Source organism: Thermogemmatispora sp., from assembly GCF_042408735.1.
Classification (GTDB): Bacteria; Chloroflexota; Ktedonobacteria; order Ktedonobacterales; family Ktedonobacteraceae; genus Thermogemmatispora.
Window position 1 is genome coordinate 57672 of sequence record NZ_JBHOQV010000136.1, and the last position, 166498, is coordinate 224169.

The following is a 166498-nucleotide window of genomic DNA, read 5'->3' on the forward strand; positions in this document are numbered from 1 at the left end:
CGCCGGTGGCTGCATCTCCCAAAGACGCCCAGAGACCTGATCTTCTGAGAACAAACGCACGCTCTCATAGACAGGCTGGCCCTGCCGAGCTCCACTGGCATACAAGAGGTTGACCGGATGGTAGCGTTGATCCAGCAGCAAAATATAACCGCTGGGCAACCCAATACGGTAGACAGCCTGACCCTGAAAGCTTCCCCGGCCAAGATAGTGAGCGCTTCCCTGCTGCAGATCACGGCGCAACTCGGCCAGATCAAAGGCCCTGTCCTGAACGCTCCACTGGGCCGGATTCCATTGCAGCACGTGGTGCATCATATCCAGTCCAAGCACGGTCTTACCATCGCTGATCAGCACCACGTCGAGACGTCCAGGCATAGTCGCCTCGACATGCAATTCGCCAGTTCCCAAGTTGTGATAGGTTTCTACCCGATAGGGCAGCCCCTCGTCGCTCATCGTCGTCTGACGATGGTAGAGCACGTAGCCATTCCAGGAGAGGTCCGCAGGCAGGGCAAAAGCTTGCGACGAGGGCCAGAGGCCGCCCAGCCAGGTGGAGGCTCCAAGAATGAGGAGCAGCAGGGCTGCCACCGCCGGCAGCAGCCAGAGACGGCGCCGCACGGAGGAGCAGCGGTCAGAGAGGCGGAGAGCCGCCGAAGGCCGCTGAGGGTCCAAGAGGCTAACCTGCTCGCGACCTCCCTTCAGATGCCCCTGCTGAGCAGAGCCGCCTGGTGCTCCCCAACGGGCCGCAATGGCCTGATAGACAGCCCGATCCACGCGCGCCGAAGGCCGTGTCTGCTCCAGGCTACGCAGCAGGTGGGATGCCTGGCTAAAGAGGCGATAGGTCTGGAGACAGGAAGGGCAGTCGTAGACATGCGCCAGCACAATCTGAGCCTGCTCAAAGCTCAGGTCATCGAGAATGGCCAGGTAGAGCTGCACAGCCTCGCAGACCTGCGGCCCTCGTTCGGACGCTGATGGCAGTGGCGGCATGCCAGCTTCATGCATCGCCTCACTCATCGCTGATGCTCTTCCCCCTTCAGATGTTCTCGCCCGATCCGAATATAACGTTCGATAAACATCTTTTTTGCACGAGATATACGAGTTGCGGCAGCGTTGGGGGAGATCCCGATGATGGAAGCAACCTCCTGATAGGGCAGGCCCTGAACAGCGCTCAGGACAAGCGCAATAGCGTAATCGAGAGGCATGGCCGCCAGGGCGGCGCGGATATGTTCGCGCTCGATAATTTCCGGGATGCCTCCGCTATCGGCCAGCAACAGGGCAAACTCTTCAGAGATCGAACCTTCATCGTGGTCGCCCTGATGACTACTTAGGGAGAGAGGCCACCAGGCAATACGCTTCCGCCTGCGCAGGAGATCTACGCAGAGGTTGGTCGCAATACGATAGAGCCAGGCGCTCAGATTCTCGCGATCGTGCAGATGATCCCAGGCCAAGCAGGCACGAATGAAGACCTCCTGCGTCATATCATCGGCATCTTCACGGTTCCCCAGCAGGTGATAAATATAGGAGTGAATTGGCCGACTGAAGCGCTCATAAAGCCTGCTTAGGGCCAGGGCATCATCGGAATCAGCAAAAGATTCAGAGCCAGCTCTCTGCGAATGCGCAGGCATTTTGTCTGTCATGCTGACATGTACTCTTTCTCTCCGGGCCTCTGCGACAGCGGCGACATCAGCGTTATTCGTGCTACCGGCACCCTCGCCACCTTCACTAACGTTGCTAAGAGCATGCATATGCATACCTAAGTATAGCAGGAACGCCCAGCGAATAGAACATGCCAGCGGGTATTGAGGAGATGCTCTTTCCGTGGTGGAGGCTGGCGACTCTGCCAGTCTGCCAGCCTCCACCAGGAGCCTCTGCTCTGCGCTGCGCCCTTCTTCCTTATCCCTCTCACGACTCAGCCGACTCACTTTTGCAGGCAGACAGTTGGCCTCTCATGGAGCAGATCGCCGCCTCAGGCGAGATGAACCAGCCAGAGAAAGGAAAGCCGGAGAGCGAGACGGTCCCCCCTCTTGCCCGCCAATGATTGGCGAACCTGCATTGACACCACGCGCCGACAGGACTAATATAGAGGAGAAACACACACAGGTATCGATAAGCGGAAAGCCTGGTACGTTACGGGCAGGGGACAGATCGTTTAAGCCAAGAGAAGAGCCGCCCAGGGCACCAGCCGACTGACCTCGGCCCGGTCCGTGGGCGGAGACTGGGGAGAGCTTACTCAGATGTCAGAGCGCCACACAGCGGGTGACGCTCCTCAACCGCAGGAGCCAGAGGAGGACCTGGAGCGGCTGCTGCTGGAGGGTTTCAGCTTCCAGCAGCCAGAGCCGGTTTCTGCCTCCGACGTCAGCCCAGAGGGAGGTCCGACGCCAGTCGCAGAAGAGGTGGGGCGCAAGGGCGAACAGAGTGGGGCAGAGAGGGAGGACGACGAAGAGGAGAGAGAGTCTGCTCAGCCGACAGGAGGCGATCTTCAGGGAGCGCTGGCGCTCTTCGCCGAGGCCGCCCAGGACATGGCCACCGCCGGCCTGGAGCTGAACCTTGGTCGGCATTTCGCCTGTGTCGACTACTGTAACCAGGTGGCTGAGAAGGCCGCTCAGGCGGTGAGCCTGCTCCTTTTCGGTCGCCGTTCCCCTTATAACCACGATCTGCGGGCCTTGGGCGAGCGTGTCGGCGCCCCGGCTGAGATCCTGGGCGATATGGAGGCCCTCACTCCCTTCCATCCCGAGACGTTTTACGCCGATACGCCCCCCGAGGAGGCCGATGAGGTCATTAGTGCCGCCGAGGCCAATGATCATCTGCAGCGTGCCCGCCGTGTTTTGCGCTGGGCCAGGGGAAGGATCTTTACCGGCGCCTGACTGAATGACTGACCTTGACTTGACTGACCGACCAGCCAATCAATCGACCGACTGAGCGCGCCTTCTCCGGCGCAATCCAGCGGCGCGGGTCAGCGCCGACCCGGTTGCTTGCAGTGCGACGTCTTACCCGTCCTCTATGAGGAGGATTCCCCTGGCGTTGTGACCCGGCTTCTATCAATCCTGAGTATTCTATCAACTGGGAGGAGTATTTCGTGACGCAAGCAATCACAGGAGGGCAGCCCCAGGGAACGCCCTTTGAAGAGGTGGTCAAGCAATCGCCGCGCAAGTGGGTCTATTTGTTCACCGAAGGCAATGCCGGCATGCGCGACTTGCTCGGCGGCAAGGGGGCAGGCGTCGCCGAGATGACTAAGGCCGGCTTGCCCGTTCCCCCGGGCTTCACGATCACTACCGAGGCCTGTAATGCCTACTATGACGCTGGCAAGCAGTTCCCACCAGGAATGTGGGAGCAGGCCCTGGCCGCTCTGCGCATCGTCGAGCAGCAGACTGGCAAGACCTTCGGCGATCGTCACAATCCGCTGCTCGTCTCAGTGCGCTCGGGGGCAAAGTTCTCGATGCCCGGCATGATGGATACGGTGCTGAATCTGGGCCTCAACGATGAGACGGTTCAGGGACTGGTAGAGCAGACCGGCGATGAGCGCTTTGCCTACGATGCTTACCGGCGCTTTATCCAGATGTTCAGCAAGATCGTGCTCGACGCCGATCCGCGCGAGTTCGAGCAGAAGCTCGATGAGTATAAGGAGCGCTCCGGAGCCAGCAGCGACGCTGAGCTGCCCGCTTCGGCCCTCAAGGAGCTGGTGATTGAGTTCAAGCAGATCGCTGAGCGCCAGTCCGGCCAGCCTTTCCCCACCGATGTCTACGAGCAGCTCAAGCGCGCTATCGAGGCCGTCTTCGCTTCCTGGAATAACAAGCGCGCTATCGACTACCGCAACTTTAATAAGATCCCTCACAACCTGGGCACCGCTGTCAATGTGCAGAGCATGGTCTTCGGCAATATGGGCAACGACAGCGGCACCGGCGTGGCCTTTACACGCAATCCCAGCACTGGCGAGAAGGAGCTGTACGGCGAGTACCTGCTCAACGCCCAGGGCGAGGATGTGGTGGCCGGTATTCGTACGCCTTCCAAGATCAGCCGCCTGAAGGAGGAGCTGCCCCAGGTCTATGAGCAGTTCCAGGAAATCGCCCGCCGCCTGGAGCGACACTATCGCGATATGCAGGATATGGAGTTCACGGTGGAGCGGGGCCGGCTCTATATGCTGCAAACACGCTCCGGCAAGCGCTCGGCCAGAGCGGCGGTCAAGATCGCTGTGGATATGGTCGAGGAGGGGCTGATCAGCGAGGAGGAGGCGATCAGACGCTCCGATCCGACCCAGATCTATCAGCTCTTGCTGCCCCGCTTTGATGAGGAGGCGAAGGCCCGTGCCCATCAGGAGGGGCGCTTCCTGGCTCGCGGGCTGAATGCTTCGCCCGGCGCCGCCGCAGGTAAGGCTGTCTTCGATGCCGATCGCGCTGAGGAGCTGGGAAAGGCCGGCGTACCCGTGGTACTGGTTCGCCCAGAGACCAGCCCCGATGATGTCCATGGAATGCTTGTCTCAAAGGGCATTTTGACGGCACGCGGCGGCGCTACCAGCCACGCCGCGGTAGTGGCCCGCGGCCTGGGGCTCCCCTGTGTGGCCGGCTGCGAAGGCATCCGCGTCTACGAGGAGGAGAAACTCTTCCGCGTGGTCGGCAGCGATGTGGTGATCCGTGAGGGCGACGAGATCTCGATCGATGGCGATACCGGCGAGGTCTTCGCCGGCGTGATCCCAACGGTAGAGCCGGACTTTGAGAAGGAGACAGAGCTGCAGAAGCTGCTGAGCTGGGCGGATCGCGTCCGCAAGCTGGGCGTCTGGGCCAACGCGGACTATCCCCGCGATGCTCAGCGCGCGGTGACGTTCGGCGCGGAAGGCATCGGCCTCTGTCGCACTGAGCATATGTTTATGGAGCAGGAGCGCCTGCCCATCGTTCAGAAGATGATCCTGGCAAAGACCCCCGAGGAGCGACAGGCTGCCCTGGATCAGCTGCTGCCTTTCCAGCGTGGCGACTTCATCGGGATCTTCGAGACGATGGTCAATCCGCGCACCGGCGATTGTTACCCGGTGGTGATCCGCCTGATTGACCCGCCCCTCCACGAGTTTTTGCCCAACTACGAGGAGCTGCTGGTCGAGGTGACACGCCTGGAGGCGACCGGCGCCAATCCCGAGGCCCTCAGGGAGAAAAAGGCTCTGCTCGACGCCGTAGCCGCTATGCGCGAGATGAACCCGATGCTCGGTCTTCGCGGCTGCCGCCTGGGCTTGCTCTTCCCGGAGATCACTATCATGCAGACGCGCGCGATCCTGGAGGCCGCTCTGGAGGTGGCGCGCAAGACGGGAAAGAAGCCGCAGGTGAAGATTATGATCCCGCTGGTCGGACACGTGAACGAGCTGCGTGAGGTACGTCGCCAACTCGAGGCCGTGGCTAAGGAGATCACGGCAGAGGCCGGGTCCGCTGTCGAGTATAAGTTTGGGACCATGATCGAGTTGCCGCGCGCCGCTCTGACCGCCGATCAGATCGCGACGGTGGCCGATTTCTTCAGCTTTGGAACTAATGACCTGACGCAGACGACCTTCGGCTTCAGCCGCGACGATGCTGAAGGCAAGTTCCTGATGAAGTACGTCGATGGTCTGGATGCTCCGGGCCTGCCCGAAAAGGTGAAGATTCTGCCGGTGAACCCCTTCCAGACGCTCGACCGCGATGGCGTGGGCCAGTTGGTACGCATGGCGGCTGAGAAGGGGCGCGCCGCTAACCCCCAGATCGAGCTGGGGATCTGCGGCGAGCATGGCGGCGATCCGAGCAGCATCGAGTTCTTCCATGAGGTTGGTCTCGATTACGTGAGCTGCTCGCCCTTCCGTGTGCCGGTGGCTCGCCTGGCCGCCGCTCAGGCCGCTTTGAGCAAGACCGAGAAGGATAAGTAAGGAAACAGACAAGAAGACGAGGTCGGCCAGGCGGCCAGCCAACCAGTCAGCTAGTCGCTCGGCCCTACCAGGCCGGCCTCTTTGAGAAGGCAAGGAAAAGACCAGAAAGGCGGGCATTCTGTCCCAGCAGGCCGGAGAGAGAAGGCTGGGGGAATGCCCGCTTTTCTCCGCCTGACCTATGCCGCAGCGGAGAAAGAGGCTGACCATGACCAGCGGAGAAGGCCGCAGTCGGCCCGCTGCTTTCTGCTTTGGCTGGGAAAGTTGTTGATGCGAGCGCAAGGCTGCGCTCGTAGAGTAGCCTTGCCACATCGGACGATTGGCAGTTCTGTGGGAGGGCTGTGCCGCTGATACTGAGGGCCTGAGCTTCCTGTTCCTCTCGCGGGAGACTTCGCCCGCTGTCGCCTTTACTAGCGCCCGGCGGTCTCTGGCCGACCATTGGGCTTAGGTTCCCTTCCTCTTTTTCCCCTCTTGCGGCTCTTCTGTCGCCGTGCTATCATCGGAAAAGTATTACAGCGCCCATCGCCGAGCCATGCGGAGCAGATCTTTCTATGCAACCACAAGAGAGAGTCAACGACTACGACACTATCGCAGCCTTCTACGACATTGAACACGCGCACTTCCTGGAAGACCTCGACCTCTACCGGGACTTTGCGGAGCTGTGCGGCCCCTATGGTCCTTTGCTAGAGGTAGCTTGCGGCAGCGGTCGCCTGCTGGTGCCACTGGCGCGCGAAGGCTATGAGCTGACCGGCGTCGACGTCTCGACCGCTATGCTCGAACGCGCGCGCCAGCGCCTGATACAGGAAGGTCTTCTTTCACGAGTGACGCTGGTACAGCAGGATATGCGGACCCTACACCTGGAGCAGCGCTTTCGGCTGGCTTTTATCGCCCTCGGCTCCTTCGCTCACCTGACCGCGCGCAAAGACCAGCAACGAACGCTGGCCTTACTCCGCGCCCACCTGGTGACCGGTGCCACCCTCATCCTGGATCTAAGCAACGCCGATGCTCGCGCGATGGAGAATCTCAGTGGGCAGCTCCTCCATCAGGGGACCTGGGAGTGCGCCGATGGTAGCCTTCTGACACACTTCGTTTCGCCCTTCGCCTCTGCAACCCGCCACGTACTGGAGCTTGTCCACTTCTATGATCAGTACTGTCAAGGAGAAACGGTGCGGCGTACGGTCACGCGCACCACTTTTTATCTCTTTGAGCGCAGTGAGCTGGAATTGATGCTAGAGCAGGCGGGTTTTGTAGTGAAAGATGTTTACGGCAATTATGAGATGGCACCCTATGAGCTGCAAAGCCCGCGCATGATCTTTATTGCGGAGGCCCGATAGACCATGCGACGAGCACGCCCGCCCCTACACCAGTGGAATCTACAGCCGGAGCAGGCCATCGCTCTCCAGAGGGAGCTAGCCGGCCGAGTCATTCGTGAGGACCGCCTGCCGTCCCAGGTCCAGCATATTGCCGGTGTCGATCTGGCGATCAATGAGAATAATGGTCTGGCGCGCGCCGCCGTTGTACTGCTCTCCTATCCCTCTTTAGAGCTGGAGGAGCAACACGTCTACGAAGAGCCAGTCCGTATGGAATATATTCCAGGTCTGCTCTCGTTTCGCGAGCTACCCTGCGTGTTGGGAGCGCTCGCGCTGCTGCGGCAGGAGCCGGATCTGATCATGGTCGACGGCCAGGGGATTGCCCACCCGCGTCGGCTGGGCATCGCCTCGCACCTCGGTCTCTGGCTGGACGTCCCCACGATTGGCTGCGCCAAATCAGTGTTGCGGGGCCACTACAACGAGCAGGAATTAGGGGAATCGGTCGGCTCCTGGGTTCCTCTGCGCGATCAGGGCGAGGTCATCGGTGCCGCCTTGCGCACGCGCGAGCATGTCAAACCGATGATCATCTCGATCGGCCACCGGGTTAGCCTGGAGACCGCCCTCCGCTATGTGCTCTCCTGCAGCCGTGGTTACCGTCTGCCAGAGCCGACGCGCCTGGCCGACCGGCTCTCGAAGAACAACGCTTACCGCGAGCCGGCCAGTGGCACCCGGGGAGGACAGGGTACAGCCTCGGACGGAGCGGTTCAAGATTCGCTCTGGCAGTAAGGTCCAGTGCCGGCAGAGGAATCGCCTTCCCTCTTCGCCCTCCTGTCCAGGTAGATACCTGAGTCTGGCTTGCCTTTCCTGCCTGGTCTAGCGGCCGGCCTCCGTCTTCACGCCGGGCAGCGGTGCCTCACGATAGAGAGGAAGAGTAAAATAGAAGGTCGTGCCCCGGTTGGGAACCGTCTCGAACCAGATCCGGCCTCCGTGTTGTTCAACGATGAGGCGGGCGATTGTCAGTCCCAGCCCGTAGCCGCCCATTCTGGATTGCATACTATGAGTAGCCTGATAGAAGCGTTCAAAGACGTGCGGTTGATCCTCGGGCGCAATGCCAAAGCCAGTGTCTTGCACGGAGAGCAGGGCCATTTGGGGGTCATCTGGGTCAGGTCGGGCACGCAGGATCACCATTCCACCCGGTGGAGTGAACTTAATGGCATTGCCTAAGAGGTTAGAGAGGACCTGCTTGATGCGCAGCGGGTCAGCCAGCACCAGCGGAGTATTCAGCTCGATCTCTTTGCTCATCACGATCTCAGCCTTGTACGCCAGCGGCATTAGACCCTCCAGGACCTGCTGTGCCAAGACCTCGATGTTGACCTGCTGCAGTCGCATTTCAAAGCGTCCGGCATCGGAGCGCGCCATGAAGAGCACGTCCTCGGCCAGCGAGAGCAATTGCTGCAGGGCCTCGCCGGCATAGCCGAGATACTCGCGCTGGGTCTCGTTCAAAGGTCCCATCTGGCCACGCAGCAGCAGCTCGATAAAGCCATGCACCGAGTTGAGCGGCGTGCGTAACTCATGTGAGACCATCGATACGAAATGCTCCCGCATGCGATTGGCCATTTTGAGAGCAGAGATATCGCGCGCCAGAAAGAAGACATAGCGTTCTTCAGCTGTCACGATAGGGGTGACGCTGACCGATGCTTCCCAGCCCTCGACAGGCTCGAGGCCGAGGATGGTTTCCTCGTTGGCCAGCGGTTTCCCTCCCTGTAAGACTCGCACAAGGGGACAGTCAGAGGTACCGCAGAGCAGCTTGCGATCGAGACTGCGGCACCTGAGTATCTGGGCGCAGCCCTGCCCCACCACCTCAGCCGCTTCCCACTTGAGAGTAGCCGCCGCCGCGGGATTAAAGGCCCGAAGACGAAAGTGGCTGTCTAGCAGAAAGGCCACATCCGTAGTAGCCGCCAGAAACTTGCCGGCGCACTCGTTTAATAGCTCCATCTCGGATGGGGCATTGCGCTCGGGAGGGTGACGTTCCCGCACCACTTTCTTTTTGCCGACCATTTCTTCCCCCTGATGCGCTTGATCCTGGAGCGATGAGCTGCTCCGCTGAGCACTATCTTCCGTATCGCTGGCCAGCCTGGCTTCAGGAGTAGTGAGAGCGCGCTCCTTCACTCGAGAGCGCCGAGAAGCCGATTTCACCACATTCCCCCTTTACTTGCTGACAAACTTATAGCCAATACGACGCACAGAAATAATATGCCGCGGATGCGCAGCATCCGGCTCCAATTTTTTGCGCAAACGACCAATGTAGACATCTACAATATTGCTATTATTCTCATTATCGTTCCAGACCGAGGAAAGAAGCTGATCGCGGCTGACCACCTGATCGGGACAACTCATGAGGACGCGCAAGACCTGCATCTCTGTGCGGGTCAAGGGGACTCTGATGCGATCATTGATGACCACCTGCAGCTCAGCCGGGAATAGCTCGATCGGACCAACTCGAATGCTTTGCCCCTCGCTACGCCTGCCGCGCTTGATGCGGCGGAGCACAGCCTGGACTCGGGCCACCAGCTCCTGATGATCGAAAGGCTTACAGATATAGTCGTCAGCACCAATATGAAAGCCTTTAAGCTTGGATTCCATGCTGTCCTGGGCGGTCATGAAGATCAGAGGGATGTCGTAGCCCTCAGCTCGCAGCCTGGCTGTAAACTCGAAGCCGCTCTGGTAGGGCATGGCGATGTCGAGGATCAACAGGTCAGGCTCGCGCTTCTGGATCATCTGCATGGCTCCGCGAGGGTTGTCCGTGACTTCGACTTCGTAGCCTTCCTGTTTGAGCGCAAACTGCACCAGCGCAGTTGTAAACTGGCTATCATCAACCACAAGGATATACACAGTTCTTCCCCTCTTCAGCACGTAGTGCTCAACCGCCGGGGACGGGGAAGTCCGCAGCCAGGGTCGGGCTGCGCTCTGCCTCACGGCCCGGCAGGATGGGCATGCTGTTCGGATACATCGCTATAGAAGCAAAGGAGCGTAGCTAGCCTAAGCGGTAGTCGCATGCCATGCCTCCTTGCATCCCTTTCCAGGCCAGGACAACCGACAGCCGTTCTTCCTTACCACGGCCCATCAATAACGTGCCAGGGGTTCATCGCTGCCCTCCTCCCTCTGTACTCTGCCTTCCTTCGCCTCTCGCTTTGCTCACCGGGGGCCACTACTACCTACTACCACCAGCCACCTCGGGCTACGAGACGGCCCTCTTTGCCGCCCGTAGCTTCTCCACGTAAACCATCAGAATAGCGATATCTGCGGGCGTGACTCCCTCGATGCGCGAGGCCTGTCCAACCGTGCGCGGGCGCAGGCGCTCCAGCTTCTGCCGCGCCTCCGTCCGCAAGTGGGGAACCCGCTGATAATCCAGGCTCTCGGGAATCAGCAGCCCTTCAAGTCGCTGGGCCTGCCGAACCAGTTGTTGTTGTTTTTGCACATAGTATTCGTATTTGACCTGGAGTTCAACCTCCTGAGCAACCTCCGGCGCCAGAGCCGGCAGGGGCGCCTCTGTCTCTGTTGCCTGCTCATCCTGGTAGACACGGCGGGCCAGCTCAGCGACCTGTTCGTAGCGCACCTCGGGACGACGCAGCAGATCGCGAGCCGAAGTCATCTGGCCTGGCGGCGCTATGCCAACCTCACGCGCAGCGGATTCCACGCTGCGCGAGGGGGTGAAGATGACCCTGCTCAGGCGTCCCAGGCTGTGCTCTATCTGCTCGCGCTTGCGCAGGACCTGGGCGTAGCGCTGCTCGTCAATGAGGCCGAAGCGGTAGGCGTAGTCGCTCAGGCGGAGATCGGCGCTATCGGCACGCAGAAGCAAGCGATACTCCGCCTGCGAGGTATGCAGGCGATAGGGTTCGCTGAGGGGACGAGTGACCAGGTCGTCGATCAGCACGCCGATATAGGCTTCGTGCCGGCCCAGCACAAAGCCAGGCTCGCCACGAGCGTAGAGCGCCGCATTAATGCCGGCCATGAGACCCTGAGCGGCTGCCTCCTCGTAGCCGGAGGTGCCGTTAATCTGGCCCGCCAGGAAGAGGCCCTCCACCGCACGAGCTTGCAGCGTCGGCTTGAGCTGATAGGGGGGAACATAGTCATATTCGACAGCGTAACCGAAGCGGACAATCTCAACATGCTCCAGGGCCGGAATAGAGCGCAGCATCGCCAGTTGCACGTCCTCGGGCAGGCTGGTGTTCATCCCCTGCACATAGACCTCGCCCGTGCGCCAGCCTTCCGGCTCCAAAAAGACCTGATGGGAGGGCTTTTCGGCGAAACGCACCACCTTATCCTCGATAGAGGGACAATAGCGGGGGCCGATGCCCTCGATGAGACCATTGAAGAGAGGAGAGCGATGGAGATTGGCGCGAATCACCTCGTGGGTGCGCTCATTGGTGCGCACCAGATAGCAGGGTAGCTGCGGGCGCCAGCCGTAGAGGTCTTCAGCGCTGACTGGATAGACCGGGTTGGGGCGTCCGCCTGGGAGCTGGACGTCGGCCCGCGCCTTTTCATCCCAGGAAAAATAGAGAGGGACGCGGCTGCCCGGCTGCGGCTCGGTCTTGCTGAAATCAATGGTGCGCGCGTCGATGCGCGGAGGTGTGCCGGTCTTGAAGCGACGCACCTCCAGACCAAAGGCCCGTAGGGAGTCGGCGACCCCCAGGGAGGGGCCTTCACCGGCCCGCCCGCCCGGCTGGGTTTTCTCGCCTACTACCAGGCGCCCGTTGAGAAAGGTCCCCGTCGTCAGCACGACCGCTTTGGCCTCATACTGCCAGCCGGTGCTTGTGACGACGCCGCAAATAGCCGGGCGTCCATCCTCCCCCTGCTTGTAGAGAAAGTGGGTGATCGTCGCCTGCTTCAGATCCAGATTCGGCTGAGCCTCCAGGGCGAATTTCATCGCCAGACGGTAGGCTTGCTTGTCACACTGAGCGCGCAGGGCCTGGACCGCCGGCCCCTTGCCGGTGTTGAGTAAGCGGATCTGAATGAAGGTGCGATCCGTGTTACGTCCAACTTCGCCGCCCAGGGCATCGATCTCCTTAATCAGGTGCCCCTTGGCTGGTCCACCCATCGAGGGGTTGCAGGGCATAAGTGCCACGCTATCCAGGTTCATGGTCAGTAGCAGGGTCCTGCGCCCCATACGTGCACTGGCCAGCGCGGCCTCGCAGCCAGCATGGCCCGCCCCGACCACGATCACCTCATACCTGCCTCGCCACTGCCCTTCACCAGAAAAATTGTGAGTGCCTGCTTCGTTTGTCATTTGTTGCGTTCCGCCCACTTACATGTCATGTACATGTATAACGATCACTCTGGTATTATGCCGCAGATAAAAAGGCGCGTCAATACAGCCACCGCCGCCTTTGACAAATTGCCCCTCACGCTGCCCGCAAAAGGAGAATTGGCAGAGCGTCCACTTGTCCTCTCCTCTGAGATCTGCTAGAATTGCACTGGTGCCGGAAGTATGGCAGAGCTTGCTCTGACCGGTGGAAGCACCCGCCTGGTCTCCTGGCGGAAGGTGGGCGCCCGCGAGGGCACTGAGAGGGGAGAGAGGGAGAGAGGCGAGCAGGGCCTGCAAGCGGGTCAGGGCACGTTGGGGCGATGGCGGAACGGTAGACGCAGGGGACTTAAAATCCTCTGGGCATTGCGCCCGTGTGGGTTCGAGTCCCACTCGCCCCACCTTTTCTTCCGGGCGCTTCCCTGGCCCCTTCCCTCCCCTTCCCTCGCCAAGTCCTGCCTGTCATGCAAGCATCGTTGGCCCCCTTTTTCCCCCAATCCTCTGAGTCCGACGGCCCTCTTCTCGCCCTAAAGTAACACAGTCCCCTGAGCCAGCTAACAATGCGCCCTTCCTGCTGCTCCTCCTTCTCGCGCCCTCCAGCCCAGACCATCACCCCCAGGCGGGCCGCTCGCCAGATCAGAGCAGAGCGGCAGCTTTCTGCGTTCAGAAGGCCCCGGCCATCCCCTCGCAACTTCGGTCACCAGCTTCTCATTCGCGGACCACCTCTCCCGGCTTTTTGCTAAAGAAAAGCCAATAAATCAAGTAGAGAGATCACCCTTTTCAAGCAGAATGGAGTGGCAATTTCATGCTTAACACTATCTTCAAGCCGCGTACTGAGCCATTTCACCAGGGAACACGAACGATAAAAATGGTGGCCGCTGGCGTTGAGCGATTGGGAAGACACTTCCCAAGACCTGCTAAGCCCTTCAGAAAGGAACGGAGGTTGATCAACGATGAAGCGTGTGTTGAGTGTCGTGGTAGGAGTGGGGCTAATCATCCTGGCCCTGCTGGCATGTGATGGAAGCTCGGACAACTCCTCCTCCAACACGGGCAGCGCAGTCAGTCCTGCCCCCTCGACCAGCAGCAACAAGGCCAGCGGGACCACAGCTACCAGCGTCCCAACCACCCAGCATTTCAAAGTCGGTCAAACGGTCAAAGTTGGCGACACCTGGCAGGTGACTGTCCTGGGGGTCAAAACCAGCGACGGCGATGAGTTCAGCCAGCCCAAAGCCGGCGATACCTTCCTGCTCATCGACGTCGCGCTGAAGAATCTCAGCAGCAGCGAACAGACAGTCTTTTCTATCGTGAACTTCACCTTGAGAGACAGCAGCGGCCAGCAGATGGATTTGGCCATAGTTAGCTCAGCGCCCAAGGCGCCCGATGGCAAAGTCGAGGCCGGGGGGCAGATCCGCGGCACCCTGGCCTACGAGGTGCCTCGCTCGGAGCACCACTATACGCTGGCCTTCGTGAGCGATCTCCTGGAGAGCGGCCAGACCATCTGGGATATCACCATTTAGCGCTCTCGCTCCTTTCCTTTTCCCCTTGCTCCGCTTGCTCAGATAGCACGTTTCAGGGGAGAACAACGGACGTCCTGTAGCTTTGTTGTCCTCTCTACAGGACGTCCGTCTCACTCGATCTCTGAGACCAGCCAGCCAGCTACTTGCCCTGGCTTTGCGCCCACAGCCAGGCCGCAGCCGCCCGCCTGCAAGCCGAATCTCCTAGGCCGGAGCCGCCCCTTGCCAGAGCCTTTGCCCCCGTGCTACACTTGCCAAAAGATTACAACTTTTTTAGTCACCGCTCGTATCTCGCTATAGAAGGACTTTCCAATCCATTTCTATATATAGATAAAGCGGTCAAAAAGGAAACGAGCGGATAGCCGAAGATGGATTCGACACTACGCGCATCAGGAGCGCTGAGTCTTGGGCCAGTAGCCCAACCAGCAGGACATATAGCTCGCAAGCGAGGGCGAGGCAGGCGGTCTGAAGAAAGTGGCGAGACGCTTACCAGCCGGAGCCATGTGCAGAGTGGGCAGGGGGCAGGCGTAGAAGAGCAGATACTGCGCGGGCAGGTACAAGGGACAGCCGTGGAGGCGATCAGCGATACGGCGCTGGTCGAGCTAGTGCTGGCGGGCGAGCAAGATGCCTTCAGCGTGCTCGTCGAGCGTTACAAAGATGCGGTCTACAATCTGGCCTATCGCATGTTAGGCAACGTGACCGAAGCAGAGGACGTCACACAGGAAGCCTTCGTCCGCGCCTACATGCAGCTAGCCAGCTATAAGCCTGCCCACAAGTTCAGCACCTGGTTGCTCTCGATCGCTTCCCATCTGGCAATCGATCAGTTCAGACGGCGACGCTTCCTGGCCAGGTCGTTGGAAGAGGTGCCGTTTCTCGAATGGATCGTCGATCTCGGCAGCAGCCCCGAGCAGTCCGCGCTAGAGGGTGAGCAGCACGACGAGATTCAGCGTTACCTACAACGTCTCCCCGCCAAGTACCGCGCGGTGATTGTTCTGCGCTACTGGTACGACCTATCCTACGAGGAGATCGCCAGCGCCCTCAAGCTGACGCCTGCCCTGGTGAAGGCTCGCCTGCACCGCGCACGGGAGCTGCTCGCACGCTACATGCAGCAGGAAGACGCAAAGGAGGGAGAGGTCGATGCGCTGCCGCGACGCTAGAGCATGGCTATGTGAGGAGCACAGCGACAGCGAGGCCGAGACGGCACGCCTGCGCTCTGAGGTGCTCTCCCATCTGGCTCTCTGCCCTGCCTGCCGTCAATACGCGCAGCAGCAGCGGCGGCTGCAACAGCTTCTGGGGGCGAGTTTCTCGCCTGTCTCGTGCCGCATCTCCACCGCGCAGATCATGCAGGCCATCTACCTGCGCCAGCGCACCACACGCCAGCTTGAGGAACTGCACCAGCAGCAACGTACGCGCCTGGCACGCCTCCAGACCTTAAGCTCCTTATTCTTAGTCTCGCTGTTTATTCTAACCGCTGGTATTCCTTTCTTACTCTTCCTGCTCTTTTTCAATCAGCCCGAGCTACTGGTCAGAACGCTCCTGCTGCTGAGCGACATGGTTGATGCGTTCCTGGTGATGCTCACCTACCTGCGCCTTGGCCTGAGCTTTGTCTCACAAGACAACCTGCTCTTGGCCGGGCTGGCCTTCCTCCTTCTCCTGCTGTCAGCGATGTGGCTGCGCCTCATGCGCGCTCCACAAGAGGCTTGACTGCTGCCTGTCCGTCTGATAGAGGGCCAGCGATGGGGAGAAGGAACAGCGGGCCGAGAGAAAGCGAGCAGCGCCGGTCAGCTTGCCTGCGGGATCGATGGCCGAACAGCAGGCCCGAGCCTGAGCAGCAATCAGCCTCTGAGCCTGGCCGGTGGTCCATATTGAGAGCGAGGGGATCGGGAGCCGATGCATAAGCCTAAGTGGAAACAACAGCTGTGGCTCTTGCTTGCGGGAGCCGGCTGCATGGGGTTGGTGATGTTCTGCCTCCTATTGCTCCTTTCCACAGGAGCGTTCTTTCCGAGGGAGACCTACGCCGCTCCCGCCGTGCTTCCCCAGCAAGAGTTTCCTGGAGGGGGTGATCAGTGCACTAGACGCGGGCCGTTCATCGGTGGCAATCTCGTGGTCGCCAGCGATCAGGTGCTCTGCAGCGATCTTATCTCTTTTGGTGGTACGGTGGCTATTAATGGCACGGTGAATGGGAATGTGATGGTAATTGGAGGCAATGTCATTATCGAGGGCACCGTGAATGGGGATGTCAATCTCTACGGCGGGGTGGTCACCCTGCAAAGTGGCTCCCACGTTCATGGCGATATTCACCTCTACAACGCTCGCTGGGCACGCGAGCAAGATGCTCAGCTCGATGGCACCCTAATTGACCGCTCGCAGCATTTGATCTGGCCCTTCACCAGCTCCTTGAGCTTTAGTTTCCCTTCTCTCTCTCTGCTGATCTGGGTGGGGCTTGGTCTCTTGCTCACCTGGTTGCTTCCTGAGCACGTGATGCTGGTTCGCACCACTATCCAGACCTGCGCCGGGCGCAGCTTGCTTGTGGGCCTGCTCAGCTCAATCCTCGCTCCCGCTCTGATCCTACTGCTGGGTACACTGATTATCACTATTCCGCTCGCTATTATAGTGGCTGTAGGATTGATTGCGGGATGGGCGCTGGGTATGGTAGCCCTCGGTCTGCTGATCGGTGAACGACTCTTACATACGTCCGCCCCACTGCGGTATGCTCGCTTTATCCAGGTGGCGGTGGGCCTGTTGATCCTGATCCTGGCTGGCTCTCTCCCTCTCATCGGCTGGCTGGTTGGCCTGGCAACGGGCTTGCTGGGACTGGGCGCTGTGCTCTTGAGCCGCTTTGGTACCCGGCTCTATGGTCTGCCCAGATATCCACTCATGCTCTAGACCCAGTCCTGTCCGGCTCCTCTTCCGCTTCCTGGTCTGGCCTGGCCTGGCCTGCCAGGGGACCGTAGGAGAAGAGTGGCCTGCCGGTAAGAACTGACCATCGCCTGACTGTGCGACATCCTGTATAATAGGGGCGTATTACAGATTGGGCCCGTCGCTTGCGGGCCCCCCCTTCCCAAGCTCAGAAGAGGGGGTACGTACGGCCCCTCCTTCTTTACCCCTGCTGTTGCACAACAGTGTAGGTTTGGTTACTCGTTACAATGTTGGAAAGATGGGACGGCACAATCGATGCGCTCGTAGGGCCTGCCCCCGCAGTCATGCGTGCAACCGATCAGGACGTTTGCAGGGACGCAAGCCGCTAGAGTGCAGGTGGCCGCCGAGGTGATTATGAGCATCGACGTTGAATTGACAGACCTTGCCTATGGAGGCGACGCCGTAGGAAGATACGAGGGACGGGTCCTTTTTGTACCCGGTGGCATTCCCGGCGAACGAGTGCGGGTGGAAATCGTTGAAGAACGCCGTGGACATGCGCGGGCGGCGCTGTTGGAAGTCTTGCGTCCAGCTCCCGAGCGGGTGGAGCCGCGCTATCCTCAGCTGACCGACTGCGGCTGTCAGTGGCAGCATATCGCTTACCCCGCTCAACTGACCTGGAAGGCCCATATCGTTCGCCAGTTGCTGGTGCGCATCGGCAAGCAGCCCGATGCGGTGGTCCATCCGACGATCGGCATGCCCCCCGGTGTTTCGCCCTGGCACTACCGCAATATTGCCCAGTTCTCAACTGGCCCCAATTGCGAGATCGGCTTCCAGCTCACCGACAGCCATGACGTCCAGGACCTTGAGGATTGTCCTCTGCTCCATCCAGCACTGGATATGGTCTATCAGCGCGTGCGCGCCAAGCTGTTGAAGTACTTCGGGGACGCCCTGGGCCAGATGATCCAGAAGTTCACGATCCGCGGCGCCGTCGGCACTGTCAGTCCCGCCGGTGGCTCCGGCGAGACGGCTCGGGCCGTGCCTACGCTGCTGACAATCCAGGCCCGCCCTGGCTCAATTATCGAGGCCCCTCAGCAGTTGGCCCACGAGCTGATCACCATCGCCCCCGGCATCGTCGGGGTGATTATCGAGCGCGTCGGCGGACGCTTCGGGCGCGTGGTGGTGGGCCAGGAGTTCCTCACCGATATGGTCCTCGGTAAACGTTTCCGCGTCTCCGCTGACTCGTTCTTCCAGGTGAATATCACTCAGGCCGCAACTCTGATAGAGCGCACGCTCGCTATGCTGGAGCCGCGCCGCAGCGATGTGGTGCTCGATGGCTATAGCGGCGTCGGCCTCTTCTCGGCTTTCTTGGCTAGCCACGCCGCCCGTGTGATCGCCATTGAGTCCCAGCCCAGCGCGGTGACCGATGCGCGCGCGAACGCTTTGCTCAATAATCAGAACAATATTACGACGATCGAGGGCACGCTGGAACGCCTGCTGGGACAGCTCCATTACCGCCGTGAGCGCATCGATCTGGCAGTGATCGACCCACCACGCGCCGGCTGCCATCCCAAGGCCCTTCAGGGCCTGCTGGCTCTGGCCCCGCGGGCAATCTGCTATGTATCGTGCGATCCCAGTACCCTGGCGCGCGATATCGCAACGCTCTGCGCCGGCGACCGCTATCGCTTGATCGCCGCCCAACCCATCGATATGTTCCCCCAAACTTACCATATCGAGTGCGTTGCTCTGCTCGTCCGTGGGAATATGCGCTGAGCCTGAGCCGCCGGCTTACTGTAAGGGCACTCTTCCCTGAGTAGGTCGATCGCTTTGTGCGGTTCTCTTTCTTGTATAACAAGAGCGTCAAGTCGGCAAAGGACTCCTTTCCCCAAGGGCCGGAGTCTGCAAGGCCGGCGCGACGCTCTGGCTTTTTCTCGCGGGAACGCTCAAGCTCTGCCTGCGCCGCTGGTAGCTGGCTGCTTTCGCACCCTCAGCGCCGTTGAGGCTTATGGCCGCTTGCTCAAATAGACCTGAATCTCTCCTCCCTGGCTAATGACGGTCCCCGGCGGGGGATTCTGGCGCACGACCAGCCCTGGGGGCAGATCGGGATAGGAGCAGTCCTCTCCCACCGCTACGACACGCAGGCCAAACTCGCTGGCCCGCTCGACCGCCGACCAGTAATCTAGACGCTGCAGATTAGGGGCCCCATAGTTGAGCCACTTCCCTTCTAGAGTTGCCAGAACGGCTGCAAACCAGGTCTGCAGCTCCTTCTTGCTGGCATTCTCCTTGGAAACGGCATCTACCCGATCCTTGTAGCCCTTGATGGAGTAGATCTTGTCCTGGACCAGGAACGGATGGTCAACGGTGGCCAGGACAATGTCGGCGCTGGAACCGGGGGTCTCGATGTAGACATTGCCGATATCGAGCAGTCGCTCGATGACGCTGGAGACCGTGACCTTGATATCACGGATATTCTTGTACTCGGTCTCCACCCGCGCCTCGTAGAGGAAAATCAGGCGACGCTGGATGTCGATGATACGCCGGTTCGTCAGAATGTAGACATCGTCGACGTAGTTGATGTAGATCAATCCCATGACGAGCAGAAGCACGACCTCAAGCAGGGCTACCAGGTACCAGGTAGCGGGCAGCAGCAGCGAGACGCGAATCGCCAGCAGTGGAATACCGACGAAGAAGAGCAGGGGCAGAGCCAGGTTACGATAGAGAACATAGCGCGAGCGCTGGATGTACTCAACGGTGAACTCACCAGAGGAATAATGGACATCGCAGGGAATGCGCAGGGGTCCCCCAAAGGTTCGCCGGGGACCACGCACACGATCGGGATGACGCAGGGGATAGCGCTCGTCGGCATCCTGCAGCTTCGGTACTTCTTTGGTCTTGGCTAGCTGCTCCAGCACGCGCGTCAGGTCCTGGTCGCGAGGAGCCGGCGGCTTCTCCTGCGGCTTCTTATTGCCCTTTACCTCGGCGGTCAGCCCTTCGATGGCATCCTTGACCTTACGCGGCGCGGGAACATCTTTCATAATGAAGTCGCCGCCCGTCAAATAGAGGTGAACATTGCCATAGGAGAGCAGCAAGCTGGCCAGGCTGTCCTGATCGATGCCAACCTGGTTGATTTGATGAATCTCGATCTGGTGGCGCACCGGCTGCATGACGCCCCGCGAGCTGATGAGCCGCTTATTGGTAATGATATAGGTCTCCAACCACCAGTCGAGAAAGTCCTTCCAGAGGAACCAGCCAAAGGCCGCCACGGTCAGAAGCGTAATGATGACCTCCAGGGCCAGCCAGAGTCCTCCAAGGAGCGGCTGGCGGGTGCTGGCCCAGATCACCAACAACAAAGCCAGGACCAAACCAATGGTGGGCATGGCTGGCCTCAGCAAGAAGACCTTGTGCTTGCGCACCACCAAACGGACAACCTCATCTGGCTGCTGACCGGGGAAGTGCCAGCGTTTGTCGCGCCCCCAGCGGAATTGACGAATGTTCCAGCGCGCGCGTCCCGAGCGCCAGGGGTCATCTTTCTCCTGTTCTTCGGCAGCGATGGTTTTGGCATCTTTCTTGCTCATCGCTTACTCACCTCGGCTCTCAGCCCGCCGCATCAGGCCTGGCCAGATCCGGCCTGGCCTCCACGGCCAATGCCCTCCAATCTCCTTTACTTCTTCTTCCCCAGGCTGGTCGAGACCAGCCGAATCACAACGACGATGGCAATAATGATAAAGAGCGCCAGGGCATAATAGCCCACGCGGGACTGGTCCACAAGAATGAATCCCTGGCCGAGCATGACACGCTGGGTATCAGGAAAGACAAGGTTCGTCAAGCCGAAGGCGACAATTACTCCCGTGACAAATGAGGGGACCAGACCGAGAACGCGGTCCTGTGGCACACCTGGTTTGGGAAAGAGGCGATTGCCAAGCAGATAGCCCGCTGCCACGAGACCCACAACGCAAATAATAGTCACCGCTGTGATGGCCCGCCCGGCCGGCGAGACGCCTGGAATATCGACGAAGAACTGAGCCAGAATCTGGGCCAGCCCCCGCCCGATGTTCAAGATCAGAAAGAGGACCGCCCCTAGAATAAAGGGTACCAGGAACAGCTCACGACGCCATCCTCGGCGGTAACCAAACCACATGAAGATCAGGATGACCAGGATCGACAAGGCCAACTGCAGTGTAAGATGCCATTCCATAGAGACCTGCCGCCGGGGCTCCCCAGACACAGCCAGGGGAGAAAGGCGGCCCCCTCCTTTCTGTCAGCATAGGGTTGACAACACGTTCCTCTGAGGCTATCCTCCTCTGCTTGAGGATAAAGGTACTACAAGAAGATCCTTGTAGCAACGGCTCCTCCTCACAGGATACAGGAAGGGAGAGCGCCTGATCAGGTCACTGTCTCACGGGGCAGTGGGCTGGCATCAACCAGTCCTGAAGCCCGAGCCAACAAGGCGGCCGGCTGCGCAGGCACATCCCTTGCTTCAGCCGGGAAGCGTTGACTGTTGCTTTCCCTTCTCCCTCTCACGGCTTCTCCTAAAGAGCACGCTCGCCATCGACACAGCTCTTGTCCGGTGCAGAGTTCGCGGCATCCGCTCTGCCGCGCTTAATAAACCTCTTTTAATCCCGCTCTAGCATCTATCATACCACATATCAGCTATGAAATATAGGACTGGAGGGGTGAAAAGCTGCGGGTTTTCACTTCCCAAGAGGGACGTTCTGGCCCCCATTCGCATTTTTCTCTCAGATGTGCTATACTATAAGAAAAAGTTAGCTTGAGAGGGAGGCTCAGCCTGGCCAGAGAGTCGCAGCACCTCTGTCCGTCTTACCCCAGGCGATCCAGCCAGCCGCCGTCGAAAGCCAGTGCTGATCTTTCTTTCCGCTTGAGGATTTTTGCATGATGGAAGAAGTAGGCAATGTCAAAACTGTTGATATTGTTGAACAGATGACTGTAGCCTATCTGAACTACTCCATGAGCGTGATCGTCAGCCGAGCGCTGCCGGATGTGCGCGATGGCCTCAAGCCGGTCCATCGTCGCATCCTCTACGCTATGGAGCAGATGGGTTTGCAGGCCAATAAACCCTTTCGCAAATGTGCCGGCACCGTCGGCGAGGTGCTCAAGCTCTACCACCCGCACGGCGATGTCGCCGTCTACGATACACTGGTGCGCATGGCCCAGCCCTGGTCGATGCGCTACCCGCTGATCCTGGGGCAAGGCAACTTTGGCTCTCAGGACGATGACCCGCCCGCGGCCATGCGCTACACGGAAGCCAAAATGGCTCCCATCACCGACGAGATGCTGCGCGATATCGACAAAGACACGGTCGATTTCGTGCCCAACTACGACAACCAGACCAAGGAGCCAACGGTGCTGCCGGCCCGCCTGCCCAATCTCCTCGTCAATGGCTCAGCAGGCATCGCTGTCGGCATGGCCACCAACATTCCCCCGCATAACCTTGTCGAGGTCTGTAACGGCATCATCTACCTGATCGACCATCCCGAGGCTACCACCGAGGACCTCTCGCGCATCATCCTCGGCCCTGATTTTCCCACAGGAGGCATTATCCAGGGCCGCGAGGGCATTCGCAACATGTACGCCAACGGGCGCGGGCGCATCGTGGTGCGCGCCCGGACCCATATCGAGGAGAACGAGCGCGGACGCGCCAGCATTGTAGTTACCGAGCTACCCTATCAGGTTAACAAGGCCGAGCTGGTTAAAAAGATCGCTGAGCTGGCCCGCGACAAGAAGATCGAGGGGATCGCCGAGGTGCGCGATGAATCCGATCGCCGCGGTATGCGCATGGTCATCGAGCTGAAGCGCGATGCGAATCCGACCAGCGTCCTTAATTCGCTCTATAAGTATACGGCCATGCAGAGCGCCTTTAACGCGAATATGCTGGCCCTGGTCGATCGCCAGCCGCGTATTCTCACGCTGAAGGGCTTCCTGCAGCACTATATCAACCATCGCGAGCAGGTCATCACGCGGCGAACTCGCTATGAGCTGGCTCGCGCCGAGGCCCGCAAACACATTCTTGAGGGATTCCGCAAGGCGTTTGAACACCTCGATGCCATTCTGCAGACGATTCGTCAGTCGCAGGGAACCGAGGCCGAGCTGAACCGCACGCTTCAGGAACAGTTCGGCTTCTCAGAAGCCCAGGCCAGCGCCATCCTCGATATGCGCCTCGCTCGTCTGGCCGCCCTCGAACGCCGCCAGGTCGAGGAGGAGCTGCGCACCGTTCAGCAACACATCGATTATTATACTCTGGTGCTGAGCGATATCAATGAGGTGCGCAAGCTGATTAAGGCCGATCTGGAAGAGTTAAAGGAGAAGTACGGCGATCCGCGCCGCACCGATATTCGCGAGGGAGAGGCCGGCGATTTCACCGAAGAGGACCTCATTCCGAACGAGGAAGTGGTGGTGACGCTGACGGAGAAGGGCTATATTAAGCGTCTCCCGTCCAGTACCTACCGCGCCCAGCGCCGCGGTGGTAAGGGCGTAACTGGCATGGTCACGCGCGAGGATGACGCTGTTCGCCATTTGCTGGTAGCCCACGCTCATGACAGCCTGCTCTTCTTTACGGATCGGGGCCGCGTCTATCAGCTGCGCGTCTACGAGCTGCCCGACGTTAGTCGCACGGCCCGCGGCGAGCATCTGATCAATCTGATCGCCCTCGATCAACAGGAGCGGGTCACGGCCATCGTGGCTGTCCCCAAAGGGGTGAGCCGCGACTACATGATCGTGGCCACTCGTAAGGGCGAGATCAAGAAGACGGTCATGAGCGAGTTCGAGAGCGTGCGCCGCCAGGGCTTGATCGCCATGAATCTCGATGAGGACGATCGTCTGATTGGGGCCAAGCTGGCACGCGCCGATGACCACGTGCTGCTGATTACCGCCCACGGCAAGGCCATCCGCTTTACTGTAGAGGAGCTACGCGCGGCGTCGCGCATGAGCGGCGGCGTGCGTGGCATTCGGCTGGAAGAGGGCGATAGCGTGGTTTCGCTCAACCTGACTCCACGCAACAGCGAGCTGCTGGTGGTGACGGAGCGCGGCTACGGCAAGCGCACGCCCATTGAGGAGTACCCGCTACAGAGCCGCGGCGGCAGCGGCGTGCTGACGGCCAAGGTCACAGAGAAGACCGGTCCTGTGGCTACCGCTCGCATCATTACCGATCTCGATAACGACCTGATGATTATTACTGCCGGAGGCGTGGTGATCCGCACAGAGATCAGCAATGTCTCCCGCCTGGGACGCGCCACCCAGGGTACACGCTTGATGACGATCGCCGAAGGCGACAGCGTGGTGGCGGTGGCTACCACGAATGGGAAGCGCAGTGGGGAGCGCGAGGAAGGCCCGTCTGCCCAGGATGACCAGACTCCGGCAAGGGAGGAGTCGGCGCCCGCTATAGAGGAGAGGCAGGACCAGGAGGCCCCCATCTCTCTCGCCAGCTCCTCTGAGCCTGAGCAGGAATAGCTCGCTACCAGCACGCCAGACAGAAGAGCAGGGGGCAGGCCAGGTCTGGTCCGCCTTCCTTTCCATCAGGAAGACAATCACCAGATCCAGCCTGCCCCTCGCGCTTCCTGATTCGGCGCGCGGCGGTCTTTGCCTTGGCCGCCCATGATTCCTGCCTACACCCACGACCCTCTCACCACAGACCAGCCGTCTTGCCTGCTTCCCTACAGTTCCGCCTGCTCGTTGAAGAGCCGCGCCAGTTCCTGAGGCGACGGCAGAGGCTGGCCGGCACGGACACGTTGAGCTGCTAGCCGGTCTTGATGGGCACTCTGGCGTACCAGCGGGAATGAGCGGCGGAACTGGCGCGCGAAGTTGACAGCCTTCTGTTCGGAGAGCGCGGCACGCCGCTCATAGGCATAGGCCAGCAGCTCCCGCTTGAGATTGTCCTCGGCCTCTACCAACAGCAAGAAGGCAAGGACAAAGTCGGGCTTGCCCCGCTCGGCGTAGGAGCGCGCGTATTCCAGACCGTTGGCCCCTTCTGCCAGGCGTTGCCGGGCCTGAACGGTGAAGACCTCTTTGAGGGCAGGAGCATACAGCTCGGCAAAGGTCGCGCTCATGTTCGTCTCTACCTCATTCGTGCAAGATGGCCCGATAGGCCCGCCTCTGACGGCGTTCCTCTCGCCGCCACTTCCAGGCGTAGTAGATCAGTTCGCGGAAGGCTCGCGCGATAACCTCCGGCCTGGCGCCGGTGGCTCGCCCCCCCCGGCGCGGCAGGTGATGCACGCCAACTTCAGTGTAGGTATAGCCTGCGCGCGTGAACTTGTAGAGGATCTCGGTATTGATCATGGCTCCGCGCGTCTCCAGCTTGTGCTCGCGGAAAAACTGCGAGCGGTAGAGCTTGAAGGCACAGTCGATGTCGCGCACGCGCAGGCCGAAGACCAGACGCACCAGCCATTTCCAGCCCCAGGCGTTCAACTTGCGCATCCAGGTGTCCTGACGCTTGATCCGGTAGCCGAGAACCGCATCGAAGCGCTCGATGAGCGGAAAGAACTGTTCGATGTCGTGGATATCGAACTGGCCATCGGAATCCATGAAGAAAGCCAGGTCTTTGCTCGCCGCCTCAAAGCCACTGACCAGGGCCGCCCCATAGCCACGATTGACTGGATGGTTGATGAGGCGAATGCGCGGATCGCTGGCAGCCAGGGCCTCGACTATGGCTCTGGTGTTGTCTCTGCTGCCGTCGTTGACTACTACGACCTCAAAGTCCTGCACCCACGGGGTCAGGGTCTTGAGCACATTTTGTAGCGTGCCGGCAATGGCTGCCTCTTCGTTATGGGCAGGCAGAATGACCGAAAGGCTGTACTTCGTCTTGACTCCTGTCTCAATGGTTTCTGATTGTAATTCGCTCATAGCTCCTTGTTACTTGCCGTACGGCAGTTAAGATGAAGAAGAAGAACCGGGCATTTCTTCTGGCTCGCACGGCCCAACGGAGATGTCAGTAGCATCCTTGCTGACGTGCAGACCTTGACCATTCTGGCCCATGCATAGCTGGATGCCTGATGCCGACTGCCGGCGGAGGCGTGTGCAGGACCTGCCATCCCGGTACATGCGGAGAGGCCCTTTGGCATTCCAGCAAGCCTGATGGTAGCTACAGAACGAGCCAGTTCCTCAGTTGTGTAATACCATTTCCCCGTCAGAATGTCCAGAGGCCAGGCTCGTGGGCTATGGACTGCACCACCGCCGTGTCGCCAGGCGCTTTCTCGCCTGTTTTTCCCGCCTCAAATGAGCACAGGGCTGGCAGGCGAGTCCTCCCTCCCCTTAACTAATCATGAGTGTAACGCCTGCTTTAGCTCAAGAGTAACAGACCCGCAGCTTATGGCCAGATCGGCGGGCGCTCCGGCCACAACCTTCCCCCTGGCCGCTCTCTTGTCGCCTGCGCCTGGCCCCTCCCCTGGACAGCATCTGCTATAATAGGCTGTGCATTTCCGATCTGGAGGCGCGAAGAGTAGCGAACTATGTCAGCAGCACAGCAGTACCGGGCCCTGCAGGGCTTCCGCGATATCTTGCCGGATGAACAGCCTTATTGGCGCTTCGTTGAGCAGACCGCCGCGAGCGTGGCGGAGCTATACGGCTACCGCCGTATCGAGACCCCCATTCTGGAAGAGACCGGTGTCTTTCTCAAGACCTCGGGCGAAACCTCGGATGTGGTCGAGCACCAGATGTATACGTTTGAAGATCGCCCGGGCAGAGAGGGCCGCGGCCAGAGTCTGACGCTGCGCCCCGAGGGCACGGCGGGCGTGGTGCGGGCCTACCTGGAGCATGGCATGTTTAAGCTCCCTCAGCCCGTGAAGCTCTACTATCTCAGCGAGCCGATGTTCCGCCACGAGCGTCCCCAGGCCGGACGCTACCGTCAGCATCATCAGTTCGGCTGCGAGGCCCTCGGCGAGAGCGATCCCGCGATCGACGCTGAGCTGATCGCCCTGCTCTATCAGGTCTATCGGCAGCTTGGACTGCAAGGTATTCGTGTGCAACTCAACAGCATCGGTGATCCAATCTGCCGTCCACGCTATGTGGAGGCCCTGCGCGCTTACTATCGCCCTTTGCTTGACCAGTGCTGCCATAATTGCCAGTCCCGCTTCCAGAAGAATCCTCTGCGCCTGCTGGATTGCAAGGAGCCCCAGGATCAGGATAAGATCGCTGCCGCCCCCCGCAGCATCGACTATCTCTGCTCGGCCTGCCACGAGCACTTCGAAGGGGCACAACGTTTCCTGCAGCTTTACGAGGTACCTTTCGAGCTGAATCCGCTGCTTGTGCGCGGTCTGGATTACTATACGCGCACCGTCTTCGAGTTCACTTCCGAGGGGGATGCCACCGCCCTCAACGGCGGAGGTCGCTACGATGGGCTGGCCGAGCTGCTGGGTGGCCCCCCTACACCCGGAATCGGCTTCGGAATGGGTATCGAGCGCGTGATCCTGGAGCTGAAGCGCCAGGGGATTGTTCCCCCCTCCCCCGAAAGGCCGCGGGCTTTCGTGGTCTATATGGGCAAGGAGCCGGCCCTGAAGGAGGCGGCAGTGCGCCTGGTCGCGGAGCTACGTCATGCCGGTATCAAGACCGAGATGAGCTACGGTGACCGCAGCCCCAAGGCTCAAATGAAGCAGGCTAACGCCTCGGGAGCGGCTTTTGCCCTGATCGTGGGAGAGGAGGAGCTGGCCCAGGGATCGATCGCCGTCCGCTCCCTGCGCGCTGAAGATGCTGAAGGAGGGGCGCGCCAGGTCGTCATCCCTCGCTCGGACGTTCTCCGCTATCTCCAGGGCTGAGCGAGGCGAGGAGCAGAAGAGCACCAGGCGGCGGGAAGGAGCGCCTTGCCCTCTCTCCCCGCCGCGGCTGACGCTGCTGCTCAGCGGAGAAACAGTCCTACCTGTCTGTCGTTTCCTGCGGCCTTGCCGGCCTTCCCACAGCCTTCTCCGAGGCCGGTGCGCACACAGCTATCCTGGCCGCAATGGCGATCTCTGCCAGACGGCAGCCATCAGCTCGCCAGAATGGCTCGATAGTTTGCCGGTAGCTGACACCCCCGATAGAGCGCCCCCAGGAGGGCTGGCTGCGTCTGGACCTCGCGTGCCCCTTGTGGACAGCTAAGGGTCAGAGTTCGCGCTCCCATCCCCAGGTCCTGTCTCAAGGGCTTGGGATGTCCTCCTACATCTACTACGCCGATCGGCCAGAGCTGGCCGTCGATGACGAAGTCCTGCCCGCTGAAGTAGAAGAAGGGAACGCGGTAGCTCATGGCGGTGCGGACATCGCTAATCAGCGATAGGATGTGGGCAATGGCGATCTCGGTCGGATTGTAGACGTTGAGGCCACAGCCCTGGAAACAGCCAGTGCCCTCGACAATCCAGATGTGTTCTCCCAGCTTGCCGCTAGTGAGATCCAGGCCGAACTGCTGGGCCCAGAAGGCCAGCAACCCATAGAGGTTATTAACATAGTCGCCTGGATAGCCATTGTGCCAGCTATCGATGAGACCCAGGGTCTGGGTGCGCCAGCTCCAGTGGCCGCCTGGATGGACGAGCGTATTCATGGCGGTCTCCATCTCGTTGAGATAGGCAACACGCACCATGAGCTTGCCATAGTCGTCCGGTACCACAAGCGGATCAACCGAGCCAAGAATGACCTTGGCACCAGGGTCGTAGGTATCTACCGCCTGAACACAGAGGTCGTAGAAGCGCGCAAAGCGCTCAGGGGTGACGTAGGTTGTCCAGGCATCAAGCTTCATCTGCTCGTTGCCGCATTGCACGGCATCGGCTCCCGCCGAGGCGGCGTCTTGGAGAATGTTAGGATCATAGAGACGCGGCGGCCCCGCGCTCGGCTGGCAAAGCGTCAGCAAGACATGGAAGCCCGCTGCATGCATGCTGGCAATCGCGTTTTTGAGGGTCTGCCCCTGCAAGCCAGCCGCACCACAGCTGTGATGCCCCAGACGTACCCAGGCGATGCCCCCGGCCGCGGCGGCGGTCCGCCCCTCAACGCCAAGCACGGTGGCCGGATCACGGGTCGGCGAAGGGGTCGGAGTTGGAGTCGGGGTCGGTGTAAAGGTCGGCGTCGGGGTCGGCGTCGGCGAGGGGGTCGGTCGCTGGGCAACCGGCACCGGCGTCGGCTCAACTCCGCCGCTCATTATTTCTCCCAGCGCCAGCCGATAGGCCAGGGCTGTCAGCACGACGCTGCTCAGCATGATAACCACCGCCACGAGCAGCGTCGATCGCTTCACACTGCTCCTGAAGATCATTTTTCCTGTGCAGAGAGATTACTAGAAATAAATCGATACATAAGACACAAAAAGGAAAAGTTACTTACCAATGCAGAATTCGCTAAAGATGCGCTCGAGCAGGTCGGCGCTGGCCGTCTCGCCGGTGATCTCGCCGAGGGCCTGGCAGGCGGCCTGGAGGTCGATCGAGACAAAGTCGAGTGGCAGGCCCTGCTCCAGGGTAGCCAGGGCAGCCTGCAGATGCTGAGCAGCCTGACGCAGGGCCTCCTGATGGCGAAGATTCGTTACCAGTACGCTATCGCTCTGCAACGCTTTACCAGTTTGCACCAGGCTGGCAATTGTCTCCTCTAGCTGGTCCAAGCCTTCGCCAGTCAGCGTCGAAGTCATGACCAGGGGTGCCTCTGGCCAGAAGCGCCGCACCTCCGCAACTGGCAGCGCGCGCGGACGGTCTACCTTGTTGAGTACCAGGACCACAGGGCGGCCTTTCGCCGTCGCGTCGTTCGCCTGGCCGAAGCCCAGGCGCTGGAGTTCCTCGCAGACCTGTCGATCTTGAGCTGTAAAGTCCTCCGCGCTGTCGAAGACCAGGAGTACCAGGTCGGCGCTCTCGGCGGCGGCCCGGCTGCGCTGGATGCCGATCTGTTCGACCGGGTCCTCCGTAGGAGTGATGCCTGCGGTGTCGATGAGGTGCAGGGGAATGCCGCGCAGATTGGCCACTTCCTCGATGGTATCGCGAGTTGTACCGGCGATCGGGGTAACGATGGCACGCTCGCTGCGCAGCAGGGCGTTGAGCAGGCTCGATTTGCCAACGTTGGGGCGACCGATGATGGCCGTACGCAGTCCATCTCGGTAGAGACGGCCCTGCTCCGCTCCGGCCAGCAGTTCCTCGATCAGCCCCTGGGCTGCCCACATTTGCGGGCGCAGGTCTTCGGCTCGCGGCGCAGGGATATCGTCTTCGGGGAAATCGATGCTTGCCTCAATGCGCGCCAGTACTCCCAGGATCGCCTGACGGGCCTGGCGCAGGCGAGCCGAGACCCGCCCCTCTAGCTGCTGCATGGCCAGCCGCAGCCCCATCTCGGTGCGGGCACTAATGACATCCATGACGGCCTCGGCCTGGGCCAGGTCGAGGCGCCCATTAAGGAAGGCCCGCAGCGTGAATTCTCCCGGCTGGGCCAGCCGCGCCCCATGCTCAAGCACAAGGCGCAGAATCCGCCTCAAGATGAGCGGTCCGCCATGTCCCTGAATCTCCACCACATCTTCGCGCGTATAGGTGTGGGGCCGGCGCATGAAGGCCACCAGCACCTCGTCAAGCACCTCGCCGCTACGCGGGTCGACAATCCGCCCATAGGTGAGCTGGTGCGAGGGTGGAAGCGCCTGCTCACCCCCGGGCCGACGGAAGAGCGGGAGCACAACGGAAAAAGCCGCCTCCCCACTGACGCGCACGATGCCGATGCCACCCATACCGGGAGGGGTGGCGATCGCTGCTATGGTGTCACTCTGCATGGCTCCTCGCATAGTCCGCATTATAGACCCGTCCTCCCCAGGCACGCAAGCCCACCCTCATCTCACCCCTCAATCGGCGGCTAGCAGACGCTCAGGATGGGTATAGACGTTCATCGAGCGCCCTCGCAGAAAGCCAATGAGGGTGATACCTGCCTGCTCCGCCAGCTCGACCGCCAGACTGGAAGGGGCCGAAATAGCGGCCACGCATGGGATACGAGCATAGAGCGCCTTCTGAAGAATTTCGAAGGAGGTCCGCCCGCTGACCATCAGGATGTGCTCCCGGTAAGGAAAACGGCCCTCAAGCAGGCCGAATCCAACCAGCTTGTCGACTGCGTTGTGGCGTCCAACATCCTCGCGCAGAAGCAACAGCTCACCTTGGGACGAGAAGAGGGCAGCCGCATGGAGACCGCCGGTATAGGAGAAGACCGCCTGAGCCGCCCGCAGCTTCTCAGGGAGCGCATAGAGCACGCTGGCCCGAAAGCGCAGCTGATCTGACTCCAACGGAGCGATCGAGCTGAGCAGCTCGGCAATGCTATTTTTGCCGCACAGCCCACAGCTGGAGGAGACGGTGAAATGGCGTTCAAAGGTCGCCTGGCAGGCGGCGGGGGAGTCAGTGCGCTCCGGCTGGGCCTGACCGGAGCGGAGCGTGACATCGACAACGTTTGGCAATGGGAGACCATCGGCGTCGAGGGCCTCTTCGACGCGCAGGACCTCTTGCGCTTCATGAATGAGGCCCTCGTTGAAAAGAAAGCCCAGGGCCAGCTCGCGATCGTGGCCAGGAGTGCGCATGATCACTGCCAGGCGCCGCTGGTTCAGCCGGACCTCCAGCGGCTCTTCAACCGCCAGGGCCTCTTCGCGCAGATGAGAGCGCGCTTGCTCCCAATGCTGGACACGCGCGCTCATGACGCGCAGTGGATCAACGACAGAGCGCCAGAAATGCGTTGCAGTCATGGTGCCATCCTCCTTCGTCGCACCGTGCACTCAGCAGATGAGCCAGCTCGCCAGCGCGGGCGAGCAGCCAGGCCCTTCTTGGGGTCTCCCTGCCTGGCAGATTCCCCCGACTATTGCCTTCTCTGTCCGCCGAGAGGGCGCAGCAGGCGCCTGAGCTTCGTTCTAGCCTTTTCAGGGCAGGGACGGCCCCTGGCCGGCCAGATCTCTCATTGACGCCCTGCATCTGGCCATGCTAGGATTCAGGGAAGGTCGCTCCCAAGATCTATCAATCGCTCGCGAGCAGCCAATGGCGCTGCCCGGCTGTTCTCCTCTCAGCGAGGGCAGCTCAAGCCAATTACAGGTCAGGGTTCCAGCTATGCACCACTATGCCAAGTCATCAAACGAAATTCTCCGCAAGCGCGGCTACCGTCTCACGCCGCAGCGCTCGATGATCTTGAACGTCATTCATGAAGCCAATGCCCATCTGAGCATCGAGCAGATCAGCGAGCGCGTGCAGCAGCAGAATCCGGCGGTCAGCCTCTCGACCATCTACCGCACGCTCGAACTGCTCAAAGAGCTAGGGCTGGTGCGCGAGAACCGTCTGCCGGGGGAGCCGCCGCGCTATGAGTGCGCTCCGGGCAAGGCCCATCATCATCTCATCTGTCGCGGCTGCCGCGTGATTATCCACCTGGATGAGAACCTGCTCGGGAATCTGCACGAAGACCTGCAGCAGCAGTACGGCTTTCACGGATTAACGCTTGACCTGGTGGCCAGCGGTTTCTGCAATGCCTGCTGGCAGAAAAGACAGCCCTTTCTCTCGGCGAGAGAGAGGCCCACGATACGACAACAACACGAAGAGAACTGAGCACGGCAGGATCGACCCGCCGGTCAGCCCTGCCGAGAGCAAGCAAGGTCCTGGAGTGGACCGGCCTGGCGAGGCCACAGTTCAGCCCAGCACCTCGCTGGCGGTGGTTTGGCCGCCTCTCAATCTCTTTAAGGCCAGGCCGCGTCCAGCCGTAGTCGTTCGCCGGCAGACCTGATCTGGTTCTGGCTAGACTGACTGGCTGGAACGGAAATGCCGCAGCATTTCCTCCAGGCTATCGCCGCCGTACTTTTCCAGCAGGGCTTCGGCCAGAACAATCGCCATCATAGCCTCGCCGACGACACCACCGGCAGGTACCACGCAGACATCGCTGCGCTCATAGCGGGTCTGCTCGATATTCTCGCCGCTGGCCAGGTCAACAGCGGGCAACGGATGCGCCAGGGAAGGAATAGGCTTCAGAGCCACCCGCACCACCAGCGGCTCGCCGTTGGTGATCCCACCCTCGAGGCCCCCGGCGTTGTTGGTGAGATGGTACCAGCTTCCATCAGCCCCATGACGCAAGACATCATGCACCTGGGAGCCGGTGCGCCGTGCCGCCTCCAACCCCGCCCCGATTTCCACCGCCTTGGCCGAAGGGATGCTCAGCATGGCCAGGCCCAGGCGCGCGCTCAGCCGCCGGTCCCACTGACTGTAACTGCCCAAGCCGATCGGGACTCCAAGGGCGACCACCTCGAAGACACCTCCGCAGGTATCGCCAGTCCGCTTCGCTTCTAGAATACGTGCAATCATGCGCTCGGTCAAGGCGGGGTCGGCGCAGCGCATGGGCGAAGCCTCAACCTGCTCCCACAGGCTCGGGGGATAGGCATCGCGCGTCAGCGGACGCGGCTCCTCATAGCCAACATCGGCAATGGCCAGCACATGGCTGTGAATGGAGATTCCAAAGGGCTGAAGAAGCTGGCGGCAAAGAGAGCCTACCGCCACACGCGCCGCCGTCTCACGCGAACTGGCCCGCTCAATCACATTGCGTACATCGCGATGGCCATATTTGATGGCCCCGGTAAAGTCGGCGTGACCAGGGCGCACGCGCGTCACCGGCTCGGGCGGCTCCTCCACTGGCTCCACACTCATGGCCTGCTGCCAATTGACCCAGTCGCGATTTTCGATCTGCATGGTCACCGGCGAGCCGAGCGTCCGACCATGGCGAATGCCAGAGAGGAAACGCACGCTGTCTTTCTCGATCTTCATGCGTCCCCCACGCCCGTAGCCACCCTGACGACGACGGAGGTCACGGTCGATGGCCTCACGATCAATCTCTAGTCCAGCAGGCAGCCCGTCGACAATGATAGTCAGGCAAGGCCCATGCGATTCACCGGCGGTTAGGAAGCGAAACATTGCAAGACTCACCCTCCCAGAAGTCCAGGTTGCCTTGATTATACAGGGAAAGAGGGCCGCCGTCAGCAGGGAGCTGCCACTTGCAGCACACCACTCCTCGCCTGGAACGGTGGCCAGCTTCTCAACAAGGGGCAGAGTCAGATAGTACCAGATCTAGAGAGCTTCTAAGCTATCTGGCCATAGGGAAAGATAGATACACAGTTCGAGCAGGTCATCAGGCGGGCGGCGTTTCTCGAGAGGAGCTGGTCCCCACTTGAATTTCGATTGAACTGTGCATAGCATTGTGATGACTGCTGCAATACGCTGTTCATTCAGGAGACCAATATTTGGAGAGAGCTTTAGTTGTAACACAAGAAAGGGACTTTTTTGCGTGCTGATTTTTTCCTGCTATTGACACAACAATAAAAAGAATTTACAATCTCTTTTATGAGGAAGTTATTTATTTATTGACTCCCCATTCATATTCACGAGTGTGCTGTACGTAGGAGGGTTCTATGTCACCAAAGACGCCCAACCACCTCGGGTCTTCAGTAGGGGCAAGAGTGCGAGCGATCAGACAGGCGAGAAAACTCACCCAGAGCCAGCTAGCCGGGAAGGACTTTTCCGTGAGCTACATCTCCGCCATCGAGCGCGGACAGATTCAGCCATCGATCCGAGCGCTAGAGATCCTGGCGAGTCGGTTGAGCGTTTCTCCTTCCCAGCTTCTGGCCGAGGCCGGAGGTGGAGCAATCGCCCCGTTGATGGCTCGCAATGGACGGCGCACGCAGGCGCTGGCTAACGAGAGCGAGCTGCGCCTTCAGTTGCTGGAGTGCGAGGTCTGGATTCACGAGGGTGAGCTGGCCCGGGCCACCTCCACCCTGCACCAATTGATCGGGCTCCTCCTCCCGCGCCACGATAAGGCGCGGGTCTATTATCTTCTCGCCCTCGCCTCCTTCTCCGCTGGCCGCCTTTCTGAGGCCGAGCGCTCCCTCGAAGAGTGTCGCCAGCTCCTGGCTGATTACGATCCCTCTCACCTAAAAGCCCTTATCTTCTATTTTTCAGGTATTGTAAATTTTTCTATGCAAAATTATCATTTAGCAGAGTTTTTCTATAATGAGAGTATAAGTATTTCTGAGAGAATTACTCCGAAAGACTATTTTCTCCTTATTCGATGCTATTTCAGCCTTGGAGAGCATTATCTCAGGCGAGGCGAGCCGGAACGAGCGATCGCGTCCCTAGAGCGGGCAGCAGCCCTGAGCGAGCAGGCCGGTGCGGCTTCCGCTCGCCTTCCCGAGCAGGTCTATTATGAGCAGAGCGCCGGCTATGCGCAGCAAGGCAACTACCCTTTGGCCCTCCTCAGTGCCCATAAAGCTTTGGCCCTTCAGGAGTGGCGGCGCTTCACCCGCCTACAGGGAGAGATCACCCATCTGCTCTACTATGCCCGGCTGCGAAGCGGGGACGATGCCAGCCGCCGACAAGCGCTGGCAACGCTGCACGACCTGTTCCGGCGGACCAGCGAGCCGCTACAGGCCGCCAGCGCCGCTTTCCATCTGGCCCACTGGCATTTTCACCATGAGCGCCAGCTTGCTGAGGCCAGAGCCTACAGCGAGCAAGCCCTGGCCCTGACGCGGTCCGCCGGCGACAACCTTATTCAGGCAGAGACACTTTTCCTGCTCGGCCAACTTGCCTACGAGGAGGGCCGCTACGAGGAGGGAGATCGATGCTGCCGTCAGGCCCTGGCCCTTTTCGAGCGGCTTCATATCGACCGCGACCAGCTTGCCGAATACTACAGCACCTATGCCCGTCTGCTTGAGGAACGCGGGGAGGCACGCGAAGCCTTTCTTCACTTCCGCCGCGCCTATGAGATCGCCCAGAGCCGCCCTCTCTCCTGAGCGAAGGCCCGGTCTCTCTCTCCCTCTCCCTCCGCCCAGACAGATCGGATGGGAGGGTCGGCCTCTGCCCCTCCTAGGATCCGCAGGGGCGCAGCTCCAGACGCATGAAGGCCACCTCGAGGATGTGGCGTTCCTCCGCCTTGCTCAACCGGAGCGAGGTGCGGCCCAGAGGGAAGCGCAGTCGGCCCTGAGCGTCTACTGGCTCCGGCGAGCGAATGGCTTGCGGATCGCCGCCCAACCAGCCAACGGCCTCGATCAGGGTTCCTAGAGGCAGAGCCGCCTCCAGGAACTGACCACGCAGCTCCGGAGGCAATCCCTGCAGAGTGAGGACCAGCAGATCGCCTTCCTGCTCTATTTTTCCTTCGTAGGGACCCGCCTGCAAGAGGATCGCTGGCGCCGCCTGCTGGCCGGCAGACAATCCACCTGCCCCCCCAGAAAGGGCAGCGCTCCTACGCGCCGAACGGGCAACTGGACCGAGCTGGCGCGGCTCGTAGGCGTAAAGCGGCGGCTCGCGTGGCGGCCCCTTGTGCTCGTTCACCAGGGTCGCTACGCGCACAAGATCGCGCAGGGCCTGCTCGCGCTGCTGCGTCAGTCCGGCGCTCAGACGGATCGCCCGCTGCAGGAGCTGCCGGGCACTTTCAAGCGCCTCTTCCCCCTCCGGCTCACCTTCCGCCTGACGCAAGAGCAGCTCCGCCTGGCGAATCAGGCTCTGACAGAGATGAACGAGGGAGCGGGCCGGGACCGGTGGCACCACGATCGGGGGACGTAAAAGGATCTCCTGCTCGGGAGGGAGAGGCTGCGTGGCCATGACCTCTGCCAGGGCGGTATAGGTCTCTACATAGACGGTTCGGCATAGCGAGCAGCCGATCAGATGATAGATGAGACCAGCATAGCGAAGAAAAACCTTATTATCGTGCTTAATGAGGGCTTCACAGAAATCAGGAATCTGTTGATAGAGGCGCAGATGGTCATCTTTGCTCTGGAGCAAGGTGAGCTGCTCGCCAGAAGATGAGGGGGAAGGAGCCGGCGCATTGGGGGGTAACATCAACTCCTGCAACCAGCGTGCCAGTCCCCCAGAAGGATCCGGATACGGCTGCGTTATCTCCTGCTCATCGTTGCTGTGGTTGCTCATTCACAACCTCCTTCCTTCCTCTCGATCGGGGGGTACTTCAGGGCTTGCCTTCATTCGATCCGATAGTAACGAGCCAGCCGGCGAAGGCGAGCAGCATCGAGATGCACGATCTCATCCCCCTCATGCCAGTTCAGCAGGCCCTCGAAAGCCAGTTGCCTCAGTCCCTGTTTGACCTCGGACAGCGTCAGCCCCGCACGCGCCAGCTCCTGGATTGGCACCGCCACCTCACCGGCAGCTTCCTTCTTTCTTTCGGAAGAGAGCCAGGTCTCATACTCTGTTAGACGCAGAGCAACAACAACCGCCAAATTGGAACTTTGCGACTGCAGGCAGGAGCGCAACTTTTTATAGGCGTGATCGCGATGCTGGCTGAGATGTGGCAGGGGGGTCTCGGCGGAAAGGGGAGTGACAGCGATGGCCTGCAGTTCCTCCACCACCTCGCGAGCCAGGTCCAGCGCCCCGATCGTTTCCAGTTCCTGCAACACAGCCCGCAGCTGGCGTGGAGCGCTGGCCAGGGCCTTAATGCAGTGCTTCAGCAGGGCGCGCAGCTCCCGCTGAGTGGCGGCGGCCAGGGCAGCATCTTCGGGATGAGCAAAAGGAGGGATACCCCACAGCGAGACGGTCACTTCGCCCAAAGGATCGGCCTCGCCCTGAGCCTCCTCGCTCTCCTCCAAGGCCGAGAAGGGGGTCACCTGATGGTGATGTCGACGCAGGCGATCGATCGCCTTATGACGCACGCAGTTATTGAGGAAGGCGTAGAACTGGGCTTCACTCAGCTGGTCCAGCACCGTCTCAGGCTGGCGCGTTCCCCCTCCTAGCAGCCCCAAGGCAACCAGGCGCTCGACCACGTGGCTCACTACCAGATCGACCTCCTCAGCATCGTACTGCAGCGGCCCCAGATAGCGCTGAGCCCGCTGCCGGAGAAAAGCCTCCAGCGCTGGGAAGCTTTTTTCCGGCTCATATCGCAGATCACGGGCCGTGAATGGCATGCTCAAGATTCCCCTTTAAAGACTCTAGGATCAGGTGAAGCCTCCCTCCCGAAGGCAGTCTATGCAGGATCTCACAGCAGTATATCTGCTTTTGCGTGATCAGGCAAGGAGACAAAGCACGGAGAGATGTACTGCAACACTATGCGGCATGGTGCAACTTATGTCTCCAAATGCGAGGAAGTAAGGGCCTGCATCGTCAGGCAAGGGGAGGGAGCGGAACCACCGTGGCGCGCTGAGGAGGCGCCGCGGTGGGAGCGCCACGAGCCAGCGAGCAGAGCAGGTAGGTCAGGGGGACCGAGAGGGGTGGGAGCTACTGGCCGGGCCGGCCTGCGCCCCGCTGAGCGGCCGCAGTGTCAGCCTGCAGCTTGCAGAAAGCCCAGGTAGGTCCTCGATCCTCAGCGGCCTCTCTGCCAGGCAGCCAACCCGCTGAGGCGGAAGCAAGAGAGGCAGAAGAGTAGCCCCGGTCCTACTGCTCGCCTGGTGCGGGCGGTAGTGGGCCGGGTGGGCTACTCTAGATCACCCAGTTTCCCCTGGCGCTGATGCTCATAGGCTTTCTTAATGGCATTGAGGCTACGCTGCACCTCACCCCGCTGTTCCAGGAGATTGGCATAGCGGAAGTAGGCGCTGGCCGCCAGCTCGTGGGCATTGGCCCGATCGAGAAGATCGAGAGCCTGATGGAATAGCTCATCGGCGCTGGCGAAATCGCTCTCGTGATGACGGATTTGGGCCAGGGCGATCAGGGCCTGTCCCTGGGTACGGGGGTCCTGACTGGCCCGAGCCAGGTTGAGAGCCTCCTGAGCTTCGCGCTCGGCTTCGGTCAGCTTCCCCTCCTTGAGGAGCAGCTCAGCCAGACTCGTATGGCAGAGCGAGGCCGCCACCTCATCGTTCAGCTCGCGCTCGATCTCAATGGCGCGGCGATACTCCTCCTCGGCCCCCGGCAGGTTGTTTTGCTTTTCCAGAGCCTTGCCGAGCTGCTGATGGGTCAGACCAATCAAGCGCTGCTCGTCGCGCATCTCATAAATGGCCAGGCTGCGCATCGCGTAGTCGCGAGCCATCGCCAGCTTGCCAGCGCTGCGATACTGCTGACTGATCTCCATATAGCGACGGGCGAAGGCCCGACTGTCGCGATAGACCTCGTCGAGGGTCTCCAGAGCGCGGTGATAGAAGGTCACAGCCTTCTCCAGCTCGCCGAGCCGGAAGTAGTCGTTGGCCAGATTGCTATAGACCTCCAGCGAGAAGATCGGGTCCTTGATCTGACCGGCCTCGATCACCTCCAGGCAGTGCTGATGGTTTTCCAGGGCGAGCGTGTAGTTGTAGAGGAGAAAGTAGGCCTTGCCAAGGTAGTTACGCGCCCGCTCGCTGTACTCGATCTCATTCATGCCCTCGCCCTGGCTGACGGCGGCCCGAAGGTCGACAACGGCCTCCTGATACTCGCCCGCCCCCAGGTGGACCAGACCGCGCAGCAGATAGAGGCGGAAAGCCTGATCGGTCGTCAGGCGCTCGGGCTGGAGAGGGGCCAGCAACTGCCCGGCCTGCTCGTAGGCTTGCTGCTGGATGAGAATGCCAGCGTGCAGCAGATCAACCTCGACTCGCTGGTCGGGACCGGAGTCCGCCGGCGAGTACCCCACAGCTCGCGCCTCAGCCGCCCCCGCCGGCGAGCCTTCCAGGAGGAAGGTCAGCGGGACGTCCAGCCGCCGGGCAAGAATGGAGAGGGCTTTGAGCGAGGGGCGGATCTTGCCCCTCTCGATCGCGGAGATATATGAAATTGAGAACTCAGGCGACGCCAGTTGCGCCTGGGTGAGGCCCAACCGCGTGCGCACCTCACGGATATTGGTGCCCACTCGGGCAGCAACCGCTTTACCCACGTTCGCAGTTTCCGTCGATGGCATAAGGACTTTCCTTTCCGAGATTCCGCTTGCTCTCTCGAAAGTATGCTCGCTTGCTTGTCTGACAGGCCAGGCACCCACCTGGACAAGCGCCGCAGCGCTCCAGGGGACCAGGCCGATGGATGCCGCCGCGCTGCCATCCCTGGCTGGCTGAGCAGCGGTTTTGAGCAGGCTTCTACAAGCCGCAGCGAATCAGTAAGCAAGGGATGTATCAACATCCAGGGATGAGCAGTCTAAGCAAAACATCAAGTCTACTCTATCATACTTAGGGCACAAGGTCAATATATCGTGCATTATTAGTTTAAGGAGTAGCCAGATAGGTTCTCTCTCTATGGGTACTTCTCTCTAGCCTGATTGTCCCCAGGGGGTTAACTGGTTAGCCTGATTCAGGAGCAGCAAAAATACGGCTCATTCCCTTTTGATTTGAATACAAAATTCACATATTTGAGATACAACTACGCTGGTGGCGAAGATTAGCTCCTCTATCATTATACAACAATAGCTAAATGCTTTGCGAGTGCCAGCGCCTTGATCTTCAGAGGGGGTAGCCTTCCCACATTCAAGCCAGGAATAAGTTCAACGATTACAGTGCTAGCGGAACAGTCTCTCTCTCGATTATAATCTCTCTCGCCGGCCAGCATTTCAGCACACTTTCGAGCCGTTACGGATTGGTTCCAAGTTAGAGTTATGAGCAATGCTTCTATCTGTTTTCTATGGCCATCGGTACAAGACTGGATGTACCCCTTCCACTTTCCCCCGCCGTGCGCCGCCGCGGCGGCAACTGCGCCAGCGCCGGCAGCGATCATAGCTGTCTTGCCGTATCCCCCACGGCACGTAAGCTGCAGACTCTGTCGTCGCACTTCCAACCCAGGCCCCAGCCCTTCGGCACAGCCTCAAGGTTCTCACTTACTACAACGCTTCAGGCTGGTTAGCTCCTGTCCAACCCTCCCAATATTACTAATGGGGCGCTGCCGCCAGTGGGGCTGGTAACTCGCGTCCGCTCTGCTCCGAGCGGTGGCGCAGCCCAAGCCTGCACCCGCGCCGGGGGGACTGGCAACCATTCTTAGTTTCGCATCAGGTGGATAAGTTGGCATGAGCACACTCTATCTTGTTGCAACACCGATCGGCAATCTTGGCGATATCTCGCTGCGGGCCTTGGAGGTTCTGCGCAGCGTCGATCTGATTGCCGCCGAAGATACACGCAAGACAGCTATCCTTTTGAGGCATTACGATATTCACAAGCCACAGATCGCTTTCTATGAGCATAACGAGGAGCGAGCCGGGCGCCAGATTGAGATGCTGCTCAAGCAGGGAAAGTCGGTGGCCCTGGTGACCAATGCGGGCACGCCCGGTATTTCTGATCCGGGCTATACCCTGGTGCAGCGCGCCATCCAGGCCGGCATTCCGGTGACGATGATCCCTGGTCCTGCCGCCTTCGTTATGGCCCTTGTCCTCTCCGGTCTGCCAGTGCACAGCTTCACCTTCCGCGGCTTTCCTCCTCGCAAGGCGGGTCGGAGGCGGCGTTTTCTGGAGGCCGATCGCCGGTCGCCCTATACGCTCATCTACTATGAAAGCCCTTACCGGCTGGTCGACCTCCTGCGCGATGCGCTCCAGGTTTTTGGTGACCGACCGGCGGCGCTCGCTAATGAGCTGACCAAGGTGTTTGAGAAGGTCTATCGGGGGACGCTCTCCTCTTTACTGGAGGTGATCACCAGGGAGAAGCCGCGGGGCGAGTACGTGCTGATAGTTGCCGGCGCCTCACATGAGCTGAGCACTGAGGGTGAGGATGAAGGTGAGAAGGAGTCCGCTCAGACGGAGGCTGCTCTAGAGGAGGTTGCTGAGGCGGAGGCCGACGGGGGAGAGGATTAGTCTGGCTGCAGGCTGCCATCTCAGTCCAGGCCCTCGCTTACAGCAGGGGGCCGCCTGTTGGCGTGCTGCTCTGCTGCACTACAGACGGCCCCATCGCTCTCGAGCAGAATACTCCTCTCTCGCCGGGGCTAAATGCCCATGACCTTGATCAGTTCTTCCACCGCCGCCGCCGATTTGCGCAGGAGGGCGCGCTCTTCTTCGGTTAGCTCCAGCTCTATGACCTGCTCTACGCCGTTCGCTCCGAGCTTGACCGGCACTCCGACAAAGAGGTTGTGTATGCCATATTCGCCCTGCAGATAGGCCGAGCAGGGCATGATCATCTTTTTGTCCAGCACGATCGAATCGATCATCTGCAGAACTGCCGCCGACGGGGCAAAATAGGCGCTGCCGGTCCCCAGCAGATTGACAATCTCCGCTCCGCCGTCGCGCGTGCGCTGAATAATCTGCTGGATTCGCTCCGCGGGCAGTAGCTGCGAGATGGGCACGCCCGCCACCGTACACATGCGGGCTAAGGGAACCATTGTGTCTCCGTGGCCGCCCAGGACATAGGCCTGGACATCGCGCACCGAGACGTTTAGCTCTTGAGCGATGAAGGTCCGAAAACGGGCGGTGTCAAGGACACCGGCCATGCCTACAACCCGATTGCGGGGGAAGCCGCTGACATGGTAGGCCAGTTGGGCCATGGCGTCCAGTGGGTTGGTCACGACAATGAGCATACAGTTGGGCGAGTATTTGATGATTTCCTGCACAACCTGGGTGACGATCTCCTGATTCTTGCGCAGCAGGTCGTCGCGCGACATGCCGGGCTTGCGCGGGAAACCGGAGGTAATGACCACCAGGTCGGAGTTGGCCGTGTCGGCATAATCGTTGGTGCCAACGACCAGGCTATCGTAGCCAAGGATGGGGCCGGCCTGGAGCATGTCCAGCGCTTTGCCCTGCGGCATATTGGGCACAATATCGTACATTACGACGTCGGCATAGTCGCGCTCTGCCAGACGCTGTGCGAGCGTGCTTCCAACAAAACCGGCGCCAACAACGGTTATTTTGGTGCGCATCGGGCTTTCCTCTCTCCAGATCAGATTTGTGCTCGTTCCAGATGCAGCCGACTGTAGGCAGCATCGCCAGCCGTCGTTCGCTGATCGCGCAGCAGTGCCCCTCGCGATCAACAGAGACCGCTTACCATGGCGAGCCTTCAACAGCAGGAGGGAAGGGCAGCCCGGCTACCCCCGAGCAACCGGCTTCGCCAGCTTGCCAGCTCGCCCTTCTGCCCGCGCCCGCCTGGTGATAGCGGACCCAGCCATATTGTATGTCCCTCTCGCAAGGTGCGCAATGTCCCTGGCTAGCAAACAAGGGGCATTGAGTGAGCCTGCTTCTCCTGAAGCCCCACAGTATGCTGGCTCAGGTCTGGCCGCGCCTTGCTGGCCGGGTGCACTGCTCCGACCGGCGAGAGCCTGGCTACCAACTCAGGCCGCAGGGCCGGCTCTCGAGCCATCAGGGGTGCCAGACGAAAGCCACACCAGGCCCAGGATAGAAGGTCGCATAGGAGAGGCGATTCCAGCCGCCATTGGCGTACCAGTTGTAGTTACTGGTGTAGACGCTGCCATCGGGATTGATGCGCTCTACTACTGCAACATGCCCATAGCTGCTGGCCCCCTGGACGCCCGGCTGCAGCACAATGATCGATGGGACATGGGGCTGCGAAGAGACTATCCAGCCGTATTGCTCGGCTCCCGCTACCCACTGATAGGCATCTCCCTGCCAGGGCACCCAGTAGCCGGTCAGCTCGTGATAGCGCAGGTTGGCCCAGTAGGTGCATTGTCCATAGGCAAAGCGGTTGAGATCTCCCTCCGTCGGCTGCAAGGGCAGCCCCGGATAGTGCAGCGGCCCGTTGTCATAGCCATCCTGAGTGACAGCCGTAGCCGTGGCCGCCTGCGGACTAATCTGGTAGGTGTTGTCTTGCCCATTGCGAATAAAGCTGATGACGGAGCGCAATGGATTAAACCCCTTGCCATCCTCACCCGGGCCAGCCGGCAAAACAGTCATTAAAGTTATCAGAAGCATCAATATGACCAGGCTGAGGGTAACTGGCAGCCGCCACCAGGGCCGACGCGGTGACGGCGGTCCTCCTCCTGTCCCTCCGGCGGAGACACCGTGAATGACCAGCGGAAGGCGCCTCTGGCTGTGCGCCACCGGCAGGCTTGCGGGGGATGCTCCCTCTTCCCTTGACGGCGCGAGCGGCCCCTTTTCCGCGGATCGCTTATTGGGGGCGGCCTGAATTCCGATCTCACCGCCCGTCTCTCCAGAGGCCGGCAATGAAGCTGGACGCTCGGCAAGCGCTGCCAGCTTCTCTGTCTTCCTTACCTGCTCGCCGGCATGCTGTTCCTCCGCTCCCTTTTCAACGGCGGTACCTCGACTACCCTTTAAGCGCGACATATACGCTCCACGATCCGGCTAGAGTAAGACCAGTTTGCCTTCGACATGTGTTTGACTCTACCGGAGCAGAGCGCCGCCGGTCAAGGGTCTTTTGCTCCTCAATAGTAGTATTGTACTAATCATCGCTTATATAGCAAGCTAGCAGTAATTATCTGTAAAGCTGTTTTGAGAGACGAAAAATGAGCTGAAGTGGGGCCGAAGGCGCTAGCTGGCGTATGAGCAAGGGCAGGCTACCCAAAGGTTCCTCAGCGCCACCAGGCAGGTCTTGGGAACAGAAGAAAGGGCAGACAAGGAGGACAGGGGGGAGCCGCGACTGAGTAAGGGAGGGCGCCTACGGGCCTGGCTCAGGAGGAGGCAGGAGACGAGGCAGAGGAAAAGGGCCAAGGTTAGCAGGAAGATAGGCGAGAGGGCGAAGCTCAGAGAGGGAAGAGGCTGGCCCAGCCTGTTGGAGGCTCCTCTTCCCCTCTTCTCGCTAGATTTTATTGTCTTATTGAGGTCCGACCGCTGCCTCTGGCCTGTCCTAGTGGCCGGCCAGGGTATCGGCAGAGCTGTCCAGGGGAGAAGCAGCCTGGTTGCACCGGGCCAGCCCTTGGGTCTAGAAACTAGATCCAGACAAAATAGACACCGCTGCCTGGATAGAAGGTGTAGTAGGAGACGATTCCCCAGCCGCCGCCATTGGCGTACCAGTTCATATTGCTCGTGTAGACACCGCCATCGGAGGTCAGGCTCTCGACGACCGCGACGTGACCGTAGTAGATATTGGCTCCCTGGACACCGGGCATCAGGACGATAATTGAAGGGACGTGGGGCTGAGTCGATACAACCCAGCCATTGGCCCTGGCTCCGGCCACCCACTCATCAGCGTTGCCGCCCCAGGGCACCCAGACGCCGGTAAGCTGGTGATAGCGGTAGTCGGCCCAATAGGTGCACTGGCCGTAAGGGAAAGGATCACCCGAGGAGCTGCCAACAACCGGCCCAGATTGTGTACCGGTCGGGTTAGAGGGACCGGGATCATAACCAACGCCGCTGCGCACAATGGCTGTGGCCGTGGCGGCGCGCATGGCGGCCAGATCCAGCGTGCTGGAGCTGCCGCTGTTGCTCGGGATCATGCTCATGATGGACTGGAAGAGACCACCCCCGTTGCGGGCCCCGACAGGACTCTCGGGCAGCACCGTCAGGAGGGTGCCGGTGAGAATGAGCGCCACCAGGACCAGGACCGCCGCATGGACATGCCAGCGCTTCCGCGGAAGCGGCTGAGCGCTGTCCTGACGCCTGAGCGCTTTTTTGCCATCGCCGCGAATGACGAGCGGGGGACGCGCTGCGCTCGGATTGCTGGCACTTATCAGCGGCATGAGGGCTGTCTGCAGCTCGGGAAGCTGGCCGGTCTCCGGCTCCGCTTTCTCCAGAGCAGCCCCCGCGGCTACTGGCAACAGGGCCGTCTGCTCTTCTCCCTCCTCGCCCCCCACCTCCGGGAGAGGCGTCTGCTGACCATCGCTCAGCTCAGCCACACCCGCAAAGGTCTCCGGCTGAGCCGGAAAGGCAAGCTGCTCCACCGGCGATAGCTGGGTGACTAGCCCAGGCATACGGATCGGCTCCTCAGCTCGTTCTTGCGTTTCTGCGACTCTACCTTGACGGTCCTTAAATGATAGCATGCTCCATTCCTATCGTTGAAAATATGAGCCGCGTTGTTGCGCGCCTTCTTATTGATATCTTTCTATGTCATCATGCCTGAATGTACTCTGAAAGGTCGATGGCGGTCAAGCGCGCCCTGCTACTCTTAGGACCATAGTACCTCGAGAGGAGGAGGCTCCTTAACTGTCTGGCTGCCCCCGGTCTGAGCGAAGGGCCAGGTCGGCCCCCGGCTGGCTCCCAGTGAAGCCAGGCTTATGGAATCTTTTTGAGATAAGAGATATTACTGTGAAGAAGAATTGACCTTTCTGCTCCTACAGGATATACTGCTCTCGCATTGAGCCGCAGTGAAGCGCTACGGAATGCTGCAGGCCCTGGTTGCACCCACCCCAGGCATCGCATCGCCTCAAGAGCAAACGGGGATTCTTTATCAGACAGAAGGAGAGCCGGATGCAAAGTCACGGCCCACAGAAACCTTTTTTCGCGCTACTGACGCTGATATACCTCATCCTGGCGCTGGCCTGCAGTGGCTGCGCAGGTCTGCCCGGGATGAGCAACGGTCCAAAGGCGACCCCAACTCCAAGCCCCACACCTACGGCGACGGAGAGCTGTCCTCCGGTCCTCTTTAGCTCCGAGGTCACCTGCTATACTCCTCTCCAGCTTCGCCAATACTACGGCTTGCAGCCGCTGATCGAACGCGGCTACACTGGCAAGGGCCAGACCATCATCGACATCGTCTCGTTCGGCAGCTCGACCTTACAGCAGGACCTGGATGTCTTCAGCCGTCGCTTTCACCTCCCCCTAACCAGGGTTCAGGTGATCCAGCCCATCCAGAAGCCAGAGTACGATCCACATCACGATAAGAGCGGCTGGGCTGCTGAAACTGAACTCGATGTAGAGATCATCCATGCTCTGGCTCCTGATGCCAATATTGTCGTGCTGGTGAGTCCGGTTGCTGAGACGGAGGGCACGGTTGGTCTGCCAGAGTTTCGCCAACTGATCCAGTACGCCATCGATCACCACCTGGGCACGATCGTTTCGCAAAGCTGGGGTGCCTCAGAAGTGACTCTGGAGGATGCTGCTGGCCGCCAGGAGATCCAACAGTGGAATGCCTTACTTCAGCGAGCAACCCTGGAGGAGCATATGACTTTCTTCAGCTCCTCGGGAGATAATGGGGCGACCGACTATGCCGATCTGAATATGTCGCGGCTCTCGCCCAAAGCGACGACAAGCTTCGCCGCCGATCTGCCCTGGGTGACCAGCGTCGGAGGAACGACCTTGCTGCGCCGAGGGAGCCAGGTACAGGAGATTGGTTGGGATCGCAGCGGAGGCGGCTTCAGCAGCTTCTTCTCTCAGCCAGCCTATCAGAAGTTGTTGCCCACCGCCAGCCAGGCCGCTTTTCAGGGCCGGCGCGGTGTCCCCGATGTGGCCGCCGCCGCTGATCCTGCCACCAATCTTCCTTTCTACTTCCGCGGCGCCTGGGAGACGGTCGGGGGGACCAGCGCCTCCGCCCCTATGTGGGCAGCCTTGGCGGCAATCGCCAACCAGATGGCCGGTCATCCCCTCGGCTTCCTCAACCCCGCCCTCTATACAATTGCCGCTTCAGCCAATTACCAGCGCGATTTCCACGACATTACTGTTGGGAATAACAGCGTTGACCAGGGCGTGCACGTTCCTGGCTATTCGGCTCAAGCCGGCTGGGACGCCGTCACCGGTCTGGGCAGTCCCAATGCCCAGTACCTGATTCCCGACCTGATCCGCACCCAGGCAAGCCTGGCCGTAACAGGCCGGTGAAGCTGGCTCCAGGCCGACCGAGAGAAGAGAGGCGGGCGATGTTCCCGCTCCACAGGAGCTTTCGCCCGCCTCTCTTCGCCGACTGGCTGGTCCGTTCGCTCTGCTTGCAGGGGCGATCAGCCCTTGTTCAGAGCAGGCCCTTGCTGACGCACAGCTCGGCGTTCAACAGGGAGCCGCCCGCCGCGCCGCGAATGGTATTGTGGCCCAGCACGACAAATTTATAGCTCAACACAGGGCAGGGGCGCAGACGTCCCAGGGTCACAGCCATCCCCCGACCCGCCTCGCGATCGTGCAGGGTCTGCGGACGATCATCCTCCTGGCGGTAGATGAGCGGCGGCAGGGGAGCGCTCGGCAGCTTTAGGCGCTGCGGTTCAGGCAGGAAGTGCTCCCAGGCGGCGATGATCTCTTCAGGTGAGGTCTGGCGCTCCAGCTCGACGCTCACACACTCCAGATGGCCCTCGCGCGTGGCGATGCGATTGCAGTGGGCGCTAACCACCAGCGAGGCCATGCTGAAGCCGGCTTCCTCCCGCCACTCGCCGAGCATTTTCAGGGTCTCACTCTCAACCTTCGGCTCCTCGCCGGAGATGAAGGGGATGGCGTTATCCAGGATATCGTAGGACGGCAGGCCGGGATAGCCGGCTCCCGAGATAGCCTGCATGGTGGTCACCAGGACCTTGCGTACCCCAAAGGCCTGCTGCAAGGGCTTGAGGGCCATCACCAGTGGCGTTGCCGAGCAATTGGGGTTTGTCACAATGCAGCCGCTCCAGCCCCGGCGCCTGCGCTGCTGTTGAATGGCCAGGGCATGCTCAGCATTCACCTCGGGCACCAACAGCGGAACGTCAGGCTCCATACGATAGGTCTTGGCGTTGCTAAAGACAGCTACTCCCGCTCGCGCAAAGGCCGCCTCGACCTCCGCTGCGGCCTCCGCCGGCAGGGCCGAGAAAGCGATCTTGACCTCTGGCAGGGCCTCCGGGCGACAGGGCAGGACCGGCAGCCGCGCTACCTGCTCCGGCATGCTTCCCCCCAGACGCCAACGCGCCACCTCGCCGTAGGGACGGCCTCCATGCGCATCGGAGGCCGCCAGGGCGACCAGCTCAAACCAGGGATGGTCCTGCAACAGCTCAATGAAGCGCTGTCCCACCATGCCAGTCGCGCCCAGGACCGCTACCGGAAGACGTTGTTGCATCTGTGGCATTGTCAAGATATCCTCCTTTTCACCTGGTCCCCGCGCTGCTCTCGTCGCGAGGGCCAGCTCGCTCGCTAGCGGGCCTTCAGCGCCTCCAGACGCTTCTCATGGGCCGGATGGCGGACCAGAGGAATGACCGGTGCGATCAAATCGCGATGGAGACAGCGCAAGGCGCGCTCGCTATCGCCATCCTCAATGATCAGTATAATGCCCTGTTCGGAAGCCCCCTGGGAGATTAGGGGAATGCGCTCGCGCGCCAGGGCACTGATGGCGCGGGCCGGACTCATCGGATCGCTCGTGAAACCGGAGCCGAGGCAGGCGCAGGCAGCCAGGCCAGGGCGGCAGTTGACACGCCAGTGTCCCAGATCGTGCTGGAGCAGAGAGACCACCGAGTCGGCAGCCTGCTCTTCCACCAGAAAAGAGAGATGGTGGCCGGAAGAGGAGCAGATCGCTACCGGCGCCGCACCAACGCGGGCCGCCAGAGCAAAGACCTGGCCAGCGTTCTCGGGGGCCCCGAACATGTTGGTGCTCTCGACGGTCACCAGCGCCAGACGCCGCCGCACTGTAATGGCCGTCGCGCCGCTGGGATACCTGCCCTCCGGCCCAATCAAGGTCCCCTGTATCTGGGGACGAAAAGTATTGCGCACGCGCACAGGGATATTGCGCTGGGCTACCGGGATCAGGGTCCGTGGATGCAGCACTTTAGCGCCGAACCAGGAGAGGCGCGCCGCCTCGGCATAGGTCAAGGCCGGCAACAGGCGCGCATTGGTGACGATGCGCGGATCAGCGGACATCACTCCATCGACGTCGGTATAGATCGAGACCTCGCGGCAGTCGATGGCAGCTCCGATCACGGTCGCCGAGTAATCGGAGCCGTTGCGCCCCAGAGTCGTGACCAGCCCAGCGCGCGTGCGTCCGATGAAGCCAGGCGCCACGGGAATCGTTTGCCGCTGGAGGAGAGGCCAGAGCAGCAGGCGCGCGCGCTCGCGTGTCTCTTCCTCTAACGGCTCCGCCCCGATCACAGCACCAGGCTCGCTCGGAGCCGTGCCCTGTGGCTCCCCCGTGACAATGACCTCTTCGCGCACTGGGGCCGCCGTGATCTCCGGCAGGCCCAGATCATCGATGGCGGCGGCCAGCAAGAGCACCGACAGGCGCTCACCCCAGGCCGCCACAGCATCAACATACTCCTCACAACCCGCGGCCTCCCTCTCCAGGCTGACCAGGGCCTGCTCCAGATCGGCGCGCAGGGCCGCCAGGCGCTGGCTATCGGAGACGGCCTTCTCCGCCGCCTGGAGATGGCGCTCCCGCAGGGCCACCAGCTCGCGACGCCACTCGCTGCTCTCGCCACGGCGCGCATGATGGGCGATGCGCAGCAACTGATCGGTGATGCCCGACATAGCCGAGACCACTACCACGGGAAAAGGTCCGGCTTCGCTGAGAGCTTTACTGGCCACCTGAGCCACGATCTGAGCAACGCGGCGAATGCGCTCGCCGCTGCCAACAGAGGTACCACCAAACTTCAGCACACAGAGCGAACACTCAACGTCCATTGACAATCACCCTTTATCTCCCCGGCGAGCCGTCACTTGCTCGCCTCGCTTGGTCCGTCCTACGCAACACCGAGCGGTTCACCAAGCCTGGACGAGACCGCTCGCAAGGCCTGATCCAGATCTTCAATCAGATCTTCGACCGTCTCCAGCCCAATCGAAAGGCGGATAAAATCGGGAGTCACGCCCGTCTCCAGTTGCTCATCGGGCGTCAGCTGCGAATGGGTCGTACTGGCCGGATGAATGATCAGCGACTTGGCGTCGCCCACGTTTGCCAGATGCGAGAAGAGTTCCACATGGCGGATCAGCATCTTACCGGCCTCCAACCCGCCCTTGATACCAAAGCCGAGGATGGCCCCGTAACCATGCGTCAGGTAGCGCGCGGCCAGCTCATGCTGGGGATGACTGGGCAGACCAGGATAACTGACCCAGCTGACCGCCGGATGACCTTCCAAAAACTCGGCAATGCGCAGGGCGTTCTGGCTGTGGCGCTCCATGCGCAGCGGCAGGGTCTCCAGGCCCTGCAGGAAGAGCCAGGCGTTGAAAGGGCTGAGCGCGGCCCCGACATCGCGCATCAACTGCACACGGGCCTTGATGATGTAGGCCAGCGGCCCAAAGGCATCAACGTAGCGCAGGCCGTGATAGGAGGGATCAGGCTCGGTGAAGGCCGGAAAGCGTCCGTTAGCCCAGTCAAACTTACCGCCGTCAACGATGATGCCCCCGATCGAGGTACCATGTCCTCCAATGAACTTGGTGGCCGAATGCACCACGATATCGGCCCCATGCTTGAGAGGCTGCAGCAAATAGGGTGTGGGCAAGGTATTGTCGACAATTAATGGAACGCCGTGCTCATGGGCGATAGCGGCCGCAGCCTCGATATCGAGCATGTCCAGGCGAGGATTGCCCAGGGCTTCGGCATAGACCGCCTTGGTGCGCTCGGTAATGGCGGCGCGCAACTGCTCCGGGTGACGGCTGTCGACAAAGCGTACTGTGATGCCGAGCTTCGGCAAGGTATAGCGGAAGAGATTATAGGTGCCGCCGTAGAGGCTGGTGGAGGAGACCACCTCATCGCCTGCCTCAGCAATGGTCAGAATGGCCAGCGTTTCTGCCGCCTGGCCGGAAGCGGTTGCCAGCGCCCCCACGCCGCCTTCTAGCGCAGCCATGCGGCGCTCGAAAGCGTCCTGGGTGGGATTCATGATGCGCGTATAGATATTACCAAACTTGCGCAGGGCAAAAAGATCCGCGGCGTGCTCCGGGCTATCAAAGACAAAAGAGCTTGTCTGATAAATGGGAACGGCGCGGGCTCCTGTGGCGCTATCAGCCGTTTCCTGACCTGCATGCAACGCCAATGTTTCAAAACCATAACTACGATTGCTGTTCAGTGCCATGAGAGAATCTACTCCTGAGAAAACCAGATCTAACGACAGGCAGCCGCCCCAGTCACCAGGACGGGTGGACTGGAGAGCGAGCGATTAGCCCGGCCACGGGCAGTGGGCCAGGTGCGGCCCGCTCAGGCTTCCAGCCAGCCCAGAGCGGCTTTCATCTGCTCCCACTCCTTCAGGAAAGCATCGTGGCCATGAGGAGAATCCAGCTCAACGTAAGTGGCGTCTCCCCCCAGCTCCCTTACACGCTCAGCCAGCCAGCGGACTCGCGCCGCCGGGAAGAGAAAGTCGGAGCGGATGCCGATAAAGAGCGCTCGGCTGCGAATACGAGCAAGAGCCGCGTCGAGAGAAGGGTAGCCCTCACTGACGTCGTAGAGATCCATCGCGCGGCTCAGATAGAGATAGGAATTGGCGTCAAAGCGCCGCACCAGCGCCTGACCCTGATAGTACAGATAGTTCTCTACATCGAAGCGCCTGCCCAGGCTTGGGGTGCGAGTAGGCGAAGGCACCTCGCCACTGCGCGCCGGGCGACGGGAGAAGCGCAGCTCCATAGCCTCTTCGCTCTGGTAGGTGATCATGCCCAGCATGCGGGCAATCGCCAGGCCGGCATCAGGTCCCTGACCGGGCGGATAATCGCCGCCCTGCCAGCGAGGATCGAGCATAATCGCCTGACGGCCTACCTCGCTGAAGGCAATCGCCTGAGCCGTCAAGGCCGCCGTGGCGGCGACCACAATGACCTTCTCCACCAGCTCCGGGTAGCAGACCGCCCACTCCAGAGCCTGCTGTCCCCCAATCGAGCCGCCAGCCACAATCAAGCGCCGAATGCCAAGGTGCTCTACCAGGCGCCGCTGGGCATGGACCATATCGCGGATCGTGATCAGCGGGAAGCGCATGCCGTAAGGCCGGCCCGTGTTCGGATCGAGCGAGGCGGGGCCGGTACTGCCATAGCAGCCGCCGAGCACGTTTGAGCAGACGACAAAGTAGCGCGACGTATCGAAGGGCCGGCCGGGGCCGATCAGGGGGTTCCACCAGGCGGCCTTCGGGTCGTCCGGGTGCTCAGGATCATGGGCATGCGAACTGCCCGTCAGGGCATGGGCAATCAGGATGGCATTGTCACCCGCCGCGTTGAGGCGCCCCCAGGTTTCGTACGCCAGCGTCACGGGACCAAAATGGCCACCGTACTGAAGCGGCAACGAGTCGAAGGTGTAGCTTTGCAGACCGTTCACAGGAACAGGCCGTGTACCTGTCACAACGCTGTGCTCGACGCGAGCCACCATGTGCACCCTCCTTGCAACAAAAGGGAACAAAAAAAACCCTCACCCTACCCAGGGGCGAGGGACAGTCTCTTCGCGGTACCACCCTGTTTTGCCAGCGCCTCACGACGCTGGCCTTGGAGTGTTGACGAGCTGCATCCCCCTATGCGACAGACGAGGCTGAGCCTTCGCCTGCGCGCAGAGCCAACCCGCAACAACCCTGTGGTCTTTCACAGGGATAGGGGACACACTTTCTCGCTCGCAACACTACAGCTTGTAACGGAGCCACCCGGCACAGTCTACTCGCCCGCCCATCGCGGGCCTTCAACCTGCAACTCGGAGGGCATTTTCAACGCCGCCGCAGCGCCGGCATCTCAGCATCGCCGACTCTCTGTAGCCGCATACGACGTCTACTCGTCCTCGTCAACGTTATTCCCGATTTGATTGACCGCTAGACGACTGGTGAGCACGCTTGTACCCGCCCGGTACGCGGAGCAAGAAAAAACCCCTTTTTGTGAAAAGGGGTCTTTAGCATCGTTGCCAGGTTCCCCTCATCTTGCGGAACCAGGTTCCGCCGGAATTGGCACCTTACCAGCAGCTCTGCTGGTGGGTTGCCGGGCTTCACAGGGCCGTCTCCCTCCACCCGTCTTGATGAGAGCGCTAACCGCGTCGGTTCAATTGTTCTTTCTTTCTTTGTTCCAGTATCCTGCTTTCAGTACCCTGAAGCGGATCGAGATGGTTGTTAGTTAGTATAGCGGAGATGGTTGGAGCTGTCAAGGGCCAGGGGGGAGCCGACCCTCTGGCCACTCGGCTCAGTGCGGTTCGGCTGGCCCTCAAGCCAGGTCAGCCAGTTTTCCACCCGGCCGGAGCGGACCAGATCGAGAGAGGAGAAGGGTGGACCGGCTGAGAGGTGGCCGCCGATCAGGCGGAAGGAAGAAGCGGATCAGACAAGAAGGATGAAAGGACGACAATGAGCCAGCCAAAGTGTGAACCTATCTTGTTGTCTGCAGAGCAGGCAGGCCCGGCCTGCCAGGTGTTAGGACGGGCCTTCCAGCACGATCCCCTGATGGTCTTTGTCATTCCCGAGGAGAGGCGACGCGCCCTTCTGCTGCCTGGCCTTTTCGCCATGACGGTTCACTATTGCCTGCGCTATGGCCAGGTCTATGCCTCGCCAGGCCTGGAAGGGGTCGCCTGCTGGCTGCCGCCGGGCAACACCACGCCGACGTTTGAGCGGCTGCTGAGCATCGGCCTGCGCTTCCCTCCTCTGCGTCTAGGCCCGCGCAGCCTCTGGCGCATAGGGCAGGCTGAGCGCTACGCTGCTCGTCAGCACGCGCTCCATACTCATGGACCACACTGGTATCTGTGGGCCTTGGGCGTTGACCCTCCTTGCCAGGGTCATGGGATCGGCAGCGCCCTGCTAAGGGTGGTCTTCCAGCAGGCCGACGCTCACCACCTCCCTTGCTACCTGGAAACCCAGAATCCGCGCAACGTTGCCTTCTACGAGCGTCACGGCTTTCGCGTGGTCAGCGAGACCCCGATCCCCCATAGCCAGGGCCTGCGTCTGTGGGCCATGCTGCGCGAGGCCCAATCCGCCGCCGCAGGTCCACTCTCTTCCTAGCGCCCGACTTTACTCGACCGGCCAAAGGCTACATGATGACGCCGCTGGCCAAAGAGCAGGTAGAGTAGCGGCCCCACTACCGGGAAGAGCAGCCAGACGACCGCCAGCCAGAGCAGCTTCCCGGCGGCAGAATGGTCGTCTTCCAGAATCATGAACGTCTCAATAATATGACCCAAGAGGGGAACAAAGATGATGATCAGAAAGAGAAGCGAATTGAACAAGCATCCACGCTCACCAGACATGGCGCCTCCTTTTTCATCGGTGGACGAACCTGCCAAACAGACAGTTGGTCAGTCAGCCGGCTAGATAGGTGGACAGACAGGCAAGCAGAGCAGACCCTTCCGGCGCTCCTGCGCCCGGTCTGCTCTGGCCTGCTCTGCCCAGAGGTGACCCGCATTGCTCCTGATGGGAGAGCCAGGCAGGCGGGATGACCTGCCGTACCTGCACCACAGGTACGGCAGTTGTCAAGGTGTATCTTCTCCAGACCTGACACTCTCATGCAGAGACACGGACCAGCCGGCCTGGAGGTGACAGTTCCATAAGGGAGGGGGAAGGAGGAAGAGCCAGCAGAAAGAAAGAAGCAGGCCCCTATCTCGCTAGAGAGCGAGGCGCTCGCCCAGGAGACGGCGAGCCAGACCCATGCCCAGAGGGCGATAAACGTACTCGTAGCCGCCGATGAAGCGCACTACCTCACCGCCCCAACCGCGCTTGAAGCGGTAGACTCCCGCGAGCGGCTCGTGCTCGTCCTCGGTCTCGGGAATGCCCCAGAGATCATAGCGGGTAGCCCCAGAGGCGCGGGCGCGACGCATAGCCTCCCACTGGAGCAAATAATTGGGCATGAGCTGGCGCTGCTCGTTGCCCGAGGCCCCGTAGAGATAGAGCGCTTCACGCCCCATCCGTCCTACGCAGATGCCAGCAAGCAGTCGCCCGTCATGCTCGGCGAGCAGCAGATCGAGCTGGTTACGGGGAGCGAAAATCAGCCAGGCGCGCTCGTAGTACTCATAGCGATGGATGCCGAAACCATCGCGCGCCGCTGTGACCTTCAACAGCTCATACCAGGCACGTACATCCTCAAGGGTCTGAGCCTCGCGCACTGTGACGCCACGCCGGGCGGCCAGGCGCAGATTATAGCGCCACTTCTCTTTCATGCGCGCCAGGAGCGTGGCCTCATCGGCCCGCAAGTCGACCATAATGGTGCGCAGGGGCTGGATCGTGCGCACGGGCCGGAAGCCAGAGGTCAGCAGATGCCGCGCGACCTTCTCCCCCAGGGCGGTGCCGGCCAGCAGCGGAGGCTCCAGGCGCAGAGCCAAGGCTCCTCGCCAGCGCAGCAGACGATGGAGGGCTGCCCAGAAGATTGCGCGCTGCTCATCATGGGACCAGTCAAGGACTGGGCCGCGAGGAACGTAAGCCAGGTGTCCACACCAGGTAGGAATCCAGTCCGCGCCACGGCAAAGCACCTGAGCAGCGGCTACCAGGCGTCCCGTTGATTGCTCACAGAGGGCCAGACGCAGAGGCCGCCAGCCCTCCTCGGCCTTCAATTCACCCCATCCCCAGCTCTGCAGCAGGTGGCCATCGTGCTCCTCCAGAAAGCCATCCCAGATCCGCCGTTCACGAATCATCTTCAAGACGTAGCCATGCTTCATGGGCCTTATTGTATCATGCCCAGGTTCTCCAACACGAGAGTGATCCGGTCCTTGCACATCACAGATCCCTCACTCGTCCGCTCCCCGAGCCGGGGCGGCGCTGGCACAAGACAGCTTAACAGGAGAAGGGCGTACGGGCTGGCACAGCAATGATATAATATCGTCTGGTGGGTTTCCACCCGGTGCACACCTGCTCACAAGCCGATAGGTGGGCAGTCAGACAATCAGCAAGCCAGGCTCAAGCTGGCACTACTGGCGGGAGGGATCGCCTGCCCTCACCGCAGATCAGGAGGCAACAGGTGAAAATAGTGATCCTCGGCTGTGGCCGCGTTGGCGCAACGCTGGCCAATATGATGGATCGCGCGGGTCACCAGGTCTCGGTCATCGACTATAGCAGCGAGGCCTTCCAGCGTCTCGACCCCGACTTCAAGGGCGAGACCATTCTGGGCAATGGCGTCGATGAGGATATCCTGATCCGCGCCGGTATCAAGGAGGCCGACGCCTTCGCGGCAGTCACGAATGGCGATAATCGCAACATTATGGCGAGCCAGATCGCCAAGGAAATCTTCCACGTCAAAAAGGTCGTCTGCCGTATCTACGATCCGATCCGGGAACGCACCTATCACGAGCTGGGACTGGAAACCTTCTGTCCCACGACGATAGGGGCCCAGCTGCTGGCCGAGGCGCTTCTCGGCGAGACTGCAGCGGCACAGGCAGCGCAACAAGACGAGAAACAATAGAGGATAGCTCTATGTATATCATCATCGGAGGCGGTGGCGACATTGGCTACTACCTCACCAAAACGCTCCTAAGCCAGGGACACGAGGTCCTCCTCCTTGAGAAGGACGCCGCGCGCTACCAGGCTCTGAGCGAAGAGCTGGGAGAGGCCGTTGTACGCGGCGATGCCTGCGAAGCGCGCGTCATGGAAGATGCCGGTGCCAAGCGTGCGGATGTGGTCATCGCCGTCACCGGCGAAGACGATGACAACCTGGTCATCTGTCAGATGGCAAAGCGACGCTTCAACGTCAACCGCACCATCGCCCGGCTCAACAATCCCAAGCATGAAAAGATCTTTCAGAAACTCGGCATCGATATCACCGTTAGCCCAACCAAGGCCATTCTCTCCCTCATTGAGGCGGAGATACCAACCACGCGCTTTGTACCGCTCATGAAGCTACGTAGAGCGGGCCTCGACTTCGTCGAACTGCGTATTCCCGCGGAGTCGCCCACGATCGGCAAGACCCTACGCGAGATCAACCTGCCGCGCAACAGCAACCTGGCCCTGATCGTGCGCAACAACCAGCCCATCATTCCCAACGCTGAGACCGTGATCCAGGAAGACGATGAGATCTTCGCCCTGGTGAGTCCAGAAGGCGAGGACGCCATTCGCAAGGCTTTTGGGGCGCTTGGCTAAGCCAGCCCTGCTAGCGTTCGACGGGTTCATCCTGCTCCTGTTGCTCACCCTGAACAACCGTGTGGCGCTGTTCCTGCGGCTCGGGGAAGGGGCGCAGAAGGTCGAGCTGCTCGATCTTCTCTTCCAGGTCGATCCCCTTCTTGATGGCCGGAGCGGCGCTGACACGGTTCACCCCCTGACCCGCTATTTCCCCCAGCAGGCGACGTGCGCGGGCCGCCTGGCCTTCGTTAGCTGGCAAGGGTTGCTGCGGAGAGCGGCGCCGGCGCAGCACCCAGGGCTGACGGCGCGGGGTCAAGATCTGCTCGGCGCTCTCTCCTTTGACCAGCGAGCGGTAGATACTGGTCACCACAACCCAGGCGGCGGCCACAATCGGCGTGGCGATCAGGGCGCCAAAGGCCCCAAAGAGCTGGGCCCCTATGATCAAAGCCAGAATCGAGGCCACCGGGTGCAGCCCTACCGCATGGCCCACAATGCGCGGACCCAGAACATTGCTCTCGATGATCTGGATGATAACGAAGTAGCCGACGACCACAAAGGTACGTGGAAAAGGCTCTGGCAAGAGGAGGGAGATGGCCACCGCCGGCAGCGAGGCCAGAGCCGGGCCTACCATCGGAATGGTCTCAAAGAGGAAGGCCAGCGCCCCCACGATCAGGGCATAGTCTCTAAGTCCTAACCAGGGGGTGGCGCAGCCCAGCCCTGCCAGGACCCCAATGATGACCGCCAGCGTCAACTGACCGCGAATATAGTTTCCGACGACACGGTTGAGTGCGTCCTCAAAGAGGAGCAGATGCGGCAGCCAGCGCCGAGGCACTACCTGGAAGAGACTATCGCGGATACGCTTGCCATCCAGGGTCAGATAGAAGCTGAGCACCGTCACCAGGACGACGTTGACGATGAGATCGGTGAGCGTGAAGAGGAAGCCCACGATGTTGTTGACAAGCGAACGCGCGAAGTCGGTCGCCTGCATCTCGATCTGGGTCAGCACGCTGTCGATCTTTTCCTGGGGAATGCCCTGGTCGACCAGAAACTTCTGCAGCTTGGCCGAAAGCTCAGGGAGCTGATAGGCATAGTTCTGGATGGTTACCGAGAAGGTCTGCGCCTGACGGATGAGGGCAAACAGGAGGGCGTAGAAGAGGCTGCCAACTACTACCAATACCACCGCGTAGACGAGCAGCGTGGCAAGCGAACGCGGAAGACCAGAGCGCTGGAGCTTGTCGACAAGCGGAGAGACCAGAAAGGCTATGGCCATCGCCAGCAAGAGCAGGACCAGGGCATGCAGGAAGAGGCCAGAAATGCTCCACCCTAACCAGCCCAGTATACAGATACAGACAATGCTGATGAGAATGTCACGTACACGCTGCCAGTTGATACGCTGCATGCGCTCCCTCCTTGCCAGGGTCAGCCCGTTCTGTCTCAGACCGGCTACCGCCGGAATTGCCCGCCTCTATTATGCTCCTCTCCCATGAGGAACACAAGCAGGGAAGAGATCTTCTCGCCCCACTCGACTCGTCAGAGCTGTGCTTTTCGCCAGGTCTATCTTTTTACTAAAAAGGATGACAGACAATCACGCTTGCTCGTCAGAGAAGCAGAGGCAGACAGGATGGCCTCCCCTTCTCCGCAGCCTGGGCCGGAGCCACGACTCTTGTTTGTCTGTCTGAGCCGTGGGTCCGGGCAAAAGCTGCCACCTCCAGAGCCGCCCATCAAGGGGAGAAAAAGACTCCCCTCCAACGTAACTTTTTTGGGCAGGATACGTTTGTAAACCTTGGGGAGTCTGTACGGTCGGTTGCTTCGCTATAGTCTATCATCCAGAAGGGAGAAGAAGCCACAACGTCGGACAGGGCAGAGCCGGCCCGCCTTTGTTCGCTCGAGACCCTCGAAGAGTGCAGCCAACGGTTACAGCGGTACCTTGGTCTAGCTATCGTTAACCTGTCGTCTGGTTATCGTCTACGACAATGTCAGTGTATCCAAATCTCTAAGGGATGTGCCCATGAGCGGTCTCGCTATTGTTCTAAGCCAGACTATTATATATTGGACACTTCTGATACTACTCATTTCCTGGATAATCATTTTTGCTATCCTTGCCTTGCGTCCAGAGCCGTCGAATAGAGGGGAGACTGAAGGAGGCGCCTACCGCGTCCCATCTGCCGTCGAATCCAGCGCTGCCCCCCAGGCCAGCGTTCTACCTGAGTTCCTGCAGCTGCATCGCCAGCGCCGGCAGCCACAGGCGCTGCAAGCCGCGGGAGTAGCCAGCCAGTCGCAGCGCGATGGCTGATCCGAGCCGTGCCGGGCAGAGCCGGTGAGCTTGCCAGCGTGAGCGGCGGGCAGGGGCGCCGGGAAGGGCCAGGCACAGCGGTGACCTACTGCTGGGAGAGAGGGCTTTGGCTCGGCCAGCCCTCTCCCGGTGAGGATCCAGATCCCGTACTGACCATAGGACCATAGCCGCTGCCAGCCTTGTTCCGTCAGGAAGACGGGAACGTGAGCCGTTCACCAGGCCGGGCAGGGCGAAAGGTGCCGTTCTCGTTGATAAAGAAAAAGTGGCTGTCCTCAATGGTCACGACCATATCGGGCCTGCCATCGCCGTTCAAATCCTGGAAGCTGAGCGTCACGGGAGTCAGGTCCTGCCCTGGTCCAACCAGCACCGGCCCCACATAGATGCGGGCCTTGGTGGCGTCTCCACCGGGAAACTCGATGATCTCTACGTGGCGATTCAGATTCAAAGCTATGAAATGGCTTGGGTTGGCGGCGGAATCGCCGTGTCCGACTGCCGCATCGATCTGGAAGGTCCGAGGGCGCCCGTAACGCCAGTCGTCGAGAGTGGTCTGCCACCAGCCCGTGAGAGCTGAGAGGACAACCCAGCCGACGACCATCGCCAGCCAGAAGAAGCCCAGCCACATCAGCCAGCGATAGCCTCTTCCGCTCTGCTGCGATGGCTGCGCCATCGGCAATGGCTCTTCGGTACGCCGCTCCCGCCCCCTGACCGTCACACCTGATCCTACCGAGGGCTGACGCTCGCTGGCGCGGCGACGGGCTGGCATGGCTGTCCCTCTCGCACCCTGTCGGGGAGTGACGTCACCTCGCGCGCTGACTACCCCACTTTCGGCCAGGACATCGGCGCGCGCTCGTCCCAGCTCGGTCCTCACGTCGGCTAACCCCTGATAGCGGCGAACCACACTGGTAGGACGCGCCTCTTTCCAGTATTCCCCTTCCTCTTCTTCTTCCTGGCTCTCGCTCGTGCTCGCCAGCTCTTCGCCCTTGAGCGGGCGCTGACTGAGAGGGAGAGCCTCTGCTCCTCGTCGAAGATGGCTCGGCTTCAAGCTGTCACCTGCTTCCTTTCTTGCTTGCTTGCGCGTAGGCTCCTGAGTCGGAGATTAGAAATTTTGTTCTAGTCTGTGGGGGACAGTATACCCTACGGGGCCATCTTCGTCAAGCCATGCCTGTCGATGTTGAGGGCCCACGAGAGGGGGGAAGAGCACGGACGGCGCCAGTTTCAGCGGTTGTGCTGGGTGATCCGCAGGTAGAGATAGGCATCGAGCAAGCCGCGCAGGGTACCAATCAGGGCCAGCAGGGCCGCCCAAAGCAGCAAGGCGATCCAGACGGGATTGAACTGGGCAAAGAACCAGCTCCCTCGTGCGACGAGTAGCCCCCAGGCCGCGGCCAACAGGAAGGCGGCCACAAACATGAAGAGGCCGGCACAGGCCGCCGTACGTATGAAGGAGGCCGTTGAGAGCCTGCGCGTCTCGATGGCTACCACCGCTCCTGGCGTTGGGGCGGCCACAAGCGCGATGAGCAGCAAACCAAGCATATTGAGCAGATGAGAGGGGAAGAGGTGCTGAGCCGAGGTGGCCAGAGTCAGGATCAAGATGATAGTGAGGGGCAGAAGTCCGGTAAGAGCCGCCTCGGCAGCGGCCCGCCAGTGAACAGGGGCGACTTCAACCTGGTCATGGGCCACGTCAACTTGACCAAGCTGACGCACAGCGTAGATGTTGCTGCCCAAGAGCAGAATATAGGCCAACAGCGGCAACCAGGGGGCAGTGGTGTTGGTCAGGCCGACCAGGAGCGTCGCCCCCCCCAGGGCTACCAGGGAGGTCAGGCCACTACGACGGATGGCTCCGCCGACGTTGCGCAGCGAGCAGCGGGTGACACCGCAGAATCCGAGAGCTGCCAGAGCCAGCAGGTTGACCCCTGTGGCCAGTAAGACTCCTAGATCGGCGAGCAGAACCCCCTTGCCGCTGCTGAGGGCATAGAGCAGGGCCAGGATTGGAAACTGAGCCACCAACGTGATCAGCATCTGGCTATAGTAGAAGAGGCGCCGCCCCTCGTGAAAGATCGGAGCTGGCTCCGTCTCCTCGTCTGGCGAAACGGACGAGATCAACTGCTCCTGAGCCTGCTGCTGCGAAGGCCACTCCCAGGGTTGTGGCCCTTGTTGCCAGGGGGCCTTGCCGGCCAGAGCCGGGCCAGCGGTGCCCGCCCTGCCAACCTGGCCGGCCCCCACAGCCTCACTGACGGCTTCTCGCACCGGCTCGGCAACGGTCAGATCGCTGTTGTCGGCATTGCCAGCGATGCGCAATACGCCTGAGGCGGGGGTGGGGATCGCCCCAAGCACAGCGCTGCGCAGGGCGGCGGCCAGCTCCAGCGCGCTCTGATAGCGATCTTCGGGACGCTTGGCCAGGGCCTTGAGAACAACTTCCTCAACCGCCGGTGGCAGGTCAGGACGCTTTTGGCGCGGCAGAGGAACCGGCTCGCTCAGGTGCTTGTTCATGACGATAAAAGGAGTGGTGCCAGTAAAGGGGACTTCCCCCGTTAAGAGTTCGTAGAGCACCACCCCCATCGAATAGATGTCAGAGCGATGGTCAACCTCGCTGGTACTAACCTGTTCGGGCGAGGCATACTCGACGGTTCCGAGGAAGTCGCCTATGGCGGTCAGGGCCGGCAAGGCTTCCAGGCGCACAATGCCAAAATCACTTAGGAGCAGGCGCCCATCAAGGTGGAAGAGCAGGTTCGCTGGCTTGACATCCCGGTGGACAATGCCGAAGTTGTGGGCATAATTGAGGGCGTCGGCGAGCTGGCTCATGTAGCTCACGATGATGCGCAGGTCAAAATGCCGACCCTCGCGTTTCATTTCATCAATGCGATCGCGCAGGGTTCCCCCCCGCATGTAGGGCATGACCAGGTAGGCCAGGCGCTCGTTGCCTACCAGCGCTTCATCGTACTCGTAGATGGGGAGGATGTTTTTATGTTCTAGGCGAGCAACGGTATCGGCCTCTCGCCGGAAGCGCTCTAAGAAATTGCGCTGCTCCTCGGGATCGTAGCTAAGAGAAGGAATCAGCACTTTGACAGCTACTGTGCGCACAGGTCGTGACTGTTGCGCCAGAAAAACAGCCCCCATGCCGCCACGTCCAATGATCCGCTCTAGTGTACATGTGCCAAGCGTCACGCCTAGAAGCTCATTGACGTCCATTCTCTATCCTTAATAAGAAGCGTTCCCTTGTTGCTTTTTCTTACTGTCTATCAAGCCGAGAACCGAGACGATGGTGCCGCTGGGCCTTACTCAGGCCCAGAGATCAGGCTGAGCCGCCTCCTGAGAGGGAGACGAGCGACGTTCTTTGTCCGGACGCGTAGCAGGTCGAAGGCGCGGCTTGCGCTCGCGGGCGGGCCGCTCCTCCGGGGCGGGGGCCGCGACTGGTAGAGGTTCCCCATGGGAGATTCCACCTCCGGTCGCATCCTCCCTTGCGCTTCCATAGCTGACCTGCGTCTCAAAGATAGAGCCGTGCTCAACCTTCACTCCTGCAATCTCTTCGAGCAGGGCCTCCAGAGCTGCCTCATCACAGCCCGCCAGGCATGACCACTGCCGGCGTAGCTCAGCCGCTACAGCGCTCCAGGCCGTTGGGCCACGTTCTTCTATCCACTTTACGAATGAGGAAGCAAAGCGTTCAAACCACTCCCGTGTATAGAGACCAACGCCGGGGAGAAAGTGCAGGCTTTGATCGCTGATAGCCGCTGCCGCCTGTTCTAATTCCGCCCGGCGGTAGCAACGCAGCAGGGCATAGCAGTCACGCTCAGGGATGAAGCCCCGGCGACGGATCTGCTGCCGTATTGCCTCGCTGTCAAGGAGGGCCAGGCGCGCGCTAAAGTCATCGTAGCGGCTGCGGAGCAGATGCAACAGATCGCCAAGAGCTATCTGGCCTTCGTAGCTGAGAATGGGAAAGATCCCCTCGAGGGGTGCAAAGGCCGCCCGGGCCTCGCGTGGTACGAGTAGAACGATGTCGCTACGTCCCTGCAACTGTTGCAATTTCTGTATTTTACGTTCCCGATAGGCAGGTGTCCAGAAACCGAGGATCTCGATGTAAACGCGCTGTTGCTCACGTGAAAGAGCGAAATCAGGAATAAAGATGCCCTCTCGCAACAGGAGCGGCTCAGGCTCACGCTCCAGACGCCAGCCCTCCAGTCCCTGCCCGGGAGCACGTTCAAGAGCCTGAAAGGCGGCGGCGAAGGCACTTTCTAGCTCGCTGTCAAAGAGAGCCTCCTCCGCCTCGACAGGCCGTGCTGCCTGGGTGGCCCCCTGCTCCTCCGGCAGGGTGAGCAGGGAGAGCAAGGCGGCGTCCAGGGGCAGGTGATAGGCCCGTTCTCCGAGATAGACCAGGGCTTCGGCGGCCACGATAGCTCTGCGCAGGCGCTCGCCGCTGCGCCTTCTCCGAGGTGTCCCCGCCGACGGCGCGTATTCCAGAAGCCTGCGGCAGAGACGCGCCAGCCGCTGACCATACTGCTGAGGCAGGCCAGTTATTTCTTGAGGCCCATAACAGGTCAAACGCAAGTGCCTGGGTGGTCCCGCCTCGGGGAGAGGGAGAGGTTCCCCAGCCAGTTCGTCGGCGTAGTCCAGATCGTAATAGACGCCGAGACGGCGGGCTAGATAGCAGAAGCGCTTGATGACGGCCCCTATGCCCACCAGTTCGTTGCCGTTCAGGGCCTGGCAGTCAAGCAGAAAAGTCACGCGGGCGGCGCTGGAGAGGGCCGCCTCAAAGATGGCCTGATTGTAATGGGCCAGAATGACGGCGGGTTGGGGTACGCTCTCGCTGAGGCGCACCAGGCAGGCTTCGTCTTCACTATCAAGAACAAGCAGCCGCTCTAGCTCGGAGAGCGAGAGAGAGAAACGAGCCGCGAAGGCCGTCAGGGCCGCCGAACGCTCGCTGCCGGTCAGGAAACCGTCGTAGCTGCTGTTGACATAGTCGAAAAGGGCAAGACGGAGCTGCACGGGGGAGGAGATGCCCGCTTGCTGGAGAGCCAGCAAGGCTTGTTCGCCAGCGGCGAAGCGCTTCAGTTCGTCGCTCCAGGCCGGCTGTAGCCAGGTGTACCAGGTCCCAAGGACGGCGCTGAGACTATCAGCGAGACGGTAGTCACCAATGCAGGCACGGGCATCGTCCAGAGAAAAGGCTCGCCGCGGCTGCCCAAGGAGTCCTTCATAGTAGGCGAGCAGGCGCGCGATCTCAGGGCCTAACTCACCCGGCTGCAGCCAGTGCAGCGCCAGATAGCGCTCGCCGCCGCGACGGTAGACCTGTTTCTTGACATCTTGTAGACTGAGACGCACACACGATCTCCCTAACTTCTCGCCCCCGTCGTTCTTAAACGGACAGAGGCATTATATCGCAAAGAACCAGCACTGCCTAGCAGTGATCTGCCGGCTGAGAGCAAGCTGCCAGGCAAGGTAAAAGCGGGTCAACCAGCCTACCCTCTTCCCTCTTGGATGAGGGTATGAGGCACATCGGGCTGCTTTCCAGAAGAGGGCAAGACAAAAATATTATTATGATCGATAACAACGTTCCTATCCAAAAGAATTTTGTCGTGAAGGTTGTAAAGAAGCTGACCCAGAGACATTGGTATGATCTCATTGCATGGTTGTCCCGCATCTGGTATAGTACTCACGGGAAGACCATGGCTGGGCAGTGGGCTGGCTGGCGGCAACTCTCGCCTGCGAGCGCTCCGCTTGAGTGGGGAGGGTGGCCAGGGCTGTCCTCACAAAAAGGGACCGATAACTGCTAAATAAAACCTGGGTATATTTTAGATATTTTTACTCATATTGTCTGGAATTCGGATACGAAGGATTCGCTCGGAACAGCAGCTAAAGAACTGGGAGTGCCGCCAGAGATGCTGCACCGCTGGGAAGCGGAAGGAAAGGTTCGGATGGAGCGGACGCCGGGCGGGTGTCGCCGCGCTGGTATGAGGCGGCCAGCCTTCGCGGGTGGTCTTGCAAGAAACCGGGACGGGAAAAGCAGATCTCTCTCGCCTGCGTCCGGGTACCCCGCCACGACCAGCGAGCGGATTTGAAGACGCAGCCAGAGATGCTGGAGGCCTTTTGCGTCGCGAAGGGCGACAGTACGAAGTGATTTGCGACCTGGGTTCTGGACTGACCTCCCACAAATGGGGTTTCCGGGACTCACCCGCCGGATCTGTCCGGGCAAAGTGGTCGGCTCCCTCGCTTCAGGTCGGAGTTGGAGTTCCCGCTCTGCAAGCGCTTCGGCACGGCGGGGGTCATCATCAACTGCCCAGAAAGTGGCGACCTTCTGGGAAGAGCTGGTGCCTGATGGGCCGAAGATCATCATGCAGACAGTCCATTCGCCGGTGGTGAAAAACGCGGCCCCGCGCCTCAGCGGTGCTCTCCGCTCCGGGCATGCCAGAAGGGCTGCCACGGCGGGCGAGTCAACTGGTCAAAGCTCCGGTCGTGGAAGCGGAAAGTGGCTCTTGTTGTTGGTCGTATGACGAGCCGTGGAAGGGATCCCGATTGGATGGCCGCGATCTGACCCTGCCGCTGGGGATCTACTAGATGAAGTGACGGGCAAACGGAATCAAGTTCCTGCGTCCACCCGACCGGAGGAACTCTTGCCCGCTTAGTTCGATCCGGGCGAGGTTCGCCAGCGTCGGATTGTGCGAGCAGGACGGCTGTTCCCCGTCGTCGCGGTGGGGCGGGCCGTTCCTTCGCGATGGTCAGTGAGGTGGGTCATTGCCCTTGACCTAAACCACCAGAACCTCAGCCTATGGAGCGGGGACCAGCAGGTGGCGACGGCGACCCAGGACTCGCGGTTTCTCAAGACCCTGGACCACAGGATTGACGAAGTGAAGTCCCGGTGGGACCAGCGCCGGAGGAAGTCGATACAGGTGGTGAGGGAACAGGGGAGGGAGGGGGTGTGGCTGCCGTCTCAGCGATGGCCAAGCGGAACAGGCCAGACGGCAGGAAAAACTATGGCGTGGTCTTCGTTTCGTGGGAGGTTACGCGTCACACGGTAGAGGAATCAGCCGGGGGATGCGCCGGGCGATGAACAACCAATTGCTCATCTGATGGTTCAAGGAGACCCCGTTCTGGGGCGAGTGAGGGTCTGGCCCGATCCGGTCGAGGGAGGTTTTACGGCACATGGGATGAGGTTGCTTCGGCCCAGACCGGTCACGGTTGTGAGCATGGCTGCTGAATGGGATGGCTCCCGAGGTACGGAAGTGGACCTGTCCGGAAGGTAGGCGCGTCATCTCCAGGACAAGAAGACGGCGATGAACAGCCTGGCGCAAGTGCTGAAGAGACTTAAGGTGCCCTACTTGGGCTATCTGGCTCTCCAGATGGCCACATGGATCGGGTGGGCCTGGCGGTTCGAGAGTCCTGGCCGATCTTTGATGCCGCGATCGTTGGCGGGCGGGTGAGCGAGCGATAGGTCATAGGTCGCCGGCTGCCAGGAAGTCAAATGAGGGATAGGACAGTCCTGAACCCGAACCCGAATCTTGCGCGAAGTGAGATTTAGGCAGATGTGGGAGAGCGGCAGTGTCAATCGTGTTCTCTCTCAGGGAGAGAGCAGACGCATTGTAGGACGACCACCATCCTGAACAGAGGGGGGTTGCTATGAGCACCATCCCGCGCCGCATTGGCAAATATGGATTACAGCAGCAACTGGGCAGTGGCAGCCTGGGCGAGGTCTGGATGGCCTACGACCTTGAGCGCAACCAGGTGGTAGCGCTGAAGCTGTTCCACAGCGATCTCCAGGCCGATCCCAATTTCCTGGCGCGCTTCCAGCAGGCTGGCCAGATGCTGAGCGCCCTGCACCATCCCAACATCGTTTCGCTGCTCGGCTTCGAGGTGCTCCGTCTGCCGGAGACGAACAGCACGACGGCCTGCATGGCGATGGAGTATGTGGAAGGGGAGACACTGGCTGACTATATCCAGCATACGTTGCGTAAGGGTCTTTTTCCGCCCATTTCCGCGCTCGTCTATCTCTTCAAGGCGCTTGGTGCCGCCCTGGATTACGCTCATCAGCAGGGCATCATTCACGGTGGCCTGAAACCCTCCAATATTCTGCTGGATCAGCGCCACGCCTTGCACAGCAAAATCGGCGAGCCACGCATCAGCGATTTCGGCCTCGCGACGCTTTTTAAGGGGACGAGCAGCTTGCAGAGCGCCCTCTATATCTCTCCCGAGCAGGCTCGTGGCCAGCCCCCCACCGAGCGTAGCGATATTTACTCCCTGGGCGTCATCCTATATGAGCTGTGCACTGGGGTGCAGCCTTTCCGCAGTGAGAGCGCGGTCGCGCTGATGATGCAGCATATTAATGTGCTGCCTACTCCCCCCATCCTGATTAATTCCAGCATTCCGCCGGGACTTTCGGAGGTCATTTTGCGCGCCATTGCCAAGGACCCGGCGACGCGCTTCCGCAGCGCTTCCGCTCTGGCTGAGGCGGTGGCTGAAGCCTGTGCGGCGCTGCCTACCGGCCAGCTCTCGCTAGGCGACGAGTTCCTGCGCGACGGTCACGGCATGGAGGAGACAGCCAGCACCTTCTCCGGCCCGCTCCCTGCCACCACCGCTCAGACGACGCGGCGCCTCCCGGTGGTGACTCCCGAGAGCGGCGCGGCTCCAAGCACGCCCTTGCCGGCCCAGGCCCCCGCTCGCTTTCCTCAGCCTCTCCCACCCCTTCCTTCTCCGTCCGCTCTGCCGCCAGCAACAACGGCGGTCTTACCGGCTGTCTCATCCCGAGGACGCGGCAAGGACTTTCCTCTCAGCTACGCCATCATTAGCGGGGTTGTGCTCTGCATCATTATTCTGGGCGCCAGCTTCGCCAGCCTCTGGCCCCGCCAGAATCAGCCGAACAGCCGGCCAGCGACAGCCCCGAGCGTGCCCGGCTACGTCTTCTTCCAGGACGACGCCCTGGGGCGTGCCGATGTGCTGCGCATCGAGATCTCGGGCCTCTCTACGCCGGCAGCCAACCAGGCCTACTACGCCTGGATGCAGGCCAGCGGCTCCCGCGTCCTTCCTCTCGGCAAGCTGGCGGTCGCCAACGGCAAAGCGACGCTGGTCTACCCAGGCGATGCTCAGCACACCAATCTGCTCTCGCTTGCCGTGGGTTTCTTTATTACTCTGGAGGATGGTCAGCAGCAGCCCCAGACGCCCGCTGGCCCCAAGGTCTACGCGGGAAGCCTGAACAGCGCCGCTCTTCCCTACCTGCAGCACCTGCTCTATCAGGCTCCTGGCCTCCCTGAGAAGGTCGGTATTGCTGTGGAGATGTTCGAGACGATCAAGTCCATTAACGAGAAGGCTGGCAGTATCGTCGATGATTTGCAAGGTCCCCACGACTATGGCCTGGCCTGGCGTCAGGCAAACCGCATTATCACGATGATCGACGGCACGGCCTACGCTCACAGCAGCGGCGACCTCCCCGCTAATCAGCCCGCCCTGCTCCAGATCCCCATCGGTCTGATCTCCTCGCCTTCTACACCAGGCTATCTGGATATGATGGCCAGCGAGATCAGCCACATCCAGGAGGTTGCCGGCCAGGATAGGACTCTCCTGCAGCATATCCAGCATATCAATAACGCTTTGGGCGACCTGCGCCAGTGGGTAGCGAATATGCGCACCTATAGCGCTAAGCTGGCACAGACTCCTCCCGAGCAACTAGGCAGTCAGAGCGCGCTCGACCTGGCGCTGCAGTTGAAGAAAGCGGCGGCGGATTCCTACACCGGACGGGTGATTCCTCCAAACGACCAGCCCACGCTCGACGCTGGCTCGGCAGGGATGTATCAGGCTTACGTCGAGTGCCAGTATCTGGCCGCGGTTCCTCTGCAGAAGGTCTGACAGCCACAGCCAGGGCCAGGCAGGTCATCCTTTGGTTTGGTTAGCTGGAGGGGTGGCCTGATCCGCGCCAACCAGGGGAGACCTTGCCCAGGGGCCAGAAAGGAGAGAGCTATCCCCTGGCCCGCTCAGGTCCTGGTTGGAAGGAAGGCAGGGAGAGATACGGGTCACGCACGCTGCCTATGGCTCTCTCGACTGGAGATCAGGAGCGCCGTCGGCGGGCTATTTCCTCTTCAGTGGTGCCACTGGTGACCAGCTCGTAGAGGAGAGCCTGCCCTTCTTTGGGCCGCAGGACCCGACCCAGACGCTGGATATACTCCCGTCTGGTGCTGTTGCCGCTGACAATAATGGCTATGCGACAGTCGGGAAGGTCGACACCCTCGTTGAGCACTCGCCCGGTAACAAGCTTGGTGTATTGCCGAGAGCGGAAACGCTCTAGAATGAGCTGCCGCTCCTCGGCGGGGGTCTTGTAGGTAATACTGGGCAGACAGAAGCGCCGGCTGATTTCGTCGACGACCTGGTTGTATTCGGAGAAGAGAATGACCTGATCGCAGGCGTGGCGCTTGAGCAGGTGCTCGATCTGCTCGTACTTGGCGGCGGCATTGAGAGCGATGTGACGCGCCTCTCGCCAGGCTCGCATGGCGGCTCGGGCCTCTTTGTCGCGAGCGCTCAGGAAGATGAGCTTCTGCTGAAAATCTTCGGGCGAGCGAATGGCGATCCTTCTGCGCCGGAGGAAGGCGCGATAGATGGCCCTCTGCTCGGCATAGCGCTGCTGGTCCTCGGGAGGGAGGGTTACCTCGATACGGATCTCTTGATAGTGGGCCAGATAGCGGCCTGCCGTTAGCTCCTCTGGGCTGCGCCGATAGACCTCGGGACCGATGAGCGCTTCCAGCTCCAGGTGGGCCATGTCGCTGCGCTCCGGAGTGGCGCTCAGGCCGAGACGGAAAGGAGTGAAGGCGCTGAGAGCGATCTGCCGATAGGTTGGGGCAGGCAGGTGATGGCATTCGTCGAAGATGAGCAGTCCAAAGCGCCGCAGCTCCAGAGGATAGAGGGCCGCAGAGTCATAGGTGATGATCGTGATCGGCTGCAGATCTTTGTCGCCCCCTCCAAAGAGGCCGATGGCCTGCGGTGCCAGTTGCAGCATGGAGGCCAGCGCTAGCCGCCATTGCTGCAGCAGGTCAATGGTGGGGACAACCACCAGCGTCCAGAGCCGGAGGGCATCGATGGCCAGGGCCGCTACCAGCGTTTTGCCCGCCCCCGTCGGCAGAACGACAACACCTGCTCCTTCGGCAGCCAGCCAGCGCTCCAGGGCCTCTTGCTGGTAGGGTCGCGCCTCTACTGTGAGCGCGGGGAGAAAGGGCAGGGCCGGACGCTCCTCAAAAGCGACCTGAAAAGGGATACCCTGCAGACTCAGCGCCCGCTTGACGGCGGTGAGATGGATAGGCAGGGTACGCAGGAAGCCGTGACGACGATCACGCGCGAGCTGGGCCGCCACTCGCTCCGGCAGGTGCGACCCAAAAAGGCGCCTCCGAAGCTCATCCAGGGAGATGGCCTCCCAGCCAGCAGGAGGCAGCAGCACAAGATCGCGCCCGCGCAGATCGATGATAACCATAGATGCTCTCCTCGCTCTTACCCTTTCTCCCGTCTAGAATGGCTCTCTCTTCCCTTTGCCTGGAGTCGCCTGAGGCGAACGCTCACCCAGGAAGGCCCAGGCGCGCCTCCAGCTCGCGCGCGACGCTATAGGGGTCGCGTTCCCGCTCGTTAACCTCGCTCAGCAAGCGCTGCCACTCGTCAGAACTGACCCGCTCTTCAAGGTGCTGCAGTACTTTTTGGACGATCAGCGCCTCGATCTCGCTGCGGATCTGACGTCGGGCGCGCTGTTGAAGCAGGCCACTGTCCTGCAGAAAGTGGCGATGACGCTCCAGGGCCTCTACAAGCTGGTCAATACCCTCGCCTTTGAGGGCGCTTGTTAAGATGATCGGGATGCGCCAGGCCGCCGTACGACGGTCAGGGGCCAGACTCAAGAGCATGGCCAGCTCGGCGGCAGTCTGGTTGGCGCCCGGCTTGTCTTTCTTGCTGACGACGAACAGATCGGCGATTTCGAGGATGCCAGCCTTGAGGGCCTGGACCTCGTCGCCAAGGCCCGGCGCGCAGACTACCATGACACTATGGGCAGCACGCATGATTTCAACCTCGGCCTGGCCTGTGCCGACGGTCTCGATGAGAATCGGATCAAACCCGGCAGCATCCATAGCCCGCACAACATCGCGCGTGGCAGCAGAGAGGCCACCGAGGCTTCCGCGACTGGCCATGCTGCGAATGAAGACCCCAGGGTCGCCAGCCAGCTCCATCATGCGAATGCGGTCGCCGAGCAGGGCGCCGCCAGAAAAGGGACTGGTGGGATCAACGGCGATCACGGCCACACGCCGCCCGCGACGGCGAAATTCGCGTGCGAGCTGCGTCACAAGGGTGCTTTTGCCGACACCGGGCGCCCCGGTGATGCCAACAATGTGGGCGCGTCCAGCGTGCCGATGCAGCTCCGCCAGGCAATCGCGTGCGCCAGGCACCCCATTTTCGATCAGGGTCACCATTCGCGCCAACGCCCGCCGGTCGCCGTTCAGTAGACGCTCGATCAGATTCTGGTTTTGCAAGCCGCACCTACACCTCTACCTGGAGACGCTCAGGATCGATATTTTCACGCACGAATTGAATGATCTGCTCAATGGGAGTACCCGGACCAAAACAGCCCTTGATACCCATAGCTTTGATGGCGGGAATATCCTCATCGGGCAGGATCCCCCCAGCGGCCACCAGCACATCGGTAACGCCGTTCTGCTTCAGAAGCTCCATGATGCGAGGGAAAAGGGCCATATGGGCGCCGGAGAGGATGCTCAGGAGGATGGCATCGACATCTTCCTGAATGGCGGCCTCGACGATCATCTCTGGTGTCTGACGAATGCCCGTATAGATTACTTCCATGCCTGCATCGCGCAGGGCACGGGCAATGACTTTTGCGCCACGGTCATGCCCATCCAGTCCTGGTTTGGCAACCAACACGCGAATGGGACGAGTTGCAGCCATAAGGTGACTCCTTTGTCCAACCTCGCTGAAACCTGTGCCTGTTGCTCTGCTCGCTCGGTCCAGGCCCACAAGAACAGCCCTGACCGGAAGGGAACCAGACGGTCATCGGAGAGCACAGGCGGCCTGCTCAGGCATACCTGCTTGAGCGAGCACTACCATTCTACAATGGGACCCCGACCCCTGCAAGCAACCCCCTTGCTTCGCTCATCCGCGAGAAGGTCCCCTCCCCGCTCTTTCTCTCTAAGGTGTCGTAGCTTCAGTACCAGGATGCCAGTGGAGGAAGGCTTGCTTCAGGAGGGAGCTTCGGGAGTTGCTCCTTGCTGGAGGGCACGCAGAGCATCAAGAGCGGCCAGGCGTCCCGCTTCCTTGATACTGGAAGCCGTGCCGACGCCGAGCAGAAGATCGTGCTCGAAGACTCCAACCGTGAAGGTGCGATCGTTCCGGCTCCCTCCCTCCTGCAGCACGCGATAGCGGGGAAGGCAGCCAGAGCGCTGGAGGAGGATGTTCTGAAGGCGCCCTTTGGGGTTGCTGTTGAAAAGCTGCTTGTGGACATCCTTGACCACGGGAAGAATCCAGCGGGCCACGAATTGACGCGCAACTTCCGGCCCCTGGTCGATGTGGATGGCCCCCACCAGGGCTTCCAGGACATCGGTACACAGGGAATCGCGCGAGCGCTCATTAAAGGTGCGCAGGCTGGCGGTATCGACACGCACAAAGTCAAAGAGGCCAAGCTGGCGCCCAATACGCGAGAGCACGCGCCGGCTGACCACCTCCGACTTGAGCGAGGTCATTTCTCCTTCGGAGGCCTCCGGAAAGTTGCGATAAATATATTCGACGACGTGAGCGCTAATGATCGCATCGCCGAGAAATTCCAGCGTGTCGTACGAGTCGCGGATGGCCGTCTCAGGACAGCAAGAATGATGCGTCAGTGCGCGCTCTAGCAATCGTCGATCGTGAAAGGTAATCTGTAATCGGGCTTCCAGTTCTGCAAGATCGCTAGCGCTCTCCTCCATACAGTATTATTATAGCCTACCCGAGCGGCAGGCGTCGAGCCTCCCCCCGTGGGCGCGGACAGGGCCTTCCGTCAGCCGCTCTGCGGCAAGGTCAGCCAGGCCGCCCGTCTCTTGACACCCCGTGGCAATCATTGGACAATGAAACCTGACCAGGGGCAAAGCAGATCTCTTTTTCTCTCGCTTCACCGCGCTCTTTCCCGCCGTGTTTGCGTATCCATACAGTAGATAGAAGAAGAACGAGAAGAAAGCAAGCGAGGCTATGACTACGCCTACGCAGCCGAGGATAGAACAATGCTGATCAGCAAGGCTTTGCGTCTCTTGGCCCGCTGGCAGTTGGTAATCGGCGCCGTCCTCGTGGCCGCGGCTCTTTTCCTGGGCCTGCCCGGCACGGTTGAGGCTCATGCCGTACTCCTGCGCTCCGATCCCTCCCAGGATGCCCTCTTGCGGGCCGCTCCCACCGAGGTTCGGCTGTGGTTCAGCGAGGACCTGAATCCGGCCCTCAGCAGCGCCGCCGTGGTTAACAGCCATAATCAGCGCGTTGATAAAGGCGATGCTCACGTCTCCTCTGGCGACCCCCGTGAACTTGATCTTGCCTTAAAGGCCAATCTGCCGCCCGATGTCTATGTGGTCGTCTGGCGCAGCGTTTCCAACGTCGACGGGCACGTTCTGCGCGGCTCCTTCCTGTTCACAATAGCCGAGCCCAATGGCGCGATACCGCGCCTGAATGCAAATGCCCCTCCGCCTGGTCAGGACCTGCTCGGAGGTGGCAACACGAGCAGCCTGTATACGGGCCAGATCGATGCCATCGGCCTTTTCAATCTGATTGTGGTGACCTTGAGCGAGCTAGGAGCCATTTTCTGGGTGGGGGCCCAGCTGTGGCGCTTTTTTGTGCTGGAGGCCCTCCCCACCAGCGAGGAGAGCGATAGCCCCGAGGCTGAGGCCATCCGGCAATCGATGCCCGTGCGCTTCGTTCGCCGCTTTGCCGTTCCTACTCTGCTGCTACTCCTGCTGGCCAATCTGGGCGTGCTTATCGGTCAGGCCCTCTTCCTGAGCAATGGCCAATGGAGCGGCGCGCTGGCTCCCTCGCTCCTAATGGAGATGGTCAAGAGCAGCCGCTTCGGCACCTTCTGGCTCGGGCGCGAGGTGGTCATTGTGCTGGCCCTGGCGGTGGCCCTCTACCAGCTTCTGGCCCCTCGGCCCCCGGCCCGGGTCGAACGCGCCTGCGCCTGGCTGAATCTGCTGCTCGGCCTGGCCCTCTTCGGGGCAATGACGCTCTCCAGCCATGCCGCTGCCGTGAGCAGCAACGTTTTTCTCTTCTCTGTCCTCATCGACTGGTTGCACCTGCTCGGTTCAGCTTTCTGGATCGGTGGCATGTTCTATATCGTCACATGCTATCTACCTCTTCTAGAGCAGAAAGCGACACCCCTGCGTGCGCAGTCGCTGACGAGCGTTCTGCCCTATTACTCCCCCTGGGCCATTGTCGGCGTGGTCTTACTGACCCTCACCGGTCCTTTCAGCGCCTCCTTCCATCTGACGGGACCAGGAGAGCTACTGACCACGGCCTACGGGCGCGCGCTGCTGATCAAGATCGTGCTGGTAGGTGCACTGCTCCTGACCAGCGCCTACCATGTGCTGTTTCTGCGTCCTCGCTTGAAAAGGGAATATCGCAAGTATGCCTACTGTCTGGAACGTCTGGAGCCAGGCCGGCAAGATCTGGCGGTCGAGCAGGCAGCCAGGGCTGGGACCGCGGAGGAACCAGAAACGGCACCGCGGCAGAAGCGCTGGACGCGCCAGTTGAAGCTGCGGGAGAAGCGCCTGACCAGGCTCACGGCTCGCCTGACCACTGTACTGCGCTGGGAACCGCTGCTTGGCGTGGGCGTTCTGGTCTGTGTGGGCTTAATGAACGTTTTTGCCGGCACGCTGACCCCTACTACGGCCCTCACTCAGCCAGGCACTACGGTGAGTTCGACACCGACTCCGAAACCGTTTACGACCAGTGTCGCTACCAGCGATGGTCGTTTTACGGTCACGCTGACCGTTTCACCAAACCGCTTTGGTACCAATACTTTTACTGTTAAGGTCAGCGATCGCCAGACACAGCGCCCAACGACGCAGGTCGGCGTGACGCTGTATCTCAACATGCTCGATATGGATATGGGCACCGAGGTGCTGAACTTGCAGCCAATAGCTGGTGGCAGCTTTAGCGGCCACGGCGATCTGACTATGAGCGGCGATTGGCTGGCTCGCGTGCAGATCCGCACGCTAGATAACAGGCTACACGAGGCTCAAATCAAGTTCTTCACTCCATTCTAATGAATGAGGGAACAACGTAGAATGGCTGCTACACTGCTTGGACGGTACAGAGGCCGTTCTCCTGGGCGGAAGGAGGGCCTGGAGAGCGGCCCACGGCGACGTTTTCGGAGACAGGCCGAGTCAGTGGCGCTGGCCCTTCTGCTCTTGGCCCTACTATCGGCGGGTATGCTGGCTTGCACGGTGCCGGGCAGCGGGGCAGCTTCTCCGACGCCCTCAACCCCTACGGTGGCGCCAGAGAAGAACGGCTTTGGCAGCGCCGCCAACCATGTCCACTCCTTGCTCGCCCTTGCCCCTCACGTCCTGCTCCTGGCCACCCATTATGGCCTCTTCCGCTCCAGCGACGGTGGACGGCACTGGCAGGAGGTCGCCGGTGGGCGCGGCCAAATTATGGAGGACCTGATGACCTACTCGCTGACGGCCAGTCCTCTTGATCCGCAGCGTCTCTACGTGCTGACCTACCCCAATGTGAGCAACGCTCGCGGTACACCGGGCCTCTACATGAGCAAGGACCAGGGGCGAACCTGGCACCTGATGGTCAGCAGCGCCAGCCTGACCCAGACAACCATTTTCCTGGCCACCGCCGGCAACGAGAGTCCCGATGAAGTCTATATCTATCTTTCGGATCGCCAGGAGCATGGTCTGCTCGTCAGTCACGACGGAGGAAGCCACTTTCGCGAAGCTGGCAGGCTACCTTTCTCAGTGATCACCGGCCTGTTAGCCCTGCCAGGGGAGCCGGGCCATCTGCTAGTCTATAGCAGCGCAGGCATGGCCCTGAGTAGCGATGGCGGGGCACACTGGCAGTTGATTGTGGGCCTCAATGGCGGCATCTTCGATGCGACTACCGCCGGCCCCAACCAGCCAATCTACGCCAGCGGCGATGCCGGCATGTATCTCTCGCGTGACGGTGGCCGGACCTTTACGCGCAGCACGGGCGCCAACTCTTTCTTTCTTTTGACCTCCCTGGTCGCTGCACCCAGCAATGCCCACATCCTCTACGGCAAAACCGCTACCAACATCTACCGCAGCACCGACGCTGGTCAGAGTTGGACAGCCCTGCCGCCCATCCGGGGCAATTTGAGCGAGCTGGCCGTCGATCCTCTCGATCCCTACCAGCTCTATCTCTCGCTCTCCTACCCAACGGCGGTCTATCTGCTCAGTGGTCAAGGGAGCGGAGCGCACTGGCAGTCGCTTACGCCAGGCAGCACTGGATGAGTGTCGATCAGGACAGGCCAACAAGAACCAGTCCAGCATGCTCCGGCCAGCACCGGTAGACAAGGGCCTAACCCAACAAGCAAATAAATAAGGAACGGGACTATGCGCATATCTGTTGGAGGACGAGGATCGGCTTTTTTGATGAGCCTGCGACTCTCCCTGCTGATAGCTGTGAGCCTGACCCTTCTTGCAGGATGGAGTAGTTCGCAGGTGGCTCGAGCCGATGGGGGAGCACCCAACCTGGCCTACGTGGCGGGCGGGGGCAACGGAATCGGCGTGATCGACATCGTGAAGCAGCAGGTCCAGACCTCGATCCGTCTGGCGGGCGATCCTCAGATGACCTACCTCAGCCTGGACGGGCGCTTTCTCTATGTGACTCAGCCTGGCCTGGGCAGTGTGAGCATGATCGCCGCTCGCACAGGGCAGGTGCTCTGCTCGGCCCATGTCTCGGGTGCACCTACCTTTGTGGCCTTTGACCCCGGGGCCAACCTGCTCTACGCCGCTGGCCCCGAGGCTCCGCTGATCAGCGTGCTCGATCCCACGAACTGCGCGCTGTTAAGGACGATACGCGCGGCGAGCAACGTCGCCGGCCTGGCCGTAGCCGTGGTTGGGAGCGGTATCTCGGGCGGCAAGGGCAACCAGCTCTGGGTTTCAGAGAGCCAGGCACTTGCTGTCTATAACTCTTCGGGTCAGCGTCTTGCTACCGTTCCTGTTCCCCAGGGACCGCTCTCGATTACCATCCCTCTCGGCTCGATTGCCTACGTCAGCACACGCCAGCATAGCATCATCGCCGTCAACCTGGGTACGCGCCAGATCTACCCAACGCTCTTTCGCGGCGGAGATTTCGGCGCTATGGATTACGACGCCATCACGGGCGATATTTATGTGCCAGACAAGGCCAGCCATCAGCTCTACGTCCTGGCTCCCATCGTGCCGGGCAGCCCTCCACCGCCAGAGCCAGATCATCATTTCACCTTCAGCGCCTCCCCTCAGGCTGTGGCCATCACCAGCGATGGCCAGTTTGGCTTTGTGGCCCTGGCCAACGGCGATGTAGCCATGCTCGACATCCCGGCACGCCAGATCATCAAGATCTTTCACGTCGGCGGCTCTCCCCACTTCGTGATTACGGGTCTCTACCCACCCGCCCTGGGGACCACACCCAGCTCGACACAGTCAAGTAACCAGTTCATTACGGCGGCTCTCTACGTCTTGATCGGGCTGGTGATCCTTGGGCCAGCGCTTTTCTTCTGGCTGCGCCTGCGCCTGGAACGAAACCAGAAAGCCAAAGGGGAGACTCAGCATGGCAAGTAAGGCCTGACCCTCCAGCAGCCGAACGCTGTGCCGTCCGCCTCTCTTGCAGGAGAGGGAGGACGGCACGAGGGGTCAGCTCGGGCAGTCGCTCCCTCTTCTCTGTTCTTTCTCTCTCTCTAATCGCGGGCCACTATCTCCAGAATCTCCGGTCCTCGACGCAGCAGCGCCGGCGCAGCCACCAGGCGCGTGAGAACCAGATAAAAAGCAAGACCATAGCCCAGCGAGGCGGGAATAGCCACCACCCAGAGCCAGGTCATGTTGAGCCAGAGCGGGAGCAGCATGGCAAGAATGGCCGGAGCCAGCGAGATCAAGGTGATGGCCAGTACCAGGAGCTGCAGGAAACCGCGGGTACAGCCAGCACCGCTGCTGGAGCCGTAAGAGCTTGTCAGGAGCAAGCCGCGTCTCTGGATCACTGGCTGTGGGAAGAAGACGGAGGCGAGATTGCCCCAGCCAAGCACTACCCCAATGCTGGCCAGCCCCACTACCAGAAACGGCAGCAGGAGATGCCAGAGGCCCAGAAAGAGACATTCGAAGGCCAACATCAACAGCAAGATCACCAGACCAGGGATCAGGGCGGCCAGGTTCTTGCCAAAGAAAACACGCTCCGGCTTTATCGGATAGAGGAGGAGAACCGTCAACGGCTTGCGCTCCAATCCCAGGGAGTTGAGCGAGAGTATCACCAGGTAGAGAAAGACGATGAAAGGAGGATAGAAGAGCAGGAACCAGCTATCCGCCGATGAGTAGCTGCCGCCTCTGCCGATGAAAGGAGCGATTAAGGCCACGCAGGCAAAGACCAGGGGCATGATCAACTGCCCGAGCAACTGCGGATCGCGCCGGAAGTAGCGCAGCTCCTTGATAGTCAGGGCAAGTGTCTGCGGCGAGATGAAACGCGAGAACCAGGGGGCACCAACCTGGGCCTGAACCGGTCCCGGAGCCGCCAGCGCGCCCAAGGCCGCCGGACGAGAGACGGGGGTCCTCGCCCTCTCCAGGGGACGCCTGACCTGCCTCTCCCCTCCCACCTCAGGCTGAGTGATGATGCGCACCATGACCCTTTGCCAGAGGTAGAGCATCATAAAGGTCAGCGCCAGGGCCAGCAATAACCAGCCGAGACAGGCCAGCCAGTTGCCAACTGTCGCGGCCTCGATGGCGTGCGCGATCCAACCCGGCGGTAGCCAGGACAGATAAGGAGAATAGAGGCGTTCTCTCAAGCTCCTGCCCACGCTCTCGAGGAAGACGCCGCGCAGCAAGAGCTGCTGAGCAATGTAAAAGAGAGCGAAGCCGAGAATAATAACCAGGTAGCTGATGTCACGGAAGCGCCGATTCCGCAATAGACCTGAGAGGAGAGCTATGACAAGCTGGCTACAGCTGACCACGAATCCCAGAAAGATAAGCATGGCCACACTGTTCACAAGGAGTAGCCCGGGCGAGAAGGTGAAGCCCGCCACAACCGCGATCAGCAACAGCAGCAGCCCAAAGCTCAGCACGTCAATCAACTGGGAAATGAGGAGGCCCACCATCATCTCCCCGCGCGTCAGGGGAAACTGGAGCAGCTTGGAGATGTCCAGCCCTTCATTCTGATCATACTGGAAAACCGGCAGAAGGATCCAAAGCACCGTGATCACAGTGAGGATCACATAGAGCAGCTCCAGGTTGCTCGGAGCCATCGCCAGGCGATAGCTCATCAGAGAGGCAAAGGCCGCGCCACCGCAGCAGATCGTCACCAATAAGAAAGAGATGACGAAGGTGATAGCGCTCTGAGAATTGCGCGTCATGCCACGAACAAAGAGGCGCCAGCGCAACCACAGCAGCCAACGCAGCTTCTGGGGATCAAGTCTTAGATTTCTAAAAGCGCCAGATGACGAACTAGATGTCATATGGAGGATCTCCTCTTTATTCAAGCCAGCTCAGGTTATGCTCCTCGTTGCGCACACCGATCACGTTCAAGAAGATGTCTTCGAGCGTGGCATCCCGCGGCACATCGCCCGTGCCGCTGGCTCGAGCACGCAGCTCCTGGAGGGAGCCTTCGGCTACCAGTACTCCCTGATTGATGATGCCCACCCGCGAGCAGAGTCGTTCGACCAGCTCCATAATATGGGAAGAAAAAAAGATCGTTGTTCCACGTCTGGTCAGGTCTTGCAGAATATCGCGGATCACTCGTGAGCTGACCGGATCGATCCCCTCGAATGGCTCATCCAGAAAGAGGACTTGCGGGTTGTGAATCAAGGCCGCTGCCAGAGCGATCTTCTTGCGCATGCCTACCGAATAGTCAATAATGAGCTTATCAGCATCCTCTTCCAGGGCCAGCAAGCGAAGCAGCTCATGGGAGCGCCGCCCGATCTCGTCCTTTGACAGCTCATACATGTGGCCGGTGAAGGTCAAGAATTCCCGACCAGTCAGGCGCTCATAGAGGTTGAGCTGCTCAGGGAGTACGCCCATGAGGCGACGCGCCTGCAGCGGTTGCCGCCAGACATCAACGCCAGCCACCCAGACCTGGCCAGCCGTGGGCCGCAGCAAACCAACCATCATCTTGATCGTTGTCGATTTGCCAGCCCCGTTCGGCCCCAGAAAACCGAAGAACTCGCCGCGCTTTACCACCAGGTTGAGGTGATTGACCGCCACTTTCTGGCCAAAGACGCGCACGAGATCACGGGTCACGATCGCCTCCTCCTCCTGCGGTCCTGCTGCTCCCTGTCCAAACGGATTGGCTACGGCAAACTGCCGAGGATCAGCATGCATGCTGTTACCCCCTCTTGTTATAACTAATTGCTATAATGTATAACACGCGGAGACCCCCTTTGTCAAGGACAACGACAATATCAAGGGAGAAAGGAGCCTCTCGCTATAGAAAGACGCAGGCAGAGCGGCCGGCTCCAACGCCATAGGGGAGTGTGAGCACCATAAGCAAGACGGGAGAGCATGGAGAGAAAAAGCATGCTCGCTGCCGACAGGCCCTGGCGGGAGGAAAAAGAAGGCGGGTCAGAGCTTGCTGGTCTTCTGACTGAGAGGAGCAGCCTCAGTGCAGAAGAGGCGCCTGACGCTCCAGGGCAAGCGCGAGTCAAGAGAGCGGTGAGCAGCAGAGCATGCTTTGCTTTTACAACCTCTTATCGAGTGGCGGGCGGACGGCCAGCAGTCGTCTTGGGACGAAAGGACGAAAGAAGGAGGGGCAGCGGCTCTGCGGCCGCTCGCTCCCTGCTCAGGTCATCCATTCCTCGGGGGTTTTGATGCGCACGCCGCCATCGCTGCGCATCTTCATCAGCTTGGCATCCTGCTCCATGCGTGCGCGCAGTTGGGCCATAGAAACCCGATGCCAATAGGCTGCCGGGAACAGGCCGATGCCCAGCGCCAGGGCTGCCGCGATCTCCGCACGGTTGAAGCTCAGATCGGGCGGCAGGTGAAAGGGAATCGAGGTCAGCACGCCCAGGTGAAAGAGGAGTACCACACAGAAGACAGCCAGCTCAATCAGGCCGGCGCCGATATAGGAGAGCACCTCTGTCTTCTTCCGCTTACGAAAGACAATTACAAGCCCGAGATTGAGCAAGAACAGGAAAGCCGTGATAATCAGCGTCAGCCAGACAAAGATCGTTCTCAAAATACTGCCTCCAGCCACAGGCCCACAAGTGGGCAAATTTCGAGCAGGAACAACGACTTACCGTTCCCCGTTACTAGAAAACGATCAGCTCAAGGGGTTGTCACGAGCAGCTTAGAGAAGGCCACCTCCGTTCCTTTCAGGTTCACGAGCAGTCCCAGCGAACCGGACGGGATCGAGCCATCTTGAGCCGTTCCCACCTTCTTACCATTCATGTAGAACGTGAAGTTCTTCCCGCTAGCTACGATTTTCAGAACATTGATGGCTTTTGATCCATGCCCCTGGTGGTATTCCTTGCCGAAGCTCTTCGACCAGATCTTTGTCCAGCGGTTATCTTCCGCCGCAGCGCTATTAAACTTCCAGAACTGGTATTCGCCATCGCTGGTATTGCGCACCTCGAAGGCGTAGAACTGCGTCGTTACTTTACCCCCTTTCGACTGCTGGCTGTAGCGGATAATCATCCCAAACTGGTTATTGATCGAGCCATCATCTCCCTTGATCTCCTCCATCGTCAAGGTATAGGCCAGCGAGGTGCTCAGCAGCGGGCCAGGCGCATCGGGCAGGATGGCCACCGCCATGTTGTTATCGTCGTTGTTAATGATGTGGTAGGCTCCGTCTTTGAAGACGAAGAGGCGTGAGCCAGTCGTGGCCACAGGCCAGTTATGGATATTCTGGTCCAGCGGGTCCTCCATGATCACCGTAGGTGTTGGGGTGCCCTTGACCGTGGCCGTAGCTGTTGGGGCCAGGGCGGTAACGGCCCCCTTTCTCACCTGGGGCGCCGGGCTGGCATGCAGGCGAGCGAACATCAGGATGCCGGAGCCGGTCAGCACCACGAGCAGGACGCACAGCAAGAGGAGCAGATTCCTCTTTTGCTTCCACAGCGAGGCTGGCGAGAAGGTCGTCTGAGGCGCGGCGCCCTGAGCGGTAGAGGAGGGAGTTGGCTCCGTCAGGACCGGTAACATGCTGGTCACATAACGTCCCGGCTGACCAGCGACAGGAATCTGCACCAGGCGCAAGGCCCCCGCCAGAGCTGCAGTGTTCTTGTTGCCGCCCGCTTCGACGAAAGGAGAGGTTCCCAAGGCGCCGGTCGTCGTTCTTGTAAAGGTCCCCGTCGTTCCCGGGAGTGGTCCCGTTAATGGGTTCAGAACGCGCGTGACATTTGGAGAGAAGCCCGCGAAGGAAGCTGGTCCCGGTCCAGGAAAAGGCAATTGGACCTCTGAGGCTTCTGAGCCTGAGCCAGGCAGCGAGGGAGCCTGCATCCCTCCCTGCGACGGGAAAGGTACCTGCGGACCCAGGCCCATCGGGGAGGTACTGGCCTCGGGCAGAGAGCCACCGCCAGGAGAGGGCGAGAAAAAGCTAGCAGGTTCCGACGGGAACGGAGCCGTCGGGCTGGAGCCGGCGGCAGACACCTGAGTCTGCCAGGGTAGCCCCTCACCCGAGAAGGGCCTCTGAGGCGCTTGGGTCTCACCTGCTACAGAGCCTGGTGATATGCTCGCGTCAGCCTGGAGGCGAGCCGCACTCAGCAGACCGAGCTTGCGCATCGGGCGCGAGCCGGGCAGACCAGAGGCGGTGGTCTCTTCCCGTCCTGGCCAGGCATTGCCTGCTGCTGCTGACGCCTCTTCTCCCATCGCCTGACCGGACAGGGCGCTGGTCGTTGACAAGTCAGCGGCATTCGGCGCGCTTTGCTGCTGCCAGATAGGATCAAAGAGGCTCCGTCGCGGGCGTGACTGATCTGGACTCTCGGATGGATGCATCCCCTGCTCTCCTCCCTCTCATGACAAACTGCCTGCTAGCATGAGATCTGGCGAAAGTTGGCAACTGGCTCCAGAGAAGGCGGGCGTTGCCCGCCGCTTCAGCTTCAGAAAGCAACCTGCTGTTGGAGAGAGCCGTAGTTGCCCGCCCACCAGCGGCTGATATCGCCCGCTTCCAGAGGCCAGGGCAGGCGCCAGCTCGGGCTGGTCCTGCTCCTGGACATCGACCATCGCGGGCAGAAGCCTTAACGCCAGGTGGCGCAACGAGGAGGTCACTATCGTCCCTGGACGGAGGGAGCAGAAGAAGGCTGGAAGCCGGGCAGCCTGCAGCAGCCAGTCATCCAAAGTGAGCCTGGTCATGCTCATCTGAGGTGGCCAGTCGCGCTGCTCCGCACCACAGACCCTAACGAGTCCATTGTCCAGGCGAGCAGGCAGAGATAGCTGAGTAGGCCTTTTGAGAGTCAGGTCAGCCAGGACTTCAGCGTTCATGGTCCCCTCGTCAGTTGCGCGTAATCAGCAGGTCCTTAAAAGCGACCTCCGTCCCATTGAGATTTACCAGCATGCCCACTGTGCCCGAGGGCAGTGAGCTATCTTTGGTCTGGCCTACCACCTTCCCGTTGACAATGAAGGTGAAGCTAGAGCCATTTGCAAAGACCTTCAGGGTATTGACGTTTTTGGCGCCCTGTCCCTGATGGAACTCGCTGCCGAACTTCTTGCGCCAGATCGGTGTGCCCCAGGCATTATTGGGTCCGCGGCTATCATCGTACTTATAGAAGCGGTACTCGCCGCTCTTGATATTCTGGACCTCGAAGCTATAGAAGGTCGTTACCGTCTTGCCGTTGCGCGTCTGCTGGCTGAAGCGCAGAATCAGGCCGAAGGAATTGTTGACGTTGGTATCGTCGCCCTTAACCTCCTGCATCGTCAGGCTGTAGCCAATCGGCCCAGTGAAAGGGGCCGACTGCAGGACAACGGCGATCCCCTTCTGGCCATGATTGGTAATATGATAAGCCCCATCCTTAAAGGCGTAGGTATCCGCCGGGGTCGTCGGCCAATCATGGACGTTCTGCGAGAGCGGATCAGAGAAGAGCACATCGCTGGCGTTGGCCGCGGTGGCCATCGGCGAGGCCGTGGCCTGGAGGCCGGGCGTCGCTGTGACCTGCGGGCTACTTTGCCTGCTGGGGTGCAGATGGCCCCAGAGCAGGAGACCAGAGCCGACAACCAGGATGAGGGCCGCCATGATCAAGGTCACAATCATGCGCGCTCGGCGACGCTCACCCCTGGCAAGGCTCTTACTCTGGCCGGTGGTGGGAGCGGTCAGCGGCAACAGGCCGGTAACGTAGCGACCTGGCTGACCAGCCACGGGTACCTTGACTACCTTGACCGGGCCGGTCAACTTCACCAGGGGCGAGGTAGCCGTTGGCTGGGCCTGGGCCACCGGCGCAAGGGCCCCAGTCGTTGTCGACAGGGCCGAAGAGAGCTGTGGCACCTCCTGGCTATCCGGCGGCCTCTGCTCGCGTACGCCCAGCAGGCCAGAACCAGGAGCAGGGGCAGCTACCGATGGCAAGGGATCGGTGAAATTGGGCTGCTGCTCCTCGGCAGTCCAGAGAACGGCGGGCTGCTCATTGGTCACCGGGCCGGCTTGAGCCGCCGTCTCCGGCGCAAGCCCCGTTCCCACGCGGGGGAACATCCCGGTTCGCGAGAGCAGGCCCCCACGGCGACTGGCACTGCTGGCCGCAGGCAGCTTGCCGGTAGGCAGCGAAGGCTCAGCCGTGGGCAGCTTCAGGGAAGGGGCCGCGAAGGCCACCGGCGGGTCCCCAGCCTGCGCCGTCTGCAGCGCGGAGGCCGCCGGCGCAGCAGGCCCTTGTGGCATGGCAGCCGCATTGAGAGCGGGCTGCGGGGCAGTGGCCGACATCCAGCGCGGATCAAGCAAGCCACCGGCGCTGCCAGGAACGGCGAACTTTCCTGAGAGGCCCAGAGCGGCAATCGCGGGATTCTGGCCGGTATCGACAGGGATGCCTGCCGAAGTCAGGGCCAGACGAAAGGCCAGGGCCATTTCCTGGCCTGTAAAGTAACGATCGGCAGGATTTTTGGCGAGCGCTCGCAGAATCACCTGCTCTGCAGCGACGGGCAGATCTGGACGGAAGACGCGTGGCGAAGTGGGTGGCGTCTGCAGATGCTGAGCGGCGATCTGCATAGGGGCCTCGCCTCGGAAGGGCGCCACCCCGGTCACCATCTGGTAGAGAATGACCCCGAGCGAGTAGAGGTCGGCCCGTCCATCGACCGGCTGTCCCAACACCTGCTCGGGAGACATATAGTCGGGCGTGCCCACCGGCGCCCCTGGCCCCGTCAAGCGTACCTGGTTCGCCCGCTCCTCCGAGATAATCTTCACCAGGCCGAAGTCGGTCAGCAGCAAGCGCCCCTCGGGCGTCTTCAGGATGTTGGCCGGTTTGACGTCGCGGTGAATCACGCCCCGTTCATGGGCGCAATCAAGGGCGGCGGCTAGCTGCTCAAGGTAATTGAGAACCTTGGGCAGGGCCATAGCCCCCTCGCGCTCCATCTCATCGCGCAGTGTCCCCCCACTGATGTAGGGCATGACCAGGTAGGCCAGGCCATGCTGCTCCCCATACTCATAGACCGGCATAATATTGGGATGCTCCAGCGAGGCGGCAGCATCCGTCTCGCGCCGGAAGCGCTCCAGAAAGGCCGCTAGCTGATGAGGTGTCAGCGAGGCCATCGGGAAGAGCACCTTCACAGCCACCTGACGGCGCGGTCGCGACTGCTGTGCCAGGAACACCGCGCCCATACCACCCTGCCCGATCAAGCGCTGGAGCGTGCAGGTCCCCAGCTTCATTCCAATCAAAGCTTCAGGATTCATGCAACATCCTCTTTTGTTTCAATCGCCCAGCCGCGATTGTGCTTCGGCAACGACGTGCAACCCAGTCTTCAGCGCGCAGGCACGTCGGGGGGGGTACACCACAGTGTATCGTGAAATATTTTTTCGTTTGTACATCTTAGTTAATTTACACAGCGCTGACAATGAATCCGCCTGGCAGGCATGACCAAAGTAATGGTTGTGGGTGATGGCTCTCTCTAGCCCAGCGAGAGGACCATCCTTCCCCCATTAGCCAATTCTCATAAGGAGAAAGCACCTGCCCGCGGGCCTGCCTGGCCGCCTTTGGAGCGCTTTTCGCACAAGCAAGAAAGAAGCAGGTGCTCTCTCCTTCTATGCTGAGAGGAGAGAGCACCTGCTCACTCAGGGGAAAACAGGTCTGCTGGCCGCTAGCCACGGGCGGCTGTCCGCTTTAGAAGCTGGCCCCGAGGCTCGCCGATGACCTGGCCATCGCGATAGACCAGATGGCCACGCAAAAAGGTCGCTACTGGTCGTCCAACCAGCTCTTGACCTTCATAGACAGACCATCGATTTTTGGTATAGAGATCCTCTTTTCTTACCTTCCAGGGTTGCTCGGTATCGAGGACCACAACGTCAGCATCCTTGCCCACAGCCAGCCCCCCTTTCTGCCCGAAGCCAAAGATGCGCGCGATATTGGCCGAGGTGACCTGAGCGATGCGGATCAGACCTTCTTCCAGGGTCGCCCGGCCAAAACGCTGAATCCAGTTGCTCACCAGGACGGGCAGGGCCTCCTGCAGTCCAGGCATGCCCGAGGCTACTTCCCAGACGCTCTCCTTCTGCTTCTCGGCCAGGGTATGGGGGGCATGATCGGTCACCACTGTGTCGATTTTGCCGGCCCGCAGAAGCTGCCAGAGCTGCTGCTGGGCCTCTGGCGAGCGCAGGGCCGGGGCAATGTTGATCAGGTTCCCATAGCGGGCATAATCGGCGCTGCTCAGGGCCAGATGGGCCGTGGTGACCTCGCCATAGACCTCCACGCCGATCCTCCGGCCAAAGTCGACGGCGGCCAATTCCTCCGGCGTCGAGAGGTGCAGCAGGTAGAGCTTGACCCCGAAGTACCTGGCCAGCGAGATCATCTCGAGCACCGAGGTCAGCACCACCGCGAGGTTGCGCACCTCTCCCCAGGCCGCTGGATCATGCCGTCCCGCGATGTCGCGATACTGATAGAGAAAGTGATCGATCAGCTCCTGATTCTCGGCGTGCACGATGGCCATCAGGCCCCGCTCGCCCAGAATGCTAAAAATGCGGGCCAGGTCGCTCAGGCGCGGAATGGTGGTCGGCGTGCTCAAGTGACCGGCGGCAAAAATTTTGACTCCGGTGATCTTATCTACATCGATAGCCCTTAGCTCATCGATCTCTTCGCGCGAGACCCCCATATTGATGGCAAAGTCGCAGTAGGAGCGTGCCGCGTATCTCTGGATCTGCTCCTCAACCCGTGCAGGGGTAGTGGTTGGGGGCCTGGTGTTGGGCATATCCAGGATGGTAGTATAGCCTCCGGCCAGGCCCGCCCGCGTTCCGTGAGCAATATCCTCCTTGTACTCAAGCCCCGGCTCGCGCATGTGGCCATGCACCTCGATTAAGCCCGGGAGCAGATACTTGCCCCGGAAATCGAAGACCTCCCCTGTACAGTCCGAGAAGCCTTCTTCTATGCGCTCGATACGGCCTTCCACCACGGTCAGTGTTCCGTTGATAATGCGATCGGGCAGCACGAGCGCGCCCATGAGAGTTGTAGGCATAGTGCAGCTCCTCAATACTCGCTCCAGGACTTGATGGGGATCGTCCGCAGGTCCTTGTTGACGATGGCCCGTGCGAAGAGGCGCACCTGCTTCACCTTGGTCAGCAGAGGAATGTTATGATCAACTGCCGCCCGGCGTATGGTGTAGTTATCATCAACCTCCTTCATCACATAGTTATCGACGACATTGATGGCGAGATCGATTTTGCGCTCGCGGAAGTAGGTGAGGACGTTCGGCTCCTTCTCTTCATGGATCTTGAAGAGCATCTCCGCCTCAATCCCATGCTGGCGCAGGAAGGCGCAGGTCTTCTCGGTTGCATAGAGCGGAAGGCCCAGAGAAGCCAGCAATTTGGCGGTCTCCAGGAACTTCTGCTTCTTCTCCTCGCTACCAATGCTGATGAAGATGCCCTTCTGTGGAATGTGGCTGCCCGTGGCAATGACGGCCTTGAGATAGGCCTCCTCGAGATCCTCGCCGAAGCAGGCCACCTCACCGGTCGAGGCCATCTCGACTCGCAGCAACGGATCAGCTCCCGTCAGGCGCGAGAAGGAGAACTGTGGTGCCTTCACCGCGGTAAAGGTCAGAGGTGGCAGCTTGACGGGCGCGATCTCCTTCTGGAAGAGGGCATCGATGAACAATTCGATGAAATTGACGCCGGTGACCTTCGAAATGAAGGGGAAGGTCCGTGAGGCGCGCAGATTCGCTTCGATGACATAGACCTGGTTATCCTTGGCCAGGAACTGGACGTTGAAGGGGCCAGTGATCTCCAGGGCCTGCGCGATGGCGCGCCCCGCCTCCTCGATGCGCCGCAGCGTTTCAGCGTTAATGGTCTGAGGCGGCAGGACAATCGTAGCGTCTCCCGAGTGGACGCCGGCGTTTTCGACGTGCTCCGAGATCACGAAGGCTTTGATCTCGCCGCGCTGAGCGACCGCATCTAGCTCGACCTCTTTGACCTTCTGGAAGAACTTGGAGACGGTCACAGGGTGCTCCGGCGAGACGGCAGCCGCATACTTGGTGTAGCGCTCCAACTGCTCCGGGGTATAGCAGACGTTCATGGCGCTGCCGGAGAGCACATAAGAAGGGCGCACCAGGACCGGATAGCCGACACGCTCAGCAAAGCCGAGAATGTCCTCGACCGTCTCGAAGGTATCCCAGGCCGGCTGGCGAATGCCCAGCTCGTCCAGCAGGCGCGAGAATTTCGAGCGATCCTCGGCCTGGTCGATGTGCTCGGCAGAGGTCCCCAGGATGGGAATACCGTAGGCATGCAGGGCCTTGACTCGATTGTTGGGGGTCTGTCCGCCGACCGAGACGATTACTCCTTCAGGACCTTCGAAGTCGCAGATGTCGGCGATGCGCTCAAAGGTCAGCTCCTCAAAGTAGAGGCGATCGGACATGTCGTAGTCCGTAGAGACCGTCTCTGGGTTACAGTTGATGACAATGGAGCGCCTCCCATACTTCTTGAGGCCCTGGACCGCGTTGACGCTGCTCCAGTCAAATTCTACGGAAGAGCCAATCCGATAGGGACCGGAGCCAAGCACCACCACGCCTTGTCTGCCCAGCGGTTCGACGTCGTGATGGTGCCCATTGTAGGTCATATAGAGATAGTTGGTGTCCGATGGGAACTCGCCTGCCAACGTATCGATCTGAAAGACCGAGGGCAGCACTCCATAGCGCTTGCGCAGCGCCCGAATCTCCAGCTCCGTCTTACCGGTCAGCTCGCCAATGCGCCTGTCGGAGAGACCCGCCTGCTTCAGGAACAGCAGACGGGCAGCGCTCAGCTCGGGATCGCGCTCCAGTTCCTGCTCCAGCTTCACAATGTGCTGGATGCGATACAAGAACCAGGGATCAATGCCCGTAATCTCGCTGATCTGCTCGACCGAGAAGCCATTGCGCAGCGCCACAGGGAGAGCAAAAATGCGCTTGGGCGTGGGAGTGTAGAGATATTTATCGATGATCGCGGCCTCACTTCCCTCATCGAGAAAGACCCGCTTCGAGGTTGCGCCTTCCAGGCCGAGGTCCAGCATGCGGATAGCCTTTTGATAGGCTTCCTCAAAGGTCCGCCCAATGCCCATGACCTCGCCAACCGACTTCATGCTCGTGCCAATGGTCTGGTCGGCGCCCTTAAATTTGTCCAGGTCCCAACGGGGAATCTTGACAACGACATAGTCCAGGCTCGGCTCAAAGCAGGCCTGGGTCACGCCCGTGACCTTGTTGGTCAGCTCGGGAAGCGCATAGCCCAGAGCCAGCTTGGCAGCCACGTAGGCTAGCGGATAGCCGGTCGCCTTGCTGGCCAGGGCCGAGCTGCGCGAGAGGCGCGCGTTGACTTCAATGACGTAGTACTCGGAGGTGCGCGGGTTGAGGGCGAACTGCACATTGCACTCGCCCACGATCCCCAGGCTCCTCACAATGGCAATCGCCGCTGAGCGCAGCGTATGATACTCGCTGTTGGTGAGCGTCTGGCTGGGGGCCAGGACCACCGACTCGCCGGTATGGATGCCCAGCGGGTCCATGTTCTCCATATTGCAGACCGTGATGCAATTATCATAGGCATCACGGACCACTTCGTACTCGACCTCTTTGTAGTGATGCAGGTATTGCTCAACCAGCACCTGGGGAGAGAAGGCCAGGGCACTGGTCACGATGCGCTGCAGCTCTTCCATATTGTGGGCAATACCAGACCCCTGGCCCCCCAGGGCAAAACCGGCCCGCAGCATGACCGGAAAGCCAATGGCCTGCGCGATTTCTTGCGCCTCCTCCAGCGATTCGGCGCTCTTGCTCGCTGGCGTAGGAATATTGATTCTGTGCAGGTGTTCGGCGAATTCTTGACGATCCTCTGTCAGGATAATGGCGGTGACAGGCGTGCCCAGAATCTCTACCCGATATTTCTCCAGCACCCCGCTCTTGAATAGCTCGACCCCGCAGTTGAGGGCCGTCTGGCCGCCGAAAGAGAGGAGAATGCCATCGGGGCGTTCCTTCTCGATGATGCGCTCGACAAAGAAGGGCGTGACCGGCAGAAAGTAGACCTGGTCGGCCAGCTCCCTGGAAGTCTGAATGGTCGCAATGTTGGGATTGACCAGAACGGTTGAGATCCCTTCCTCACGCAGCGCTTTGAGGGCCTGGGAGCCGGAGTAGTCGAATTCTCCGGCTTGCCCAATCTTGAGGGCCCCCGCGCCGAGAACCAGGACCTTGCGCAGTTTTTTCATCGTGAGCCGCGAGCCTCCTTTTCAGCGCGAACGCGCGCGAGAAAATGATCAAAAATCCAATCGGTATCCATCGGGCCTGGCCTGGCCTCGGGATGGAACTGTACGGAGAAGAAAGGAAGCTCGTGATGGACCATACCTTCATTGGTGCCATCGTTGCCATTAATAAACCAGGGCGCAAATCCTGACGGCAGTGTCCCAACCGCAAACCCATGATTTTGTGTAGTGATAAAGCAGCGTTTGCTATCGTTCAGCAGACATGGCTGATTCTGGCTGCGATGCCCGAACTTCATCTTATAGGTATCGCCCCCGGCGGCCAGGGCCAGGAGCTGGTGACCCAGGCAAATGCCCAGCATTGGAACGGCCCGCTCCAGGGCGATCTGGATCGTTCGGATGGTCTTCTGCACCGTCTTCGGATCGCCGGGGCCATTCGAGATCACAATGCCATCGAAATCGAAGGCGCTGGCGGGTTCGAAGAGATCGTAGTCCCAGGGGACCCGGATCAGGCGCACATTGCGTCTGAGCAGAGAGCGCACGATATTATGTTTGGTGCCACAGTCGATCAAGACAATCGTGAGATCGCCCTCGCCCAGGCGCTGAACCTCCTTGCATGAGACGCGCGCGACGAGATTATCGAGGTTTGGATCATAGAACGGCAGATCCTCGTCGTCGATCACAATCTTGCCCAGCATCGTCCCATGCGTACGGATATGCCGCGTCAGCAGGCGCGTATCCTTGATTTCCAGGGCCGGCACCCTCTGCTGCTGCAGCCAGGCGCGCAGGCTCATCGCGCTCTGGGCATGCGAGGGCGTGTCAATATAGTCGGAGACAATCAGCCCGGAGATGTGGATGCGTTCGCCCTCCCAGTGCGCCGACTGCGGGACGCCATAGTTGCCGATCAGCGGGTAGGTCATCGCCAGAATCTGGCCCCCATAGGAGGCATCGGTCATCGCTTCTGGATAACCGACCATCCCCGTGCAAAACACAACCTCACCGGCAGTAGAAGCCTCATAGCCGAAGGAGGTACCTTCGAAGGTCGTCCCATCCTCCAGGACAAGCCTTCCACGGCGTGCACCGGTATCGGTGGCAAAGCGAGCAAGATCCGCAAGGCTTTCCTCAGCCAGAAAGGTTCGATCTACCATGTTCTGCTGCATCCAGAAGTCCTTTCAACTACGCTTTCCCCAGAATCAAGGCCATTAAGGCCATGCGGGTATACAAACCGTTCCTGATCTGGGAACGCAGATAGACCGCGCGCTCGTCGCCATCGACGGCGGGATCAATCGTCCCAACACGCGGTAAGGGATCCATCAGAATCATCTCGCGATTGGCACGCTCAGCCAGTAAAGCCGGTGTCACCTGGAACGAAGCAGCAGCCAACTTTTGATACTCATCGAGAGATGAAAGTCGCTCTTTCTGAATACGTGTCCAATACCAGAAATGACAGTCATTCGGAATTTCTCGCTCACTGTGGATCTCGACGATCTCAATGCCCCGCCCTTGCAGGACAGCCAGATCTTCACGCGCGAGGCGCAGCGCCTCTGGTGATAAGAGATAGACGGTATTGCCCTCAAAAAGCGACAGGCCACGGATGAGCGAATGCAATGTCCGGCTGTTAAGCGGATCACCGGCTAACAAGCCCTTTAGATGATCGAGACGCCCAAAGCGCTCGTAGATTGTGAAGAGATCGAGCAGCGTCTGCGTGGGATGCTCATTGTTGCCATCGCCGGCGTTGATGACCGGCACACCGGCGACCTCGGCAGCCCTCTGAGCCGCCCCCGAGAGAGGATGGCGCAGGACAATCGCCTGCGTATAGGCCGCAAAGACGCTGATCGTGTCCTCGAACGACTCTCCCTTCCAGACTGAGCTGACCACCTCCGGGTTTTGGATATCAAGCGTTTGTCCACCAAGCCGCTTGACCGCAGCCGCAAAGGAGCCAAAGGTTCGGCTGGAGGGTTCGTAGAACAACAAGGCTACCAGTTGACCAGCGAGCAGCTGAGAAGGCTCGCTCGCCAGGACCAGCTCCTTCATCTCGCGCGCTAAGGCGAAGACTCTATACAGATCAGCGGCTGAAAATTGATCCAGCGATAGGATATCTTTCCCCCTGAAGTCTCCGCTGATCAGTTCAAGCGAGCCAGGCGGATGAGTGATCACCTGATTCATGCTGTCCTCCAGCTAGCCTTTCAGCACAACCTATTGACTGATCATACGCTTGTCAGTTCTCCATGCCTCTTAAGTAAGTCAGCAGGGAACCTCGGAGCGGAGCAAGAGCGAGCGTAAGAGCTTCCTCCTCGCTTGCTAAGGTTGCAGGTCTGCTCTGCCAGAGGCTATAAAAAAATTCCCCACCCCTGCTTCCAGGGGTGAGGAAAAAATCTTCTTCCTCAGGCAAGACACCGGGTCCACCCCATCTGTTTTTCAGCATGTGCACTTTCAGCCTTGGCATTTCAGTATCCCCAGTTCCAGTCTCCTCACTTCAATGTCCTCAGAAGCGAATCAGGCCATCCGACATTGCCCAGGACCATGATGGAGCCAGACCCTCTGTCCACCAGCTTGCTGAGCAGATCCGTTCCAAATCGTCATATATTTATACACGTTACCGTGCTAAAAGTCAATAGCCAACAGGTACTTAGCAGCAGGCTTGCGGGAAACAGCCCCACCGACCGTCCCGGGAGGAGGACGGAGCGGTGGAGCAGCAGGGTCAGGACCGGCAGGCACAGAGGCCGCCTACGCTGCGCCAGTTTTTACCCGCGCCTAAGCCTCTTCAACCAGATCCTGAAGGGCCTCGTGAGGATCGCTGTCCTCCTCGGCATCAAGCGGCAGCTCCTCGCCATCGACGCGCGCTACCATCGATGGCACGGTACGGCTTTGCAGGATGATGCCCCTCATCAGCAGAGCACTGGCCTGAGCAAACAAAGGCCGCAGGCGCGTGAGGCGTTCATACTGCTCCTGTTGCTCTAGCAGGTGGCGCCGGACCTGCTTCAGGGTGGAGCGACTAAGGCCGGCGCCGTCGTAGGGCCAGGTCAGTCCCTCGGACCAGAAATCGCCCTTATCGAGTAGCTGGCCGATGGCTCCCTGGACCTGCTGTAAGAGGTCTATGGTCTGATTGAGGAGCATGAGAATGTCGCCCTCGGCCAGATCGATGCGCCGCAGCAGCCCGTTCAGAGACATTCCGCGCGCCCAGGAGAGGGCTACGCCGTGAAACTCGGGGACGATACGTGGGGTCAGCGAGAGGCCGACCATCTCCTCCGTCTCACAGACCCGCCTCTCGATCTGCTTCAGCTCGCGCCGCACTTCCTTGAGACGTGAGTTGAGCACATGGCGATTGTAGAGGCGTCGATCGTTGTCAAAGGTGAACCAGCTACAGACCTCCGCCAGTTCCGCTGGCGTTAGCCCATCCAGGACCCCATCCATGATCAGCTCGACAATGAGGATGCCCGCCGGATGGAAAATGCTGCGCAGCAGGCGCCCACGCAGGGTCAGGCGATCATCGTCGCCGATGTAATCCAAGGCCCGCAGCACCAGGACCGTGCCTTTCAGCTCCTCTCTCCCCTGCCGGCTGAGCTGCAGTTGACGGCGCCGTCGCTGGCTGCGCTCCAGGGCCCGGGCCGCTGCCTCCGCCGCCTTGAGCTTTTTCGTGCTGACCTTGCGCCCCTGACGTAGCTGGTGCTCGACCTGGTGAATGAAGCGCAGCTCCTGCTCCTCCCAGGCCCGATAACGCTGATATTCCCTCAGGCTAGAGGCACAGATGCGCTGCAGATGCTCAATGTCTCCCTCGCGCCAGAGATTGAGGATCGAATTGTAGCGAATCACGAAGGAGCTGTAGACGGGATGCAGCTCAGCGGTGATGCGAGCAAAAGCTTCTTCAAACGGCTCCCAGGGCGAGTAAGGGATGACGGCAGCCCCCCGCACATCCATGCCCCGTCGGCCCGCCCTCCCAGTCAGTTGGCGATACTCGTTCGGCGTCAGGAGGCGCATCTCGATGCCATCGAACTTGCTCAGGCTTCCCACCACCACGGAGCGAGCCGGCATGTTGATCCCTAGAGCCAGGGTATCGGTAGCGAAGACCGCCCGCAAATGACCTTGCGCGAAGAGCGTCTCCACCAGGACCTTGAGACCCGGGAGCAATCCGGCGTGATGGAAGGCTAAACCGCGAGGCAAGAGATTGACCAGGGCATGTACCTGTTGCAGATTGCGATCTTCGGGCGGAAGCTGCTCCAGCCAGACCCGGATCTCCTCGCGGATGCGCTCCTGCTCCTGCGGAGAGGTGAAGAGATGGCGCGACGCGCTCATCGCTGCCTCTTCGACAGCGCGCCGTCCAGGCAGAAAGTAGAGGCAGGGCAAGAGATCGGCATCGCGAAGGGCCGTCAGCACCTCGCCCGGCTCTGGAGCCCGGCGAAGAGGGGCGCGCGCCCGCTTCTGCCTGGGGCGAGCTTTCTCCTCACCAGCAGAGGCGCTCGCCCCAGAGGAGGCAGCGCTCTGTCCATCAAGGGAAGCGCTCTCAGCAGCCCCTGTCTCCTCGCCGCTCAGCTCTACCTCCCCCTCGTCCTCCTCCTTCCAGTCCTGCCTGAAAGCATAGCGTCGCGCCAGGCGCGCCTCACCCCCTACATTGGGGAAGCGCTCCACGCGCCGCCCTTCGGCGTCCTGGACGAGATGGAGCTTGCCGTCGAGAAAGTAGTAATGCTCCAGCGGCACGGCCCGCTCTTCGTGCACCACCAGTGCCACCGGGCGATGCACGCGACTGATCCAGTCGGCCAGCTCCTGAGCATTGCTGACGGTCGCTGAGAGGCCGACAAGCTGCACATGGGGAGGCGAGCAGATGATGGCCTCCTCCCAGACGGGGCCGCGCTCGGGGTCGCTGAGATAATGCAGCTCATCGAAGACCACGTAGGCAACATCGGCCAGAGAAGAAGGGCCGCCCGCCGCTCCCTCCTCCAAGAGCATATTGCGATAGACCTCGGTCGTCATAATGACGATCGCCGCTCGACTGCGTTCCACAATGTCTCCGGTGACGAGGCCGACCGTCTCTGGCCCATAGGCGGCGCGTAAATCGCGGAACTTCTGATTCGAGAGTGCTTTCAAGGGGGTAGTGTAGATGACACGGGCACCCTGCTGCCAGGCTTTCCAGATGGCGTACTCAGCTACCAGGGTCTTCCCCGTTCCTGTCGGGGCCGCCACCAGCACCGACCGCCCCTGCGCAAGGTGAGCTATGGCTTCTTTCTGAAAGGTGTCGAGAGGGAATGGATACCGACTTGCAAATGCCTCTATCTCTTCTTGAAACTCAGGTCCAACCTCCACGTTTCTCTTGCCCATTTCAACCTTTCTCTAACGCGCTACCGGCAAACAGACTACGGTGCCGCTCAACATGAAGGACCATTTTCCGCATGGGAGATTTGATGTCGCCATTATGTTTCATGGTCCCATTGTAGCATGAAAGAAGGAAGGGGGCAAGCAGGGCCTGCTATCGGCGCAGGCGAAAGAGCCAGCCAACCAGCCGGGTCGCAGCTACCAGCAGGCGGAGACCTTCTCCCCTGGCCCTGGCCAGTAGCAGCGGGCAGCGGCGGCCAAAAAGCTGAGCTGAGGAGAGCATAGGAGGACCGGCTTCGCCCTCTTGCACTGGTAGATGCACCCTGCTATACTACAGTCACGTAGAAGTCCCTGACTGGCAACAGAGCAGATCACCTGACGATCGAGAGCTAGACCAACTGAACAACGAGACCGGCGATGATGAAGAGGAGTAACCGGTCGAGGATAACAGCGAGCCGGCGGTTGGTGGAAGGCCGGCAATCCAGAGCCGGTGAAGGGCGCTTCGGAGCCGGTATATCAGCAATGAGTGGCTTCGCGCTCAGGTTCGTTCCCTCTCTCTGATGGGCTGGCGCAGGCCGGCGGTGAGCAGAATGGAGACGAAGGGCGCGAAGAAGCAGGGTGGAACCGCGCATATCGCCTGAGAGGTCAGCCCCGGGCGGCTCACGTTGGCGATATTCGTCCCTGGCGTTTGCGAACGCCTGGGGCGATTTTTATTGCAGAGGAGGAGATCACCCGTCTATGACCCAGATTGAGCAGCAACAGACCAGTGAAACGGCCTTTGTGCCCATTGAGAAGATCGTCTCGCTCTGTAAGCGGCGCGGCTTTGTGTACCCCAACTCAGAAATCTACGGCGGCGTCTCGGGCGTCTACGACTTTGGCCCTCTGGGCGTCGAGTTGCGCAATAACATTCGCCGCTACTGGTGGTGGTCGATGGTCCAGACCCAGGAGAACATCGTGGGGATCGAGGGCGCCATTCTGACTCATCCCCGCGTTTGGGAGGCCAGCGGCCACGTCGAGAATTTCGTCGATCGCCTGGTCGAGTGCAAAACCTGCAAGAAGCGTTTCCGCGTCGATCACCTGCCTCCCGAGAATCTGGAGCAGCGCAAGTGCCCCAACGATGGCGGCGAGCTGATGGAGCCGCGCACCTTCAACCTGCTGATGGAGACCTACCTGGGCGTGGTCGAAGATGACCGGGTTAAGACCTACCTGCGCGGCGAGGCTTGTCAGAACATCTACCTGGACTTCCTGAACGTGGTGAAATCCTCTCGCATGAAGATCCCCTTTGGGATCTGCCAGATCGGGAAGGCTTTCCGTAACGAGGTGACACCCGGCAACTTCCTCTTCCGCCAGCGCGAGTTTGAGCAGTGGGATCTGCAGTTCTTTGTTCATCCGAGCGAGATGCAGCGCTGGTTCGACTATTGGAAACAGCGCCGCTTCGAGTGGTACCGGGGATTGATCAACCACAAGGATCGCCTGCGCCTGCGCGAGCACGGTCCCGACGAGTTGGCCCACTACGCGCGCCAGGCTTTCGACATCGAGTATCAGACCGTCCTCGGCTGGCAGGAATGGGAGGGCATCCACTGGCGCCAGGATTGGGACCTCTCGCGCCACAGCCAGTACAGCGGCGAGGACCTGAGCTACGTCGATGAAGTGACCAAAGAGCGCTTTATCCCCTGGATCGTGGAGACCTCGGGCGGCGTCGATCGCACCTTCCTCTACCTGCTGCTGGATGCCTACGAGGAGCAGCCTGATCCCCAGGGCAAGAGCGGCGAGACACGCACCGTGCTCCATCTGCATCCAATGCTCGCCCCAGTCAAGGTGGCGGTTTTCCCGCTGAAGCGCAACAACGAGGAGCTGGTTCAGTTAGCCCGCGGGATCTACGAGCGCCTGCGCCGACTGATGGTGGCTCAATATGACGATACGGGCAGCATCGGGCGCCTCTACCGCCGCCAGGATGAGATCGGCACGCCTTATTGTGTGACCGTCGATTTCCAGTCGCTGGAGGATAAGACGGTGACAGTCCGCGATCGCGATTCGATGACCCAGGTGCGTGTGGCCATCGATGAGCTGCCGAGCTACCTGCTTGAGCGCGTGACCTGGCACTGAGGCGGCAAAGGGCTATCCCGCGACCGTCCCTTGCCTGATCTGATTCTATGACCGACCGACCGGCATCCGCAGAGAGGGGGGCAGGCCGCCCCAGAGGCGACCCATTGACTCCCCTCCTGCTGCGTGCTGCGCCCACCGCGCTCCGCACTACAGGCCAGCGCCCCCTGGCCCATAGAGAAGCAGGCCGCCTGTCTCTTCTCCGCACGTTCCCCGCACGAGCTTTGGCGTCCCCCGTCTGTCCTCTGTTTCTCTCCCCTTGCTTCTTCTTCTCTGGTCTCCTCTCTGCCAGCTCGCTCGCGGCTCTTTCAGTCAGGGCGAGGAGCGAAGGAGATGCCAGGCAGAGGAGGAGCGAGAAAAGCGGGAACTGCAGGCGAGAAGGCGAATCAGGAGAGCCACTGAAGGGCAGAGAGATGGAGAGATAGCCAGACCGTGCTTTTTGTCCCCTTCGAACCGTTCTTAAATTGCGAGCGATCGTGCAGTTGAGGGCGTGATCGGCTCCTGTGCGCTCCGCTCTCGTTCGCCGGCGGGGAGCACAGAGCGATGACGGGCGAACCTTGATCACTTGCTTCGCAGATTCAGTCACACGCGAAGAGGACCGCAAGCGCTGAGAATGACACGAGTTCTCTCTTACAATATTCTGGCCGGTGGAATGACGCCATGCGCAGGGGAAAGTAGGCGCACTGAACCATTGGTAAGGCTGATCAGTGCAGCCCAGCCCGATATCGTAGGACTGCCCGAGGGTCTCAACCCGCGCAGGCAGACAGAGACAACGGTGGTAGAGGAGCTAGCCGGGCGACTGGGGATGACCCTTCTGCGGGGCGACCACCCCACGGCGGGGAACGAGTTTCAGGTGGCCTGCCTTACCAGGCTACCAGTCCTTGCCAGCCGGGTCCACGCACGACCTGGGGAGCTTACCCGCCCGCTGCTGGAGGTGCACGTGCGCGAAGAGGACGGCGGTGAGCTAGTCATCTTTGTGGCGCACCTGATCGCAAGCTTCCATAAGGGGCGAGCTGCCGAGCATCTGCGGCAGCGCGAGGTCAAGACCATCTTGGAGATCATGGCCGCGGCGCGCGGTCGACCCCACCTGCTCATGGGTGACTTCAATGCGCTGGCGCCGGGTGAGCCGCTTCAAGCCAGCGCCTTGCTGCGCTATGTCCTCTACCTGGATCAGGCCCTGCCCACAGAGAGCAGCGAGCGCGATGGCCATCCACATCTTGCCTACGTCCTGCCTGATGGCCTGCGCCCCCTGCAACCCCTCCTGGCTCAACTGGCGCGCACTCGGCCAGCGCTCCGTCTGATCGATGCTCTGGCCGGTCTCTACGTGCCGCGCAAAAGCATCGCCCTCCTACGGCGCGCCGGCTATGTCGACTGCTTCCGCCACCTGCATCCAGACGAACCGGGCTTTACCTGTCCAGCGCTGATGCCGGCGGGAAGGATCGACTTCATCTTCGCCAGCCCCGAACTAGCGCCGCGACTACGGGCCTGCCAGGTGCTGCAGGAAGGCAACGGCATCAAAGGCTCCCAGGCCAGCGATCACCTGCCGGTGCTGGCAGAGTTTGGTCCGGGCACGGCTCAGGCCCAGCGAGAGAGCGATCAGGCCAGGCCCGGGGCAGTCGCCGCGCTCTCCTCGTCATAAGTCTCGCTTCCAGGCAGGCAAGCAGGGTCGACTGGAAGGGAGGGCAGAGAGGGACCCCCGCCCTCTCCCGCCTGACCGGCAGAAAGGCCCTTGTGAGCTGGGGCGGGGGCCGGCCCTCCCCTCAAGCAACCATCACTGGAAGACATCCTTCGTCTTCTCGAAGAGATTGCGAAAGATATTCTTATCGTTCTGCTCGCTCTGCTCACGCTCCAGGCGAGCAAACTCTTCGAGAAGGCGCCGCATCTCCGGCGTCAGGTTGGTGGGAGTAACCACTTTGACGATCACATGCTGATCGCCGCGCGCGCTGCTGTGAACCACCGGCACCCCCAGGCCCTTCAGGCGGAAGGAGCGACCGCTCTGCGTACCAGGAGGAATCTTCAGGGTTGCCGTCTTGCCATCGATGGTTGGCACCTCGACCTCATCGCCGAGCGCTGCCTGGGTAAAGCTAATCGGCAGCTCATAGATGATGTCATTCCCCTGGCGCTTAAAGAAGGGATGGGGCTTAACGGTCAGAATCACATAGAGATTACCAGGCGTTCCGCCGCGGGCGCTGACCTCGCCCTCACCGGTCACGCGCACATTGATCCCATCGTCCACACCGGCGGGGATATTGACCACCACGCGGCGATTATTGCGCACGCGCCCCTGGCCACGACACTTCTCGCACGGCGTCGTAATCACGCGCCCTTCGCCACGGCAACGCTCGCAGACGGTGACATTGACAAACTGGCCAAAGATCGACTGCTGCACGCGCCGGATCTCGCCGGTGCCTCCACAAGAAGAGCAGCGGGCAGTCGAAGTGCCTGGCTGGGCGCCGCTGCCGTGGCAATGGGGACAGGTCTCCCAGCGAGGCAGCTCGATCTCCTTCTGGCAGCCAAAGACCGCTTCCTCGAAGGTAATCGTCAGCTCATAGCGAATATCAGCGCCCCGCTGCGGTCCCGTTCGGCGCTGCGAACCTGCCGTTCCAGCGAAGAAGGTCTCGAAGATGTCGTTGAGGGTCGTGAAAGAGCCGAAGTCGCTGAAGCCGCCAAACCCGCCAAAGCCAGCCCCGCTGCCGTTGCCGACCCCGGCATGGCCGTAGCGATCGTAGGCCGCGCGTTTCTGCGGATCGCTCAGGACCTCGTACGCCTCATTGATCTCAATGAAGCGCGCTTCAGCGCCTGGCTCTTTGTTGGCGTCCGGGTGATACTGCTTGGCAAGCCGGCGGAACGCTTTCTTAATCTCTTCCTCGCTTGCGTGGCGCGACACACCCAGAACTTCGTAGTAATCTCGTTTACCAGCAGGCATCGACAGGTCCTTTTAACGTGAGAGAACTACATTTCCTTGTACTCACCCTCAATCGTATCGTCCTGCGTCTTCCCCTGCGACTGGCCGTCTCCATCCCCACCGCTGGCGCTGGTAGAGGAGGAGCCATCGCTGCTCTCCGCCTGACGATAGAGGGCTTCGCTGACACGATAGAAGCTCTGTTCAAGAGCCTCACGCGCCGCCTTGACGCGCGAGATATCGTCACCTGCCAAAGCGGCGCGCACCTCAGCGATTTTCGTCTCTAACTCGCTGCGCTGCTCGGAAGAGAGCTTCTCGCCCAGGTCGGCCAGGCTCTTCTCAGCTCTGTAGGCGGCGCTATCGGCCTGATTACGCTCCTCGACCTCCTGCTTGCGTCGGCGGTCCTCGGCGGCATGCTCCTCGGCCTCACGAATCATGCGTTCGATCTGCTCCTGAGAGAGACCACTGGAGGGCATAATGGTAATCTTCTGCTGACGTCCAGTGCCCTTATCGCGAGCCGAGACGTTGACGATCCCGTTGGCATCGATATCAAAGGTCACCTCGATCTGAGGCACGCCGCGGGGAGCTGGCGGGATGCCATCGAGGATGAAGCTTCCCAGCGAGCGGTTGTCTTTGGCGAACTCGCGCTCACCCTGCAGCACGTTGATCTCGACGCTTGGCTGGTTGTCGCTGGCCGTAGAGAAGATCTGGCTCTTGCGCGTTGGAATGGTCGTGTTGCGCTCGATCAGGCGGGTAAAGATGCCGCCCATTGTCTCGATGCCCAGGGAGAGCGGCGTCACGTCGAGCAGCAGGACGTCCTTGATGTCGCCGGTCAGAACGGCGGCCTGGATGGCGGCCCCCACGGCCACCACCTCATCGGGATTGACCCCGCGGTGAGGCTCGCGGTCAAAGATGCGCCGTACCAGGGCCTGAACAGCGGGCATGCGTGTCTGGCCGCCGACCAGAACCACCTCCTGGATATCGCTGGGGCGCACGCCGGCGTCGGCCAGGGCCTGCATCACCGGACCACGCGAGCGCTCGATCAGGTCCTCCACCAACTGCTCCAGCTTGGCGCGCGAGAGGGTCAACATCAAATGTTTAGGACCGCTGGCATCAGCGGTAATGAAGGGCAGATTGATCTCCGTCTGCAGCGAACTGGACAGCTCCTTTTTGGCGCGCTCGGCAGCTTCCTTGAGGCGCTGGAGCGCCATGCGATCCTGCCGCAGATCGATGCCGTGCTCCTTCTGGAACTCCTCGGCCATCCAGTTGATGATGCGCTGATCGAAGTCGTCACCGCCCAGATGGGTATCGCCATTAGTGCTCTTGACCTCGAAGACGCCCTCTCCCAGCTCCAGCAGCGAGATATCGAAGGTACCCCCGCCCAGGTCGTAGACGGCGATGCGCTCATCCTTCTTTTTGTCCAGACCGTAGGCCAGTGAGGCCGCCGTCGGCTCGTTGATGATGCGCAAGACCTCGAGGCCGGCGATGCGTCCGGCGTCGCGCGTGGCCTGGCGCTGGGCATCGTTGAAGTAGGCCGGCACCGTGATGACCGCCTGAGTCACGCGCTCGCCCAGATAGGCCTCTGCATCGGTCTTGAGCTTCTGCAGGATCATGGCCGAGATCTCCGGCGGGCTATACTGGCGCCCCTGGACTTCAACCCAGGCATCGCCGTTGCTGGCACGGACCACCTTATAGGGAACGAGGGCGCGATCACGCACCACCTCGGGATCATCGTACTTGCGCCCCATGAAGCGCTTGATCGAATAAATGGTGTTCTCGGGATTCGTGATGGCCTGCCGCTTCGCCATCTCGCCAACAAGCCGCTCGCCGTTCTTCGTCACCGCAAAGACGGACGGCGTCGTACGCGAGCCCTCGGCGTTGGGGATCACCACCGGCTCGCCGCCTTCCATAACAGCAACACAAGAGTTCGTCGTCCCAAGATCAATGCCAATAACTCGTGGCACAGTTGCCTCCTACAAAGTCGCAAGATTTGCTGCGCTGGCCGGGGGAGAGAACAGCAGGATGATCGAAAGGAGCCGCCTGTCCGTTCTAGCTCTATCACGCGGTCTGCTTGCCTACTGAGACGATGGTTTTGGTTGGGTATGGCACCCCGCTTCCACCCACCAGAGCAGGCGGGTCAGGCGAACGCGCAAGCGGTCTTACCCGGGAACGATCCTGGCGGGCCGCCTTCTGCGGACCTGTCTGTCTGCCGACCACCCTCGACTCCCCGGCTCACGACCCAGCGGCCCATCGCGCCCCCCCGCTCCTCTTTCTTCCTTCTTCCCTACTCCCACCATAGCCAGTACGCTTGTCGCTCGTTCGGCGGTCCAGCCCGCTCCAGAGAGGGGAGAGACGCCTGCTCACAGGCCATAGCCCTGCTCCAGCAGGTCGTTCATCACCTCGACCATATAGCGGACAACTGCCACAGCCCGCCCGTACTGCATGGGCGTGGGGCCGATGACACCCAACAGGCCGCTGAGCTTATCCTCGCGCCCATAGCGAGCGACGACCAGGCTGACATCCTTCATCTCATCCCATTCATCCTCTCCACCGATGATCACCTGCACCCCATCGGACTCGCGCACGTGTGAGGCCAGAGCTGGCAGAAAGCTCTTCTCCTCCAGCACCTTGATCACTTTGTTGACACGCTCGCGCCGCTCTTCTTCCAGCGCGCGGTGACTACGCTCACGGCGCTCTTCATCGCCGGCCCGGCCTCGCCCATCAGGCGGCTCTAGAATGTTGAGGACACCCTCACGATAGAAGAGATCACCGACGAGACGGCTATGCTGCTCAAGCAATTGGGCGATCGCCGTGCCGATCAGCTGCTCCACCGGAGAGAAGCCCGGCCTCTCCAGGATCGCCATGACTTCGGCGGCACTCTTCCCCTGGAAGAGCTTGTTGAGGCGCGTTGAGATGGCGCTCAGATCCTCTTGCTTGTAAGGCGTCTCCAGCAACAGGCGCCGCTGCCTCACCGTGCCATCGCTCATCACCAGAACCAGATGGGCCGAGTAATCGGAGACCGAGAGGACTTCAAAGTGCTTGAGCTGCCCTACGCTGGCCCGCGGCGGCGTCATCACGGCAGCGCTGTGGAGCATGCGCGCCATGACGGAGGCCGTCAAACGCACCCACTGATCAAGCTGATCCTGAACCTGATAGAACTGATGCCGGATTAGCCGCTGCTCCTCTAAAGAGAGCGCCGACTCCTCCATCAGATGCTCGACAAAATAGCGATAGCCCTGATTGGTCGGCACTCGCCCAGCCGAGGTATGCGGCTGATAGATCAGCTTCGCCTCCTCCAGGCCCGCCAGCTCGTGACGCACCGTTGCGGAACTGTACTTGAGACCATACTTGCGCACCAGCGTCTCAGAGGCCACCGGCGTGCCTGTGTGGATGTACTCCTCGACCAGCGCGCGCAGAATCTCTTGTTTGCGTGGACTCAGCGGGATCGACATCGGCTCACAGGCCCCCATCTCTCGCTCTACCCGGCCTCGGCCCTCGCTCTTTGCCGGGTTGCTCAGGCATCAATGAGGCCAAAATAAGTGCTAGCAGTCTCTTTGTGAGACTGCAAGTACAGCATAGCACTCGACAGAAAGGATTGTCAAGGGGCAGGGACTCTCGGCTCCCGCCGCCTCTCGCTCCCGCACAAGGGGACAGCGAGCGACGATCCTCTCAAGTCCGAGATTGACAAATCAGCATCTATATACTAGAGTATCAATGAGGTTCTTTGAAAAGTCAATCTCCCTAAGTGGACCTCATATAAACAAGGCTATGGAGGTTAGCAAAGATGCTATTTCCTCAGCGAAACTGGCTCATTCCCCTCTCTGTGTTACTAGTTGTCCTCACGATTCTCTTCCCTACTCTGCTCTCCCCGCCCACTGCACACGCTCAGGCCCATATCAGCAGCAATCAGAGCGTTCAGCCCCACTACTATCCACCCGCCTGCCAGGATGAGGACTGCTACGGGCGCGATCCGTACGCGAATGCCTGTGGTCAACCCGGCACCCTGAACGATGTCACACTGAAGGCGGTCGACATCTGGACCGGTGGGCCCCAGGGAGGCGGTATCTGGATCGGTCAGCTTTACAATTATTTCTCGTCGTACTGTGTGGCCAACTGGGCCGTTGTCTGGCTCAAAGCCCCTTATGCTGTCTCAATTCGTATCTCGACAGCTGGCACCACCGAGCATCAGTGCTATCCTGAGAACTGCACCAGCTACTATACGGGCCGCGCCTTCCCGGCCTGGACCAACATGGTCAACGGCTCGGGTCTGACCACGGCCTGCGCGAGCCTGGCTATCTGGGGTTCTCTCTCTCGCCAGGTCTGTGTCAGTCAATAAAGGTGCCCAGCCTCTCTTTCCTCGCCAGGTTGGTCTGGCCAGCCGCGGTCAGGCCAACCTGCCTGGAGCAGGGTAGCCCCCATAACAGCCGACCACCACACGATTCAGCCCCAGCACAACACAACAAGCAGCGGGTCCTTCTCCCGGCCGCTTTCCTCCAGGAGGGCCTTCGCCGGAAGAAGAGACCCGCTTTGGGGTTTCCCTGATCGATCGCCAGGCCCTGCGCTGGCCTGGCCCTCTGGCCGCCGGGGCTATCCTCGCCCAGGCTCAGGGCTGAGGCGTCGCCGTCGCCGTAGGGGTGCTGGTGGGCGTTGCCCCATTGCCATTGTCCTGATTCATGCCTGTGCCCCCGTTCGTCCCGCTCGACGAAGTGGTGGTTGCCGGCAGACCACTCTGCTGGGGATATTCATCGTCCAGCATCACATCGCAGTAGCCGCTGCCCTGCAGGCCATTGACCGTATTGACACACATCTTTTTGACGCCCGAGGGGGCGCTAAAGAAGTAGTCATGGTAGGGCGACTTATAGGAGCCACAGGGGATATTAGCCCCGTCCATGTTGCAGGCCCCCATCACCCGCTCAATGACGCTGTGCCAGATCGGGGCTGCGCCCGTGATACCGATCACGTTGCCGCGGAACGGCTCGTTATTGGCGTTGCCGGCCCAGACACCTACCACCACATCGGGGGTATAGCCAATGGTCCAGTTATCCTTAAAGTTATCGGTCGTACCGGTCTTGGCAGCCACATCGGGCACCTGGCCATTGGGCAGGCGCCAGTCCCACATCGACAGCGTGTGGTCGCCGCCGAATTCCTTGGCACGCGCCGCCTCATCTGAGAGGACGTTGGTCATCATATAGGCGATCTGAGGACTCAGGACGCGCGTGGCAGGGGGATGGCTGGTATCGTAGTGATAGAGGTGGTGACCGTAGTTATCCCAGATATCGAGCACGCCCTGGGGGGGCACCCGCATCCCGCCATCGGCGAAGACCTGGTAGGCTCCAGTCATCTGCAAGAGCGGCACCTCGGCGGTGCCCAGAGCCAGGCTCGGGAAGAAGCAATCCTGGTAGGTGAGATTCGGGTTATTCTTGCTTCGGCGGCAGGCCGGCAGATCATAGTCGCGAATAGCCGTGATCCCCATGCGCTCAGCCATAGTGATCACGTTCTGCACGCCGGCGAACTCCATCGCCTTAACGGCTGGCACATTCAGGGAGTTCTGCAGAGCTTCTCGGATGGTTGAATTCCAATTATGGTAGGTATTGCCGTAATCGGTCGGATGATAGGCATTGTTCTCAGGGTCAACCAGGGGATTCTGATTGTTGTAAGGGAAGTAGGTTTTGACGTCCGGCAGAACAATGCCAGGATACCAGCCCATCTGGAAGGCGGTCGCATAGACAATCGGCTTGAAGGACGAACCCGGCTGGCGCGGCGAGAGGGCGGCGTTAACCTGCCCCTTGATCTCGGGCTTATTGGAATTCCAGTCGGAGCTGCCAGCCATAGCCAGCACCTCGCCCGTCTTGGCATCCATGACGACCACGGCGGCATCGTTGACATTGTTAACGGTACTTAAGGGGCCGCAGCCAGTATAGCTGGCAAAATAGCGACACTCGACCTCATTGAGATGGCGATCGATGGCCTTCTCGACAAAGGTCTCTAGATTGACGTCGACTGTCGTCCGAATGTTGAAGCCGCCGGTCAGGAAGGCCACTTTACCGGCCTGCATGTCCCCATGACCAAGGGCCTCCTCGAGCTGAGTGATGACCCAGAAGACGAAGTGAGGTGCCCGAATAGTGTTCACATACGGATGGAACTTGAACTGGGCCGAGATGGCCTCGACTTTGGCGGCAACCTCAGGCGTGACCTGCCCGACGCCATCCACGACCATGCCGAGCTTGATCATCTGGTTGAGGACGTACTTCTGACGATTGAGGGCGCGCTCCGTGTTGCCCGGGATCACGTGCTCCAGCGAGGGATCGTAGTAATCGGGATTCTGCGGCAGGCCAGCCAGGAAGGAGGCCCGCGCCAGGCCCAACAGGGGATCGTGCTTGCCGGTTTTCAGGTCGACATCCAGATAGCGAATGCCCGGAATACAGTTGAAGTGAACATCGCAATGAGGCTTGAGATCAAAGTAGTCTTCGACCGCCGCTTCAATGCCCAGCTCCTGGGCCCCAAAGGGAGCCACATTAAAGTACATCTCCAGGATCTTCCACTTGGGATACTGCTGGGTCAGGGCGATGGCCAGGGCTGCCTCGGTGATCTTGCGCGAATAGGAGTATTGATCGTCGTGAGTGAGGTTCTTGATCAGCTGCTGGGTCAAGCCGCTGCCGCCGCCGTTGTGCTCAAGGAAAGCGCGCAGAATCCCTTGAGGATCAAAGCCGGCGTTCTCCCAGAAGGTCGGGTCTTCGGCAGCGATCATCGCCTGCTGCATGACCATAGGAATATCCTTATAAGCCACTGGAGTACGCCGCCCAGCGTACTGGCTCTCCGTATCGTAGGCCTGATACAGCAGGTTCATGTTGCGGTCGTAGATGCGCGAGGTCTGACTAACATGCTGGTTCGCTAGCTGCTGCACGCGCGGATATTGCTCCTGATAGTAGGCGTAGGCCGAGGCTCCCCCCGTCGAGAGAAAAATCAGGACGAGCACGGCCACCACTGAGACCACTACCGTTACCGCTCGCCGTGGACCAAACTGCTGGCTCTTGAGACGCTGGCGACGACGGCGCCGGAGCATGGAAACACGCAGGGTGCGCGAGCGACGCCAGGGGCGGGCTTTCTGGCCACCCGCTCGCTGAGCCGGGGGAGTTGGCCTCTCCAGCAGGCCCGTGCCAGGGCGAGCGTTCGGGCCGGCGCCGGCAGCGGGCAGGCCCGGAGAACGCAGCAACTGCGACTGGGTGAACGGACGCGCCGGCTGAGGTTGAGGGCCGAAGCCCATGTTGCCAGCTACGGCCGCAAATTTGCCAGACCAACGGCGCACGACGTTGGAGACGTTGGAGACCCAATTATTGTAGCGCCCCGAAAGCAGGCCGGTGCGCCTCGGCTGCCCCTCCTGATTGCCCGGACCAGCCTGCAGTGGCAAGGGGGTCGGCGCATTGCCCGCCCCCTGCGACGCGCCTGGATAACCCGGCTGCGGCACCTGAGGGGCGTTCAACCCCGACATCGATGGCTGCGAAGGCTGGGCGGACGCTCCTCCACCGACCTGCTCGCCATAGCGACGTAAGAGGCTCCCCGTCGCTCTCCCTTGCTGATGACCGTTATAGCCTGACCCTTCAGGATAGTTGAACGGCTGCTTCCACTGACTGTTGCTCATCGATTCGCAATCCCCTCACTGAGACTCCGTGTATACCACCGCTCGGCTGTCAATAAGCCAGAACGCCGGCTCCAGGGAGAGAGGTCCACCCCCTTTGCTTGCTCCAACCAGCATGGCAAGCCTGTAGTCCCGCTTGCTTCCCTCTTCTCATGTCCACCAGAAATACGACGTGCCTGGTTTGCTCAGCAATCTATCGGACGTAGACACAATAGCACACGGTAAGATAATTGCCTACCGCTATCCCCCTTTCAGGCCATGCCCGCCGACTCCCTTCGCCCCCCGCCAAATATTCCCCTGCAATGGTCGCAAACCACCCTAGACCACGATGCACGCCAGAAACTCTACCAACTCATAGCTTCACATCTCCAGATTAATCATGTACAATACATGGGACAATAGAAGCCTGGGCCGTTCTCTTGCGAAGGAGCAATATAGACATGTTTGTGCGCTACGCTCGCTTGCCGTTGCTTGTCCGAGTTCTTTCCGCTCTTGCTGTTGCCTGGCTACTTACGGGAGGGCCGGCCTCCCCCGCCCTGGCCAGGCAGGCCGCCGATCCGATCTCGGAAACGGTTCAAACCCAGAGCGTCCATTTCCCCAACTATATCGATTTCCAGTTGAGCGCTGTGGATAGCCTGGCCCCTATCACCACCGCCTCTATCCACGTTTCAGTCCCTGTGCTCGATGTTGATGATAACGAGCAGGTCTCGGTTCAAGCAGCGAAAACGATTACTCTGCATTGGCGCATGGATATCAGCGGAGAGAACTATGTTATTCCAGGGGCAACTGTCACTTATTACTGGGAGCTGGGCGATTCTCTAGAGAATGTCCATTTAACGAAATACGTCAGCTTCGTTGTCACCGATACGCGCTTCGCCTGGCAAAGCGCGACCAACGGTTATATGCACCTCCACTGGTATAACGAGACGCCAGGCTTCGGCCAGGCCCTGCTGACCCGCGCCATCTCCGATGAGCAGCATCTGGTGGAGGTGACGGGTCTGAACTACCACCGTGCCTTCGATCTCTGGGTCTATAGCAGCGAGAGCGCTTTCCGCAGCGCTCTTTCTCCCGATACTCTGGAGTGGGTGGGAGGTGAGGCTCTACCGCCTCTCAACGAGGCCTTCTTTATGGTGAGCAGCCTCAATGATGAAACGCTGGTCCGCGATATGCCCCACGAGATGACTCATTTGCTCTTTCATCAGACGGTCCCTATACGTACCGATATCCCGCGCTGGTTCGATGAGGGCCTGGCTGTCTACTGCCAGCTCTACCATGAGCCGGAGATGACTGATCGTCTCAATGAGGCCCTGCGCTCCCATTCGCTGCTGCCGCTGGCCCAGATTGCAGAGCGCTTTCCCAGAGATAGCGATATGGCCTATCTGGCCTATGCAGAGAGCTGGAATCTGGTTGACTATATGTATCGTACCTTCGGCAAAGCAGCGCTCCAGCATCTCTTCCAGCTATTGAGTAGCGGCAGGCAGAACTTCGATGAGGCCCTGCTGGCCTCTATCGGCGAGGACGAGGCCCATCTGGAAAATCAATGGCACCTGGCTCTGCATCAGCCCCCAACCCTCTCGCCCTCGCAGATGCAGACACCCGTCGCTCAGTCGGCCTCGACCTCTCAGCTTCGCTTGCCCGCACCAGCTACCAGCGATAGCCGCGATACAGCCTTGCTTGGACTCGGCGCTATCCTGACGCTGACGGCCCTCCTGGGCACGGCACTGCTCTTGATTTCGCTGCGCAATCAGCGCCTTCAGGCACTGGCCGCGGTGGAGGCAGCCGAGCAGATTCTGGCCTTCAGCCGCAGTGACTGGCAGAGCCGCAGTGACTGGCAGAGCCGCAGTGACTGGCAGAGCCATGGCAACTGGCAGGGATCTTCTCCCGCGGGCGGCTCCTCTCCTTCAGGACCTGGCGGCAGCTCGCCCGGGCGGCCCACTTCTGGGATCTCCGGAGACTTCTCCTACTTTGATCGCGATCGGCCTTCTGGGACTCCAAATGCTCATGAAGGGCCTCCACCACCTCAGGAGCCAGGGCCTGATGACTACTGGCAGAGACCGCCCTTCTCGGGGCGCTAAAGTAAAGAAAGGTTGGGTGACAGGCAGCAGGGTGGCTTCCCCCCTGTTGCCTGCCGCCCAAACCGTCCTTCGCCGCGTTCTGCCTCCTCTGGCACGATACCGCTCAGATCGCGGGCTGGCTCTCGATAAGCAATTTTCTATCTCTGTCAATAAAAAGAAGTTTTTCATCTTGACAAAGAAAAAGGTTGAGATGTGGAAAGGATGTGCGCAATGGGTACAATGGGTGCAATGGGTGATGCTATGGACGATGGGATGGCAGATGCTGCTTCGGGGAACGTGCCAGCCAGCCTTCCCGCCTCCTCCGGCGATTGTTACGCTCTGCCCCTCTCCGACGAAGAGCGCGCTTATTGGGTGGCATTCAGCCGTATTCGGGGGATAGGCCCAGCCAGCTTCAAGAAGCTCCTGAACTCTTTCCACGGCGAGCTGGCCGCCGCCTGGAAAGCCGGGAGAGCAGAGCTGCTCTACGCCGGTCTCCCCGCTCGTCTTGTTGAGAGCCTGCTCCGCCAACGGTCCTTGATCGATCCTGAGGCCGAATTGGCGCGCCTGCAAGACCTGGATATTGAGGCGCTGACGCTCAGAGACCAGCTCTATCCTCCGGCCCTGCGACGCCTGAGCGACGCCCCTCCGGTGCTCTACCTCCGTGGTCAGCTCAGTCCTGGCGATCATTGTGCCCTGGCCATCGTGGGCACGCGTCGCATGAGTGCCTACGGTAAACTGGCGACCGAGCGCCTGGCAAGCGAGCTGGCCCGCCACGGCGTGACAATCGTGAGCGGCCTGGCCCTCGGGGTCGATACGGCAGCCCATACGGCAGCTCTGGCCGCTGGCGGACGCACCATTGCGGTGCTCGCCTGCGGCCTGGATCAGGCCTATCCAGGGTCCAACGTACAACTGGCGCGACGCATTGCTACCTCGGGCCAGGGCGCTTTGCTCAGCGAATACCCTCCTGGGGTCTATCCCGATAGCGGCAATTTTCCGGCTCGCAATCGCATTATTGCCGGCCTGGCGCTGGGAGTCCTGGTGACAGAGGCCCCCCAGAAGAGTGGAGCCTTGATCACGGCTCGCTACGCCCTGGAGGCTGGCCGCGATGTTTTCGCGGTTCCCGGCAATATGTTCTCGCGTGGCAGCGAGGGCGTCAATCGCCTGATCCAGGATGGGGCCCATTTGATTACGGGTGTCCAGGATATCCTCGACGCCCTCAATCTGTTTACGGTTTCACAGTGCCTGGAGCTTCAGGAGGTCCTGCCCGATGATCCGCTAGAGCGCCAACTGCTGGCCTTGCTGAACCATGAGCCACGCCACATCGATGAGCTGATTCGCTCATCAGGCTTGCCCGCGCAAAGTGTGGCCGCGACGTTGCTGACGCTGGAGCTAAAGGGTATGATAAAACAGGTGGGCGCGATGTACTATGTGCTGGCCCGCTAATTCATAGCGCTGCCTGCGCCTGAGAGTAGAGGTCAGCTGTATGATCTTCCTGGATCATCTTCTTGAGGCAACTAGAGGAAGCCTGGCTTTTGCTGGACGACAGCAGCAGTTTCCAGCTTTCAACCATGATACACGTCAGTTGCTGCCCGGTGAGCTTTTTGTGGCGGTGCGCGGCGAGCGCGGCGATGGCCACGATTACTGGCAGGATGCTTTGCGCCGCGGGGCCGGTGGCCTGCTGCTCGAGGGGCGCTACTTCAGCGCACTTTCGGAGGAGCAGCGCGCTACTCTTCAGGAGAGCGGCGCGACTGTGGTGGTGGTCGCCGATACACGCCAGGCGCTGCAGTCCTATGGGCGGGCTATCCTGGCTCGCTGGCAGCCTACGGTGATCGCTGTTACGGGAAGCACGGGGAAGACAACGACAAAGGAAGCTATCGCGCATGTGCTTGAGCGCCACTTCACTACCTTCAGAAGCTGGCAGAATTACAATGATTTGCTGGGCTTGCCCCTCTCTCTAGGTCGCCTGGAGGAGCATCACGAGTATGCAGTGGTTGAGCTGGGTTGCGATCATCCTGGCGAGATCGGCGATCTCTGCCGCATTGCTCAGCCGCGCATTGGAGTGCTGACGACCATTAGTCCCACTCAGTTGCAGTACTTTGGTAGCCTGGAACACCTGGCCGCCGAGCTGGTGAGTCTGGCCGATTATCTGCCCGCCGAGGGGACCCTCGTGGTCAATGGGGATGACGAGCTGATTCGCCGTCTGCTGCGACGGAACGATATCCGCTTGCAGGCTTTTACCGCCACGGTCCTCGAGAAGGTCCTTGTCTCCTGGGAAGGAACCGAGGTTCACTGGTCAGGCACTGGTCAGATGCTCCGAACGCGCCTGCTCGGCTCGCATTTTGCGACGACTATTCTGGCCGCCTGGACGGTAGGCCGTCTGTGCGGATTGAGTGAGGAGCAGATTGCGCAGGCGCTAACGGAGTTTGCTCCTCTGCCAGGCCGTCTGAATCCCTTGCCTGGTCTGCGGGGTTGCTGGCTGCTGGACGATACCCATAATGCTGCTCCGGCTTCGATGCTGGCGGGCCTGACAACGCTGGCACACTTGCCAGCGAGGCGGCGTATCGCCGTGCTGGGCGATATGCTTAATCTGGGGAGCTTCGAGGAGGAGGGCCATGCCCTCGTCGGGCGGGCTGCCGCTAGCCAGGTCGACTATCTGGTGACCCGCGGTGAACGCGCAGCGCTGATCGCTGAAGCGGCGCGTGAGGCCGGCCTGCCCGCCGGTCGGATCGTGCAGACCTCGACGCACGAGGACGCGGCGCGGGCCGTTGCTGCCTTCCTGGAGGAGGCGCCTCAGCCAGCGGCGGGAGAGCCGCGGGATGTAGTGCTCATTAAAGGTTCCGAGGAGGCGCGCATGGAGCGCGTCACAGAGCGACTACTGGCCGATCCCACCCTGGCTCCCGAACGCCTGGTGCGTCAGACCCCCGGCTGGAAGCAGATTGTGCGCATGCGCCCCGAGCGACCAACGTGGCTGGAGATCGATCTGAGTGCGATCGCCAACAATACACGGCGTATTAAGGAGCTGGTAGGGCCGCGGGTCCAGGTACTGGCAAGCTTGAAGGCCGATGCCTATGGCCACGGAGCGCTGAAGGTCGCTCGTACGGTGCTCCTGAATGGAGCCAGCATGTTGGGCGTGGCCACGGTCAGCGAGGCTACTCCCCTGCGCGAGGCGGGGATTATGGCCCCCATTCTGGTCTTTGGCTATGTGCCACACTGGCAGATGCGCGAGGCGGTACGTCTGGGCCTGACGATCACGCTCTACTCCAGTGAGGCAGCTCAGGCGCTCTCGCGGGCCGCCCAGGCCCTCCAGCGGACGGTGAAGGTCCACCTGAAAGTGGATACCGGTATGGGACGCCTGGGTATCCGCGCGGAGGAGATCGAGGCCATCGTGGCGCTGGCGCGCGAGGTCAGGCGCCTGCCAGGTCTGGAGCTGGAGGGGATCTTCACCCATTTCGCGATGGCCGACGCGCGCGATCAGTCGTATACGCGCAAGCAGCTAGCCCGCTTCCAGAGCATCTTGCAGGCCCTGGAGGCCGAGGGACTCCGCCCACCACTGGCGCACGCCGCTAACAGTGCGGCTACCCTGACGGTGCCGGAAGCCCACTTCGATATGGTGCGCCCAGGAATCGCTCTTTATGGTCTTGACCCCTCGCCGGAGGTCCGCCTGCCCCCCGGTTTTCGTCCGGCTCTTTCTTTCAAGACCCAGGTGGCTCAGGTCAAGCTGGTTCCAGAGGGGGAGTGCATCGGCTATGGCTGTACCTACGTGACGACGCGCCCGACACGCATCGCGGTCCTGCCGGTCGGCTACGCGGATGGCTTCCGACGCGCTCCGCGTACCTGGGGTTCTGTCCTGATTCATGGCAGGGAAGCGCCTATCGTAGGCAGGATCTGCATGGATCAGTGCATGATCGATGTGACAGACATTCCCGGGGTGCGCGTGGGCGATGAGGTAGTGCTGATTGGACGACAAGGCGAGGCCGTGCTGACGGCGGAACAGGTGGCCGAGCGCCTGGGGACAATCAATTACGAGGTGGTGTCGGAGATTCTGGCGCGCGTGCCACGGGTCGATTGATTGAGGGCCTTAGCTGGCCACTCGCCGGCCATCGCCCGGGAAAAAGGTCTCGCTGAGACAAAGACCCCTCTCTCCTGGCGCGGTCCAGCACGGCTCTTCTGCGGCGAGCAAGGCCAGGGCATCCACGCAGACAGCCCGGTAGGGGAGGTCCTGGCAAAGATCACGGCCCTTGTCCGTTCTACTGGCTAGAAGATAGACAGTTCTATATATAAAAGAGCGGAGAGCTGACGATGACGAAGGGCCGTGTACCAGGAGATACCTTGCCGGGCCATTCCTTATGGCCTGGGCTTCCGCGGGATCTGCGACGAGTTGTTCGGAGGTCAGTGCAGGCATGGCACGTCGCACTGCTCATGGCTACGCTCGCCCTTAGCTCCTGCATGGGAGCCAATCAGCCCGCCAGCCTGTCGGCTACCCCAGGCCAGCGGCCAGTGACTCCCACGGTGGGGGCGCTAACCTTCGAGCCAGCCGCACAGCCAACGCCCTCGCCGCCCCCCACTACGGCCCCCATCACCCCGGTGGCAACCGCCTCCCCGGTGACGGGCCTGATCAGTGCGGTGGGAGCTTCTCTTCCCTCGGATGAGGAGTGCGCAGCCAGCATTCACTACAGCTCCTGGGAGCCGCGTCCCGACAATAGCGCTGCCAATCACCGCGTGCCAACGGCCCAACAGCTGGCCTCGATCGATCAGTTCTATCCAACCTATACACAGAATCCCCAGGCCAATCGCTACAGCGCGCGCATCAGCGGTCATTTTACGGGGACTACCGATGAAATTATCCAGTGGGTGGCCTGCAAATGGGGGGTCAACGCCGACCTGGTGCGAGCACAGGCCGCGGTCGAGTCCTGGTGGCACCAGAGCACGGCGGCAGGCAAGACGACAGAGAACCGCTACTGTCCGCCGGGCACCTGGAACGGCTCGTCTTGCCCCTCTTTCTACGGCTTGCTACAGATCACCTATCGCTACTTCAGCCACGAGTGGCCGATGATGCGCGATGACACGGCCTTCAATGCCGACTACGTCTATGGGATGATGCGCATGTGCTACGAGGGCCTGGCAAGCCAGCTAGAGGCTGCGACACCGAGCGCTGGCTATCCACGCTACCACGCCGGCGATATCTGGGGCTGCCTCGGCTCCTGGTACAGCGGCCAGTGGTACGATAGCGGCGCCATTCACTATATTCAGGAGGTCCAGAAAACGCTGCAAGAGAAACCGTGGCTGGGTCAATGGTTTTAAGCTGGTCGCTGCAGCAGGCGGAAGGCCCGTCGGCCCTGCTGCCCTATACCAGTCAAAATAGCAGAGGCCAGGCCTGCCAGAGCGTTGGATGAATCGCCGATGAGTAAGCCCGGCTTCAGGCAACGGTTGATCTCTTTGCCCACGCACAGCCCCTTTTCCAGCGCCGACCGTTCTATGCCATCTCGGGACGGCACCGCTTTCAACACGGGAGGAAACCCACCCGCCAGGGAGCAGTAGCAGTAGAAACTATGCTTGCCTTATTTCCCCCCCTTATGGTACTTTCCTAAATAAGGAGCCTTGCGGCGCTATGAGCCTGACAGACTTAGGAAGGTTGCCACTGGCGGTGTCCCTTCCCTGCTTGAAGAAAGGCGGAGCCTCAATGGAACGGCAATTCTCGCTCTTGCAGTCGGTTCCACCCGCTATTATGAGGCAGGCTGAGGCGGAGAGACTCGGCGACTGGCTCTGCGGTTACCGCTTGCCACAGAAAACCTGGGGCTGCCTCTTGTTGCTGCTGCCCTTGCTTTTCTTCGGAACTCTCTGCTTTGGAAACCTGCAGTCTCCCGTTGGTCTGATCATACTCGTGATAACGCTCGCGCTGCTCATCACCTGGGCCATCTGGACATTCGATACCGCCCGTAGCCGCATCGATCTCTTCAGCAACGGTTTTCTCTGGAGCAGCCCCCTCAGCCGGCAAACCTTTCGCTGGGAGGAGATCCAGACCCTCTGGCGCGGCACCTTCCGGGCAACCCAACCACAGGGAGTCGAAACCATCGACACCATCAAGGTAAAACATCGGAACGGCAGTGTCTTCGAGATCTCGACCGTCACTCAACTGAATGAGCACGAGCGAGCGCGCATCTGCGATATCATCGAGAGCTATTTTGTCTCCTTTCACCTGCCCAACCTTCTGGAGCGCTATCAGCGGGGCGAAATCCTGAACTTTGATCCGCTTTTCGTGAGCCGCAGCGGCCTCTCCAATAAGGGCGACTTCTTACCCTGGAGTCAGGTCGAAGCCATCGAGAGCGGGCCAGAGCGCATTGTGATCCGGCGTGAGGGTCGCACCTCCGACTGGTACCATACCTGGGTTCCTCGCCAGCCCAACGCCTGCCTCCTCAAAGCGCTGCTTGAGCTTCTGCAAATGGCCAGTCGCCACTAATCCCTTCCTTCCAGGAGGCCGCTTCTCCCTTCTCCTGTCAGTCTGTTTGTTTGTCAGGCTACGGAAATGCCAGACCGGCTTTTCCGCTGGAAGGGGAACTTTTCCTCCAGACCTGAGCCGGCCGTAGCGATAGCTTGCAGGAGCACTATCTATGGCGGGCCTCCCCCTTCTCCCAAGAGGGACCTCGGACCTCCCCAGGCGAGCGAGCTGGGAGGCGAACATAAAGGCCAGGAGGCCGGCAACAGCTCCCCTGGCCTGGCACCATTACAGGCGCCTCGATAGCGACTAAGGCGGTTGGGGCCGATCGACCGCAGAAACAGGTCAGGACTAGGCCGTTTGGATCCGAGCTACCTCCTGCAGGCCCAGCTCCTGAATGGCCTGCTCACGCATGACAAATTTCTGAATCTTGCCCGTCACGGTCATCGGGAAGCCATCGACAAACTTGATATAGCGCGGGATTTTATAGTGGGCGATCTTCCCCTGACAGAAGGCCCGGATCTCCTCGGCCGTGGCCTGCTCGCCTGGCTTCAGCTTGATCCAGGCCATAATCTCCTCGCCGTACCTGGCATCCGGCACCCCAATCACCTGGACATCGCTGATCTTGGGATGGGTATAGAGAAACTCCTCGATCTCGCGCGGATAGACGTTCTCACCGCCCCGAATGATCATGTCCTTGATGCGCCCCACAATGTTGACATAGCCGTCGGCATCCATGACCGCCAGATCGCCGGTGTGCATCCAGCGCGCCCGATCGATAGCCTGGGCCGTGGCCGCGGGGTTATTCCAATAGCCCAGCATGACGCTGTAGCCCCGCGTGCATAGCTCACCCGGCTGACCCACAGGCACCACCTTGCCGTTGGCCGGATCAACGATCTTGATCTCTAGATGGGGATGCACCTGCCCCACGGTGCTCACCCGCTTCTCTACAGGGTCGTTGAGCCTGGTCTGCGTCGAAACAGGAGAGGTCTCCGTCATGCCATAGCAGATCTCTACCTGCTTCATGTGCATCTTCTCGATGACCTTGCGCATGACCTCGACCGGGCAGGGTGAGCCAGCCATGACGCCGGTACGCAGGCTGCTCAGGTCGAACCGGTCAAATTCGGGATGCTCCAGCTCAGCGATGAACATGGTTGGCACCCCATAGAGAGCCGTACAGCGCTCCTCTTGCACCGCCTCCAGCACAGCCCGCGCCTCAAAGCTCTCCGCCGGGTAGACCATCGTCGCCCCATGCGTCACGCAGCCCAGATTGCCCATCACCATGCCGAAGCAGTGATAGAGCGGCACCGGAATACACAGCCGATCCTCGTGGGTGAAGCCCTGCAAGCGCGCCACGAAATAGCCGTTGTTGAGGATGTTGTGGTGGCTCAGCGTGGCTCCCTTGGGGTAGCCCGTCGTGCCACTAGTATATTGTATGTTAATTGGATCATCAAACTCTTGTTCTCTCTGTCTTGCAGCAAGAGTCTCATCGCTGACAGCCTCAGCCTGAGCCAGCAGCTCGCTCCAGCGCAGCATCCCGGGCACCGCCTGCGCGCCGAGCTGGACGATCAGGCGCAGTTCAGGCAGGCGGGCGGCCTGCAGCTCGCCCGGCTTGCAGCTTGCCAGCTCGGGGGCCAGCGAGATCAGCATCTCAATATAGTTGGAAGACTTAAAAGCGGCTGCCGTGATCAGCGCCTTACAACCCGACTGAGTGAGGGCGTACTCGACCTCGTGCAAGCGATAAGCGGGATTGATATTGACCAGAATGGCCCCGATCTTGGCGGTTGCAAACTGAGTGATACACCACTCGGCGCAGTTGGGGGCCCAGATACCGACCCTTTCTCCTTTCTCGATGCCGAGCTGGATGAGCGCTTTGGCGCAGCGATTAACCTCCGCCTGTAACTGGCGGTAGGTGAGGCGGATACCCTGGTGGCGAGCGATCAGAGCGGGATGGTCGGGGAAGCGTTCGACCGTTTGATCGAAGAGGTCGCCAATGGTCAGCCCCAGCAGCGGGACATCGCTGGGACCGCTGGCATAGCTCCATCGCCGAGCCACAGGCGGTGTGGCCTTCTCAGAGGCAGATGGTTCTGTCATGGTCATGGTGCTTTCTCCTCTGATGCTGAACAGGACAACAGGGCGCTATAGGGCAGGCAGGACCGCGCCTATCCCTCCACAGCTAGGGTAGCCAATGCTCGACCAAAAATCAAGTTTCTCTTTACCTCTCCGGTTTCCCAGAACGAGCCTCTGCCTCAGCCTCCCTCTCACCAAGCAGACGTCCGCACCGGTCGATCCAGTCAGGCCGCTGCGCTGCCGCAGAGAAGACTCCATTAGGCACTTGCCAGACTGCGATGTATACTGTAAAGAGGCTCTCTTCCCTGCTCCTGCAGAGAGAGGGAGTCAGCCGCCAACCTTCAGCAGAAAGAAAAAGATCGACAGCGCGTGCATTCTTTGGAATTCAAAGAATCCAGCTCATCCTGCGATTATGACATGCATTGGAACAGCCGGGCACATTGATCACGGCAAATCCACCCTGGTGAAGGCCCTGACAGGCATCGATCCGGATCGTCTGGCAGAAGAGAAAGCGCGGGGGATGACGATCGATCTGGGCTTTGCCTGGCTGACGCTGCCGAACGGCCGCGAGGTCAGCCTGATCGATGTACCAGGACATGAAGGCTTCATCAAGAACATGTTGGCCGGTGTAGGCGGCATCGATGTGGCCCTGTTGGTAGTGGCCGCCGACGAGGGAGTAATGCCCCAGACCCGCGAGCATCTGGCCATACTCGACCTCTTGCAAGTCCGCTGCGGTGTCGTCGCCCTGACCAAGGCCGACCTGGTAGATGAGGAATGGCTCGGCCTTGTCAGCGAAGAGATCGCGGCGCTCCTGCGCCCCACCAGCCTGAGCGGCTTCCCCATTGTCCCAGTCTCGGCCATCGATGGACAAGGGATAGCCACCCTGCTCCGCCACCTGCAAGAAGCCTGCGCGCGGGCACCAGAGCGCCCCGATCGGGGACGTCCTCGCCTCCCTATCGACCGCGTCTTTAGCCTTCCTGGCTTTGGGACCATCGTCACGGGAACGCTCATCGACGGGTCCTTCCAGGTGGGACAAGAGGTCGAGATCCTGCCGCGTGGTCTCAAGGCCCGTATCCGTTCGCTCCAGCGCCATCGCCAGGTGATCAGCCTTGCTCAGCCAGGAGAACGCACCGCCCTCAACCTGGCCGGCATTGCCCGCCAGGAGGTGGCCCGAGGCGATGTGGTGACCCTCCCGGGCCTGCTGCAGCCAACCACGCTCATCGATGTCCGCCTTCGCCTGCTCCTGGAGGCCCCGCGCCCGCTGAGCCATAACGCCCTGGTCGATTTCTACTGCGGTGCCCAGGTCGTACCCGCCACCGTGCGCCTGCTGGAAGGCGACGAGCTGCAGCCAGGAGAAAGCGCCTGGGCCCAGCTACGCCTGCAGGAGGCGACCGTTGTCGAGCGCCACGACCGCTTCATTGTGCGCATCCCCTCGCCCAGCCTGACGATCGGCGGCGGGGAGGTCCTTGATGCCCACCCACGCTATCATCGCCGCCACCGCCGCGAGGTCCTTCAGCATCTGGAAACACTGGCCCAGGGCGACCCTCAAGCCATCATCATGGCGCATCTCGAGCAGCCACTACACCGCTCACCAGGTTCGGCCCGCTCTCCCTGGCCAGCCTACGAGCTGGCCGAGCTGGCCCGCCTGAGTAATCTCACCCAGCCTGTGACGCAGCAGGCCCTGGAGACGTTGTTAACACAGAGACGAGTGCGGCGTGTGGGAACATACTGGCTCGCGCTCAGTGTCTGGCAGGCCCTCAGCGAGGAGGCCCTCCACCTGGTCCGCAACTACCATGAGCAGTTTCCGCTGCGCAGCGGACTGTCGAAAGAGGAATGGCGCTCCCGCCTTCACCTGTCTCCGCGCCTGGCAACAGAGGTCTTCGAAACCCTACGGCGCGAGGGCCTGCTCACAGAGGCCGGCAGCGCTGGTCTGCTTCGTCTCCCCGACTTCGTACCAACCTTTAGCGCCGAGCAGCAAAAGCAGGTAGAGCGCCTGCTTCAGATCTTTAGAGAAAATCCGTTTATACCGCCAACCCGTGGGGAGGCCGAAGCCCTCGTGGGAAGCGAGCTGCTTAATGCGCTGATTGAACGCGGCGAACTAGTGAAGGTGGGGGATGGCAGCATCCTTTTTCTGCGCGAGGCGTATGAGAGAGCGGTAGCCCTTATCACATCCCATTTGCAAGAGCATGGTACCATTACTGTAGCTCAGGCACGCGACCTGCTGGGTACCACACGCAAGTACGTCTTGCCTCTCCTGGAACACATGGATGAAGAGCGTATCACGCGCAGGGTCGGCGATACTCGTCTTCTCGCCTCCCAGACGGCAGGTGCCAGAAAGCCGGGCAGCGAGTAGCGAGCATGGCCAACTGCCGGATGGGTCAGGAACTCTGAGTTTGGGCCAGCCCTGGGAGGGCAGCCACCACAGAGCCAGTTGCTGATCTGCCAAGAGTGCATCCGAGGGAGTTGCCCAAGGCCCACCGAAAAGATGTTCCCAATGGAGATAGGATGCGCTACAATAAGGAGCGAACTGTAGTTTACCGGGTATCCTGCGTTTATCGTCCATAGCAGGGCATTTGTGAAAGAACACCTCGTCCCATCCGGAGGGCACGCTCGCTGGAGCGTGGAAACAGCGGGCCAGGCTAGTCGGTCGAGCCGGGTAAGGCTGAGCGGACCAGGCAGGCAAGAGAGCCAGGCGAGGCGGCGGAGGCTAGAGAGAGGACAGGGGCCAGCCGGCAGGGCAGGACAGGATAAGGCAGGGCAGGCCAGGCCACGTCATCCCCAACCAGGCTCGGAGCGAAAGCAGGCAGACAGATTATCGGTCGCCGCGGGGGGAGGAAAAAGGGAGACGACCAGGCCGGCGGGTTTGGTTGGAAGGGAGCACACGGAAAGGCCAGCCAGAACAGGAGAGAGGCGGAAGGCCGGCCCGACCACCAGGCTGAAGCCCTTGTGGCCCCTCCTGATAAGCTGTACGGTCAAAGCGGAGAGCTATGCAAACTGAAGTTCTGGGCGAGCGATACCAGCTATTAGACCCCATCGGTCGGGGGGGCATGGCAACTATTTACCGCGGGCGGGACCTGCGCATGGATCGCCCTGTGGCGATTAAGGTACTGCGCGAGGTCTATAGTACCGACCCGAAGTTTGTCACGCGCTTCCAGCGCGAGGCGAAGGCCGCCTCTGCCCTGCAACACCCGAATATTGTTCAGGTCTACGATTACGGGCAGAGCGAGGGGAACTACTATATCGTCATGGAGCTGGTCGAGGGGACAGACCTGCGCCGCTATTTGCGCTCCCGGGGCGTGCTGGACGTGGAGCGCGCGGTGATTATTGCCCACGATGTCGCCCTCGGCCTCGGCGCCGCCCATCGCCGCGGAATCGTCCATCGCGACGTGAAGCCCCAGAATATCCTGGTCGGGCGCGATGGCTCGATCAAGCTGACCGATTTCGGTATCGCCAGCGTTTACAAGGATATTAACGCCGAGCGCCTCACTACCACCGGCATGACGCTCGGCACGGTGCAGTACTACGCTCCCGAACAGGCCCAGGGCGAGATCGTTAGCCCGGCCGCCGATGTCTACGCTCTCGGCATCGTGATGTACGAGATGCTGACCGGACGCACTCCTTTCGAGGGCGATACTCCGGTCGCCGTGGCCATGCAACATATCCAGGACCCGCCGGTGCCTCCCAGCCACTATAATCCGGCCATCCCTCCGGCCCTCGAAGAGATTATCCTCCGCTGCCTGGAGAAAATCCCTGAGATGCGTTATCGCGATGGCAGCGCCCTGGCACGCGCCCTGGAGGCTCTCGGCGAGACCGAGCTGGCAGAGCCAGCCGCCGATGTGGCCGCAGCGCCAACAATGGTTACTTCTCCTTATCGTCCATCAACTTCCGGCTTCGGGCACGGCCTGGGCAACGAGGCCCCAGCACCCGCTGTCGCTCCCGGCTACGATCAGCACCCCCTCGCCGCCGGCGCTGCCACAGCTTCTCCCTATCCTCCAGAGGCGGCCCCCGCCCCCGCACCAGGCCCCTATGGGGGATTTGTCCAGTCAGGCACTACTCGTCCTTTTCAGCGCGATGCTATTGCCGGTACGCGCGGTTCACGCTTAGCTGGTATTATCACCGCTCTTATCCTTATCGCCACCGTGCTGCTGCTGGGCTTCAGCATCTACCTGGCCTCTATCCTGGGATTTATACCTTTTCTACACCTTTCCGGCCAGGCAACGCCAACCCCACCCGAGGTGCCCGTTCCTTCGCTGATTGGACTGACCTATCAGCAGGCTCTGACCCGCGCCACCAACGCCGGCTTTGTGCTGCAGGTTCACAACGGCCTGACCTCGGGCTACGTGGTACGGCAATCGCCGCAGCCTCCCGCTCTGGCCCCACGTGGCTCAACCATCCTGGTCGACCTGCAAGAGCGACCGACGCGGGTCATCGTCCCCGACGGGCTGGTTGGTAACACGCTGGCTGGAGCAGAACGCATTCTGCGCAGCCAGGGCATCCCCTTCACAGTCCAGTCCGACGGGATCGACCCCACCAAGCCGGCTAACTACGTCGACCGCACCTCTCCCAAGAGCGGCGAGGAGCTGCCCAATGGCCAGAGCGTGATCCTCTACGTAGTCAATTTGAGCACCGGCTCGCCCACCACGGCGCCGACGGCGACGGCGACCCAGAAGCCATCGCCAACACCTTCGCCGACGCCATCGCCAACACCTTCGCCGACGCCGTCGCCAACACCATCACCGACACCGTCGCCGACCGCTCATCCCTTCCCGACATTGACAGTCCCGCCGGTGTCTCCATAGGCGGGCCGGAAGGCCGACTGACCGCTGTTTAGAGGCGGTTGGGAGGTCATAGATCCAGCGACCTGCCCTATAAAACAGATGCGGCAACAGCAGGCGCTCCATCCCAGGGAGCTTCTCCTCCGAGTGGAGAAGCTCCCTGGGATGTATTTTCGGCCTTGTCCAAAGATATGGAGCCTCTTTCCCACTTCTTAGATGATTAAAAATATATACGTCGCAAAAAGACTGAACATGGCTTCATTCCTCGAATCGGTACGGAATGAGCGCCTGGTTGCCTGGATAGCAGACAACCAGGGGAGAGCAAAGCCCAAAAGGGGCCAGGCCGAGGGGAGACGGCCCGCCTCCCTTGGTGGCTTCGGCAGAAGCTCATCTTCAGGAGAAGCCAGGCCGGCGCTCCAGAGACGGCAGACAGGCAGGCGGACAGGGGCGGGTGGCTCAGCTCAACGAGAAGGGGGAGAAGAGGAATGCAGGTAGCGCTGATGGCGCTGTTGGAAATAGGCTACCAGGCCCATGGCTCCAACAAAGAGGAAGGTTCCCAGATAGACAGCCAGCTCATGATTCTGGAGGAAGCTGATAGCGGGATCGTTGATGATTAGATTGCCCGCCACCCAGGCCAGAATGAAACTGGCTACCAGGGTCAGGCCGGGCAGCCGACTGAGAATCTCAGCGATCAGGGCGCTGCCCAGGAGCAAAAGGAGGATGCTGGTCAAGAGGCCGATGATCAAGATCGGGAGCTGTCCCTGAGCAATGGCTCCGATGGCGATCACGTTATCCAGGCTCATGGTCACGTCGGCCACCAGGATAGTGAGCATGGCCAGCACGAAGGCGGTGTTTTCCGGCGAAAGGTGGCGCTCCAGCAGGCGGCGAAGATAGGGAGCCTTGTCCAGAACACTAGCAGGACCTTCCTTCAGCGACTGCGAGGTCCGCGCAACCGTGCCGACCGGGAGTGCATTGGCAGAGGCAGCCGGAGGCTCTTTTTCCTCTGCCGAGCCTCGACTGAAAAAGAGGCGGGCAGCGATCGAGAGCACCACAAGGCCACCGATGGCCTGAAGATAGGGAATCTGGAGAAGCCAGCTAGCGAGAGCGGTGAATGTGAGGCGCAAGAAAATGGCCAGGCCCCCGCCGAGTGCCAGGGCCGTCCAGCGTCGTTGGCGTGGGATGCCCACCGTAGCCGCACCGATCACCAGAGCATTATCGCCACTTAGAGCGAGGTCAACCAGAATAATACCGCCGACGGTGCTGAGAAACTGCAGCCAGGTCTGCGGCATCTCAAACCCCCTTCATGAGATCGAGACTGATGGCGATCCCGCGCAGAGCCAGAAGAAGGTCCATCACATCGATATGCCTGGTCAGGACAGGGCAGAGCAAAAGCCGTGGCACCGCAAAGGCCGGCAGAAATGGGACAACTGTCTGCGGGTGTCCTCTCCTCGCCTTGACTGCTCGCTCGGGGGCCATGCTGGCGGGCAGCAGGTCGCCTGACTGCCGTGCTGGGGCCGAGAGTAAGCCCTGCAGTAGGGAACCGCCTCTGAAACGCTTTTCTTTATTTTATATAGTACCACGCGAGGCGCAAGGCGACAACACCAGGTGATAGAATGCAGGGCGCCTGTCTGACCCTGCAAAGGAGCAGGGCCAGAGCGTCCCATGAGCACGCCACGAGACCAAAGCAAAAGGAGCGCCATGCCGATATGCTGACCGCTGGACTGCGCAACGTTTTGCTGACTCGCCCCTGCGGGCTGGCTTTCGATATTGACGGCACCCTCAGCCCTATTGCCCCGACGCCCGAAGCGGCCCGCCTCTTCCCGGGCGTCGCCTCTCTTCTGGAACGTCTGCGGCCCCACGCCAGTGTGGCGATCTTGACTGGGAGAGCGATCGGGAGCGCGGCGGCCCTGGTAGGGGTCGACGGGATTACCTACATTGGCAACCACGGCCTGGAGTGGACCACGGGTCTCCCGGAGCACCATCCTATTCGCCTGCTACCAGAGGCCGAAGCCTACCGCCTTCCAGCTCAACGGCTGCTGGCCCTGGCTGAGCAAAAGCTAGTTCCGGCACATCCCTGCCTGCAGATCGAGCAGAAAAGCATCGGCGGGACTATCCACTATCGCCGTTGTCCTGACCCAGCCACGGCCCGGCGGCAGATTCTGGAGCTGCTCAGCAGGCCGGCGCAGGAGGCTGGCCTGCTTCTCTCAGAGGGAAAGATGGCCGTCGAGCTACGTGTACCTGGCCTGAACAAAGGCCAGGCCCTGCAGCGCTTTATCGAGGAGCATCGACTGCGCAGCGCGCTCTTTGCGGGAGACGACACCACCGACCTTGACGGAGTAGAGACCCTCATCCGCCTGCGCCAGGAAGGGATCTGCCCGGCAGCCGTGACGATCGCTGTGCGTCACGCGGATACCCCTCCACGGCTGCTAGAGCGGGCCGATCTCGTCGTTGAGGGAGTGGCTGGAATGGCAGCTTTGTTAGAGGAAATAGTCGCCTTTCTAGAGGGCGAGACAGGAGCGTCCTCGCCAGGCTGGCAGGAAAAGCGTGCGTAGTGGATGACCTCCACGCGCTTTTCTTGCCAGCCCGAAGACAGCGGCATCTAGCAGCAGAGTCATCCTGCTGACAGGGACAACGGGCTGGGCGCAAGCTCAGGTTCAGTCTCCGGCTCGTTCTGTTCATTCTGCCGCTGCTGGCTCTCAGCGGCCAGACGCGCCAGGTCGAGTAGCTCATTGATATCTTCGATCTGACGAGTGAGCCAGGTCTGCAGATTGTTCTGCTCTACCATCTGACGGGCCAGCCGGGCACGCCGCTCGCGCTCCTCGGGAGGGAGCGTCAGGGCAGTGTAGAGAGCTTCAGCGGTCTCGGCCACATCCAGAGGAGAGGTCGGAATCGCCGCCTTGCCAAGCTGCTGGAAGGCACCAGCGGTCCGCGAAAGCACAAGCACACCGTTGCGCTTGTTAACGACGGCTCCTTCCTTGGCCACCAGGTTCATGCCGTCGATGATGGGATTGACGAGGAGCACATCGTAAAACTGCATGGCGGCCAAGGCCCGCGTACGGTCATTGTCACAAAAGACCTCGATGGGCTTCCAATCGGCATCGCCATAGCGGGCATTGATCTCTTCAACGAGCTTGAGCACCTCAGTATTGAGCCGCTTGTATTCGGGCAGTGATTGACGCGAAGGAACCAGGAAGGCAAGGAACTTGACTTTGCCGCGAAGCTCGGGATGCTCCTCCAGCATCTGGGCATAAGCCTGGAAACCACGAGGAATGTTCTTCGTCGGCTCGATGCGGTCGACCCGCATGATGGTCTGCTCACCCAGCAGCGGGAGAATCTTTTCGGCGGCCCGCCGACCCGCCAGGCTCTGGACAATGCGCCGCTCCTCGGCGACCGAGATCGAGATCGGGTAAGCCCGCGCCAGGGTGCGGTGTCCTTGCCAGACCACCGTTCCCTCTTCAAAGTCGACTTCAGCCCCGTCAAGGATCGTCCGTGCTCCCTCCAGAAAATTGCGCGCATCGCGTTCGGTCTGGAAGCCAACGATGTCGTTGCCCACCAGGCCACGGTAGATCTCCTGGCTGATGTTGCTGGGCAGAAAGTGCCAGCAGCGACTATCCGGCCAGGGAATATGGATAAACTGCTGGGTGATAATGGTAGGGTGCCGCTCGCGGATCATAGCGGCCACCAGATAGAGATGATAGTCGTGTAGCATGACCACCGGCGTGGTCTGCGCGCGCTCAATCTCGGCATTCACCGCCTCAGCAATGGCCTGGTTGGCTACCCGGTAACCGTTCTTCCAGGCATCCTGCAGCCGCTGGTAGTTGAAGGAGTCGCTGCTGGGATCGTAGAGATAGTGCTGCAGAAACCAGAGCACGCGGTTGCTGATGATGTCGTAGTGCTTGCGGTAGGCCGTCTTGGGAATAACTACGTAGCGGAGCTGCATTTTGAGGTTCGGCAGCGGCGAGGGAATGCGCCCACTCTCGGCATCAGCGTCGCGCGCTGCCAGTCGGTCCCCTTCCGTCATCGCCATCGCTACCCACGTGACTTCCATGCGGCTGGCCGCCTCAATCAGAGCAGTGACGACTCCCCCCGCACCCCGCCGAGACTTCAAAACTTTATCTTGTGTAAGATAAAACTCAACGGGACCGCGGTTGGTCGCAATGATGAGACGATGCGCATGGAGTGGCTCCGCTTGCGCAGGTTGCAGCGTTTTATGCGCAGACATAGGTTGATCCTTTCTAACAGGTTCTTCGCGCTTCGGCTGCGACTTTCTGCTGCTCTTCATCTCTCTCTCGCTGTCTTACTCGTTTGTCCGCTCCCTCCTTGTATGGGCCCAGTCGGGTATGCGTTGTTCGCCACTTACCCGCACGCTGAGGTACGAGAAGGTAGAGGCGACGAGAGGGAACGCAGACCTTTCTCAGCCCTCTTTAGGCGACATACGGTCAGATACCTCTGTTGGAGACACCCTTATGTATAGTACCATATTCGCTGAGGAAATGGGGCCTCTTGTCCCTGGGCGCAGGTGTCTCCGACGGGCAAGAGCCGCCTTCCTCGGTATTTTTCATGAGTCGGAACCAGGCTTTGAACAAGTTGAAATCGTCAAGAGGGCTTCGCTTATGATACGCACAGACGGGCGTTCTCAGACTCAATTACGGCCCATCCGCCTGCTGGTTGACTATCTGGACTATGCCGAAGGCTCGGTGCTCATCGAGGCCGGGCGGACACGGGTCCTGTGCGCCGCCACCGTTGAGGAAAGAGTTCCACCTTTTCTAGAAGGGAGCGGACGCGGCTGGGTTACAGCCGAGTATAGCATGCTGCCCCGGGCAACGCTCACGCGCACATCCCGCGAGCGGGAAGGGCGCCTCAGCGGGCGTACCCAGGAGATTCAGCGGCTGATTGGCCGTTCGCTGCGCGCCGCCGTGGACCTGGAGGCCCTGGGACCTCGCACGCTGATTCTTGACTGCGATGTGCTACAGGCCGATGGCGGGACTCGTACGGCTGCCATCACTGGCGCCTTTGTGGCCCTTTACCGCGCTTGCAGCCGCCTGGTGGAGCGCGGCCTTTTGCCTGCTCATCCGGTGCGCACCGCCGTGGCCGCGGTCAGCGTGGGCGTCGTCTCCGGCGAGGCGCTGCTCGACCTCTGCTATGAGGAGGACGCGCGAGCCGAGGTCGACTTCAACGTGGTGATGACGGCACATGGCGAGTTTGTGGAGGTTCAGGGTACCGGCGAGGGCGGAGTCTTTAGCCGCGCCCGCCTGGACGAATTGCTCGCTCTAGCTCAGCAGGGGATCAGCCAGTTGCTGGCCTTCCAACAGCCCTATCTGAGCTAGTCTAAACCTTCATTCCCCCATTCCTGGACCTTTCTACCCATGCAGCCTGACCCAGCGCTGCCCCTTCCTCTCACTCCCTCGCGCCCCACCGCTTGGGTCACCTGCCAGCGGTACTAAAGTACCGCTCCTCCCTCTCCGCAAGGGAGCCTGCTTCCTTGCCTCGCTCGTGGCTCTGGTACAATAAAAATGGCAGCGTTGGGGTGTGTCAGGGTAGCCCAATATGCCCCTGTCCTGCCGGCAAAGCTTGCAGGCCCCAGGGGCCCATGTTAGAATCGTCCCGCAAATGGCCGAACGCGAGAGCTAGCCGCGGAAGGCCGCTCGTCTGCAAGAGGTTTGCCGGAAGCAGGCAGGAGAACAGCAGAGACAAAGCAGCAGGGACCGGGGAGAAGATAGCCCCACAGGAAGATGCTCCGCAGAGGCAGGAGCAGCATGGCAACGGCACAATCGGCGGCTCGCTCGTTAGATAGATCAGATAGCTGAGCCGTCAAGCGACGGTGAATCCCCAGCAAGGCCCGCCTGGCAGCGAGAGCAAGGAGAGCGCCGATAGCCTCTAACCAGAGGAGCGCAGACAGAAGTCAGGAGAGAGCAGGATACGGGCGCGGAGGATTGGGCTGGCGCGGCGCCCCTCGCTGATAGATAACGAGGACAGCGGCAGCAAGCAGAGAGAGAATTAAGGGCTTGCCTGTTGTGTCGGCAGGCGGCTAGTGAGGGCCTGATGGTCTGGACGGCTCGCTGGCATGGTCTGAGGGCGGGCGGACAGCGAGCCGTGCGAAGGATAAGAGACAGCGGCATCGTAGTGTGATGTCAGAGGAGCGTATCTTGAAGAAGACAGAGCGTTCATGGTTCTGGCGTATCATCGATGTGATTAATCCTCTGCGCGATCCCAGCCTCACGGTGGCTGTTGTCCTGACCATTATTGAGGAGGCAGGACAGCACGATCCCTGGTATTGGATCGTGGTAGTCGGCCTGGTGAACTGGCTGGCGGTACGCGGTCTGGTCTGGCTGCTGGTCAACTTTACCTTTGCCTGTACCTTTTTGGCACGCCGCCTTTGGTGGGCTATCAAGCACCCACGGCTGGCCTGGCGTATCCTCGATGCAATCGGGCATGAGGAGATTGTGATCGGTGGTCTGCCTACCATTCCCGAGGGCATGCTGATGCCCGATGGCTCCTCGATTCTGAGCCTCAACCCTGCCTTCGGTGGGATAACGGTGACGGGCGAGCTGGCTTCTCCCCAAGGCCCAGTGCTTGGTTTGCCCGCCGGCCAAACAGGTCAGACAGGCCCTATGACTCAGATCGGCCAGGGAGGCGCGGACTACTCAAGCTTGCCCGGTAACTCTGGTTTCTTCCCTGGCTTGCAGCAGGCTCCGGCCTACTTCCAGAGTGGCTTCTATGGCCAGTCAGCTCCGGCCGCCGAGGGCCTGCAGCAGAGCGGCTCGCAGTCCCACAGCGCAGAAGAGGAGCGCCTCCGCCAACAGCTGGAGTCCTGCATCCGCCTGATCGAGGATTGGATCCAGTTTACCGAGGAAAAGTGGCGCACGGTCAGCGATAGCCAGCTGGGGTGGAAGCCGCTGCGCGGACGCTGGTCAAGCTGGGACGACATTTTCCAGGATACGTTTGCCGCCCGCACATCTGATCCCCTGGCTCAGGCAGCTCAGGATGCCGGCGAGGCCAACGCCCGCCGCTTCGAAAGCGCCCGCGAAAAAGGCTCCGCCGCCTCCGCTGTCGCCTGTTTCCTGCGGGATATGATGACCCTGCGCCGCGGTATGGAGATGCTGCAGGCTACCGGCGGCCAGTTGCCGGAAACTTCGGCGATGCAGCCCGTTGTCTCCCATACCTCCCTCCGCTCTTTCGGCACCAGCGGCCCTCTGCGCGGCAATACCGGCTCTAGCTCCCCTGTGCGCAATTCCCTGATTCGCCGTCCCGCTCAGATCTTTGTGGACGCTGATACTGAAAAGTAGGATGGATATATAAGCCCATGCAACCATATGCCTCGCGTGTTGTTCAGGTCCGTCCAGAGATCGAACGCATCGCTCCCTATGTTCCTGGAGAATCCTTAGAGGCCTTCTCTCAAAGAACCGGTATTCCCATCGAGCGCCTGATTAAGCTCAATAGCAATGAGAATCCTTATGGCCCTATTCCGCCGGTGCTCGCCGCTCTGGGACGCTATGTCCATTACAATAATTATCCCGATACGGATTCCACGGCCCTGCGGCGGGCGCTGGCCGAGTTCACGGGCCTCGATGAGCGCTATATCGTTCTCAGCCACGGCAGCAATGAGTTGATCAATCTGCTCTGGCACGTCTTCCTGTCGGTCGGCGATAACATCATCTGCTGCCCGCCCACCTTTACGCTCTATACGACGGTCACGACCCTCTGTGGCGCCTACGTTGTCGAGGTCCCGCGCACGGAGTCCTACGACCTCGACGTTGAGGCAATTCTCTCAGCCCTGACGCCGGAGACGAAGCTGATCGTGCTCTGCTCTCCCAATAACCCGACCGGCAACCTGGTGCCACAGGAGGATATTCTGCGCCTGTTGGAGACGGGGCGCATCGTCGTCGTCGATGAAGCCTACGTGGAGTTTTCGCAGCAGCCGCGGGGCGTGGCCCACCTGGTCCCCGAGTATCCCAACCTGGTGGTTGTGCGCTCCTTCAGCAAGTGGGCCGGTCTAGCGGGACTGCGCATCGGCTATGGTCTCTTCCCCGAGTGGATCGCCGGCTACCTGCGGCGCGCTCAGTGCCCGTTTGAGGTGAATGTGGCCGGCCATATCGCCGCCATCGAGACGCTGGCCCACCTCGATTGCGTCTGGGAGCGCGTGCAGCGCTTGATCGAGGAGCGCGAGCGCCTCTTCCAGGTGCTGGCCGCTCAGCCGTATCTGGTGCCGGTTCCTTCCCAGGGCAACTTTATTATGGCGCGCGTCTGCGATGAGGAGATTACGGTGGAGGATATCCGCGCGAGCGTCGAGACCTACGGCATCCTGTTGCGCTATTTCCAGCATCCTTACCTGCAGAATGTGCTGCGGGTGACCGTCGGTTTGCCAGAACATACCGATCTGCTGGCTCAGGCTCTGGCAGAGGTGCGGCCTGGAAGGGCAGGCCGTGGCGCCAGCAGCGCTGGCTGAGCCGGGAATCAGTCTTTCCCAGGGGTCTATTGCCAGACCCCACCGTGACCAGCCTTTGTGCCGGCCTGAGCACTTACCTCGATCGGACGCTGGCAGATCTGGAGCAGGAATCGATCAGGTGAGTCAAGCAGGCCGGCCCTCTCCTATTTGTTCTTTCCGCCTCCTTACGACTCACTTGTCCTTTCGCTGTCTTTACCCTCTATCAAAGCTTAACTTACTCAGTGCCTCGCGGATCTTCTAAATCAGCAGCCCCGGCAGGCTGCCCGACAAGAAAGTGCTTGCCCACGGCCCTTAGCGCGCGTTACAATACAGCCGGCAATGATGGGCAACGCCGCGCTATCATCGACTGTTCGTCTACCAGCAACAAGCCAAGCTAAGATCTGAGTAGAGTTGAGAGAGGTAGGTATCGTTCTATGCCTGGTGTGAGCAGAGAAAGTACGGTCATCGCGGGCCTGGTGGCTCGCGAGATTCTCGATTCGCGTGGCAATCCGACGGTTCAGGTGGAGGTCTGGTTGAAGGGTGGTGCTCGCGGCGTAGCGTCGGTTCCCTCGGGGGCTTCAACGGGCGCCCACGAGGCGGTCGAGCTGCGCGACGGCGATAGCCAGCGCTATGGCGGTAAAGGGGTGCTGACGGCGGTTCAGCATGTCAATACGACCCTGCGCGAGGCTTTGATCGGCCAGGACGCCACCGATCAGGTGGCTCTCGATGGGCTGATGGTCCAGCTCGATGGAACGCCTAATAAGGGGAAGCTCGGCGCCAACGCCATCCTGGGCGTCTCTCTTGCCCTGGCCCACGCGGCGGCCAATGCCCTTGGCCAGCCGCTTTATCGTTATCTGGGCGGCGTCTCGGCCAGCGTGCTCCCGGTCCCCATGATGAACATCCTCAATGGGGGCAAGCACGCCGATAACTCCGCCGACATGCAGGAGTACATGATTCTGCCCGTGGGGGCCCGCTCCTTCCGCGAGGCGCTGCGCATGGGGGCCGAGGTCTACCAGAGCTTGAAGAAGGTCTTGCACAGCAAGAAGTATAATACGAATGTCGGCGATGAGGGCGGCTTCGCTCCTTCGCTCAGCTCGAACCGCGAGCCGCTGGAGCTGCTCCTGACAGCCATCGAGGCGGCTGGCTACCGTCCTGGTGTCGATATCTGCCTGGGCATGGACCCCGCCGCCAGTGAGCTGTATCAGGATGGCAAGTACGTGCTGGCCCGCGAGGGCCGCAGCCTGTCGTCTGCCGAGATGGTCGATCTCTACGAGCAGTGGGTCAACGAGTATCCTCTGATTTCGATCGAGGATGGCCTGGCAGAAGATGACTGGGAGGGCTGGTCTCTGCTTTGCCAGCGCCTGGGTGGACGTGTGCAGTTGGTTGGCGATGATCTCTTCGTGACGAATACGGCCCGCCTGAAGCGCGGGATCGAGGAGCGGGCCGCGAATTCGATCCTGATTAAGCTCAATCAGATCGGAACGCTGACGGAGACGCTGGCCGCCATCGAGATGGCCAAGCGCGCGGCCTTCACAGCGGTGGTCTCTCATCGCTCGGGCGAGACCGAGGATACGACGATCGCCGATCTGGTGGTGGCCACCAACGCTGGCCAGATCAAGACGGGAGCTCCCGCCCGCAGCGAGCGCGTGGCCAAGTACAATCGCTTGCTAGTCATTGAGGAGGAGCTGGGCGAGCGCACGGCTCACTACGCGGGCTTCGGGGCGTTCTATAACGTTCCAGCACTCTACGCGCGGATGTAGAGAGAGGAGCGAGGCAGCACCTTCGTTCACAGCGCACGGAAGAGCGAGGAAGAGGCGATGACACAAAGTACTGCGCAGATACCGCGGGTGGCGAGCGCCGGCGAGCGGCGTTCGATCCGCCTGATCCATTATAATCTGACTTATTATGTGTATGGGGCCGAGCACGGGACCGATGGGGCTCTGGTGCTGCTCCACGATGTGCTGGCGGGCGCTTTCTCCTGGCGCGAGGTCATTCCTCTGCTGGCCGGTAGGGGGCGCGCCATTTATGTGCTTGACTTGCTCGGCCACGGTCTCTCCGATCATCCCTGGCCGGCAGATACCTCTGTCTGGGGCCATGCCGATTACCTGGCAATGTTCCTGGAGGCCCTCAAGCTGACGAATGTGGTGCTGGTAGGACACGGCCTCGGCGGCGGTGTGGCCCAGATTCTGGCGACCCGCCTGAGCCGCGAGCGCGTGGCGGCCCTGGTCTTGATCGATACGGTCTGCTATTTGCAGGCCTTTGCCGAGGACTGGCCGCTGCCGCAGATGAAGGAGCGTCAGGAGTATGACGCGCCTAAGCGCGCCAGCGTCGAAGATGTGCTGCGCGATCTGCGCGCTACTCTACCAGCCGCTTCAGCTCGGCCCGAGCAGTTTAAGCAGCAGATGCTCGACGACTTCGTTAACCATTGGAATAGCGAGCTGCATAAGGAGGTTCTCTATCAGCACCTCCGCAACCTTATCCCCTATTACGTGAATTCGGTGTCGAGCGATCTGCCGCGCGTGGGAAAGCCCGTGCTGATCCTCTGGGGTGAGGAGGACCGGCAGATTCCCTTGAAATATGCCCAGCGCTTGCACCGGGAGATCCCCGGCTCGCAGTTGAGCATTATTCCCCAGGCCGGCCATCTGGTGCTCTTCGATGCGCCGGAGGCGGTGGCCCAGGCTATCAGCACTTTTTTGTCAGGGCTGCCAAAGGGGGCCTGAGCCTGATCTGCTGACGGCCGCCGGCAGGCCACCAGGCCAAAGAACAGGCCCAGGTTGCCGCCCACCTTTGTCATTCTCTTCTGAACCGGTGCGCTCTCTTCTCGCAGCAGGAGCAGAGCCGACAGTCCAGAAGGGAGACGGCGACCTGGGCCAGGCGCCTGCTCCTTTGCCTTCTTTCAGGCACAGCGATGAATGTCAATGCCACCTGTCTGCAGGCGATAGGTCTCATAGTAGCGCAGGTAGTTCTGTAGAGCCTGCCAGTAGGCATCGTAGAGGCGCTCCAGCTCGATCGGTGAGGCGCCACGCTCCCCAGCCACAACCATCTCGCGCCAGAGCCTGTGCATGCGCTGTTCAGCGTACTGCAGTTGCTTCAAGGACATCTACACTCCTCGTTTCAGTGAGCTAGGAGGCCTTGCGACTCTCGTTGCGCTGACGATATTCACGGCTTAGCTGCAAAATCAGCTCGCGGGCCGCCGCGTAATCCCAGGAGGTGAGGTCGCCCGGCTCCGGCTTGCCAAGGCTATCGCAAAGCTTGCGTATGCTGGCAAGCTGCTGCTCGGTGATGGGGGCTTGCTCGCTGCCATTGTTGCTGCCCGAGCGCGATGGACGCTGACGAGGGGAGGCAGTAGCTCCCCGGGGAGCCGGGCCGGCACTGGCCGACTCGGGAGCGGCGGCCGTTGCCTGAGAGACCTCCGCCGCGGGGCCTGCCGCCCGCTCGACAGGACTATCGACAATGCGGTGCTCTTCGTCTAGCTCGGGGGCGAACTGCGTTCCGAACCCCAGAGCCGCCAGCGCGCGCCCAATGGCCCCAGTCTCAGCCTTCTCGATGAAATCAGGGAAGCTGGCGGCCTTCTCCGATTTGGTCCCCGTGGCAATGCCACCTCTGCCATCCTTGACGACAGCCCGGAAGATGACGAATCCTTTGGCACGGCGGACCATCTTCTCGTTGCGTCGGGTTTCGCTGTTGTAGCCGTAGTACTCCTCTTCGGTCTCGCTCTCGAGATCGAGATGCAGCATTTCGGTTTCAATGGTCCCCTGGGGACAGAGTTCACGGAACCAGACCAGCCGCCATTGCACGGGCAGGTAGTCGCGCAGTTCGCCGCGACTGCCGCTCCTGATTTGTACCAGGTGCTCGCTGGGATTGAAGCGCGGACGCTGCTCCTCGCGACCCTGGGAATGATGATGTTCACCAGGTGATGTCATAAGCTATTTGCTCCCTTCTTTGGCATTTCCTTCTGTCACACCTGACTCGCAAGCTTCCTGAATACCCAGGCGACTGTACTATGCGCTCTGCGAGCCGTCCCTACCCAATTCAGCCCCTCCGCCCCTCCAGACTCCCATGATCGGGTCGCTCTACCTATCAGCCATTTAGAACCTATGTTCTAACATTGTACCCGACACAGGAACGTCTGTCAACCTGGATGCTTGCTTGTCTTCGGTCTGCTGAGTGGCCGGAGGAACCTTCATAGAAGTATTCCAACGATAGCAGGTTAAAGTGGAAAGGTATATCGATCTTGAGACCATACAAGATGACTATTCTCTGGAGGACGAGAATTATTCCCTGCTCAGCGAGAGGATAACAAATTCATGGCGTTTTTGCTTCTATATCTTCTAAATACGATATATATCTATTTTTATAAATACAGATACCAACAGAGGGATCAGGGGATCGGCCAGCGGAGGTGGAGAGCAAGGCCGAGCTGATCTGTCAGGGGGGGTGGCCCATGTTCCTGTGTTATAATGAGCAGTGTCCTGCTCAATCATTGAGTAGGGAACGCAGAGAGCCAGAGACAGAGGACGAAAGAACCATGAGTGCCATTAGCCCCACAGCCGTCTACGAGGCCATCCAGGCAGCGCTGCGAAGAGGTGAGCGCGTTGGCATAGCCACTGTGGTCAAGACCATCGGAGCCGCTCCCTGCGACGTTGGAGCCCGCATGCTGCTTCATGCCGACGGAAGCGCCAGCGGTAGCTTTGGCGGCGGGCGTACCGACGAGCAGGCGATCAAGGCCATACAGCAGGCTCTGCAGGAAGGGCGCTCGTTTCTCACCCACATCCATATCGATCCCGACGAAGCCGTCGGCAGCTGTGGCGCAACTCTGGAAGTCTTTGTCGAAGCCATCTCACCGGAGCCGCGCCTGATTATCGCTGGGGCCGGCCATGTAGCGCAGGCGCTGGCGCGCTTCGCTGCCGACCTCGACTTTCGCATCGTTGTAGTCGATGATCGCCGCGACCTGGCCGACCCGCGTGCCTTCGGCGAGCGCGTCCAGCTTGTTTTTGGGGATATCGCGCAGACCATTCGGGAGCTGCGACCTGACGCCTCCACCTGGGTGGTCATTGTGACTCGCGGGCACCGGCTCGACGAGGAAGCTCTGCGCGCCGCTGTGGAGAGCGAGGCCGCCTATGTGGGTATGATTGGCAGCCCCGGCAAGATTCGCAACATCTTCCGCAACTTGCTCAAGGCAGGCGTTGCCCGTGAGCGCCTTGAACAGGTGCACACTCCCATTGGCCTGGATATCGGCGCCGTCACCCCTCAAGAGATCGCGCTCAGCATCGCCGCCGAGCTGGTCATGACCAGACGCACAGGCACCAAAGGCACAGGGGCACCGCTCAGAACGCTGCACCACCTGATCGAGGAGGTTGCTTCGGCGGTGAGCGCCTGAGCGCGCGAGCAAGCAGGGCAGCGGAAGGGGCCAGGCCCGGTCTGGCCCGCACTCGCAGCCCTGGCAGGGAGGGGGGAGGCTAAGCCTACCGCCTTCTCTTCCCGATTTCCCCCAAGACGCCCGCTTGTGATACGATGGCAATAGAGACAGCGTCTGTCTGGTCCTGGCAGCAGTGACCAGCTTGCCTGCCGTCTGGCCCCACCGTTGGGCCTGGCTACAGACTATGCGCAGCCGCTGGCTTTAGATCAGCTAATCAGACTATCGGGGTTTTTCGGGAAGGACACGCTATGCTGCGAAGCGAGCATCCGAGGATTCTCCTGGCGCTGCTCCTCTGCCTGCTCATCCTGAGCGCCTGCGGCAGCGCCGGTTCCACCGTTATGCCCTCGCCCTCCTCTTCGGCTGGTGCCGTCCGCTCGCCATCGCCAAGGAGCACAGCCAGCGCTTCCCCCACGGCCAGCAGCACAGCGGTAGTGCCGGCAGCGCCGCGCCACTACCGCAGCCATCTCCTCTTACGCGGCTATGGCAGGCCCGATGATCTCGCCCTCGATGCCCAGGGCAACCTCTTCTTCAGCGACGCCCACAACGGTACCATCAACCGCCTGAATCGCGATGGCACGGTGAGCGTGCTCGCGCGCGGCCTGGCGGCGCCGGAAGGACTGGTCGTGCTCCAGGATGGTACAATCATCATAGCGGAACAGCGCACCAACCGGCTGCTGCTGCTGATGCCAGGCGCGCAGATGCCGCTGGTTCTGCGCACGCTGCCGGGCACCCCAACCAGTCAGCCATGCAAAGCGGGGATCGACGGTCTGGCCTTCGACCAGACCACACAGACCCTGATTGTACCGGATAGTCCCACCGGCGAGGTCTACCGCATGAGCCTGGATGGCCGCAACCTCCAGCCGCTGGCGAGCGGCATGGTACGCCCGGTAGGAGCTGCCGTCGATGGAGCCGGCAACGTCTATGTGGCCGACGAATGCGGCCAGGCAGTCTGGCGTATCAGCCCCAATGGGCAGAAGGTCCGCTTTGGCGGCTTCGGCATGCCGGACGACGTCGCCTGGGATGGACATGGCAATCTGCTGGTGATCGACCTGGCGCCCGCCGTGCATGCCCTGATTCGCTTGCAACCGGCCACCGGCCAGCGCGAGACGCTGGCAAGCCAGGGCTTTATCGAACCACAGGGACTGGTCATCGACCAGCATGACCACATTTACGTGGCCGATGATTATGCAAACATGATCGTGGAGTTTACACCGACATGAGTAAGCTGCTCTCTATGACTGAGGCGATCAGACGCTACGTCCCCGACGGGGCATCGGTAGCACTGGGTCTGGCCCTGGAGCCCTGTATTCCCTTCGCCGCCGGCCATGAGATCATTCGCCAGGGTCGCCGCGATCTGACCCTGATCGGACCAATCTCCGATATCCTGTTCGATCAGCTGATCGGGGCCGGCTGCGTGGCCAGGATTCAAGCGGCCTGGGTGGGGAATGTGAGCGAGGGTCTGGGCCACTGCTACCGACGTGCAACGGAGCAGGCCCTGCCTCGCCCCATCGTCACCGAGGACCATAGTAATTTCACGATCGGTCTGGCCCTGCGCGCCGCCAGCCTGGGCGCCCCCTATATTCCTACCCGCTCGCTCCTGGGGAGCGACATCCCGCGCAAGAATCCCAGCTTTCTGCAGGCTACTTCTCCTTTCGATGGCAGCCCCTTGCTGCTGGTGCCAGCTCTGCAACCCGATGTGACCATTCTCCATGTCCAGCGCAGTGACGAAGATGGCAATGCCCACCTCTGGGGTAGCCTGGGCATCTGCCAGGAGGCCATGCTGGCCGCGCGCCGGGTGATCATTGTCGCCGAAGAGATCGTCGGGCGCGAAGTCATCGTCAGCGACCCTAACCGCGTCATTGGGCCATCTTACAAGGTCTGCGCAGTCGTGCACGAGCCGTGGGGCGCCCATCCCTCCGCTGTTCAAGGCTACTACGATCGCGACCATCAGTTCTATCACGAGTACCATACCCGCACCCGAACGCCCGAGGGATTCCAGCAGTGGCTGGATGAGTGGGTTTTCGGCCTCAAGACGCGCCAGGAGTACCTGGCCCGGCTGGGCGAGGCCCGTCGCCAAGCCCTGGGCGTCAAGGAGCATCGCTACGCCGCCCCTGTCGACTACGGTTATTGATCTGACCGAGTGTGGCTGCTGAGATCCTTGCGCCCTCTGGCCGAAAGGCAGGAACGCAGCCAGTCGCCCCCCGGCCCTGGCAGCAAGCAAGCAAGCAAGAGAGCGCTCTGGTAAGGAGGAACAGGGAAATGGACTATACGCCCCGTGAACTGATGGTCGTCTGCGCCGCACGCCAGATTCGCGATGGCGAGCGGGTCTTTGTCGGCATGCGTCTGCCTCTGCTGGCCTTCGCTCTCGCTAAGCGCACCCACGCCCCCAACTGTGTCGGTATTTTCGAAACGGGCCTGATTCGCGACACACCAGCCCGCGAGCTGCTCTACACCATGGGCGATGCCCCCAATATCAGTGGAGCGCTCTGGGCCACCGGCACTATTAATGTCATCGGCCTGATGGCCGCAGGCGAAATCGAGCTTGGTTTCATCGGCGGCGCCGAAATCGATCGCTACGGGAACCTCAACACCTCGTTGATCGGCGACTGGCAACAGCCGCGCGTTCGACTGCCAGGCAGCGGCGGCGGCGCCGATATCGCTTCGCTGGCCCAACGTCTGGCTATCATTATGCCTCACGAGCGTCATCGCCTGCGCGAGCGCGTCGACTTCGTGACCAGCCCAGGCTACGGCTATCCCGACGAGCATGGACCAGCGGGGGTGGCCTGGCGCCAGCGTGTGGGCCTCCCGCGCGGCGGACCAGCCGTGTTGATCACCACCCTGGCTGTCTTTAGCTTTGATCCCACCACTGGCGAAGCCCTGCTGCAGTCCTACCATCCCGGCAGCAGCATCGAGCAGGTTCAGGAGCAAACGGGCTGGCCGCTACGCCTGGCCCCCGACTGCGCCGAAACCGTTCCTCCAACTGCGGAGGAGCTGCGCCTGATCCGCGAGTGCGACCCACACGGCGTCTGGACCAGCTAAGCGTTCACTGTCTCACCGTCGCGGGCGCGGGACCCGCAGAGCAGGCTCCTTTTCTTTCCACTGGCGAGCATGGCCAGGCCCCACCCTCCACCGGGAGGGCAGGCCCTCCAGGCTCTCAGTGGCTTAGAGGATAGACCAAAGCAACGAGGAGAAGTATGGCTGAATACCAATACATTCTGGTTGAACGCGATGAACGTGTAGGTATTGTTACGCTCAACCGGCCCAACAAGTTGAACGCCCTCAACACGCAGCTTGTCGCCGAGCTGAGCACGGCCCTGGAAGAGCTGGACCGCGACGAGGCCATTCGGTGCATCGTCATCACTGGGGCCGGCGACCGCGCCTTTGCTGCTGGAGCCGATATCGAGGAGATGGCCGATAAGTCGCCGATCGACATGCTCCTGGGCGGCTTCGAGGCCTGGGAACGCATCCGGCGTATCAAGAAGCCGCTGATCGCCGCCGTCAATGGCTACGCCCTTGGCGGAGGCTGCGAGCTGGCCCTCCACTGCGACATCATCGTGGCTTCTGAGAATGCCCGCTTCGGGCAGCCGGAGATTCTGTTGGGTATCATCCCCGGCGCTGGCGGCACCCAGCGTCTGGCACGCACGCTCGGCAAGTATCGCACGATGGAGATGGTGCTGCTGGGCAACCAGATCAGCGCCCGCGAGCTGGCCGAGCTGGGCCTGGTCAACCGCGTCGTGCCCCCGGGCGAGCATCTCAAAGAGGCCCTCAAGATCGCTAAAGAGCTGGCCGAGCGCCCGCCCGTCGCCGTTCGCCTGGCCAAGGAGGCCGTACTGGCCGCCTTTGAGACGCCGCTAGAAGAGGGGCTAGAGGCTGAGCGCAAGAACTTCTTCCTGCTCTTCGCCAGCGAAGACAAACGCGAGGGCATGCGCGCCTTCCTCGAAAAGCGCCGGGCCCAATTCCAGGGGCGCTGAGAGGGATAGGCCACAGCGGTCTGGTCTGGCCACTGGCGGCCCGTGCCAGGGCCAGACCAGGTCGAGAGCGGGCGTTTTCTTTTCCACTGTCAAGCAAGAGAGAGCAAGCAGCAACTCAGAGAGGAGGCCGCAGCTATGGAGGAAGCGGTAATCGTCTCAGCAGTGCGTACGCCGATCGGGCGCTACGCAGGGGTGCTCAAGGATGTGCGCCCCGATGATATGGCGGCTCTGGTCATTGCCGAAGCCGTTCGCCGCGCAGGCATCGACCCTGGCAGCGTCGAAGACGTCATCCTGGGTTGCGCCAACCAGGCGGGCGAAGATAACCGCAATGTGGCGCGCATGGCCCTGCTGCTGGCTGGCCTGCCAATCCATGTCGCGGGCCAGACCGTGAACCGGCTCTGCGGCTCCGGCCTGCAGGCCATCAACAGCGCAGCCCAGGCGATCCAGGTTGGCGCCGGCGATACCTTTGTCGCTGGGGGAGTTGAGAGCATGACGCGCGCCCCCTTCGTTCTGGGCAAGGCCGAGAGCGCCTTTAGCCGCAGCGCTACCCTCTATGACACCACCCTGGGGTGGCGCTTTATCAATCCCAGGCTGGCCGCCATGCATTACCCCTACAGCATGGGCGAGACAGCCGAGAACGTAGCCGAACGCTACGGCATCAGCCGCGAGGAGCAGGACCGCTACGCGCTGCGCAGCCATCAGCGCGCCGTCGCAGCTCAGCAGGATGGGCGCTTTGGCGAGGAGATCGTCCCGGTCCCCGTGCCTCAGAAGAAGGGAGAGCCGCTGCTGGTCAGCAAAGACGAGCACCCGCGCCCCGATACCTCTCTGGAGAAACTGGCAGCCCTCAAACCGGCCTTCCGCGAAGGAGGAAGCGTGACCGCCGGCAATTCAGCGGGCATCAACGACGGCGCGGCAGCCCTGGTTCTGATGAGTGCACAGCGGGCGCGCTCCCTGGGGATCCGTCCCCGAGCACGCATCGTGGCCACTGCCGTGGCGGGCGTTGATCCGGCCTACATGGGCCTGGGACCAATCCCGGCCACCCGCAAGGCTCTCCAGCGCGCCGGGCTGAGCATTCATGACCTCGACCTGATCGAACTGAACGAGGCCTTTGCCGCTCAAGTGCTGCAGTGCGTGCGCGAGCTGGAGATCGACGAAGAGAAGCTCAACGTCAATGGCGGGGCCATCGCCCTCGGTCATCCCCTTGGGTGCAGCGGCGCCCGCATCATGGTCACGCTCCTGCACGAGCTGGAGCGCCGCGGAGGGCGCTACGGCCTGGCGACCATGTGCATCGGCGTCGGCCAGGGGATCGCCACCATTATCGAGCGCCTCTAACTAAGATCGCAGCCCTTCTCCGCCTCCCTCCCTCTCTCCGCGAGGACGAGGTCCGCGCGGCACCTACCTGTGGAACGGCGCTCAGCCGGATAGGCCCAAAGAAACAGCAGAGGAGCGACAACAAGAGAAGAAGGAGAAACGAAGCGAAGCACAACAAAGCCAGGTGAAGGAAGGGAGCGAGGAGAACAGCGAAGATAGAGGAAAGGAGGGCGCCCAGAGCAGGCCGGGCTGGGCGCCCTTTACTCTTCCTGCGCTGCCTCAGCCTGGCCAGCAGCCTCGGCTGCCGCACCGGCTTCCTCGGCCTCTGCAGCGTTCTGATCGACGACCCGCACGGTAATGCGCGGGATCAGGTTGCGAGCCACCCTCACTGGGACCTCGAAGGTGCCGGTGGCCCGAATCGGGCTGGCCAGCTCGATGAGGCGGCGATCGATCGTCAGGCCCTCGGCCTGGCGCAGACCATCGGCGATATCCTGGCTGGTGATCGAGCCGTAGAGGCGCCCATTGCGCCCGACACGCGCCTTGAAGGTCAGGGTGACCTGGCCCAGACGCTCAGCAAGCTGACGGTTGAGCTGCTCTTGCTTCTCCAGGCGGCGCCGTTCCGCCGCCACACGCTGCTCGCGATTGGCCAGCAATGCGGGCGTAGCGCCAGCCGCCAGCTTGCGCGGCAACAAATAGTTGCGCGCGTAGCCGTTGGCCACCTCTTTCACCTCGCCGGCCTTGCCCAGCCCCGCTACATCCTGAAGGAGAATGACTTTCATCGTTCTTACTCGAAACTCCTGGAACAGGGAGAAGAGCAGCTCCTCGCCCTGGAGGGAGGCGAGCGCTCTGTCTTCTCCACAGTATTGGCTCGTGGTCTGTTCCCGAGAAGTATACACCTTCCCGCGAGGAAGCGCAAGCCGCCACCCGCAGAAAGGCGGCCGGGTGGCCCGCCAGCCAGGCGGCGGGCGGGGGACAGGCCAAGAACGAGGCAGCCCCAGAGCCAGAGGCCGCAAGACCCTTTCGGGCGAGAGACGCCTCTCGCTGCCCAGAAGGAGGGCGACAAGCCTCCTCCCTCTCTTCCAGCGAGAGTCGTCACCCACCGGGAGAAGCCGCACAATCGGGAACATCGGTAGGAGCTGACAGTACAACTGCCGGACCACGAAAAAGCCAATGAGCAGCAGGCCCTTCCTTACTTAACTTACTTGCTGACTGACAGCACTTACTCGGAGCGGCCTATCAGCGATTGGCGCTCAGACGAGGAATCGAGAGGGATACCTTCGAGCGTCGTTTCGATCAGGTAGCGAACGACAGCCAGGAAGCTGTGGGTCTCGTTCCAGATAGCGATCTGACGATCGGCGCCGGTGCCGCGGGGATCATCCAGCAGGAAACGCAAGTAGTTGATCTCGCGGCGCGTGCCCAAATCGTCGAGCACGTCATCGACAAAGTCAAGCAGCTCGTGGATGGCATCGCGCATGGGCAGCGTGCGATGATTGACGAAATCGATGACCTGAGCATCGAGACCGTAGCGCATGGCACGCCATTTGTTCTCTTCCAGGTAATCGCGCGGCATCACGTGCAGCCCCATGCCGTGCTTGTAGAGCCAGGTCAGCTTCGCCACCAGAGCCTGACAGAGAGCCGCCAGCGCCAGCGTATCCTCGAGAGTGGCGGGCATATCGAAAATGCGAAACTCGAGCGTCTTAAAGAACGGATGCGGGCGCAGATCCCACCAGATCTTCTTGGCATTATCGATGCAGCCGCTCTCGATGAGCGCCTGCACATAGCGATCAAAATCGCCCCAGGTCGGAAAGACCTCCGGCAGGCCGCTACGCGGGAAACGCTTCCAGACTACGGCCCGGTACGACTTCAAGCCGGTAATACGGTTGCCCCAGAAAGGCGAGTTGGCCGACAGCGCCAGCAGATGGGGAAGCCAGGTGCGAATCTGGTTCATCAGAGCAATGGCGATGTCGTTGTTCTCGACGCCGATATGGACATGGAGGCCAAAGATGAGAATCGAGCGGCCTACGTCCTGAAACTCCTCTTCAAGCTCGATATAGCGAGGATGATTCGATCGCTGCTGCTCCTGCCACAAGCCGCCCGGATGCGTGCCAGCACTGACCAGGGCCAGACCCTCCTCCATCACCAGCCGCGCCAAGCGGGCACGCAGTTGCTGCGTCTCCAGGCGTGCCGCCGTGATGTTGGGATAGATCGGGCTGATAAGCTCGATCGTGGATTGCAGCATCTCGGGCTTGATCTGCTCACCAAACTGAGAGGCTCCTTTCTCAAGAATGCCGTGGACGCCGGGCATAAGACGGCCTGTCTGCGGATCGACAAGCTGGAACTCTTCTTCAATTCCGATGGAAGGAGTAGGCAGCTGGTATGTTCGGAACATATGTCCTCCTCAGCGTTGAAGGAACAAGCAACCGGCTGGCAAGGGACACTTCCTTACTGGGGCCGGCATGGCCAGCAATCAGCCATGCTGGAACACGCTGCTTATATTGTACCAGAAATCGATCATTTTCACCAGATATCGTATCGATGGAGATAAAAGCAGGTGCTGAGGGAAGAACAGGGTCAGCCGACATCTCGCACCCGGCTGGCAAGCCCTTCCATCAGCCAACCAGGCGAGCAGCGAGGAGGCGAAGAAAGAAGATCTTCCTTTCGGTCCCCCGCCTGCCCTCAGCCAGCCAGCCTGGCAGGAAGGCATACAGACAGCCATACAGACAGATAAGCTGGCTGGCTGACCCGCTTGCTCGACCGGCTGGCTGGTTAGCGCCGGCTAGAGGACGAAGGCGTAGGGCAGCAGGTCCGGCACCGTCAGGCTCTCGGCCAGGCCATCGATATAGATGATGGCCTGGGGGGCCAGATCGGCCAGCCACTGGCGGCAGGCCCCGCAAGGGGTACGCGCCGCGGCGGGGGCGGTAGGAGAGGCATCGATACAGGCCACAGCCAGGTGGCTGATCGTACGGGCACCGGCGCTCAGAGCAGCGGCCAGGGCCGCGCGCTCCGCGCAGAGCGTCAGCCCGTAGCTCGAGATCTCCACATTGACCCCGCGATAGAGCTGGCCATCGGCCACGACCACCGCGCCAACGCGGAAGCGCGAGTAGGGGGCATGTGCCAGAAGGGCGGTCGCGCGGGCCAGAGCCAGCAACTCTTCTCGTCCTGGTGTCTCAGATTGGGCACTCGTCATGGTTGGCAGGCGTGCTCCTTCCTCTTTCGGTCTGCTTGCTGCTGGCCACCTCCAAAGGGCAGTGGCCTCCTCCAGCCAGCATGTCCGCCGGCCCGCTCTGCCTCCCGCCTCCTTTTTCGCTTTACCCGCTTCGTCCTGATCTTCCTCTCTTAGCCTGAGAGAAGCAATCTTCCTACCCCGCTCAGGTGGCCGTCGGGCCGGTAGGGCGGGCCAACCCCTCAATGGGGGAGGTCCAGGATTCCCACGACGGACTAGCTACTCAGGTGACTGGAGATAGCCCAGATTGTATCATGCTGTTACCGCCCTGAGCACAGCCCGTTACTAGCAGTGAAAGCTCGACCGGCTAGCTACAGCCACGAACACACGCCGATCCATCCCCAGTGGGGGAAAAGCGCAGCTACAGGCTTGCAAATCAGGAGGAAAGACACGTGAAGATCCTGGTAGCGGATGACGACCGCGATATGGTGGACATCCTGAGCTACTGGCTCAAAGGGCATGGCTACGAGGTGGTGCGCGCCTTTGACGGCGAGCAGGCGATCAAGCGATGGCGCGAGACGCTGCCCGATCTGGTGATTCTGGATGTTGAGATGCCCAAGATCGACGGTTTCGAGGTCTGCCGCCAGATGCGCAACGAGACCAACTCGATGGTGCTGATTCTGACAGCCCACGACCAGGAGGAGGACGAGATTCGTGGGCTGGAGCTGGGAGCCGATGATTATCTGCGGAAGCCCTTCAGCCCTCGTCAATTGCTGGCACGGATCAAGGCGATCCTGCGCCGGGCCTCGAACGTGCGCGGCTCCGCCAGCTCGTCAACGATCACCGTGGGACCGTTCTCGCTGGACGCCATGCGCCACGAGGTGGTTCGCGATGGCGTGAAGATCCGTCTGACTCCCACGGAGAGCCGCTTGCTGCATCTGCTGATGACCCACACGGGCCAGGTCTTGACCACCGATATGATTATCGAACGTGTTTGGGGCTACGACGAGGCCGGCGATTCGGGCCTGGTGAAGACCCATATCCGCCACCTGCGCCAGAAGATCGAGCCGAATGCCAATCAGCCACGCTACATCACCACCGTGCCCGGCGTTGGCTATACCTTCACCGCCCCAACACCCGTTGAGTCGTGAGAGCCTTGCAGAGAGAAAGCTTCACCAGCGAGGTCCCACCCGCTGGCTCGGCCCAGCCAGGTCAGCAGACGGACCGCTACCGCCACCGCCACCGGCAGGACCTCGCGCCGCGCTGGGCCACATACCGTTCTCTTTCTCCCCTCGCTCATCAGCCTGGCCGGCCTGGCCACCGCTCCCGTAGTCCAGGTCTCCGCCCGGCCAGCATCGGGAGGGAAGCCCCAGGAGATAGCCCGCGGCAGCTTCCCCTCTGTCAGGGGCACCTCACCACCTCTCTCTCCTCACCACCGGCCCCCCCAGCCGCCACCCGGCCTCGCCGGGGCGCCGCTTCCGAGGATCGATGGTTATGAATACGGAACGCCGGAGGCCAAAAATTAACCCGATGTTAACCGGATCTCCATAAAAAAGTGTATCAAGGTAGGTTAGGATAACCAGCGTTGAGGCAATATATCTACATATAGCTCTCAGTATTCAAGCAATGCTCTTTATGAGCGGTGAACTCATCAATCGGTCGTAAGGAGAGAATCGATGGCAATGCCAGTTATGCAAGATGACGATGTTCTGTTGACCTTTAAAGAGGCCATGAACTACCTGCGGGTCAGCCGCTCAACTCTTTATCGCCTGATGTGGTCGGGCCAGCTCACGGGGCACAAGGTCGGCAGCACCTGGCGTTTCTACCGCGGCGACCTGCGCGCCTGTGTGGGGCGCGAGACACCGACGCCGGTGGCCAGGCTACAGGCCAAGCTTCAGTCGCGGCTCTCCGGCCAGAATAACCAGAACGCTTCTACGGCGCACAACGGCTAGTCTGCCAGACTACCCTACCACGTCTCGACAAACTCACACATCATTGACTGGTTTGCGCCCTCCACGGCGAACCGGACGCAGAACGTTCCACGTGTCCGGTTCGCTTTTCGCTTTCCTTTCCCCTGTCGACTCGCAGGCCCTCTCGCTGGCCCTCGTCAGCCGATCCGGCCTGCCCGCGGCGGGTCGCCATCCCGGAGATGAGAGCGGGCCGGGCCGGCGCGATGGTGCCGGTCGGGGAGAGCAGACGGCGCATACGTCCACAGGCCAGGCCGGACCAGGGCTTGCCTGGACCATAGGGACGCTCGCTCCGGCGCCTCAGAGGCGATCGAAATCGATAATTTTCCAGCCGCTTCCTACCTGACGTACCGTGAGCAAGACCGTGTAGGAAAGGTGGCTGCGGGTCACATCGACCTCGACGGTATAGGTCGGCCCCTCATCCAGGCCGAAATTAGGCAGCGAGCGGATTTGATAGCTCAGGACCGGCCCGTAGCGGCTATCGAAGTCATGCCCCTCCTGGACAAACTCCTGCAGGGTAAGCTGAGCATGAAAGCCCCCGGGCTGCAGATCTTGAAAAGCGTGAACGTAGTCCTGGCGCTGGATATCACCATAGTAGTCGTCGACCAGCGCCGTCAGGCCGTTATACTGCTGCTGAATCTGCCTGAGCGAGCCGACAAACGTCCAGGCGGCGGTTCCAATACAGGCCAGCAGGGCCACGGCCAGAATCGCCAGCGAGATCCAGATGAGGCGTCGCGAGCGCCTGACAGGGGTGGCCGAAACTGGGGCCAGGCCCGGCGGCCTGCCCGCCGAAGAGGTCGCGGGAGGCGGCGGGACAAAGGGAGCCGCTCCCGTCGGACCAGGTGCCTCCGGAGCTGTGAGGGGAGGAGACGGGGGTCGCGCTGGGGGAAACGGTGGCTGGCTGCTGGCGGGGGCGGATCCGGCTTGCCCTATATGGGAGGCAGCGCCGGCCTGCACCCACGGCTGACGCCTGTCCGTTGCGGGGACAAGGCGCTCATAAAAGGCTGGTGGCGGCGGATAAACAAAGTCGCCTGCTGACTCTGAGGCGGCAGGCGACAAGGGCTGCCCCTGCCCTTCCGGCTGCGCTTCTCCCTGGCGCGCAGCCGCCTCAGGGGCGCTGGCCGGCAGCGCTCCGGCAGCAGCCTTCTGCTCCGGCTCGTGCCCAGCCTGGCCGCCGCCTTGCGAGGCCTCCGCCGGCTCTGGAGACTGCATGGGCTTGCTCCTCAAAGAGAGTCAATCGTGAGCATAGACCTGACCTGGCTGCTCGTCTTAATAAAAAGCTAGCAGATCATGCCCCCTCTGTCAAGGAAAAGGCCGAGTCTCAACCGGGAGGGAACAGGGGCACCACCTCCGGCCTGCTGGCCAGGGGCGCCTGTCCGCGGCTCGCCCACGCCAACCAGGTCAACCCAGAGCTTCCCGGCCTGGAAGAAGAAGAGATCGCTGCTGAAGCGCGACAGCGCTTCCGGCCCGACGCAGCCGTGCACAGTGGCCTTCGCCCTCTGCAGGCTGCCTCTCCGCCTTGCCCCCGCCCATGAGAACAGGCCACCAGGTCAAGGCGGGATAGAAAGCACTGCCTGGATTGCCTCCCTCTATGGCCGCTCCGTCGAGAGAGCGAAATGCGTGGGTGCCAACTGCTCAAACTCCTCCTCCATCTCCATGCGAACACGCCGCTCGGCCTCGGGACGGGAGAGCTGGAAACGACGCGCGTAGGCGATGACACGATTGACAAAGGTTCGGCTGATCTCCTCACGCTGCCAGCGAATGTCGGGCATTGGGCGCAGATGGATCAGCGAAGGATCGTAGAAAGCGGACTCGGGCAGGGCCAGGGCCACCAGCAGGGCATACTCGTTGACAGCCTGGCAGACCGAGGGCGAGAAGAAATCAGCCCGCGTACTGGAAACAATCAGCACCCCAGAGCAGCGGCTCGCAAAGAGGACCGGACAGGCGCAGGCGCTGCGCTCGAACTCCTCGGCCACGAACTGATGGCGCTGCTCACGGTCCAACTCACTCCAGACCTGCAGGCGCTGGAGCATGGCCGCCGTCCCCGCCAGGGTCGTGCTGCCGAGAAAGGCCCGGCTCTCCTGGGTCGTTACCCAGGGGCTGGTGGCCCGAATCTCGGCCTCATAAAGGGAGTGGATCCCATCAGGGCGGGGCGGCATCAGCTCAGCATAGGTCAGAGCCAGACCGCGCTGCTCAGGATCAAGATGCTTAATCGCGGCCTCGAAAATAAGCTCGATCATCTGCCAGCGCCGGCTGTCGTCCTGCCCGATCGTCGCGCGCAGCTCGAGGACCTGACGGTACAGCTCGCGCTCAACCGGCGGCAGCTCTCCGACCGGCGGCAGATCGAGGACATTGGGGAAACTCTGCTCAATGGCCTCCTGCAGCTCGCGGCGATGCTCGGGCATGACCTCCAGAATCTGCCTCAGATAGGTGGGACGTGGCTCAGACTGGCCATTCATCCAGCGATAGATGGTGTTTTCCGAGACCCCCAGCGAGCCGGCGAGCTGGGCGATGAGCGCCCGATCGCGCTTGAGAATGCGCTGCAGGGTCAGGCTGAAGGGAGTAAGGCCCATAGCAGTCGAGTCAGCAGCCTCAACGGAGCGGGCCGCGCTCCGGCCCCGACCACGTTTGGCTACCCCCGGATTCGCGTGACGGCCGCGGGTACGCGCCGGCGGGCGCGCTTCTGGCCCGCCAACCCGCTGCCTGCGCCGCGGCGGGCGGGAAGAGTCGTGTCCTTGCTTCATCTGACTGATTGCTCCTTCCTTACCTTACCTGTTGGTGCACTTACCTGCCACCAGACCAGCAGGGGCACCGGCTGCGGCTACGGACGAACGGCGGATCAAGGTGCGCTGTCTGTGAGCGTGCGTGCGTGCGCTGCGAGGCGGCTTCGAAGAAGTGCCTGTCTCTGCTCTTGTCTTGCCTGATATGGTTGCTGGGAAAGGATTTGCCTGAGTCGATTATATCACGTCGAAGGAGCAGATTACCAGAGCATTTTCTAACATGAACGCACTTTCATACATCCTTTCTATTTATTACAACATTTTAATATCGGGACAGACAGGCTCGAGCCAGATGGGAAGCGGCATCAAGCGGCTTCTCAGCTTATGGCGTGCAGTGTTCGTGCATCGTGGCCGCGTGTCGGATTGCATGATAGGCCGCCTTGCAGCCTTTTAGCGCCGGCTGGATTATGAACAAAGTATTACAAAACTCCTACAAATGTACATACACTATTGTCTTCTCAGAGGCCCGCATGTTATACTCTCCTCACCATTGAAGAAACCTTTGTTTGCGCCACGTGCGCGAAGGCGAGGATTGTACTATGGCAGCGAATAATCCGGTCTTTGGTAACGAGTGCGGGCTTCCTCTCAATGCGGTCGCCTGGCTGGAAATGCACCACCGCTGCAAGGCGGCAGAGCGCGAACGGATGGTGCGCGATCTCCAGCTAAAGGCGGGAAGCCTTGTGGTTGATGCCGGCTGTGGCCCCGGCCTCTGGATCCCCCTGTTGGCCCGGGCCATCGGCCCCCAAGGACGCATTATCGGCGTGGATATCTCGGTCGAAGCCCTGGTCACCGCCCGGCGACGCAGCGCGGGCACCTGGTACGCCCCCCAGGTCGAGTATAAGCTCGCTCCTCTGGAGCAGCTGCCTCTCGCGCATGGTTCCGTTGACGCCATCTTCAGCGCCAATGTCAGCCAGTACCTCCCAGAGCCTGTTAAGACCTTCAAGACGCTCGGTCAGTACCTGGCGCCCGGGGGCCGCCTGATCGTCAAGGACATCGACTTCGGGACGCTGCGCTTCCATACGATTGATCCCGGCCTCCAGGCCCGCGTCTTCCAGGCGCGCGAGCGCTGGGAGCGCGTTCGCGTTGAGCATGGCTATCCTTTCGAAGATAGTTGGGTCGGCTCAAAATTGGCTGGCTATCTCCGCGAGGCCGGCTACGAGGAGATCGAGGAGAAGACCTACTTGATCCAGCGCCGCTATCCTCTCTCTCCAGACTACCGCTCCTATCTGCAGGGAATCGCCGAATGGTTCGTCTGCGAGGGCGCCCCTGGCTTGAGTTCGGAGGATCTGACCGCCTGGCTGCAGTGCTTCTTCGATGAAGAATACAATGTCTTCGATCAGGACACGTTCCTCTACGAGGAAACCGAGTACGTGGTGAGTGGTGTCTGGCCCGGTCGGCGCGCCTCCCGCGAGGAGGAGGCCCTGACTGCGGCGTTCGACGAGTCGGAGCCTCGCTTGCTCTCTTTGGAGGAGGTGCTTTCCTGAGATGGCCTCGCTGCCTGGAACGGCATGCTCGCCGGTGACCAGCGCGGCCTGGGGCCATAGAGCCTATCAACGGGTGAGCAGGTCTGGCAGGACGCTGCCTTGATGAGGGAGGAAGGAAGGGAGTTTCCCAATGTTATCCTTCATCATCACTCTGATCTCGCAGGATGCGGATGGCCATTTTCAGGGCCTGGGTGGAGATGCGACCTCGCCGACTCCCTGGCTCGCTGACCTGTGATCCTTCGCCCAGCCTCCAGCCCGGGGCAAAGGCAGAAGCCAGACGCTCGCCCCCGCCAGGCAGCTCCCTGCAGAGAATCGCTCGCCAGCTCAGAGGGGCCAGAAGCTCGGGGGAGAAGGGCCAGAATCGCTCTCTCTGTTCGCCCCTCGTGGCGATATAGCGTTTCCGATCCGCGTTGCTCTCCCACAGCGGGCAGGGGTGGCCTCCCCTCCACCTCTGCCCTCCTCTCCTCTTCTCTTCTTCTCTTTCTCTTCCGTGTCGGCGCTTGCGCCGGCTGCGCCCGCTCTCTGCGCTGACCCCCCATGGGCAGAAAAAAACGGCCCGGCGGGCCGTTTCCTTCGGAAGAGCCTTGCCGGCTCCCTAGTGCAGGGTGTTGAGTCGCTCCGCGATCATGGCGATGGCCGCGTCGCCTACAATGGCCTGGAGCTGGTTGTGGAGCTGGCCCAGATGCTCCATCCTGGCCGTGATGAAGTCGTGACGCGAGACGCCACAGGCCAGCCCGCTCAGGCCGCGCTGCGCCGCCTCGTACTCATCACTGATCTGCTTGAGTAAGCGCGCGACTTCGCTACCCTGTTCCTTGGTCGTCAGCATGGTTTCCTCCCCTTCTCTGGTCTGGATCAATAAGGTCTCCAGGGCGATCCCCGGCGGTTGAGCGATGTCAATAGCCACTCAGCGATTGTGATAACAATGTATGTTACTTGTTAGCAACATACTCGGTAACGCACACTCATAGTATGCATGAAAACATCTCCTCTTGTCTAGAGGCAACCTCACCTTTTTTGAAATCTGACAGAGAGACCACATATTTCAATCAATGTTATGTTAGCGATGTCTGCAACGTTATGGCTCTCTATCTGCTTTTGTAAGCTGACAGGCAGACAGCTCGGTTACACAGGCCCGCGCGCCCTTCTCCTCCCAATCACCCCTCGCCAGTTAGGACCTTTGGGCGGGTCACCGCCGCCGGAGGAGGTTAGTCTTGTCTTGTGTATCAATCTATACTATAGACGAATAAGCAAGCTGACAGTCAAATACCTGGACGTCGGCCGGCTTGCTGGTGCTTCGGCCCTCCTTCGTCCCCCGCCTGGGTCTGCTGCCCGGACCCGCGCGCGCCCCCCGGCTCTCCTCGCGCCCGCTGGCTGCCGTCCTGGCTGGCTGCCGCTCCTCTCCGCCCGCGAGCATTGCTGATTGCAATCGCCGGGCATTACGTATATACTCTACTTAGCGCTTGCCCAGGTGTCGGTGAGGAGAAGCTCGACCTGGCTTGCTGGGCAATTGGTGCGCGAAGAAGCCCCGTTGACTCCCTTCTGACCTTGCCGTCAGTTGCAACGTGGCACCAAGCGATAGCTCTTTACCAAAGGCCCTGGCAGATTCAGGAAGGGATCTGCCAGCAAGAGCGAAAAGGAGTTAGTATGGCCCGTGTAAGCTTTGTACACGTTTACAAGCGGTTTGACAAGGTTGATGTGGTGCGCGACATCAACCTTGAGGTCAAGGACCGGGAGTTCCTGGTTCTTGTCGGTCCATCGGGATGTGGCAAGAGTACCTGCCTGCGCATGATCGCCGGGCTGGAGGAGCCGACCGCCGGAGAGATCTACATCGGCGATATGCTGGTCAACGGCGTGGAGCCGAAAGAGCGCAACGTGGCGATGGTCTTTCAGAACTATGCCCTCTATCCCCACATGAATGTCTTCGATAACATGGCCTTCAGCCTGAAGCTTCGCGGCGTTCCCCGCCAGGAGATCAAGAAGCGCGTGCAGGAGGCCGCCGAGATCCTCGAAATCGCTCATCTCCTCAATCGCAAGCCCAAGGAACTCTCCGGTGGCCAGCGGCAGCGCGTGGCGCTGGGGCGTGCCATTGTGCGCGATGCGCAGGTCTTCTTGATGGATGAGCCTCTGTCAAACCTGGACGCGAAGTTACGTGTGCAGATGCGGGCAGAGATCATTAAGCTCCACCGGCGCGTGCAGACGACCTTTGTCTACGTGACCCACGATCAGGTGGAGGCGATGACGATGGGCGATCGTATCGTGGTCCTGCACCAGGGGGAGATTCAGCAGATGGGGCCTCCACAGGAGCTGTATGACCATCCGGCCAATATGTTCGTGGCCGGCTTTATCGGTTCTCCGGCCATGAATTTCTTCCCGGGCGCCCAGGTGGTGGAGAACGGCGACGGGGTGGGCATTGCCCTGGGCGACTTCGGCTGGGTCCAGGTGCCGGATCGCTATGTGGAGAAGGCGCGGGCGGCCAAGGGACGCCAGTTGATCTTTGGTATCCGCCCTGAGCATTTGCGCGATGCCGCTCTGCTTCCGGCGGGCGCCGATACGGCTTCGACGCTCGTGGCGCCGGTCGATGTGGTGGAGCATCTGGGCAACGAGGTGCAGGTCCATATGTCCGTCAATGGTACGACGCTGGTGGCTCGCCTGGATCCGCGCTCGCATCCGGTGGTTGGCGAGCCGTTGAGGCTGCACGTCGATCCCGACCAGATCCACCTCTTCGACGCCGAGACGGAGAAGGCCTACTTCTAGCCTGTATAGCTTGCTCTGATCCGCCAGGATGGCTCTGCCTCGATTGACCCTTGACCTGACAGGTTGATAAGACGGGTAAGAGGGTAGTAGATCGGGCCAGGCTGGCCGACAGGTTTGCTGCCTGTCGTTGTCGGCCTGGCCCTGGCCTTTGTGGAGGGCGCACCCTGGAGTCGGCCCCGCTGCCAGCTCTTTTCTCTTCAAGTCCTGCAGCGGCCCCAACCTGCTTTGCTTGACCAGGGCGGCGACCTGGGCTGAAGGCGAGGCGATACCGGCCAGGCCAGTCAGGGTCATGACGGTCGCCTGGCCAACTGGAGGTGGCCTGTCAGACGGCATGGCGCGCTCCGCCAAGACCGCTCCCTCTGCTCTGGTGGCCAGCTATCGGCGCGGACAGGACAGGACAGGACCGGAAGGGACGCTGGAGGAACCAGCGGGGAGAGATGGCGCGGGCCTCCACACCCCCCAAAGGCCCGCGCCTTAAGCCAGGTTAGGCGACCGCTGGCAGGAAGTCAGAGGCCACGCCGATGACCTTGAGCTTCTTGCGCAGCGAGTTCATGCCGAAGCGGAGCAGCTCGTCGGGGTCCTCGCCAAAGCTGCTCAACAAGGCTCGCTGGAAGTCGGAGAGGTAGAGGATGTCGTGGATCTGCGGCATCCATTTTTGAATGGTCTGGCGGATGACGTCGGCATAATGGGCATCCTCCTGGACCATGTCGCGCAGGAAGCGCACGCCGAAGAGGACGTGGCGCGATTCGTCGCGCGCGATGGCGTTGAAGCCTTGCTGGAAGCCCGGATACCAGCCCATGCGCTTGTTGCGGTTGAGCATGCTGCGCTGGCCGGCCAGGGCCAGGGTGCCTTCGGTAATGATGTGGTAGAGGGTGACACCCTCGACGAGATGCTCGAGCTGCTCGGGCTGGGCCTGGATGCGCTGACCGATCTCGACCAGCCCCTCCATGAGGATCTGCCGCTCGCTCTCGCGCAGCAGGGGGCGAATCTGGACGAGCAGGGCCTCGATGTCCTCTCCCTCAAAGCCGAGCGCTTCGCGGAAGAAGCGGTCGAAGAAGACGGAGTGGCGCGCTTCGTCAACAAGCTGGGTGGTGAGAAAGATGCGCTGCTCCTCTTTGGGCATGGCGGCACAGTAGGGGATGAGGGTGTGGGTGACGCTGACTTCACCCTGGAAGAAGACGACGAAGCCGCTGATGTGCACCGGACGGGCCGCCTCTTCGATCTGGCTCCATTGCTGGCGGTCGGCGCTGAAGTCGATGTCCTGGGTGCTCCATTGCTGTTTCTCCCAGCGGTGGTAGAGTTCGCGATAGGTCGGCAGGTTGACGAGCTTGTCGTCGATCTCGCCGACGATGATGGCATCTCCTCCCAGTTGACCAAGCTCGCGCAGTGAGGCTTTGCTGATGTCGATCGCCATGATGGACTCGGCTCCTTTCCTTTCCTTGCGGCTAGGCCCCCGCTTCTGCGCGGAGGCGATCCTGCTTTGCAGTCCTGCATTCCGCTGTCCTGGTGCACGTACTGGCAGCGCTACGCCGCTGTAGCCGGTGCAGCAGAGCAGGGGACGACCCGGCTGCGGGCTGGCCGTGGCCGCCGGGCTGTTCCCCCAGGGTGCTGCGGGTCCGACCGCGCTCCGGCCGGACGGACGGAGGGTAGGCTCTTGGGACCGGAGCCGGGCCGAACCGGGCTGCCGCTGGCTGCGCGGCAGACGGCCCGGCCCGACCTGGCCACGGTCCCCGCCTCGCTTGACTGAGCCTGGCCCGATCGATGCGCTCGCTGGTCCTGGCTGTTCGCCCGCGACGCGAGCTGCGCGCACTTAGTTGCGCAGGGGCTTGCCGGTCATGAGAATGGCCTGCATGCGTTCCTGCGTCTTCTCCATTCCGCAGAGGCTCAGGAAGGCCTCGCGCTCAAGGTCGAGCACCTGCTGCTCGCTGAGCGGCGTCAGCGGCGAGGTGTTGCCGCCGGTGACGATGCGCGCCAGATGGCGGCCGATGACAGCGTCGTGCTCGCTGATCTTGCCCGCGAGGAGCATGTTCTCGATCTGCTGCTCGAGAACCAGGCGTCCGCCTGGCCCGGGCAGCAGCAGCATGGCTGGCTGCGGCGGCTGCCAGCGTCCCGCTTCGCGCGCTTCGGCCAGGCGCAGGGCGTCGGCCTTGGCGTCGCGCAGCAGGAGGTCGCGATTGGTGGTGATGCTGTCGCTGCGACGCAGGAAGCGGTATTCCTGCGCCTCGACGGCACTGGTGGCCACGGTGGCCGTGGCTACCATTTCAAAGACGCGCCGCGGGGCGGCAAATGGTCCTCCGGAACCGCGGGCCTGCTGGTCTTCCAGGCGAGCTCCGTGGCGCAGGAGTAGCTCTTTGACGCCACCGCCACCGGGAACGAGACCGGCCCCAACTTCGACGAGGCCGATGTAGGTCTCGGCGTGCGCGCGGACGTGGCTGCTGTGCATGACGATCTCACAGCCACCTCCCAGGGTACGCCCGGTGGGGGCTACGACGACTGGGATGGGGCTGTATTTGAGGAGCATGTTCACCTGCTGGAAGGCGTTGACGGCCTGCTCGAGCATCTCCCACTGACCGTTACGGGCGCCGACGAGCATCAGGAAGAGGTTGGCGCCCGCCGAGAAGTCGGGGGCCTCGTTGGCAACGACGATGGCCCGGTACTGCTTCTGCCCCTCCTCGACGGCGTAGTGCAGCATGTCGATGATGTCCTGGTCGATGGCGTTCATCTTGGTGTGGAATTCGACGCAGACGATGCCATCGCCCAGGTCGATGAGCGAGGCCGAGCTGTTCTCGCGGATGACTTTGCCTTCGGCCCGGGCTACGCTGAGGGAGAGGCTGCCGCGCAGTTGCGGTACGGGCTGATAGCGGCCGCTGCGGAAGTCGAAGTAGCGCCGCTGGCCGACGGGGCCGCTGTAGAAGCGCCCTTCTCCCTGGGTGATGACCTGACGCACCAGCTCGGGCAGACGGGCCCCGTGCCTCTCAACAAGGGCGCTGAGGTCGGCTGGCACCTGCCCTTCGCCGCTCACCTCTTTAAAGGCTGGATGGGCCTGCAGGACACGGGCGAGGGTCTCGGGATGCTCCAGGAGAATGTCCCAGCCTTCAAAGCTGCCCAGGTCGAAGTTGAAGCCCCAGCGCATGGCCTGGTCAACGGCTACGATGCTGTCGGCAATCTCCGGCGCCAGGCGAGCGGCATAGATGAGGGAGTCGGCCAGGGTCTCGCGCGCCAATTGGGCGGCGCGGTCGTTGCCGTTGAGAACGGCCAGCATGCGCCCGGCAGGATCTTCGATGTTGCGCGCCGCTCCGATGGAGTCGAAGCGCGGCTTCTGCTGGGGCTGGTACTCCAGGGTCTGCAGGTTCAGCTCGAGGATGGTCGATGAGCCATCGGCGTTCTTGACGCGCTTGTAGAAGCCCTGGCCGCTCTTCTCGCCCAGCCAGCCGCGCCGCACTAGCTCGCGCACGACCTCGGGAACCCGGAAGACTTCGCGCTCGGGATCGTTGGGGGCGTTCTCGTAGATGTTGTCGGCGACATGGACCAGGGTGTCGAGGCCGGAGAGGTCGGCGGTGCGGAAGACCGCCGATTTGGGTCGGCCCATGCTCGGCCCCAGGATGGCATCGACTTCGCTGACGGTGTAGCCCTCCTCTAAGGCCCGCCGGATGGTCGATAGGAAGCCGTAGACGCCTATGCGGTTGGCGATGAAGTTGGGCGTGTCTTTGGCCAGGACCACGCCCTTGCCCAGCACTTCGGTGGCGAAGTCCTGCATGAAGCTGACCAGGGCCGGATCGGTCTGCTGGTCAGGCACAATCTCCAGCAGGCGCATGTAGCGCACCGGGTTGAAGAAGTGGGTGATGAGAAAATGCCGGCGGAAGCGCTCGCTGCGCCCGGCGGTCAGGAGGTGTGCCGGCAGGCCGGAGGTGTTGGAGCTGACGATGGTCTCGGCCCCCAGCAGCGGCTCAAGCCTGTCGTAGAGCTGCTGCTTGACGTCGAGGCGCTCGAAGACGGCTTCGACAACCCAGTCGGCCTGCGCCGCTTCGTGCAGGTTGTCTTCGATGTTGCCTACGGTGATGAGCCTGGCTTTGTCTTTGCTGTAGAAGGCCGCGGGCCGGGCCTTGAGGGCACGCTCCAGGCCGGTGCGTGCGACCCGGTTGCGGTCCTCGCCAGCGTCAGGCGGCACAATATCGAGCAGGAGGCTGGGAATGCCGACGTTGGCGAGGTGGGCAGCGATGGCTGCCCCCATGACGCCGGCCCCGATGACCGCTGCTTTGCGAATCTGGTACCCCATGACTACGACAACCTCTCGATGATGGTCGCGACGCCCTGGCCGCCACCTACGCAGAGCGTGGCCAGGCCCAGGGTCTTGTCGGCAGTCTGCAGGTCGTTGATGAGCGTGGCAACGATGCGGGCACCGCTGCAGCCCAGGGGATGACCCAGGGCGATGGCTCCCCCGTGTGGGTTGAGCTTCTCTTCGTCAAGGCCCAGCTCCTGGACGACGGCCAGGTTCTGGACGGCAAAGGCTTCGTTGAGTTCGATGATGTCGATGTCGCTGAGCTGCATGCGCGCGCGCTGGAGCACCTTCTTGACGGCTGGCACCGGCCCGATTCCCATGATGTCCGGCCGGACACCGGCAACGGCCATCGCCACGATGCGCGCCAGCGGCTGAATGCCAAGTTCACGCGCTTTCTCGGCGGACATGAGGACGACGGCGGCGGCTCCGTCGTTGAGCGGGCTGGAGTTGCCGGCGGTGACGGTCCCGTCTTTGATGAAGGCCGGCTCCAGGGCGGCAAGCTTCTCCAACGAGGTGTCGCGCCGCGGCCCTTCGTCGGTGTCCATGATGCGCCCGTCGGGCAGCTTGACCGGGATGATCTCGCGCTTGAAGAAGCCGCTGTCAATGGCGGCTATGGCCCGCTGGTGGCTGCGCAGGGCAAAGGCGTCCTGGGCCTGGCGGCTGATGTTGTATTTGCGCGCCAGGTTCTCGGCGGTCAGCCCCATCGGGATGTAGCTGTAGAAGCCGTACTCTTGCTCGCTGGGCGGATAGGGCCAGTCGTATTTCTCTCCTTCGGCTGGCTTGATGAGACGCGGGTTGAAGCTGGGGTTGAAGCCCCCCATCGGCACACGCGACATGCTCTCGACGCCCGCGGCGACGATGGCTTCTCCCTGCCCAAGCATGATGCTCTGGGCCGCCATGTTGACGGCCTGCAGGCTGGAGGCGCAGAAGCGGTTGACGGTGACGCCTCCACAGGTCTCGGGCAGGCCAGCCAGGGGGGCGACGATGCGCGCCATGTTCATCCCCTGCTCGCCTTCGGGAAAAGCGCAACCAAGGATGACGTCTTCGATCAGGGCAGGATCAAGCTGCGGGACGCGATCGAGAGCACCACGAATGGCGAAGGCCGCCAGGTCGTCGGGCCGCACGTCCTTGAGGGACCCTTTGTTGGCTCGTCCGATCGGCGTGCGTACGGCACTGACAATCACAGCATCTATCATGGGGGATCTGCTCCTCGTATCTGCTTGTTGTGACGCTACAGGCCAGCCTGCCTGGACGGCCCGCCCCGGCGGAGCGCCCACAACAGGTTGGCTCTCTTCTTTTTTATATTGATTGGTCTGGGTGGGATGCTAGCCGCTCGCCCGGTCGCTGACGGGCTGACGGACCCTGCTGAGGGGAAGGAAGGCCCGGTCTGGACTACCTCGGGTCAGGCCAGGTCGGGCCAGGGCGCCGACGGGCCGTTTCGCTCCTGTCGCCGGCTGCCGCTGCCGCTCCCCCCTTTAGTCCGCTCGTTCGTCAGGAAGGCGGCTGGCGGATGATGCCCTGGGCGCTGCCACGCAGCACCTCTTTGCCGTGCTGGTTGCGACAGACAGAGGCTAGCTCCAGGGAGAGGTAGCCCTCCCCAGGCTCCAGGCGCTTGACGGTCATTTCGCAGCGTATACAGTCACCGGCAAAGACCGGGCGCAGAAATTCTATCTGCATGGTGCGCGCGATAAAGTTGAGGTCGCCGCCCAACCTGGTGGGTATGCTGGCGGTGAGCAGGCCCTGAACCATCAGCCGGCCCTGGGCATCGGGCTGGATGTGGTGCTGGCCTTTGTCGCCCGAGAGTTCGGCAAAGAGGCGGATGTCTTGCTCGCTGAAGGTGCGTTCGCAGGTCAGGACATCACCGACCTGCAAGGGTCGCTGGCTCGTGCTCTCCATCGGTTCCTTGCTCCTGGGCCTTCCTGCCCTGCCCGCTGGCCCGGCTGGCTGCTCTACTGGCGGCCAGTCACAAGGGCGGGGAAAGGCTCCCCCAGATGACCAGCCGGCGACGGCGGCGGAAGGGCGGGCCAGGTGCCGGCGCTGCGGCTCCGACCCGCAGTCCACCAGCCGCCGTCGGCCTTTGGCACTCGGTCACGCTATCACACAGGATAGCTATGGGGGCAGGAGAGAGAGTCTGTCTGGTTTGCTGGCCTGGCCGCTCGTTGCCCTGGCGAGCGAGCCAGGGCAGGGCGAGCGTTGCTGCCTGCCTCTCCTGCCCGCTCTGGCGGCTAGAAGTGGGGCAGCGGATAGCCTTTCCTGGCCACGACTTCGGCGGCGATCTCGCGCTGCAGGGCCACGCCGTTGATCTGGTAGTCGCCGATATAGGCGCGCACGCGGGCCAGCTCCTCGCCGACCGTCTCCGGCTCAAAGTAGGTCATGATGAGCTGGTCCAGGTTGAGGCGGATGCGCGAATGGGCCAGCCAGGTTGCCAGTTGGGCCAGCTTGCTGTGCAGGGCCGCGTTCTCGTCGCCGCGGCGGCTGGCCTGGATGGCGCGCGCCAGGGCGCTATCGCTGGCGTAGATGTCGATGAGCAGGTTGGCCAGGTATTCGATGAACTCCTCTTCGTTCTCCAGGGCCTGCATGTAGCGCATGGCGACGCGCATGCCGGCGTAGATGGCCACGTCCTTGGCGCGCTCGACGGCGTGGACCGCGGCCCGCAGCTCGGCAGGTACCTCGTCGCCGGGAGCCGGCAGGGCTTCGCCCGCCTTGATGCGCGCTTCGATGGCCGGGTAGCGCTGCATGAGGTCGATCTTGCCTCCCAGCACGCGGCGGAAGAGGGTGCCGGCAGCTACCAGACGGTTGATCTCGTTGGTGCCTTCGAAGATGCGCTGGATGCGGGCGTCTCGATAGGCTTTCTCGATCGGGTACTCCTGCATGTAGCCGTAGCCGCCGAAGATCTGGACGCCCTCATCGACGACGAAAGCCAGGACTTCGCTGCCGTGGACCTTGGCGATGGAGTCCTCGATGGCGAATTCTTCGATGGCCTTGAAGACCTGCTCGGTCTGCTCTCCGGCTCCACGCCGGGCGTTCTCGATGTTGGCGGCGGTCCGGAAGACCTCGCTTTCGGCGGCGTAGGTCTCGGCGGCCATGCGCGCCAGCTTCTTCTGGATCATGCCGAATTCGTGCAGGTATTTGCCGAAGGCCTGGCGCTCGGTGGTGTAGGCGGCGGCCAGGTCCAGGGCCGTGCGCGCGCCACCAACGGCGCCGGCTCCCAGCTTGAGACGCCCGATGTTGAGGATGTTGAAGGCGATCTTGTAGCCCTTGTGCAGCTCGCCCAGCAGGTTTTCGACCGGCACGGGCGTGTCTTCAAAGTAGACCTGGCGCGTCGAGGAGCCTTTGATGCCCATCTTGCGCTCTTCGGCGCCCGTTGAGATGCCCGGCCAGCTTGTCTCGACGATGAAGGCCGAGGGCCGCTGGCCATCGACGCGCGCGAAGACAATCATGAGGTCGGCAAAGCCGGCGTTCGAGATCCATTGCTTGGTGCCGTTGAGCAGGTAGTATTTGCCGTCCTCGGAGAGGCGCGCCGTCGTGCTGAGGTTCATGGCGTCGGAACCAACGCCCGGCTCGGTCAGGGCGTAGGCCGCGATCCATTCACCGGTGGCCAGCTTCGGCAGGTATTTGCGCTTCTGCTCTTCCGTGCCGTAGAAGACGATCGGCAGGGTGCCGATGGTGGTGTGGGCGCCGAAGGCCACGCTGAAGGAAGCCTCGTGAATGGAGGAGGCGACGATGGCGCTGGTGAGGAGGCCCAGCTCGGCCCCCCCATATTGCTCGGGGATGTCGATCATGAGCAGGCCCTGCTCGCCGGCTTTCTTGACCAGGGCGGGCATGACGCCCGGCTCCTGATGCTCGACGGCCTCGAGCTTGGGGAGCACTTCGCGCATGACAAAGGTGGAGGCCGATTCGGCAATCCAGCGCTGTTCCTCGTCGATCTGCTCCAGGGTGAATATTTTGTCGGCACTCTCGCTGACCGGCGTCAGCAGGAAGGCCGTTCCGCTTTCGGTGGGCTTCATCGTCGTAGACATGCTCAGTTGTACCTCCAGTGGCTGGGTCCAGGCCGGCGCTGGCCTCACGGGCGGCCCGCTCGCTGTCTTGTTCAGGCGCTCGCTTCTTCCCGCGTCGCCCGGCTTGGGCGAGGTCCCAGCCGTGTGCGTGTTGCTGTGAATTGGCTTGTCGATTCGCTGGTCTTCGTTGGTGTTGATGCCCGGGCTGGCCCAGGTCGGGTCAGTCAGGTCGGTCAGGCGAGCCGGGGCCCTGGCCAGCCAGTCAGTCAGCCAGCCAGCCAGGGCAGCCCCTCAGGCTCGATCCCGCTCCTGACCAGCTCCGCTCCGGGCTGGCCCAGCCCGGCCCGACGCTAGCTGGTTTTCTGAGCCGCGCCCCGCTGCTGGAGCCATTGCTCGCGCAGCTCGCGGCGCAGGACTTTGCCGATCAGAGACTTGGGCAGGCTTTCGCGAAATTCGATGATCTTGGGGACCTTGTATGCCGTTAGCTCCTTGCGACAGAAGCTGACAATCTCCTGCCGCGTGCTGTCGCTGGCCACCACGCCCGGCTTGAGGACAATGAAGGCCGCTACGGTCTCGCCACGGTATTCGTCGGGTACGCCCACTACTGCCGCTTCCTGAACGGCGGGATGGCGGAAAAGGACTTCTTCGATCTCGCGCGGGTAGACGTTGAAGCCGCTGGCCAGAATCATGTCTTTGGCGCGCTCGACCAGGTAAAAATAGCCTTCTTCGTCCATCTTGCCAAGGTCGCCGGTGCGCATCCAGCCGTCGCGGAAGATGGCCGCGGTCTCTTCTTTGCGGTTCCAGTAGCCCTGCATGATGTTCGGCCCGCGGACTACCAGCTCGCCGATCTCGCCCGGCGGCAGCAGCCTGCCGCTCTCGGGATCCATGATGGCGGCCTCTACTTCGGGCAGGGGAAGGCCGATGCTGCCTTCGCGTACATCACCGTTGAGCGGGTTGCAGTGGGTGACGGGCGAGGCTTCGCTGAGGCCGTAGCCCTCTACCAGACGCCCCCCCGAGAGGCTCTCGAAGTCGTGGCGCACTTTGGCCGGCAGCGGCGCCGCTCCGCTGATGCAGTAGCGGATCGATTGGAAGGCGTTGCTGTCTTTGCCGGCTTCGCGCATGATGGCGATGTACATGGTCGGGATGCCCGGGAACATGGTCGGACGGTAGCGCTTGATGGCCCGCACGACTTCTTTGGGCTTGAATTGAGGCAGCAGAACCATGCTGGCCGCCGCCAGGATGCCAAGGTTGAGGCCCACGGTCAGCCCATAGGAGTGGAAGAAGGGGGCGACACAGAGGCCGGTCTCGCCCGCGTCATGGGCCCGCGGGGTCCAGTAGCGCGTCTGGTAGGCGTTGGCCAGCAGGTTGCGATGGGTAAGCATGGCGCCTTTCGAGAGGCCGGTGGTGCCGCCGGTGTATTGCAGCACGGCCAGGTCGGAGCTGCGCGGCGGGTCGGGTACGGTGAATACTTCTACCCCTTCGCTGCTGCTCGGCTTGAGGAGGTCGCTCATGAGCAGCAGCCTGGGATCGCTGCGCAGTTCGTCTCTGGTCAGGGGCGGCTGCGGCTGCTTGTGCCGCTCCCGGCGCTGGCTCAAGGGGTAGAGGGTGCGCAGGATGGGCGGCAAAAAGTCGGCGGGACTGGTGATGATGATGTGCTCCAGGGCGGTCTCGTCTCGAATGGCCCGCACTACCGGATAGAACATGTCGAGCATGATGAGCACACGGGCCCCCGAGTCGGCCATCTGGTGCTGCATCTCGCGCTCGGTGTAGAGCGGGTTGGTCGGGACGGCAATGGCCCCCAGCCTCAGGGTGCCGTAGAAGGCTATCGGATACTGCGGGATGTTGGGCAGGGCAATGGCTACCCGGTCGCCTTTCTTGATGCCCAGCCGCTGCAGGGCGGCGGCAAAGCGATTGGCCAGGGCGGCAAATCGCGCGTAGGAGATGCGCGTGCCGTAATAGATGAAGGCGGTCTTGTCAGGATGACGACGGACTGTCTCGTCAAGCAGCCAGGTCAGGGGCTGGTCGGGGATCTCCAGGTGAACGGGGACGCCCTCTTCGTAATGCTTGATCCAGGGCCGCTTCGCCAACAGCTCCGCCTCGGCCTGCACCGTCGCGCTCATCGAGGGTTGTTCGTTCGGCTGT

At 61.2% G+C, this 166498-nt stretch carries 114 protein-coding genes, 1 tRNA gene, 1 riboswitch and 1 other annotated feature (1 of these 117 running past the window's edge); of the genes, 50 read left to right on the plus strand and 65 right to left on the minus strand.

Annotation, left to right across the window (positions count from 1 at the left end; all coding sequences use genetic code 11):
* Both ACFMO7_RS14310 and ACFMO7_RS14315 read right to left on the minus strand, forming a co-directional pair.
* Positions 1-1008, minus strand: partial view of a hypothetical protein gene (locus tag ACFMO7_RS14310; protein WP_376796167.1) — the 5' portion only. It extends 36 nt beyond the left edge of the window; 1008 of the gene's 1044 nt are visible here — the first part of the coding sequence; its start codon is at positions 1006-1008; its stop codon lies off the left edge, out of view.
* Positions 1005-1631, minus strand: coding sequence for an RNA polymerase sigma factor (locus tag ACFMO7_RS14315; RefSeq protein WP_376796168.1), 627 nt, complete (start codon positions 1629-1631; stop codon positions 1005-1007). Before ACFMO7_RS14315 ends, ACFMO7_RS14310 begins: the two co-directional genes overlap by 4 nt.
* A 597-nt stretch (positions 1632-2228) precedes the next feature.
* Between ACFMO7_RS14315 and ACFMO7_RS14320 the strand changes: the two genes are divergently transcribed.
* The 4 genes from ACFMO7_RS14320 (at position 2229) to nfi (ending at position 7962) form a co-directional block, all read left to right on the plus strand.
* On the plus strand, positions 2229-2858 hold the full coding sequence (locus ACFMO7_RS14320; protein ID WP_376796169.1) for a HEPN domain-containing protein: 630 nt from the start codon (positions 2229-2231) through the stop codon (positions 2856-2858).
* A 263-nt stretch (positions 2859-3121) separates the two neighbouring features.
* Positions 3122-5869: a pyruvate, phosphate dikinase gene (gene ppdK / locus ACFMO7_RS14325; protein WP_376796275.1), complete on the plus strand. Its 2748-nt coding sequence runs from the start codon at positions 3122-3124 to the stop codon at positions 5867-5869.
* Positions 5870-6417: 548 nt separating this feature from the next.
* Positions 6418-7200, plus strand: a complete 783-nt coding sequence (locus ACFMO7_RS14330; protein ID WP_376796170.1) for a class I SAM-dependent DNA methyltransferase — start codon at positions 6418-6420, stop codon at positions 7198-7200.
* A 3-nt stretch (positions 7201-7203) separates the two neighbouring features.
* Positions 7204-7962, plus strand: coding sequence for a deoxyribonuclease V (nfi, locus tag ACFMO7_RS14335; RefSeq protein WP_376796171.1), 759 nt, complete (start codon positions 7204-7206; stop codon positions 7960-7962).
* 87 nt (positions 7963-8049) lie between these two features.
* Here nfi and ACFMO7_RS14340 read toward each other — a convergent pair whose 3' ends face one another.
* The 3 genes from ACFMO7_RS14340 to mnmG all read right to left on the minus strand — a co-directional run bounded on the left by ACFMO7_RS14340 (position 8050) and on the right by mnmG (position 12463).
* On the minus strand, positions 8050-9372 hold the full coding sequence (locus ACFMO7_RS14340; protein WP_376796172.1) for an ATP-binding protein: 1323 nt from the start codon (positions 9370-9372) through the stop codon (positions 8050-8052).
* Between the two features lie 12 nt (positions 9373-9384).
* Positions 9385-10068, minus strand: a complete 684-nt coding sequence (locus ACFMO7_RS14345) for a response regulator transcription factor (protein ID WP_376796173.1) — start codon at positions 10066-10068, stop codon at positions 9385-9387.
* Positions 10069-10414: 346 nt separating this feature from the next.
* On the minus strand, positions 10415-12463 hold the full coding sequence (gene mnmG, locus ACFMO7_RS14350; RefSeq protein ID WP_376796174.1) for a tRNA uridine-5-carboxymethylaminomethyl(34) synthesis enzyme MnmG: 2049 nt from the start codon (positions 12461-12463) through the stop codon (positions 10415-10417).
* Between the two features lie 332 nt (positions 12464-12795).
* Between mnmG and ACFMO7_RS14355 the strand changes: the two genes are divergently transcribed.
* The 6 genes from ACFMO7_RS14355 to rlmD all read left to right on the plus strand — a co-directional run bounded on the left by ACFMO7_RS14355 (position 12796) and on the right by rlmD (position 18621).
* A tRNA-Leu gene (locus ACFMO7_RS14355) sits at positions 12796-12879 on the plus strand.
* A gap of 552 nt (positions 12880-13431) precedes the next feature.
* Positions 13432-13995, plus strand: a complete 564-nt coding sequence (locus ACFMO7_RS14360) for a DUF4352 domain-containing protein (RefSeq protein WP_376796175.1) — start codon at positions 13432-13434, stop codon at positions 13993-13995.
* A gap of 500 nt (positions 13996-14495) precedes the next feature.
* Positions 14496-15149, plus strand: a complete 654-nt coding sequence (locus ACFMO7_RS14365; protein WP_376796176.1) for a sigma-70 family RNA polymerase sigma factor — start codon at positions 14496-14498, stop codon at positions 15147-15149.
* A complete protein-coding gene (locus ACFMO7_RS14370) occupies positions 15130-15696 on the plus strand; it encodes a hypothetical protein (protein ID WP_376796177.1) in 567 nt (188 codons plus the stop codon). Before ACFMO7_RS14365 ends, ACFMO7_RS14370 begins: the two co-directional genes overlap by 20 nt.
* 186 nt (positions 15697-15882) lie before the next feature.
* On the plus strand, positions 15883-16878 hold the full coding sequence (locus tag ACFMO7_RS14375; protein WP_376796178.1) for a polymer-forming cytoskeletal protein: 996 nt from the start codon (positions 15883-15885) through the stop codon (positions 16876-16878).
* A 387-nt stretch (positions 16879-17265) separates the two neighbouring features.
* The gene (rlmD, locus tag ACFMO7_RS14380) at positions 17266-18621 is read left to right on the plus strand and encodes a 23S rRNA (uracil(1939)-C(5))-methyltransferase RlmD (protein WP_376796179.1); all 1356 of its coding nucleotides are present in this window, start codon (positions 17266-17268) and stop codon (positions 18619-18621) included.
* Between the two features lie 230 nt (positions 18622-18851).
* Here the strand turns inward: rlmD and ACFMO7_RS14385 are convergent, their stop codons facing one another.
* Together ACFMO7_RS14385 and ACFMO7_RS14390 are read right to left on the minus strand one after the other, a co-directional pair.
* Positions 18852-20423 (minus strand): PH domain-containing protein, encoded by a 1572-nt coding sequence (locus ACFMO7_RS14385; RefSeq protein ID WP_376796180.1) that lies wholly within the window; start codon positions 20421-20423, stop codon positions 18852-18854.
* Between the two features lie 86 nt (positions 20424-20509).
* Complete coding sequence (locus ACFMO7_RS14390) at positions 20510-21043, minus strand: hypothetical protein (protein ID WP_376796181.1); 534 nt, start codon at positions 21041-21043, stop codon at positions 20510-20512.
* 695 nt (positions 21044-21738) lie between these two features.
* On the opposite strand from ACFMO7_RS14390, the gene gyrA reads away from it, so the two are divergent.
* The gene (gyrA, locus tag ACFMO7_RS14395; protein ID WP_376796182.1) at positions 21739-24312 is read left to right on the plus strand and encodes a DNA gyrase subunit A; all 2574 of its coding nucleotides are present in this window, start codon (positions 21739-21741) and stop codon (positions 24310-24312) included.
* A gap of 203 nt (positions 24313-24515) precedes the next feature.
* Here the strand turns inward: gyrA and ACFMO7_RS14400 are convergent, their stop codons facing one another.
* Both ACFMO7_RS14400 and ACFMO7_RS14405 read right to left on the minus strand, forming a co-directional pair.
* Positions 24516-24908 carry a hypothetical protein gene (locus ACFMO7_RS14400; RefSeq protein WP_376796183.1) on the minus strand — a complete coding sequence of 131 codons (393 nt, stop codon included), beginning with the start codon at positions 24906-24908 and terminating at the stop codon, positions 24516-24518.
* 13 nt (positions 24909-24921) lie between these two features.
* On the minus strand, positions 24922-25701 hold the full coding sequence (locus ACFMO7_RS14405) for a glycosyltransferase family 2 protein (protein WP_376796184.1): 780 nt from the start codon (positions 25699-25701) through the stop codon (positions 24922-24924).
* Between the two features lie 605 nt (positions 25702-26306).
* On the opposite strand from ACFMO7_RS14405, the gene hisS reads away from it, so the two are divergent.
* Complete coding sequence (gene hisS, locus ACFMO7_RS14410; protein ID WP_376796185.1) at positions 26307-27608, plus strand: histidine--tRNA ligase; 1302 nt, start codon at positions 26307-26309, stop codon at positions 27606-27608.
* A gap of 209 nt (positions 27609-27817) precedes the next feature.
* Here hisS and ACFMO7_RS14415 read toward each other — a convergent pair whose 3' ends face one another.
* The 3 genes from ACFMO7_RS14415 to fdhD all read right to left on the minus strand — a co-directional run bounded on the left by ACFMO7_RS14415 (position 27818) and on the right by fdhD (position 31495).
* Positions 27818-29047: a hypothetical protein gene (locus ACFMO7_RS14415; protein ID WP_376796186.1), complete on the minus strand. Its 1230-nt coding sequence runs from the start codon at positions 29045-29047 to the stop codon at positions 27818-27820.
* Between the two features lie 78 nt (positions 29048-29125).
* Positions 29126-30544, minus strand: a complete 1419-nt coding sequence (gene mnmE, locus ACFMO7_RS14420) for a tRNA uridine-5-carboxymethylaminomethyl(34) synthesis GTPase MnmE (RefSeq protein ID WP_376796187.1) — start codon at positions 30542-30544, stop codon at positions 29126-29128.
* A gap of 69 nt (positions 30545-30613) precedes the next feature.
* Positions 30614-31495 carry a formate dehydrogenase accessory sulfurtransferase FdhD gene (fdhD, locus tag ACFMO7_RS14425; protein ID WP_376796188.1) on the minus strand — a complete coding sequence of 294 codons (882 nt, stop codon included), beginning with the start codon at positions 31493-31495 and terminating at the stop codon, positions 30614-30616.
* Between the two features lie 355 nt (positions 31496-31850).
* On the opposite strand from fdhD, the gene ACFMO7_RS14430 reads away from it, so the two are divergent.
* Positions 31851-32339: a Fur family transcriptional regulator gene (locus ACFMO7_RS14430; protein WP_376796189.1), complete on the plus strand. Its 489-nt coding sequence runs from the start codon at positions 31851-31853 to the stop codon at positions 32337-32339.
* Between the two features lie 186 nt (positions 32340-32525).
* On the opposite strand, the gene aroC is transcribed toward ACFMO7_RS14430, so the two are convergent.
* Complete coding sequence (gene aroC / locus ACFMO7_RS14435) at positions 32526-33689, minus strand: chorismate synthase (protein WP_376796190.1); 1164 nt, start codon at positions 33687-33689, stop codon at positions 32526-32528.
* Positions 33690-34183: 494 nt separating this feature from the next.
* Here aroC and ACFMO7_RS14440 point away from each other — a divergent pair, with 494 nt between their 5' ends.
* Positions 34184-35560 carry a tetratricopeptide repeat protein gene (locus tag ACFMO7_RS14440; protein ID WP_376796191.1) on the plus strand — a complete coding sequence of 459 codons (1377 nt, stop codon included), beginning with the start codon at positions 34184-34186 and terminating at the stop codon, positions 35558-35560.
* A gap of 73 nt (positions 35561-35633) precedes the next feature.
* On the opposite strand, the gene ACFMO7_RS14445 is transcribed toward ACFMO7_RS14440, so the two are convergent.
* The 3 genes from ACFMO7_RS14445 to ACFMO7_RS14455 all read right to left on the minus strand — a co-directional run bounded on the left by ACFMO7_RS14445 (position 35634) and on the right by ACFMO7_RS14455 (position 39567).
* Positions 35634-36692 (minus strand): hypothetical protein, encoded by a 1059-nt coding sequence (locus ACFMO7_RS14445; RefSeq protein WP_376796192.1) that lies wholly within the window; start codon positions 36690-36692, stop codon positions 35634-35636.
* 50 nt (positions 36693-36742) lie between these two features.
* Complete coding sequence (locus ACFMO7_RS14450) at positions 36743-37678, minus strand: hypothetical protein (protein WP_376796193.1); 936 nt, start codon at positions 37676-37678, stop codon at positions 36743-36745.
* 506 nt (positions 37679-38184) lie between these two features.
* On the minus strand, positions 38185-39567 hold the full coding sequence (locus tag ACFMO7_RS14455; RefSeq protein ID WP_376796194.1) for a helix-turn-helix domain-containing protein: 1383 nt from the start codon (positions 39565-39567) through the stop codon (positions 38185-38187).
* Between the two features lie 1089 nt (positions 39568-40656).
* Here ACFMO7_RS14455 and rsmI point away from each other — a divergent pair.
* Positions 40657-41433, plus strand: a complete 777-nt coding sequence (gene rsmI / locus ACFMO7_RS14460) for a 16S rRNA (cytidine(1402)-2'-O)-methyltransferase (protein ID WP_376796195.1) — start codon at positions 40657-40659, stop codon at positions 41431-41433.
* A 128-nt stretch (positions 41434-41561) separates the two neighbouring features.
* Here the strand turns inward: rsmI and mdh are convergent, their stop codons facing one another.
* The 3 genes from mdh to ACFMO7_RS14475 form a co-directional block, all read right to left on the minus strand.
* Entirely contained in the window at positions 41562-42488 is a 927-nt protein-coding gene (gene mdh / locus ACFMO7_RS14465; protein ID WP_376796196.1) for a malate dehydrogenase, read from the minus strand.
* A 436-nt stretch (positions 42489-42924) separates the two neighbouring features.
* Positions 42925-43866 carry a CHAP domain-containing protein gene (locus tag ACFMO7_RS14470; RefSeq protein ID WP_376796197.1) on the minus strand — a complete coding sequence of 314 codons (942 nt, stop codon included), beginning with the start codon at positions 43864-43866 and terminating at the stop codon, positions 42925-42927.
* Positions 43867-44468: 602 nt separating this feature from the next.
* A complete protein-coding gene (locus ACFMO7_RS14475) occupies positions 44469-45449 on the minus strand; it encodes a CHAP domain-containing protein (RefSeq protein WP_376796198.1) in 981 nt (326 codons plus the stop codon).
* Positions 45450-45945: 496 nt separating this feature from the next.
* On the opposite strand from ACFMO7_RS14475, the gene ACFMO7_RS14480 reads away from it, so the two are divergent.
* Positions 45946-47289, plus strand: a complete 1344-nt coding sequence (locus tag ACFMO7_RS14480) for a S8 family serine peptidase (protein ID WP_376796199.1) — start codon at positions 45946-45948, stop codon at positions 47287-47289.
* Positions 47290-47416: 127 nt separating this feature from the next.
* On the opposite strand, the gene asd is transcribed toward ACFMO7_RS14480, so the two are convergent.
* From asd to ACFMO7_RS14500, 4 genes are all read right to left on the minus strand, one after another.
* Entirely contained in the window at positions 47417-48484 is a 1068-nt protein-coding gene (gene asd, locus ACFMO7_RS14485; RefSeq protein WP_376796200.1) for an aspartate-semialdehyde dehydrogenase, read from the minus strand.
* Positions 48485-48549: 65 nt separating this feature from the next.
* Positions 48550-50025, minus strand: a complete 1476-nt coding sequence (locus tag ACFMO7_RS14490; protein WP_376796201.1) for an aspartate kinase — start codon at positions 50023-50025, stop codon at positions 48550-48552.
* 59 nt (positions 50026-50084) lie between these two features.
* Positions 50085-51410, minus strand: coding sequence for a homocysteine synthase (locus ACFMO7_RS14495; protein ID WP_376796202.1), 1326 nt, complete (start codon positions 51408-51410; stop codon positions 50085-50087).
* Positions 51411-51532: 122 nt separating this feature from the next.
* The gene (locus tag ACFMO7_RS14500) at positions 51533-52681 is read right to left on the minus strand and encodes a homoserine O-acetyltransferase (RefSeq protein ID WP_376796203.1); all 1149 of its coding nucleotides are present in this window, start codon (positions 52679-52681) and stop codon (positions 51533-51535) included.
* A gap of 47 nt (positions 52682-52728) precedes the next feature.
* Positions 52729-53093: a binding site (T-box leader), on the minus strand.
* 112 nt (positions 53094-53205) lie between these two features.
* A riboswitch (SAM riboswitch) is annotated at positions 53206-53315 on the minus strand.
* 312 nt (positions 53316-53627) lie between these two features.
* On the opposite strand from ACFMO7_RS14500, the gene ACFMO7_RS14505 reads away from it, so the two are divergent.
* On the plus strand, positions 53628-54275 hold the full coding sequence (locus ACFMO7_RS14505) for a GNAT family N-acetyltransferase (protein ID WP_376796204.1): 648 nt from the start codon (positions 53628-53630) through the stop codon (positions 54273-54275).
* Here the strand turns inward: ACFMO7_RS14505 and ACFMO7_RS14510 are convergent.
* Together ACFMO7_RS14510 and ACFMO7_RS14515 are read right to left on the minus strand one after the other, a co-directional pair.
* Positions 54272-54517, minus strand: a complete 246-nt coding sequence (locus ACFMO7_RS14510) for a PLDc N-terminal domain-containing protein (RefSeq protein ID WP_376796205.1) — start codon at positions 54515-54517, stop codon at positions 54272-54274. The genes ACFMO7_RS14505 and ACFMO7_RS14510 overlap by 4 nt on opposite strands.
* A 354-nt stretch (positions 54518-54871) precedes the next feature.
* Positions 54872-55918, minus strand: coding sequence for a lipid II:glycine glycyltransferase FemX (locus ACFMO7_RS14515; RefSeq protein ID WP_376796206.1), 1047 nt, complete (start codon positions 55916-55918; stop codon positions 54872-54874).
* Between the two features lie 182 nt (positions 55919-56100).
* On the opposite strand from ACFMO7_RS14515, the gene ACFMO7_RS14520 reads away from it, so the two are divergent.
* Together ACFMO7_RS14520 and ACFMO7_RS14525 are read left to right on the plus strand one after the other, a co-directional pair.
* Positions 56101-56658, plus strand: coding sequence for a potassium channel family protein (locus ACFMO7_RS14520; RefSeq protein WP_376796207.1), 558 nt, complete (start codon positions 56101-56103; stop codon positions 56656-56658).
* Positions 56659-56669: 11 nt separating this feature from the next.
* Positions 56670-57332 carry a potassium channel family protein gene (locus tag ACFMO7_RS14525; protein WP_376796208.1) on the plus strand — a complete coding sequence of 221 codons (663 nt, stop codon included), beginning with the start codon at positions 56670-56672 and terminating at the stop codon, positions 57330-57332.
* 10 nt (positions 57333-57342) lie between these two features.
* On the opposite strand, the gene ACFMO7_RS14530 is transcribed toward ACFMO7_RS14525, so the two are convergent.
* From ACFMO7_RS14530 to ACFMO7_RS14545, 4 genes are all read right to left on the minus strand, one after another.
* Positions 57343-58710, minus strand: coding sequence for an AI-2E family transporter (locus ACFMO7_RS14530; RefSeq protein WP_376796209.1), 1368 nt, complete (start codon positions 58708-58710; stop codon positions 57343-57345).
* Between the two features lie 1081 nt (positions 58711-59791).
* Positions 59792-60646, minus strand: a complete 855-nt coding sequence (locus tag ACFMO7_RS14535) for an FG-GAP repeat domain-containing protein (protein WP_376796210.1) — start codon at positions 60644-60646, stop codon at positions 59792-59794.
* A gap of 173 nt (positions 60647-60819) precedes the next feature.
* Positions 60820-62790, minus strand: coding sequence for a serine/threonine-protein kinase (locus ACFMO7_RS14540; RefSeq protein WP_376796211.1), 1971 nt, complete (start codon positions 62788-62790; stop codon positions 60820-60822).
* Between the two features lie 90 nt (positions 62791-62880).
* Entirely contained in the window at positions 62881-64914 is a 2034-nt protein-coding gene (locus ACFMO7_RS14545) for a DUF790 family protein (RefSeq protein ID WP_376796212.1), read from the minus strand.
* 488 nt (positions 64915-65402) lie between these two features.
* On the opposite strand from ACFMO7_RS14545, the gene ACFMO7_RS14550 reads away from it, so the two are divergent.
* Entirely contained in the window at positions 65403-65651 is a 249-nt protein-coding gene (locus tag ACFMO7_RS14550; protein WP_376796276.1) for a MerR family DNA-binding transcriptional regulator, read from the plus strand.
* 1555 nt (positions 65652-67206) lie between these two features.
* Positions 67207-69426, plus strand: coding sequence for a serine/threonine protein kinase (locus ACFMO7_RS14555; RefSeq protein ID WP_376796213.1), 2220 nt, complete (start codon positions 67207-67209; stop codon positions 69424-69426).
* Between the two features lie 199 nt (positions 69427-69625).
* Here the strand turns inward: ACFMO7_RS14555 and ACFMO7_RS14560 are convergent, their stop codons facing one another.
* The 4 genes from ACFMO7_RS14560 to rnc all read right to left on the minus strand — a co-directional run bounded on the left by ACFMO7_RS14560 (position 69626) and on the right by rnc (position 73517).
* Positions 69626-71035 (minus strand): DEAD/DEAH box helicase, encoded by a 1410-nt coding sequence (locus ACFMO7_RS14560; RefSeq protein WP_376796214.1) that lies wholly within the window; start codon positions 71033-71035, stop codon positions 69626-69628.
* An 82-nt stretch (positions 71036-71117) separates the two neighbouring features.
* Entirely contained in the window at positions 71118-72074 is a 957-nt protein-coding gene (gene meaB / locus ACFMO7_RS14565; RefSeq protein WP_376796215.1) for a methylmalonyl Co-A mutase-associated GTPase MeaB, read from the minus strand.
* Between the two features lie 7 nt (positions 72075-72081).
* Positions 72082-72504, minus strand: a complete 423-nt coding sequence (locus ACFMO7_RS14570; protein WP_376796216.1) for a cobalamin B12-binding domain-containing protein — start codon at positions 72502-72504, stop codon at positions 72082-72084.
* A 290-nt stretch (positions 72505-72794) separates the two neighbouring features.
* On the minus strand, positions 72795-73517 hold the full coding sequence (gene rnc / locus ACFMO7_RS14575) for a ribonuclease III (protein WP_376796217.1): 723 nt from the start codon (positions 73515-73517) through the stop codon (positions 72795-72797).
* Between the two features lie 291 nt (positions 73518-73808).
* Between rnc and ACFMO7_RS14580 the strand changes: the two genes are divergently transcribed.
* From ACFMO7_RS14580 to ACFMO7_RS14590, 3 genes are all read left to right on the plus strand, one after another.
* A complete protein-coding gene (locus tag ACFMO7_RS14580) occupies positions 73809-75830 on the plus strand; it encodes a copper resistance CopC/CopD family protein (RefSeq protein ID WP_376796218.1) in 2022 nt (673 codons plus the stop codon).
* A gap of 21 nt (positions 75831-75851) precedes the next feature.
* Entirely contained in the window at positions 75852-77042 is a 1191-nt protein-coding gene (locus tag ACFMO7_RS14585; protein WP_376796219.1) for a WD40/YVTN/BNR-like repeat-containing protein, read from the plus strand.
* A 102-nt stretch (positions 77043-77144) separates the two neighbouring features.
* Entirely contained in the window at positions 77145-78353 is a 1209-nt protein-coding gene (locus ACFMO7_RS14590) for a YncE family protein (protein ID WP_376796220.1), read from the plus strand.
* Between the two features lie 116 nt (positions 78354-78469).
* On the opposite strand, the gene ACFMO7_RS14595 is transcribed toward ACFMO7_RS14590, so the two are convergent.
* From ACFMO7_RS14595 to ACFMO7_RS14640, 10 genes are all read right to left on the minus strand, one after another.
* Complete coding sequence (locus ACFMO7_RS14595; RefSeq protein ID WP_376796221.1) at positions 78470-80227, minus strand: hypothetical protein; 1758 nt, start codon at positions 80225-80227, stop codon at positions 78470-78472.
* A gap of 16 nt (positions 80228-80243) precedes the next feature.
* A complete protein-coding gene (locus ACFMO7_RS14600) occupies positions 80244-81089 on the minus strand; it encodes an ABC transporter ATP-binding protein (protein ID WP_376796222.1) in 846 nt (281 codons plus the stop codon).
* 457 nt (positions 81090-81546) lie between these two features.
* Positions 81547-81942, minus strand: coding sequence for a hypothetical protein (locus tag ACFMO7_RS14605; RefSeq protein ID WP_376796223.1), 396 nt, complete (start codon positions 81940-81942; stop codon positions 81547-81549).
* Positions 81943-82031: 89 nt separating this feature from the next.
* On the minus strand, positions 82032-83693 hold the full coding sequence (locus tag ACFMO7_RS14610; protein WP_376796224.1) for a hypothetical protein: 1662 nt from the start codon (positions 83691-83693) through the stop codon (positions 82032-82034).
* A gap of 496 nt (positions 83694-84189) precedes the next feature.
* Positions 84190-86565, minus strand: a complete 2376-nt coding sequence (locus tag ACFMO7_RS14615) for a serine/threonine protein kinase (RefSeq protein WP_376796225.1) — start codon at positions 86563-86565, stop codon at positions 84190-84192.
* A gap of 404 nt (positions 86566-86969) precedes the next feature.
* On the minus strand, positions 86970-88334 hold the full coding sequence (locus ACFMO7_RS14620) for a dihydroorotase family protein (protein ID WP_376796226.1): 1365 nt from the start codon (positions 88332-88334) through the stop codon (positions 86970-86972).
* An 11-nt stretch (positions 88335-88345) separates the two neighbouring features.
* Positions 88346-91534 carry a carbamoyl-phosphate synthase (glutamine-hydrolyzing) large subunit gene (carB, locus tag ACFMO7_RS14625; protein ID WP_376796227.1) on the minus strand — a complete coding sequence of 1063 codons (3189 nt, stop codon included), beginning with the start codon at positions 91532-91534 and terminating at the stop codon, positions 88346-88348.
* Positions 91531-92685, minus strand: a complete 1155-nt coding sequence (carA, locus tag ACFMO7_RS14630) for a glutamine-hydrolyzing carbamoyl-phosphate synthase small subunit (protein WP_376796228.1) — start codon at positions 92683-92685, stop codon at positions 91531-91533. The genes carB and carA overlap by 4 nt, the downstream gene beginning before the upstream one ends.
* 16 nt (positions 92686-92701) lie before the next feature.
* A complete protein-coding gene (gene pyrB, locus ACFMO7_RS14635; RefSeq protein ID WP_376796229.1) occupies positions 92702-93691 on the minus strand; it encodes an aspartate carbamoyltransferase in 990 nt (329 codons plus the stop codon).
* Positions 93692-94279: 588 nt separating this feature from the next.
* The gene (locus tag ACFMO7_RS14640) at positions 94280-96838 is read right to left on the minus strand and encodes a DEAD/DEAH box helicase (protein WP_376796230.1); all 2559 of its coding nucleotides are present in this window, start codon (positions 96836-96838) and stop codon (positions 94280-94282) included.
* 732 nt (positions 96839-97570) lie between these two features.
* On the opposite strand from ACFMO7_RS14640, the gene ACFMO7_RS14645 reads away from it, so the two are divergent.
* Both ACFMO7_RS14645 and ACFMO7_RS14650 read left to right on the plus strand, forming a co-directional pair.
* Positions 97571-98938 carry a glycine--tRNA ligase gene (locus ACFMO7_RS14645; RefSeq protein WP_376796231.1) on the plus strand — a complete coding sequence of 456 codons (1368 nt, stop codon included), beginning with the start codon at positions 97571-97573 and terminating at the stop codon, positions 98936-98938.
* 610 nt (positions 98939-99548) lie between these two features.
* Positions 99549-100574 (plus strand): endonuclease/exonuclease/phosphatase family protein, encoded by a 1026-nt coding sequence (locus tag ACFMO7_RS14650; protein ID WP_376796232.1) that lies wholly within the window; start codon positions 99549-99551, stop codon positions 100572-100574.
* Positions 100575-100706: 132 nt separating this feature from the next.
* On the opposite strand, the gene dnaJ is transcribed toward ACFMO7_RS14650, so the two are convergent.
* The 3 genes from dnaJ to hrcA all read right to left on the minus strand — a co-directional run bounded on the left by dnaJ (position 100707) and on the right by hrcA (position 105289).
* Entirely contained in the window at positions 100707-101861 is a 1155-nt protein-coding gene (dnaJ, locus tag ACFMO7_RS14655; protein ID WP_112429644.1) for a molecular chaperone DnaJ, read from the minus strand.
* A 26-nt stretch (positions 101862-101887) separates the two neighbouring features.
* Positions 101888-103801 carry a molecular chaperone DnaK gene (dnaK, locus tag ACFMO7_RS14660; protein WP_376796233.1) on the minus strand — a complete coding sequence of 638 codons (1914 nt, stop codon included), beginning with the start codon at positions 103799-103801 and terminating at the stop codon, positions 101888-101890.
* A gap of 396 nt (positions 103802-104197) precedes the next feature.
* Positions 104198-105289, minus strand: a complete 1092-nt coding sequence (gene hrcA / locus ACFMO7_RS14665; RefSeq protein WP_376796234.1) for a heat-inducible transcriptional repressor HrcA — start codon at positions 105287-105289, stop codon at positions 104198-104200.
* 332 nt (positions 105290-105621) lie between these two features.
* On the opposite strand from hrcA, the gene ACFMO7_RS14670 reads away from it, so the two are divergent.
* Positions 105622-106173, plus strand: a complete 552-nt coding sequence (locus tag ACFMO7_RS14670) for a hypothetical protein (protein ID WP_376796235.1) — start codon at positions 105622-105624, stop codon at positions 106171-106173.
* Between the two features lie 267 nt (positions 106174-106440).
* Here the strand turns inward: ACFMO7_RS14670 and ACFMO7_RS14675 are convergent, their stop codons facing one another.
* Entirely contained in the window at positions 106441-109476 is a 3036-nt protein-coding gene (locus ACFMO7_RS14675; protein WP_376796236.1) for a transglycosylase domain-containing protein, read from the minus strand.
* A gap of 437 nt (positions 109477-109913) precedes the next feature.
* Between ACFMO7_RS14675 and ACFMO7_RS14680 the strand changes: the two genes are divergently transcribed.
* From ACFMO7_RS14680 to ACFMO7_RS14700, 5 genes are all read left to right on the plus strand, one after another.
* On the plus strand, positions 109914-111548 hold the full coding sequence (locus tag ACFMO7_RS14680) for a peptidase MA family metallohydrolase (protein ID WP_376796237.1): 1635 nt from the start codon (positions 109914-109916) through the stop codon (positions 111546-111548).
* A 210-nt stretch (positions 111549-111758) separates the two neighbouring features.
* Complete coding sequence (gene dprA, locus ACFMO7_RS14685) at positions 111759-112970, plus strand: DNA-processing protein DprA (RefSeq protein ID WP_376796238.1); 1212 nt, start codon at positions 111759-111761, stop codon at positions 112968-112970.
* Between the two features lie 40 nt (positions 112971-113010).
* Positions 113011-115596, plus strand: a complete 2586-nt coding sequence (alr, locus tag ACFMO7_RS14690; RefSeq protein WP_376796239.1) for an alanine racemase — start codon at positions 113011-113013, stop codon at positions 115594-115596.
* A 350-nt stretch (positions 115597-115946) separates the two neighbouring features.
* Positions 115947-116828: a hypothetical protein gene (locus ACFMO7_RS14695; protein WP_376796240.1), complete on the plus strand. Its 882-nt coding sequence runs from the start codon at positions 115947-115949 to the stop codon at positions 116826-116828.
* Between the two features lie 379 nt (positions 116829-117207).
* A complete protein-coding gene (locus tag ACFMO7_RS14700; protein ID WP_376796241.1) occupies positions 117208-117984 on the plus strand; it encodes a DUF6585 family protein in 777 nt (258 codons plus the stop codon).
* A gap of 327 nt (positions 117985-118311) precedes the next feature.
* Here the strand turns inward: ACFMO7_RS14700 and ACFMO7_RS14705 are convergent, their stop codons facing one another.
* Positions 118312-120060, minus strand: a complete 1749-nt coding sequence (locus ACFMO7_RS14705) for an AMP-binding protein (RefSeq protein WP_376796242.1) — start codon at positions 120058-120060, stop codon at positions 118312-118314.
* Positions 120061-120442: 382 nt separating this feature from the next.
* On the opposite strand from ACFMO7_RS14705, the gene selB reads away from it, so the two are divergent.
* Positions 120443-122383, plus strand: coding sequence for a selenocysteine-specific translation elongation factor (gene selB, locus ACFMO7_RS14710; RefSeq protein WP_376796243.1), 1941 nt, complete (start codon positions 120443-120445; stop codon positions 122381-122383).
* A 634-nt stretch (positions 122384-123017) separates the two neighbouring features.
* Complete coding sequence (gene pknB, locus ACFMO7_RS14715; protein WP_376796244.1) at positions 123018-124829, plus strand: Stk1 family PASTA domain-containing Ser/Thr kinase; 1812 nt, start codon at positions 123018-123020, stop codon at positions 124827-124829.
* Positions 124830-125266: 437 nt separating this feature from the next.
* On the opposite strand, the gene ACFMO7_RS14720 is transcribed toward pknB, so the two are convergent.
* Positions 125267-126094 (minus strand): TerC family protein, encoded by an 828-nt coding sequence (locus tag ACFMO7_RS14720; protein ID WP_376796245.1) that lies wholly within the window; start codon positions 126092-126094, stop codon positions 125267-125269.
* A gap of 417 nt (positions 126095-126511) precedes the next feature.
* On the opposite strand from ACFMO7_RS14720, the gene otsB reads away from it, so the two are divergent.
* A complete protein-coding gene (gene otsB, locus ACFMO7_RS14725) occupies positions 126512-127357 on the plus strand; it encodes a trehalose-phosphatase (RefSeq protein ID WP_376796246.1) in 846 nt (281 codons plus the stop codon).
* 59 nt (positions 127358-127416) lie between these two features.
* On the opposite strand, the gene ACFMO7_RS14730 is transcribed toward otsB, so the two are convergent.
* Positions 127417-129027 carry a trehalose-6-phosphate synthase gene (locus tag ACFMO7_RS14730; RefSeq protein ID WP_376796247.1) on the minus strand — a complete coding sequence of 537 codons (1611 nt, stop codon included), beginning with the start codon at positions 129025-129027 and terminating at the stop codon, positions 127417-127419.
* Between the two features lie 391 nt (positions 129028-129418).
* Here ACFMO7_RS14730 and rph point away from each other — a divergent pair, with 391 nt between their 5' ends.
* The 5 genes from rph (at position 129419) to ACFMO7_RS14755 (ending at position 135950) form a co-directional block, all read left to right on the plus strand.
* Positions 129419-130132, plus strand: coding sequence for a ribonuclease PH (gene rph / locus ACFMO7_RS14735; protein WP_376796248.1), 714 nt, complete (start codon positions 129419-129421; stop codon positions 130130-130132).
* A gap of 819 nt (positions 130133-130951) precedes the next feature.
* Entirely contained in the window at positions 130952-132091 is a 1140-nt protein-coding gene (locus ACFMO7_RS14740; RefSeq protein ID WP_376796249.1) for a hypothetical protein, read from the plus strand.
* Between the two features lie 17 nt (positions 132092-132108).
* Positions 132109-133251 (plus strand): histidinol-phosphate transaminase, encoded by a 1143-nt coding sequence (gene hisC, locus ACFMO7_RS14745; RefSeq protein ID WP_376796250.1) that lies wholly within the window; start codon positions 132109-132111, stop codon positions 133249-133251.
* Between the two features lie 413 nt (positions 133252-133664).
* Complete coding sequence (gene eno / locus ACFMO7_RS14750; RefSeq protein ID WP_376796251.1) at positions 133665-134990, plus strand: phosphopyruvate hydratase; 1326 nt, start codon at positions 133665-133667, stop codon at positions 134988-134990.
* 57 nt (positions 134991-135047) lie between these two features.
* Complete coding sequence (locus ACFMO7_RS14755; RefSeq protein WP_376796252.1) at positions 135048-135950, plus strand: alpha/beta fold hydrolase; 903 nt, start codon at positions 135048-135050, stop codon at positions 135948-135950.
* 176 nt (positions 135951-136126) lie between these two features.
* Here the strand turns inward: ACFMO7_RS14755 and ACFMO7_RS14760 are convergent, their stop codons facing one another.
* On the minus strand, positions 136127-136330 hold the full coding sequence (locus ACFMO7_RS14760) for a hypothetical protein (protein ID WP_376796253.1): 204 nt from the start codon (positions 136328-136330) through the stop codon (positions 136127-136129).
* Positions 136331-136352: 22 nt separating this feature from the next.
* Positions 136353-137153, minus strand: coding sequence for a hypothetical protein (locus tag ACFMO7_RS14765; RefSeq protein WP_376796254.1), 801 nt, complete (start codon positions 137151-137153; stop codon positions 136353-136355).
* Positions 137154-137758: 605 nt separating this feature from the next.
* On the opposite strand from ACFMO7_RS14765, the gene ACFMO7_RS14770 reads away from it, so the two are divergent.
* The 6 genes from ACFMO7_RS14770 (at position 137759) to pcaF (ending at position 143952) form a co-directional block, all read left to right on the plus strand.
* Entirely contained in the window at positions 137759-138610 is an 852-nt protein-coding gene (locus ACFMO7_RS14770; protein WP_376796255.1) for an XdhC family protein, read from the plus strand.
* Positions 138611-138897: 287 nt separating this feature from the next.
* Positions 138898-139869, plus strand: a complete 972-nt coding sequence (locus ACFMO7_RS14775) for a hypothetical protein (protein WP_376796256.1) — start codon at positions 138898-138900, stop codon at positions 139867-139869.
* Positions 139866-140780 carry a CoA transferase subunit A gene (locus ACFMO7_RS14780; RefSeq protein WP_376796257.1) on the plus strand — a complete coding sequence of 305 codons (915 nt, stop codon included), beginning with the start codon at positions 139866-139868 and terminating at the stop codon, positions 140778-140780. The genes ACFMO7_RS14775 and ACFMO7_RS14780 overlap by 4 nt, the downstream gene beginning before the upstream one ends.
* Before the next feature lie 128 nt (positions 140781-140908).
* A complete protein-coding gene (locus ACFMO7_RS14785; RefSeq protein WP_376796258.1) occupies positions 140909-141688 on the plus strand; it encodes a CoA-transferase subunit beta in 780 nt (259 codons plus the stop codon).
* A 155-nt stretch (positions 141689-141843) separates the two neighbouring features.
* Positions 141844-142620 carry an enoyl-CoA hydratase-related protein gene (locus ACFMO7_RS14790; protein WP_376796259.1) on the plus strand — a complete coding sequence of 259 codons (777 nt, stop codon included), beginning with the start codon at positions 141844-141846 and terminating at the stop codon, positions 142618-142620.
* Between the two features lie 135 nt (positions 142621-142755).
* On the plus strand, positions 142756-143952 hold the full coding sequence (gene pcaF / locus ACFMO7_RS14795; RefSeq protein WP_376796260.1) for a 3-oxoadipyl-CoA thiolase: 1197 nt from the start codon (positions 142756-142758) through the stop codon (positions 143950-143952).
* Between the two features lie 239 nt (positions 143953-144191).
* On the opposite strand, the gene rplI is transcribed toward pcaF, so the two are convergent.
* From rplI to ACFMO7_RS14810, 3 genes are all read right to left on the minus strand, one after another.
* Positions 144192-144710, minus strand: coding sequence for a 50S ribosomal protein L9 (gene rplI / locus ACFMO7_RS14800; RefSeq protein ID WP_376796261.1), 519 nt, complete (start codon positions 144708-144710; stop codon positions 144192-144194).
* Positions 144711-145150: 440 nt separating this feature from the next.
* Positions 145151-146320, minus strand: a complete 1170-nt coding sequence (locus ACFMO7_RS14805; RefSeq protein WP_376796262.1) for a carboxylate-amine ligase — start codon at positions 146318-146320, stop codon at positions 145151-145153.
* A gap of 387 nt (positions 146321-146707) precedes the next feature.
* Entirely contained in the window at positions 146708-147118 is a 411-nt protein-coding gene (locus ACFMO7_RS14810; RefSeq protein WP_376796263.1) for a cytidine deaminase, read from the minus strand.
* Positions 147119-147546: 428 nt separating this feature from the next.
* Between ACFMO7_RS14810 and ACFMO7_RS14815 the strand changes: the two genes are divergently transcribed.
* Positions 147547-148245: a response regulator transcription factor gene (locus ACFMO7_RS14815; RefSeq protein WP_052887662.1), complete on the plus strand. Its 699-nt coding sequence runs from the start codon at positions 147547-147549 to the stop codon at positions 148243-148245.
* Here the strand turns inward: ACFMO7_RS14815 and ACFMO7_RS14820 are convergent.
* Positions 148209-148505 carry a hypothetical protein gene (locus ACFMO7_RS14820; protein WP_376796264.1) on the minus strand — a complete coding sequence of 99 codons (297 nt, stop codon included), beginning with the start codon at positions 148503-148505 and terminating at the stop codon, positions 148209-148211. The genes ACFMO7_RS14815 and ACFMO7_RS14820 overlap by 37 nt on opposite strands.
* A 265-nt stretch (positions 148506-148770) precedes the next feature.
* Between ACFMO7_RS14820 and ACFMO7_RS14825 the strand changes: the two genes are divergently transcribed.
* Positions 148771-149046, plus strand: a complete 276-nt coding sequence (locus ACFMO7_RS14825; RefSeq protein WP_376796265.1) for a helix-turn-helix domain-containing protein — start codon at positions 148771-148773, stop codon at positions 149044-149046.
* 315 nt (positions 149047-149361) lie between these two features.
* On the opposite strand, the gene ACFMO7_RS14830 is transcribed toward ACFMO7_RS14825, so the two are convergent.
* Positions 149362-150273 carry a hypothetical protein gene (locus ACFMO7_RS14830; protein WP_376796266.1) on the minus strand — a complete coding sequence of 304 codons (912 nt, stop codon included), beginning with the start codon at positions 150271-150273 and terminating at the stop codon, positions 149362-149364.
* A 377-nt stretch (positions 150274-150650) separates the two neighbouring features.
* Complete coding sequence (locus ACFMO7_RS14835) at positions 150651-151805, minus strand: helix-turn-helix domain-containing protein (protein ID WP_376796267.1); 1155 nt, start codon at positions 151803-151805, stop codon at positions 150651-150653.
* A gap of 575 nt (positions 151806-152380) precedes the next feature.
* On the opposite strand from ACFMO7_RS14835, the gene ACFMO7_RS14840 reads away from it, so the two are divergent.
* A complete protein-coding gene (locus ACFMO7_RS14840; protein ID WP_376796268.1) occupies positions 152381-153325 on the plus strand; it encodes a methyltransferase domain-containing protein in 945 nt (314 codons plus the stop codon).
* Positions 153326-153920: 595 nt separating this feature from the next.
* Here the strand turns inward: ACFMO7_RS14840 and ACFMO7_RS14845 are convergent.
* On the minus strand, positions 153921-154151 hold the full coding sequence (locus ACFMO7_RS14845) for a hypothetical protein (protein WP_052887657.1): 231 nt from the start codon (positions 154149-154151) through the stop codon (positions 153921-153923).
* A gap of 818 nt (positions 154152-154969) precedes the next feature.
* On the opposite strand from ACFMO7_RS14845, the gene ACFMO7_RS14850 reads away from it, so the two are divergent.
* Positions 154970-156079: an ABC transporter ATP-binding protein gene (locus ACFMO7_RS14850; RefSeq protein ID WP_376796269.1), complete on the plus strand. Its 1110-nt coding sequence runs from the start codon at positions 154970-154972 to the stop codon at positions 156077-156079.
* 484 nt (positions 156080-156563) lie between these two features.
* On the opposite strand, the gene ACFMO7_RS14855 is transcribed toward ACFMO7_RS14850, so the two are convergent.
* The 6 genes from ACFMO7_RS14855 to ACFMO7_RS14880 all read right to left on the minus strand — a co-directional run bounded on the left by ACFMO7_RS14855 (position 156564) and on the right by ACFMO7_RS14880 (position 166476).
* Positions 156564-157493 carry a ribonucleotide-diphosphate reductase subunit beta gene (locus ACFMO7_RS14855; protein WP_376796270.1) on the minus strand — a complete coding sequence of 310 codons (930 nt, stop codon included), beginning with the start codon at positions 157491-157493 and terminating at the stop codon, positions 156564-156566.
* A gap of 396 nt (positions 157494-157889) precedes the next feature.
* Entirely contained in the window at positions 157890-160355 is a 2466-nt protein-coding gene (locus ACFMO7_RS14860; RefSeq protein WP_376796271.1) for a 3-hydroxyacyl-CoA dehydrogenase/enoyl-CoA hydratase family protein, read from the minus strand.
* A 2-nt stretch (positions 160356-160357) separates the two neighbouring features.
* On the minus strand, positions 160358-161554 hold the full coding sequence (locus ACFMO7_RS14865; RefSeq protein ID WP_376796272.1) for a thiolase family protein: 1197 nt from the start codon (positions 161552-161554) through the stop codon (positions 160358-160360).
* 295 nt (positions 161555-161849) lie between these two features.
* A complete protein-coding gene (locus tag ACFMO7_RS14870; RefSeq protein ID WP_376796273.1) occupies positions 161850-162254 on the minus strand; it encodes a MaoC family dehydratase in 405 nt (134 codons plus the stop codon).
* A 329-nt stretch (positions 162255-162583) separates the two neighbouring features.
* The gene (locus ACFMO7_RS14875; protein ID WP_376796274.1) at positions 162584-164377 is read right to left on the minus strand and encodes an acyl-CoA dehydrogenase family protein; all 1794 of its coding nucleotides are present in this window, start codon (positions 164375-164377) and stop codon (positions 162584-162586) included.
* Between the two features lie 329 nt (positions 164378-164706).
* Positions 164707-166476, minus strand: coding sequence for a long-chain fatty acid--CoA ligase (locus tag ACFMO7_RS14880; RefSeq protein WP_376796277.1), 1770 nt, complete (start codon positions 166474-166476; stop codon positions 164707-164709).
* Positions 166477-166498 lie beyond the last annotated feature (22 nt).

Excerpts from the sequence above, each read along its gene's own strand:
- ACFMO7_RS14510 (WP_376796205.1), bottom strand. The coding sequence starts at position 54,517 with ATGTCTGGTGAGCGTGGATGCTTGTTCAATTCGCTTCTCTTTCTGATC.
- carA (WP_376796228.1), bottom strand. The coding sequence starts at position 92,685 with ATGCAGCAGAACATGGTAGATCGAACCTTTCTGGCTGAGGAAAGCCTT.
- ACFMO7_RS14600 (WP_376796222.1), bottom strand. The coding sequence starts at position 81,089 with ATGCATGCTGATCCTCGGCAGTTTGCCGTAGCCAATCCGTTTGGACAG.
- selB (WP_376796243.1), top strand. The coding sequence starts at position 120,443 with ATGACATGCATTGGAACAGCCGGGCACATTGATCACGGCAAATCCACC.
- ACFMO7_RS14405 (WP_376796184.1), bottom strand. The coding sequence starts at position 25,701 with ATGAGCGAATTACAATCAGAAACCATTGAGACAGGAGTCAAGACGAAG.
- dprA (WP_376796238.1), top strand. The coding sequence starts at position 111,759 with ATGGGTACAATGGGTGCAATGGGTGATGCTATGGACGATGGGATGGCA.
- ACFMO7_RS14755 (WP_376796252.1), top strand. The coding sequence starts at position 135,048 with ATGACACAAAGTACTGCGCAGATACCGCGGGTGGCGAGCGCCGGCGAG.
- ACFMO7_RS14570 (WP_376796216.1), bottom strand. The coding sequence starts at position 72,504 with ATGGCTGCAACTCGTCCCATTCGCGTGTTGGTTGCCAAACCAGGACTG.
- ACFMO7_RS14480 (WP_376796199.1), top strand. The coding sequence starts at position 45,946 with ATGCAAAGTCACGGCCCACAGAAACCTTTTTTCGCGCTACTGACGCTG.
- rplI (WP_376796261.1), bottom strand. The coding sequence starts at position 144,710 with ATGAAAGTCATTCTCCTTCAGGATGTAGCGGGGCTGGGCAAGGCCGGC.
- ACFMO7_RS14610 (WP_376796224.1), bottom strand. The coding sequence starts at position 83,693 with ATGCATCCATCCGAGAGTCCAGATCAGTCACGCCCGCGACGGAGCCTC.
- ACFMO7_RS14840 (WP_376796268.1), top strand. The coding sequence starts at position 152,381 with ATGGCAGCGAATAATCCGGTCTTTGGTAACGAGTGCGGGCTTCCTCTC.
- ACFMO7_RS14675 (WP_376796236.1), bottom strand. The coding sequence starts at position 109,476 with ATGAGCAACAGTCAGTGGAAGCAGCCGTTCAACTATCCTGAAGGGTCA.
- ACFMO7_RS14880 (WP_376796277.1), bottom strand. The coding sequence starts at position 166,476 with ATGAGCGCGACGGTGCAGGCCGAGGCGGAGCTGTTGGCGAAGCGGCCC.
- eno (WP_376796251.1), top strand. The coding sequence starts at position 133,665 with ATGCCTGGTGTGAGCAGAGAAAGTACGGTCATCGCGGGCCTGGTGGCT.
- ACFMO7_RS14470 (WP_376796197.1), bottom strand. The coding sequence starts at position 43,866 with ATGTCGCGCTTAAAGGGTAGTCGAGGTACCGCCGTTGAAAAGGGAGCG.
- ACFMO7_RS14695 (WP_376796240.1), top strand. The coding sequence starts at position 115,947 with ATGGCTACGCTCGCCCTTAGCTCCTGCATGGGAGCCAATCAGCCCGCC.
- ACFMO7_RS14615 (WP_376796225.1), bottom strand. The coding sequence starts at position 86,565 with ATGAATCCTGAAGCTTTGATTGGAATGAAGCTGGGGACCTGCACGCTC.
- gyrA (WP_376796182.1), top strand. The coding sequence starts at position 21,739 with ATGATGGAAGAAGTAGGCAATGTCAAAACTGTTGATATTGTTGAACAG.
- ACFMO7_RS14640 (WP_376796230.1), bottom strand. The coding sequence starts at position 96,838 with ATGGGCAAGAGAAACGTGGAGGTTGGACCTGAGTTTCAAGAAGAGATA.
- asd (WP_376796200.1), bottom strand. The coding sequence starts at position 48,484 with ATGCCACAGATGCAACAACGTCTTCCGGTAGCGGTCCTGGGCGCGACT.
- ACFMO7_RS14440 (WP_376796191.1), top strand. The coding sequence starts at position 34,184 with ATGTCACCAAAGACGCCCAACCACCTCGGGTCTTCAGTAGGGGCAAGA.
- ACFMO7_RS14780 (WP_376796257.1), top strand. The coding sequence starts at position 139,866 with ATGAGTAAGCTGCTCTCTATGACTGAGGCGATCAGACGCTACGTCCCC.
- ACFMO7_RS14515 (WP_376796206.1), bottom strand. The coding sequence starts at position 55,918 with ATGAAGCATGGCTACGTCTTGAAGATGATTCGTGAACGGCGGATCTGG.
- ACFMO7_RS14650 (WP_376796232.1), top strand. The coding sequence starts at position 99,549 with ATGACACGAGTTCTCTCTTACAATATTCTGGCCGGTGGAATGACGCCA.
- ACFMO7_RS14730 (WP_376796247.1), bottom strand. The coding sequence starts at position 129,027 with ATGTCTGCGCATAAAACGCTGCAACCTGCGCAAGCGGAGCCACTCCAT.
- ACFMO7_RS14360 (WP_376796175.1), top strand. The coding sequence starts at position 13,432 with ATGAAGCGTGTGTTGAGTGTCGTGGTAGGAGTGGGGCTAATCATCCTG.
- ACFMO7_RS14875 (WP_376796274.1), bottom strand. The coding sequence starts at position 164,377 with ATGTCTACGACGATGAAGCCCACCGAAAGCGGAACGGCCTTCCTGCTG.
- ACFMO7_RS14430 (WP_376796189.1), top strand. The coding sequence starts at position 31,851 with ATGCACCACTATGCCAAGTCATCAAACGAAATTCTCCGCAAGCGCGGC.
- ACFMO7_RS14590 (WP_376796220.1), top strand. The coding sequence starts at position 77,145 with ATGCGCATATCTGTTGGAGGACGAGGATCGGCTTTTTTGATGAGCCTG.
- ACFMO7_RS14765 (WP_376796254.1), bottom strand. The coding sequence starts at position 137,153 with ATGACATCACCTGGTGAACATCATCATTCCCAGGGTCGCGAGGAGCAG.
- fdhD (WP_376796188.1), bottom strand. The coding sequence starts at position 31,495 with ATGACTGCAACGCATTTCTGGCGCTCTGTCGTTGATCCACTGCGCGTC.
- ACFMO7_RS14770 (WP_376796255.1), top strand. The coding sequence starts at position 137,759 with ATGAGTGCCATTAGCCCCACAGCCGTCTACGAGGCCATCCAGGCAGCG.
- ACFMO7_RS14785 (WP_376796258.1), top strand. The coding sequence starts at position 140,909 with ATGGACTATACGCCCCGTGAACTGATGGTCGTCTGCGCCGCACGCCAG.
- ACFMO7_RS14315 (WP_376796168.1), bottom strand. The coding sequence starts at position 1,631 with ATGACAGACAAAATGCCTGCGCATTCGCAGAGAGCTGGCTCTGAATCT.
- rph (WP_376796248.1), top strand. The coding sequence starts at position 129,419 with ATGATACGCACAGACGGGCGTTCTCAGACTCAATTACGGCCCATCCGC.
- nfi (WP_376796171.1), top strand. The coding sequence starts at position 7,204 with ATGCGACGAGCACGCCCGCCCCTACACCAGTGGAATCTACAGCCGGAG.
- ACFMO7_RS14810 (WP_376796263.1), bottom strand. The coding sequence starts at position 147,118 with ATGACGAGTGCCCAATCTGAGACACCAGGACGAGAAGAGTTGCTGGCT.
- hisC (WP_376796250.1), top strand. The coding sequence starts at position 132,109 with ATGCAACCATATGCCTCGCGTGTTGTTCAGGTCCGTCCAGAGATCGAA.
- ACFMO7_RS14385 (WP_376796180.1), bottom strand. The coding sequence starts at position 20,423 with ATGAGCAAGAAAGATGCCAAAACCATCGCTGCCGAAGAACAGGAGAAA.
- ACFMO7_RS14705 (WP_376796242.1), bottom strand. The coding sequence starts at position 120,060 with ATGACCATGACAGAACCATCTGCCTCTGAGAAGGCCACACCGCCTGTG.
- ACFMO7_RS14450 (WP_376796193.1), bottom strand. The coding sequence starts at position 37,678 with ATGCCATTCACGGCCCGTGATCTGCGATATGAGCCGGAAAAAAGCTTC.
- carB (WP_376796227.1), bottom strand. The coding sequence starts at position 91,534 with ATGAAAAAACTGCGCAAGGTCCTGGTTCTCGGCGCGGGGGCCCTCAAG.
- hisS (WP_376796185.1), top strand. The coding sequence starts at position 26,307 with ATGTCAGCAGCACAGCAGTACCGGGCCCTGCAGGGCTTCCGCGATATC.
- ACFMO7_RS14855 (WP_376796270.1), bottom strand. The coding sequence starts at position 157,493 with ATGGCGATCGACATCAGCAAAGCCTCACTGCGCGAGCTTGGTCAACTG.
- rsmI (WP_376796195.1), top strand. The coding sequence starts at position 40,657 with ATGAGCACACTCTATCTTGTTGCAACACCGATCGGCAATCTTGGCGAT.
- ACFMO7_RS14320 (WP_376796169.1), top strand. The coding sequence starts at position 2,229 with ATGTCAGAGCGCCACACAGCGGGTGACGCTCCTCAACCGCAGGAGCCA.
- ACFMO7_RS14500 (WP_376796203.1), bottom strand. The coding sequence starts at position 52,681 with ATGGTGGCTCGCGTCGAGCACAGCGTTGTGACAGGTACACGGCCTGTT.
- ACFMO7_RS14580 (WP_376796218.1), top strand. The coding sequence starts at position 73,809 with ATGCTGATCAGCAAGGCTTTGCGTCTCTTGGCCCGCTGGCAGTTGGTA.
- ACFMO7_RS14330 (WP_376796170.1), top strand. The coding sequence starts at position 6,418 with ATGCAACCACAAGAGAGAGTCAACGACTACGACACTATCGCAGCCTTC.
- hrcA (WP_376796234.1), bottom strand. The coding sequence starts at position 105,289 with ATGTCGATCCCGCTGAGTCCACGCAAACAAGAGATTCTGCGCGCGCTG.
- ACFMO7_RS14620 (WP_376796226.1), bottom strand. The coding sequence starts at position 88,334 with ATGCCTACAACTCTCATGGGCGCGCTCGTGCTGCCCGATCGCATTATC.
- mnmG (WP_376796174.1), bottom strand. The coding sequence starts at position 12,463 with ATGACAAACGAAGCAGGCACTCACAATTTTTCTGGTGAAGGGCAGTGG.
- ACFMO7_RS14505 (WP_376796204.1), top strand. The coding sequence starts at position 53,628 with ATGAGCCAGCCAAAGTGTGAACCTATCTTGTTGTCTGCAGAGCAGGCA.
- ACFMO7_RS14585 (WP_376796219.1), top strand. The coding sequence starts at position 75,852 with ATGGCTGCTACACTGCTTGGACGGTACAGAGGCCGTTCTCCTGGGCGG.
- ACFMO7_RS14835 (WP_376796267.1), bottom strand. The coding sequence starts at position 151,805 with ATGAAGCAAGGACACGACTCTTCCCGCCCGCCGCGGCGCAGGCAGCGG.
- pyrB (WP_376796229.1), bottom strand. The coding sequence starts at position 93,691 with ATGAATCAGGTGATCACTCATCCGCCTGGCTCGCTTGAACTGATCAGC.
- ACFMO7_RS14825 (WP_376796265.1), top strand. The coding sequence starts at position 148,771 with ATGGCAATGCCAGTTATGCAAGATGACGATGTTCTGTTGACCTTTAAA.
- ACFMO7_RS14775 (WP_376796256.1), top strand. The coding sequence starts at position 138,898 with ATGCTGCGAAGCGAGCATCCGAGGATTCTCCTGGCGCTGCTCCTCTGC.
- ACFMO7_RS14455 (WP_376796194.1), bottom strand. The coding sequence starts at position 39,567 with ATGCCATCGACGGAAACTGCGAACGTGGGTAAAGCGGTTGCTGCCCGA.
- ACFMO7_RS14595 (WP_376796221.1), bottom strand. The coding sequence starts at position 80,227 with ATGACATCTAGTTCGTCATCTGGCGCTTTTAGAAATCTAAGACTTGAT.
- ACFMO7_RS14670 (WP_376796235.1), top strand. The coding sequence starts at position 105,622 with ATGCTATTTCCTCAGCGAAACTGGCTCATTCCCCTCTCTGTGTTACTA.
- ACFMO7_RS14760 (WP_376796253.1), bottom strand. The coding sequence starts at position 136,330 with ATGTCCTTGAAGCAACTGCAGTACGCTGAACAGCGCATGCACAGGCTC.
- ACFMO7_RS14680 (WP_376796237.1), top strand. The coding sequence starts at position 109,914 with ATGTTTGTGCGCTACGCTCGCTTGCCGTTGCTTGTCCGAGTTCTTTCC.
- pknB (WP_376796244.1), top strand. The coding sequence starts at position 123,018 with ATGCAAACTGAAGTTCTGGGCGAGCGATACCAGCTATTAGACCCCATC.
- mdh (WP_376796196.1), bottom strand. The coding sequence starts at position 42,488 with ATGCGCACCAAAATAACCGTTGTTGGCGCCGGTTTTGTTGGAAGCACG.
- ACFMO7_RS14495 (WP_376796202.1), bottom strand. The coding sequence starts at position 51,410 with ATGGCACTGAACAGCAATCGTAGTTATGGTTTTGAAACATTGGCGTTG.
- ACFMO7_RS14400 (WP_376796183.1), bottom strand. The coding sequence starts at position 24,908 with ATGAGCGCGACCTTTGCCGAGCTGTATGCTCCTGCCCTCAAAGAGGTC.
- alr (WP_376796239.1), top strand. The coding sequence starts at position 113,011 with ATGATCTTCCTGGATCATCTTCTTGAGGCAACTAGAGGAAGCCTGGCT.
- ACFMO7_RS14490 (WP_376796201.1), bottom strand. The coding sequence starts at position 50,025 with ATGGACGTTGAGTGTTCGCTCTGTGTGCTGAAGTTTGGTGGTACCTCT.
- ACFMO7_RS14790 (WP_376796259.1), top strand. The coding sequence starts at position 141,844 with ATGGCTGAATACCAATACATTCTGGTTGAACGCGATGAACGTGTAGGT.
- ACFMO7_RS14700 (WP_376796241.1), top strand. The coding sequence starts at position 117,208 with ATGGAACGGCAATTCTCGCTCTTGCAGTCGGTTCCACCCGCTATTATG.
- rlmD (WP_376796179.1), top strand. The coding sequence starts at position 17,266 with ATGAGCATCGACGTTGAATTGACAGACCTTGCCTATGGAGGCGACGCC.
- ACFMO7_RS14830 (WP_376796266.1), bottom strand. The coding sequence starts at position 150,273 with ATGCAGTCTCCAGAGCCGGCGGAGGCCTCGCAAGGCGGCGGCCAGGCT.
- ACFMO7_RS14525 (WP_376796208.1), top strand. The coding sequence starts at position 56,670 with ATGTATATCATCATCGGAGGCGGTGGCGACATTGGCTACTACCTCACC.
- pcaF (WP_376796260.1), top strand. The coding sequence starts at position 142,756 with ATGGAGGAAGCGGTAATCGTCTCAGCAGTGCGTACGCCGATCGGGCGC.
- mnmE (WP_376796187.1), bottom strand. The coding sequence starts at position 30,544 with ATGCAGAGTGACACCATAGCAGCGATCGCCACCCCTCCCGGTATGGGT.
- ACFMO7_RS14375 (WP_376796178.1), top strand. The coding sequence starts at position 15,883 with ATGCATAAGCCTAAGTGGAAACAACAGCTGTGGCTCTTGCTTGCGGGA.
- ACFMO7_RS14850 (WP_376796269.1), top strand. The coding sequence starts at position 154,970 with ATGGCCCGTGTAAGCTTTGTACACGTTTACAAGCGGTTTGACAAGGTT.
- ACFMO7_RS14805 (WP_376796262.1), bottom strand. The coding sequence starts at position 146,320 with ATGTTCCGAACATACCAGCTGCCTACTCCTTCCATCGGAATTGAAGAA.
- ACFMO7_RS14390 (WP_376796181.1), bottom strand. The coding sequence starts at position 21,043 with ATGGAATGGCATCTTACACTGCAGTTGGCCTTGTCGATCCTGGTCATC.
- ACFMO7_RS14870 (WP_376796273.1), bottom strand. The coding sequence starts at position 162,254 with ATGGAGAGCACGAGCCAGCGACCCTTGCAGGTCGGTGATGTCCTGACC.
- otsB (WP_376796246.1), top strand. The coding sequence starts at position 126,512 with ATGCTGACCGCTGGACTGCGCAACGTTTTGCTGACTCGCCCCTGCGGG.
- rnc (WP_376796217.1), bottom strand. The coding sequence starts at position 73,517 with ATGGAGGAGAGCGCTAGCGATCTTGCAGAACTGGAAGCCCGATTACAG.
- ACFMO7_RS14530 (WP_376796209.1), bottom strand. The coding sequence starts at position 58,710 with ATGCAGCGTATCAACTGGCAGCGTGTACGTGACATTCTCATCAGCATT.
- ACFMO7_RS14540 (WP_376796211.1), bottom strand. The coding sequence starts at position 62,790 with ATGGACGTCAATGAGCTTCTAGGCGTGACGCTTGGCACATGTACACTA.
- ACFMO7_RS14865 (WP_376796272.1), bottom strand. The coding sequence starts at position 161,554 with ATGATAGATGCTGTGATTGTCAGTGCCGTACGCACGCCGATCGGACGA.
- ACFMO7_RS14720 (WP_376796245.1), bottom strand. The coding sequence starts at position 126,094 with ATGCCGCAGACCTGGCTGCAGTTTCTCAGCACCGTCGGCGGTATTATT.
- dnaJ (WP_112429644.1), bottom strand. The coding sequence starts at position 101,861 with ATGCCTGCTGGTAAACGAGATTACTACGAAGTTCTGGGTGTGTCGCGC.
- ACFMO7_RS14475 (WP_376796198.1), bottom strand. The coding sequence starts at position 45,449 with ATGCCTGGGCTAGTCACCCAGCTATCGCCGGTGGAGCAGCTTGCCTTT.
- aroC (WP_376796190.1), bottom strand. The coding sequence starts at position 33,689 with ATGTTTCGCTTCCTAACCGCCGGTGAATCGCATGGGCCTTGCCTGACT.
- ACFMO7_RS14645 (WP_376796231.1), top strand. The coding sequence starts at position 97,571 with ATGACCCAGATTGAGCAGCAACAGACCAGTGAAACGGCCTTTGTGCCC.
- ACFMO7_RS14370 (WP_376796177.1), top strand. The coding sequence starts at position 15,130 with ATGCGCTGCCGCGACGCTAGAGCATGGCTATGTGAGGAGCACAGCGAC.
- ACFMO7_RS14445 (WP_376796192.1), bottom strand. The coding sequence starts at position 36,692 with ATGAGCAACCACAGCAACGATGAGCAGGAGATAACGCAGCCGTATCCG.
- ACFMO7_RS14860 (WP_376796271.1), bottom strand. The coding sequence starts at position 160,355 with ATGGGGTACCAGATTCGCAAAGCAGCGGTCATCGGGGCCGGCGTCATG.
- ACFMO7_RS14555 (WP_376796213.1), top strand. The coding sequence starts at position 67,207 with ATGAGCACCATCCCGCGCCGCATTGGCAAATATGGATTACAGCAGCAA.
- ACFMO7_RS14845 (WP_052887657.1), bottom strand. The coding sequence starts at position 154,151 with ATGCTGACGACCAAGGAACAGGGTAGCGAAGTCGCGCGCTTACTCAAG.
- ACFMO7_RS14560 (WP_376796214.1), bottom strand. The coding sequence starts at position 71,035 with ATGGTTATCATCGATCTGCGCGGGCGCGATCTTGTGCTGCTGCCTCCT.